Annotated in this window: 194 protein-coding genes, 1 tRNA gene and 2 pseudogenes (1 of these 197 cut by a window edge); 135 read left to right on the top strand and 62 right to left on the bottom strand. The window is 52.6% G+C overall.

The window, feature by feature from the left end; all coding sequences use genetic code 11:
• The 11 genes and pseudogenes from ACM615_RS03210 to ACM615_RS03160 all read left to right on the top strand — a co-directional run.
• Window positions 1-46, top strand: the end of a protein-coding gene (locus ACM615_RS03210) for a fimbrial protein (protein ID WP_112287182.1). Its footprint begins 491 nt before the window's first position; 46 of the gene's 537 nt are visible here — the last part of the coding sequence; the start codon falls outside the window, past its left edge; its stop codon occupies window positions 44-46.
• A gap of 54 nt (window positions 47-100) precedes the next feature.
• Entirely contained in the window at window positions 101-658 is a 558-nt protein-coding gene (locus ACM615_RS03205) for a fimbrial protein (RefSeq protein WP_431011430.1), read from the top strand.
• A complete protein-coding gene (locus tag ACM615_RS03200; RefSeq protein WP_431011429.1) occupies window positions 658-3,174 on the top strand; it encodes an outer membrane usher protein in 2,517 nt (838 codons plus the stop codon). The genes ACM615_RS03205 and ACM615_RS03200 overlap by 1 nt, the downstream gene beginning before the upstream one ends.
• 88 nt (window positions 3,175-3,262) lie before the next feature.
• Window positions 3,263-4,015, top strand: a complete 753-nt coding sequence (locus ACM615_RS03195; protein ID WP_112287179.1) for a fimbria/pilus periplasmic chaperone — start codon at window positions 3,263-3,265, stop codon at window positions 4,013-4,015.
• Window positions 4,016-4,020: 5 nt separating this feature from the next.
• The gene (locus ACM615_RS03190) at window positions 4,021-4,641 is read left to right on the top strand and encodes a fimbrial protein (protein WP_431011428.1); all 621 of its coding nucleotides are present in this window, start codon (window positions 4,021-4,023) and stop codon (window positions 4,639-4,641) included.
• On the top strand, window positions 4,634-5,158 hold the full coding sequence (locus tag ACM615_RS03185) for a fimbrial protein (RefSeq protein WP_112287178.1): 525 nt from the start codon (window positions 4,634-4,636) through the stop codon (window positions 5,156-5,158). The genes ACM615_RS03190 and ACM615_RS03185 overlap by 8 nt, the downstream gene beginning before the upstream one ends.
• A 10-nt stretch (window positions 5,159-5,168) precedes the next feature.
• Window positions 5,169-5,693 (top strand): fimbrial protein, encoded by a 525-nt coding sequence (locus ACM615_RS03180; RefSeq protein ID WP_431011427.1) that lies wholly within the window; start codon window positions 5,169-5,171, stop codon window positions 5,691-5,693.
• 9 nt (window positions 5,694-5,702) lie between these two features.
• On the top strand, window positions 5,703-6,263 hold the full coding sequence (locus ACM615_RS03175) for a fimbrial protein (protein WP_112287176.1): 561 nt from the start codon (window positions 5,703-5,705) through the stop codon (window positions 6,261-6,263).
• Window positions 6,264-6,280: 17 nt separating this feature from the next.
• Complete coding sequence (locus tag ACM615_RS03170; protein WP_431011426.1) at window positions 6,281-7,198, top strand: fimbrial protein; 918 nt, start codon at window positions 6,281-6,283, stop codon at window positions 7,196-7,198.
• Between the two features lie 549 nt (window positions 7,199-7,747).
• Window positions 7,748-8,509 carry a winged helix-turn-helix domain-containing protein gene (locus tag ACM615_RS03165; protein WP_431011425.1) on the top strand — a complete coding sequence of 254 codons (762 nt, stop codon included), beginning with the start codon at window positions 7,748-7,750 and terminating at the stop codon, window positions 8,507-8,509.
• Between the two features lie 225 nt (window positions 8,510-8,734).
• A pseudogene (locus ACM615_RS03160) lies at window positions 8,735-9,881 on the top strand (IS3 family transposase).
• Between the two features lie 44 nt (window positions 9,882-9,925).
• On the opposite strand, the gene ACM615_RS03155 reads toward ACM615_RS03160, so the two are convergent.
• From ACM615_RS03155 to ACM615_RS03120, 8 genes are read right to left on the bottom strand one after another with little or no spacing between them, the layout of a single operon-like run.
• Window positions 9,926-10,429 carry a lytic transglycosylase domain-containing protein gene (locus ACM615_RS03155; RefSeq protein ID WP_112287173.1) on the bottom strand — a complete coding sequence of 168 codons (504 nt, stop codon included), beginning with the start codon at window positions 10,427-10,429 and terminating at the stop codon, window positions 9,926-9,928.
• 44 nt (window positions 10,430-10,473) lie between these two features.
• Entirely contained in the window at window positions 10,474-10,830 is a 357-nt protein-coding gene (locus ACM615_RS03150; protein WP_431011424.1) for a hypothetical protein, read from the bottom strand.
• Window positions 10,823-11,503 carry a type III secretion protein gene (locus tag ACM615_RS03145; RefSeq protein WP_112287171.1) on the bottom strand — a complete coding sequence of 227 codons (681 nt, stop codon included), beginning with the start codon at window positions 11,501-11,503 and terminating at the stop codon, window positions 10,823-10,825. Before ACM615_RS03145 ends, ACM615_RS03150 begins: the two co-directional genes overlap by 8 nt.
• Window positions 11,484-12,014 carry a type III secretion protein gene (locus ACM615_RS03140; RefSeq protein ID WP_232829802.1) on the bottom strand — a complete coding sequence of 177 codons (531 nt, stop codon included), beginning with the start codon at window positions 12,012-12,014 and terminating at the stop codon, window positions 11,484-11,486. The genes ACM615_RS03145 and ACM615_RS03140 overlap by 20 nt, the downstream gene beginning before the upstream one ends.
• Before the next feature lie 20 nt (window positions 12,015-12,034).
• Window positions 12,035-12,805, bottom strand: a complete 771-nt coding sequence (sctJ, locus tag ACM615_RS03135) for a type III secretion system inner membrane ring lipoprotein SctJ (RefSeq protein WP_112287169.1) — start codon at window positions 12,803-12,805, stop codon at window positions 12,035-12,037.
• Entirely contained in the window at window positions 12,805-13,128 is a 324-nt protein-coding gene (sctI, locus tag ACM615_RS03130; RefSeq protein ID WP_145496708.1) for a type III secretion system inner rod subunit SctI, read from the bottom strand. The genes sctJ and sctI overlap by 1 nt, the downstream gene beginning before the upstream one ends.
• 50 nt (window positions 13,129-13,178) lie before the next feature.
• Window positions 13,179-13,442 carry a type III secretion system needle filament subunit SctF gene (sctF, locus tag ACM615_RS03125; protein WP_431011423.1) on the bottom strand — a complete coding sequence of 88 codons (264 nt, stop codon included), beginning with the start codon at window positions 13,440-13,442 and terminating at the stop codon, window positions 13,179-13,181.
• Entirely contained in the window at window positions 13,435-14,709 is a 1,275-nt protein-coding gene (locus tag ACM615_RS03120) for a PrgH/EprH family type III secretion apparatus protein (RefSeq protein ID WP_431011422.1), read from the bottom strand. Before ACM615_RS03120 ends, sctF begins: the two co-directional genes overlap by 8 nt.
• 429 nt (window positions 14,710-15,138) lie before the next feature.
• Between ACM615_RS03120 and ACM615_RS03115 the strand changes: the two genes are divergently transcribed.
• The 23 genes from ACM615_RS03115 (at window position 15,139) to ACM615_RS03005 (ending at window position 38,148) form a co-directional block, all read left to right on the top strand.
• Window positions 15,139-16,008 carry a helix-turn-helix domain-containing protein gene (locus ACM615_RS03115; RefSeq protein ID WP_431011421.1) on the top strand — a complete coding sequence of 290 codons (870 nt, stop codon included), beginning with the start codon at window positions 15,139-15,141 and terminating at the stop codon, window positions 16,006-16,008.
• Window positions 16,001-17,782, top strand: coding sequence for a type III secretion system outer membrane ring subunit SctC (gene sctC / locus ACM615_RS03110; protein ID WP_112287165.1), 1,782 nt, complete (start codon window positions 16,001-16,003; stop codon window positions 17,780-17,782). Before ACM615_RS03115 ends, sctC begins: the two co-directional genes overlap by 8 nt.
• A gap of 14 nt (window positions 17,783-17,796) precedes the next feature.
• Window positions 17,797-18,918, top strand: a complete 1,122-nt coding sequence (sctW, locus tag ACM615_RS03105; protein ID WP_431011420.1) for a type III secretion system gatekeeper subunit SctW — start codon at window positions 17,797-17,799, stop codon at window positions 18,916-18,918.
• A gap of 47 nt (window positions 18,919-18,965) precedes the next feature.
• Window positions 18,966-21,017, top strand: a complete 2,052-nt coding sequence (locus tag ACM615_RS03100) for an EscV/YscV/HrcV family type III secretion system export apparatus protein (RefSeq protein WP_431011520.1) — start codon at window positions 18,966-18,968, stop codon at window positions 21,015-21,017.
• 12 nt (window positions 21,018-21,029) lie between these two features.
• On the top strand, window positions 21,030-21,437 hold the full coding sequence (locus ACM615_RS03095) for a hypothetical protein (protein ID WP_112287162.1): 408 nt from the start codon (window positions 21,030-21,032) through the stop codon (window positions 21,435-21,437).
• 17 nt (window positions 21,438-21,454) lie between these two features.
• Complete coding sequence (gene sctN / locus ACM615_RS03090; RefSeq protein ID WP_431011419.1) at window positions 21,455-22,750, top strand: type III secretion system ATPase SctN; 1,296 nt, start codon at window positions 21,455-21,457, stop codon at window positions 22,748-22,750.
• On the top strand, window positions 22,734-23,195 hold the full coding sequence (locus ACM615_RS03085; protein ID WP_112287160.1) for a type III secretion system protein: 462 nt from the start codon (window positions 22,734-22,736) through the stop codon (window positions 23,193-23,195). Before sctN ends, ACM615_RS03085 begins: the two co-directional genes overlap by 17 nt.
• Entirely contained in the window at window positions 23,176-24,210 is a 1,035-nt protein-coding gene (locus ACM615_RS03080; RefSeq protein ID WP_157960958.1) for a type III secretion system needle length determinant, SpaN/EivJ family, read from the top strand. The genes ACM615_RS03085 and ACM615_RS03080 overlap by 20 nt, the downstream gene beginning before the upstream one ends.
• Window positions 24,207-25,130, top strand: coding sequence for a FliM/FliN family flagellar motor switch protein (locus tag ACM615_RS03075; RefSeq protein WP_431011418.1), 924 nt, complete (start codon window positions 24,207-24,209; stop codon window positions 25,128-25,130). Before ACM615_RS03080 ends, ACM615_RS03075 begins: the two co-directional genes overlap by 4 nt.
• Entirely contained in the window at window positions 25,120-25,791 is a 672-nt protein-coding gene (locus tag ACM615_RS03070; RefSeq protein ID WP_112287157.1) for an EscR/YscR/HrcR family type III secretion system export apparatus protein, read from the top strand. The genes ACM615_RS03075 and ACM615_RS03070 overlap by 11 nt, the downstream gene beginning before the upstream one ends.
• Window positions 25,788-26,042 (top strand): type III secretion system export apparatus subunit SctS, encoded by a 255-nt coding sequence (gene sctS, locus ACM615_RS03065; RefSeq protein WP_112287156.1) that lies wholly within the window; start codon window positions 25,788-25,790, stop codon window positions 26,040-26,042. Before ACM615_RS03070 ends, sctS begins: the two co-directional genes overlap by 4 nt.
• 12 nt (window positions 26,043-26,054) lie before the next feature.
• Window positions 26,055-26,819 carry a type III secretion system export apparatus subunit SctT gene (gene sctT, locus ACM615_RS03060; protein ID WP_112287155.1) on the top strand — a complete coding sequence of 255 codons (765 nt, stop codon included), beginning with the start codon at window positions 26,055-26,057 and terminating at the stop codon, window positions 26,817-26,819.
• A gap of 12 nt (window positions 26,820-26,831) precedes the next feature.
• Complete coding sequence (locus ACM615_RS03055) at window positions 26,832-27,944, top strand: EscU/YscU/HrcU family type III secretion system export apparatus switch protein (RefSeq protein WP_120161702.1); 1,113 nt, start codon at window positions 26,832-26,834, stop codon at window positions 27,942-27,944.
• Window positions 27,945-28,076: 132 nt separating this feature from the next.
• Entirely contained in the window at window positions 28,077-28,628 is a 552-nt protein-coding gene (gene sicA, locus ACM615_RS03050) for a type III secretion system translocator chaperone SicA (RefSeq protein ID WP_112287153.1), read from the top strand.
• Window positions 28,629-28,630: 2 nt separating this feature from the next.
• Window positions 28,631-30,682 carry a type III secretion system translocon subunit SctE gene (gene sctE, locus ACM615_RS03045; protein WP_431011417.1) on the top strand — a complete coding sequence of 684 codons (2,052 nt, stop codon included), beginning with the start codon at window positions 28,631-28,633 and terminating at the stop codon, window positions 30,680-30,682.
• A 50-nt stretch (window positions 30,683-30,732) separates the two neighbouring features.
• Window positions 30,733-31,977: a type III secretion system protein gene (locus ACM615_RS03040; RefSeq protein WP_431011416.1), complete on the top strand. Its 1,245-nt coding sequence runs from the start codon at window positions 30,733-30,735 to the stop codon at window positions 31,975-31,977.
• Between the two features lie 63 nt (window positions 31,978-32,040).
• Window positions 32,041-33,147, top strand: a complete 1,107-nt coding sequence (locus ACM615_RS03035; protein WP_431011415.1) for an IpaD/SipD/SspD family type III secretion system needle tip protein — start codon at window positions 32,041-32,043, stop codon at window positions 33,145-33,147.
• 20 nt (window positions 33,148-33,167) lie between these two features.
• Window positions 33,168-33,635, top strand: a complete 468-nt coding sequence (locus ACM615_RS03030; RefSeq protein ID WP_431011414.1) for a hypothetical protein — start codon at window positions 33,168-33,170, stop codon at window positions 33,633-33,635.
• 21 nt (window positions 33,636-33,656) lie between these two features.
• Window positions 33,657-35,738, top strand: coding sequence for a hypothetical protein (locus tag ACM615_RS03025; protein WP_431011413.1), 2,082 nt, complete (start codon window positions 33,657-33,659; stop codon window positions 35,736-35,738).
• 10 nt (window positions 35,739-35,748) lie between these two features.
• Window positions 35,749-35,997, top strand: a complete 249-nt coding sequence (locus tag ACM615_RS03020; RefSeq protein ID WP_112287147.1) for an acyl carrier protein — start codon at window positions 35,749-35,751, stop codon at window positions 35,995-35,997.
• A gap of 65 nt (window positions 35,998-36,062) precedes the next feature.
• Window positions 36,063-36,947 carry a hypothetical protein gene (locus ACM615_RS03015; RefSeq protein WP_431011412.1) on the top strand — a complete coding sequence of 295 codons (885 nt, stop codon included), beginning with the start codon at window positions 36,063-36,065 and terminating at the stop codon, window positions 36,945-36,947.
• Window positions 36,948-37,027: 80 nt separating this feature from the next.
• On the top strand, window positions 37,028-37,522 hold the full coding sequence (locus tag ACM615_RS03010) for a LuxR C-terminal-related transcriptional regulator (protein ID WP_112287145.1): 495 nt from the start codon (window positions 37,028-37,030) through the stop codon (window positions 37,520-37,522).
• A 488-nt stretch (window positions 37,523-38,010) separates the two neighbouring features.
• On the top strand, window positions 38,011-38,148 hold the full coding sequence (locus ACM615_RS03005; RefSeq protein WP_431011411.1) for a recombinase family protein: 138 nt from the start codon (window positions 38,011-38,013) through the stop codon (window positions 38,146-38,148).
• A gap of 192 nt (window positions 38,149-38,340) precedes the next feature.
• Here ACM615_RS03005 and ACM615_RS03000 read toward each other — a convergent pair whose 3' ends face one another.
• From ACM615_RS03000 to ACM615_RS02985, 4 genes and pseudogenes are all read right to left on the bottom strand, one after another.
• Window positions 38,341-39,219, bottom strand: coding sequence for a hypothetical protein (locus ACM615_RS03000; protein ID WP_431011410.1), 879 nt, complete (start codon window positions 39,217-39,219; stop codon window positions 38,341-38,343).
• Between the two features lie 594 nt (window positions 39,220-39,813).
• Window positions 39,814-40,782 (bottom strand): annotated as a pseudogene (locus ACM615_RS02995) (tyrosine-type recombinase/integrase).
• 174 nt (window positions 40,783-40,956) lie between these two features.
• A tRNA-Arg gene (locus ACM615_RS02990) sits at window positions 40,957-41,031 on the bottom strand.
• 90 nt (window positions 41,032-41,121) lie between these two features.
• Window positions 41,122-42,039 (bottom strand): formate/nitrite transporter family protein, encoded by a 918-nt coding sequence (locus tag ACM615_RS02985; RefSeq protein ID WP_112287142.1) that lies wholly within the window; start codon window positions 42,037-42,039, stop codon window positions 41,122-41,124.
• A gap of 248 nt (window positions 42,040-42,287) precedes the next feature.
• On the opposite strand from ACM615_RS02985, the gene ccmA reads away from it, so the two are divergent.
• From ccmA to mlaA, 10 genes are all read left to right on the top strand, one after another.
• Window positions 42,288-42,914 (top strand): cytochrome c biogenesis heme-transporting ATPase CcmA, encoded by a 627-nt coding sequence (gene ccmA / locus ACM615_RS02980; RefSeq protein WP_112287141.1) that lies wholly within the window; start codon window positions 42,288-42,290, stop codon window positions 42,912-42,914.
• Between the two features lie 21 nt (window positions 42,915-42,935).
• The gene (ccmB, locus tag ACM615_RS02975; protein ID WP_431011409.1) at window positions 42,936-43,595 is read left to right on the top strand and encodes a heme exporter protein CcmB; all 660 of its coding nucleotides are present in this window, start codon (window positions 42,936-42,938) and stop codon (window positions 43,593-43,595) included.
• Between the two features lie 330 nt (window positions 43,596-43,925).
• Window positions 43,926-44,663: a heme ABC transporter permease gene (locus ACM615_RS02970; RefSeq protein ID WP_113877006.1), complete on the top strand. Its 738-nt coding sequence runs from the start codon at window positions 43,926-43,928 to the stop codon at window positions 44,661-44,663.
• Window positions 44,660-44,920, top strand: a complete 261-nt coding sequence (gene ccmD / locus ACM615_RS02965; protein WP_112287138.1) for a heme exporter protein CcmD — start codon at window positions 44,660-44,662, stop codon at window positions 44,918-44,920. The genes ACM615_RS02970 and ccmD overlap by 4 nt, the downstream gene beginning before the upstream one ends.
• Window positions 44,917-45,411, top strand: coding sequence for a cytochrome c maturation protein CcmE (gene ccmE, locus ACM615_RS02960; protein WP_112287137.1), 495 nt, complete (start codon window positions 44,917-44,919; stop codon window positions 45,409-45,411). The genes ccmD and ccmE overlap by 4 nt, the downstream gene beginning before the upstream one ends.
• Window positions 45,408-47,381 carry a heme lyase CcmF/NrfE family subunit gene (locus tag ACM615_RS02955; protein ID WP_112287136.1) on the top strand — a complete coding sequence of 658 codons (1,974 nt, stop codon included), beginning with the start codon at window positions 45,408-45,410 and terminating at the stop codon, window positions 47,379-47,381. The genes ccmE and ACM615_RS02955 overlap by 4 nt, the downstream gene beginning before the upstream one ends.
• Window positions 47,378-47,929, top strand: coding sequence for a DsbE family thiol:disulfide interchange protein (locus tag ACM615_RS02950; protein ID WP_112287135.1), 552 nt, complete (start codon window positions 47,378-47,380; stop codon window positions 47,927-47,929). The genes ACM615_RS02955 and ACM615_RS02950 overlap by 4 nt, the downstream gene beginning before the upstream one ends.
• The gene (locus ACM615_RS02945) at window positions 47,926-48,411 is read left to right on the top strand and encodes a cytochrome c-type biogenesis protein (protein WP_112287134.1); all 486 of its coding nucleotides are present in this window, start codon (window positions 47,926-47,928) and stop codon (window positions 48,409-48,411) included. The genes ACM615_RS02950 and ACM615_RS02945 overlap by 4 nt, the downstream gene beginning before the upstream one ends.
• Complete coding sequence (gene ccmI, locus ACM615_RS02940) at window positions 48,408-49,622, top strand: c-type cytochrome biogenesis protein CcmI (protein ID WP_431011408.1); 1,215 nt, start codon at window positions 48,408-48,410, stop codon at window positions 49,620-49,622. The genes ACM615_RS02945 and ccmI overlap by 4 nt, the downstream gene beginning before the upstream one ends.
• Window positions 49,623-49,656: 34 nt before the next feature.
• The gene (gene mlaA / locus ACM615_RS02935; protein WP_112287132.1) at window positions 49,657-50,424 is read left to right on the top strand and encodes a phospholipid-binding lipoprotein MlaA; all 768 of its coding nucleotides are present in this window, start codon (window positions 49,657-49,659) and stop codon (window positions 50,422-50,424) included.
• 84 nt (window positions 50,425-50,508) lie between these two features.
• Here mlaA and fadL read toward each other — a convergent pair whose 3' ends face one another.
• Window positions 50,509-51,786, bottom strand: coding sequence for a long-chain fatty acid transporter FadL (gene fadL, locus ACM615_RS02930; RefSeq protein ID WP_113877010.1), 1,278 nt, complete (start codon window positions 51,784-51,786; stop codon window positions 50,509-50,511).
• 417 nt (window positions 51,787-52,203) lie between these two features.
• Here fadL and ACM615_RS02925 point away from each other — a divergent pair, with 417 nt between their 5' ends.
• The 4 genes from ACM615_RS02925 (at window position 52,204) to sixA (ending at window position 57,280) form a co-directional block, all read left to right on the top strand.
• A complete protein-coding gene (locus tag ACM615_RS02925) occupies window positions 52,204-52,536 on the top strand; it encodes a YfcZ/YiiS family protein (protein ID WP_129639070.1) in 333 nt (110 codons plus the stop codon).
• Between the two features lie 327 nt (window positions 52,537-52,863).
• A complete protein-coding gene (gene fadI, locus ACM615_RS02920; protein ID WP_129639069.1) occupies window positions 52,864-54,177 on the top strand; it encodes an acetyl-CoA C-acyltransferase FadI in 1,314 nt (437 codons plus the stop codon).
• Window positions 54,174-56,375, top strand: coding sequence for a fatty acid oxidation complex subunit alpha FadJ (fadJ, locus tag ACM615_RS02915; RefSeq protein WP_129639068.1), 2,202 nt, complete (start codon window positions 54,174-54,176; stop codon window positions 56,373-56,375). Before fadI ends, fadJ begins: the two co-directional genes overlap by 4 nt.
• A 416-nt stretch (window positions 56,376-56,791) precedes the next feature.
• Window positions 56,792-57,280 (top strand): phosphohistidine phosphatase SixA, encoded by a 489-nt coding sequence (sixA, locus tag ACM615_RS02910; RefSeq protein ID WP_112287128.1) that lies wholly within the window; start codon window positions 56,792-56,794, stop codon window positions 57,278-57,280.
• Window positions 57,281-57,490: 210 nt separating this feature from the next.
• Here the strand turns inward: sixA and smrB are convergent, their stop codons facing one another.
• Window positions 57,491-58,030, bottom strand: a complete 540-nt coding sequence (gene smrB, locus ACM615_RS02905; protein ID WP_112287211.1) for an endonuclease SmrB — start codon at window positions 58,028-58,030, stop codon at window positions 57,491-57,493.
• Window positions 58,031-58,233: 203 nt separating this feature from the next.
• Here smrB and prmB point away from each other — a divergent pair, with 203 nt between their 5' ends.
• The 6 genes from prmB (at window position 58,234) to ACM615_RS02875 (ending at window position 63,012) form a co-directional block, all read left to right on the top strand.
• On the top strand, window positions 58,234-59,166 hold the full coding sequence (prmB, locus tag ACM615_RS02900; RefSeq protein ID WP_129639067.1) for a 50S ribosomal protein L3 N(5)-glutamine methyltransferase: 933 nt from the start codon (window positions 58,234-58,236) through the stop codon (window positions 59,164-59,166).
• A gap of 92 nt (window positions 59,167-59,258) precedes the next feature.
• A complete protein-coding gene (aroC, locus tag ACM615_RS02895; RefSeq protein WP_112287126.1) occupies window positions 59,259-60,344 on the top strand; it encodes a chorismate synthase in 1,086 nt (361 codons plus the stop codon).
• Window positions 60,345-60,429: 85 nt separating this feature from the next.
• Window positions 60,430-61,203: a penicillin-insensitive murein endopeptidase gene (gene mepA / locus ACM615_RS02890; protein WP_369920529.1), complete on the top strand. Its 774-nt coding sequence runs from the start codon at window positions 60,430-60,432 to the stop codon at window positions 61,201-61,203.
• Between the two features lie 45 nt (window positions 61,204-61,248).
• Window positions 61,249-62,049: a sulfite exporter TauE/SafE family protein gene (locus tag ACM615_RS02885; RefSeq protein WP_112287124.1), complete on the top strand. Its 801-nt coding sequence runs from the start codon at window positions 61,249-61,251 to the stop codon at window positions 62,047-62,049.
• A 102-nt stretch (window positions 62,050-62,151) separates the two neighbouring features.
• Complete coding sequence (locus ACM615_RS02880) at window positions 62,152-62,709, top strand: elongation factor P hydroxylase (RefSeq protein ID WP_113877016.1); 558 nt, start codon at window positions 62,152-62,154, stop codon at window positions 62,707-62,709.
• A gap of 24 nt (window positions 62,710-62,733) precedes the next feature.
• Complete coding sequence (locus ACM615_RS02875) at window positions 62,734-63,012, top strand: YfcL family protein (protein WP_112287122.1); 279 nt, start codon at window positions 62,734-62,736, stop codon at window positions 63,010-63,012.
• 73 nt (window positions 63,013-63,085) lie between these two features.
• Here ACM615_RS02875 and mnmC read toward each other — a convergent pair whose 3' ends face one another.
• The gene (gene mnmC / locus ACM615_RS02870) at window positions 63,086-65,116 is read right to left on the bottom strand and encodes a bifunctional tRNA (5-methylaminomethyl-2-thiouridine)(34)-methyltransferase MnmD/FAD-dependent 5-carboxymethylaminomethyl-2-thiouridine(34) oxidoreductase MnmC (protein WP_431011407.1); all 2,031 of its coding nucleotides are present in this window, start codon (window positions 65,114-65,116) and stop codon (window positions 63,086-63,088) included.
• A 169-nt stretch (window positions 65,117-65,285) separates the two neighbouring features.
• On the opposite strand from mnmC, the gene fabB reads away from it, so the two are divergent.
• The 4 genes from fabB to ACM615_RS02850 all read left to right on the top strand — a co-directional run bounded on the left by fabB (window position 65,286) and on the right by ACM615_RS02850 (window position 70,092).
• Window positions 65,286-66,506 carry a beta-ketoacyl-ACP synthase I gene (gene fabB / locus ACM615_RS02865; RefSeq protein WP_112287120.1) on the top strand — a complete coding sequence of 407 codons (1,221 nt, stop codon included), beginning with the start codon at window positions 65,286-65,288 and terminating at the stop codon, window positions 66,504-66,506.
• Between the two features lie 232 nt (window positions 66,507-66,738).
• Complete coding sequence (locus tag ACM615_RS02860; protein ID WP_431011406.1) at window positions 66,739-67,224, top strand: DUF2946 domain-containing protein; 486 nt, start codon at window positions 66,739-66,741, stop codon at window positions 67,222-67,224.
• Window positions 67,225-67,309: 85 nt separating this feature from the next.
• The gene (locus tag ACM615_RS02855) at window positions 67,310-68,788 is read left to right on the top strand and encodes a PepSY-associated TM helix domain-containing protein (RefSeq protein ID WP_431011405.1); all 1,479 of its coding nucleotides are present in this window, start codon (window positions 67,310-67,312) and stop codon (window positions 68,786-68,788) included.
• Window positions 68,789-68,964: 176 nt separating this feature from the next.
• Window positions 68,965-70,092: an SLC13 family permease gene (locus ACM615_RS02850; RefSeq protein WP_129639062.1), complete on the top strand. Its 1,128-nt coding sequence runs from the start codon at window positions 68,965-68,967 to the stop codon at window positions 70,090-70,092.
• Here ACM615_RS02850 and ACM615_RS02845 read toward each other — a convergent pair.
• Entirely contained in the window at window positions 70,085-71,563 is a 1,479-nt protein-coding gene (locus ACM615_RS02845) for a PLP-dependent aminotransferase family protein (protein WP_431011404.1), read from the bottom strand. The two genes, ACM615_RS02850 and ACM615_RS02845, sit on opposite strands and share 8 nt — an antisense overlap.
• 100 nt (window positions 71,564-71,663) lie before the next feature.
• Here ACM615_RS02845 and ACM615_RS02840 point away from each other — a divergent pair, with 100 nt between their 5' ends.
• The gene (locus tag ACM615_RS02840) at window positions 71,664-72,119 is read left to right on the top strand and encodes a rhodanese-like domain-containing protein (protein WP_129639060.1); all 456 of its coding nucleotides are present in this window, start codon (window positions 71,664-71,666) and stop codon (window positions 72,117-72,119) included.
• On the opposite strand, the gene flk is transcribed toward ACM615_RS02840, so the two are convergent.
• On the bottom strand, window positions 72,116-73,165 hold the full coding sequence (gene flk, locus ACM615_RS02835) for a flagella biosynthesis regulator Flk (RefSeq protein ID WP_431011403.1): 1,050 nt from the start codon (window positions 73,163-73,165) through the stop codon (window positions 72,116-72,118). The genes ACM615_RS02840 and flk overlap by 4 nt on opposite strands.
• Before the next feature lie 258 nt (window positions 73,166-73,423).
• The gene (locus tag ACM615_RS02830) at window positions 73,424-74,329 is read right to left on the bottom strand and encodes a DMT family transporter (RefSeq protein ID WP_129639059.1); all 906 of its coding nucleotides are present in this window, start codon (window positions 74,327-74,329) and stop codon (window positions 73,424-73,426) included.
• Window positions 74,330-74,457: 128 nt separating this feature from the next.
• Between ACM615_RS02830 and ACM615_RS02825 the strand changes: the two genes are divergently transcribed.
• From ACM615_RS02825 to hisP, 15 genes are all read left to right on the top strand, one after another.
• A complete protein-coding gene (locus tag ACM615_RS02825; protein WP_431011402.1) occupies window positions 74,458-75,249 on the top strand; it encodes an AraC family transcriptional regulator in 792 nt (263 codons plus the stop codon).
• A 100-nt stretch (window positions 75,250-75,349) separates the two neighbouring features.
• Window positions 75,350-76,477 carry a 4-phosphoerythronate dehydrogenase PdxB gene (pdxB, locus tag ACM615_RS02820; RefSeq protein WP_431011401.1) on the top strand — a complete coding sequence of 376 codons (1,128 nt, stop codon included), beginning with the start codon at window positions 75,350-75,352 and terminating at the stop codon, window positions 76,475-76,477.
• A gap of 130 nt (window positions 76,478-76,607) precedes the next feature.
• A complete protein-coding gene (locus ACM615_RS02815) occupies window positions 76,608-77,618 on the top strand; it encodes an aspartate-semialdehyde dehydrogenase (protein ID WP_112287110.1) in 1,011 nt (336 codons plus the stop codon).
• Between the two features lie 2 nt (window positions 77,619-77,620).
• Window positions 77,621-78,451 (top strand): tRNA pseudouridine(38-40) synthase TruA, encoded by an 831-nt coding sequence (gene truA / locus ACM615_RS02810; protein WP_431011400.1) that lies wholly within the window; start codon window positions 77,621-77,623, stop codon window positions 78,449-78,451.
• A gap of 74 nt (window positions 78,452-78,525) precedes the next feature.
• Window positions 78,526-79,194 carry a DedA family protein gene (locus ACM615_RS02805; protein WP_112287108.1) on the top strand — a complete coding sequence of 223 codons (669 nt, stop codon included), beginning with the start codon at window positions 78,526-78,528 and terminating at the stop codon, window positions 79,192-79,194.
• 263 nt (window positions 79,195-79,457) lie between these two features.
• Window positions 79,458-80,372, top strand: coding sequence for an acetyl-CoA carboxylase, carboxyltransferase subunit beta (gene accD / locus ACM615_RS02800; protein WP_112287107.1), 915 nt, complete (start codon window positions 79,458-79,460; stop codon window positions 80,370-80,372).
• A 187-nt stretch (window positions 80,373-80,559) separates the two neighbouring features.
• Window positions 80,560-81,846, top strand: a complete 1,287-nt coding sequence (gene folC, locus ACM615_RS02795) for a bifunctional tetrahydrofolate synthase/dihydrofolate synthase (protein WP_431011399.1) — start codon at window positions 80,560-80,562, stop codon at window positions 81,844-81,846.
• Entirely contained in the window at window positions 81,836-82,627 is a 792-nt protein-coding gene (gene dedD, locus ACM615_RS02790; RefSeq protein ID WP_159281957.1) for a cell division protein DedD, read from the top strand. The genes folC and dedD overlap by 11 nt, the downstream gene beginning before the upstream one ends.
• 349 nt (window positions 82,628-82,976) lie before the next feature.
• Window positions 82,977-83,468: a colicin V production protein gene (gene cvpA / locus ACM615_RS02785; RefSeq protein ID WP_112288114.1), complete on the top strand. Its 492-nt coding sequence runs from the start codon at window positions 82,977-82,979 to the stop codon at window positions 83,466-83,468.
• A gap of 30 nt (window positions 83,469-83,498) precedes the next feature.
• Window positions 83,499-85,016, top strand: a complete 1,518-nt coding sequence (gene purF / locus ACM615_RS02780) for an amidophosphoribosyltransferase (protein WP_112288115.1) — start codon at window positions 83,499-83,501, stop codon at window positions 85,014-85,016.
• Window positions 85,017-85,147: 131 nt separating this feature from the next.
• A complete protein-coding gene (locus ACM615_RS02775) occupies window positions 85,148-85,720 on the top strand; it encodes a UbiX family flavin prenyltransferase (RefSeq protein ID WP_431011398.1) in 573 nt (190 codons plus the stop codon).
• Window positions 85,721-86,042: 322 nt separating this feature from the next.
• Window positions 86,043-86,825, top strand: coding sequence for a lysine/arginine/ornithine ABC transporter substrate-binding protein ArgT (gene argT / locus ACM615_RS02770; RefSeq protein ID WP_431011397.1), 783 nt, complete (start codon window positions 86,043-86,045; stop codon window positions 86,823-86,825).
• A gap of 106 nt (window positions 86,826-86,931) precedes the next feature.
• Window positions 86,932-87,618, top strand: coding sequence for a histidine ABC transporter permease HisQ (locus ACM615_RS02765; protein ID WP_112288118.1), 687 nt, complete (start codon window positions 86,932-86,934; stop codon window positions 87,616-87,618).
• Window positions 87,615-88,331, top strand: coding sequence for an ABC transporter permease (locus tag ACM615_RS02760; RefSeq protein WP_112288119.1), 717 nt, complete (start codon window positions 87,615-87,617; stop codon window positions 88,329-88,331). The genes ACM615_RS02765 and ACM615_RS02760 overlap by 4 nt, the downstream gene beginning before the upstream one ends.
• A 34-nt stretch (window positions 88,332-88,365) precedes the next feature.
• Window positions 88,366-89,139, top strand: coding sequence for a histidine ABC transporter ATP-binding protein HisP (hisP, locus tag ACM615_RS02755; RefSeq protein ID WP_113877034.1), 774 nt, complete (start codon window positions 88,366-88,368; stop codon window positions 89,137-89,139).
• A gap of 61 nt (window positions 89,140-89,200) precedes the next feature.
• Here hisP and pepT read toward each other — a convergent pair whose 3' ends face one another.
• The gene (pepT, locus tag ACM615_RS02750; protein ID WP_431011396.1) at window positions 89,201-90,433 is read right to left on the bottom strand and encodes a peptidase T; all 1,233 of its coding nucleotides are present in this window, start codon (window positions 90,431-90,433) and stop codon (window positions 89,201-89,203) included.
• 158 nt (window positions 90,434-90,591) lie between these two features.
• On the opposite strand from pepT, the gene ACM615_RS02745 reads away from it, so the two are divergent.
• On the top strand, window positions 90,592-92,187 hold the full coding sequence (locus ACM615_RS02745; protein ID WP_129639054.1) for an ABC transporter substrate-binding protein: 1,596 nt from the start codon (window positions 90,592-90,594) through the stop codon (window positions 92,185-92,187).
• A 308-nt stretch (window positions 92,188-92,495) separates the two neighbouring features.
• Here ACM615_RS02745 and ACM615_RS02740 read toward each other — a convergent pair whose 3' ends face one another.
• From ACM615_RS02740 to yfcG, 3 genes are all read right to left on the bottom strand, one after another.
• On the bottom strand, window positions 92,496-92,849 hold the full coding sequence (locus ACM615_RS02740; protein WP_431011395.1) for a hypothetical protein: 354 nt from the start codon (window positions 92,847-92,849) through the stop codon (window positions 92,496-92,498).
• A 6-nt stretch (window positions 92,850-92,855) separates the two neighbouring features.
• Complete coding sequence (locus tag ACM615_RS02735; RefSeq protein WP_129639052.1) at window positions 92,856-93,752, bottom strand: TIGR01777 family oxidoreductase; 897 nt, start codon at window positions 93,750-93,752, stop codon at window positions 92,856-92,858.
• Between the two features lie 152 nt (window positions 93,753-93,904).
• Window positions 93,905-94,531: a GSH-dependent disulfide bond oxidoreductase gene (gene yfcG / locus ACM615_RS02730; RefSeq protein ID WP_112289898.1), complete on the bottom strand. Its 627-nt coding sequence runs from the start codon at window positions 94,529-94,531 to the stop codon at window positions 93,905-93,907.
• A 312-nt stretch (window positions 94,532-94,843) separates the two neighbouring features.
• Here yfcG and yfcD point away from each other — a divergent pair, with 312 nt between their 5' ends.
• Complete coding sequence (yfcD, locus tag ACM615_RS02725; RefSeq protein WP_112289900.1) at window positions 94,844-95,458, top strand: NUDIX hydrolase YfcD; 615 nt, start codon at window positions 94,844-94,846, stop codon at window positions 95,456-95,458.
• Between the two features lie 39 nt (window positions 95,459-95,497).
• Here yfcD and ACM615_RS02720 read toward each other — a convergent pair whose 3' ends face one another.
• Complete coding sequence (locus ACM615_RS02720) at window positions 95,498-96,514, bottom strand: LacI family DNA-binding transcriptional regulator (RefSeq protein ID WP_113877039.1); 1,017 nt, start codon at window positions 96,512-96,514, stop codon at window positions 95,498-95,500.
• Window positions 96,515-96,866: 352 nt separating this feature from the next.
• Here ACM615_RS02720 and ACM615_RS02715 point away from each other — a divergent pair, with 352 nt between their 5' ends.
• The 5 genes from ACM615_RS02715 to ACM615_RS02695 all read left to right on the top strand — a co-directional run bounded on the left by ACM615_RS02715 (window position 96,867) and on the right by ACM615_RS02695 (window position 101,042).
• The gene (locus ACM615_RS02715; protein ID WP_113877040.1) at window positions 96,867-97,310 is read left to right on the top strand and encodes a PTS sugar transporter subunit IIA; all 444 of its coding nucleotides are present in this window, start codon (window positions 96,867-96,869) and stop codon (window positions 97,308-97,310) included.
• 125 nt (window positions 97,311-97,435) lie between these two features.
• Window positions 97,436-97,717 carry a PTS sugar transporter subunit IIB gene (locus tag ACM615_RS02710; protein WP_013574575.1) on the top strand — a complete coding sequence of 94 codons (282 nt, stop codon included), beginning with the start codon at window positions 97,436-97,438 and terminating at the stop codon, window positions 97,715-97,717.
• 49 nt (window positions 97,718-97,766) lie between these two features.
• The gene (locus ACM615_RS02705; protein ID WP_112289907.1) at window positions 97,767-99,143 is read left to right on the top strand and encodes a PTS ascorbate transporter subunit IIC; all 1,377 of its coding nucleotides are present in this window, start codon (window positions 97,767-97,769) and stop codon (window positions 99,141-99,143) included.
• 119 nt (window positions 99,144-99,262) lie between these two features.
• Entirely contained in the window at window positions 99,263-100,096 is an 834-nt protein-coding gene (locus ACM615_RS02700; RefSeq protein WP_113877041.1) for a transketolase, read from the top strand.
• Window positions 100,089-101,042, top strand: coding sequence for a transketolase family protein (locus ACM615_RS02695; RefSeq protein WP_113877042.1), 954 nt, complete (start codon window positions 100,089-100,091; stop codon window positions 101,040-101,042). The genes ACM615_RS02700 and ACM615_RS02695 overlap by 8 nt, the downstream gene beginning before the upstream one ends.
• A gap of 85 nt (window positions 101,043-101,127) precedes the next feature.
• Here the strand turns inward: ACM615_RS02695 and pta are convergent, their stop codons facing one another.
• Together pta and ackA are read right to left on the bottom strand one after the other, a co-directional pair.
• A complete protein-coding gene (gene pta, locus ACM615_RS02690; protein WP_181955538.1) occupies window positions 101,128-103,272 on the bottom strand; it encodes a phosphate acetyltransferase in 2,145 nt (714 codons plus the stop codon).
• A gap of 180 nt (window positions 103,273-103,452) precedes the next feature.
• Window positions 103,453-104,655, bottom strand: a complete 1,203-nt coding sequence (gene ackA / locus ACM615_RS02685; protein ID WP_129639051.1) for an acetate kinase — start codon at window positions 104,653-104,655, stop codon at window positions 103,453-103,455.
• Between the two features lie 519 nt (window positions 104,656-105,174).
• Between ackA and yfbV the strand changes: the two genes are divergently transcribed.
• From yfbV to ACM615_RS02665, 4 genes are all read left to right on the top strand, one after another.
• A complete protein-coding gene (yfbV, locus tag ACM615_RS02680; RefSeq protein ID WP_112289915.1) occupies window positions 105,175-105,630 on the top strand; it encodes a terminus macrodomain insulation protein YfbV in 456 nt (151 codons plus the stop codon).
• Between the two features lie 195 nt (window positions 105,631-105,825).
• Entirely contained in the window at window positions 105,826-106,320 is a 495-nt protein-coding gene (locus tag ACM615_RS02675) for a YfbU family protein (protein WP_013574583.1), read from the top strand.
• A gap of 27 nt (window positions 106,321-106,347) precedes the next feature.
• The gene (locus tag ACM615_RS02670) at window positions 106,348-107,001 is read left to right on the top strand and encodes a sugar phosphatase (RefSeq protein ID WP_113877045.1); all 654 of its coding nucleotides are present in this window, start codon (window positions 106,348-106,350) and stop codon (window positions 106,999-107,001) included.
• A gap of 118 nt (window positions 107,002-107,119) precedes the next feature.
• Entirely contained in the window at window positions 107,120-108,952 is a 1,833-nt protein-coding gene (locus tag ACM615_RS02665; protein ID WP_112289919.1) for an SLC13 family permease, read from the top strand.
• Here ACM615_RS02665 and yfbR read toward each other — a convergent pair whose 3' ends face one another.
• Window positions 108,953-109,552: a 5'-deoxynucleotidase gene (yfbR, locus tag ACM615_RS02660; RefSeq protein WP_112289921.1), complete on the bottom strand. Its 600-nt coding sequence runs from the start codon at window positions 109,550-109,552 to the stop codon at window positions 108,953-108,955. It abuts the gene before it with no gap.
• A gap of 110 nt (window positions 109,553-109,662) precedes the next feature.
• Complete coding sequence (locus ACM615_RS02655; RefSeq protein WP_113877047.1) at window positions 109,663-110,877, bottom strand: pyridoxal phosphate-dependent aminotransferase; 1,215 nt, start codon at window positions 110,875-110,877, stop codon at window positions 109,663-109,665.
• Between the two features lie 985 nt (window positions 110,878-111,862).
• Here ACM615_RS02655 and lrhA point away from each other — a divergent pair.
• The 22 genes from lrhA to menE all read left to right on the top strand — a co-directional run bounded on the left by lrhA (window position 111,863) and on the right by menE (window position 137,069).
• On the top strand, window positions 111,863-112,807 hold the full coding sequence (gene lrhA, locus ACM615_RS02650; protein ID WP_113877048.1) for a transcriptional regulator LrhA: 945 nt from the start codon (window positions 111,863-111,865) through the stop codon (window positions 112,805-112,807).
• Between the two features lie 714 nt (window positions 112,808-113,521).
• Window positions 113,522-113,965: an NADH-quinone oxidoreductase subunit A gene (locus tag ACM615_RS02645; protein WP_101076106.1), complete on the top strand. Its 444-nt coding sequence runs from the start codon at window positions 113,522-113,524 to the stop codon at window positions 113,963-113,965.
• A gap of 22 nt (window positions 113,966-113,987) precedes the next feature.
• Entirely contained in the window at window positions 113,988-114,662 is a 675-nt protein-coding gene (locus tag ACM615_RS02640; protein ID WP_013574590.1) for a NuoB/complex I 20 kDa subunit family protein, read from the top strand.
• 89 nt (window positions 114,663-114,751) lie between these two features.
• Window positions 114,752-116,551 carry an NADH-quinone oxidoreductase subunit C/D gene (nuoC, locus tag ACM615_RS02635; RefSeq protein WP_013574591.1) on the top strand — a complete coding sequence of 600 codons (1,800 nt, stop codon included), beginning with the start codon at window positions 114,752-114,754 and terminating at the stop codon, window positions 116,549-116,551.
• Between the two features lie 2 nt (window positions 116,552-116,553).
• On the top strand, window positions 116,554-117,090 hold the full coding sequence (nuoE, locus tag ACM615_RS02630; RefSeq protein ID WP_226790007.1) for an NADH-quinone oxidoreductase subunit NuoE: 537 nt from the start codon (window positions 116,554-116,556) through the stop codon (window positions 117,088-117,090).
• Window positions 117,087-118,448, top strand: coding sequence for an NADH-quinone oxidoreductase subunit NuoF (nuoF, locus tag ACM615_RS02625; protein WP_112289929.1), 1,362 nt, complete (start codon window positions 117,087-117,089; stop codon window positions 118,446-118,448). Before nuoE ends, nuoF begins: the two co-directional genes overlap by 4 nt.
• 141 nt (window positions 118,449-118,589) lie before the next feature.
• A complete protein-coding gene (gene nuoG / locus ACM615_RS02620; RefSeq protein WP_112289958.1) occupies window positions 118,590-121,316 on the top strand; it encodes an NADH-quinone oxidoreductase subunit NuoG in 2,727 nt (908 codons plus the stop codon).
• Entirely contained in the window at window positions 121,313-122,290 is a 978-nt protein-coding gene (gene nuoH, locus ACM615_RS02615; RefSeq protein ID WP_112289931.1) for an NADH-quinone oxidoreductase subunit NuoH, read from the top strand. The genes nuoG and nuoH overlap by 4 nt, the downstream gene beginning before the upstream one ends.
• Window positions 122,291-122,304: 14 nt before the next feature.
• Complete coding sequence (gene nuoI, locus ACM615_RS02610; protein ID WP_112289933.1) at window positions 122,305-122,847, top strand: NADH-quinone oxidoreductase subunit NuoI; 543 nt, start codon at window positions 122,305-122,307, stop codon at window positions 122,845-122,847.
• Between the two features lie 12 nt (window positions 122,848-122,859).
• Window positions 122,860-123,420 carry an NADH-quinone oxidoreductase subunit J gene (gene nuoJ, locus ACM615_RS02605; protein WP_120162063.1) on the top strand — a complete coding sequence of 187 codons (561 nt, stop codon included), beginning with the start codon at window positions 122,860-122,862 and terminating at the stop codon, window positions 123,418-123,420.
• A complete protein-coding gene (gene nuoK, locus ACM615_RS02600) occupies window positions 123,417-123,719 on the top strand; it encodes an NADH-quinone oxidoreductase subunit NuoK (protein ID WP_004936014.1) in 303 nt (100 codons plus the stop codon). The genes nuoJ and nuoK overlap by 4 nt, the downstream gene beginning before the upstream one ends.
• Window positions 123,716-125,563: an NADH-quinone oxidoreductase subunit L gene (gene nuoL, locus ACM615_RS02595; RefSeq protein ID WP_113877050.1), complete on the top strand. Its 1,848-nt coding sequence runs from the start codon at window positions 123,716-123,718 to the stop codon at window positions 125,561-125,563. The genes nuoK and nuoL overlap by 4 nt, the downstream gene beginning before the upstream one ends.
• Window positions 125,564-125,660: 97 nt before the next feature.
• On the top strand, window positions 125,661-127,190 hold the full coding sequence (gene nuoM, locus ACM615_RS02590; protein WP_112289938.1) for an NADH-quinone oxidoreductase subunit M: 1,530 nt from the start codon (window positions 125,661-125,663) through the stop codon (window positions 127,188-127,190).
• A gap of 6 nt (window positions 127,191-127,196) precedes the next feature.
• Complete coding sequence (gene nuoN / locus ACM615_RS02585; protein WP_431011394.1) at window positions 127,197-128,657, top strand: NADH-quinone oxidoreductase subunit NuoN; 1,461 nt, start codon at window positions 127,197-127,199, stop codon at window positions 128,655-128,657.
• A gap of 205 nt (window positions 128,658-128,862) precedes the next feature.
• Window positions 128,863-129,378, top strand: coding sequence for a DUF1097 domain-containing protein (locus ACM615_RS02580; RefSeq protein ID WP_112289941.1), 516 nt, complete (start codon window positions 128,863-128,865; stop codon window positions 129,376-129,378).
• A 117-nt stretch (window positions 129,379-129,495) separates the two neighbouring features.
• A complete protein-coding gene (locus ACM615_RS02575; RefSeq protein ID WP_112289943.1) occupies window positions 129,496-129,804 on the top strand; it encodes a DUF883 family protein in 309 nt (102 codons plus the stop codon).
• Between the two features lie 233 nt (window positions 129,805-130,037).
• A complete protein-coding gene (gene menF / locus ACM615_RS02570) occupies window positions 130,038-131,375 on the top strand; it encodes an isochorismate synthase MenF (protein WP_112289944.1) in 1,338 nt (445 codons plus the stop codon).
• Between the two features lie 23 nt (window positions 131,376-131,398).
• The gene (menD, locus tag ACM615_RS02565) at window positions 131,399-133,072 is read left to right on the top strand and encodes a 2-succinyl-5-enolpyruvyl-6-hydroxy-3-cyclohexene-1-carboxylic-acid synthase (protein ID WP_431011393.1); all 1,674 of its coding nucleotides are present in this window, start codon (window positions 131,399-131,401) and stop codon (window positions 133,070-133,072) included.
• A complete protein-coding gene (menH, locus tag ACM615_RS02560; RefSeq protein ID WP_132965567.1) occupies window positions 133,069-133,866 on the top strand; it encodes a 2-succinyl-6-hydroxy-2,4-cyclohexadiene-1-carboxylate synthase in 798 nt (265 codons plus the stop codon). The genes menD and menH overlap by 4 nt, the downstream gene beginning before the upstream one ends.
• Complete coding sequence (menB, locus tag ACM615_RS02555) at window positions 133,853-134,710, top strand: 1,4-dihydroxy-2-naphthoyl-CoA synthase (protein WP_112289949.1); 858 nt, start codon at window positions 133,853-133,855, stop codon at window positions 134,708-134,710. The genes menH and menB overlap by 14 nt, the downstream gene beginning before the upstream one ends.
• Window positions 134,710-135,711, top strand: a complete 1,002-nt coding sequence (menC, locus tag ACM615_RS02550) for an o-succinylbenzoate synthase (RefSeq protein ID WP_431011392.1) — start codon at window positions 134,710-134,712, stop codon at window positions 135,709-135,711. The genes menB and menC overlap by 1 nt, the downstream gene beginning before the upstream one ends.
• Window positions 135,696-137,069, top strand: coding sequence for an o-succinylbenzoate--CoA ligase (gene menE, locus ACM615_RS02545; RefSeq protein ID WP_431011391.1), 1,374 nt, complete (start codon window positions 135,696-135,698; stop codon window positions 137,067-137,069). Before menC ends, menE begins: the two co-directional genes overlap by 16 nt.
• 84 nt (window positions 137,070-137,153) lie before the next feature.
• On the opposite strand, the gene ACM615_RS02540 is transcribed toward menE, so the two are convergent.
• Window positions 137,154-138,587: a catalase gene (locus tag ACM615_RS02540; RefSeq protein ID WP_113877056.1), complete on the bottom strand. Its 1,434-nt coding sequence runs from the start codon at window positions 138,585-138,587 to the stop codon at window positions 137,154-137,156.
• A 321-nt stretch (window positions 138,588-138,908) separates the two neighbouring features.
• On the opposite strand from ACM615_RS02540, the gene ACM615_RS02535 reads away from it, so the two are divergent.
• Window positions 138,909-139,454, top strand: a complete 546-nt coding sequence (locus ACM615_RS02535; protein ID WP_112289960.1) for a YfaZ family outer membrane protein — start codon at window positions 138,909-138,911, stop codon at window positions 139,452-139,454.
• A gap of 250 nt (window positions 139,455-139,704) precedes the next feature.
• Complete coding sequence (locus ACM615_RS02530; RefSeq protein ID WP_431011390.1) at window positions 139,705-140,910, top strand: nicotinamide mononucleotide deamidase-related protein YfaY; 1,206 nt, start codon at window positions 139,705-139,707, stop codon at window positions 140,908-140,910.
• Window positions 140,911-141,527: 617 nt separating this feature from the next.
• Here ACM615_RS02530 and yfaE read toward each other — a convergent pair.
• The 3 genes from yfaE to nrdA form a co-directional block, all read right to left on the bottom strand.
• Complete coding sequence (yfaE, locus tag ACM615_RS02525) at window positions 141,528-141,788, bottom strand: class I ribonucleotide reductase maintenance protein YfaE (RefSeq protein ID WP_113877058.1); 261 nt, start codon at window positions 141,786-141,788, stop codon at window positions 141,528-141,530.
• Window positions 141,789-142,919, bottom strand: coding sequence for a class Ia ribonucleoside-diphosphate reductase subunit beta (gene nrdB, locus ACM615_RS02520; protein WP_013574613.1), 1,131 nt, complete (start codon window positions 142,917-142,919; stop codon window positions 141,789-141,791).
• A 72-nt stretch (window positions 142,920-142,991) separates the two neighbouring features.
• Window positions 142,992-145,274 carry a class 1a ribonucleoside-diphosphate reductase subunit alpha gene (gene nrdA / locus ACM615_RS02515; RefSeq protein ID WP_112289500.1) on the bottom strand — a complete coding sequence of 761 codons (2,283 nt, stop codon included), beginning with the start codon at window positions 145,272-145,274 and terminating at the stop codon, window positions 142,992-142,994.
• 709 nt (window positions 145,275-145,983) lie between these two features.
• Here nrdA and ACM615_RS02510 point away from each other — a divergent pair.
• Window positions 145,984-149,772 carry an autotransporter outer membrane beta-barrel domain-containing protein gene (locus ACM615_RS02510; protein WP_431011389.1) on the top strand — a complete coding sequence of 1,263 codons (3,789 nt, stop codon included), beginning with the start codon at window positions 145,984-145,986 and terminating at the stop codon, window positions 149,770-149,772.
• A gap of 69 nt (window positions 149,773-149,841) precedes the next feature.
• Here ACM615_RS02510 and ubiG read toward each other — a convergent pair whose 3' ends face one another.
• Window positions 149,842-150,564, bottom strand: coding sequence for a bifunctional 2-polyprenyl-6-hydroxyphenol methylase/3-demethylubiquinol 3-O-methyltransferase UbiG (gene ubiG / locus ACM615_RS02505; RefSeq protein ID WP_112289498.1), 723 nt, complete (start codon window positions 150,562-150,564; stop codon window positions 149,842-149,844).
• Between the two features lie 259 nt (window positions 150,565-150,823).
• Between ubiG and gyrA the strand changes: the two genes are divergently transcribed.
• Together gyrA and rcsC are read left to right on the top strand one after the other, a co-directional pair.
• Window positions 150,824-153,475, top strand: a complete 2,652-nt coding sequence (gene gyrA / locus ACM615_RS02500; protein WP_112289497.1) for a DNA topoisomerase (ATP-hydrolyzing) subunit A — start codon at window positions 150,824-150,826, stop codon at window positions 153,473-153,475.
• A 142-nt stretch (window positions 153,476-153,617) separates the two neighbouring features.
• A complete protein-coding gene (gene rcsC, locus ACM615_RS02495; RefSeq protein WP_431011388.1) occupies window positions 153,618-156,476 on the top strand; it encodes a two-component system sensor histidine kinase RcsC in 2,859 nt (952 codons plus the stop codon).
• 64 nt (window positions 156,477-156,540) lie between these two features.
• Here the strand turns inward: rcsC and rcsB are convergent, their stop codons facing one another.
• Genes rcsB through ACM615_RS02480 form a run of 3 tightly spaced genes read right to left on the bottom strand, consistent with a single transcriptional unit; the run spans window position 156,541 to window position 161,096 of the window.
• A complete protein-coding gene (rcsB, locus tag ACM615_RS02490) occupies window positions 156,541-157,191 on the bottom strand; it encodes a response regulator transcription factor RcsB (RefSeq protein ID WP_013574620.1) in 651 nt (216 codons plus the stop codon).
• Window positions 157,192-157,195: 4 nt separating this feature from the next.
• The gene (gene rcsD / locus ACM615_RS02485; protein WP_129639040.1) at window positions 157,196-159,889 is read right to left on the bottom strand and encodes a phosphotransferase RcsD; all 2,694 of its coding nucleotides are present in this window, start codon (window positions 159,887-159,889) and stop codon (window positions 157,196-157,198) included.
• 37 nt (window positions 159,890-159,926) lie between these two features.
• On the bottom strand, window positions 159,927-161,096 hold the full coding sequence (locus ACM615_RS02480; protein ID WP_112289502.1) for an MFS transporter: 1,170 nt from the start codon (window positions 161,094-161,096) through the stop codon (window positions 159,927-159,929).
• Between the two features lie 689 nt (window positions 161,097-161,785).
• Here ACM615_RS02480 and ACM615_RS02475 point away from each other — a divergent pair.
• From ACM615_RS02475 to ACM615_RS02460, 4 genes are all read left to right on the top strand, one after another.
• Window positions 161,786-175,687: an Ig-like domain-containing protein gene (locus ACM615_RS02475; RefSeq protein WP_431011387.1), complete on the top strand. Its 13,902-nt coding sequence runs from the start codon at window positions 161,786-161,788 to the stop codon at window positions 175,685-175,687.
• A 79-nt stretch (window positions 175,688-175,766) separates the two neighbouring features.
• Complete coding sequence (locus ACM615_RS02470) at window positions 175,767-177,143, top strand: TolC family outer membrane protein (RefSeq protein ID WP_113877063.1); 1,377 nt, start codon at window positions 175,767-175,769, stop codon at window positions 177,141-177,143.
• A gap of 50 nt (window positions 177,144-177,193) precedes the next feature.
• Window positions 177,194-179,371 carry a type I secretion system permease/ATPase gene (locus ACM615_RS02465; protein WP_120162047.1) on the top strand — a complete coding sequence of 726 codons (2,178 nt, stop codon included), beginning with the start codon at window positions 177,194-177,196 and terminating at the stop codon, window positions 179,369-179,371.
• 17 nt (window positions 179,372-179,388) lie between these two features.
• Window positions 179,389-180,558: an HlyD family efflux transporter periplasmic adaptor subunit gene (locus ACM615_RS02460; RefSeq protein ID WP_112289491.1), complete on the top strand. Its 1,170-nt coding sequence runs from the start codon at window positions 179,389-179,391 to the stop codon at window positions 180,556-180,558.
• A gap of 630 nt (window positions 180,559-181,188) precedes the next feature.
• Here ACM615_RS02460 and ACM615_RS02455 read toward each other — a convergent pair.
• From ACM615_RS02455 to ACM615_RS02445, 3 genes are all read right to left on the bottom strand, one after another.
• Window positions 181,189-181,602, bottom strand: a complete 414-nt coding sequence (locus ACM615_RS02455; protein WP_113877451.1) for a helix-turn-helix domain-containing protein — start codon at window positions 181,600-181,602, stop codon at window positions 181,189-181,191.
• Window positions 181,599-181,910: a type II toxin-antitoxin system HigB family toxin gene (locus ACM615_RS02450; protein ID WP_112289964.1), complete on the bottom strand. Its 312-nt coding sequence runs from the start codon at window positions 181,908-181,910 to the stop codon at window positions 181,599-181,601. Before ACM615_RS02450 ends, ACM615_RS02455 begins: the two co-directional genes overlap by 4 nt.
• A 97-nt stretch (window positions 181,911-182,007) precedes the next feature.
• The gene (locus ACM615_RS02445) at window positions 182,008-184,038 is read right to left on the bottom strand and encodes a DUF4034 domain-containing protein (RefSeq protein ID WP_240783312.1); all 2,031 of its coding nucleotides are present in this window, start codon (window positions 184,036-184,038) and stop codon (window positions 182,008-182,010) included.
• Between the two features lie 776 nt (window positions 184,039-184,814).
• Here ACM615_RS02445 and ompC point away from each other — a divergent pair.
• On the top strand, window positions 184,815-185,942 hold the full coding sequence (ompC, locus tag ACM615_RS02440; RefSeq protein WP_112289966.1) for a porin OmpC: 1,128 nt from the start codon (window positions 184,815-184,817) through the stop codon (window positions 185,940-185,942).
• A 120-nt stretch (window positions 185,943-186,062) separates the two neighbouring features.
• Here the strand turns inward: ompC and ACM615_RS02435 are convergent, their stop codons facing one another.
• From ACM615_RS02435 to ACM615_RS02420, 4 genes are all read right to left on the bottom strand, one after another.
• Window positions 186,063-186,449, bottom strand: a complete 387-nt coding sequence (locus ACM615_RS02435) for a helix-turn-helix domain-containing protein (RefSeq protein WP_112289967.1) — start codon at window positions 186,447-186,449, stop codon at window positions 186,063-186,065.
• Window positions 186,450-186,596: 147 nt separating this feature from the next.
• Window positions 186,597-186,722 (bottom strand): hypothetical protein, encoded by a 126-nt coding sequence (locus ACM615_RS02430; protein WP_255563977.1) that lies wholly within the window; start codon window positions 186,720-186,722, stop codon window positions 186,597-186,599.
• Window positions 186,723-186,967: 245 nt separating this feature from the next.
• On the bottom strand, window positions 186,968-188,740 hold the full coding sequence (locus ACM615_RS02425) for a penicillin-binding transpeptidase domain-containing protein (protein WP_113877453.1): 1,773 nt from the start codon (window positions 188,738-188,740) through the stop codon (window positions 186,968-186,970).
• Window positions 188,741-188,962: 222 nt separating this feature from the next.
• Window positions 188,963-189,205, bottom strand: coding sequence for a DinI family protein (locus tag ACM615_RS02420; RefSeq protein ID WP_112289970.1), 243 nt, complete (start codon window positions 189,203-189,205; stop codon window positions 188,963-188,965).
• 193 nt (window positions 189,206-189,398) lie between these two features.
• Between ACM615_RS02420 and ACM615_RS02415 the strand changes: the two genes are divergently transcribed.
• The 4 genes from ACM615_RS02415 to ACM615_RS02400 all read left to right on the top strand — a co-directional run bounded on the left by ACM615_RS02415 (window position 189,399) and on the right by ACM615_RS02400 (window position 192,954).
• Window positions 189,399-189,764: a copper resistance protein gene (locus ACM615_RS02415; RefSeq protein WP_431011386.1), complete on the top strand. Its 366-nt coding sequence runs from the start codon at window positions 189,399-189,401 to the stop codon at window positions 189,762-189,764.
• A gap of 67 nt (window positions 189,765-189,831) precedes the next feature.
• Entirely contained in the window at window positions 189,832-191,877 is a 2,046-nt protein-coding gene (locus tag ACM615_RS02410) for a protein-disulfide reductase DsbD family protein (RefSeq protein WP_431011385.1), read from the top strand.
• Window positions 191,877-192,461: a DsbA family protein gene (locus ACM615_RS02405; protein WP_129639036.1), complete on the top strand. Its 585-nt coding sequence runs from the start codon at window positions 191,877-191,879 to the stop codon at window positions 192,459-192,461. The genes ACM615_RS02410 and ACM615_RS02405 overlap by 1 nt, the downstream gene beginning before the upstream one ends.
• Complete coding sequence (locus ACM615_RS02400) at window positions 192,448-192,954, top strand: protein disulfide oxidoreductase (protein WP_431011384.1); 507 nt, start codon at window positions 192,448-192,450, stop codon at window positions 192,952-192,954. The genes ACM615_RS02405 and ACM615_RS02400 overlap by 14 nt, the downstream gene beginning before the upstream one ends.
• Window positions 192,955-193,029: 75 nt before the next feature.
• Here ACM615_RS02400 and yejM read toward each other — a convergent pair whose 3' ends face one another.
• Window positions 193,030-194,811 (bottom strand): LPS biosynthesis-modulating metalloenzyme YejM, encoded by a 1,782-nt coding sequence (gene yejM / locus ACM615_RS02395; RefSeq protein WP_113877457.1) that lies wholly within the window; start codon window positions 194,809-194,811, stop codon window positions 193,030-193,032.
• Window positions 194,812-194,835: 24 nt separating this feature from the next.
• Window positions 194,836-195,063: a YejL family protein gene (locus ACM615_RS02390; RefSeq protein WP_104921319.1), complete on the bottom strand. Its 228-nt coding sequence runs from the start codon at window positions 195,061-195,063 to the stop codon at window positions 194,836-194,838.
• Between the two features lie 322 nt (window positions 195,064-195,385).
• Between ACM615_RS02390 and yejK the strand changes: the two genes are divergently transcribed.
• Window positions 195,386-196,390 carry a nucleoid-associated protein YejK gene (gene yejK / locus ACM615_RS02385; protein ID WP_119822553.1) on the top strand — a complete coding sequence of 335 codons (1,005 nt, stop codon included), beginning with the start codon at window positions 195,386-195,388 and terminating at the stop codon, window positions 196,388-196,390.
• A 233-nt stretch (window positions 196,391-196,623) separates the two neighbouring features.
• Here yejK and rplY read toward each other — a convergent pair whose 3' ends face one another.
• Together rplY and ACM615_RS02375 are read right to left on the bottom strand one after the other, a co-directional pair.
• On the bottom strand, window positions 196,624-196,914 hold the full coding sequence (gene rplY, locus ACM615_RS02380) for a 50S ribosomal protein L25 (RefSeq protein WP_113877459.1): 291 nt from the start codon (window positions 196,912-196,914) through the stop codon (window positions 196,624-196,626).
• Between the two features lie 150 nt (window positions 196,915-197,064).
• Window positions 197,065-198,828 carry a DEAD/DEAH box helicase gene (locus ACM615_RS02375; protein WP_431011383.1) on the bottom strand — a complete coding sequence of 588 codons (1,764 nt, stop codon included), beginning with the start codon at window positions 198,826-198,828 and terminating at the stop codon, window positions 197,065-197,067.
• 319 nt (window positions 198,829-199,147) lie between these two features.
• On the opposite strand from ACM615_RS02375, the gene rsuA reads away from it, so the two are divergent.
• Both rsuA and ACM615_RS02365 read left to right on the top strand, forming a co-directional pair.
• Entirely contained in the window at window positions 199,148-199,855 is a 708-nt protein-coding gene (rsuA, locus tag ACM615_RS02370) for a 16S rRNA pseudouridine(516) synthase RsuA (protein ID WP_431011382.1), read from the top strand.
• Between the two features lie 27 nt (window positions 199,856-199,882).
• On the top strand, window positions 199,883-201,088 hold the full coding sequence (locus ACM615_RS02365) for a Bcr/CflA family multidrug efflux MFS transporter (RefSeq protein WP_129639032.1): 1,206 nt from the start codon (window positions 199,883-199,885) through the stop codon (window positions 201,086-201,088).
• A 45-nt stretch (window positions 201,089-201,133) separates the two neighbouring features.
• Here ACM615_RS02365 and ACM615_RS02360 read toward each other — a convergent pair whose 3' ends face one another.
• Both ACM615_RS02360 and ACM615_RS02355 read right to left on the bottom strand, forming a co-directional pair.
• Window positions 201,134-202,486 carry an MFS transporter gene (locus tag ACM615_RS02360; protein WP_037036162.1) on the bottom strand — a complete coding sequence of 451 codons (1,353 nt, stop codon included), beginning with the start codon at window positions 202,484-202,486 and terminating at the stop codon, window positions 201,134-201,136.
• A 333-nt stretch (window positions 202,487-202,819) separates the two neighbouring features.
• Window positions 202,820-203,803 carry a LacI family DNA-binding transcriptional regulator gene (locus tag ACM615_RS02355; protein WP_431011381.1) on the bottom strand — a complete coding sequence of 328 codons (984 nt, stop codon included), beginning with the start codon at window positions 203,801-203,803 and terminating at the stop codon, window positions 202,820-202,822.
• A 205-nt stretch (window positions 203,804-204,008) separates the two neighbouring features.
• On the opposite strand from ACM615_RS02355, the gene idnO reads away from it, so the two are divergent.
• The 4 genes from idnO to ACM615_RS02335 all read left to right on the top strand — a co-directional run bounded on the left by idnO (window position 204,009) and on the right by ACM615_RS02335 (window position 206,664).
• Window positions 204,009-204,773: a gluconate 5-dehydrogenase gene (idnO, locus tag ACM615_RS02350; RefSeq protein ID WP_431011380.1), complete on the top strand. Its 765-nt coding sequence runs from the start codon at window positions 204,009-204,011 to the stop codon at window positions 204,771-204,773.
• A gap of 8 nt (window positions 204,774-204,781) precedes the next feature.
• On the top strand, window positions 204,782-205,525 hold the full coding sequence (locus tag ACM615_RS02345; protein WP_112287835.1) for an SDR family oxidoreductase: 744 nt from the start codon (window positions 204,782-204,784) through the stop codon (window positions 205,523-205,525).
• A 216-nt stretch (window positions 205,526-205,741) separates the two neighbouring features.
• Window positions 205,742-206,320: a leucine-rich repeat domain-containing protein gene (locus ACM615_RS02340; protein ID WP_431011379.1), complete on the top strand. Its 579-nt coding sequence runs from the start codon at window positions 205,742-205,744 to the stop codon at window positions 206,318-206,320.
• Window positions 206,317-206,664 carry an Ig-like domain-containing protein gene (locus ACM615_RS02335; protein WP_431011378.1) on the top strand — a complete coding sequence of 116 codons (348 nt, stop codon included), beginning with the start codon at window positions 206,317-206,319 and terminating at the stop codon, window positions 206,662-206,664. The genes ACM615_RS02340 and ACM615_RS02335 overlap by 4 nt, the downstream gene beginning before the upstream one ends.
• Before the next feature lie 55 nt (window positions 206,665-206,719).
• On the opposite strand, the gene ACM615_RS02330 is transcribed toward ACM615_RS02335, so the two are convergent.
• Genes ACM615_RS02330 through ACM615_RS02320 form a run of 3 tightly spaced genes read right to left on the bottom strand, consistent with a single transcriptional unit; the run spans window position 206,720 to window position 210,401 of the window.
• The gene (locus tag ACM615_RS02330; protein ID WP_431011377.1) at window positions 206,720-208,132 is read right to left on the bottom strand and encodes a c-type cytochrome; all 1,413 of its coding nucleotides are present in this window, start codon (window positions 208,130-208,132) and stop codon (window positions 206,720-206,722) included.
• Window positions 208,129-209,784, bottom strand: coding sequence for a GMC family oxidoreductase (locus ACM615_RS02325; protein ID WP_113877465.1), 1,656 nt, complete (start codon window positions 209,782-209,784; stop codon window positions 208,129-208,131). The genes ACM615_RS02330 and ACM615_RS02325 overlap by 4 nt, the downstream gene beginning before the upstream one ends.
• A complete protein-coding gene (locus ACM615_RS02320; protein ID WP_112287838.1) occupies window positions 209,784-210,401 on the bottom strand; it encodes a sorbitol dehydrogenase family protein in 618 nt (205 codons plus the stop codon). Before ACM615_RS02320 ends, ACM615_RS02325 begins: the two co-directional genes overlap by 1 nt.
• 679 nt (window positions 210,402-211,080) lie before the next feature.
• Between ACM615_RS02320 and ACM615_RS02315 the strand changes: the two genes are divergently transcribed.
• Window positions 211,081-211,425 carry a YejG family protein gene (locus ACM615_RS02315; protein ID WP_112287839.1) on the top strand — a complete coding sequence of 115 codons (345 nt, stop codon included), beginning with the start codon at window positions 211,081-211,083 and terminating at the stop codon, window positions 211,423-211,425.
• Between the two features lie 55 nt (window positions 211,426-211,480).
• Here the strand turns inward: ACM615_RS02315 and yejF are convergent, their stop codons facing one another.
• From yejF to ACM615_RS02275, 8 genes are all read right to left on the bottom strand, one after another.
• Window positions 211,481-213,088, bottom strand: coding sequence for a microcin C ABC transporter ATP-binding protein YejF (yejF, locus tag ACM615_RS02310; protein ID WP_431011376.1), 1,608 nt, complete (start codon window positions 213,086-213,088; stop codon window positions 211,481-211,483).
• A 1-nt stretch (window position 213,089) separates the two neighbouring features.
• Window positions 213,090-214,133 (bottom strand): ABC transporter permease, encoded by a 1,044-nt coding sequence (locus ACM615_RS02305; protein WP_112287841.1) that lies wholly within the window; start codon window positions 214,131-214,133, stop codon window positions 213,090-213,092.
• A complete protein-coding gene (locus ACM615_RS02300; protein ID WP_112287842.1) occupies window positions 214,133-215,227 on the bottom strand; it encodes a microcin C ABC transporter permease YejB in 1,095 nt (364 codons plus the stop codon). The genes ACM615_RS02305 and ACM615_RS02300 overlap by 1 nt, the downstream gene beginning before the upstream one ends.
• 10 nt (window positions 215,228-215,237) lie before the next feature.
• Entirely contained in the window at window positions 215,238-217,043 is a 1,806-nt protein-coding gene (locus tag ACM615_RS02295) for an extracellular solute-binding protein (RefSeq protein ID WP_431011375.1), read from the bottom strand.
• 196 nt (window positions 217,044-217,239) lie between these two features.
• Window positions 217,240-218,823, bottom strand: a complete 1,584-nt coding sequence (locus ACM615_RS02290; RefSeq protein WP_431011374.1) for a cyclic di-GMP phosphodiesterase — start codon at window positions 218,821-218,823, stop codon at window positions 217,240-217,242.
• A 166-nt stretch (window positions 218,824-218,989) separates the two neighbouring features.
• Window positions 218,990-219,565, bottom strand: a complete 576-nt coding sequence (gene mepS, locus ACM615_RS02285; protein ID WP_113877468.1) for a bifunctional murein DD-endopeptidase/murein LD-carboxypeptidase — start codon at window positions 219,563-219,565, stop codon at window positions 218,990-218,992.
• A gap of 427 nt (window positions 219,566-219,992) precedes the next feature.
• Window positions 219,993-220,706, bottom strand: a complete 714-nt coding sequence (locus tag ACM615_RS02280; protein ID WP_129639027.1) for a phosphatase PAP2 family protein — start codon at window positions 220,704-220,706, stop codon at window positions 219,993-219,995.
• Window positions 220,707-220,757: 51 nt separating this feature from the next.
• Window positions 220,758-221,741: a CobW family GTP-binding protein gene (locus tag ACM615_RS02275; RefSeq protein ID WP_431011373.1), complete on the bottom strand. Its 984-nt coding sequence runs from the start codon at window positions 221,739-221,741 to the stop codon at window positions 220,758-220,760.
• 211 nt (window positions 221,742-221,952) lie between these two features.
• Here ACM615_RS02275 and ACM615_RS02270 point away from each other — a divergent pair, with 211 nt between their 5' ends.
• Window positions 221,953-222,264 (top strand): hypothetical protein, encoded by a 312-nt coding sequence (locus ACM615_RS02270; RefSeq protein WP_129639025.1) that lies wholly within the window; start codon window positions 221,953-221,955, stop codon window positions 222,262-222,264.
• 249 nt (window positions 222,265-222,513) lie between these two features.
• A complete protein-coding gene (locus ACM615_RS02265) occupies window positions 222,514-223,245 on the top strand; it encodes an FCD domain-containing protein (protein WP_431011372.1) in 732 nt (243 codons plus the stop codon).
• Between the two features lie 104 nt (window positions 223,246-223,349).
• On the opposite strand, the gene ACM615_RS02260 is transcribed toward ACM615_RS02265, so the two are convergent.
• Together ACM615_RS02260 and yeiP are read right to left on the bottom strand one after the other, a co-directional pair.
• A complete protein-coding gene (locus tag ACM615_RS02260; protein WP_129639023.1) occupies window positions 223,350-224,819 on the bottom strand; it encodes a mannitol dehydrogenase family protein in 1,470 nt (489 codons plus the stop codon).
• A 294-nt stretch (window positions 224,820-225,113) separates the two neighbouring features.
• Window positions 225,114-225,686, bottom strand: a complete 573-nt coding sequence (gene yeiP / locus ACM615_RS02255; protein ID WP_112287850.1) for an elongation factor P-like protein YeiP — start codon at window positions 225,684-225,686, stop codon at window positions 225,114-225,116.
• Window positions 225,687-225,931: 245 nt separating this feature from the next.
• Here yeiP and ACM615_RS02250 point away from each other — a divergent pair, with 245 nt between their 5' ends.
• Window positions 225,932-226,186: a YkgJ family cysteine cluster protein gene (locus tag ACM615_RS02250; RefSeq protein ID WP_112287851.1), complete on the top strand. Its 255-nt coding sequence runs from the start codon at window positions 225,932-225,934 to the stop codon at window positions 226,184-226,186.
• On the opposite strand, the gene ACM615_RS02245 is transcribed toward ACM615_RS02250, so the two are convergent.
• Window positions 226,183-227,397 (bottom strand): sugar efflux transporter, encoded by a 1,215-nt coding sequence (locus tag ACM615_RS02245; RefSeq protein WP_431011371.1) that lies wholly within the window; start codon window positions 227,395-227,397, stop codon window positions 226,183-226,185. The genes ACM615_RS02250 and ACM615_RS02245 overlap by 4 nt on opposite strands.
• A gap of 492 nt (window positions 227,398-227,889) precedes the next feature.
• Here ACM615_RS02245 and fruB point away from each other — a divergent pair, with 492 nt between their 5' ends.
• The 3 genes from fruB to ACM615_RS02230 form a co-directional block, all read left to right on the top strand.
• On the top strand, window positions 227,890-229,020 hold the full coding sequence (gene fruB / locus ACM615_RS02240) for a fused PTS fructose transporter subunit IIA/HPr protein (RefSeq protein ID WP_112287853.1): 1,131 nt from the start codon (window positions 227,890-227,892) through the stop codon (window positions 229,018-229,020).
• Window positions 229,017-229,952, top strand: a complete 936-nt coding sequence (gene fruK / locus ACM615_RS02235) for a 1-phosphofructokinase (RefSeq protein ID WP_056778537.1) — start codon at window positions 229,017-229,019, stop codon at window positions 229,950-229,952. The genes fruB and fruK overlap by 4 nt, the downstream gene beginning before the upstream one ends.
• A 15-nt stretch (window positions 229,953-229,967) precedes the next feature.
• Window positions 229,968-230,686, top strand: a 719-nt coding sequence (locus ACM615_RS02230) for a fructose PTS transporter subunit IIB (protein WP_431011370.1), incomplete at its 3' end; no start/stop codon positions are given.

Raw genomic sequence — 230,686 nt, 5'->3', positions numbered from 1 at the left:
AGGTTCCTTCACCTCGGTTGCCAATTTTACTCTGGCCTATCAGTAAGCACACAGCGGGCCTTCTGCGTTTTTCTATACGGTTTTCGTTTGTGAGATACCTATGAATAGCAGTGTTTCGTTTGTAGTGCCCTCCCTGCTGGTGTGGCTTGTGCTATGCCTGGCCTCCTCAGGTGCGCTGGCGAATAATGCGGCGGATCAGGGGCATGGAAAGGTAAGCATGCAGGGTTCGATCATCGACACACCCTGCGCGATCGCCGTGGCCAGTCGGGAACAGGTGATTGATCTGATGACTATCCCACTGGAACAAGTCATCCGTGACGGTGCTGGCCCTTCTAAGCCATTCAGTATTCATCTGGAAAATTGCGCCTTTGAGCAGTTGATTCCTAACCAGCAGGACTGGTCGCATTTCATGGTGACCTTTGATGGTCCCGTTACCGACGGCGAGCTGTTTGCTCTCCACGGTGGCGCTCGAGGTATCGGGTTAGAGATTTCTGATGCCACAGGAAACCGTATGCAGCCCGGCATTGCTTCGCAAGCGGGCCTGCTGCAGCCCGGTGCCATGCGCCTTGATTACTCACTACGTTTGGTGGGCAACCATCAAAAACTACGGGCCGGGGCTTACTCCACTACCGTGCGTTTTAAACTGGATTACTTTTGATGAGGCAGGTTTTATATCACGCCGGCGCATGGCTGCGCCGTTGTCCTGTAGCGCTGATGGTGACGCTGGCTTTTCAGGGGGCAAAGGGATACGCGGCAGACGCAATAGAATTCAACACGGATGTCCTGGATATTAGTGACCGTTCACACATCGACCTTAGCCAGTTTTCTCAGGCAGGGTACATCATGCCGGGTGAGTATCAGATGGTTATCCGTCTGAACAAAGCCGAGCTGCCGGAGCAAACGTTAGCGTTTATTAAACCGGATAACGATCCTCACGGCAGCCAAGTGTGCCTTACGCCACAGGTCATTGCTCAACTGGGTTTAAAAGCTTCTGCTTTGCGCGATCTCAAGTGGTGGCACAGCGGGCAATGTCTGGATAACGCGAGCCTGCCGGGGGTAAGCGCGCGGGCAGTTCTAGGCGAAAGCGCGCTCTACCTGAATGTTCCCCAGGCATATCTGGAATATACCGCTGACAACTGGGATCCACCCGCTCGCTGGGATGACGGTATTGCCGGGGGAATTTTTGATTACAACCTTAACGGACAGTCGTCGCGTTTTACCGGCGCGAGCCGCAGGGATGTCCAGTCGCTCAGCGGCAACGGAACCACAGGGTTTAACCTGGGTGCCTGGCGTTTTCGCGCCGACTGGCAGGGGCAGTACAACCATACCCGTGGCTCCATGAACAACACGCAGCGTGACTGGCAGTGGAGCCGCTACTACGCCTGGCGGGCGATCCCCTCGTTAAAATCGAAGCTGATGCTCGGTGAGAACTACCTCAATTCCGGCATGTTCGACAGTTTCCGCTACACCGGAACCAGCATGGAGTCTGATGACAATATGCTGCCACCAAACCTGCGCGGTTACGCGCCGGAAGTCGTCGGCGTGGCAAAAACCAACGCTAAAGTGACCGTTAGCCAGCAGGGACGGGTTATCCATGAAACCACGGTCGCCGCAGGGCCGTTTCGGATTCAGGATTTGAACACCGCCGTTTCGGGCACTCTGGATGTGAAGGTTCAGGAGCAGGATGGCACTTCGCACAGTTTTCAGGTTGATACAGCAAGCATTCCCTATCTTACGCGCCCGGGCAGCGTGCGATACAAACTCGCCTTCGGTAAACCTTCAGATTACCGGCACGATAGCCAAGGGCCGGGGTTTGCCACCGGCGAATTCTCTTGGGGGGTGAATAACGGATGGTCATTGTATGGCGGGAGTTTGCTGGCCGACGACTATCACGCGCTGGCGGCAGGGATTGGCCGCGATTTGCTGGCGTTAGGGGCGCTTTCATTTGACGTCACTCAGTCCCATGCGGAACTGCCAAGGGACAACACAAAAACGGGCAGCTCGTGGCGTCTTAGCTATTCCAAACGTTTTGACGAATACGACAGCCAGGTCACCTTTGCGGGCTATCGCTTTTCTCAGCGCGACTTTATGAGCATGAGTGAATATCTGAACGTGCGCTATCACGGCATCGTCGGTAACAACAATAAAGAGTTGTACACCATCGCTTTCAACAAGCAGTTCCGTAGTCTGGGCCTGAGTGCCTATGCGAACTATAGCCACCAAACCTACTGGAACCGCCCGGATAACGATAGTTACAACCTCTCCCTGTCGCGCTATTTCGATGCCTGGCGTTTTAAAAACGTCAGCCTCAACCTGTCGGCCTATCGAACGCTTTATAACAACACTAGCGATGACGGCATGTATCTCAGCCTGTCATTGCCGTGGGGTAACAGCAGCACGTTGAATTTCGACAGCCAGGCAGGCAGCACGGGTAATAGCACTACGGTGGGGTATTTCGAACGCCTCGATAGCAATAACAGCTATCGGGTCAAGGCCGGAGCGGGCAGCAGAGGCAATGCGGTTGGCAGCGGTTACTTCACCCATCAGGGGAATAGCGCGGAAATGAGCGTCAACACCAGCTACGAAGGTAGCCGCTATCACTCCGTCGGCCTTTCTGCTCAGGGCGGCATAACGGGCACTACGGAAGGCGTTGCGTTACACCGCGTAAGCACAATGGGGGGAACGCGAATGATGGTCGATACCTCGGGCGTCAGCGGCGTTCCGGTGCGGGGATACGGTGGTGTTACCGAGACTAACCGGTTTGGAAAAGCCGTCGTGTCGGACATCAGCAGCTACTACCGAAGCAGCGTTAGCGTGGACGTCAACAAGCTGGCGGATGATGTTGAGGCTACGCGCTCGGTGGTGCAGGGTACCCTGACCGAAGGCGCGATCGGTCTGCGTCGCTTCGGCGTTATTGCCGGGGAAAAAGCGATGGTCACCATCCGTCTTGCGGACGGCACTACGCCCCCGTTTGGTGCAGTAGTTATGGGGCTCGGCGGTCATCAGGCTGGGATCGTTAACGATGGCGGCCAGGTTTGGCTAACCGGAATGAATGCCGGAGAATCGATGCGAGTGGTATGGGATGGGAAAACCCAGTGCGAGCTGAGTCTGCCGAAACCCTTGCCCACGGCCCCCGATAATCTAATGCTGCTGTGCCAAAGCGTACGGGCTTAAGCCCCCTGCTATCAGGCAAAAGAGTGAATGACAATTCGGTCGCCGCGCAAGACGGCACGGCGACATCCTGCAAAGCGAGTTTCAATTGATGAAAAACTATTCTTATTTGACGATGACCTCCACCACCCTGATTGCCGTGCTGATCAGCCAAAGCGCGACGGCAGCCATTGCTCTTGACCGTACGCGTGCCGTCTTTAACGGTGCAAATAAATCGATCAGTTTAAATATCACCAACCAGAATAAAATGTTGCCCTATCTTGCTCAGGCATGGGTAGAAGATGAGCAAGGTAACAAAATCACCCAACCTCTGACCGCGCTTCCGCCGCTACAGCGAGTAGAGCCGTTGGCAAAAGGCCAGGTGAAACTGCAGTTGATGGGGAATGCCAGCACGCTGCCTCAGGATAGAGAGTCGCTATTTTACTTTAATCTGCGTGAAATCCCGCCCAAAAGCACGAAAGCCAATACTTTGCAGATTGCTCTGCAGACGCGAATCAAGCTGTTCTATCGGCCGGAATCCATTGAAATCAATAGATCCGAAGGCGAAAGCGTGTGGCAGGAAAAAATTACGCTTAAGCGCGAAGGCGATAAATACCGCGTTATTAATCCTGGCCCCTATTACGTGACCCTGGCCGGGGCATACGAACACTCGGACAGCCCCCCGATTGCCGGCTTCGATCCGGTGATGATTGCCCCTCGTTCAGATGCTTTGTTGAACATCAAGGCATCGACGCTGGGACAGAAACCGATGCTGGCATGGATTAACGACTACGGCGGGCGACCGAAGCTTATCTTCAACTGCGCGGGCAACGTTTGCCGGGTCACCGGGAGTAAAGCCGGGTGAGGCTGATGGAGAAGAAAAACAAGTGGAATTACCACGTTCTGGCAGGGTGCAACCGCGCTGCCAGCGCCCTGGCTTTGGCGCTGGTGCTGCCGCCGACGGCTTGGGCTCTGCCCGACAACTGGAACGTTGAAGGCGTAAACGGGGCACTGCATATTTCGGGCGATTTTGTCGAGGGGGCATGTCGCCTCGACATGACTTCTCAAACTCAGGAAGTCAGTCTCGGCAACACATCAACCGAGGCGCTGCGAAACCCGGGCGATCGCGGTGAGCCGGTAGCCTTTACGCTGAGATTACGTGACTGCGTGCGCAGCGGGTCAGAGATGCTCAATACGTGGAGCGGGAACAGCAGCTGGGATTCGCTTCAGCCGGCTGTCAGCGTGACTTTTTTGGCCCCCGCGGATGCCGACAGCCCCGAGCTGGTGCAGGTGAACGGCCTCACCGGGCTGGGTTTGAGGATCGCCGACAGCGCCAGGCGTGGCGTGCGATTAGGCGAGCGTACGCTGCCGCAGTTTGTCACCCCGACCAATGATGCGCTGGTCTACTACGTGCAGCCCGAACGCACTCCGGCCCCGTTAACGGCGGGGACATGGCAGGCTACGGTCGGCTTCAGGCTGAATTATGACTAAGGATCCAAAGATGATATTTGCCCGATGGGGAGCAATGGCCCTGTTCGCAATGACGGGAATGCTGCTGGGGGGGGATGCGGCAGCGGCGGGCTCCAGTAATTTAGATGTTCGCATTACCGGCACGGTGGTGGCGACCGCATTGTGTACTTTTAGCGGATCTGACCCGATTAAGGTGGAATTCGGTGACGTCTATATCAATGAAATTATTGGTGAGACCTATAAACAGCCCGTTCCCTATCAGGTGACCTGCAAAGGCGATCCGGACGGTAAAACGCTGCAAATGCAGATTGCCGGTAGCGCTGCCAGCTTTGATGGGAAACAGCTAAAAACTGATGCCAGCGGGCTTGGCATCAAATTGCTTAAAGGAAGCGAAACGCTGCCGGTAAATCAATGGTTCAACTTCGATAATGCCAGCCAGCCTTCGCTGTACGCCGTGCTGGAAAAACAGAGCGGCGCACGTTTTCAGGACGGACAGGCATTCAACGCCAGCGCCACGTTAAAAGTGGCTTATAACTGAGGCAATCAGGATGAAGAACAAAGTTTACGGCGGCTGCGGAAGGAGCCTGGCGCTGGCGCTGCTGCTGTCCGGGGCAGGCGTTCAGCTCACGTCGGCGCATGCCGCAGCAACCGGCGACAGTAACGACATTTCCTTTCACGGCACGCTGAGGATCCATCCGTGCCACATCAATAACGATCGTGATGTAAACATCCACTTTGACAATGTTGGCATCCATAAAATTGACGGGGTGCGTTACCAGCAGGCTATCGCCTGGCAGCTGATTTGTGACGATGTTGACCCCGCGTGGCGTCTGACCCTTGCGGTAAACGGCAGCGCAACGTCCTTTGACCGCAGCGCGCTCGCGACCAATATCCGTGGGCTAGGGATCCAGATTAAACAGAACGGTCAGCCGATGGAGATTAACAGATCCCTCGACATCCTTTATCAGCATCCGCCCACGCTTGAGGCTGTGCCGGTAAAAGATCCCGGCATCGATGAGCTGGGCGAAGGGGCGTTTTCCGCTACAGCAACGCTGCTGGCCGAGTATTTATAAGGAACAGAAATGGGGAATAGAACGTTAGCCGGACGCAGCGTGGGCATGCTGTTGTTTATGATGGCTTTAGCCGGGCACGCGGCGGCAGGAAACGGTGGCCTGAAAGTCACCAGCGACAACCTGAAATTTGATGGGACGCTGGTTGCCGATCCCTGCGAGCTGGACCCGAACACGACGGATATTACGTTGGATTTCGGCACGGTAATCGATACCTATTTATACCTTAACACTCGTACCCACGCGCAGCCCTTCGCCCTCAGGTTGCTGGAGTGCGATCTGAGCCTGGGTAATCAGGTAGAGGTCACGTTTAAAGGGACGCAGAGCAAGGAATTACCGGGTTTTCTGGCGCTTAGCAACTCGGCCGCCAGCGGCATCGCGCTTGGCCTGGAGCAGAAGGACGGCACACCCTTGCCGTTGAATAAGACCGTGCCCGCTTTTACGCTCGCCGGCGGAACCAACGATCTTGTGCTGTACGGTTACGTTATTGGAGAACCTTCCGCGCTGGCTGCACATACCTTACGCCGTGGAGCATTTGAGGCGCTAGCGACATTCGAGCTTAATTATCCCTAGGAGAATCACATTCAGATATGAAATTACCCTTATTTATTATTCTGCTGGCGGTGCCTCAGGGCGCATGGGCCTACTCATGTAATTCCATTGGCTGGAACGGCGGAGATGCTGACGTTAACGTAAACGTCAGCCCGGACGTCAATACCGGTAGAAACAAGATTGTCGATCTCCGTTCGCAGATCAGCTGCAAAAACGACTCTGTAGACGGCGGTTGGGTCGATTCCATGTGGCTTGCCAGTAACGGAATGAGCCTCAACTCCGCCATCTTCAAGGATCTTAAGGGCGGCGTTATCATTTCTGGAAAGGTTTATCCTGAGCCTGTACCTGAAGTTGAGATCTTTAGTCTCAATGCACAGGAAACTAAAAGCTTACCCGTAGAGCTTTATTTCGAGCTAACCAGCATGGGTAAGTCGTTGCAGATCAGACGGGGAGACAGGCTTGCGCAAATTAAGTTTATCCAGAGAAATAACCACGGTGCGCAAAACTATTACATCTGGTATTTCATTGCGGCGAACGATGTAGATATAAACACGTCAACTTGCAAAATCCTCTCCGGAGAGACGTTGTTAGTTGAACTGGGAGAGCTTGAAAGAAGTGAGATTCAAAGCTCCGGGACTTCCGCACAGACGGTGGAAAAAAGCCTCAACATAACCTGTGATGTCACCCATGAAGTTGATTTTCAGGTAAAGATGAACACAACTCCAACCTCCTGGAATAATAATGCCATTACTACCAGTAACAATAATCTCGGGGTCGTCATGCGCTGGAACGGGAATATCGTTACCAATGGTAACACGCAGCAGCTCAGTGTAGTCAATGGCAGTATTTCGGTACCACTGAGTTTTACGCCAGTCAAACCTACCTCGGTCAGTTATGAAGATATAAAAACAGGTGCTTTTAATGCCTCGGCAACATTGATCATCACCCAGCAGTAGGATCGCTTGAGGCGTTTTTTGATAGAGCGCCTTACCAGCGAGTGTTATATTTCTGCCTGCAAAAAGAGGGTGTATTAAGTATTCCCTACTCATAACACGTATTCATATTTTTAGTTATCATCCCGGAAAAAGTAAATATTCATGTAGCGTGAGGACATTACTTTCAGTGGCGACAGGGACGTCCTTTTCCAATACTTCTTATAAGGATGAACTGACTAAAAATATGTTCCTGAAAATAAACTGAGTGATTTGTTTTGGCTATGGACCAATACACATCGATCGTTGAAAACAATTTCAAATATTGTGATTTGAATGGTACTGTAATATTGCGTTCACAGTAAATTTGCATCGAGATCAATTCTGTTGTCTACATCGTGATAAAGAAGACATTATTCCCCGCTAGTTTGTATAACTAAGGTTATAAATAAGTTGGATTTTTGTTATCTGAAAATTTCGCAGAAGATATTTAAGATCATGGATTGAGATATTCACTCATGCTTTTTTCTGAAGGTACCTTCACTCATAAAGCTAAACGCAAAGGGATTTAAAATGAAAAAATGCGTAGTAAATCCAGGAAAAATTTACTTTCTTAATTTCACATTTAATCCAAAATCCAGAACGCTGCAACAAGACGATACTGTTTTACAATTAAGGAAAAAGCAGTCAGATGTGCTTGCATTACTTTGCGAAAAATACCCTGAACCGGTTTCTCAGACTGAATTTCTTGCTGAAGTATGGGGGGGCGGTTATGTGACTTCGCAAAGTATTGCACAGGTGATCCGTTCTTTAAGAGTAAGCCTGGGGGATGATGCGAAGAGTATTATTGTCACTATCCCAAAGTTGGGGTATAAACTCACGGCCGGGCCCTGCTGGGAAGAGCCTGAAATAGAACCCAATAAACCTGGTTTTGAGTCTTCTTTTCCTAGAAATATCGAAGTAGATAACGTTTCCTTTTCAACCCAGTCGATGATTAACGTCATTCCAGTGAGTGCTAATTCGATGTCGATCATCCCTTATTCTGCTCCCAGAGCGGTGCCTGAAAGAAAGAAGTTTACACCGCAGACGTTATTTTTAAGTGCAGTAGCTGCTCTTTTTTTTAGTCTCATTTTTGTTGCCATGACGGCAAGAAGTAACCCGCTGGATTTTATTAAAAATCATAATAATATTGGCCAGATGCCATTAGACCTTGTCCCGCCGGAAGGCAATAATTTTTTGCATTGTTGCAACACGGTTGAAGGAGCAATCTGCCACCCTAAGGCGAATGTGTTAAGCGCTCAATGCGTCACGCTGCAAGATATAAAGTCAAAATAATTAATAACCTTAGATATAATTTTTGGATAATTTTTTAGTAAACAACAATTAAACAGCGTAATGAAATTTTTTATTATTTTTTAGTCGATTACCTGTTGAAGCTTCTCGACTTTGCGGCCTCGTCATTCTGATTCCAAAACGCAAGCAAGATGCTTGCGTTATTGATCTTACCCACCAATAGTGGACACGTGAATAAGTGAGTAAACTCTCAATCAGAGGTGACTCATAACAAAACCAGCATCAACCACCAAAAAGTCCCGTAAGCAACGCACGTCTGAATATCGCAGCGAAGCCCTAGAGCTTGCAGAACGTATCGGTGTTGCCGCTGCTGCCCGAGAACTCATCCTGTATGAATTACAGCTTTATGCCTGGCGCAGCAAGCTGAAGAATGCACATTCTTCTTCCGAACGTGAGCAGGAAATGTCTGTTGAAATAGCCCGTATGAAATGGCAGCTGGCGGAGCGGGCAGAAGAGCTGGCCATTCTCAAAAGGCCGCGACATACTTCGCGAACCGCCTGAAATGAAGTATGTCTTTATCGAAAAGTATCGGGCTGAGTTTAGTATCAAAATCATGTGTCGTGTGCTTCAAGTTGCACGCAGAGGCTGGTATGTCTGGCGTCTGCGCAGCCATCAGTCAGGCAAGCGACAGCAGTTCAGGGTCATCTGTGATGCTACTGTCCGTAAGGCATTCACTGAGGCGAAACAGCGTTATGGTGCGCCACGTCTAGCTGATGAACAATCGGAGTACAACATCAAACCATTTCCGCCAGCCTCCGTCGTCAGGGGCTGCGGGCGAAAGCTACCCGGAAGTTCAGCCCGGTCAGCTATCATGAACATGGTCTGCCTCTATCAGATAATCTGCTGAATCAGGACTTCAGCGCCAGGGCCCGAACCAAAGGTGGGCATGTGACATCACGTATCTACGTACGGAAGAGGACTGGTTGTACTTGGCGGTGGTCATCGACCTGCGGTCGCGTGCCGTAATTGGCTGGTCGACGTCACCGCGTATGACGGCACTGCTTACGTGTGATGCATTGCAAATGGCGCTCTGGCGGCGTAAACGCCCGGAAAATTTCATTGTTCACACGGATCGTGGTGGACAGTACTGTTCATCGGATTATCAGACCTTACAGAAACGCCATAATCTGCGCGGGAGCATGAGCGCAAAAGGCTGCTGTTATGACAATGCCTGCGTAGAAAGCTTATTTCACTCGCTGAAGGTGGAATGTATTCACGGAGAAAGCTTTGCCAGCCGGGAAATAATGCGGACGACGGTATTTAATTATATAAAGTGCGATTACAATCGCTGGCGTCGCCACAGTGCTTGCGGCGCACTCGGCAGGAACAATTTGAAAACCAGAACCTCGCTTAAGGCCATGTCCACATTACATGGGTAGGATCATATTTCTTACTCCTTTATCGACAGACAAAACGCTCGCGGATGCCTTCTTGTCTGGCCACTTCTATTTTATCAATGACCGCCGTTTGATGTGCAATTAGGGAAATGATTTTTTTGACATACCTGTCATGATGCACCGGCGTCTTAGAATGATAGTTACCGATTCCATCCCACGTGTAGCCATAGCGCTCAATACTTTGCTTGAGCACCCAGGCACCTGAAAAAACATTAGCGCAGCTATTCTCTCGCAACAAAGCTTCATCAATGCCCAGGGACTTTAAGGCCTTAAAATGCACAGTGTTAATTTGCATAATGCCAACATCAACGGTGCTATTTGTATTGCGATTCATAGCCTGCTGACGGTTTCTGGATTCTTGCCAAATAATAGCCTTAATCAGCAGGGGGTTAATCTGGAAGCACTGCGCGGCTTCGACAATGCAATCTACCTTTTGTGCTGTAGCAAAAGGGGAGAACAAAAGAGATAAGGTTAAAGCAACGGGCGTAAATGATTTTATTTTCATGATTTGTATGCCCGGCACTAAGCCGGGATTAATAGCGGGGAAGGTTATAACGACGGATCGCTGTCGGTCTCGGTAAAGCTTTTATACATCATATTATTAAAAAACATATTCACGCCGAGCAGCTGGAAGGTGCGCTTGTCCAGCACGTTGTTCGCATAATCTTTGTACTCATCGGTATTGCGCAAATAGGTATCGGAGTAGAGCAACGCTTCGTTCAATTGATGCATCGATACGTTCTTATCGGGGGAAAGTGCCCGCATTTGATCCATCACATCGCTCAGCTTATCGTCGGGCTTATTCTGCTGGAAATAGTGGAGTACTTTATCGTTAAATCTCTCATCCGACGATTCACCGTCTTTCACGTACGGCGAGGAAGAGGCAATACTGTTAATGCTACTCATTGTTTTCATCCTTATCTGAGTTGACGGTTTCTGAAGGCATCCGGTGGCTCATAGCGATGAGTTTCCCAGCCAGATTGCGAAGCATGTCGGGCGTCAGGTTGTTGATAGTTTCATTAAAACCGGCGGTCTTTTCATCCGCCTGCTGTAGCCACGTGCGGCAAAGCGTTTCACTAGGAAAGCGCACCGCATCCATGTCATTTTGCACGGTGATGTGATTATCATCGGTATACAGGTAGTTCGAGATGTCCGCGCCTTCCGGCAGCTTTACTGCTCGGGGAATAACGATGCGCAGCGCTTTCTGATGCCCACACTGTTCCTGAAGGTGATGGATAATGCGCTCAACGATCATCGGGTCGTGTAAGGACTGATTGAGGGCTGTGCCGATCTGTTGGCGAAAAACCTCCTGCCGCTTTTGCTGCTGGCGCTGATACTCGTCAAGCAGCGTCACCAGCTGCGAGAAAAATAGCTCAAAGCCGGTCTGGAACGCTTGCCTCTCAAGGTTTTCACGCAGCCTGACCGTCTGTAACTCATACTCGGCATGAATTTCACTGCAGCGATTTAGGGTTCGTTCCAGCGCCATGGCTATCCGCTGATGGCGGGTTCGCTCAGAAGATTTAATCACCGTCAGGCGATGCAGGTCTTCGGGTAACTCATCAATAGTAATGGTGCGCATAGGTGAAGGCCATTCGTAGCAAATTAATGTGGTTTAGCGTTTTGGGGGCCGCGAATTGCGCAAGCGCCATGCCGGAAGGAAAGTGCAGCATCAGACGCTGTCGCAGCGCGGCAGGTAACCCTGGGAACTGCCCCAGAAGGAACGTTGCGCCGCAGGAAGCGGTATCAAACGGGATATCGCCTTCATCAAGCGTTACCTCCAGAAGCAGCGGCAAAGAGATAAAGGCCAGCAGACGTGGGTCAGACATCAGCACAGCGCCCATTTCAGGCAGTCTGTTCCGCTGCAGATAGCCACCAACCAAATGTGCAGCAAGGGGGATCAGATGCCAGTGCGAAAGCAATAGCGAACACATGGCTTCGTCGGGCTGCCAGCGTGCGGGTAGGTCAGAGAGTTTGCCGTGCCTCAGCAGCCAGAAATTAAGTAGCCTGTCCTCTCGGATTTCACTCGCCCGGAATATCTCCGGCAGGTGGCTGCGATGTGTATAGCTTGCCGGGGCGTATAAAATGGACATTATGCGCGGATCTCCGACTCTCATGGTTTTGCGGCCTCGTCTTCAATCAGTTCGGCAGCGTTATCCTGGGTTGAAGGCGGGCGGCGGCTAAGCTTATAGAGCATGAAGCCCGCCGTGCCGGCTGCGCACAAAGCCATAGCAGAAAAGAGGATAATCCACAGGGCAGGGATGCTGGCGGGTACTCTGGTCGGCGCAACGTACTGGATAACCGGGGCGGGGAACAGAACCACCGAAATATTCTCGTAGCGCACGTCATCGAAACTATTTTTGATTAACGTTTTGATCTGCGAGATAAACAAATTATCGTCAATCTCGCCTTTATAGGAAATAAGCACGCCGACGTGGCCGGTGGCTTTTTTTCCGCTCGTATCGTTATTAAAGGGGGGATAGCTGACATGAACGCGCGCATTAACGACCGGAGCTATCATGCGCAGCGATTGCTCAAGCCGCTGCTCCTGTAATGAGAGTACGCGAGCCTGCTCGGCGTTGGGTGAAGAAACCAGAGAGCTTTCCGGAAAAGCCTGCCCTATCTGAACGTCAGCGGCCCACGGCAGCTGGTACTGATTAATGATAGACAGCGCGGCGGTACCTTCAGACTCCCCGACCGAGACGGTATAGCCAGCCTTAAGATTGCCGTCCTTTTTCGCTGAAATATTATGCTGCTGCAGAATAGCCAGAACCTGGTTGGCCTGCTCCTGGGTAAGGTTGAAGAGTAGGTTCTCGTCATTACAGGCGCTAAGCATAAAAGTTAACAGCACGGCAGCGAGGACACGTGAATATTTTTTTATCATTATTGCGATTTTTCCAGGGTTTCTATGGTGCTCACCGCCTTGCGTGCAAGAGTACTCACCAGGGAAACGTAGTTACTGTATTCACCGATATAGTTTTGTAGCATCTGTAGCTTCTCCGGATTGCTGGTGTAATGCGGAGATTGGCTAAGGGTATTAATCACATTTTTAAACTGCGCGTCGGTTTCGCTGACTTTAGTAAACGTGCTGGATACTAAATTATTAAAATTTCGATCGTGAACGCTTACGGATAGGTTATCTTCAGGGTTGATGGTATTTGGCGTGAGCCGGGTTAATGCCGACAGGGCTTCATTAAATTGACTCATAATTACTCCACAGTAGAAAAGGGTACGAGAGCAACGCGTACCCGGGCTAATTAACGGAAGTTTTGAATAATGGCCGCGCCAATATCCTTATAGGCTTTTACGGTACTTGTCTGGGCGTTACGAAAGAGCGTGTATTGCTGTAGCTTCGACTGATAATTGGCCAATACGGCTGGGTCAGACGGGTCGGCTTTCAATTCAGCTTCAGCTGTCTTTAATTCCTCCATCATAGATTTAGCACCAGCTTCGAAGCCGGCAGATACTTCATCCAGATAATAGCCATTGTTATCCACAGTAGGTGCGTTTGTGTCAGCCATTTAAGTCTCCTTGTTTTAGGGGAAAGTACCAATGACGAGGGTTCAAAAACAGATAGCCATTAGAAGAGTCAACATATGACTTATCTTGTAACCAGTTTTCGTCGAGATTAATTGAAAAATTAATCACGCGGTTTCCCCATTGGTGATTGAACTGTTTAATGAAATTCTGCAAAGAACGTAGAGCGCTGTCGCTCAGGGCATCACGAACCACCAAAGCATAACCGCTAGTGGAATTGATTTGGCGGTAGTAAATGTGCAAACGATCCAGACCCTGGCGAGCTTCCTGTAATAACTGAGCTTTAGTTTTTACCAGGACTTTGATGTCGAGAGCAAAAGGGATTTTTTGTAAAACAATAGCCTTGAAGTTTTTTTCTTCCTGTAGGGTTAATCCTCTGTAAAGTGCAATTGCCGGGTGCTGAGGTTTGGAATAGTCAATTTGTAAAACGGGGTAACCCGCATTAGCCAGCTGCGTAATGACTTCATTTCTTTGCTGCGTTAACCAAACAGGAATCACGCTGTCCTTGCCCTGCAATTTGAAGAGTGCTTCCCGCGTCCATTCCATTGCCTGAAAGTTCTGGATAAGAACGTAGATAAGATTATTATCACGGCCACGAACAATATCCACAGGCATCGGTGCGCCCGCCAGCGCTTCATTTAATGTTAAAACCTGCCGATCGCTTTCCAGTTTTTTATACCAGATTACGCCTGCGGTAATCACAAGAAGTAAGAGAATAATTGAACCGATAACGAGAGCATGATTTTTTTTTGCATTAAACTCTTCCAGCTTCTCCTGTTCGCTGAATTCAGCATCGAGGGCCGGGGGAAGGTTGAAGTTTTTAATATTTTCAGGCCAGTCATCTTCACTAGGTTTGATGGCAAAGCGGATGTGCTCATGCACGAAAACTTCATTTTCCTTCAGCAGCGCCGGGTAGCTTCTATCCACCCCCTGTACTTCAAGACGATATCCTTCTTCCGATTCTTCATCTCGGAAAAGAGCCGACAAACGCAAGATAATGTTGGGTGACGGCATATCACAGGGTAGATAAAGCGTATTCTGCGTGTAGGCTGCGGCATGCTCTCCGGGCAACATCGTTCCCGTGGCGTTATCCTGGGGTGCAAGTCCCGGGTTGATGATGAGAAAGTAATCGTCTGCTGGAAGGTGGAGTTCACAGCCAAACATGGGTCCAAACAGCACCTTCAGGGTGAATTTTTTCAGTGCCTCTGGTACAGGCATATCATCGTTTAATTCGTTCATGTCGCTGTTCATAGAAAGGGCCATTAATAATGTAAATAAGCAATCTAACGAGCAGCGCCCGTGCGATTTTATTTTAATCTGCACTACAACTTCCTAATGCTAAGCCGTGCCATTTAATAGAAACGTTTTCAAAAGGAATGAAGTGCCTCGCGAATGGAAAAATATTTTTACATTCACGATGAATTTATTTGACGGCATACGGATATTGCATCTTTAAGACGGCACACTGTAGCGCTACCGATTATTAAACTCAACATTGTCTGTTGATTTTTTGTTGAAGCTTTTTTTATGATTTTTATTCTTTTTTTATCTCTTTCAACTTGCATTGACGAACTAGGATTTTCTGATAAATTCACTGGCACTTCGAGGCGCTGTATTAGATAGTTCTTAATCAAGTGCTTAAATATTATTTCTAAATAAAAGCTGAGGTAAGAGAAAACTATGCTAGATAGCAATGCTCAATGCCATCAGAAAAACATAATGCGGCAACGCGTAAATGATAGCGCAAATGCGGAAATGCCGCTTTACGTGAGTGACGAATGTATCGATTTAAATAACGGCGTGTTGTTTGCGCGACCGCTAAATAGTGAATCCGTTATGAGCGTATCTGCCTCAGGTGAACTGAGGGAGAACTATGACGATCGTCTGAATAATATTCTTCAACCCATTGTGCTATCGACCCTGAATAACATGGAGATCGCATTTCGGGGTGACTGGATGGTTGAAATACTGTCGATGTCACAGGCCAGCACGCTGTTTTCATTCCTGGATTATCAGGCTAAATCTCGCAGCGTTAACGCCGAGCCGCGCATAGGGGAGACAAATACTTCGTTACTGATGCACACCGAGCGGAATCTGGCAATTTTAGTGGACGATGAATGCAAATCGCTGATGGGGATGTTGATTTTTTCATTATTAAAGCCTCAGGATCGCCGCCTGGAAAATCTCTTTTCGTTTGTCAGGAATGTCGAAAGCTATTGGATTGCCCATTTTCTGTTATCTCAGGTAATGAATGAAGATAAAGAGAGTGACAGTCATAAGATTGGTAATGCCAGTAAGATCTACGGCGTATCTGAATCCTATTTCAGGAAGCTTTGCCACCATGCTTTTACCCGGGGGCCAAAAAAACAGTTACGCCTTTGGCGAGCGGCGCACAGTGCCCTGCAGTTGATTGAAAAAGATAACTCAATTGCGGCTATCGCAGGAAATAACGGCTATGCGTCGTCGTCTCATTTTTCTAGTGAAATAAAATCACTGTTTGGCATTACACCGAGGGAGTTTAAAAAATTGGAAGGCTTGCTTCATGAATAAGATGGTTGCGAAACTGCCGGTCCGCTATCTGCCGTATTTATTGCTGGGAGTATTGAGCTGTAATTCGGCGGTCGGCGCATTATTGGATACCCAGGATTACTCGGGTGGCCCAGTCGATGTCCGTAACGGTTCGCGGGATGACGAAAATACCTACGTCGCCAGTAATAACAGCGTTCAACAGCTATTTTTTGTGATCGGTGGCGCGCTGAATAAACCCTTTGTTGTCAGTACGGAGGCGGCCAAAAAACGGGTCTCAGGAAATTTCGATCTTAGCAAGCCGAAGGAGCTGTTAAATACCTTGGCTTCACGTACCGGGCTTATCTGGTATGACGATGGCAGCTCTGTGTACGTTTACGATGCCAGCGAAATCAAAAGCAGCATTGTGCGCTTGTCCTATGCGCCGTTTGACCGGCTGGTTGCCTTCATCAAGTCCTCAGGGCTGTACGACGCTCGTTTCCCGCTGCGTTCAGACGGGCGCTCTGGCTCTTTTTATGTCTCAGGGCCGCCGGTCTATGTCGAACTTATCGCGGCGGCTGCAAAGTATATTGATGCAACCTATGCCCGTCCCGGAACGGGTGAAAACACGATCCGCGTGATCAAGCTTAAAAATACTTTTGTGAACGATCGCACCTTTACCCAGCGCGACAGCCCTGTCATCGTGCCGGGCGTTGCGACGGTGCTGAACCAGCTGCTGAATAACTCAGGCGATAGCCGTGGCGGACGTTCAGCGCCAGCCGGGGCGAACATCACCGTAGATAATGATACGCGAGGCGCGCTTGAGGCCGCTTCGGCCACACAAAAGGGAAATTTTCCGCCGTTGCCTTCATTTAATTCGGGGTCATCGGCGAAACGGGAGTATGAGTCAGATTCCCTCGGCCAATCGTCCATCAATATTGTCGGCTATTCGGATACCAACAGCTTGCTCATTCAGGGTTCCGAAAGGCAGGTAAGTTTTGTTGAGGATTTAGTCAGCGCAATTGATGTACCTAAACAGCAGATACAGCTGTCGCTGTGGATCATTGATATTTCGAAGGATGATATTAACGAGCTGGGAATTCGCTGGCAGGGTGCGGCAAAAATAGGCAATACCGGCGTTGCTTTTAATACCAGTTCACTGACTCCGGAAAACAGCATTCATTTTCTGGCGGACGTATCCGCACTTGCGCAAAAAGGCAATGCACAGGTGGTTTCACGTCCAGAGATCCTGACTCAGGAAAATGTTCCGGCGCTATTTGATAATAACAGCAGCTTTTACGCCAAGCTGGTAGGTGAGCGTAACTCCTCACTCGAAAAGATTACCTACGGCACCATGATTAGCGTATTGCCGCGTCTGGCGCAGCGCCAGCAGGAGATTGAGATGATCCTGAATATTCAGGATGGCGGCCTGCCTCTCAACTCTGAGGGTAAAACCGAAAATGTCGACAGCCTGCCAATGGTGAATAACACCCAGATAAGTACGGAAGCGCGCGTGCCCGTGGGCTATAGCCTGTTGGTCGGTGGCTACAGCCGCGATCAGGATGAACATCACAGCGTGGGCATCCCGCTCCTGCGCGACATTCCTGTGTTGGGTAAGCTGTTTGATTACAGCTATACCAGTCACAAGAAAATGGTTCGCTTATTCCTTATACAGCCAGGTTTACTGGCAAGCGGCGAAACCTGGCAGGGTCGGGGACCGGAGGAAAATAACCCCGTGCTGGGCCGAACTTGGGTGGGGAACGAGGTAACGTTGAAATCGACGGTCTCCATGTTACGTGAAACGATGAAAAACAATTAAGGACCAGGTGAGTTATGGACATTCGTTCTGTTGCTGGCGTTGATTTTAATCGCATTGAACCGCAAATCCCGGAAAACCGTAGCGCAGCAGGCCAGCCCGTATTTGATGCGGGCGAAGAAGCGCTGCCTATTAATTTGCAGGAAGAGATGAGTAATGCCGCAGAGGAAATGGCCGATCTCCTCAGCGCATTTGGTCGCTTTAGCAAAGCCGGGCGTAAAAACGACAGCGCAGATAACGATTTTGTCTCCTCTATGCTTGAGGATCTGGCAGATGAAAAGCTGGACACATTAATTAAGCATGTGACCAAGCTTCGTGACCTCAATAACCTATTGAACTTCGCCCGCCAGCTTTTCCCGGATGACAGCGATTTAATGCTCGCGCTGCGTGAAATGCTGTTGAGCCGCCAGCTGTCTGAACTTCAGAAGAAGAAAATCAAAGAAGCGATCGCCGATTTAGAAAAATTTGGCGACACCAAAAAAATGCAGTCAGGAATGAATGTAGGTCGCCTGGCAAAACGGTTCAGCGACGGTAGCGGTGACAGGCCCCTGTCGGCAAAGGACCTGCGCAATAGCTATCTTAATTTTCTTGAATTAGAGATGCCTGCAGGCTTTATCTACAAAGACTGGATTGATGTTTACGGTTATCAGAACAGAACGCGTTTATTGGCTTTCACACTGTCGGCTCTGATTGCTGATATGAAGGCCAATGAACCCGGAATTCATTCTTCTGAATTTGGCCCACTCAGCGCAAAATTGTCAGATGCACGCTTGCTCCACACGCTGGACCAGCTGCTAAATAAAAGTTTTGCTAAATTCCCGTTTTGGGAACAGATGAGAAACAATCAGCTGATGCTGGGCGAGGCCGATATTGTAGGGCTTTATATAGCGGGTTTAGTGGATACTGACGAATTTAAATTGGCGTTAAAAGAGTTCAGTAAAAACTTTATGTCATTGCTGCTGCTCAAGCAGCGGTCGATGGTCATTCAAGAACTGCGCAATGTTTATAATATGACGCCTGAGTTCCTCTTCGTCGATACGCTTTATCGGGAAGTTATTGTCAATCATCTGGCTGCTTTGCTGCATAAAATGCTCGAAAAAGAGAAAAATACCGGCATCTGGAATGAATATTACAAATAGTCGCAGGCAAACTAGTTTGTCTGCCATGGATTGATGTGCAACTACTCATGCTTAGAAGATTTATTCTCGAAATTCGTAACAGGCCAGAGCTTATTATCTTAACGATAATGATTATGGTCGTGGTGATGTTGATTATCCCATTGCCGACATACCTGGTTGATTTCCTTATTGGACTTAACCTGACGATGGCACTGCTGATTTTTTTGGGTTCTTTTTATATTACAAGGATTTTGGATTTTTCGACTTTTCCATCAATTCTGCTAATTAGTACGATATTCCGTTTGGCAATCTCTATCAGTACCAGTCGACTGGTGCTGGCGGATGCCGACGCTGGGGAAATTATTGCCAGCTTCGGGGAGTTCGTCATTGCGGATAACCTGGTGGTGGGCTTTGTTATCTTCTTCATCGTTACTATCGTGCAGTTTATCGTCATCACCAAAGGGTCGGAGCGCATCGCGGAAGTGGCTGCACGATTCTCTTTAGATGCCATGCCGGGCAAACAGATGAGCATTGATGCTGACCTCAAGGCAGGGGTTATCGATGAAAAAGAAGTCAAGCGTCGCCGCAGCGATCTTGAAGCTGAAAGCCAGTTATACGGCGCGCTTGATGGTGCGATGAAGTTTATTAAGGGCGACGCCATTGCGGGGATCATTATTATCTTCGTGAACTTACTGGGCGGGATAGCGGTGGGCACATTACAGCACGGCATGGATTTATCTCATGCGATGTCTGTATTTACTCTATTGACCATCGGCGATGCTCTGGTTGCACAAATTCCGGCGCTGTTAATCTCCATAAGCGGTGGGCTGATCGTCACCCGCGTAAATAACAGTGAGAACACGAACCTCGGCGCAAAAATCTTGCAGGATATGTTTCATAATAAATTCATCCTACTTGTTACGGCCGTATTGGCTATTGCTCTGGGGATATTGCCGGGCTTCCCGTTGCCGGTCTTCGTTCTGCTGGCAGCTTTACTATTAGGCATTTTCATCAAGGATAAGCTTGATGCTAAAAAAGGTAAAAAGCCGACAGTTAATTCTGTAGAAGAAGATGAAGAACCGGTACTGAAAAGCAAACCGGTGATGATCGACGGGGAGTACATCCCAGAAACGATTCCGCTCATCATTACCGCCTGGAAGGGCTACGAGAACTATTTCCAGGAGCATAATTTGTGCTCGTTGCTCAAACGTAACTTCTTTATTGAGTACGGCGTTCGTCTGCCGGAAGTTGTGATGAACTACGACCAGCAAATGGTGCGCGGCAAGCTAACGGTTTCAATCAATGAAATTCAGGTTGCCACGTATGACATTTTACCGGGCATGTGCAAAGTGCTGATGCGTGGCGATGAGCTGCAAGTTATTGACTCTACCGTGCAGGCGGTAGAAACGGCTCAGGGTTTCGCTTATTGGATCCCTGAAGAACGGAGTGAAACCGCCTTACAGCTTGGTTTTTATTCAAGAACGGCGATCGATGAATTCTATGCCTGCGTCTCAACTTTGCTGGTGCACAATATTTCCGAGTTCTTCGGCATTCAGGAGGCCAAAACGCTGCTTGACGATTTGGAGAAAAAATATCCTGAGCTACTCAAAGAGTGTTATCGAAATAATACCGTGCAGCGTATTACCGAAGTTTTCCAGCGGCTATTACAGGAGCGTATTTCTATTCGCAATATGCGTCTGATTCTTGAGGCCTTAGTTCAATGGGCGCCCAAGGAAAAGGACCCTATTATGCTGGTGGAGCACGTTCGCAGCGTGTTATCACGTTATATCTCTAACCGCTTTGCGGCCAACGGGCAAATTCGCACCCTGGTTATGTCGCACGATATGGAAAGCCTGGTTCGTGGTGGAATTCGCCAAACTTCTGGCGGGACATTTATCAATCTACCGCCACCGGAAACTGAAAGTATTATCAGAAGCCTCGAGCAGTGCATTAGCAGCAATGGCGCTAACGCTCGCGATATTATTTTGATGGTGTCACTGGATATTCGTCGCTTTGTGAAAAAAATCATTGAAGGAAGCTACCCGGAAATGGAAGTGCTTTCTTATGGCGATGTTGCATCCGGCGTGGATGTTGATGTCATTGGTTCGTTAGAAAATTAATTGAGGTAATAAATGAAATACGACGTTGTTGCACTGCTTTCCACCATGCTTAAAGATGCCGGGATGGCTGATATTCTGGATAGCGATCTGAGCAACCACTCAACCATCTCTCTGAATATGAAAGATGATATTCCAACTATTCACGTCAGAAGTGAAGATGATGAAGTATGGGTGTGGGCGAAAATTGTTGAGCAGGCTCCAGCCTCTTTAAGCTATTGCAGCGCGAGCCTTTTGCCCCTGATGCTTAATCACAACGAAGAGTATTTTTACACCGGCCAGCCGTGTTTATACCCCGTTGACGGCAATATTGAACTGCGTGCTCAGGTGAAAGAAAAATACCTGCAGGCGCCGGATGATTTTTTATCGATGCTGGATAACTACCTGAGTATTTTGCAGGAATACCGCGCCGTACTGGTTTAATTACTGAGGTTCACACAATGGTAGCCAAATGCCTGGTTCATCTAGCACACCCGTTACGTATTCAGGGAAATGTGATTGAAGCGCATTTGCCGGGGACGCGCATCGGTGAGATATGCGAGATTCAGAAATCATTACTTGAACCCGAAGTGCTGGGGACGGCCCAGGTGATTGGATTCAATAAGGAGCATACGTTACTGAGCTTGCTTAACGATAATCAGGGCTTTTCACGCAGCAATGTCCTGCTGCCGACCGGCAAGCCTTTTCGTATCGATGTTCATAAAAATATCGCCGGGGCAATCATTGACGCAACCGGTACTGTTCGCGGGCGCCTGGACAACGCCGTGCAGCAGAGTTTGACCGGTGCGCATAGCCTGGAGGCCTGCGGGGCGCCTAAAGATTTTACCCAGCGTAAGCCTATCGCTGAATCTCTGGCGACCGGTGTCAGGGCAATTGATGGCCTGCTGACCTGTGGCCAGGGGCAGCGTATGGGGATTTTTGCGGCGGCGGGTTGCGGCAAAACCTCTTTGATGAGCATGATCGTTGAACATTCCGAAGCGGATATCTACGTCATCGGGCTTATTGGCGAGCGTGGACGTGAAGTCACCGAGTTTGTTGAAGAGCTAAAGCGTTCGTCGCGCTGTTCACAGATCGTGCTGGTTTACGCAACGTCAGACCGTTCCTGTGTTGAGCGCTGCAACGCGGCGCAGATTGCCACGACGATAGCCGAGTTCTTTAGCGAGCAGGGTAAAAACGTACTTCTGTTTATAGACTCAATAACCCGCTATGCGCGAGCGCTGCGTGATGTGGCGCTAAGTATGGGAGAGTTGCCCGCCCGAAGAGGCTACCCGGCATCCGTATTTGAGGCCTTGCCGAAATTACTGGAGCGGCCAGGACGGTTTTTAACCGGTTCCATCACCGCCTTTTATACGGTGCTGATTGAAAATGAGGAAGAGTCGGATGTCATTGGCGATGAAGTCCGCTCGATTCTTGACGGGCATATTTATCTCAGCAAAAAGCTGGCCGCGAAAGGACACTATCCGGCGATTGATATTATGCAGAGCATTAGCCGCGTATTTTTACAGGTAACAGACTCGGAACACCGTCAGTTAGCAAAACGCTTTCGTGAATATCTGGTACGTCAAAAAGAGATGCAGCTCTATCTGGATCTCGGCGAATATCGACGCGGCGAGAATCCGGAAAACGATGCCGCTTTTGATCACAAAAACCAGATGGAAGCTTTTCTCCAACAAAGCATGGACGAAAAAACCGACATGCAGGCCTGTCTGGAAAGTTTATATGGAAGCGTGGCGTAAAGGGCGCGAGTTTGTCTCCCTGCTGGAGCGCAAACAACAGATTCTGCAGGGCGATATCGTAAAAACGGAAAACCGATTAGCAAAAATAAGGCAGACAATTGCTGAGCATCAGCAGGAGTGCGCGGATATCAACCAGCAGATAAAAATGTTAACCCCTTCCGGCTTACACAGCCGTGCGGATATTTATAAGGGAATAAGGAAGCAGGGGGCTTTATTAACTCACCAGCAGTTGGTTCTTCATAAAATAAATCAGCTGGAAAATGAAAAATATAATCTGGAGCACAATCTTGAGCAGCATCGCGCCGCAATGAGCCTGCTGGATAAAAAGCACTACAAACTTTCTTATTATTTGCAGCCGCTGCGCCGCGATTATATACGCCGCTGCGACAATGATGCAGAAAACGAAATTCAGGAGATTGCGGGTTATGGTAGAAAAAGTTTCTGAAGTCAGTATGAGCGTTACGATGAAGGGCGATTCAACGCCGGATGACAACGCGCTGCTAAAACATATTGCGAAAAAGAAAAAGCAGGATGAGGGCGGCGAGAATATTTCGCTGGCCGCCATGCTACCGCCGGGTGCGCTGGTTAGATTAACGACCTCCTTAGCGAAGGGGGGAGGCCTGCAGAAAACCGAAAAGCAGGCTGCAAAAGAAGTCGCTGCCGCCTCTTTGGGCCTTGCCGCCGAAGCACGCCAGACGAAGAAGGGCGATGGCCTGCGTCGGCAGGTGGCGTTGGTCGTTGCTGGCCAGATGGCTACGCAGAACGCAGGCAAAAACTCCGTCGTCGTCCAAAAAGGCGAGGTCACCAGCCCGTTAAGCACCAGGGCTGTGGCGAGCGCATCCAGAACCGAGGGGCAATCCACCACGTCTGTCGCCATAAACGTTGCAACAAATACGCTCGTAGACGCGGCTACAAAACTTCATCAATCCACCACGGCTCAGCACCCTCAGGCTGCCGCCGTAGTAAACCCTGGCATCGTCACTACATCGGCCCCGGAGGCTGAGGCGGGCCGCCAGGAAAAGCCGTTTCGAATAAAGGAAGATTCTGGCGAAGCAAGACCGCTTTGGCAGGGGGCGAAGCAGCCGGAGAACGTGGTGCCAAAGCAGGGCGAAACAGCGGCACAAAGCAGAAATAGCCCCGCAACGCTCCAGCAGCTGAAGACTCAGGCCGGTTTGGAAAGCGGGGTGAAAGGCGAAAACAAAGGCCAGACGCTCGAAGTGAACTATCAGTTTCAACGCTGGTCCGGCGACCATTCGGTCAGAATTTCGGTGCCAACCGAAGCACGCCGGGAAGGGAATGTCACTTTGCTTCCTTCCGATGCTCGTGCAGCGGATGTGCTGCTTCGCAATATGGGCCATTTGACAGGTCTCAGCCCCGATCTTCTGCGCCCACAGCAGGAGCGAGATGAACAGCAACAGCAGCGGCGGCAGCAGCAACAGCAGGATGAGGATCAGGAATGAGTTTGAGAGATCATTTACGCAAGCTTGACGGCCGCCAACTGACGCTTGAGCTGCTGCGTAACCATCACCCTGGTAGTGAGATCGCTGAGTTTAGCGGGCAGGAGCGCTATTTGCAGGTGCAGCTTGAGGATAAGCAGGGTAGCCGGTCGCAGGCCTGGCTTAGCGTTGACGCCTGGCTCGGATACATGGATGTCCACCTGCCCGATATCCCCTGGTTGGAGGTTCCCCTCAACTATCTGGCGCGCTGGTTAAACCATCTCGAACTGAGCTTTTTGGTCGAGGAGCAGGTGTGGGATGCGATACATATTGCGCTACCCGCAGGCGCCCTGCCGGAAAAGGCGCTTGCGATCCCCGCAGAGCCTTGCCAGCTGCTGTGCCTTGACTGGCCACAGAGCGGGGAGCGCGCATTGCATGTACCGGCCATCTCCGCCAATCAGGTGCCTTTCCAGCTGAACTACGTGCTGGGATACAGCCAGCTCTCCCTTGCCCAGTTAGCAGACGTGGCTGCCGGGGATTTGCTGCTGATAAAACAGAACTTGCCCCATCTGACGGTAGGCGATCGCCAACTTTTTAAACTGAGTTATTACCCTAATCAGGAGGTTATTGTGGAAGAGCAGTTAGAAGAGCATTACCAGGAATACTATGAAGATGAGGTTTTGCACGACTGGACCAGTCTGCCCGTCAATATTAAATTTGTGCTGGATGGCCGGACGGTGACACTGGCGGAATTAGATGCAATAACGCCGGGCACGTCATTGGCGCTGACCCCAGAAGCAGAACAAAATATTAAAATCTACCTCAACAAAAAACTATTTGCCCGCGGTGAGTTGGTGGCTCTGGAGAACGGATCTCTGGCGGTTGAGGTTAATCACGTGAACCCCACCCTGCCAGGTAACATGGTACAGCCTGATGTTGAGTAATGATATTTCTTTAATTGCGATATTGTCGTTTTTCACCTTATTGCCTTTTATTATTGCCGGGGGAACCTGCTTTATTAAGTTCTCCATTGTGCTGGTGATGGTGCGCAATGCCCTCGGGATCCAACAGGTACCTTCGACCTTAACCTTAAATGGCGTAGCGCTTATTTTAAGCGCTTTTGTCATGATGCCCGTGTGTCAGAAAATTTCCGGCTATATTGAAGAAAACCATATCGACTTCAATGACAGCAGCTCCGTAACTCAACTTATGGATCAGGGGTTGGGAAGTTACCGGGCTTATCTGGTGAATTATTCCGATCATGACTTAATCCGCTTTTTTAATAAAGTACAGCAGCAAAGAACCGGTGAGCCGGAGCCTGAGGTGGAAGACCATGAATTAACGGGCCTGCCGCTCATGACCCTGATGCCAGCCTATGCGCTAAGCGAAATACAGAGCGCATTTAAAATTGCGTTTTATCTTTACGTCCCGTTTGTAGTCATCGATATGGTGGTTTCAAGTATCCTACTGGCGTTGGGGATGATGATGATGAGCCCGGTGACCATTTCGATTCCTATTAAGCTCATTCTGTTCGTGTCAATGAACGGTTGGAGTTTGTTAACCAAAGGACTGATCGCCCAGTACGCCGATCTGATGACATCATGAGTAATGTATTATTTATTGGTAACTCCGCGCTGCTCGTTGTGCTGAAGCTAACGGCGGTACCTATCGCCTTTGCTACCATCGTTGGCATTATCGTTGGCCTGTTTCAGACCATCATGCAAATTCAGGAACAAACGCTGCCTTTTGGGCTGAAAATGCTGGCGGTATTTGCCAGCATTTTTATGCTGATGGAGTGGTTTTCAGCCGAAATGACGAATTTCGCCACTCAGGCTTTTTATATGGCTTTTCGTTAAAACGGAAAATATATGCTGTTTGTGGCGTTCTATCTTAATTTTCAGCACAGCGTGCTGACTTTTGTCATCGTTTACGCGCGGCTGGCTATCGTCTTTTATATGCTGCCGGTACTGGGCGAACGGGTTCTATCAAATCTGATTATTAAAAACACGATTATCTCGCTGACGATCATCGGTCTTTGGCCCTGCTTTGAAACGGTATTAAGTCCAGAGCAGGGGTGGCTTATTATTATAATTAAAGAATGTATTATCGGGTTAATTTTAGCGTTTACGCTGTGTATGCCTTTCTGGGTAGTCATCGGCCTCGGTGAAATTCTTGATAACCAACGCGGCGCGACAATCAGTGACAGTATCGACCCGGTTAACGGGGTGCAAAGCTCGATATTATCGGGTTTTTTAAACTTTGCCTTCGGTGCTATTTTTTTTGCCAGCGGAGGCATGCGGCTACTTATGGAAGTGATGGTGCAAAGCTATCAAATGTTTCCACGAGGGAGTTCCTTAGAAGGTGTTCACTGGGAACAGGCCGGACATCTGCTGGTGGTATTAGTGCAAAACAGCATTCTCCTTGCTGCGCCGGTGATGTTAGTGATGATGATCGCCGAAATGTTGCTCGGCGTGTTCGCACGTTATTGCCCGCAGCTCAACCCTTTTTCACTGTCTCTAACCATCAAGAGCTTTATCGCCTTCGCAGTTTTCCTTTTCTACGGCTTTCATTCGCTATCTGAGAAACCGCTACACATGTTCTCGCTTTCAGGTTTTCAGCAATTTCTTACCTGAGGAAATATTTCTATGGCAGAAAAAACAGAACAGCCTACCAGTAAAAAGCGCAAGGACTCGTCTAAAAAGGGCCAGACGTTTAAAAGTAAGGATCTTATTACCACGGTGATACTGCTAACCGGGATCTTTTACCTGGCCTATGGCATGAGTTTCAGTGACTTCACCCATTTTTACTCCATGACCCTGCTGTACAGCACCCAGATTGGGATAAATGATTTCCTCATGGGCTTAATGCGTATTTTCTTTCTGCTTAGCCTGCCATTTATTGCGCTTTGTGCGCTGGTGGGTATGGCCGCAACCTTGCTGCAGACTGGGTTTTCTATTGCAACTGAAGCCATCAAGCTAAATTTCAAAGCGCTAAACCCGGTGGAAGGGGTAAAAAAGATCTTCAGCATGCGCACGGTAAAAGAGCTGGTGAAATCAGTTTGCTATCTCATTGTATTTGCGGCGACCTGCTACTGCCTGATTCACAACGACCTTCGCCAGGCATTAACGCTTTATCGGACCGATATAGCCGGGCTTATTGCTTGTTGGGTTTCGCTGACGCTGAAGGCCGTGCTGGTGTTTATTGGCTGGTCGGTTTTTGTGCTGATTGCAGATTTTATCGTTGAATATTTTCTCCATTTCAAAGATCTCAAAATGGATAAACATGAGGTCAAACAGGAGCGTAAAGAGAGCGACGGCAATCCACAGATTAAAAGTGCCAGACGGCGAGCGCACCAGGAGATACTTTCCGGGGAGGAAATGGCCGCGGTCAGAAATTCTGAGGTGGTGATGGCGAACCCAACGCATATCGCGATGGCGATCTATTTTAACCCGGAAGTGGCATCGCTGCCCTTTATTGCTCTGCGTTGCACCAACATGAAAGCCAAAGCGGCGATTGCCTATGCGGAAAAAATCGGCGTGCCGGTAGTACGCAATATTCCGCTTACCCGCAGGCTGTATCGCACCTATAGCCAGTACAGCTTCATTTCGCTAAATGATGATGTGCTGATTGACGTTATGGACATTCTTATCTGGCTGCGTCAGGTCGAAGCCGCGGGCATGACCCAAATGGCGGCGGCCGACGAGGAGGCCGAATCTACATTGCCGGAAAGTCAGCAACCGCCAACGGGCCATTCGTAGCGGACACCTGTGCGGTTTTTTTGTATTAACTACCGGGGCGCAACAGTATGATGATTATATCTTCTTCACTGTTCGCCTTTGGGTTAATTGGCTGTTTTTAGATGTTAACAACTAATAAGGAAAGAGGCTGCAATGGCTAATAAAAATATGTTGGAATTACTCAACGATGAAGAAGAATTTAAAAGTGATGAGCAACTCGATGCTTATGCTGAAAGCCTGCTGGATGCCATTCAAAACGGGGCGACGCTTAAGGATGTCTATGCCGTACCTAATGACACCATGCAGGACGTTTATAAGCTGGCGTACGATTTTTATCATCATGGAAAGTTGGACGATGCCGAGTCTCTGTTCCGTTTTTTGTGCATTTATGATTTCTATAACCCTGAATATGCAATGGGTCTTGCGGCGGTCTATCAGCTTAAAAAGAACTATGCCAAAGCTATCGAATTTTATGCACTTGCTTATTCCTTATCTAAAGATGACTTCAGGCCAATGTTTTATGCCGGTCAATGTAACCTGATGCTGCGACAGAGTGTGCAGGCTCGTAAATGCTTCGATATTGTTATTAGCAGGTGTAAAGACGCGTTATTAAGTGAAAAGGCGAAAGCCTATATTTCCGCGCTTAATAAAATAAATAATGACAAGACCGATACTCCTGAAGAGGAGAAACTTAATGAGGAATAATAATGGAGATAATCAGGCAGGTGGCGCGACCAGTCATTCTGGAGCAAGCGACCCAAGAGCCGGTAGACCAACATCAGGCGGGGATGGAAGCGGGCGATGTTGAGTTAAAAAAACAAACCGCACAGGCAAAACGCCTCGGCAATGCGGAGTTAAAAGATCATCCGCAGCTGAATTCTGTCAAGGGTGCGCTGCAAACCCTGCAGCCCGATCAGCTGCTCAAGCTGTTGAAATCGACTATCAATACCGTCAACGGGAATACCCCAAGGACGAACTTAGATAACCAGGACATTCCTCAGCTTAAGTCTCCGGCGAGCCGCGAGCCCGCCACGGCAAAAAGCGGCAGCGAAGCGAAGCTTTCTGCTTCGGCCTGGGCGACGGCATTGCTCGGGAAAGTCATGCAGCTCACGAATGAAACGTCGATGAGTAACCTGCTCGCCCAGCTGCAGGGCATCAACGCCATGATGGATGGCGCCGCGAGTGCCTATTCCGAGATGGCAGCCCAGTTAGAGCTGCAGGGGACGCAATGGGCCAGCGATGCTGACGCGCTTAAAGCTGCGCAACAGCAGGCGGATGCGCTTTCACAGGATGTCGGAAAGGCCCAATCTGCGCTTGATGACGCGCAAAGAAAATTAGCAGCCCTTGAGGCCGAGGCCGCAAAACAAGACCCGGTTTCTGAAGAACTACAGGACAAGGTTGATGCTGCTAAAACGGCGGTGAACGCTGCGCAGGCTAACCTCACCCAGGCCACAACCGCCTATAACAACTTTGCTAATAAGACGTTGAATCCTGCAATCGCTGCGGAGAAAAGCTCCCGATCGGCATTAGATGCGACGCAGGCTAAGTCGCAGAAGATGGTTGAGTCGTTCAACCCGCAGCAGCAAAGCACCATTGAACAGCGGCGTAAGGAGGCTGACGCAGAGTCTAAAACCCTGACATTCCTCATGGCCCTGATGGCGCAGCTGATTAACAAAAGTTCCAGTGACGATCTTCAGGCGTCGGCGGAGCTGAAGCAGAAATTGGCGGAAGCAGCGGCTAAGGACGCGGAGAAAAAGGCCAAGGAATACGAAGAGGAAGTGCGTAAAGCTGAAGAAATGCAGAAGACGATGGGCTGCATTGGCAAGGTTTTGGGCTGGATTGTTACGGCCGTCAGCTTTGCCGCTGCGGCATTCACCGGTGGCGCTTCTTTGGCACTGGCGGCCGTTGGGCTAGCGCTGGCGATTGGTGACGAGATAAGCCAGGCCGTGACCGGCCGTTCGTTTATGGCCGACGCGATGCAGCCGCTGATGGATGCGATCGTGAAACCGCTGATGGAGATGATGGGCAAAATATTCTCAGCCATTCTTCAATCCTTCGGCGTCGATAAAGACACGGCAGATATGGTGGGACAAATCCTGGGCGCGATCGCGGCGGCGGCGGTACTTGTCGCCGGTGTAATGGTGGCGGGTAGCGTGATGAGCAAAGTTTTTGGCACGGTGATGAAAAAGATTGGTGTCGACGTGGCAGAAGAAGCCAGCAAGACCATGGCCAAAAATGTTGCTGTTGAAGTGGAAAAAGAGGTCGTTAAAGACGTCACCAAAAACGTGGTGCGCACCGCGGTGAAGGAAGTTGCGGAAGAGGTAGCGCAAGAAGTGGCTGAAAAAGCCACAAAATCTACCATGCAAAAATTGATGGACAGTGCCATCGGCCAGGTTATTAAGCGGCTAAGCAAAGGTTTTGGCCGTTCATTGGGTGCAGACGAGTTGCAAATGGCCAAGGTTTCTAATTACAGCCAGAAGGCTGTGGTGGGTCTGAGCATGGTCAATACCTCAAGCCAGGCGGCTGTCGGGATTGTTGCGGCCAGTATGCTGCTGGAAGCGTCGAAGATCAGAGCTGAAATGATGAAGGACGCAGCGCTTCAGGATTTGCTTAACGAAATGATGAATCGCGCCATCGATAGCTTTACCCATCGAATGGAATCGGTCAGTGAGATTGTGCGCAATATCTCAACGGTTGCGGAAAACCAGGCGCAGGCCGGTAAATATATTACTAAACAGATGAGTGCAGTTGCCGGATAAACGGCGGGACTATTTTTTACCCGCAATAATATAAAGGAGTTTTATCAATTATGTCCGATCCAATTATTGGTGCTGGTGCGTCCGAGCGTTATTTACGCGTGCAGGACGTTCAGACCGAAACAAAAACTGTTGTTATTCAGGAAGAGAAAAGAAATGTCCAGGACATGTCCGATCTCGCAAAAAAAGAGGGCATGCTGTCGTTGATGATGGAAAAGCAGAGTCTGCGTACCGATATGACTCAGGCATCATCTGCGGCACAGAAACGCAAAGGGGGAGATATTGAAACTGATACCCCGGCTAAAACTGTGAAATTATCCGTCGCAGGGGAAGGGGATGCAAATAAAGCAGAGCGCCTGGCAGCCTCAGTGCCTGGCGTATTAACTTCACAGATCAATATTACGCAGCCAAATAATAAATCGGCAGATATCGGGAAAAGTGACAGTCAGTCATCCGTGAGCAACGCTTCGTCTTCCGCTGGTCAAGCTCGTTCGCAGCCCGCTGTGGAAGGCGGCACTGATATCACCGCCACAGATGCCACGGGCCCACGGTTCATCAACGTTGTGGGTTCCATGAAGCAGCTCGAGGTGAGCAATACCATCACCACCGTAATGTTAAATGCTGAACGAGATGCCAACAAAGCGGCGGCGGCGGCAACAAACCGCAGCGTAGATGCGGCGGCTCGCGCAGGTAATAAAACCATTGAGGCTGCTCGACAGAATCTCAACGGGGCGATCACCTCCGGCGCGCTGGGTATTGCAGGACAGGGAGCAACGACCGCGACCCAGATGAAGGCGCTAAATAAAGAAGGCACTTCCATCACCAAGAATCTGAAACCGGCCCGCAACCTTGAGCTTGGCGTTCGCGAGCATCAGACCGCGATTAAGAGTGGCAAGGACACCATGGTTCATCAGAACAAAAAGCTGTCCGGCGATGTTGAGGCCACCATGACACATCCGCAGGCTGCTGATATGCACGCCAGCGCGCTTAAGCGCGATACCCACAATTCGGTACAGCTCGCGACGCAGAAGAGCCGTGTTACCGCCGAGTACGCCAACCAGGGTATTCGTTCCGGGCAGGGGGCTGTTGAAGGGGCATTTGGCGTATCAGCCGCTGAGAAGCAGAAAGAGGCAGAGCTGGCCCGCGCCGACCGCGATGTTAACAGCGAACTGGCCAATACCCAAAGTCAAACGGCCAAGAAGGCCGCTGAGACCAATGCGGCCATCAGAAGTATGACCGACACCATACTCAACGCTAATAACAGCGCAGTATCTTCCATCGCGGAACGTACACGCTAAATCTGAAGAATAAGCAACGTATGCAGGGATACCCTGCATACGTTGCTCAAAAGGAATATCGCCATGCTTAACGTAAATAATGCTGTACCCAACCCCGTTAGTTATTATTCCTCTGATACCAACGCTACCCAGGCTGCGCCGATGGCTGAAACCCACGCAGGTTCAACTTCGGAACTGACTACGAAACTAATAAAAGAGCTTATTGCTCAGTTGGATACCCCTAATAAGGCGGATAAGTTTGATGAAATTAGGGCACTACTTGGTCAGTATGGTTTGGATACCAGCGGCGAAGATTTTAACAACAGCAAACTGCTTGCCGCATTAGAGTGTCTCAAAACGGCCAATGACGGCGCGCAACCGTCGGATGACGTTGCTGAGATGGTCGCCAATCAGGAACAGCGTGTAAAGAGTAGCGCTCAGGCGTTATCGGATATCCAACGCGAGATCGTAACAAATCGTACTAAGGCGAACTATTCGTTAAGCCAGTTTTCGGCTGAGAAACAAAGAGCGGCGCAGGAACCTGCATCGGAGCCAAAGAGCGGTGATGACGAAATTTCCACCCACACCAGCTATGCCGAGCTGTGGGCCAGAATGGCCCTCGCCATTAAAGAAATCAAAGGCGATTACGTAGATTTCTATGCCGATTTGATGCAGAAGTATACGGAAATGTACGAAGCTTATAATACGCACGTGCAGGGAGCGGCATCCAAAGCCGTTTCCACAGGTGATGACGGTAATAATGTTAAGTTCGATACATCCGTCATGAAAAAAGGGTATGACGACTTCAGGAATGAAGTTAACGGTATCGACCTGGGCAGTGTAAAAAACTGGGATAAAATGACGCCGGAAGAGCGTAAAAGTATGGAAACCACGCTTGCGCCTGCCTTTAAAGTAAACGGTAGCGGTAAAATCGAATTCAACCTCGATCAGTACAGCGATGCACCTAATTATCCATCAGGTATTAGCGGTGGCAAAGTTTCTACGGCCAGCTACCAGGCGTGGCTTGCCTCCTTTAATGCAGGCGGCAGCGCCCTGCAAAGTAATATGCAGGCTTTTGCCCAACGTTATAGCCAGGCAAACAGCACCTTCGATAATTTAAATAAAGTATTGAGTGGTGCGATCGCGTCCCTTGCGGAAAGTGCAAAAGACGTTCTTAAAGCCTTAGGTTAAAAATTTGCTGGGTGGGTTATATGAACAGCATCTACAGGTTCGCATCGCAAGAAAGTTTAAGACAAGATATTTATCTGACTCAGGGAGTAAATGAAACCTATGGTGCATTCGCCTGCCGCGTTTCGGGTTTGCAGGTGAAATTTGCGGAACCAGACACTTTTTTAAGACGTATGAACAGTGGGTCGTCTAACAGCTCGCAGGGGAGTTTTAAAGAACATTTTGGCTATGCTTCTGCATCAGAAGAGCATCATTCATTGCCAGGTGAAGGGGTTTGCGCCGCACAACGTTATTATTTTCATATGCGAGCAGATACCCTAAATCAAGCTACTTCGCACAATAATGACCGTGCCGATCAAGCTTTAATCGCGCAGCCTGAAATATCCAGTCGCTATCGAGAAACGAGTGATAAGCCAAAAAAAACGGTCTTTCAGCGGCTGTTAAATTTCCTAACCCGGTGCTTTATGCCCTGCATCAAAGTCAAAACATAGGACAGTTGAGGAGTTATTATTATGCCTGGATCTATTAATGGTGCAGTCAGACAGGATATTCAATCTATCTATGCCAGAGGCATGGATAGCTCTGCATGCGCGACCGAGAGACCCGCTTTTATCAATCTGATTACAGAAGGTAGAAACGATCCGATAGCCCTATTTAGACAACAGCCGCATCAGACCGTTAATGCAAAACAGCTTGTTTGTCATGAGGCGCAAAAAAATCTCCCAGCCGATTTTCTTCAAAAAGAATTAAGCCCTGAAGGAAATAAGATCAGGACGCTTATCGGTGTTATCTATAAGGATGTGCAAGATAGCGGTAATCCAGAAGATCTAGCCAAGCTTGATAAAGTTTGTAAGAAACTTGCCGAAGCTAACGGCAATGAAAATAAAGAGCAGAAGGTAGCAAAAGAACTCTCAGGCCTGGTTTCAAAATACAGCGCGGGCGCTTTTGAGAAGGTGATCAACAAGTATATTGAACACTGTATGGAAGCCTGGGAAGATCATCACCAGGCGAAGTCAGTGGATACTCACGACAAGGCCATCTTCAAGCAATGTCTGGATGTTTGCAAATCTACCCTGAAGCACGACGTAGAAGGTCTGACACAGCCCAATCAGCCATGGGAAACGATGGCCCAGAAGCTGAACTTTTTCGTCAATGACTGTGCCGCTATTTCGAAAACGCTGACATTTTATGATGCGGAACCGGTGACCCCTGCACCACAAGGCCCGGAGATGCTGAATCCTAACCCCGACGGTGGTGCAGATAACCAAAGAGTATTTATTCCAACCGGGCCAGGGCAGGGCGGCATTACTCTGAATATCACCAGCCAAGGGGGGAGTGTTGGCGATATTACCCATTCAGTTGGTGCGGCGAATACTTCGCCTGCGGACTCTAACTCTACGATTGTTAAGCACATTCTGGATTCAGGGCTTACCAATATTGAAAAGGTGGGTCTCATCAAAGACCTGTTTAATGCTGGCATTGGAGGCGGTAGCAACTTCCTTGGAAATCTGGCTGGCGTAAAGGGCTACAAGCAAGAGCTGGCTGTCGACACTCCGCAGCAAAACGTTGCCAGGCGGGAAATTGAAACCCAGACACCAAAGCCTGAATTAAAGAGCATCGCTACTCAAACTGAGGGGGCGACTGAAACGGAAACTGTTCACGATTCGAGCCTTGACCCTGAGCCCAAAGTTCAGCAACAGCCAACCATTGTGGTTGAACAAAACATGCTGAAGACGGCGTTCGATGGCGAGGCGTCCAAAACGCAGAATGCGCAAAATTTGGAAGCGGACAACGTCGATGGCGTCGTACTGCGCGAGAAAAAGGAGCCGTCCGGCCGCACCTCTTTATCAAACGGTGATTTTATTTACACCACCTCGCGCAACATTGATCCTTTGAATCGCAGATCTTCAACGCCGACGCATTTTATCCCTCCTGGGCCAGAGACTAAACCTGAGCGGGCAAGCGGAAAAGTCGTGACGCTGGCGGATAAGTTTGAAGCTTTGAAGCAAAGGGCTCCTTCAGCCTTCGCTCACCTGGAAAAAAACGGTGCCTTGGCTTCTGAAGGGGAAAAGGCAAAACCAACCGTGGAGCATAATGTTGAGAAGAACTTAACGGATAGCCTGATAAGGCCTGAACCTGAACCCCCACTAAATCCTCAGGTGCAGAGTGACGGTTCGGCAGCGAACAGGGCACCCGCAAATGTCAAAACTGCCAATCCAGGCATGGATTCGACTGATAACGGAATGCTTCGCAAGGATGGTGAAGAGGTTAGCCGTAAATCTGCAGCTGATGGTTTCCAGCCAACGCGAATTAATGCTGCGGCCGTAAATATGCCCGGGAATAGGTCTGGCAACGACCAGGTTTACACAACGGTACGCACTGTGAATTCCTGGAACAGGGAGTCGAAGCCGGTGAGTTTCGTTCCTAAGGGTTCCCAATCTGACTCAGCTGAACTGGATGCGGTGCTGTCGAGGTTAAAGCCACGAGATCAATCTAAATTCGGGGCTCTGGAAAATAAGAGTGTTGAGCAGGACAAAGAAAAACTTCCTTTTCAGGAAAAGTTAGCTGAGTTCATACGCCGACGCGAGCAATAGGTTATTCACTATGAATGAATCAGTGATTGATAAAACGGTAGCTTCGCTGGTGGCTAATCTCATTTATCAGGTAAACGGCGTTCTACCAAAAAATATTAACCTGAAGGATAGTTTAATTACTGACCTGGCAATGGACTCCGTTGAGCTTATAGACCTCCTTATGCGGCTCGAAGAAATAGGCGTAACGATACCAGAGTCCGATATCAGTAGCAGCCTGACCGTTGCGGATATTATCCAGCGCGTGCAGGAAAGTGCATAACGCAGTTCGTTCAATGTCGCCTGAACATAGGGAGGGCGACAGTAAATTAATAAGGAAACTATGTAATGATTACAATGCCGATTCCGCCTGCTGAACTGTACCAGGCGATGGCAAGCGCCAGCGCCAAAGCCGCCACGGCCGCAGGGAATGCCATGAATAGCGTCCAGCAGGGATTTCTTTCTTGCGTGACAAAAGTATACAACTCACTGGTAACGATGAAAGACGCGGTCGTTGCAGGTTTCCATCGCCTTAGTGAGAGGATGAGTCCCTCGGCTGCTGAAGCTCCTGCGTCAACGCCGCCTGTGACTACGCTTAATCCTATCTCGGGAGCCGACACGAGGATATTCTGTCAGGAGTTAATACGGAAAATGGAAGCTGACCCTAGCTCTATAAATGGTATGTTCCGACAGAGTCCAACGATCAAATTTAGCGAATTTAATCAACGCTTGACCGACCAGACTGCATTTCTGGATGCGATCAAAACTAATGAAATTAATAATGTTGAAGCAAGTTTTTTGATAAAAAAATGGATGGGGGAAACGCTGGCGGAAAATAAATTTTCCCCAGAAGAGCGCAGAGCGCTGGTGGCCAATAAAGACAATAAAGCAGAAGTAAATAAAATTTTTGAAAATAAATTCAATTCATCTGATGCTAACGCACGTGAGAATAAAGATAAATTTATTTCGCTACTTTCTGCCATGCGTTCATATAAAGAAATATCTCTAGCAAACATCAATATGGAGAGCCGTCAACACGACCCTAGCGTTGTTGGGATTATGGGTATCGCACAAACATTTGATTTGGATGTAAATCTAATGCTTGCCACAACCCCAGCAGAGATAGCGATGCGTAACAAAGAAAAAGATGAGGCATTGACAGCATTTACGGCCCTGTTGGACCATTGCCCTCCGGGCGTGCCGCCAAAACCGGTCTTTATGCGCTCCTGCTAACCTCCCCGCTTTGTCAGCATACTCAAGGCCTGCTTAGCAGGCCTTTAACTAAATATTTCAGCTAGAAATCGGATGGTGTTGTGCAGATTTATTCCTACGATAATTATTTTATTCTTGGCGTACGTTCATTAATCGAAAAGCTTAATATTAGTGATACCTCCGGAATGATAGTTTTTGATGCGGGCAGCGAGTACGTCTATATTTTCCATGGTGATAAATTACGCCATGCAGATATCAATGATTCATTCAGCGCACTGGTATATTGCAGCCATGCCTTTTTAGGTAAAAATGCCACTCTCAAAGCATATGCTAGTCGCCTTCAAACGAGTCTTGAAAAGGACTTAGATGACGAGACAATGGCCATTTTGACCTGCAGAGAAGAGATGGTAATTAAGGAATTATACAAAGTCCCTAACCGTAAGCATCTTGCCCAGATGTTTAGCATCAGCGAAAAGACCGTTAGCTCGCATACGATAAGAGGGTTACATAAGCTAGGAGTGAAAAATACCAACACGCTACACTGTATTCTTCAAGCCTGGGAGACTGTATTACCGGCAATTCTTCCGGACACGTAATTGTAAAATCCGCCGCATTTATAAAAGAATCCACGCCGGTTCGTGGATTCTTGCATGATGTTAAGGTTTAGTTTGACGTTTAACCGTGATTTGAGTTAACCATTCTTAATTTTATTTAATATATCATTTTGTGCTCATGGTTGTACTCATTACGAGTTGGCTTGTATTCTCAGAGGAAATTCATGGTGTAGCTGTCGGTGTATAATATATTTCTTAGCCTCCTCATTGTTACGGTAAGACATCAATAGCACAAAAAAATAGTTTTCCTGGCTACTTAATCTGCCAGTGCTCAACATCCGGCGGACATTTTCCTTAGCGCTTAAGTTGAGCAAGCGGCCTCCCGTATGTTGGGGTCTTACCGGTATTAATCAGCCGAGGAATGTGCCAGTGCATCTTATTATTCAGAAGTTTTCCCATAAAGCGGTATACGGCTTTACTGCTGGTTAAAAAGTCTTCAGGAATCCATCGACATCACTTCCAGTTCCGGCATGCAAATATTTCATCTGTTTGGTGCACTGGCGGAATTTGAACGTAACTTGACGTCGGAAAGAACTCCCGCCGGGCTTCAGGCTGCCCGGGCAAGAGAGCGTAAAGGTTGGCGGCCAAAGGTGCTGAATAAGGGTTAACAGGCGTTGGCCGTTCGGTTGTATGATGAAAAAAATACTGTCTCACAGATATGTGAAGTCATGGGGGGGGGCAAAATCCACCCTCTATAGATATATTGACGCTGCAAGGAATAATTTTTTTTCATGATTATGCCATCATTTTATTTTGAAGGCGCTTATGGGTGAAAATATGAGGATTTTCTTGAGTATAATTTAAAGTCCTGCTTTTGATAGTATTTTAAGATTTATCTTTCTTGTGGGGCTATCTTTCCCAAGAATATCATCCAATTTTACAATGCATGAATGATATTCATTCTTAATTTCATTTGGAATGTATCTAAACCCACCTTTAAGATAGTCAGAGATTATGTTTTTTTTCACTTCATGATCAATAGATTCTAATGTATCATGCTTAAATACAAGTCCGAAATCTATGGGTTCCACGCTGCCTTCTGGAGTTTTCAAAAAGTTAGATGGTTTTGCATCACCCATAAAAAAACCATTTTTAAATAGGTCGTTAACTCCTATTAGTGTGTCTTTGAAATTTGGAGTCTTGCCGTTGATGAATGGCATTTTAATACATTTTTCTACTATAGTGGGTGGTTTTTTAAAACTCTGTATTTTTATATGATATTCATTGCACATATTTGCTTCATGCAAAATTTCATTTAGTGTTAAATTTTTCGTTTTCTTTAGAATAGATTCACCATCTTTATATACAGTTCCTCTTGATCCCTTACCCAATAATTGTTTCTCCTCATCAGGGTTGTAATTTGTTTTTAACAGTTTTTTAGCATTAACTTCCCACGAGTGAATTCGAGAGTTGATAAATGAATCATCTTTGAAGGATTTAATGGTTTTTATTTCTTTGATTAATTTTGAAACCTTTCCATAATTCACATTAGTACTACAAGGGGTGCCTCTGATTATAAATTCAGCCTCTCCATTTTTGAATTCATACTGAGTATTTGCTATGCTCACTAATTTTTCCAACGACTTACTAGATAGCGATGTATTATTTGTTTTTTTATTAATGGCGCTTTGTAAATTATCAGAGTGAATATTTATTTTTACTTTAAAAAAACTAATCATATTAAAATTACCTCAATATAGGTTTAGTGAATGGGAAGAGTGTTAGCTTCCTTCTATGATAATGGTTTTTTCGTAGATTTCTTTCAAAAAAGAGGAATTTGAAGTGCGGGCACAGCTGTGATCCCAATCACTCCCAGTTGATACTGTAATTTTTGCAGTGACTGCGAAACCCGCTGTCGCGGACCAGCAAAAGGGTGCAAAGATTCGGCAAATATTTTGCGTGAACAGAATAGATTTCGGCAGTACCAGTGGTGAACTAAACCTCTGTAATTAAAGACCAGATAAGACCGGAAATCTTCCTCGCAGTGAAACAAATAAGCAGGATGTTGACTGCAAAATTAATTTTTCCATTGTTACCCCAAACCTATCCAGCACCACAACCGAAGCCAGCTATTAGGTTGATTGCGGAATATTTCATCAGCAAGCTGTTCTTTGGTTTTTAAATCCATCGCTTGGACGGCGCTTACTGCTTTGGGAAGGATTCGACTGGATATTGGGCTCATTTGTTTGAGTCAGTCTATTTTTCAATTATTTTCGGCAGTTTGCAAAAATTAAGGGATGTGGCAAAGCTCAGCCCGTTATGGGCTGAGCTTTTTATGCTGTTGTAGTTACACTTTCCAGGTTTTCGATGTAGTCAGCGTACCACTGCATCATTTCCCGCCTCCCATTAATATATTGTGCATGGTTGTACGTTCCGTGAATTGAGTTCTTATCTACGTGAGCTAGTTGCATTTCGAACCACGCCGAGTTGAATCCCTGCTCATACAAAATAGTACTCATGGTGTGGCCCAGTCGCTCTCTTATCGTAGCCAACTCTCTTTAGAACCATATTAATGCTAGCTGCACTCATCGCTTTGTTAACATCGTTTCGTCCAGCAAAAATAAGCTGGTAGGTTCCAGTTAGTTCTTCCAATTGACGAAGGGCGCTCAAGGATTGAGTCGATAATGGGACAATGTGAGGACGTTTCATTTTCATTCTGGTTTTGGGCATTTCCCAGATACGATTATCGAAGTCTATTTCACTCCATTCAGCCAGACGTAATTCTACTGTTCTCAAACCTGTCAGCATGAGCAACCGGGTTGCGAGAAGGGTGATAAGACTTCCAGATTAACTTGATAGCTTGTGCAAAAACTTAGGCAGCTCAGCGGCGGTAAGAAAGGGGTAGTGCTGTTTATCATAGCCTTGCAAAGCGCTACCAAGATCAGCTGCTGGGTTGTGTTCGGCACGACCTGTCACAATCTCGTATCGAAAAACCTCACTACAACGCTGGCGTACTTTGCTGGCGAGCTCAGGCGCTCCTCGCTTTTCCATTCGTTGCCGGGATCCTTATCATTCGCCAATACCTTTCTTGCCTCATCTCGTTTAGTGCGAGCTTCTGCAAGTGATATGTCGTGATAGATCCCAAATGACAACTTTTTCTCTTTTCCCGCGAATCGATATGTCATCCGCCAGTACTTTGAACCGTTAGGGTTGACCTGGAGATATAACCCACCGCCATCAGCGAGTTTAAAGACTTTTTCCCTGGGTTTGACTGTATCTACCTGACTTGCATTAAGGGGCATTAGGGGCCTCATTTTTCGTTGAACAGAATAAGTCCCCTATAAGGCCCCCATAGACGTATTGATTTACGTTGAAATGGGTAGATGCCAGTTGACATAGAATTGTCGACATTGGAGGTTTCGTGCTGATTACAAGGGGGTTTTATTGATTTCGATAGACTTCAGATGAGGTATGTATGGTGTCCCCTACAGGAATCGAACCTGTAACTAGCCCTTAGGAGGGGCTTGTTATATCCGTTTAACTAAGGAGACACGGGCGCCTGTGGAAAGCGCCCGCGTAGTATACTCGTTTTTCTCGCAATAATAAGGCGTCAGGGGTCTGTTTGGTCGTTTAGTCGCCAGTCAGGGTTTTGACGCTTCTTTCTTCGCCGCTTCCATTTCCTCTTTCTTCGCTTTGGCTTTCTTCTGATTACTCATGTCGTTACGGATTTGCGCGTGGCTGATCAGTGCGAAGATAAAGGTGCCGCCAAAGATGTTTCCGGCAAGCGTCGGCAGCGCGAATGGCCAGATAAATTCGTACCAGGGAATGGCGCCCGAGAACACCAGATACAGCACTTCTACCGATCCGACCACGATGTGCGTCAGGTCGCCAATTGCCACCATGTAGGTCATCAGCATAATCACCCATAATTTGGCAGTGCCTGCGGACGGGATCATCCAGACCATGGTGGCAATCAGCCAGCCGGACACCATGCCGCCGACGAACATGCCCTCGGGGTCTTTTTCCATAATCTCCAGACTGATGGTGCGAAAAGCCTCGTCCGTGGCGGAATCGAAGAACGGCACCAGATGAAACACCAGTGCGGCCAGTCCGCCGCCGATGACGTTACCGGCCAGCACGATGCCCCACAACCGCAACAGCAGCAGAATGTTTTTGCCCGTCGTTTTTTGCATGACGGGCAATACGGCGGTGACCGTGTTCTCGGTAAATAACTGCTGGCGCGCCATGATGACAATTATGAACCCGACGGTATAACCGATATTTTCGATAAAGAAACGTTCGGGGCTGTCGGGCAGGCGGGCGTGAAGAATGCCTTTAGCCATCAGCGAGGCGCTGATGGAAAGCCCGGCGGCAATCGCCGACCACAGCAATGCCTGTCCGTCGCGCTCAAGTTCTTTCTCACCCTCCATGCGGATGACTTCATGCACAGCAGCCGCTTTCGACGGTAAATTCTCTTCTCCGGTTTCGATCTCTTTGCCCTGAGAATGTTCGTCGCTGTCGACATCTTTGTGGTCAGGGTGTTGTTTCTCGGCGGTCATGGTAATTCCCCAAAAGTACGTCAAAGTGGTTTTCAATGTGTTCCGAGATAAGCATAGGCGAGGCTGCGAGATTATGAAGAGATATACAGAAAAGTTACAAACCATTAACCCATGAACCTTATGGGACATTTTGCGGATTGTTTGCTGGATTTCAGGGTTTTCAACCCTGTAAACTGTGGCCCCCTAAGCTGCGTCGCGCCTGACGCCTGTGATATGATGCGCGCTTGTGAAAAATAAGAGACATCACCATGTTTGAAGCCCTTAACCTGAGCTGTGTACGCGATGAGCGAACCTTGTTTAGCGGCTTAAGTTTCACGATCGAACCGGGTGAAATGGTGCAAATCGAAGGCCGCAACGGCGCCGGTAAAACCAGTTTACTGCGAATTCTTGCCGGATTGTCTTCTCCGGAGGCCGGTGAGGTCCGCTGGCAGGGCGTGAATACCCGCCGCCAGCGCGATGTTTTCCATCAGCAACTGTTGTATCTCGGTCATCAGCCTGGCGTTAAGTCAGTGCTTACTGCGTATGAAAACCTTGCCTTCTATCAGTCCGTGAACGGAACTGCCAGCGCTGATGCTATTTATCAGGCGTTAGAAAATGTCGGCCTGCTGGGTTATGAAGATGTCACGGTGGCGCAGATGTCCGCCGGGCAGCAACGGCGTGTGGCGCTGGCGCGTTTGTGGCTGAGTGACGCACCGCTGTGGATCCTCGATGAACCGCTGACCGCCATTGATAAACAGGGCGTGTCCACGCTGATTGAACTGTTTGAACAACACGCGCAGCGGGGCGGAATGGTATTGCTGACCACGCATCAGGATTTACAGGGCGTTAACCGCGATGTGCGAAAAATTCGTCTGACCAGCGCTGAGCTGGCGTGACGCGAAAGGAAAATAAACAGAATGTTTACTAAGGTTCTGCGCCGCGAGCTGAAAATTGCCTTTCGCAAAAGTGCCGAAATCATTAACCCGCTGTGGTTCTTCCTGATTGTCATTACGCTGTTCCCGCTGGGGATTGGTCCTGAGCCGAAACTGCTGGCGCGGATTGCACCCGGTATCGTCTGGGTCGCGGCGCTGCTTTCTTCTTTGCTGGCGCTGGAAAGGTTGTTCCGTGATGACTATCTCGATGGCACGCTTGAGCAGCTGTTGTTATTGCCATCGCCGCTGGCGCTCACGGTTCTGGGGAAAGTATGTGCTCACTGGGTGGTAACCGGTTTGCCATTGCTGATCCTTTCCCCGCTGATTGCCTTGCTGCTTTCTCTGGATTTTGAAACCTGGAAAGCCGTCGCGCTGACGATTTTACTGGGGACGCCGACGCTGAGTTTTATCGGTGCGATTGGCGTGGCGCTGACCGTCGGACTGCGCAAGGGCGGCGTTCTGCTGAGTTTGCTGGTGCTGCCGTTGTATATTCCGGTGCTGATTTTTGCCACCGGCGCGATTGATGCGGCGTCGATGTCGATGCCCATCAGCGGTTATCTGGCGATCCTTGGCGCGATGCTGGCGGGCAGTGCCACTCTGACTCCTTTTGCCACAGCCGTCGCCTTGCGAGTCAGCGTTCATTAACCCGTCATACTTCGAGCCGCAGAGGCGTTGGCTGCTCTTCGCCACCCGAATCACTTACTCGTGTAAGCTCATCGGGATGGCGTCGTTTGCCGCCTTCCTGCAACTCGAAGTATTTAGGGTTAACTTTTACGCTGGCCTTAACACAGAATTTTTTTACGTGTCGTTACAATAGAGAAGAAAAATCGCAACCTTTGACTAACATCACACTTCTCTATAGTGAACAATAGAGACGCCGATAATAACTGCGGATGATTTTTAACTGACCGCATAAGAGCCCGGTGAGGCTCCACGGCATCACACAGTGACATTTTATAGTGAGCAACGATAACAATGTGGAAATGGTTACATCAACTCGCAAGGCCTGAACGGCTTTACCACGTCTGTGGCCGGTTCATTCCCTGGCTCGGAATTTTGGGTATTGCCTGCCTGCTGATTGGCTGGGTGTGGGGCTTTGGTTATGCACCGCCAGATTACCAGCAAGGGAACAGTTACCGGATTATGTATATCCATGTTCCGGCGGCGATCTGGTCGATGGGCATTTACAGTTCGATGGCGATTGCGGCCTTTATCGGGCTGGTGTGGCAGATGAAAATGTCCGACATGGTGGTATCCGCGATGGCACCCGTTGGCGCTGTTTTCACGTTTATCGCACTGGTCACCGGCTCCGCATGGGGCAAACCGATGTGGGGCACCTGGTGGGTGTGGGATGCACGCCTGACGTCCGAACTGGTGTTACTGTTCCTCTATCTTGGCGTGATTGCGTTGTATAACGCCTTCGACGACCGCCGTCTGGCTGGCCGTGCCGCCGGTATTCTGGTTCTGGTCGGCGTGGTGAACATTCCCATCATCCATTACTCCGTACAGTGGTGGAACACGCTGCATCAGGGCTCGACCAACATGCAGCAGACCATCGACCCGAGTATGCGTTATCCGCTGCGCTGGGCGATTTTCGGTTATCTCTTCTTCTTTATTACCCTGACGCTGATGCGTTTACGTAACCTGATTTTGGTTCAGGAGCGTCTGCGTCCGTGGGTGGCCGGTCTTGTGAATAAGGAGCGCCGCGGATGAGCCCTGCATTCTCCAGCTGGCATGATTTCTTTGCGATGGGCGGCTATGCATTTTATGTGTGGCTGTCGGTCGCGGCGACGCTGATTTCCCTGATTGCGCTGGTGGCGCATACCTTTATTCAGCGCCGTCAGATCCTCGATGAAGTTCGCCGCCGTCAGGCACGCGAAAAACGTATTAGTCAGTCTCAGTCTAAAAAACAGCAAGGCGCGCAGACGTCACCGCTGGAACCGGACACTTCCCCGGAGAAGTTATTGTGAATCCACGTCGTAAAAAGCGTTTGTCGCTGGCGCTGGTGGTGCTGATTGGCCTTGGTCTGAGCATTTCACTGGTGATGTACGCGCTGCGCTCGAATATTGATTTGTTCTATACACCCAGTGAAATTCTGCAAGGTAAAGGCGAAAACCACGAGATGCCGACGGTCGGCCAGCGCCTGCGTATCGGCGGCATGGTGATGCCCGGTTCGGTGAAGCGTGATCCGAAAAGCCTGCAGGTGAGTTTTAAAATTTATGATGCGCGCGGCGCGATTGCCGTGACTTATAACGGCATCCTTCCGGATCTGTTCCGCGAAGGGCAGGGCGTGGTGGCGCAGGGCGTGATGGAGCCGGGAAATGTAGTGAATGCCATTCAGGTTCTGGCAAAACACGACGAAAAATATGTGCCGCCGGAAGTTGCCGACGCCATGAAAGAAAACCACAAAGGGCCAGCTTCGGCTTATGTGGGTAACGATAAAGGAAATGACCGCTCATGATGCCGGAACTGGGAACATTTGCACTCTGTCTGGCGTTAGGTCTGGCGGTGTTACTGAGTATTTACCCGCAATGGGGCGCGGCGCGGCAGGATAACCGGATGATGGCGATGGCGCGTCCGTTGTCTTACGGGATGTTTGCCTGCATCGTGCTGGCGTTTGCCATTCTGGTCCATGCGTTTGTGGTGAATGATTTCACCGTCGCGTATGTCGCCAATAACTCCAATACCCGTCTGCCGGTGTATTACCGCGTGGCGGCGACCTGGGGCGCACACGAAGGTTCACTGCTGCTGTGGGTGTTATTGCTCAGTTGCTGGACGCTCGCCGTGGCATTGTTCAGCCGCCGTATGCCGCAGGATGCAGTGTCGCGCGTGCTGGCAGTGATGGGCATGATCACCGGCGGATTCCTGCTGTTTATTTTGCTGACGTCGAATCCGTTTATCCGCTCGCTGCCGAATTTCCCGGTAGATGGCAGTGATCTGAATCCGGTGTTGCAGGATATCGGGCTGATTTTCCATCCGCCATTGCTGTACATGGGGTACGTCGGTTTCTCAGTGGCGTTCGCGTTTGCCATTGCCTCGCTGATGGCCGGACGTCTGGACACCGCGTGGGCGCGCTGGTCGCGTCCGTGGACACAAGCTGCGTGGGTATTTCTGACCATCGGTATCGTGCTCGGTTCTGCCTGGGCGTATTACGAATTAGGCTGGGGCGGCTGGTGGTTCTGGGATCCGGTTGAGAACGCCTCCTTTATGCCATGGCTCGCCGGGACAGCGCTGATCCACTCGCTGGCCGTGACCGAAAAACGCGGGACGTTCAAAGCCTGGACGGTGCTGCTGGCGATCACCGCCTTCTCACTGTGTCTGCTCGGGACGTTCCTGGTGCGTTCCGGCGTGCTGGTTTCGGTTCACTCGTTTGCCTCAGATCCGGCGCGCGGCATGTTTATTCTCGCGTATCTGGTGATTGTGATCGGCGGCTCGCTGCTGCTGTATGCCTTCAAAGGCAATTCGGTGCGTGCGCCAAGCCGGCACGAATTGCACTCTCGCGAAAGCTATCTGCTGGGTAATAACGTGCTGCTGGTGGCGGCGATGCTGGTGGTATTGCTCGGAACATTGTTGCCGCTTATCCACAAACAGCTCGGACTGGGCAGTATTTCTATCGGCGAACCTTTCTTTAATACGATGTTTACCTGGCTGATGGCTCCGCTGGCATTGCTGCTGGGGATCGGCCCGCTGGTGCGCTGGCGTCGTGATGAGCCCAGCAAACTGTGGCGTCGTCTGGGTGTTGCGCTGGTCGTCACGCTTGTCTTGTCGATTCTTCTGCCGTGGTTGTTGCAGGACAAAATTGTTGGCATGACCGTGGTCGGTCTGCTGATGTCGGTGTGGGTGATTGTGCTCACGCTGATGGAACTGCACGAGCGCGCGACGCACCGTCATTCGTTCTGGCGCGGCCTGACCAAACTTTCCCGCAGCCACTGGGGCATGGTGCTCGGCCATCTCGGCGTAGCGGTGACCGTTATCGGCATCGCCTTTAGCCAGAATTACAGTGTTGAACGTGATGTGCGCATGAAGTCCGGCGATACCGTGGATATTCATGATTATCACTTTATCTTCCGCGACGTTCGCGACATCACCGGCCCGAACTATACCGGCGGTGAGGCGAATATCGATGTGACGCAGAACGGCAAGAAAGTCACCACGCTGCATGCTGAAAAACGCTTCTACAGTGTGGCGCGCAGCATGATGACTGAAGCGGCGATCGACGGCAATCTGGCGCGTGACCTGTATGCAGCGCTGGGTGAGGAGATGGACGACGGCTCGTGGGCAGTGCGTTTGTACTACAAACCGTTTGTCCGCTGGATCTGGCTGGGCGGCCTGTTTATGGCGGCCGGCGGCGTACTGTGTATTCTCGATCCGCGTTATCGCATGAGTAAAAAACTCAAGAAACAAGGTCTGGCGGAGGCTGAAGAAGCATGAACCGTAAACTCCTCTTTATTCCGCTGATCTTGTTCCTGGCGCTGGCTGCGGCTTTTCTGGTGCAACTGACGCGCAATGCCAACGGCGACGATCCGACGCTGCTGGAATCTGCGCTGATCGGCAAACCGGTGCCGGTGTTCAAACTGGAATCACTGGCGCAGGCCGGTAAAACCTACGATCAGTCGGTATTGCGCGACGGCAAACCCATGTTGCTCAACGTCTGGGCGACCTGGTGCCCGACCTGCCGCGCCGAGCATGATTATCTGAATACGCTGGCGGCGAAAGGTGTACGCGTGGTTGGCCTGAACTACAAAGACGACCGGCAGAAAGCGGTCAGCTGGCTCAATACACTGGGCAATCCTTACATGCTGAGTCTGTACGACGGCGACGGTATGTTAGGACTCGACCTCGGTGTGTATGGTGCGCCGGAAACCTTCCTGATCGACGGAAAGGGTATTATTCGTTATCGCCATGCCGGTGATTTGAATGAGAAAGTCTGGCAGAACGAAGTATTGCCGCTGTACAAAAAATACGGAGGCAATGCATGAAGCTGATTTCCTCCTTACCTGCGTTGCTGCTGGGCATGATGCTGAGTATCACCGCCTTTGCGGCCATTGATACTTATCAGTTTTCCTCTCCGGCTCAGGAGCAGGAATACCGTGATATCACAGCGCAGCTGCGCTGTCCGAAATGTCAGAACACCAATATTGCAGCGTCGGATTCTATTATCGCGGCGGATATGCGCACCAAAGTTTTCCAGCTGCTTCAGCAGGGGCAGAACAAAAAGCAAATCGTGGATTACATGGTCGCACGTTACGGCAACTTTGTGACCTACGAACCGCCGGTGACGCCATCCACCTTTATATTGTGGCTCGGGCCGGTGCTGGTGGTCATTATCGGCGCAGCCATGATTTTTATGCGTTCCCGCCGGGGCGAAGTGCGTTTGCAAAATACGACCGAAGAAATGTCAGAACAAGAGAGACAGCGCCTGGCGCAGTTACTTAAAGACAGCGACAGGAAAGGATCATGAGTATTTTTTGGCTGTGCATTGTAGTGATGCTGGTTGTTGCACTGGCGCTGTTAATTGTGCCGGTTATTCGCGGCGACCGCGCGGAACACACGTCCCGCGATGCGCTGAATAAAGCGTTTTATCATCACCGTCTGACTGAGCTGGAAGAAGACGAAGCGCAGGGCGTGGTAGACGAGCGTCCGGCGCATATTCAGGAATTGCAGGAAAACTTACTGACCGATATTCCGGCGGGTCAGGCGCCTGCGGCCATTCAGCCGATTGGCCGCTGGACGCTGGTGCCCGGCGCTATCCTGCTGGTGATCATCACGCTGGGTTTATATCTCTATGCCGGAGGTCTGGGCCAGGTGAGTGCGTGGAATCAGGTCATGCAGCACATGCCGGATTTGCGCCATCGTATTGCCGATGATCATGGTGCGCCGCTGACCGCTGCGGATGTGCAGGATTTAGGGCTCGGATTGCGTACCGATTTACAGGCAAATCCGGATAATGTGCAGGACTGGGTGATGCTTGGTCGCGTGGGGATGGCGCTCAATAATGCCGCCACCGCGACACAGGCTTATGCTCATGCGTATCAGCTTGCGCCGAACGACATGTCAGTGAAACTGGGTTATGCCGAAGTGCTGACCCGTTCTTCTGATCCGCAAGATAACCTTACCGGCGGCAATCTTTTACGCAGTATGCTGGAAAAATCTCAGGGTGATCTGCGTGTGTTAAGTCTGCTGGCCTATAATGAATATGAGCAGGGGCATTATCCGCAAGCCATTGGCGCGTGGGAAGTTATGCAGAAAATCCTGCCAGCCGGTGATAAACGCCTTGAGATGGTTAACGCCAGTATTGCGCAGGCAAAACAAAAAGCCGGTCTTGATCAGGTTAAACTGGCGGTAAACGTGACGCTTTCTGCGGATGCGCAGCAGAAACTTCCGCAGTATGGCACGGTCTTTATTTCCGTGACAGATGGCAGCAGTCCGGTGCCGGTTGCGGTGAAAAAGCTGCCGCTGAGCCGCTTCCCGCTGGCGATTACTGTCGATGACAGTAACGCAATGATGCCGGAACGCTTGCTTTCTTCGCTGCATCAATTAAAAGTACGCGTTCGTATTTCACAGAATGGTCTGGCAACGCCAGCCTCAGGTGACTGGTACGGCGACAGTCCGCTGACTGATTTTTCCGGCAACGGTCAGGTCAGCATTGAGATTAATCAGCAGGTTCCTTAATCAGGAACCGACGATCAAAAACAGGGAGATATCCATGAACTTACGCCTGACTGGGCTGGCGTTTGCGACAGTTTTACTGGTCGGTTGTGCCGGTACATCCGGATCTTCGGACAGCGAACAGCAGGGACGTTCTGATCCGCTCGAAGGTTTCAACCGGGTGATGTTCGACTTCAACTATAACTATATGGATCCTTACCTTGTGCGGCCTGTTGCCGTCGCATGGCGTGATTACGTGCCACAACCGGCGCGTAACGGGACCAGTAACTTCCTCAGCAACCTCGATGAACCCGCCAGCATGGTCAACTCCTTGCTGAAAGGCGATCCGTACCGTGCTGCAATCCACTTCAACCGTTTCTTCCTGAACACGCTTCTGGGGATGGGCGGTCTGATTGACGTGGCCGGTATGGCGAACCCGAAACTGGCACGCGAAGAAGCCCAGGGCTTCGGTAGTACGCTCGGTCATTATGGTGTCGGTTACGGTCCGTACGTGGTTCTGCCTGGTTACGGCAGCGCGACTGTGCGTGACGAAGGTGGCGATCTGGTGGATGATTTGTATCCGATGCTCAGCTATCTGACATTCTGGATGTCAGCCGGTAAATGGGTACTGGAAGGCGTCGAAACCCGTGCAGAACTTCTCGATTCAGATGGTCTGATCCGTAACTCTTCTGATCCGTATCTGTTTATCCGTGAAGCTTACTTCCAGCGTCACGACTTCCTGGCAAGAGGCGGTCAGCTGACGCCACAGGAAAACCCGAATGCGGCATTGATTCAGGGTGACCTGAAAGATATCGACTCGGAATAACGGTTCCGGAGATACAAAAAAAGCGCCTTTGGGCGCTTTTTTCATATCTGACGTAACATTCAGTTCATCAGAAGCTTTGGTTCATCAGAAGCTATAGTTAAAGTTAGCGCCGTACAGCATAGCGGTGCCTTTAGCCTGGAATTCATAGTTCGGCACGCCATCAGCCACTTTCTCGCTGATATTCACCGTCTGGCCATGCATGTAAGACACACCCACATCGACGGATGCATCTTTATTGAAGGCATACGTGGTACCCGCAGAAACCCAGAAGCGGTCCTGATCCGGGATAGAAATGGTGCGGTTATCAGCCGGAACCGGACTGTCATCGAAGGCGATACCGGTACGGAACGTCCAGTTATCATCGTAGTAATACGTGGTACCTAACGCGATGCGATAAGCATCATGGTAGCCTTCTTCTTTCTGGAACAGGGTCTGGCCGTTAGAACCGGTAGCTTTCAGCTCCTGGAACTGGCTCCAGCTGGTGTAAGCCAGGCTGTAGTGAATCGCCCATTTCGGTGCCACTTTGTTATAACCGGACACTTCCCACATTTCTGGCAGGTTCAGGGTCAGGGAACCCGGAACGGTGTGACCGCCTGTGCCGCCTAACGCCTGAGGAATGCCGTTGCGGTACTCGCCGTCAAAGTCGATTTTAACTTCTGAGCGATAAGTAAAGCCGTAACGGTTATTGTCATCGACTTCATAAAGAATACCGGCGTTCCAGCCGTAGCCCCACTCGTCGCCTTTCAGCTTGGCGGCTTCAGTATCTGCTGGCAGTAAGCCGCCGGTTTTAATCGGCACCAGTTCACCGGCAGTACGACGGATTTTTGCTTTCGCGTAGACGGCATCAAAGCCCAAACCGAAGCTGAAATTCTGGTTCAAACGGTAAGCAACACTTAAGTTAGTGTTTATGGTGGTGAGATCTGTTTCACCGCCAATCGGGCCTGCCGGATAGTTATCGCTAAATTCTGTCGCCAGACCGTAGTTAGACGTCGCAGATGCGCCAACCGCCCATTGATCATCCAGCGGCATAATAAAGTGGATATTCGGCACCCACTGATTTGGCGCAATATTATCATCACTGGTGCTGGCACCGGTGACCGGGGATTTCCCCGTCACGCTGACGTCCGGGTCGACATAAATCGCGCCCATAGAAAACGCCGGACGATTAAACATGGTCATGGTTGCCGGGTTACGGCTACCGGATGCGGCGGTGTCAGCAATAGCACCTTCGCCTGAGAATGAACGACCTAAACCCGCAGCAGTATATTCATTTAACTGAAAACCTGCCGCGTATACGTTGGAGGAAACAATTGCCACTGCAGCTGCCAGAGCTGATCTTTTAAACAGGTTTTTCTGGTTCATGACCAAAACCTCAATATTATGTTTTTTATCAAACAATGTTACATCAAGTAACAATGAGCGCGGGATTGTAGGGTTCGTTATCAGTCTGACAAATCAGACCAGTGAGCGAAGTATAGGTCTGACCTGTGGTGTAGTTGCAATAATGTTTCATTGATATTTAAGAAATGATGCAAGAAATTGGATCCACTTAACAAAAAACCAACAATAAAAGTTCAATTAAGAAACGTTAAAGTAAGAACGATGACGTAGTTTTAATCGATTACTTACATATACGTGATCTGGATCACTTCAAAGGCACATAATAAGTAAGTGCTAGTGTGTTGCCAGAACGGTGGCGTAAAATACAGGCTGGAAATAAAACTTTATTCGCAAACAGGCCAGACGGTGGACGTTGCCGTTGATGCCGGGGAGAAAATTATGTCTGACGTAACCATGTCCTCTAAATCCACCCAACCTCTGCACTCCATCAACAAATGCGGCGCAGAAGAAACCGCAGCCTGCTGCTGTGTTGATGTGGGCACCATCATGGATAACACCGATTGCACCGCATCTTACAGCCACGTTTTTGAAAATGAAGCACAGGCTAAAGAAACGCTGGAAGCCCTGACCGAACGCGCACGCGGCGTCGAATCCGAGCCTTGCGAAATCAAGAGCCGTATCGAAAAAGTGGAAGGCGGCGTTGAGCTGAATATCGATTTCACTTTCAGCTGCCAGGCAGAAACCATGATCTTCCAGTTAGCCTTGCGCTGATCCCCGTCATACTTTGAGCCGCAGATGCGTTGGCTGCACTCAGTAACCCGAATCACTGACTTATGTCAGCTCATCGGGATTACTTCGATTGCCGCCTTTCTGAGACTCAAATTATTTAGGGGAAGTTTTAAATTGTAATACCGCTTATATAAGCGGTATTTTTTTGTCCGCTATTTCTGCCCGCTGCCTTTCTTCTCATTCTTATTTCAGAAAAATTTGCTGTTGCTCGCACTTCATTGCCTTTCACTTTGCCAAATGTAAATACATAGTTAAAACTGAGTTATCAGGTCTGACCTCTTAAGACCCTATTTTTTCTCAGGAGCTTGTATGAATAAAGTCATTCCACTGGTGACACGTGAAGGCGATCGCATTGCGATTGTCGATGGTTTGCGTACGCCGTTTGCCAAACAGGCCACCGCCTATCACGGCATTCCCGCCGTAGACCTCGGCAAAATAGTGGTCAGTGAGTTACTGGCGAAAAGTGGGATCGACCCGAAGATCATCGATCAGCTGGTATTCGGGCAAGTCGTGCAGATGCCGGAAGCACCAAATATTGCGCGCGAAATCGTCCTCGGCACCGGCATGAATGTGTCGACTGACGCCTACAGCGTTTCGCGTGCCTGCGCCACCAGTTTTCAGGCGGTCGCCAACGTCGCGGAAAGCATTATGAGCGGCACGATCAGCGTCGGGATTGCAGGCGGAGCCGATTCGTCTTCGGTTCTGCCGATTGGCGTCAGCAAACGTCTCGCCCGCGCCCTGGTGGACGTCAACAAAGCGCGCACGCTGTCGCAGCGTCTGTCCATTTTCAGCAAACTTAAACTGCGCGACCTGATGCCAGTTCCGCCTGCTGTGGCAGAATATTCCACCGGTCTGCGCATGGGCGATACTGCGGAACAGATGGCGAAAAGTCATAATATTTCCCGCGAACAGCAGGATGAACTCGCGCACCGTTCTCACACGCTGGCGGCACAGGCGTGGGAGCAGGGCTATCTGAATTCTCAGGTGATGGCCGCGCAGGTTCCGCCTTACCGTGAAGTGCTGCAAAAAGACAACAATATCCGCCTGAATTCTGAAATCGGGCAATACGCCAAATTGCGTCCGGCGTTTGATCGCAAACACGGCACCGTGACCGCCGCGACCAGTACGCCGCTGACCGACGGCGCGGCCGCGGTACTGATGATGAGCGAATCGCGGGCGCGTGAACTCGGTTTGCAGCCTCTCGGTTATCTGACAAGTTTTGCGTTTGCCGCCATCGACGTGTGGGAAGACATGCTGCTTGGTCCGGCTTATGCCACGCCGCTGGCGCTGGATCGTGCCGGTCTGACGCTCGGTGATCTTGACCTGATTGATATGCACGAAGCATTTGCCGCGCAGACCCTGGCGAATATCAAAATGTTAGCCAGTGATGAATTTGCCCGTGAGAAACTTGGCCGCAGTCAGGCAGTTGGCGAAATAGACTGGGATAAATTTAACGTTCTGGGCGGATCACTGGCTTACGGCCATCCTTTTGCCGCGACTGGCGCACGAATGATCACCCAGACTTTGCATGAATTACGCCGTCGTGGCGGAAAATACGGGCTGACGACGGCCTGTGCCGCCGGTGGCTTAGGCGCAGCAATGATTCTGGAGGCAGCGCAATGAGGGATAATATGGAAAACCCAAACATTCCGGAAATCACTCCGGCAGAACCGGTTTCTGCTTTTTCACTGATGTTCACCGCGGAGCACATCGGGATTATCACCATCGACGTTCCCGGCGAAAAGGTGAATACCTTAAAGGCTGAATTCGCTCAACAAATTTGTACCATTCTGCAAAAAGCCCAGCAATATCCCAGTCTGAAGGGGCTGGTGCTGGTTTCCGGTAAATCCGACTCATTTATTGCCGGTGCGGATATCACCATGATATCGGGTTGTAAGAGCGCCGATGAGGCCAGCAATCTGGCGCGAAAAGGGCAGACGGTGATGTCGCAGATCGCTTCGTTTCCGGTGCCCGTTGTTGCGGCCATCCACGGTGCCTGTCTGGGCGGCGGACTTGAACTGGCGCTGGCGTGTCATTCACGCGTCTGTTCCCTCGATGATAAAACGCAACTCGGCCTCCCGGAAGTGCAGCTTGGCCTGCTGCCGGGCTCCGGCGGCACACAGCGTCTTCCGCGTTTAATCGGTGCGCCGAAAGCACTGGATATGATGCTTACCGGTCGCAGCATTCGCGCGAAACAGGCGCTGAGAATGGGACTGGTGGATGACGCGGTACCTTATTCAATTTTGCTGCAAACGGCACTTGAGCGCGTGGCGAAAGGGCGTCAGTCACGTCCGCCATTGCCGTGGCAGGCGCGGCTGGCCGGTGGCCCGTTGGGCAAAAGTGTGCTGTTCCATTTTGTGCGCAAACAGACCCGTGCCAAAACGCACGGTAATTACCCGGCGACCGAAAAAATTATTGATGTGGTGAAAACCGGTCTCGATCAGGGCAGCGGCAACGGCTATCAGGCTGAAGCGAAATCCTTTGGCGAACTGGTCATGACGCCGGAATCGGCGGCATTGCGCGGCCTGTTTTTCGCATCCACTGCGCTGAAAAAAGAGAAGGGTGGCGATGCCGAACCCTTGCCGGTACGCCATGTGGGCATTCTGGGCGGCGGCCTGATGGGCGGTGGTATCGCCAACGTCACTGCCACCAAAGCCGGACTGCCGGTACGCATCAAAGATATTAATCAGGAAGGCATCCGTCATGCGCTGAAATACAGCTGGGATTTGCTGGAGAAAAAGGTGCGCAGCCGCAGGCTGACCCGTAATGAACAGCAACGCCAGATGATGCTGATTTCCGGCACCACCGATTACAGCGGTTTTGCGCAGATTGATATCGTGGTGGAAGCGGTGTTTGAGGATTTGTCTCTCAAACAGTCGATGGTGGCGGAAATCGAGAATAACGCCGCTCCGCGCACAATATTTGCTTCAAACACATCTTCACTGCCTATCCATAAGATTGCAGAGCAGGCCAGCCGGCCTGAACAGGTGATCGGCCTGCACTATTTTAGTCCGGTGGATAAGATGCCGCTGGTGGAAGTGATACCCCATGCAGGAACCAGTGCGCAGACGATTTCGACCACAGTTTCCCTGGCGAAGAAACAGGGGAAAACAGCGATTGTGGTCGGCGACAGCGCCGGATTCTACGTAAACCGCATTCTGGCGCCGTACATCAATGAAGCTGCCCGCTGTTTGCTGGCGGGCGAACCCGTCGATCACATCGATAAAGCGCTGGTGAATTTTGGTTTTCCGGTCGGCCCGATACAGTTGCTGGATGAAGTCGGTATTGATGTCGGCACTAAAATAGGTCCGATTCTGGTGGATGCATTTGGTGAGCGTTTTGCTGCGCCATCGGGTTTTGATGCTGTGCTGAAAGACGATCGCAAAGGGCGTAAGAACGGCAAAGGTTTCTATCTCTACGGGCAAAAAGGCCGGACGGCGAAGAAGAAACAGGTCGATCCTGCGATTTACCGGCTGCTGAATGTCACGCCGAAAGCGCAGCAGTCGGAAGAAGAGATTGCGCAGCGCTGTGTGATGCTGATGCTTAACGAAGCGGTACGTTGTCTGGATGAACAGGTGATCCGCAGTGCGCGGGATGGTGACCTGGGGGCAGTGTTCGGCATTGGCTTCCCGCCATTCCGTGGTGGTCCGTTCCGTTACATAGACACGCTCGGTGCAGCGAACGTGGTGAAAACGCTGGATCAGCTGGCGCAACGCTATGGCGAGCATTTCCGGCCATGCGAAGGGCTGGTGCGCAGGGCTGAGCAGGGCGAGCCCTGTTTTTTGACAGACGGCCCCGGTGAAAAGGTCAGTAAAGTGTGACAGCTGTCACTGCTTATTACTGAGTTTCGCGGGAATCTGGAATAGATCCTGCTTGTGGCCAGCCGAAGGCCTGCGGGATCTTTTTTATGGTGAGACTGACTTTGTACAGAAACAATCCCAAACGATTGATCTACAACCCAAGTGGTTAAATAATCGCCTGAGCAGTTTACAAGCAGTAAGTGTTGGTGTAAAAAACAGCGTTTTCTTTACGTGAACTTTCAGGCAAAATGCCCGACCGCTGATACTTACCATGCAAAGCATGTGGGCACAGCCGGTTAAGTGGATGTACTGCCTTACAGCTATCTTGTAATGAGAAAGGTCATTTGAAATATGATGAAAAACAGCTGGGCAATGGGTAATACAGCACGCACGGCGTTTCTGTATAGCGCTATTTTTGTTAACAAAAGCGGTGCAATATGCAAGTTGTAATTATGCGTCACGGTGATGCAGTGCTCGAAGCTGCAAGCGACTCAGTTCGCCCGTTAAGCGAATGCGGATGTGACGAATCAGTACATATGGCGGCCTGGCTGAATGGTCGTGGCGTCAAAATTGATCGTGTTCTGGTCAGTCCGTATCTGCGTGCGCAGCAGACGCTTGAAAAAGTTCGCCAGTGTCTGTCTCTGCCTGAAAACGTAGAAATTGATATTCTCAAGGAACTGACGCCGGGCGGTGATCCTGCTCTGGTCGCCAGTGAACTGCAACATCTGGCGCTAACCGGCGTCAGTGCCGTGCTGGTGGTGTCTCACCTGCCGTTGGTCGGTTATCTGGTTGCAGAACTCTGTCCTGGCGTTTGCCCGCCGATGTTCGCCACGTCAGCCATGGCCAGCATCGAGTTAAACGGTGAAACCGGGCAGGGCAGCTTTGACTGGCAGTTCAGCCCATGCCAGGTAATGGCTAAGGTATAATCCCCGTCATACTTCGCATTGCAGATGCGTTGGCTGCGCTCACTTACCCCGGTCACATAGTTATCTATGCTCCCGGGGATGCGTTCACTTGCCGCCTTGCTGCAATCCGAATTATTTAGGGGATCTGTTCTGAGACAGACAGTTCAGCGACAGACAAAAGAAAGGCACAGCTTTGGCTGTGCCTTTCTCGTTTCTGAACGTCGGGATGGGTCAGCTGATTTTGTCGTCCAGTTCCACCAGCACCAGCAGGGCGGCGGTGCCACCAAGTTCTTTCGGCGCCTGGTGGAAGGCTTCGACGTCAGGATGTTGCGCCAGCCATAAAGGCGTTTGTTGTTTGAGAATATGTTTGCCGTGACCGTGCATCACGCAGGCGCAATGGACGTGCTCACGGCGGCAGGCAGCGATCAGCGCACCTAATTCCTGCTTGGCTTCTTTCTGCGTTAAGCCGTGTAAATCAAGAAACAACTCTGGCGAATAATCCCCGCGGCGTAATTTTTTCAACTCAAAATGACTGACGTCTGGCCGGATATGGCGAACCGGACCTTCTTCCTGCAACATCGGCTGGAATTCATCAGAAAAATAATAACTCGCGTCCACCTGCTCCTGAATCAGCTTTTTAGGTGACAGTTCAGCCCCCTTTTTTCGCGGCGGGCGGTGCGTAATTGTATCGTTTTTCAGGCGCTTGACGCCCGGTACAGCCTCGCGGAATAACGCCGTTTCTTCCGGGCTGAGCAGGTGCTTTTTCTTCATCATTTCATCGTCATTTTCGCTCAATCCACACAGTGTACCTTCCGTCGCCCTGCGGTTTAAAGAAAACTCAGGGTTAAATTCTTCGAGACATCGCGCAAGTGCGTTGACTAGCTGCTGATTTGTGGCGGGCTTCGTGGCAAACTATGCGGCAAATAATGGGTTAAACGTCTGTTAAAAACCCGTGCACTGCCTGGAGAATAAAATTGGACAAAATTTTCGTCGACGAAGCTGTCAGTGAACTGCATACCATTAAGGATATGCTGCGCTGGACCGTCAGCCGCCTGAACGCGGCCAATGTCTATTACGGTCACGGCACCGATAACCCGTGGGACGAAGCAGTGCAGCTGGTGTTGCCAAGCGTGTTTTTGCCGCTCGACATTCCTGAAGATATGCACACCGCGCGTCTGACTTCCAGCGAGCGGCACCGTATTGTTGAGCGCGTGATCCGCCGTGTTAACGAACGCGTACCGGTCGCTTATCTGACTAACAAAGCCTGGTTCTGCGACATGGAGTTTTATGTCGATGAACGCGTGCTGGTGCCGCGTTCGCCGATTGGTGAACTTATCAACAACCGTTTCGCCGGGATCCTGCAGGATAAACCGCAGCATATTCTCGATATGTGTACCGGCAGCGGCTGTATCGCTATCGCCTGCGCTTACGCGTTCCCGGAAACCGAAGTGGATGCGGTAGATATTTCTGCCGACGCGCTGGCAGTGGCCGAGCGCAATATCGACACGCACGGCATCGAGAACTGGGTGACCCCAATCCGCTCTGACCTGTTCCGCGAATTACCTGCGTTGCAGTACGACCTGATTGTGACCAATCCGCCGTATGTGGATGAAGAAGATATGTCTGACCTGCCGCAGGAATATCGCCACGAGCCCGTACTGGGTCTGGCTTCCGGCAGCGATGGCCTGAAACTGACCCGCCGCATTCTGGCTTGTGCGCCGGATTACCTGACCGATAACGGCGTGCTGGTGTGCGAAGTGGGTAACAGCATGGTGCATCTGATGGACCAGTATCCTGATATTCCGTTCACCTGGCTGGAATTTGAAAATGGCGGCGACGGCGTATTCATGCTGACCAGGCAGCAGCTGATAGATTGTGCTGAACATTTCAAAGCGTACCGCGACTGATCAAAAAAATTGCGCTTGATCGACTAAAAAATAATGGCCGGTTCATCACCGGTCATTCAGAAAACAATCAACATAATGGTTAAGGAGCCGTGATGGCAGGGAACAGTATTGGGCAGTTTTTCCGCGTCACTACTTTTGGCGAATCCCACGGTGTGGCACTGGGCTGTATTATTGACGGCGTGCCGCCGGGTATTGCGCTGACCGAAGCAGACCTGCAACACGATCTCGACCGTCGTCGTCCGGGCACCTCGCGTTACACCACGCAGCGCCGCGAAGCCGATGAAGTTAAAATTCTTTCCGGCGTTTTTGAAGGCGTGACCACCGGCACCAGCATCGGTCTGATTATCCAGAATACCGATCAGCGTTCTCAGGATTACAGCGCGATCAAAGACGTGTTCCGTCCGGGACATGCGGATTACACCTACGAACAAAAATACGGCGTGCGCGATTACCGTGGCGGCGGCCGTTCTTCTGCCCGTGAAACGGCGATGCGCGTTGCTGCTGGCGCGGTTGCCAAGAAATATCTTCTGGAAAAATTTGGCGTTAAAGTGCGCGGTTATATGTCCCAGATGGGCGATATCACCTGTGAACTGAAAGACTGGGACCTGGTCGAAACCAACCCATTCTTCTGTCCGGATGAAAGCAAGCTCGAAGCGCTGGATGAACTGATGCGCGCGTTGAAAAAAGAAGGCGATTCCATCGGCGCTAAAATCACCGTCGTAGCAGATCACGTGCCGGTCGGTCTTGGCGAGCCGGTGTTTGACCGTCTGGATGCCGATCTGGCGCACGCGCTGATGAGCATCAATGCGGTTAAAGGCGTGGAAATCGGTGACGGCTTTGCGGTGGTGAATAAACGCGGCAGTGAAAACCGTGATGAAATCACACCGAACGGTTTCGAAAGCAACCACGCGGGCGGCATTCTTGGCGGGATCAGCAGCGGTCAGCCGGTTGTTGCTCATCTGGCGCTGAAACCGACCTCCAGCATCACCGTTCCGGGACGCACGATTAACCGCGAAGGCGAGCAGGTCGAGATGATCACCAAAGGTCGTCATGATCCTTGCGTGGGTATCCGCGCCGTGCCAATTGCCGAAGCGATGATGGCGATCGTGCTGATGGATCACTTATTGCGTCAGCGCGCCCAGAATGGCGACGTTCATTCTTCCGTGCCACGCTGGTAATCCATTGATGAAAACCTTACGCACATTTGCAGCGATAAAAGCCGTCAGCGCCGGTCTTCTGGCGCTGGCGCTTTGCGCACCTGCGATGGCAGCAACGCCGTGGCAGAAAATCACCCATCCTGTTGCAGGCACGCCTGAAGCGATCGGCAGCTATGCCAATGGTTGTCAGGTTGGCGCTCAGCCATTGCCGCTGAACTCGCCGGCTTATCAGGTCATGCGCACCGATCAGCGCCGTTATTTCGGGCAGCCGGATTTACTGGCCTTTATTACCCGTCTCGGCACTCAGGCGCAGCAAAAAGGCCTGGGCACAATGCTGGTCGGTGATATGGCGATGCCAGCCGGTGGTCGTTTCAGCAGCGGTCACGCCAGCCATCAGTCAGGGCTGGATGTGGATATCTGGCTGCAACTGCCGCGCCAGCGCTGGAGCGAGCAGATGCTGCTCAAACCGCAGCCTATCGATCTGGTCAGTGCTAACGGTAAATCCATTGTGAAGAGCCAGTGGCAGCCACGGATTGAAACGCTGATCAAAATGGCCGCGCAGGATAAAGACGTCGTGCGGATCTTCGTCAATCCGGCCATTAAACAGCAATTATGTCTGGATGCCGGAACGGATCGTGAGTGGCTGCATAAAGTGCGTCCGTGGTTTGGTCATCGCGCACACATGCATGTTCGCCTGCGTTGTCCGGTCGGTAATCTCGAGTGTGAGAATCAGGCACCGCCACCTCCGGGTGATGGTTGTGGCGCTGAGCTGCAAAGCTGGTTCCTGCCGCCTAAACCGGGCAGCGGAACCTCTGTGAAAAAAGAGCCGCCTCCGTTGCCGCCATCATGTCAGGCGCTGCTGGATAAACACGTTCTTTAACAGGTTTCACTTACTCTTCGCCACGCATAGCGAGCTGACAGAAAAATGGACTGGTTGATTGTTGCCCCGTGGGTTTTAGTCGTTTTATTTTTCGTTGCACTGTTTGCCGGTTTCATAGATTCCATCGCGGGCGGCGGCGGGCTGATCAGCCTGCCAGCGCTGCTCGCGGCGGGGGTTCCGCCAGCTCAGGCGATTGCGACCAATAAGCTATCGTCTATAGGGGGATCCTTTTCTGCCAGTCTGTACTTTGTGCGGCGTGGCGTGGTGGATCTTAACGATCAGAAGCTGAATATTGCCTGTACCTTTGCCGGTTCGGTGATTGGCGCGATCCTTATCCAGCACCTTCGCGCAGACATGTTGCGTCAGGTGTTACCGCTGCTGATCATCTGCATCGGTTTATATTTTTTACTGACGCCACGGCTGGGCGAAAGTGACCGGGCAAGACGCCTAAATGCACTGCCTTATGCGCTGGTGGGCGGCGGTTGTGTTGGTTTCTATGATGGATTTTTTGGTCCCGGTGCCGGTTCTTTCTACGCGCTGGCCTTCGTGACGTTATGCGGGTTTAACCTGGCAAAAGCCACGGCACATGCGAAAGTCCTGAATTTCACTTCAAACCTGGGCGGCCTGATCTTCTTTATACTGGGCGGCAAAGTGATTTGGGTGCTGGGATTTGTGATGGCCGCCGGACAGTTTATCGGCGCAAGACTGGGCGCACGTATGGTGCTTAGTAAGGGGCAGAAGATGATCCGCCCGATGGTGGTCGCTGTTTCCGTCGTCATGAGCTGCAAGCTGATTTACGACAATCATGGTGCCGAAATTCATCAGTGGTTAAGCCTGCATTTATAATGTCCGGAGCAGCAGAATGCTTGCCCGAAGTCATGAAAACACGCGTTTAAACAGGGGTATATTGTCGCCCCTGATCTTACTTTAACGAGTTTCACTGCAATTATGTCTGATTCGACTGCAACACATAACTATCATCAATTGATCGACATTTTTGATTCCTGCTTTTTTGAGGAATTCAACGTTCGCTTAGTGAAAGGCGACGACGAACCGATCTATCTGCCTGCTGATGAACAAGAACCGTTTAACCGCATTGTGTTCGCACACGGTTATTACGCCAGCGGCATGCATGAAATTTCTCACTGGTGCGTGGCCGGTGCTGAGCGCCATAAACTGGTGGATTTCGGCTACTGGTATTGCCCGGACGGTCGTGACGCACAAACGCAAAGTGAATTTGAGAAAGTGGAAATCAAACCACAATCTTACGAATGGCTGTTCTGCGCGGCGGCGGGTTTTAATTTCAACGTCAGTTGTGACAACCTGAGCGGCGATTGCGAGCCGGACCGCGTGGGTTTTCAGAATAAAGTCCGTGAAGAAGTGTTGCGTATGCTGGAGCAGGGCATCCCTGAAAGACCGGCGCGCTTTATTAAAGCGCTACAATCGTTTTACAATACGGCCCCTTTGACGCCTGCAGATTTCCCTGCATTGCAGCCGATCGAATAAGAACTGAACACGAGAGGAAGAGTAATGATCGCAGAATTTGAAACGCGGATTTTAACGCTGATCGACGATATGGTCGAAAGCGCCAGCGACGATGAGTTATTTGCCAGTGGCTATCTGCGAGGCCACCTGACCGTCGCCGTGGCAGAAGCGGAAGAGAACGGTGAACACACCGCCGAAGCGTTGAAAATCCGTGTTCAGGATGGTCTGGACAAAGCCATCAGAGCCGGTGAACTTTCACCGCGCGATCAGCTTCTGGTGCAGGGGATGTGGGAAAATTTATATCAGGCATCTCTCCCTCAGTAATCTCTTTTCAGTAAAAAAAAGCGCAGCGACGGATTAACCGGCTGCGCTTTTTTATTGCCTGAGAAGGGGCGGGTTAATGCGATTCGACCGGGCGGCCTTTCAGCAGTTTTCTGACCCACATGCGGTTCGGGTTCAATGCTGCCAGCGTTTCGCTGTCCATAGGTATCGGTTCACCGGCAATCTGCGCGGCCAGTATTTCTGCACCCAGCGGTGCGGAACTTAGCCCGCGTGAGCCCAGCGCACCAAACAGGAACAAGTTTTCATAGACCGGTGCTTCTGCAACAGGGCGATGGCGCTTAACATCCAGATCCAGCTTTTTATAACTTTCCAGTAACGCATCGTAATCCGATACGGAGCCGATCATCGGCAGGTGATCCCGCGTCGCACAACGCACTCCGTTACGCGCTTCACCTTCACTGACATCCACGTCATGCGGCCATTGCTGTTCCGGCAGACAACTGATCAGACGCTGGCGGTTTTCCTGCTGATCGTCGTCGCGGTAATCCGTGCATTTGTCTGCGCGGTGATAGCTTGCACCGATGCAATGATGCTGATTTTGCGGGCTGACCGGCGTCATATAGCCGTCGTAACACAGCACCTGCTTCAGTTTGCTCAGCGCCGGTGTGGTTGGAATATGCGAAACCTGACCGCTGACCGCGTAAACCGGCAGTTTTTCCGTCTGGCTGAAATCTGTAATGTCCGCGCCGTTTGCCAGTACGACAGCCTGATGACGGGTTGTATGGCCGCCGGCGAAGGTCAGCGTCCACTGCGAATCCGCGTCAGATTCTAATGCGGTCACTCGATGACCGTAATTCACGGTTAAGCCTTGTGTTTCGGCAAGTGAAATCAGTGAGGCGGTCAGTTCGGCCGGGCATAGCCAGGCACCGAGCGGATAGGTGATGCCGCCGCTGCCGCACGGTAATCCGCACAACGCTTCTACGTCTTCTTCACTCAGTCCTTTTGCCAGTTCTTCCGGCCAGCCGCCTTTGAGGATCCCGTCGATTTTGCCCTGACTTTTTTCGTCATAACCGAGTTGCGTTACGCCGCTCCAGCCGTGATCGAAAGGCACATCCCGTTTTTCAAGCTGCGCATACTGACGGCGGGCGAAGGTGAAGGCGTGAGCAAAGAAGTTTTCCAGCGTATCACCACGGCCATTGAGCAGCGGATAGACCGCGCCCTGACGGTTGCCGGAAGCGCCGAGTGCTGGTTTTTCATCGGCGCAATACAGCGTGACGGCAAATCCACGGCGAAGTAACGCCAGCGACAACACGGCACTGGCCACACCGCCGCCTGACACTGCAAACTCTGTGGCATTTTTTGCTGCGGGACGCACATACCATGGCGCGGGATGCGGTACATCAATTTTTGCCGGCAGCACACCGGCTAACATATGCCGCTTTTCGCCGAATCCCGGCACCTTGCTGATGTCAAAACCTGCGTCCTGCAATCCGCGGCGCACGAAACCGGCCACGGTAAATGTCGCGAAGGTGCCTTGCGGACGGGTCATTATCGCCATCGAACGGAATAAGTCTTCGGTCCACATGTCGGGGTTTTTGGAAGGCGCGAAGCCGTCAAGAAACCAGGCATCGACCTGCTGATTCATACTGGTGTCACATGCGGGCAGCAGGGTAGTCACATCGCCGAACCACAGGTCGAGCGTGATACGTCCGCCCGCCAGCAGCAGGCGGTGGCAGCCCGAAAAGGCCATCGGCCATTGTTCGCAAAGCTGTGCGGAATACGCAGCGAGTTCGGGCCACTGCGTGTGTGCTGTCGCGAGATCACGGGCAGACAGCGGGAATTTTTCGTAACTGATGAAATGCAGACGTTGCAGCGTGGCGTCAGGGTTTTCGGCGTGAAACGCATCGAAGGCCTGCCACAGCGACAGAAAGTTCAAACCGGTGCCAAAACCGGTCTCCGCGATGATACACAGCGGGCGAGGGTGCGCGGCAAAACGCGCCGGAAAATGGTTGCCGTTGAGAAAAACATGACGGGTTTCCAGCAGGCCGTTCTGGTTGGAAAAATAGACGTCATCAAAATGTCGGGAAACAGGTGTACCCTGTTCGTTCCAGCTTAATTCGGCGGGCGTGATCGGGTTATGGCTCACGTGAAACTCTCTCAGTTCAAGGCGATGCCGGAGTTTAACGCTGCGTTTGACCCTGCGCAAATTTACCACGATTTACACAAGGAATTGCTGATCGGACTTGTTCGGCGTACAACTGTACGCTAGAGTGCGTGACGAAATCCCAAATGGTGAATAGTACAAGAGGTATTAAATGAAACGTGCAGTGATTACTGGCCTGGGTATCATCTCGAGCATCGGTAACAACAAGCAGGAAGTTCTTGCATCTCTGCAGGAAGGTCGCTCTGGGATCACCTTCTCGCAAGAGCTGAAAGATGCCGGGATGCGTAGTCACGTCTGGGGTGATGTCAAATTAGACACCGCAGGCCTTATCGATCGTAAGATTGTGCGTTTCATGAGTGATGCCTCGATCTACGCTTACCTGTCCATGCAACAGGCGATTGAAGACTCCGGTCTGACCCCTGAAATGGTCTCCAACGAACGTACCGGCCTGATTGCAGGTTCCGGCGGCGGTTCACCACGCAACCAGGTTGCGGGCTCCGACGGTATGCGTGCCAAAGGCCTGCGCGGCGTTGGCCCATATATGGTGACCAAAGCGATGGCCTCCGGCGTTTCTGCCTGCCTCGCGACGCCGTTCAAAATTCGCGGTGTGAACTATTCCATCAGCTCTGCCTGCGCCACCTCTGCACACTGCATCGGTAACGCGGTAGAAATGATCCAGCTGGGCAAACAGGACGTTGTGTTTGCAGGCGGCGGTGAAGAACTGTGCTGGGAAATGGCGTGTGAATTCGACGCGATGGGCGCACTGTCCACCAGCTACAACGAAACACCAGACAAAGCTTCCCGTACCTACGACAAAGCGCGTGACGGTTTCGTTATCGCAGGCGGCGGCGGTATGGTTGTTGTCGAAGAGCTGGAACATGCTCTGGCACGTGGCGCACACATCTACGCAGAAATCGTTGGCTACGGCGCAACGTCTGACGGCGCAGACATGGTGGCTCCATCTGGCGAAGGCGCAGTACGTTGCATGAAAATGGCAATGAACGGCGTGGATACTCCAATCGATTACGTTAACGTGCACGGGACATCTACTCCGGTCGGCGACGTGAAAGAACTGGGTGCTATCCGTGAAGTGTTCGGCGATAAAACCCCGGCACTGTCTTCTACCAAAGCCATGACCGGTCACTCTCTGGGTGCCGCTGGCGTTCAGGAAGCCATTTACACCTTGCTGATGGCTGAACACGGCTTCATCGCGCCAAGCATCAACATCGATAACCTCGATGAGCAGGCAGAAGGCATGGACATCATCACTAAACCGACTCAGCGCGAGCTGACGACAGTGATGTCTAACAGCTTCGGCTTCGGCGGCACCAACGCCACGCTGGTCATGCGTAAGCTGAAAAACGACAAATAATTCCCGTCGTTGATGTCTGAATAAAAGCCTGCTTCCGAGCGGGCTTTTTTACATCCATCATCCTTCGAACCGCCTCTGCGTTGTTTTCGTTCATTCACCTCAGTCACTTACTTTTGTAAGCTCCTGAGGATTTATTCTCTCGCCGCCTTGATGCAACTCGAATGATTTTGGATATGTTTCTCAACAATTCAGGTACAATTTAGCCGCTTCTTATTTTCACCTTGTTGACATAATGCTCTCACTCAGACACCTCCATCATCGACATCTGCATGTTCCGGCCTGGCTCGGAATTGTGGCGATCCTGATGTTGTTTATTGCGCCGGTGATTTCCAAATCACTGGTGGCTGAGGGTGCGCAGCATATGATGATGCCCGGCATGATGATGTCCGATATGGACATGGATATGCCGGACGCAGAGATGGCTGACATGGAATTGTCAGACCATCACGTCTCATCTATGGAACATTGTCAGAAGCAAACCTGTAAATCAGCGCCGCAGGATGCGGTGAAAGCGATGCTTTCCGGTGACATGAGCGATGCCGCGTGCGGTTATTGCGTGCTGCTGGTGCATTTACCGATGCTCGATTTACAGGCTATGCCGATGCAGTGGTCGCTGGATTTCTCCAGTCGTGCCCCACCGCGCGCTGTCATACAACGTCTGATCCCTTCATTGTTCTTCACGGATTCCCAACCCCGCGCACCGCCTGTTTTTCTGTAACTGCCTCTGAATAATTTCTTTCAAGTTAACCGCGATTCTTGTCGCTGTTGACGGCGTGCTATTTGAAATTCAGGAAATCAGATTTATGAATCAACCAGCAAACCTGCCTTCCGGCGCGGGTAAAAAAATGCCTGCGCAAGCGGCCTTTATGGCGTTGCTGCGCCGTGTGCATTTTTACATTGGCCTGTTCGTGGGCCCGTTCATTTTTGTCGCGGCACTGACCGGCACGTTATATGTGCTGACCCCTCAGTTCGAAAATTATCTCTATTCTGATGCGCTCTTTACGTCCTCACAGGGCGAACCACAGCCCCTTTCGCGACAGATTGATGCGGCACTAAACGTAACCGGTCAGGATAAAAAGATTTATGCGGTCAGACCGGCACCGTCCGAGGGGGAAACGACGCGGGTGATGTTTTCTGATCCGCAACTCGGGGCATCCAAAAGCCGTGCGATTTTTATCGATCCCATCACGCTGGCGGTGAAGGGCGACATGACGGTGTACGGCACCAGCGGCATTTTGCCTTTCCGTACCTGGCTGGATGATTTACATCGTGGCCTGTTACTGGGCGATGCAGGGCGCATTTACAGTGAGCTCGCCGCTTCATGGCTGTGGGTTGCCGCGCTTGGCGGAGTCGTCCTGTGGTTGAGCAGCCGCCGCAAATCCCGTATGCCGCGCAAGCTGAGTGAGAAAATCGAGAAACAGCAGAACAGCCGCCGCTGGCACAGCTCGCTCGGTCTGATATTACTGGCGGGCTTGCTGTTCTTCTCCGCTACCGGTCTGACGTGGTCACAATGGGCTGGAGACAATATTGGCGTACTGCGCGCTTATATGGGCTGGATGACGCCTGCCGTGAAAACCAGTCTGGATCCGCTGGCAGAGGCTGTACCGGCCGATGAACATGCGGAGCATCATGCGCAGATGGCAGACATGCCTGATATGCCGGGAATGGACATGTCAGAACACGCAATGCCTGCTGTGCCGCAGGCTGTCACAGTTTCTTCTCCGGCTTTTGATGCCGTTGTTCAGGCGGCGCGTGATTCGGGGATTGAGGCGCATAAAATCGAAATTCGCCCGGCTTATTCAGCCGGTAAAGCCTGGACGGTGACGGAAGTCGACCGCAGCTGGCCAACGCAGGTTGATGCGGTTTCAGTCGATCCCCGTTCGATGCAGATTGTCGATCACACCCGTTTTGCTGATTTTCCTCTGCTCGCCAAACTGACCCGCTGGGGTGTGGATGCGCATATGGGGATTCTCTTCGGTATCTGGAATCAGGCCATTCTGGTGATTTTTGGTCTCGGGCTTTGCGTGATGATTGCCTGGGGATATCGCCTGTGGTGGCTGCGCAAAACGGTCAGCAATGACGGCGGTAATCCGGCTGTTACGCTGCTGCAAACTTGGAGATCCGTGCCATTCAGCCTGCAATGCCCGATTTTTTTCATCACTCTCGGGCTGGCGATTTCACTGCCGGTGATGGGGGCGAGTCTGGTGATTTTTCTGCTGATAGATGTTTTTCGCTGGCAGAGAAACAGGCGTGCAGTGAAAGTCCAGTCTGCGGTCGGTTAAACCTGCGCGGACGTGACGTGAAATAAACAATTTGCGGGACGTGCCGCAACATCATGACGGGGCTCTGTATGAGCCTCGTTTTTTTTTGCGCGATGTCGCGGAGAAATCATTTTTGCAGTGGCAGAGGTTTGATTCTTCGGGTAACGTCAGCGCATCTTGTTCAGCGAAGAATAACCATGTTGATAGCGGCGTTTGGCACTGTATTGAAACCTTTTTTACGGGACAGATTTTTGCATCTTCTGATTGTGCTGGGTATCGCACTGACCCTGTTTCAGCCTGCAAAAATCCTCCAGTTCCCGCAGTTTGTTGACTGGGACACCATCGTCACTTTGCTGGGATTACTGATGCTGACCAAAGGCGTTGAGGTCAGCGGTTATTTTGATTTTGTTGGCCGCAAGATGATCAACGCCATCGATAATGAACGCAGGCTGGCGCTGTTTCTGGTGATGGCGGCGGCGGTGCTTTCCACGTTTATGACCAACGATGTGGCGTTGTTTATCGTTATTCCGCTGACGATCACACTGAAAAAAATGACGTCGTTGCCGGTGACGCGGTTGATCATATTTGAAGCGCTGGCGGTGAATGCCGGTTCGCTGCTCACGCCGATAGGAAATCCGCAAAACATTCTGTTATGGAATAAGTCCGGTTTATCGTTTTTGCATTTCATCGGGCAGATGGCACCGCTGGCGTTGATCACGCTGGTCGCGCTGCTGGCGGTCACCTGGTTCTGTTTTCCTTCACACCGCCTGAAAAAGCTGGAAAGCAATCAGGGCTACCCGTTCCAGAAACGATTACTGGTTTGCTGCGTGGCGTTGTACGTAGTGTTTATCGCCTGTGTGGATCTGGGGCTGGCGCTGTATGGCTTGCTGGCGGTGGTTTTATGTTTCCTGCTGCTGGCACGCGGGGTTCTGCTGCGCATTGACTGGCCGCTGATTTTGGTTTTCATCGTGATGTTTATCGATGTACGCCTGATCGTAGGCCTACCGGTTCTACAGCCGGCATTTACGCAGATCCACGGCCTGCCGGATTACGCGCATTATCTGCTCAGCATCGGACTTTCTCAGGTGATCAGCAATGTACCGGCGACGATTTTGATGATCAACTATCTGCCTTCCGGCGCATTGCTGGCCTACGCCGTGAATGCGGGTGGTTTCGGGCTGGCGATCGGGTCGCTGGCAAATCTCATTGCGCTGCGCATGGCGAATGACAAAAAGATCTGGCTCAGATTTCACTATTATTCCTTCCCGTTCCTGCTATTCAGCGGTGTTGCGGGTTGGTTTTTGCTGGCGCTGTTCGCTAAATAACGGCCACTTTCAGCGAGGCCAGGCGGTTTACGGCGGCGGTGATTTCAGCAGGCGTTAATGCTGAAAACCCCAGCAGCCAGCCGTCCTGGTGCTGGCCGGTATTGCCGAAAAATAACGGTGAAAGACGCGGTGTTTCAATGCCAGCCCGCGCGGCAAGTTCGCTGAAATACTGTTCCTGTCCGGCAGGAAGACGGGCAGCGAGTTGTAATCCGCCCGCCGCTATTTGCGGACGGAGCCATTCAATTTTCTGTCTGATTTGTTCAAGCAGATGATCACGGCGGCTGTGGTAAAGCTGGCGGGTGAAACGCAGGTGCGAGGCGAAATGTCCGGCGTGCATAAATTCCGCAGTAACGGCCTGCATCAGCTGCGAAGAATGACCGTCATTCACCGTACGCAGTGTCACCATCGGTCCAACGAGGGCGGGTGGTAATACGACGTAGGCCAGCCGCAAAGACGGGAATAATACTTTTGAGAAAGTGCCGAGATAAATGACCTGCTGATGTTTATCCAGCCCCTGCATAGCAGGCAGTGGTCGCCCGTCGTAATGCAATTCGCTGTCGTAATCGTCTTCTATAATCCAGCTGGCGTGACGTTTTGCATAATTGAGCAGGTGCAGACGGCGTGGCAAACTCAGACTTACGCCCGTCGGATAATGATGCGACGGCGTCAGATAGATCAGGCGCGGTACGGGTAAATCTGGTTCCGGCGCCATTCCCTGACCATCAACAGGAATAGCGCGAATGTCGGCTCCTGCGCTGGCAAAGGCATTTCGTGCGCCTAAGTATCCGGGTTGTTCCAGCCAGACAGTATCACCAGAGTCGACAAGCAACATGGCCAACAGCTGGAGCGCCTGCTGCGAACTGGTGGTAATCAGGATTTGCTCCGGGCTGCACAAAACGCCCCGCGATTGCTGCAGATAGCTGGCGACCGCCTCACGCAGAGGCCGATACCCTTGCGGATCCCCATACCCCAGCAACCGTTCGCCCTGCGCCCGTAGCTGTCTGGCGGTGATTTGCTTCCAGATCTTCAGCGGAAAAGCACGCAGATCGGGGGAACCAGCGGCGAAGGGAACCGGTGACAGCGGATCACGGCATCCGCCGGTAGCCACCATGTTGTGCCCCCGTGCTGACAGCCTTGAAAGCCCCGAAATGGCGGTTTTGTTTTTGCGCGACACGCGAGTTTCCGGCAGCGATGCGCTGACGAATGTGCCCCTGCCGGTCTGACGTTGTAAATATCCCTCGGCTTCAACTTGTGCATAAGCGGCTTCCACGGTGACGCGTGACAGTTTGAGGTCGGCCGCCAGCATCCGGGAAGAGGGCAGTCTTTCTCCGCTCGCGAGAGCACCGGTAATCATTGCCTGCCGCAACGCTGCACACAGCCTGTCGCGTAAACCCGCGGGGGTTCCTGACGCTGTGGCTGCCGTGTTTTCGAAAAGCGTAATCAGTGCGGATGGCTGAGGGGCCGCGGGCATAATCGGTCTTATTGTTGATCATAAATTGGCATTAATCATAAGACCAAAAACAGCGATGATGGAACTGTTTTTAGTCCTATCACTTTATAAGGAAGCGTTTATGCAACAAGAGTCTTATGTTTTGGATTTTGCACCCCCGTCGCCGGAAATCAGCGCGGCGTATCTGTTGTCGAAACTGAGCTTTTATACCGATGCCGCTGATGTCGCTGCGGATTTGCAAAATGGAGTCAGCGGGATTGTGGTTATTGATACCCGTTCTGCTGAACATTATGCGCGCGGTCATGTACCGGGTGCGGTCAGCTTTCCGCATAAACTGATGACGGCAGAAAGCACCCGCGAACTCAGTAAAGAGCAGGTGTATGTGACGTATTGCGACGGGATCGGATGCAACGGTTCAACACAAGGCGCGTACAAACTGGCGACGCTGGGATTCAGGGTGAAGGAAATGATTGGCGGGCTGGATTTTTGGATCCGCGATCAGCACCCGCTGGCAACAGGTGAAGAACGCGGAAACTATTCAAAGGCACAGGCTCCTGATGATTGCGGCTGCGTTTAAAACACGATCCACAGCAGGATCGCGACGACCACAAACGCAATAAACAGCAGCGGTTTGCCGCCAATCGCCTGCATGGAAGGCGGCAACATAGCAATCAGCGGATTCATGATCGGCTGCGGATCGGTGCGCGAAACGGTCGTGAATACATCGTCGGTCTCGTCCGCACGCGGTGAGCGGTCAACACGCTGGCTGAACAGCACACCGATCAGGTCGCTGATCTGCGCCTGATTGAGCGGTGTAGACAACGCCGCACTGAAGCGGTTATCGGCATATTCGGTCAGCTGATGGATTTCATGCGTACTGGCCGGTTGCTTGAGCACGCTGAGCAGCGTGGTCAGCGTCGGAGCCGTGGTCTGCTGGCTGAGTGAGGCTTTCACCTGCAAGAATTGGCTCAGCACCTGGAAATGTTTTGCCGGGATAGGTTCACCGACTTTAACGCCCACCAGTGTAAACAGCGTCTGCCAGACTTTGACCGGTGCTTCGCCGGTCGCTGCACTTAGACGGGTTACCAGCTGCTGCAGGCTGTTGTGCTCGGCAGGCAGTAAAGGACGGTCTGTGACCGGCGTCTGCTGCGGTTGCGGGATATTCATCTGACGGGTCTGGATCAGGTCCAGCACCTGTTGCAGCTGCGGATGCGTCAGCTGGCTCAGCACGGTGTGCCCGAAATTCTGGCGGATAAAATCACTGACTGCCTGACGGTTATTGCCCTGCGGCAATAGTTCGGTCAGTTGCACCATCAGCTGGCGCGAGGCGTGGCTGTCCTGTGCCTGAGTCAGCTTTCCCTGTAACAGGCTTTCAGCCTGCGGGAACTGCTGTGAGGTGATTTCTGCGCCATGCGGCAGCGAAAGCTCGTGGCGCAGGCTGGCCCAGATTTCAGCGGATTTGACCGGCATCAGTGCCATGAGCTTTACGATCAGCTTTTCCAGCGTCGTGCGCTGTACCGGCGTTAATGGCAGCTCAGCGCCTGTTTTTGCAGGAACGGTTTGACCCTGTGGTTGTGTTCTGTTGTCGCCAACCGGCATACCCGGGCCGCTCAAAGGTTGCATATCACCGTCCTTCGCTGGAAATTAAAAACGTCACTTAAACTTAAGGTTAATAAACTCAGGTTAAAAGTAACAAGTACGGCGCAGAGCGCGGAAGCGCCTCATCATACCTGCAAAGTGTTTTCACCGACACCGTGAAAAGCTGACTGGCGGAGATTCCTGAAGATATTTTTGCTTAAAACGGTGGGCGAAAATGTATTGCGGGGCGCGAAAGCGAAAAGCAGCAAGAAACGCCATCCTTTTTCCGGATGGCGCAATAGTTTAACCGAGGTCTTTTTGTGTCGCAGGCGGCTTGCGGGAGTACAGAGGTTTACGTAAACGCTGCGCGAGGATCACACCGGCAAGCGTGATACCGCCGCCGATCAGATGATAGCTATGCAGCTGTTCGTGCAGGAACAGCACGGCGATCACCGCCGTGAAAATTGGCGACAGGTTCATGAAAATAGACGCTTTATTGGCACCAAGGCGGATAACGCCCTGGATCCACAGGAAGGGCGCAATAATCGACGCCGGGATCCCCGCGAACAGCACCAGCGGAATATTATGCGCGTTCAGGCTGACATCACTGGCGAGCAGGAAGTTGGGCAACAGCAGCAACACGCCGAAAATGATCTGCACGTACAACGATTGCCAGTTCGGCAGCGGTATCGCCCAGCGCTTGGTTAATACGCCGTACAACGCATAAGACGCAGACGCAGCGAACATCATCAGTTCTCCCTTGCCGATGCCGTGCTGCAACAGCTGCGACGGATCACCCGCGCTCACCAGCCACAATAAGCCGCCGAGTGAAATGATACTGCCCAGTGCCACGCCGACGGTTGGGACGATGCGCAGCACCACCAGACCAATCAGCACGGTCAGTAAAGGGATCAGCGAATTGAGGATCCCCATAAACAGCGCGCTGACGCTGTGGGCGGCGTAATACGCCAGACTCTGGTACAGCACCATACCCAGCAGACCGAGGATCAGCAGTTTCCACCAATATTGTTTTACCGCCTGCAGATTACGCAGCAAGCCGGGCAGCACAAAAGGGGTCAGCGTTAATAAAGCCAGCAGCCAGCGGTAGAACGAAATGGCCGCCGGATCGATCGCGGAAGCCGAGGCTTTACTCACCACCGCATTCAGCGACCAGATGAGTACAGCAAAAAGAGGAAACAGCGCATTCATTGATTATTATCCCTGAGTAAATCGTCACGCTAGTGTACGGTTGTCTTATTTCTTAGATATAACGATAATCAGACAACACATCGCGCAATTCAGACAACCCTCGCGCGTGTCACAGACAAAAGGTTTTTATGCTTTCTCCCCGTACAGCGCCTCCCCGTTATTATCCGCCACTGCCCGAGAAAATGCCGGTCACGCTGCTTTTTCGCGGCGAGATTGTGGAAGGGAATTCCGAATATGTGCGTCATTCACATCCGTGGAGCCAGATTATCTGCGTGAAATCCGGCGTTCTCGCCATGCAGGTCAACGGCCAGCGCTATCTGGCTCCGCGTGAATTCGCCATCTGGGTACCTGCCGGGGTTGAGCATTCAAGCTATAACCGCAAGACCACGCGTTTTTGTGCCATCGATATTGCGCCGGAACTCGATACGGATTTGCCCGCTGAGCCTTGTTTGCTGACACCGACGGCCATTTTTAATGCCATTGCCGATGATTGTTTCTCGCGAAATATGACCGAGCCGCAAACTGAAGCGGACCTGCGCATGTGCCGCGTTTTGCTGGATCAAATCAGTCTGGCACCGCGACAGAATACCTATTTACCGACGTCCGAAAATAAGCTGCTGGCACCGGTTCTGAATGCGCTGGAGAAAAACCCGGCGGATAATACGTCGCTGGCGCAGTGGGCAAAGCAGGTCTATACCACCGAACGCACTCTCTCGCGGCGCTGTCAGCAGGAACTGGGGATGAGCTTTGCACAGTGGCGTCAGCGGTTGCGTTTTCTGCATTCGATCTCCCTGCTCGAGCAGGGTAAAACGGTGCACGACGTCTCGCTCGATCTGGGTTACAGCTCGTCTTCGGCGTTTATCGCCATGTTCCAGCAGATTTCCGGCACGACGCCGCAGCGTTTTCGTAACGACAGGTAAAGCTGTGCCCTGAAAGTTGGGATCTGCCCCCGTATCGTGGCAAAATCAATGCCCTCTTTATTTTCTATTCTTTCTTTAGGCCATGCTGCCGGAGACAAACGTGAAAATCCTGGTTGATGAAAATATGCCGTATGCCGTCGAGCTTTTTAGCCGACTGGGGAACGTGCAGGCCGTTCCTGGCCGTCCCATCCCGCAAGACGCCCTGAATGATGCCGATGCGCTGATGGTGCGTTCTGTGACGAAAGTGAACGAGAGTTTGCTGGCGGGAAAACCGGTGAAATTTGTGGGGACCGCCACCGCGGGCACCGATCACGTTGATGATGCATGGCTGGCCAGCGCCGGGATTGGTTTCTCTGCGGCACCGGGCTGTAATGCCATTGCCGTTGTGGAATATGTTTTCTCATCCTTGCTGATCCTTGCCCAGCGCGACGGTTTCCAGCTGCGCGACAAAACGGTCGGAATTATCGGCGTCGGTAACGTGGGAACACGCCTGAATGCCCGCCTCGAAGCGCTGGGTGTGCGCACGTTATTGTGCGATCCGCCGCGTGCTGACCGTGGCGATGCCGGTGAGTTCTGGCCGCTGGAAAAACTGGTGGCAGAAGCGGATATCCTGACTTTCCATACGCCGCTGAATATGTCCGGCCCTTATGCGACGCATCATCTGGTGGATGCGGATTTGCTGGCGCGTCTGCCCGCTGATCGCATTCTGATCAACGCCTGTCGCGGTGAAGTAGTGGATAACGCGGCACTGCTCGATGCGCTGAGCGGCAATAAAAAACTGACCGCCGTGCTGGATGTCTGGGAACCGGAACCAGACTTATCGCTGGCGCTGCTGGATAAAGTCGCCATCGGTACCGCTCATATTGCCGGTTACAGCCTGGAAGGCAAAGCGCGCGGCACCACGCAGGTGTTTGAGGCATTCAGCCAGTTTATCGGTCAGCCACAAACCGTGCCGCTGGAATCCTTACTTCCGGCGCCGGAATTTGCCGAAGTGACGCTGAGTGGCGCGCTGAGCGAAGCCAAACTGCTGCGTCTTATTCACTTAGTGTATGATGTGCGCCGCGATGACCGGCCTTTGCGCCGTGTCGCCGGGAAACCGGGTGAATTCGACAAGCTGCGTAAGTTCTATGAAGAACGTCGTGAGTGGTCATCTTTACGGGTGATTTGCGACGATGCAGCCACCGCTGATGTGCTGAAAAAACTGGGTTTCAACAGCCAGTTAGGTTGAGTTGAGCGACGACTCAACACAGCCTTACGCTTTTTCGCCTGCAGTGATGCGATAAATATTTTGAATAGCCGGGCGGTGAATATTCATCGCCCCTTTGTATTTTGTACTTTTATTTCTGGAGAATACCAACATGTCTGATGGCTGGAATATTGCGCTGCTTGGCGCAACGGGCGCAGTCGGTGATGCGTTACTGGAATTATTGGCTGATCGTCAGTTCCCGGTTGGTGAGCTCTTCCCGCTGGCAAGTGAGCGCAGCGCCGGTCAGACCGTGCGTTTTAACGGCAAAAGCCTGCGCGTGCAGCAGGCATCTGAATTCGACTGGTCGCAGGTTCAGCTGGCATTTTTTGTTGCCGGTTCTGAAGCCTCTGCGCTTTACGCCGAAGAAGCGGCAAATCAGGGCTGTCTGGTGATCGACAGCAGCGGTCTGTTCTCCCTTGAACACGACATTCCTCTGGTGGTGCCGGGCGTTAACCCGGATGCGCTTTCACACTATCGCAACCGCAACATCGTGGCCGTGGCTGACAGCCTGACCAGCCAGTTGCTGACTGCCATTAAACCGTTGACCGAACAGGCCGGTTTGTCCCGTCTGCACGTTACTTCTCTGCTTTCCGTTTCAGCGCTGGGTAAAGCCGCGGTTGACGATCTGGCCGGTCAGAGCGCGCGTCTGCTGAACGGTATTCCGGCAGAAGAAGGCATTTTCAGCAAGCAGCTGGCTTTCAACCTTTTACCGCTGGTGAGCGATGAAGAGGGCAGTGTGCGTCAGGAACGTCGTCTGGTTGATCAGGTGCGTAAAGTGTTGCAGGACGAGGGGCTGCCGATTTCCGTCAGCTGTGTGCAGTCGCCGGTATTCTACGGTCACGCGCAGGTGGTGCATCTCGAAGGTCTGCGTCCGCTGTCGGCGGAAGAAGCGCGTGCTGAACTTGAGCGTATTGATGACATTAATCTCAGCGATGAAGATGATTTCCCGACTCAGGTCAGCGACGCCTCCGGCAACGCCAATCTGAGCATTGGTTGTATTCGTAATGATTACGGCATTCCTGAGTTGCTGCAATTCTGGTCTGTGGCTGACAACGTTCGTTTCGGCGGCGCGCTGATGGCGGTGGAAACTGCAGAGAAGCTGATTAACGAATACTGGTACTGATTATGTCCGATGAAGTTATCGCTGACGTCGGTGCGGCTCCGGTCGCCGGACGTGTGGCGTTAGGCGTTGAATATAACGGCAGTGCGTATTTTGGCTGGCAGCGTCAGCAGGGCGCGGCCAGTGTGCAGGAATGTCTGGAGAAAGCGCTGAGTCGCGTGGCCAATACGCCGATTGTGGTGTTCTGCGCCGGGCGAACTGACGCCGGTGTCAGTGCCACCGGACAGGTGGTGCATTTTGATACACCGGTTCTGCGTAAAGATGCCGCCTGGACGATGGGTGTAAATACCCATCTGCCAAAGGACATTGCGGTTCGCTGGTGCGCAAACGTGAGCGAGGATTTCCACGCCCGTTTCAGTGCGACCGCCCGCCGGTATCGTTACGTTATTTACAATAACCGCTACCGTTCAGCGATTTTGCACACCGGGGTGACCCATGTGCATATGCCGCTGGACGTGGAAAAAATGCAGCTGGCCGGGCAGGCGTTACTGGGCGAAAACGATTTCACGTCTTTCCGCGCATCTCAATGCCAGTCGCGTACGCCGTGGCGTTACGTCATGCATGTCAACGTCAGCCGTCACGGGAATTATGTGGTGGTGGACATCAAAGCGAATGCCTTTGTGCATCATATGGTGCGCAATATTGTCGGCAGTCTGGTTGAGATTGGTGCGGGCAATCATCCGGTGGGCTGGATGTCAGAATTGCTGGCGGCGAAAGATCGTAACCTCGCCGCGGCGACGGGCAAGCCTGAAGGTTTGTATCTGGTGTCTGTTGATTATCCTGAGAAATTTGCATTACCTCAGGTGAATATGGGGCCACTGTTCCTGGAAGATTAAGGGACACTTTTAACATTTATCGCATTAACGTTTATCAATACAGCGTTTTTGACCAGGAAGAGGTGGAGGATCTAATGGGCTTTATTCACTTTGTCATTGATTTCATTTTGCATATTGATGTGCATTTAGCGGAACTGGTTGCGCAGTATGGCATCTGGGTATACGGCATTTTATTCCTGATTTTATTCTGCGAAACGGGTCTGGTGGTCACGCCGTTCCTGCCGGGTGATTCGCTGCTGTTTGTGGCGGGTGCGCTGGCGGCATTACCCAGCAATGATCTCAATGTTCACGTGATGGTCGCACTGATGGCGATTGCGGCGATCGTGGGTGATGCGGTGAATTACACTATCGGTCGGGTATTTGGTGAACGTCTGTTCAGTAATCCGGACTCAAAGATTTTCCGTCGCAGTTATTTGGACAAGACGCACAAGTTTTACGAGAAACATGGCGGCAAAACGATTATTCTTGCGCGCTTCGTGCCGATCGTCCGCACGTTTGCGCCGTTCGTGGCCGGTATGGGACATATGTCCTACCGTCATTTTGCTGCGTATAACGTGATTGGTGCGCTGGTTTGGGTGCTGTTATTTACCTATGCTGGCTACCTTTTCGGCGATCTGCCGATTGTTCAGGAAAATCTGAAATTACTGATCGTCGCTATCATCGTAGTGTCAATCCTGCCAGGTGTGGTTGAAATCTGGCGGCACAAACGCGCAGCGGCGAAAGAAAAGCGTCAGCAGGATTAATCTCTGACGTTTTTTTGTGCGAGCGCTTTAAAATTTAAGGCATTAAACCAGAGGGTAAGACCAGTTTTTTATCCACAGTGTCTGGCCGTTATGGTTTAATGAGCGACAATTTATGGTCTGTTCCTGCGAACAACCCTTCTGTGGCGCGGTATGTGAGATTTTTTATCACCCCGCACACAGGCGATTTTGGGTAGGTTTCAGGGGACTTGTTACAGCATGAACAGCGGACTGGCTTCGGCCGGGTTCAAACAGAAAGGTTATCGATGAGCTGGATTGAACGAATTCTTAGTAAGAGCACTGACTCGCAAACCCGTAAGGCAAGCATTCCTGAGGGCGTCTGGACTAAATGCGACAGCTGCGGGCAGGTTCTTTACCGCGCCGAGCTTGAGCGCAACCTCATGGTGTGCCCTAAGTGCGACCACCATATGCGTCTTACCGCGCGTATGCGTCTGTCCACTTTCATGGACGAGGGCAGTGAGGTTGAATTAGGCAGCGAGCTTGAGCCTAAAGATGTTCTGAAGTTTAAAGATTCCAAAAAATATAAAGATCGTCTGGTGGCTGCTCAGAAAGAAACCAACGAGAAAGATGCACTGATCGTCATGAAAGGCACCCTGTACGGTATGCCAATTGTGGTGGCATCTTTTGAATTTGCTTTCATGGGCGGTTCAATGGCTTCTGTTGTGGGTGCGCGTTTCGTACGTGCCGTCGAACAGGCGCTGGAAGATAACTGTCCTCTGGTGTGTTTCTCTGCCAGTGGCGGCGCACGTATGCAGGAAGCGCTGATGTCGCTGATGCAGATGGCGAAAACCAGTGCCGCATTGGCGAAATTACAGGAACGCGGCCTGCCGTACATTTCTGTACTGACTGACCCGACCATGGGCGGTGTTTCTGCCAGTCTGGCTATGTTGGGTGACATCAACGTCGCTGAGCCGAAAGCATTGATCGGTTTCGCCGGTCCACGTGTTATCGAGCAAACCGTACGTGAAAAACTGCCGCCGGGCTTCCAGCGCAGTGAGTTCCTGATCGAGAAAGGTGCGATTGATATGATCGTACGTCGTCCGGATATGCGCGCCAAACTGGGCAGCGTTCTGGCGAAACTGACCGGGCAACCGGAGCCGAACGTGGTTGACGTCCATGTTCCTGTCAACGGTTCTGCCGCTGACAACCAGGACGCCTGATCGAACAGGGTAAAAGCCGGTCAGTAAGTCGGGCGGCCATCTGATGTTGTGCCGCCCGCTGTTTCTCTGCAAAACAGGCAGCCCGTGCTTTTACTCTGTCGGTGAATTCTGACAAAGAGGGCATTGCCTGCTTTCACAGTCTGGTGATGTAGTGTCGAAGTGAACCTGATAAGGTTGAACGGGACTCATGCAAAATCAACTTATTCCCCAAGCCACGTCGCCTTTGGCCACGTGGCTTTATTATCTCGAACATCTCCATTCTCAGGCCATAGAGCTTGGCCTTGACCGGGTCAGAGCGGTTGCCGAAAAACTCGATTTACTGACTCCTGCGCCGCGTGTTTTCACCGTAGCCGGAACCAACGGTAAAGGCACGACCTGCGCGACACTTGAATCAGTCCTGATGGCTGCCGGATACCGTGTGGGTGTTTACAGTTCCCCGCATCTGGTGCGTTATACCGAGCGTGTGCGTATTCAGGGCGAAGAGTTGCCGGAATCTGCGCACTGCGAATCTTTTGCAGTACTCGAAGCCGGGCGGGGCGATATTTCGCTGACCTATTTCGAATACGGCACATTGTCGGCATTGCAGCTGTTTAAACAGGCTAAGCTGGATGTGGTTATCCTGGAAGTCGGTCTGGGCGGGCGTCTGGATGCGACCAATATTGTTGATGCCAGCGTGTCTGTCGTCACCAGTATTGCCCTCGATCACACTGACTGGCTGGGTTCTGACCGCGAAAGCATTGGCCGCGAAAAGGCCGGAATTTTCCGTGCGGGTAAACCTGCGGTAGTCGGTGAGCCGGATATGCCTCAGTCCATTGCTGACGTCGCACAGGAAAAACAGTCTGATTTATACCGCCGCGATGTGAACTGGCATTTTTCTGCTGATGCAGGATACTGGCGCTGGGCGGCGCTCGACGCCGGTAAAGAAGTGAATATTCTGGATGCATTGCCGTTGCCTAATGTGCCGCTGGCGAATGCGGCCACCGCGCTGGCCGCACTGCATTATTCCGGTCTGAATGTTCCTGAAGCGGCGCTCCGCAGCGGCTTACAGCGCGCCGCATTGCCGGGGCGTTTCCAGACGGTGAGTGAGTCGCCGCGACTCATACTGGATGTCGCCCACAACCCGCATGCCGCAGCTTATCTGGCCGGACGCCTGGCTGAACAGCCACGTAATGGCGGCAAAGTGCGCGCCGTCGTCGGAATGTTGAAAGACAAAGATATTGCCGGTACGCTGGCTTGTCTGTCGCCTCAGGTCGATGAATGGTATTGCGCACCGCTGGAAGGCCCGCGTGGTGCCAGCGTTGCCGAACTGACGGTACATTTACCGCAGGCACGCCCATTTGATGATGTGGAGTCTGCCTGGAGACAGGCTATGCAGGAGGCGGCTCCTCAGGATATTGTGATTGTCTGCGGCTCGTTTCATACCGTAGCTCACGTAATGGATGCTATAGACACGGGGAAAACCAGTGGCAAGTAAGTTTCAAAATCGTCTGGTCGGGACCATTATTCTGGTGGCGCTGGGCGTCATCATTCTGCCCGGTTTGCTCGACGGCAAGAAAAAGCATTACGAAGACGAATTTGCGTCGATTCCCCTGGTGCCAAAACCGGGTGATGTTGAGGAACAGGATTCGGTGCCTCCGGTCACGCAATCGCTGCCTGCTCAGCCACCGGAAGGGGCAGATCAGTCCATGACGGGCGGGCAGAATACTGACAGTTCAGCCAACAACACTAACGCCGCAAATCATGGCAATGTGGCACCGGGCAATACCACGGTGGAGTCCCAGTCGCCGGTCACCACGATGCCTGAGCAGAAAAAACCGGTGCAGACGGCTCCGGTCAAACCCGTTCAGCAGAAGCCGAAAACGATTGAGCCTAAGCCGATGGTGGAAGCAAAACCGACGGTGAAACCTAAACCTGTTGAACAGCCGAAGCCGGTTGAACAGCCTAAAGCGGTTGCCGAGCAGCCAAAACCTGTTGAGCAACCTAAACCTGCGGCGGAAGAGAAAGCACCGGCAGGGCAGTCGTATGTTGTGCAGTTGGGTGCGCTGAAGAACGCCGCGAAAGCCAATGAGATTGTGGCCAATCTGCGGTTGTCCGGTTTCCGCGCCTATACCGTGCCAGCAACGCCGGTTCAGGGGCAGATCACGCGCCTGTACGTCGGGCCGGATGCATCGAAGCAGAAACTTGAAGCGTCATTGCCTCAGTTACAACAGCTGAGCGGATTGGGTGGGCAGGTTCGGGCATACAGCGCTCACTGACCCTGCGCACTTGACGCCGCAGCTGTGTTCGCTGCAATCGAGGACCCGAATCACTGACTAATGTCAGCTCATCGGGATCCTCTCATTTGCTGCCTTGCTGCAACTCCAATTGCTTGGCTCTGATAATGATAAATACCACGGAGGGCACAAGCGATTTGTGCCCTTTTTCTATAAGATCCTCTGGCTGGGTTTTTATAGGTTTATGCTGCGATTGAGGTTTTTTTAATCGCTATTATTAATTTGTCTGACCGGCAGATTTCCCCTACGCAAACGTTTTCTTTTTCTGTTAGAATTCGCCGCGAACTGGATGCCGGGGTAGACGTGACTGGATTAGACACTGGAATAGTTAATGGTCTGGATTGATTACGTCATTATTGCGGTTATCGGATTTTCTGCTTTAGTCAGTTTGATCCGTGGTTTTGTTCGCGAGGCTTTATCGCTGGTAACCTGGGCTTGCGCCTTCTTTGTTGCCAGCCATTATTACCCTTATCTCGCCATCTACTTCACGCGTTTCGAAGATGAGTTAGTTCGAAACGGGATCGCAATTGCCATCTTGTTCATCGCGACGTTGATCGTAGGTGCAATTGTCAACTATGTGATCAGTTCACTGGTGGAAAAAACCGGGTTGTCCGGCACTGACAGGGTGTTAGGTGTGTGCTTCGGCGCACTGCGCGGGGTGTTAATCGTCTCTGCGATGCTGTTCTTCCTGGATACCTTCACCAGTTTTTCACAAAGTGAAGACTGGAAACAATCCCAGTTGATCCCACAATTCAGTTATATCATCAGGTGGTTCTTTGACTACCTGCAGAGCACGTCGAGTTTCTTGCCAAAACATATTTAGTTCTGGCAGCGCTGAAGAGGAAAAGACAACATGTGCGGTATTGTCGGTATCGCCGGTTTCATGCCGGTAAACCAGTCGATTTATGACGCGTTAACGGTGTTACAACACCGTGGGCAGGATGCCGCAGGCATCGTCACCATTGATGCCAATAATAACTTCCGTTTACGGAAAGCGAATGGCCTGGTGAAGGATGTTTTCGAAGCCCGCCATATGCAACGCTTACAGGGCAACATGGGTATTGGCCATGTGCGCTACCCAACGGCTGGCAGTTCCAGCGCTTCAGAAGCTCAACCTTTTTACGTCAACTCTCCGTTCGGCATCACTCTTGCGCATAACGGTAACCTGACCAATGCTCACGAATTGCGAAGCAACCTTTTTGAAGGCCAGCGCCGCCATGTGAACACCACTTCCGATTCTGAAATTCTGCTCAATATCCTGGCGAGTGAACTGGATCGTTTCCAGCATTACCCGCTGGAAGCCGATAACATTTTCGCTGCGGTTGCCGCGGTGAATTTGAAAATCCGTGGCGCTTACGCCTGTGTGGCGATGATCATCGGTCACGGCATGCTGGCGTTCCGTGACCCGCACGGTATCCGTCCGCTGGTTATCGGTAAGCGCACGCTGGAAGGTGGCCGTAATGAGTACATGGTGGCATCTGAAAGTGTGGCACTCGATACATTAGGTTTTGAGTTCCTGCGTGACGTTGCGCCGGGCGAAGCGGTGTACATCACCGAAAAAGGCCAGCTCTACACCCGCATGTGTGCTGAAAATCCTCAGTACAATCCGTGCCTGTTCGAGTACGTGTATTTCGCGCGTCCTGACTCCTTCATCGACAAGATTTCCGTCTACAGCGCCCGTGTTCGTATGGGTGAAAAGCTGGGCGCGAAAATTGCCCGTGAATGGGAAGATTTGGATATCGACGTGGTCATTCCTATCCCGGAAACCTCCTGCGATATCGCGCTGGAAATTGCCCGTATCCTGAATAAACCGTACCGTCAGGGGTTTGTGAAAAACCGCTACGTGGGCCGTACCTTTATCATGCCGGGTCAGCAGGAACGTCGTAAATCGGTACGCCGTAAACTGAATGCCAACCGTGCTGAATTCCGCGATAAAAACGTGCTGCTGGTGGATGACTCAATCGTGCGCGGCACCACCTCTCAGCAGATTGTTGAGATGGCGCGTGAAGCCGGGGCGCGACGTGTTTATCTGGCGTCAGCGGCGCCGGAAATTCGTTTCCCGAACGTCTACGGTATCGATATGCCAAGTGCCAATGAACTGATTGCGCATGGCCGTGAAGTCAGCGAAATCAATCAGATGATTGGTGCTGATGCGTTAATCTTCCAGGATCTAAGCGACCTGATCGCCGCAGTGAAAGAAGACAATACCGACATCGAGAAATTTGAATGTTCAGTGTTCGACGGTGTTTACGTCACTAAAGACGTTGACCAGAATTATCTGGAATACCTCGAAGCCCTGCGTAACGACGATGCTCAGGCATTACGTGGTCAGCAGGAAGCTGAAAACCTTGAGATGCACAACGAAGGCTGATTAGCCGGTTGCTGACATCTGCATAAACGCGTCCCTCCGGTGAACAACCGGGCGGGCGCGTTTTTTTATGTCTGGATTTATGTCAGTATTGGCAGCATCAGGTCTGGTTACATTTTTCTAAGGCAGTGTTCATGAAACGACTTATTGTCGGTATTTCCGGCGCCAGCGGCGCAATTTATGGTGTCAGGCTTTTGCAGGTATTGCAGAGCGTGCCTGATATCGAAACTCATCTGGTGATGAGCAATGCCGCCCGCCAGACGCTGACCCTGGAAACGGATCTGACGCTGCGCGACGTTCAGGCGCTGGCAGATGTGGTGCATGATTCACGCGATATCGCTGCCAGCATTTCTTCAGGCTCATTCAAAACAGCAGGTATGGTGATTTTACCCTGCTCAATCAAAACGCTTTCCGGTATCGTGAACAGTTACTCCGACGGCCTGCTGACCCGTGCAGCGGATGTAGTGCTTAAAGAACGCCGCCGTCTGGTGTTATGCGTGCGTGAAACACCGCTGCATCTCGGGCATTTGCGACTCATGACCCAGGCCGCTGAGCTCGGCGCTATTATTATGCCGCCGGTTCCGGCGTTTTATCACCGTCCGACATCTGTCGAAGATATTATCGATCAGACTGTAAACCGGGTGATTGATCAGTTTGATATTGAGCTCCCTGAAGACTTATTTGTTCGATGGCAGGGCAGTCGTTAATCTTTCTTCTCCCAATCCGCACTCATTTCGCGCAGTTCAGTTACATTGCACCAACAATGATCACAATTTGATTCATTAAGGTGCAGTGTTCGCCGCCCCTTCAGCTATTCTTCCTTCAGACCTTTGAAAACTTTCATTATCCCGATGCTTTTTTGACCGGTTTTCGTTCTCTCACAGCGGAAAGTGGCTGTGCTGAGAAACGGCACGAAAAGTGCATGAGAAAATCTGGCAAAAAGCCATTTGCATCGTTCAGCAAACTATAAAAAGACGTTCATTCACGCACACACAACCACAACAGATGAATAATCACTGAGGCTAATGTATGAAAAAGTTGTTCAAGGTTCTTCCGCTGGTTCTGGTCTTAGCCAGTGCAGGTAGTGCATTTGCTGCCGCGCCTAAAGCAATTAATATCGGTACTGATCCGACTTACGCCCCATTTGAATCAAAAGACTCCAGCGGCAAGCTGGTTGGCTTTGATATCGACCTGGCTAACGAGATGTGCAAACGTGCAGCCATCAAATGTACTTATGTTGAAAGTGATTTCGATGCACTGATCCCTTCCCTGAAAGCCAAGAAAATTGATGCGATTATTTCCTCGTTATCCATCACCGAAAAACGTCAGCAGGAAATTGATTTCACTGAAAAACTTTATGCCGCTAACGCCCGCCTTATCGCGCCTAAAGGCTCCAAAATTCTGCCCACTCTGGATGCCCTGAAAGGCAAAAACGTTGGCGTATTGCAAGGTTCCACTCAGGAAGCCTATGCCAACGCACAATGGCAGCCAAAAGGCATCAACGTGGTGGCTTACCAGAACCAGGATCTGATTTATGCAGATCTGGCCTCCGGTCGCCTGGACGCAGCATTCCAGGATGAAGTGGCAGGCAGCGAAGGCTTCCTGAAACAGGCTGCGGGCAAAGACTATGCGTTTGCAGGCCCTTCAGTGAAAGACGATAAATTCTTTGGCGTGGGCACCGGTATGGGTCTGCGCAAGAATGAAACCGACCTGAAAGACGCACTGAACAAGGCGTTTGACAGCATGCGTAAAGACGGGACTTACGACAAACTGGCGAAAAAATACTTCGATTTTGACGTTTACGGCAGCTGATTTGCGCTGTGAGATGTGCCAAAGGGAGCGGTTTGCCGCTCCCTGCGGTTCTGACGCGGGTTGCCGTTTTGCCTGCGCAGGGATCCATTAAAGACAGGAAAAAACCATGCTGTATGGGTATTCCCAGGTAATTATCCAGGGCACGTTGGTGACACTGGAGCTGGCGATTTCGTCAGTTATTTTAGCGCTGGTGATAGGGCTTATCGGGGCTGGTGGGAAACTGTCGAAGAGCCGGATTATTTCTGGTTTTTTTGGTTGCTATACCACGCTTATCCGCGGCGTACCTGATCTGGTATTGATGTTATTAATTTTTTACGGCTTGCAGATTGCTCTCAACAGCCTGACCGAATCCATCGGCATGTCGCAGATTGATATCGACCCGATGAGCGCCGGTATCATCACGCTGGGCTTTATTTACGGCGCTTATTTCACAGAGACGTTCCGTGGCGCGTTTATGGCGGTTCCACGCGGGCAAATCGAAGCGGCGACCGCATTTGGTTTCAGCGGCTCACAAATTTTCCGTCGAATTCTGTTCCCGGCCATGATGCGTTTTGCGCTGCCGGGTATTGCCAACAACTGGCAGGTTATCCTCAAAGCCACTGCGCTGGTGTCATTGCTTGGTCTGAATGACGTGGTCAAAGCCACGCAGCTGGCCGGTAAAGGCACGTATCAGCCGTTCTACTTTGCGATTGTAGCGGGTGTGGTTTATCTGATTTTCACCACGCTGTCGAACGGCGTGCTGGTATGGCTTGATCGCCGTTATTCGCTGGGTGTGAAGAGGGCTGATCTATGATCGAGATTTTACAACAGTACGGTATGTCCCTGCTCTACAGCGACGGTTACCGATTCACCGGTCTGGCCATCACCCTGTGGTTACTGATCAGCTCCGTCGTCATCGGCGGGTTACTGGCAGTGCCGATGGCCGTGGGGCGCGTGTCTTCCAACAAATTCATCCGCTACCCGATCTGGTTGTATACCTACGTTTTCCGCGGAACACCGCTGTATGTCCAGTTGCTGGTGTTTTATTCCGGGATGTACAGCCTGGAAATCGTGCGTGGCACAGACTTCCTGAATGCCTTCTTCCGCAGCGGACTGAACTGTACGATCCTGGCGCTGACGCTCAATACCTGCGCGTACACCACCGAGATTTTTGCCGGTGCGATCCGTTCTGTTCCGCACGGTGAAATTGAAGCGGCCAATGCCTACGGATTCTCACGCTTTAAACTGTATACCTGCATTATTTTGCCGTCGGCATTACGCACAGCGCTGCCTGCATACAGTAATGAAGTCATTTTGATGCTGCATTCCACCGCGCTGGCGTTTACCGCCACGGTACCGGACGTGCTGAAAATCGCCCGCGACATCAACTCGGCGACGTATCAGCCGTTTTATGCTTTCGGGATCGCAGCAGTGATTTATCTTTGTGTTTCTTTTGTCCTGATTGGTCTGTTCCGCAAGGCGGAAAAACGCTGGCTGGCGCATGTTAAGCCTCAGTCTGCCCATTAAAAAAGCCAACCAATAATTATTGCGGATAAAAACTATGCCAGAAAACAAATTAGCGGTTCTCGATCTCCACAAGCGCTATGGCGACCATGAAGTGCTGAAAGGCGTTTCTTTGTCTGCCAATGCGGGTGATGTGATCAGTATTATCGGCTCATCAGGATCCGGAAAAAGTACCTTCCTGCGCTGCATTAACTTTCTTGAGAAACCAAGTGAAGGTTCGATCAGCGTCAATAATCAGGATATCCGCATGGTGCGCGACACCGACGGTCAGCTGAAAGTGTTTGATAAAAAACAGCTGCAACTGCTGCGTACCAAACTGACGATGGTGTTCCAGCATTTCAACCTGTGGAGCCACATGACGGTGCTGGAAAACGTTATGGAAGCGCCGGTGCAGGTGCTGGGGTTAAGCAAAGCGGAAGCGCGTGAACGTGCGGTGAAGTATCTCGATAAAGTGGGCATTGACGCCCGCGCACAGGGTAAATATCCGGTGAATTTGTCAGGCGGTCAGCAACAGCGCGTGTCTATTGCCCGCGCACTGGCGATGGAGCCTGAAGTGCTGCTGTTTGACGAACCGACCTCTGCGCTCGATCCTGAACTGGTCGGCGAAGTGCTGCGTATTATGCAAAAACTGGCAGAAGAGGGGAAAACCATGGTGGTGGTGACGCATGAAATGGAGTTTGCCCGTCATGTCTCCAGCCACGTTATTTTCCTGCATCAGGGCGTGATTGAAGAGCAGGGCGATCCGTCGGAAGTCTTTGGCCGCCCGAAAAGTGCCCGCCTGCAACAGTTCCTTTCAGGTGCGTTGAAGTAACATCCTTACGCGCCTTCCCCTCGCACGAGGGGAAGGCTGGGATGATTTTACCTAAAGTAACTCAACCCTTCGCCGCCAGCAGGCAAAGCTGAACGGTGAGTTCATAGGATTTCACAAACGAATTCACCGGCAGGAACTCGAATTTCGAGTGGAAATTATGCGCGCCGGTAAAGTAATTCGGCGTCAGTAAACCTTTGGCTGACAGCGCTGCACCGTCGGTGCCGCCGCGCATCGGGATCACTTTTGGCTCAACGCCGATCTCTTTCAAACCTGCAAAGATCAGATCAATTGCCCGGCGATCTTCACCGATGGCGCTGCTGATATTGCTGTAGGTGTCACTGATCTCAACCGAGACTTTCGCCGTCGGATACTGCGCGGCGATCTCTTTCGCGACATCATGAATTTTTTGCTTACGTGCTGCAAAACTGGCGCTGTCGAAATCACGAATGGAGGCTTTCAGTTCCGCGCCTTGCTGCGACGCGCTCATGCCATTGAACCAGACATAACCTTCACGGCCTTCGGTATTTTCAGGCGTTTCTGCACGGTCAAAATGACGCATGAAATCCTGTGCCATCAGCAGCGGATTCACCAGCACGCCTTTGGCTGACATCGGATGCGCGGTCACGCCGGTAAAGGTGATTTCAGCAGCCGCTGCGTTAAAGTTTTCGTAAACTACTTCGCCGAGTTCGCAGCAGTCGATGGTGTAAGCGAAATCCACATCGAAGCGCGCAAGATCCAGCGCCTTGGCGCCGCGCAGTCCGATTTCTTCGTCCGGCACAAACGCCACCACGATATCGCCGTATTCCTGCTCAGCGGTCAGGTTTTCCAGCAATGTCATCACGACAGTCACCGCCGCTTTATTATCCGCGCCCAGCACGCTGGTGCCGTCGCTGAAAATAATGTCTTCGCCTTTGTACGGCAGGATCTCAGGGCGCTCGGCAGGGCGCAGCCAGATATCTTTTTCACTATTGAGGCACACATCTTCGCCGGTAAAACGCAAGGTTTGCGGGTGAATGTCCGGGCGCAGGCCGACATCCACGGTATCAATATGCGTGATGAAACCGATGCGCGGACCACCCTTTTTAGTCCCGGATTTTACGGCGGTGACGGTCGCGTATTCGTCGATCTGAATGTTTTCCAGACCGAGCTGGTGCAGCTCATCGGCCAGTAAGCGCGCCATATCGTGCTGGCCTGGTGTACTTGGCAGAGTGGTCGCGCTGGCATCACTTTGTGATGTCACGGAGAGATAGCGGTAGAAACGTTCGGTAAGCTGTTTTGCAATTGTTGTCGACATCTTGACCTCTGAATGTGCGCAAATATTGTTCCCTGTTATAAGATTTTCATATATAACAAAGTATTACTACGTGTTATCCAGATGTTAATCTGTTTTTGCTTTATGTTCCACGATGAAGAAGATTTAAACACTCTCCGGACAGGGAAAAAGGGAAAATAATGAAACACAACATATTAAAAATAAGCACAGGTTTACTGGCGCTGGCCATCACAGGTGGCGTTTCTGCAAAAACGCTGGTGTATTGTTCTGAAGGTTCGCCTGAGCAATTCAACCCGCAACTTTACACCTCGGGTACCTCTGTGGATGCCAGCGCGGCACCGATTTATAACCGTCTGGTGGATTTTAAAATCGGTACCACGGAGCTGATCCCTAGCCTGGCGGAAAGCTGGGATGTCAGTGCGGACGGTAAAACCTATACCTTCCATTTGCGCAAGGGCGTGAAATTCCAGAGCAACAAACTGTTCAAGCCGACGCGCGATTTCAATGCTGACGACGTGATCTTCTCGTTCATGCGCCAGAAAGATGAAAATAATCCTTACCATAAAATTTCCGGCGGCACGTACCTGAACTTCGACAGCCTGAAAATGGGTGACCTTATCGGCAGTATCGATAAGGTGGATGACTACACTGTCCGCTTCAATCTGACTCGTCCGGAAGCGCCATTCGTGGCGGATCTGGCGTGGTATTTTGCATCGATCCTCTCGGCGGAATATGCCGATCAGATGCTTAAAGCCGGTACGCCGGAAAAGGTCGATCAGGATCCTGTCGGCACCGGCCCGTTCGAGCTGATGCAATACCAGAAAGACACGCGTCTGCTGTACAAGGCGTTCCCTGAATACTGGCAGGGCAAATCTAAAATTGACCGTCTGGTGTATACCATCACCCCTGATGCCTCAATGCGTCTTGCTAAACTCGAGAAAAACGAGTGTCAGGTGATGCCATTCCCGAATCCGGCCGATCTCGAGCGTATGCGTGCAAATAAAGACATCAATCTGATGAGCAAGGCTGGCCTTAACACCGGTTTCCTCTCGTTCAACACGCAGAAAGCGCCACTGGATAATGTGAAAGTACGTCAGGCACTGACCATGGCGATTAACAAACCGCAAATCATCGAAGCGGTATTCCATGGCACCGGAACCGTCGCCAAAACGCTGCTGCCGACCGGTGTCTGGAGTTACAACGACAAGCTGGTGGATTACGATTATTCGCCTGAGAAAGCCAAAGCCTTGCTGGCCGAAGCGGGAATGCCGAACGGTTTTGATATTGATTTGTGGGCGATGCCGGTTCAGCGTCCGTATAACCCGAACGCCCGTCGTATGGCGGAGATGATTCAGGCGGACTGGGCGAAAATCGGTGTGAAAGCGCACATCGTCAGTTACGAATGGGGCGAATATCAGACCCGCATCCGTAACGGCGAGCACATGGCGGCACTGATGGGCTGGACGACGGCGAACGGTGACCCGGATAACTTCTTCGGTCCGCTGTTTACCTGTAACGCCGCGAAGGGCGGTTCGAACTCAGCCAAATGGTGTTACGCACCGTTTGATAAGCTGATTACCGAAGCGAAAGAAACCACCGATCATGCCAAACGCGTCGCGCTTTACGAACAAGCCCAGCAGATGATGCACGATCAGGCCCCTGCGGTGATGATCGCCCACTCGACCATTTTCGAACCGGTCCGCAAAGAAGTGACCGGCTATGAAGTGGATCCGTTTGGGAAACATGTTTTTTATCAGGTGGATGTGAAGGAGTAGAACCTGAGGGGGGGGAATTGAATTGTGGACGTTTCGGTTTCTCAATAATTGTGCTCACATAATTTTCTGCGCCGAAACCGCCCAAAGGAGGAAAGTGCTTTTCCTCCTTTGGATTCCTCCTCGCCTTTTCAACAAGTGCTTCGCTCGCTGGCTATGTTTCAGCAACCACAGTGACAGGCTGGAAATCTTGCCGCTTTGCGGTTCCTTCTCTCGGTCTTCGAGCCCTGGGTCTCGAAGCCGCTCCGTTCAGCAAGATTTCTGATTCGCCCGTGAGATCTTAAATTCAACGGCTGACCGTTTTTTATCTTTTAGATAAGTTGATTGGCGTGCTCAAAAATGGCACCGAATGAATGGTTCGAGACCAGAGGCTCGAATCCTGAAATGAGGGCATCGCGGAGCGATGACATTTTGCGCCATACACCAATGTGCCGGAACATGTCCTTCATTCCAGCGACAGCGCGCAGTGAAAAAGCGAGGGGAGTGCAGAGGGGAAAAGCTTTTCCCTTCTGCTCGGTTTCGGCGAAATAGCCTATGTGAGCGCAGTTATTGAGAAACCGAAACATCCCCCCCCGATCAGTTTTTAAAAAGCGCCAGTACCGCGCCATTGTACCTATGAGAAGCCGAAACATCCCCATCTGGTCGAGCAGGGTGAAGGGCTGCAAGACCCTTCACGCCAGCAAATCCTCCAGTGCTTCCTTCAATTCCTGATGCTTAAACTCAAACCCTGCGGCTTCCAGTCTGCGTGGCACGGCACGCTGGCCTCCCAGCACCAGCACCGCTGATTCCCCCATCAGCAAACGAACCACAGGCGCGGGTGCGCGCATAAATGCCGGTCGGTGGAGGACTTCCCCGAGCAGGGCGCTGAACTGTTCGTTACGTGCCGGATAAGGCGATACCATATTGAATGGCCCTGAGAGCGTTTCGTGGGCGAGGAGGAAAAGGATCCCGTCAATCATGTCATTGATGTGGATCCACGGCATATATTGCTGACCATCGCCGATCGGACCACCGAGACCGGCGCGGAAGGGCAGCACTATTTTTGCCAGCGCACCGCCTTTTTCGGCCAGTACGATCCCGGTTCGCAGCAGACAAACTCGCGTGGACGGGCTTTGAGCGGACATCGCCAGGGCTTCCCAGCGGGCGCACAGTTGCCAGGTAAATTGCTTGTTCGGCGGCTCATCTTCCGGCACCAGCGCCTGCCCCTGATCGCCGTAATACCCGACCGCTGAACCGGAAATGAAGACTGAAGGCGGCGTCTGACTGGCATTAATCAGCGTCGCCAGTTTTTCAGTGAGCTGCCAGCGGCTTTCACACAACCGGGCTTTGTGTTCTTTCGTCCAGCGTTTGTCCGCGATCGGCTCACCGGCAAGGTTGATGACGGCGTCGAAACCGTCGAGGGTGGTTTTGCCTTCCAGCGTTTCCCATACCTGAACCTGCGAGCCTAACAGCTTCGCCGCCCGTTCAGGGGCGCGGCTCAGTGCGGTAATCTGATGAGATTGTTCAAGAAGCCGCCCGGTGAGTTTTCGACCGATGAGCCCGGTTGCGCCGGTTATCAGGACTTTCATATCGTGATCCTTAACTGTCTGAATTCGCGGATGAACTGCCTATAATCATAGATGAATCACCGCCATTAACTCGCGATATGGAGCACAATTAAGTGTTTTTATTTTGCAGAAGGGAAAACACCTCCGGCAAAGTACGGAGGCATCGGGACGGATTATGCCTGCGCTAACGCATAGGCTTTTTGCGTCGCCGGGCGGCTTTTCACCCGCTCAAACCAGTTGCGCACGGCAGGAAACTCCGCCAGATCAATTCGCTGACGTTCATGCGCCACCACCCACGGGTAAGTGGCAATATCAGCAATGCTGTAATTCTCGCCCGCGATATAGGCATTTTTCTCCAGCTGACGGTTCAGCACCCCATATAACCGCCGGGTTTCCTGCAGGAAACGTTCGATGGCATAAGGCACAGGTTGCGGAGCGTAGTGGGTGAAATGATGATTCTGACCCAGCATCGGGCCAAATCCGGCAACCTGCCAGGTCAGCCATTGCAGCGTGATGGTTCTTTCGCGCAGTTCCTGGCTGAGGAATTTGCCGGTTTTTTCTGCCAGATACTGCAAAATTGCGCCAGACTCAAAGACACTGAGTGGCGCGCCGCCATCCACGGGTTCATTATCAACAATGGCCGGGATTTTATTGTTGGGAGAAATGGCAAGGAATTCAGGCCTGAATTGCTCGCCGGCGCTCATATCAATTCGATAAAGCCGGTATGGCAGGCCACACTCTTCAAGTAAAAGAGAAATTTTATGGCCATTGGGTGTGGGTGCGTAATAGAGATCGATCATATTGCCTCCTGCGTGTTAATCAGACTCCGCGACTTGCGGGGCGGGATGCGCCAATGGGGGATTGATAATCACAAACTTTATATCCTGAGTAATAGGTTATCATAATGCATATGAACGGCTGTCTATGTCAGAGTTGTCTGATGGCGAACTTTGTGGGCTGACATAACTTTTACGGTGTATCTGCGCACCCATAGCTATTGAAGCAACCCAGCAGACCCAATAGAATCTCCGGACATTATCGACGTGTTGCAAAATCACAGCGCACAGACTTATTGCGCACAGACCAGCGCTTAAAAGAGAAGGTTCCAGCGGATGTCAGAACAAGAGCAAAACATCAGTACGGATGAGTGGGTTGATATCGTCAACGAAGATAACGAAGTCATTGCCCAGGCCAGCCGACAACAAATGCGCGCTCAGGTCCTGCGTCACCGTGCCAGCTATATCGTGGTTCATGACGGCATGGGAAATATTTTGATTCAGCGCCGGACTGAAACCAAAGATTTCTACCCGGGCTGGCTGGATGCAACGGCAGGTGGCGTGGTGCAAAGCGGTGAAAATATTCTGGATTCAGCGCGTCGTGAAGCCGAAGAAGAGTTAGGCATTGCCGGTGTGCCTTTTGCCGAGCACGGTCAGTTCTATTTCGAGGAAGAGAATAAATGCCGCGTCTGGGGCGCACTGTTCAGTTGCGTATCCCATGGCCCGTTCGCGTTGCAGGAAGAAGAAATCGACGCAGTGCGCTGGATGACTCCGGAAGAAATCACTGCCCGCTGTGATGAATTTACGCCTGATTCTCTGAAAGCACTCTCATTGTGGATGACGCGCAATAACGAGAAAGAACACGGTAAGCCTCTGACGCGTGAAGAAGCAACACCGGCGGTGGAAAGTGTGAAAGCTAATGAAGATTCGTCGACCGAAGACGATATCTGATCAGCATCTCGCGGGCGATATACTATCGCCCGCGGTTTTTTAGCAACTGTCCCGCTTGCACAATGACGATGCGATCGTCACCTCTTCCCATTCCTCATCATTAATCCTCGCCAGTAACGCCTGTGCCGCACGTACCCCGATTTCTTTATGCGGAATAGCGATGGTGGTCAGCGGTGGCTGACAGACTTTGCTGACGTCCGAATTACCAAAACCGACCACAGCCAGGTCGTCCGGCACTTTGATTCTTCTGCGCTGACATTCATACAGCGCACCGCAGGCGAGATCGTCTGACACACATACCAGCGCGTCGAGTTCAGGCCAGGCCAGCAGAAACTCAGGCAGTTGCTGGGCTCCGGTAGAAAAACAGGCTGGTTCCGCGGCATTAATCACCCGGTGCGGCGACATGTGCGCTTTCAGCATCGCTTTTCGCCAGCCCTGTAAATGCTGCTGGAAAATCCACTGTTCCTGATTAGCGCACAGCATGCCGATGTTCTGGTAACCCTTTGCCACCACGGTCTGCGTCAGCTGAAACATCGCCTCGACGTAATCAATACCAATATTCATATCGATAGGTGAATCGGTTAGCGCACCGATTTCCAGAACCGGAATGGTCAGATTATCAAGCCATTGCCTGACATTCGCGGAGTGCTCGACGGAAAGCAAAATAGCCGCCGCCAGATTGTAGGACAGCAGCGTTTCCAGCAGTTTTTCTTCACGCTCCATCCGGTGCTGGGACTCGGCCAGCATGATCTGGTATCCCGCCGGTTGCAGCACTTTCTGCAATCCGGCAAACATCTCCGCGCAGCCAGATTCAGACAGGCTGGGCACAATCATCGCAATGGTATTGGACGAGGCAGAAGCCAGTGAACTCGCGGCCTGATTAGGCAGATAACCCAGCTGACTGACGGCTTCTTCGATTTTTTCCCGCAGCTTGTCGGAAACCTGCTCCGGCGTTCGCAGCGCGCGGGAAACGGTCATGCTGCCTACGCCTGCCAGCTGCGCGACATCCGCCAGTGTGACTCTTCCGGTACTGCGTCTTTTCTTGTTAATGGACATTCACGATCCTGACCTTAACTGCGCATCTTGCGCACAATGTATACCTGCTGGCATAACGAAAAAGCGGGCCGCAGCAGGACCGGCATAACGGGAACTACGGCAGAATTCGGTAAATTATCGGCAATTTCCTGACAAAGTATACCGTTATTTGTACCAGCCGCTGGCCGGTGATACCGCAGCGCGATTATTTTTGATAGCGCTATCACAGATCTCAATGATAGAAGTTTGGTAGCGCTATCTTTGTGAGTTGTGTCACAGATGTTAACGCTACCGCTGAAGTAGAGTCTGGATCGTTGGTGCGGTCTGGGGGAAATTTGACCGGCCATCTTCAAAAATATAACGGAGTATCACTATGCTGAATGATTGGCTGACATCTGAACGAATTCAGATCAGAACGGATATCACGGACTGGCGGCAGGCAGTGGAAGTGAGCGCTGTGCCACTGCTGAAAGAAGGGACAATTACCCCGGATTACCTGACCGCAATTTTTGCGCAGCGGGAAAAGCTGGGGCCGTATTTTGTTCTGGCACCGGGCATCGCCATGCCACATGCCAGACCGGAAGAGGGAGCTAATGGACTGGGGTTATCGCTGCTGACGTTACCGCAGGGGGTGAAATTTAATTCAGAGGATAACGATCCGGTGTATACGGTCGTCATGTTGTCCGCACCTGATAAGCACAGTCATATTGAGCTAATTTCTGAGCTGGCTGAATTATTTTCCAGTGATGAAGATATGCAGAAAATCCATCAGGCTAAAAGCATCAGTGAAATACAGGATGTGATTTCCCGCTATTAATTTGAGTTAATACCGTCACAGGGAAGATCATTCCAATCAGGAAATATAAACAGTCAGAGGCCTGAATACGGGCAACTGATACGCTATGTTACGCTTTCAAAACAGATAAAGAACAGGTGAATAAAATGAAAATTATGGCGATTTGCGGTTCCGGTTTAGGCAGCAGCTTTATGGTTGAAATGAACATTAAAAAAGTGCTGAAGAAACTGAATATTCAGGCGGATGTTCAGCACTCTGATTTGTCTTCTGCCATTCCCGGTGAAGCTGACCTGTTCGTGATGGCGAAAGACATCGCTGCCAGCGCCAGCATCCCGGAAAATCAGTTAGTGGTGATCACTAACATTATTGATATCAATGAACTTGAAACCAAACTGATTGCGCATTTTGAAAAACACCCAGTGTCCTGACGTCACTGAATAACCCTACAAATAAAACAAATAGACAAACGAGGTGGATATGTTTATCCAGGAAACGCTCAAGTTTGTGGTTGATATATTAAAAGTGCCTTCCGTACTGGTGGGGCTCATCGCATTAATCGGCCTGGTCGCGCAAAAGAAAAACTTTTCTGATGTGGTCAAAGGCACGGTAAAAACAATACTGGGCTTTTTAGTATTGGGCGGTGGTGCCACGGTATTAGTCGGCTCTCTTAATCCATTAGGCGGTATGTTTGAACACGCCTTTAATATCCAGGGTATTATTCCAAATAACGAAGCCATTGTTTCCATCGCGCTGGAGAAATTCGGTGCGCCGACCGCTTTAATCATGGCGTTCGGTATGGTGGCAAACCTGATTGTGGCGCGTTTCACACGACTGAAATATGTCTTCCTGACCGGACATCACACGTTCTATATGGCCTGTATGATCAGCGTCATTCTGACCGTTGCCGGTTTTGAAGGGGTTGCTCTGGTCTTCACCGGTTCCCTGACGCTCGGCCTTATCATGGCGTTCTTCCCGGCGCTGGCGCAGCGTTATATGCGCAAAATCACCGGCAGCGATGACGTGGCGTTCGGCCATTTCGGCACCATCGGTTACGTCTTATCAGGCTGGATCGGCAGTAAAGTTGGCAAAGGTTCACGTTCTACGGAAGAAATGAATCTGCCGAAAAACCTGAGCTTTCTGCGCGACAGTTCCATTTCAATCTCCCTCACCATGATCATTATCTATCTGATCATGGCGGTGTTCGCTGGTCAGGTCTTTGTTGAAGCGACCTACAGCGCGGGCCAGAACTATCTGGTGTACGCCATCATCATGGCTATTACCTTTGCGGCGGGTGTGTTCATCATTTTGCAGGGTGTGCGTCTGATCCTCGCAGAAATTGTCCCGGCATTTGTCGGCTTCTCTGAAAAACTGGTGCCGAATGCCCGTCCGGCGCTGGACTGTCCGGTGGTTTATCCGTACGCACCGAATGCTGTGCTGATTGGCTTCCTGTTCAGTTTCCTCGGCGGTCTGGTCGGCCTGTTCCTGTTAGGGCAAATGCATCTGGTGCTGATCCTGCCGGGCGTGGTGCCGCACTTCTTCACCGGTGCAACAGCGGGTGTGTTCGGTAATGCCACCGGCGGACGTCGTGGCGCGATGGTCGGGGCGTTTGCTAACGGCGTTCTGATTACCTTCCTGCCGGTTCTGTTGTTGCCGGTACTGGGTGCGCTGGGCTTTGCCAACGCAACGTTCTCTGACGCGGACTTCGGCGTTATCGGCATACTGCTGGGCAATCTGGCGCGCTTCATGTCGAAGGAAGGCATCATGGCGCTGATCGTCGGTATCTTCGCGGTACTGGTTGCCTGGAACTATCTAGGTAAAAAACCGGTAGCTGAGAAAGAAGTCACAGAGAAGTAAATCCTGCATCACACCGTTTTTTAACGAATACGTTTTGTAAGACCATCCGGGAAACACTGTCCTGCCTGTTAGAAATAACAGGCCAGGATAAGTGCTCACTAAAATAAGGATCAATGAAGATGAAAGATGTCCAGGAGGTTCGTGACCTGGCCCGCCATATCCGCATCGAGACGCTGAAAATGTTGACCGGTCTGGGATTCGGGCACTATGGCGGCAGCATGTCAGTGGTGGAAACGCTGGCGGTTCTGTATGGCGATGTCATGCGCATCGACCCGAAAAAACCAGACTGGCAGGATCGCGATTATTTCGTGTTATCCAAAGGCCATGCGGGACCGGCGCTGTATGCGACGCTGGCGCTGAAAGGCTATTTCCCGGTCAGTGAATTGCAAACGCTTAACCAGAATGGCACCCGGTTACCGAGCCATCCGGACAGGCTGCGCACCACCGGCGTCGATGCTACCACCGGTTCGCTGGGGCAGGGCGTTTCCATCGCTGCAGGCATGGCGCTTTCGCATAAACTGGCCGGTCGCAGCAACCGTGTATTCTGCATTCTTGGCGATGGCGAACTCAATGAAGGCCAGTGCTGGGAAGCCTTCCAGTTTATTGCGCACCACAATTTGCACAACCTGACGCTGTTCATCGATTACAACAAACAGCAACTCGACGGCACGCTGGATGAAGTCATCAAACCTTTTGATCTGGCCGGAAAATTCAGTGCGTTTGGTTTCGATGTTCAGACTATTAAAGGCGATGACATTGTAGCGATAAGCGAGGCGGTGACGCCGGTTCGTCACGCTGAGCAACGTCCGCTGGTGGTGATACTCGACAGTATCAAAGGCCAGGGCGTGAAGTATCTCGAACAACTGGCGAACTCGCACCATCTGCGGTTAACCCCGGATGTGAAACTGGAAATCGAAAACGCTATCGCTGAGCTGGAGGCCACCCATGTTTGAAGTCTCTCTGGAATTACAAAAAGATGCGGTGGAAATGCGTAAAGTCTACGCCAATACCGTGCGTGAAAAGATTGTGGAAAATACGCCGATTATCGCGCTTGAAGCCGACCTGATGAGCTCGATGGCGATGGACGGCGTGCATAAAGATCATCCTGATCATGTGATTAACTGCGGCATTATGGAAGCCAACGTGATCGGCGTTGCAGCAGGTTTGTCGCTGACCGGTCGCGTGCCGTTTGTGCATACTTTTACCGCATTCGCCAGCCGCCGCTGTTTCGATCAGCTGTTTATGTCGCTGGATTATCAGAAGAATAACGTCAAAATTATCGCGTCAGATGCGGGCGTCAGCGCCTGTCATAACGGTGGCACGCATATGTCGTTTGAGGATATGGGCATCGTGCGCGGGCTGGCGAATTCCGTAGTCATGGAAGTGACTGATGCGGTGATGTTCCGCAATATCCTGTTGCAGCTGATGGATCTGAAAGGTTTCTACTGGGTACGCACTATCCGCAAACAGGCCACGCAGGTTTATCAGGAAGGGTCGACGTTTACCATCGGCAAAGCTAATTTGCTGCGGGACGGTACTGACGTTACGCTGATCGCCAACGGGATTATGGTCGCAGAAGCGCTGAAAGCGGCAGAAATGCTGGAGCGTGAAGGCGTCAGTGCGGCAGTCATCGACATGTTCACCCTCAAGCCGATTGATAGAGACATTATCATCAAATACGCCGCGAAAACGGGCAAAATTGTGACCTGTGAAAACCACAGTATTCACAACGGGCTGGGATCGGCGGTAGCGGAAGTGCTGGTGGAAAACCAGCCGGTGCCGATGCGCCGTGTGGGCGTGAAAGAGCGTTACGGTCAGGTAGGGACGCAGGAGTTTTTACAGCAGGAATATGGCCTGACGGCTGAACATATTCTTGAAGCCGCGAAAACGTTGCTCTGAGATTTACCGAAAAAAAGACAAAAAAAACGCCGGACATTAAGCCCGGCGTTTTGCGTTCAGAAGCTTTGCGCTCAGAGGTTCTGGCTTATTTAGCCGGAACCGCAGCTTCTGCCTGAGCAGACTGAATCGCGGTCAGTGCCACGGTGTAGACGATATCGTCTACCAGTGCGCCACGGGACAGGTCGTTAACCGGTTTACGCATACCTTGCAGCATCGGCCCGATAGAGACCAGATCCGCAGAGCGCTGTACCGCTTTATACGTGGTGTTACCGGTGTTCAGGTCAGGGAAGATGAACACGGTCGCTTTACCCGCAACCGGCGAGTTTGGCGCTTTGGATTTTGCAACGTCAGCCATGATTGCGGCGTCGTATTGCAGCGGACCATCGATGATAAGATCAGGACGTTTTTCCTGGGCCAGACGGGTCGCTTCACGCACTTTCTCGACATCGCTACCTGCGCCGGAGTTACCGGTTGAGTAGGAGATCATCGCAACGCGTGGTTCGATACCAAATGCCGCTGCGGAATCCGCAGACTGGATAGCGATTTCAGACAGTTGCTCAGCGGTTGGATCCGGGTTGATCGCACAGTCGCCGTATACCAGAACCTGGTCAGGCAGCAGCATGAAGAACACAGAAGAAACCAGTGAGCTGCCCGGCGCGGTTTTGATCAACTGCAACGGTGGGCGGATGGTGTTTGCGGTGGTGTGAACCGCACCGGAAACCAGACCATCAACGTTACCTTGTTCCAGCATCAGCGTGCCCAGAACCACGTTGTCTTCCAGTTGCTCGCGCGCAACCACTTCGGTCATGCCTTTGCTTTTACGCAATTCAACCAGACGTGCCACGTATTCTTCGCGCACAACAACCGGATCAACGATTTCGATGCCTTTACCCAGCGTCACACCCTGAGCCGCTGCAACGCGTTTGATCTCGTCAGGATTACCCAACAGAACGCATTCCGCGATACCACGTTCAGCACACAGCGCTGCCGCTTTCACGGTGCGTGGCTCGTCGCCTTCTGGCAGAACGATGCGTTTACCGGCTTTACGGGCCAGTTCGGTCAGCTGATAACGGAAGGCTGGCGGAGAAAGACGACGTGAACGCTCGGAGTGGGCGCTCAGGGAATTGATCCAGTCAGCATTGATGTGAGACGCCACGTACTGCTGCAGTTTCTCTACGCGCTGATGGTCATCTGCAGGAACTTCCAGGTTGAAGCTTTGCAGGCTCAGGGACGTCTGCCAGGTGTTGGTATCTACCATGAAGACTGGCAGGCCGGTCTGGAAGGCGCGTTCGCACAGGCTGTTGATGCGCTCATCAATTTCGTAGCCGCCGGTCAGCAGGATCGCACCGATTTCTACGCCATTCATGGCGGCCAGACAGGCTGAAACCAGCACGTCCGGACGGTCAGCAGAAGTGACCAGCAGGGAACCCGGACGGAAATGCTCCAGCATATGAGGAATGCTGCGTGCGCAGAAGGTCACGGATTTCACGCGGCGGGTTTTGACGTCGCCTTCGTTGATGATGCGGGCGTTCAGGTGCTTGGCCATGTCAATTGCGCGAGTGGCAATCAGCTCGAAGCTCCATGGAATGCAACCCAGAACCGGCAGCGGGCTGTTGGCGAACAGCTGAGTCGGGTCGATATTTGCCACGCTGGCTTTGGTTGAATCATCAAAGATTTCAGACAGATCAGGACGGGTACGACCCTGATCATCAACCGGTGCATTCAGTTTGTTAATGATAACGCCGGTGATGTTTTTATTTTTGCTGCCGCCGAAGCTGGAACGGGCCAGTTCGATACGTTCTTTGAGTTGCGCAGGAGAATCATTGCCCAGCGCCAGAACGAAGACGATTTCTGCGTTCAGGGTTTTAGCGATTTCATAGTTCAGCGCGTTGGCGAACTGGTGTTTACGGGTTGGCACTAAACCTTCCACCAGCACCACTTCTGCGTCTTTGGTATTTTCATGGTAACGCGCGATGATCTCTTCCATCAGCACGTCCTGCTGGTTGGAGCTCAGCAGCGTTTCAACGTGGCTCATTTTCAGCGGTTCAGCTGCAGTCACGGTAGAGTTAGCACGAATGATGGTGGTGGTCTGGTCAGGAGCATCGCCGCCAGCACGCGGTTGAGCGATTGGCTTGAAGATGCTCAGGCTGACGCCTTTTTGTTCCATGGCACGGATCACGCCCAGGCTGACGCTGGTCAGACCAACGCTGGTGCCTGTAGGGATCAACATAATTGTACGGGACACGGCTAAACCTCTTTAACGGTTGCCAGGCAGGGACATTCGCAGGTTTGTGCAAAGGGGATAATGATCAGCATAAGCGCGATGATTATCCTGCGCGGTGCGTCCAAACGGGCGGCGTTTGCCTTTGAGTGAAAAATTGCCCGCATGACGCGGGCAGTCTTGAATCGATTATGCAGTCAGACGCGCGGCGTCTTGTGCAATCACCAGCTCTTCGTTGGTCGGGATGACCAGAGCGGTGCGGGTGCCTTCTTTATTGATCGCGCCGGATTTGCCGAAACGGGCAGCCAGGTTGCGTTCGTGGTCAACTTCAAAGCCCAGCAGGCCCAGTTTAGCCAGAGACAGTTCGCGAACCATTGCGGCGTTTTCACCAATGCCGCCAGTGAATACCACGGCGTCGAGACGGCCTTCCATCAGTGAAGTATACGCACCGATGTATTTCGCCAGACGATGGCAGAACACGTCCATTGCACGTTTTGCATCCGCTTTGGTGGTGTAGTTGTCTTCCACATAACGGCAGTCGCTGGTGACTTCGGTCAGACCCAGCAGGCCAGATTCTTTGGTCAGCATTTTGTTGATTTGATCAACACTCATGCCCAGAGAATCATGCAGATGGAAGATGATAGCCGGGTCGATGTCACCGCTACGCGTACCCATCACCAGACCTTCCAGCGGGGTCAGACCCATGGAGGTGTCTACACATTTACCGTTACGGATGGCGCTGACAGAACCGCCGTTACCCAGGTGGCAAGTGATCAGATTCACTTCTTCCACTGGCTTGTTCAGCATTTTTGCGGCTTCCTGAGTCACATAGAAGTGACTGGTGCCGTGTGCGCCGTAACGACGGACATGGTGATCTTTATACAGGCTGTACGGCAGGGCGTAGAGATAAGACTCTTCCGGCATGGTCTGATGGAAAGCGGTGTCGAAAACGGCAACGTTTTTATCAGCCAGTTTAGGGAAAGATTTCAGCGCTTCATCGATACCGATCAGGTGAGCCGGGTTATGCAGCGGTGCAAACGGGATAGATTCTTTGATACCTTCGATGACAGCGTCGGTGATCAGCATGGACTTGGTCAGCTTTTCGCCGCCATGAACGATGCGGTGGCCGATTGCAACCAGCTCTGCGGACAGCTCAGGTTTTTTGCTCAGAATGTTGTTAACGATAAACTTCAGCGCTTCACTGTGTGCGGCACCCGCACCTAAAGCGGCTTCTTCTTTGCCACCGTCCATTTTCCATTTAATGCGTGCTTCTGGCAGATGGAAACATTCGGCTAAACCTGAAATGTGTTCTTCGCCGTTTGCAGCATCAATGATGGCAAACTTAAGGGAAGAACTACCACAGTTAAGAACCAGTACAAGCTTACTCGACATGGAAGTACCTATTTATTGTTGGTGCTGTTTAAGAAAAACAATACACGTGGTTAATAAATCGTCAATCTGACATCAAGCGTAGCGCATAATGGCGGTGACAATTATGATTAACATCATGCCGGAGAGCCAAAACCGGCATGATGATGAAAAAGCTGGAGAATCGCCGGGCTCTGGTTGTTCAAGCCCTCTGATAACAGGGGAATAATCTGTGCATGGGCACAAAGTATCTCTGTTATGCGCCTTCAGGATGTTACTAATCAGTAAAAACACTAACAAAAAATACAATAACTAATTACAAAACCACCCAGAGCAAGGCACTATGCTTAATATAGGGAGCAAACATTGCAAATTACCGTTTGTATCCCAACTTTATTATGATGTCGTTGCCTGAGAGGGTTGCGAGGCTGCGATAGAATACCGACAGTGTCAGTAAAAACAAAATATATTTTATCGTGGTAAACTCCAGTTTGTGTTTTACAACTATTTTTTAAATTTTATACGTGAAGTTGAGGTGCAGATATGACGAGTAAGCCAACAGGCTCCGTAAGCTGGTTTCAGATCTTCCAGCGCGGACAGCACTATATGAAGACATGGCCGTCAGATAAGCGCCTGGCTCCTATGTTTCCGGAGAACCGCATCTCTACGGCCACCCGTTTTGCCGTGCGTATTATGCCGCCGGTGGCTGTATTTACCCTGACGTGGCAAATTGCCCTCGGTGGCCAGCTCGGGCTGGCGGTAGCTACAGCGATTTTTGCCTGCAGTTTGCCAATGCAGGGCTTGTGGTGGCTCGGTCGCCGTTCCGTGACGCCTCTGCCTCCTGGTTTACTCGGCTGGTTCCATGATGTGCGCAATAAGCTTGCAGAAGCCGGGCAAGCGCTGGCACCGATTGAAGGCACCCCGACCTATCAGTCTTTAGCTGACGTGCTTAAACGCGCGTTCAAGCAACTCGATAAAACATTTTTAGACGATCTGTAAGCCTGATTTCTCCACTGACCCTGTCAGCCATCATCTATAGTCTTTCATAAGTTGCATGACACCGGAGGAAAGTCCCCTCCGGTGATTATTTCAGATGAGATCCCGACTCAAATCAAAGAATGGTGTGCTTGCGATTTCGCAGAACTTTGCGCTATGCCATGCTTTGCTCATTATGCAGACATGAGGATTTTCACGATGGAAATGACTAACGCTCAACGCCTGATTTTATCGAATCAATACAAAATGATGACCATGCTGGATCCCGATAATGCGGAACGGTATCGCCGGTTACAGACGGTAATTGAACGCGGTTTTGGTTTGCAAATGCGCGAGCTGGACAGAGATTTCGGTGAGCTGCCGGAAGAAACCTGTCGCACAGTGATTAATATTATGGAAATGCACCATGCCATGCAGGTGTCATGGACCAATCTTAAAGATACACAGGATTTGGATCGTCGCCGTATTGATTTCCTTGGTTTCGATGCCGCCACTGAATCCCGTTATTTAAGCTATGTTCGTTTTATGGTGAATACCGAAGGGCGTTACACTGACTTCGATGCAGGCACGCATGGCTTTAACTCGCAGACCAAAATGTGGGATAAATACCAGCGTATGCTGGCGGTATGGCAATCGTGCCCGCGTCAGTACCATCTGAGTGCGGTAGAGATCGCGCAAATCATTAATGCTTAATGCGAAATAACCAAAGGGGAATTGCCTGTGGAGTGCAAAGGTTTCTTGTTCGACCTTGATGGGACGTTAGTGGATTCATTACCGGCAGTTGAGCGTTCATGGATTAACTGGGCGCTCAGTTGGGGAGTCAATCCTCAGGATGTTCTGGCGTTCATTCACGGCAAACAGGCGATTACTTCCTTACGTCATTTCATGGAAGGCGAAAGTGAAGAAACGATTCAGAAAGAGTTTCTAAAACTGGAACAAATTGAGGCGACCGACACTGAAGGCGTCACTGCGCTTCCCGGCGCGCATTTACTGTTAAGCGAGCTCAACCGCCAGAACATTCCCTGGGCGATTGTGACCTCCGGTTCAATGCCTGTCGCCAGCGCCCGTCATAAAGCGGCGAACTTGCCAGAGCCCGAAGTGTTTATTACTGCGGAGCAGGTGAAACACGGCAAACCTCAACCGGATGCCTATCTGCTTGGCGCAGAACGTTTAGGTCTGGCACCGGAAGATTGTGTTGTTGTCGAAGATGCCGCTGCGGGCGTGATGGCCGGTCTGGCTGCGGGCTGCAAAGTCATTGCGGTTAATGCGCCTGATGACACTCCGGGCATTGAAAACGTTGATTTTGACCTGTCGACGCTGGAAATTCTGCTGGTCAGCAGTTCCGGCGAAGGCGTAAAAGTCAGCCTGCGTTAAGTACAGAAAAAACACAGTTTCCTTCTTTAAATTGATATAAACCTCGCTTATGCGGGGTTTTTTTATGCCATTCTGATACCCGTCCTGCCTCTCAATCTCAACGCAAACGGAGTGTGTTTTGACCGGTGAATTATTTTGGGTAGTCACGTTACTTGTTATTGCTATGGTGCTGTTCGCACGCAATACGCTGCGAATGGATATTGTGGCGTTGCTGGTGATCATTGCCTTCGTGCTAAGCGGCACGCTGACCATCAATGAAGCGCTAGCGGGATTCAGTGATCCCAACGTGATTCTGATTGCTGCCCTGTTTGTCGTCGGGCATGGTCTGGTGAGAACCGGCGTGGCCTATCAGGTTGGCGACTGGCTGATGAAAGTCGCCGGTAACAGTGAAACACGGATGCTGGTTTTGCTGATGCTCACGGTGGCCGGTCTCGGTGCTTTTATGAGTTCCACCGGTGTGGTCGCGATCTTCATTCCTGTTGTCATCAGCGTTTCTGCCCGCATGAAAACCTCTCCCGCACGGCTGATGATGCCACTGAGTTTCGCCGGGCTTATCAGCGGCATGATGACGCTGGTTGCGACACCGCCGAATATGGTGGTTAACAGTGAATTGCTGCGTGAAGGATTCGATGGTTTTGGTTTCTTCGGGGTCACACCGGTCGGACTGGTGGTGCTGATCATGGGCGTTGGCTATATGCTGATCGCACGTCGCTGGCTCTCATCCGATAACGCTTTGCAGGATAAACAGCGCTGGAAACGCCGGACTTTTCGCGATTTGATCCGCGACTATCGTCTGACCGGCCGGGCGCGAAGGGTAACAGTCCGCCCCGGTTCTCCGCTGGTCGGACGCACGCTGGATGATTTACACCTGCGTTCGCGTTATGGCGCAAATGTGGTGGGCATTGAACGCTGGCGTAAGTTTCGCCGTGTGATGGTCAGCGCGACAGGGAATACCGAACTGTTTGCCCGCGATGTGTTGCTGCTTGATATGTCCGATTCCGGCATATCATTCAGGCAGTTTTGTACCGATGAAATGCTTGAGCCGATGGTGTTACGCGGCGAATATTTCTCTGAACAATCGAGAGATGTCGGTATGGCCGAAGTGTCGTTAATCCCTGATTCCGAGTTGTTAGGCAAAACACTGCGTGACGTGGCTTTCCGTTCGACCTATGGCCTGAACGTTGTTGGCATCCGCCGTCAGGGGGAAGCGCTCGAAGGCAGACTGGTGGATGAGGAATTACAGCTGGGCGATATGTTGCTGGTGATTGGTGACTGGAAACTTATCCGCCAGCTTCAGCAACAGATGCATGATTTCATCGTGCTGAATCTTCCTGCTGAAGTGGACGAAGTCGCACCTGCGCTGAGCCAGGCACCTCATGCGCTGTTTTGCCTGGCGCTGATGGTCGCGCTGATGCTCACCGACGACGTGCCCAATGCGATTGCCGCCATTATCGCCTGCATTCTGATGGGCAAATTCCGCTGCATTACGATGGAAGGTGCTTATAAAGCCATTCACTGGCCTAGCCTGCTGTTAATCATCGGGATGATGCCTTTTGCGCTGGCGCTGCAAAAAACCGGCGGTGTGGCGTTGATAGTGAAGGGGTTGATGGAAGTCAGCGGCGGTTACGGCCCTTATATGATGCTGCTGAGTTTGTTCATTCTCTGCGCGGGGATCGGGCTGTTTATTTCCAATACGGCGACTGCCGTGCTGATGGCGCCGATCGCGATTGCGGCGGCGCATCAGATGGGCGTGTCGCCTTACCCGTTCACCATGATCATCGCGATTGCCGCGTCTGCTGCCTTTATGACACCGGTGTCGTCACCAGTGAACACGCTGGTGATGGTGCCGGGTAACTATAAATTCGGCGACTTTATCCGCATCGGCGTGCCTTTTACGTTGCTGGTGATGGTCGTCAGCGTGTTTCTGGTGCCAGTGCTTTTCCCGTTCTGATCACATCGGGGAATCGAGGCTGATCTCATCCAGTGACAGACTGAAGCTCGGAATAAAGACTTCCATAAAGTAGTCCATTTCCGGGCTTTTTCTGTCTGCCAGCGTTTTTTCCAGGCGTGCCTTTGCCAGGGTGAATTCATTGTTTCCCGCAGACAGCTCTTCAAGACATTTCAGATAAGCACACAGTGCGTCAGCCTGTTTGACCGTCAGCTTTTCATCTTCAGTGTAATAATGCTCGTCAATCAGCGGGCGGAAATCTTCCTGCAATTCCTTCGGCAACATTTCAATCAGCTTTTGCTGAGCAATTTTCTCAATCTTTTTGTATTCATGCGCAATTTGCGGATTGTAATACTTGATAGGCGTTGGCATATCGCCGGTCAGCACTTCACTGGCGTCATGATACATCGCGAGCAGGGCAACGCGTTCAGCGCTCAGATTGCCGTTAAATTTACGGTTCTTAATGACAGCTAAAGCGTGAGCCACGAAGGCAACCTGCAGGCTGTGCTCAGAGACATTCTCTGTGCGGACATTGCGCATCAGCGGCCAGCGGCTGATCAGTTTGAGGCGGGAAAGATGGGCGAAAAAATGACTCTGATTCATAGCACTCTCAATAACAACGGTGAATGAGCGTCCATTGTGAGCAGTGCGGGGCAGTGATGTAAATAGGCGAAAGAGAAAAGGGCGCAGCCGTTGATGCTGCGCCCTGAACATTACTGGCGGTAGGTCTCGAGGAAACGGCCCAGTTTGTTAACGGCCATTTCCAGTTCGTCCACGCGCGGCAGCGTGACGATGCGGACATGATCCGGATACGGCCAGTTAAAGGCGGTACCCTGAACCAGCAAGACTTTTTGCTGAAGCAGCAAGTCGAGCACCATTTTCTGGTCGTCATGGATGTTGAAACGTTTGGCGTCAATACGCGGGAACATATACAGCGCGCCTTTCGGCTTCACGCAGGAAACCCCCGGGATTTCATTGATCAGCTCCCATGCGCGGTCACGCTGTTCAACCAGACGTCCGCCCGGCTGAATAAACTCGCTGATGCTCTGGTATCCGCCCAATGCGGTTTGAATAGCGTGTTGCATCGGCACGTTGGCACACAGACGCATCGAGGCCAGCATTTCGAGACCTTCGATATAACCTTTCGCATGCTTCTTCGGCCCGTTCAGAACCATCCAGCCCTGGCGGAATCCGGCCACGCGGTAGGTTTTTGAAAGACCGTTAAAGGTAACGGTCAGCAGATCCGGTGCCAGAGAAGCGATTGAAATATGCTCAGCTTCGTCATACAGAATTTTGTCGTAAATTTCGTCTGCGAAGATAATCAGGTTGTGCTCGCGGGCGATGTCAACAATCTGCATCAGCAATTCTTTGCTGTAGACCGCACCCGTCGGGTTGTTCGGGTTGATGATCACTATACCGCGGGTGCGCGGGGTGATTTTGTCACGAATATCGGCGATATCAGGGAACCAGTCCGCGCCCTCGTCACACAGATAATGCACCGCGTTACCACCGGAAAGTGAAACCGCTGCAGTCCACAACGGATAGTCCGGCGCAGGCACCAGCATTTCGTCGCCGGTGTTCAGTAATGCCTGCATTGACTGAACGATGAGCTCAGAAACACCGTTGCCGATATAGATATCTTCAACCGTGATGTCGCGCATATCGCGCGCCTGATAGTGCTGCATGATCGCTTTACGGGCAGAAAACAGACCTTTGGAATCACAGTAGCCTTGCGCCGTCGGCAGATTGCGGATGACATCGACCAGAATTTCGTCCGGTGCGTCAAATCCGAATGGCGCCGGGTTGCCGATGTTCAGTTTGAGGACTTTGTTACCTTCTTCTTCAAGGCGTTTTGCTTCTTTAAGCACCGGGCCGCGAATGTCATAACAGACGTTGTCCAGTTTGTGGGATTTTTCAATCGGGGACATGTAAATGAGAGCCTTTTGCAGTAAAGCCTGTTCTTCCCTGGCGACGAGCGGCCGCAGAGCAGTGCGAATGGCACAATTTACTCCCCGACAGAGGGCAAGAGAAGGGCTTTGCACCGTTTTGGTGAAAAACAGCAGTAAAGTCAACTGAGGCGGGCTTTTAACAAAGTGTTTGAATCATCATGTGGTTTTTAATTCTTGTTTCTGTGTGTTTTTCGTTTTTATATTTTGCAAATGTACACTTTACGAACAATAAATTCACTGTTTTCGCTGGCTGCACCGCTTAATGCGTTAATCCCGCCAGAGCAAATTTTGAACTGAACATCATGAAAACTTACCAAAGCTCGATAAATTCTGAAAAAAAATTGGGCAGTCCTGTTTTATTGATAAAAATTCTTAACAAGCGTCAGTGTTATTTCGCTAATGTATAATAATGAATGCTGGATAGATGATCATGTTCTTAATGATAACTGAAACCTATTTCATTAATGTATGAAAATGCTTTTGAGCCCTATATTTTAATTTTCCAGCGCAAACAAATTTTGAAGAAACTAGAAAAATCTTAATCTTGCTTTAACTATACCTGGCTGAGAAATTCTGTTATTCGCGTGACTCAATGAATTTGTTGAATTATATTTTCACTGGCTGATTTTATTAATTAATTTGGCTTATGTTTTCAATGCGTGAGATCGTGCGGATTTTCGGCTATTGCAGACAGAAAGCGCACGCAGGCGGGTTATGGAAGGGTTCAGCAGGACAGACTATATTAATTAAGATGCTCTAATCATTTAGCCTTTATGTGGATTTAGAGTGGGCGAAGTTAATGCCCGTATCCTCACAATGGCCAAAACTTTCATGCACAAATATTTCTCAATTTAGCTTATCAAATGAGTGAGTATCCGACATATCTGGTATTCTGCTTTTTGCGGGTACTTTGACGCACCATCAGGGTAGCTTGTTATTAGATTCTATAAAGTGAAGAAAAACTATGACAATTGCAAATCGTCCAATCCTCAATCTCGATCTCGACCTGTTGAGGACATTTGTAGCTGTTGCTGATTTAAATACGTTCGCTGCGGCTGCTGCTGCTGTGTGTCGTACTCAGTCGGCGGTAAGCCAACAAATGCAACGTCTAGAACAACTCGTTGGAAAAGAACTGTTTGCCAGACATGGACGCAATAAATTATTAACTGAACATGGTATTCAGTTATTGGGGTATGCACGCAAAATCCTTCGTTTCAATGATGAAGCCTGCACCTCTTTGATGTACAGCAATGTTCAGGGCGGGATAACGATTGGTGCGTCAGATGATACAGCTGACACCATTTTGCCTTTCCTGCTCAGCCGGGTGACGTCGATCTATCCTAAGTTGTCGATTGATGTCCGCGTGAAACGCAGTCCTTTCATGCTATCGATGCTTGAAAGTGAGGAAGTGGACTTGGCCATCACTACGATGACCAATACCGACCACCCGCACATCGTTCTGCGCACTTCGCCAACGCTCTGGTACTGTTCAGCGGATTTTGCTTATCCTTCCGGGGACAGCGTGCCACTGGTGGTGCTTGATGAGCCCAGCCCTTATCGTTTAATGGCGACTGAACATCTTAATCAGGCAGGGATCCCGTGGCGTATTGCGTATGTGGCTTCTACATTGTCTGCCATTCGTGCGGCAGTGCGTGCCGGTCTGGGCGTGACTGCGCGACCTATCGAAATGATGAGTCCGGAGTTACGTGTTTTGGGTGAACAGGACGGTTTACCACGACTGCCTGACACGCAGTATGTGCTGTACAAAAATGCCCGTTGTGAAAATGAACTGGCCATGGCGATTTTCAATGCCGTGGAGCAGGGGAATGATCCTTATTCGCTTAGCGCTTATGGTCCGCGTCCGGTAGTGGATGATGATCAGGAGTTCCTGGCAGATCCCCAAAATTAATATTTTCGCCCAGCTTTACCTTCCGCCTCCGCTTAACGGGGCGGGGGTAAAGGCTTCTACCTCTTTTGAGGTGCAAGAGTTATACTTTTAGTGCTTCTGTTTATTATTTCGCGTAAAACCCGCCTTTTATAACCTTATCGCTTCCCGCTCCCTGTAAAGACCCTTGTTCGCAACACTCCCCAACCACAATTGAGCGACTAAATGGCGAAAAAACCAGCATTTTTCAACGTTAAAAAATAGCATCAAATTTTTCCGTAGATCGCTTGTCGTTTTTTGAAAATCAACAAAACTTGTTAAAAGTGTGCCTTTTTATCTCTCAAAATTGACAGAACTCTGACACAGATCAAAAAAATAACCCTATTAAGAGAGTGGAAGCGCTGCCTATTCCTGCGACAATAGGAAAGTACGAAAGATGTCATAACTCCCATCACAGGCTCATGCTTTACCAGAGTATTTTACTGACACGATTTAGCTTAAGTACCGGCGCATGATATGTTAATTAAATGCTATGCATGTAAACTAATGTGGAGATACTTTTGTCAAAGTTGACAAAAGGTTATAGAAAAGGGTAAAAAGCCCACAACAAATCACTGGCTTAATGCCTTGTTGAGCCGTGAACTGTGTGGTTTTTAATCCTTCCCTTGAATCGATGTGGTGCGCAAGCTGCCGACCTTACAGAGCAGATGCCAAAGTGCCACTTTTGATGAGTAAGCAATGAGTATGTCAACAGCCACTGAAGTCATCGCTCAACACTGGGCGTTCGCCGTTTTTCTTGTCGTCGCAATGGGTCTTTGTTGCCTGATGTTACTGGGCGCCGCGTTTCTTGGCGGGAGAGCCAGAGCGCGTTACAAAAACACGCCTTTTGAATCAGGTATCGCCTCTGTCGGCACTGCCCGACTGCGTCTGTCCGCCAAGTTCTATCTGGTCGCCATGTTCTTCGTTATTTTCGACGTTGAAGCCCTGTATCTGTATGCATGGTCAACATCTATTCGCGAAAGCGGCTGGACCGGATTCGTTGAAGCCACCATTTTCATTTTGGTACTGCTGGCTGGTTTGTTCTATCTGGTGCGTATTGGCGCACTCGACTGGACACCAACACGTTCGAAAGGACCTGTTAAACCAAGCCCGGCGATTAATACCAACAGTCACCCTCAGTAAGCAGTCATAGCGAGGCATTAAGATGGACTATACGCTCACCCGCATAGACCCGGACGGTGAGAACGACCGTTACCCCCTGCAATCTCAGGAGGTCGTCGGCGATCCTCTTCAGGAACAGGTTAAACGCAGCGTCTTCATGGGAAATCTCCAGGAATCACTGCATGGCATGGTGAACTGGGGTCGTAAGAATTCCCTTTGGCCGTATAACTTCGGTCTTTCATGCTGTTACGTGGAAATGGTGACGTCATTCACTGCGGTGCATGACGTTGCGCGTTTTGGCGCAGAAGTTCTGCGTGCTTCACCACGTCAGGCTGACTTCATGGTGGTAGCCGGAACCTGCTTCACCAAAATGGCGCCGGTTATTCAGCGTTTGTACGATCAGATGCTGGAACCAAAATGGGTCATTTCGATGGGTGCCTGTGCGAATTCCGGCGGTATGTACGATATTTATTCTGTCGTTCAGGGCGTGGATAAATTCCTGCCTGTCGATGTGTACATCCCGGGATGCCCGCCGCGTCCGGAAGCCTATATGCAGGCTCTGCTACTGCTGCAGGAATCCATCGGCAAAGAACGTCGCCCATTGTCATGGGTTGTTGGCGATCAGGGTGTTTACCGCGCGAATATGCAGTCTGAAAAAGAGCGTAAACGTGCTGAGCGTATTGCAGTGACAAATCTGCGTTCGCCGGACGAGATTTAACACTGCGGTCTGAGAGTCAACCCTGAGGGGAGGTGTTTATGAATATCCCCCTTACGGCATAAATGACCATTTAGTGTGGTGAAAAAAATATGACAGATTTGACGACGCAAGATTCCGCCCTGCCAGCATGGCATACCCGTGATCATCTCGATGATCCGGTTATCGGCGAATTGCGTAACCGTTTTGGGCCAGAGGCCTTTACTGTTCAGGCGACCCGCACCGGAATTCCCGTGGTGTGGTTCAAACGTGAACAGTTACTGGAAGCGATTACCTTTTTACGAAAACAGCCAAAACCTTATGTCATGCTTTTCGATTTGCATGGCTTTGATGAGCGTTTACGTACTCACCGCGACGGTTTACCGGCCGCGGATTTTTCCGTTTTCTATCACCTGATCTCGGTCGAGCGTAACCGCGACATCATGATCAAAGTGGCATTGGCAGAAAACGATCTCCATGTTCCGACCATCACCAAAGTGTTCCCGAACGCTAACTGGTATGAGCGCGAAACGTGGGAAATGTTCGGTATTACCTTCGATGGCCATCCGCACCTGACGCGCATCATGATGCCGCAGACCTGGGAAGGGCACCCGCTGCGTAAAGACTATCCGGCACGCGCCACCGAGTTCGATCCTTACGAGCTGACCAAGCAGAAAGAAGAACTCGAGATGGAGTCGTTGACCTTCAAGCCTGAAGACTGGGGCATGAAGCGTGGTACCGAAAATGAGGACTTCATGTTCCTCAACCTCGGTCCTAACCACCCGTCCGCGCACGGTGCTTTCCGTATCATCCTGCAGCTTGATGGTGAAGAGATTGTCGACTGTGTTCCGGACGTCGGTTATCACCACCGCGGTGCTGAGAAAATGGGCGAACGCCAGTCCTGGCACAGCTACATTCCTTACACCGACCGTATCGAATACCTCGGCGGTTGTGTTAACGAAATGCCTTACGTGCTGGCCGTTGAAAAACTCGCCGGTATCGTGACGCCGGATCGCGTTAACACCATCCGTGTCATGCTGTCTGAACTGTTCCGTATCAACAGCCATCTGCTGTATATCTCTACGTTTATTCAGGACGTGGGCGCGATGACTCCGGTGTTCTTCGCCTTTACCGATCGTCAGAAAATCTACGATCTGGTGGAAGCGATCACCGGTTTCCGTATGCACCCGGCCTGGTTCCGTATTGGTGGCGTAGCGCATGACCTGCCGAAGGGCTGGGATCGTCTGCTGCGCGAGTTCCTTGACTGGATGCCAGCGCGTCTGGATTCCTATGTCAAAGCGGCGCTGAAAAACACCATTCTGATTGGCCGTTCCAAAGGCGTAGCTGCGTATAACGCAGACGACGCTCTGGCCTGGGGCACCACCGGTGCTGGCCTGCGCGCAACGGGTATCCCGTTCGATGTGCGTAAATGGCGTCCATACTCTGGCTACGAAAACTTTGACTTTGAAGTCCCGACAGGTGATGGCGTCAGTGACTGCTATTCCCGCGTGATGCTCAAAGTGGAAGAACTGCGTCAGAGCCTGCGCATTCTGGAACAGTGCTACAAAAACATGCCGGAAGGCCCGTTCAAGGCGGATCACCCGCTGACCACGCCGCCACCGAAAGAGCGCACGCTGCAACACATCGAAACCCTGATCACGCACTTCCTGCAAGTGTCGTGGGGGCCGGTCATGCCTGCGCAAGAATCTTTCCAGATGGTTGAAGCAACCAAAGGGATCAACAGCTACTACCTGACCAGTGACGGCAGCACCATGAGCTACCGCACCCGTGTCCGTACGCCAAGCTTCCCGCATTTGCAGCAGATCCCGTCCGTAATCCGTGGCAGCCTGGTATCCGACCTGATCGTGTATCTGGGCAGTATCGATTTTGTAATGTCAGATGTGGACCGCTAACGATGACAGATATCAATAAAGACTCAGAAGTTCAGTACATCAACGTCAGCGAGCCCGTCGCGCCGCCGGTGTTTGTGCTGAGCGACGCTGAACGTGAAGCGATTGAGCACGAAAAACATCACTACGAGGATGCCCGCGCGGCTTCCATCGAAGCGCTGAAGATCGTGCAAAAAGCGCGTGGCTGGGTGCCTGATGGCGCTATCTACGCGATCTCCGATGTTCTGGGCATTCCTGCCAGCGACGTTGAAGGTGTGGCGACATTCTACAGCCAGATCTTCCGTCAGCCGGTGGGTCGCCATGTGATCCGTTACTGTGACAGCGTGGTGTGCCACATCACCGGTTATCAGGGGATCCAGGCTGCTCTGGAACAACAGTTGCACATCAAGCCGGGCGAAACGACCGAAGACGGACGTTTTACCCTGCTGCCGACCTGCTGCCTCGGTAACTGTGACAAAGGCCCGTCAATGATGATTGATGAGGACACGCACAGCCATCTGACGCCAGAAGCGATCGGTTCGCTACTGGAGCGCTACGCATGACCTACATTCCAAGACACATCGAACGCACGCCAGAAATGCACCCGCTGACCTGGCGTATGCGTGATGATAAACAGCCTGTCTGGATTGACGAATACCGCAGCAAAAACGGTTACGTCGGTGCAGAAAAAGCCCTTAAAGGCATGGCTCAGGAAGAAATCGTCAATCTGGTAAAAGACGCTGGCCTGAAAGGGCGCGGCGGCGCAGGTTTCTCCACCGGTCTGAAGTGGAGCCTGATGCCGAAAGACGAAAGCATGAACATCCGCTATCTGCTGTGTAACGCCGATGAGATGGAACCGGGCACGTATAAAGACCGTATGCTGATGGAGCAAATGCCGCACCTGCTGGTGGAAGGCATGTTGATCTCGGCATTCGCGCTGAAGTCTTACCGTGGTTACATCTTCCTGCGTGGCGAATACATCGAAGCTGCTGTGAATCTGCGTCGCGCGATTGCGGAAGCCACAGAAGCGGGCCTGCTGGGTAAAAATATTCTCGGCACCGGTTTTGATTTTGAACTGATTGTTCACACCGGCGCTGGGCGTTACATCTGCGGTGAAGAAACCGCACTGATTAACTCACTGGAAGGCCGCCGTGCTAACCCGCGTTCCAAGCCACCGTTCCCGGCGTCCGCCGGTGCATGGGGTAAACCGACCTGCGTGAACAACGTCGAAACCTTGTGCAACGTGCCAGCCATCCTGGAGCACGGTGTGGACTGGTACAAAGGTATGTCTGCGGGCAAAAGTGAAGATGCCGGCACCAAACTGATGGGCTTCTCTGGTCGGGTAAAAAACCCTGGCGTCTGGGAACTGCCGTTTGGGACTACCGCACGTGAAATTCTTGAAGACTATGCCGGTGGCATGCGTGATGGCCTGAAATTTAAAGCCTGGCAGCCGGGCGGGGCGGGGACCGACTTCCTGACCGCCGATCATCTGGATTTGCCGATGGACTTTGCCAGCATTGGTAAAGCCGGTAGCCGTCTGGGGACCGCACTGGCGATGGCCGTTGACCATGAAATCGGTATGGTTCCGCTGGTGCGTAACCTGGAAGAGTTCTTCGCTCGTGAATCTTGTGGCTGGTGTACACCGTGCCGCGATGGCCTGCCGTGGAGTGTGAAAATTCTTCGTGCGCTGGAACGTGGTGAAGGCCAGCCGGGGGATATCGAAACTCTCCTGCAGCTTTGCCGCCAGCTTGGCCCGGGCAAAACCTTCTGCGCACACGCGCCAGGTGCCGTGGAGCCATTGCAGAGTGCGATTAAATATTTCCGGGAAGAGTTTGAGGCGGGTATCGCCAAACAGCATTACAACAACGCACATGCGATTGCGGGCATTCAGCCGAACAATCTGCTGAAAGAGCGCTGGTAGTGAAGGCAACAGGCAGCGGACGTGAGCCCGCTGTGCGCGAATTTCCGGAACAAGGGACGCGCTGTCGAATGATATACGCCAACCCGGCAAGAATTTTTGATTAACGCCCGTTTAGACGGGCCACGTGGAAGCATGCTGACTATGGCTACGATTCATGTAGACGGCAAAGAATACGACGTAGACGGAGCGGACAACCTGTTACAGGCTTGCCTCTCTCTCGGCCTCGATATTCCTTATTTTTGCTGGCATCCGGCGCTGGGAAGCGTCGGCGCTTGCCGCCAATGTGCGGTTAAGCAATACCAAAACGCGGAAGACACGCGCGGTCGTCTGGTGATGTCATGTATGACACCAGCGTCTGATGGCACCTTCATTTCCATCGACGACTCTGAAGCGAAAGAATTCCGTGAAAGCGTCGTGGAATGGCTGATGACAAACCATCCGCACGACTGTCCGGTGTGTGAGGAAGGCGGTAACTGTCACCTGCAGGATATGACAGTCATGACCGGCCACAGTATGCGCCGTTACCGTTTCACCAAGCGTACCCATAACAACCAGGATCTCGGGCCGTTCATCTCTCATGAAATGAACCGCTGTATCGCCTGTTATCGCTGTGTTCGTTACTACAAGGATTACGCGGACGGCACCGATCTGGGTGTTTATGGCGCGCACGACAACGTCTATTTCGGTCGTCCGGAAGATGGCCCGCTGGAAAGCGAGTTCTCCGGTAACCTGGTAGAAGTGTGTCCGACCGGCGTATTCACCGATAAAACGCACTCCGAACGCTATAACCGTAAATGGGACATGCAGTTTGCGCCAAGCATCTGTCAGCAATGTTCTGTTGGCTGTAACACCAGCCCGGGTGAGCGTTACGGCGAACTGCGTCGTATCGAAAACCGTTATAACGGTACCGTAAACCATTACTTCCTGTGCGACCGTGGTCGTTTCGGTTATGGCTACGTGAACCTGAAAGATCGTCCGAAGAAACCATTGCAACTGCGTGGTAACGACTGGATCGAACTTAACGCCGAACAGGCGATGCAGGGCGCGGCAGACATTATCCGTCAGGCGAAGAAAACCATCGGTATCGGTTCTCCGCGCGCGAGTCTGGAAAGCAACTTTGCGTTGCGCGAACTGGTTGGCGCCGAAAACTTCTATACCGGTATCAACGCGGCAGAGCAGGGGCGTCTGCAACTGATGCTGAGCGTTCTGCGCAACAGCGGTGTTCACACACCGGCGCTGCGTGAAATCGAAGAATACGATGCCGTTCTGGTGCTGGGCGAAGATCTGACTCAGACCGGTGCGCGTATCGCGTTATCTGTTCGTCAGGCCGTTAAAGGCAAAGCCCGCGCGATGGCTGCGGCTCAGCGCGTAGCCGACTGGCAAATCGCGGCAGTCCAGAACATCGGTCAGCACGCCAAACATCCGCTGTTCATTACTAACGTGGACAACACCAAACTCGACGATATCGCAGCTTACAATTACCGTGCACCGGTTGATGAGCAGGCGCGTTTCGGCTTTGCTATCGCCCATGCGTTGGATAATTCTGCGCCAGCGGTCAGCGACCTTGCTGATGGCCTGAACAAGAAAATCGACGTGATCGTGCAGGCACTGACCGGTGCGCGCAAGCCGCTGATCATCACCGGTACGAGCGCCGGTTCTGATGCCATCATCGAAGCCGCTGCAAATATCGCGAAAGCGCTGAAAGTGGCTGGCAGTGATGTCGGCATTACGTTCGTGGCTTCTGCGGCAAACAGCATCGGTCTTTCGATGATTGGTGGCGGCTCGCTGGACGAAGCACTGGAATTGCTGACCCGTGGCGAAGCCGACAGCGCGATCGTCATGGAAAATGACCTTTATCGTCAGGCGCCTGAAGCGAAAGTTGATGCGGCATTAGCGAATGTGCAGAACCTGCTGGTCGTTGACCATCAGCGGACGCGCATTATGGATAAAGCCAGCCTGATCCTGCCTGCGGCAAGTTTCGCAGAAAGCGACGGCACGCTGGTGAACCAGGAAGGCCGCGCACAGCGCTTCTTCCAGGTTTACGATCCGGCTTACTACGACACAACGGTTGCCATGCTGGAAAGCTGGCGCTGGATGCACTCGCTGCATTCCACCATCAACAGCCGCCATGTTGACTGGACGCAGCTGGATCACGTCATTGAAGCCTGCGTTGAAGCACTGCCACAGCTGAAAGGCATGGTAGAAGCTGCGCCAAACGCCAGCTTCCGTATCCGTGGTCAGAAACTGGCGCGTTCTCCGGCACGTTCCAGTGGTCGTACCGCCATGCGCGCGAACATCAGCGTTCATGAACCGCGTCAGCCGCAAGATAAAGACACCATGTTTGCCTTCTCAATGGAAGGGAACAACAGCCCGACAGCCAACCGCAATCAGGTGCCATTCGCCTGGGCGCCGGGCTGGAACTCACCACAAGCCTGGAACAAATTCCAGAGTGAAGTCGGCGGCAGTCTGCGCCATGGTGATCCGGGTGTGCGTTTGATTGAAGCAGGTGAGGGGACACTCGATTACTTCACCACTATTCCGGCTGCCTTTACTGCGCAGAGCGATAACTGGCGTGTTGCGCCTTATTATCACCTGTTCGGCAGCGAAGAAATGACACAGCGCTCTAAGGTGATCCAGCAACGTATGCCACAGGCGTATGTGATGGTTAACCCGGCAGATGCTGCGCAATTAGGGGTGAATGCAGGTTCTCAGGTGGAATTCACCTGTGCCGGTCAGACCCTCAGATTGCCGGTTCGTCTGAGTGAAACATTGAGTCAGGGCCAGGTTGGCCTGCCGCTGGGCTTGCCGGGTATTCCTCCGATACTGGTTGGCGCAACGGTTGAAAATCTGCGGGAGGCAGCACAATGAGCTGGTTTACACCTGTAGTCATTGATTCATTGATCGCTATTCTGAAAGCTGTCGTGATCCTGCTGGTTGTTGTGACCTGCGGGGCCTTTATGAGCTTCGGTGAGCGTCGCTTGCTGGGGCTGTTCCAGAACCGTTACGGACCAAACCGTGTCGGCTGGGGCGGTTCCCTGCAGCTGGTCGCTGACATGATCAAGATGTTCTTCAAGGAAGACTGGGTACCTAAATTCACCGACAAAGCCATCTTTACGCTGGCGCCGATGATTGCATTTACGTCCCTGCTGATCTCCTTTGCGATTGTTCCGGTCAGCCCGACCTGGTTCGCCGCAGACCTGAACATCGGTATTTTGTTCTTCCTGATGATGGCCGGTCTGACCGTCTATGCCGTGTTGTTCGCTGGCTGGTCCAGTAACAACAAATACTCGCTGCTGGGTGCGATGCGTGCATCCGCTCAGACGCTGAGCTACGAAGTGTTCCTTGGCTTATCGCTGATGGGCGTTGTAGCGCAGGCGGGTTCCTTCAATCTGCAAGACATCGTCATTTCTCAGTCGCACATGTGGAACATCATCCCGCAGTTCTTTGGTTTCGTGACCTTTGCGATTGCCGGTGTGGCTGTTTGTCACCGTCACCCGTTTGACCAGCCGGAAGCCGAGCAGGAACTGGCCGATGGTTACCACATTGAATATTCCGGTATGAAATTCGGTCTGTTCTTCGTGGGAGAATACATCGGTATCGTGACTGTCTCTGCGCTGATCGTCACCTTGTTCTTCGGTGGCTGGCAGGGGCCGTTCCTGTATCCGGTGATCTGGTTTGCGCTGAAAACGGCGTTCTTCATGGTGATGTTCATTTTGATCCGTGCTGCTTTACCGCGTCCCCGCTACGACCAGGTGATGTCATTTGGCTGGAAAGTTTGCCTGCCACTGACCTTGCTTAATCTGCTGGCGACCGCTGCGGTCATCTTGTACAACGCGCAATAAGGGGTGATGAAACCATGACATTGAAAGACATAGTGGTCGGGTTCGGTACCCAGGTTCGCAGCTTGTGGATGATAGGCATGCACGCCTTCGCCAAGCGCGAAACCCAGATGTACCCTGAAGTTCCGGTCAATCCACCTCCGCGTTACCGTGGCCGTATCGTGCTGACGCGCGATCCGGACGGTGAAGAGCGCTGCGTTGCCTGTAACCTGTGTGCGGTAGCCTGTCCGGTAGGCTGTATTTCTCTGCAAAAAGCAGAAATGAAAGACGGTCGCTGGTATCCGGAATTCTTCCGCATCAACTTCTCACGCTGCATTTTCTGCGGTCTGTGCGAAGAAGCTTGCCCGACAACAGCCATTCAGCTGACGCCGGACTTCGAGCTGGGCGAATTCAAACGCCAGGATCTGGTGTACGAAAAAGAAGATCTGTTGATCTCTGGGCCGGGTAAATATCCGGAATACAATTTCTACCGGATGGCCGGTATGGCGATTGACGGCAAGTCGAAAGGCGAAGCTGAAAATGAAGCCAAACCGATCAACGTCAAAGGTCTGTTGCCTTAAGGAGCCGCAAGCATGGAATTTGCATTTTATATTGCAGCCCTGGTGGCCGTGTTGGCGACATTGCGTGTTATCACGCATACCAACCCGGTTCATGCACTGCTGTATCTGATCGTCTCTTTACTGGCGATTGCTGCGGTCTTCTTCTCGCTCGGTGCGTATTTCGCCGGTGCCCTGGAGATCATCGTTTACGCCGGCGCCATTATGGTGCTGTTCGTCTTCGTCGTGATGATGCTCAACCTCGGCAATGTCGAAGAACAGGAACGTGCATGGCTTAAACCTGCTACCTGGATCGGACCTTCGGTTCTGTCAGTCATCCTGCTGGTGGTGATGATTATGTCAATCCTCGGCGTGCATGATCACGGTATCAAAGGCGACATGATTGATGCGAAAGCAGTGGGCATCGCGCTGTTCGGGCCTTACGTTCTGGCTGTTGAACTGGCGTCAATGCTGTTGCTGGCCGGTCTGGTCGTGGCATTCCATATTGGTCGTGAACACAAACCGGGTGAAGTCTTCGGTGACGCACCGGTCACGACCGAAATGGCAACAAAAAGAAAACCGGAGGAGAGAGCATGATCCCTCTACAACATGGTCTGATTCTGGCCGCGATCCTCTTTGTTTTGGGGCTTACCGGGCTGCTGGTTCGTCGTAATTTGCTGTTTATGCTGATCAGTCTTGAAGTGATGATTAACGCGGCAGCGCTGGCGTTTATCGTGGCGGGAAGCTACTGGGGTCAGGCAGACGGGCAGGTGATGTACATTCTGGCCATCAGCCTGGCTGCGGCGGAGGCCAGTATTGGTCTGGCGTTGCTGCTGCAACTGTATCGCCGTCGCCACACTCTCAATATTGATACTGTCAGTGAGATGCGCGGATGAACTTACTCTATTTAACAATTTTGTTCCCGCTGATTGGCTTCCTGTTACTGGCCTTTTCACGCGGTCGCTGGTCTGAAAATACCTCTGCTACCATTGGCGTAGGTTCCATTGGTCTGGCAGCAGTGACCACCATTTATGTGGGCATCAATTTCCTCAGCCAGAAAGCGGCGGGCGTGGAAGTCTTTAATCAGCATCTGTGGAACTGGATGCAGGTTGGTGACTTCAATATTCCTGTCACACTGACGCTCGACGGTTTGTCGATGACCATGCTGTCCGTGGTGACCGGCGTCGGTTTCTTCATCCACATGTTCGCTTCCTGGTACATGCGCGGTGAAGAAGGCTACTCACGCTTCTTCGCGTACACCAACCTGTTTATCGCCAGCATGGTGATTCTGGTACTGGCAGACAACCTGTTGCTGATGTACCTCGGTTGGGAAGGTGTGGGTCTGTGCAGTTACCTGTTGATCGGTTTCTACTATACCCATCCGGCAAACGGCGCGGCAGCGATGAAAGCATTTATCGTGACCCGTGTGGGTGACGTGTTCCTGGCTTTCGCACTGTTCATCCTGTACCGCGAACTGGGCACGCTGAACTTCCGTGAACTGATGATCCTGGCACCGCAGAAACTGGCAGTAGGCGACACGGCAATTACCTGGGCGACCCTGATGTTACTGGGCGGCGCAGTGGGTAAATCCGCACAGCTTCCGCTTCAGACCTGGCTGGCAGACGCCATGGCCGGTCCGACGCCGGTTTCCGCGCTGATCCACGCCGCGACCATGGTCACCGCCGGTGTTTACCTGATTGCACGTACTCATGGCCTGTTCCTGATGGCGCCTGAAATCCTGCATCTGGTGGGCATTATCGGTGCGGTCACGCTGGTTCTGGCCGGTTTCGCTGCGCTGGTGCAAACCGATATCAAACGTGTTCTCGCGTACTCGACCATGAGCCAGATTGGTTACATGTTCCTGGCGCTGGGCGTTCAGGCGTGGGATGCCGCTATCTTCCACCTGATGACGCACGCATTCTTTAAAGCACTGTTGTTCCTTTCTTCCGGTTCGGTCATTTTGGCCTGTCACCACGAACAGAACATTTTCAAAATGGGCGGATTACGTAAATCCATTCCTCTTGTCTATATCTGCTTCCTGGTCGGTGGCGCGGCGCTGTCCGCCTTGCCAATCATCACTGCGGGCTTCTTCAGTAAAGATGAAATCCTCGCGGGTGCGCTGGCTAACGGCCACCTGAATCTGATGGTTGCGGGTCTGGTCGGTGCGTTTATGACCTCGCTGTACACCTTCCGCATGATCTTCATCGTCTTCCACGGCGAAGAGAAAATCAAAGCGCATGCGGGTAAAGGCATCACTCACCACCTGCCGCTGCTGGTGTTACTGGTTCTGTCCACCTTTATTGGCGCGATGATTGTTCCGCCACTGAAAGGCGTACTGCCGGATACCACTGAGCTGGCGCATGGCAGTGTGTTGACGCTGGAAATCACATCAGGCGTGATTGCAATTGCGGGCATTCTGCTGGCTGCGGCCCTGTATCTGGGGAAACGCTCGCTGGTCAACAGCATTGCGAAAAGCGCACCGGGCCGTTTCTTCACGACCTGGTGGTTCCATGCCTGGGGCTTCGACTGGCTGTACGACATGATTTTCGTGAAACCTTATCTGCTGGTTGCGAAACTCCTGCAACGTGATCCACTGAACTCAATGATGAATCTGCCTGCGCTGTTTGCCCGTCTGGGTAACCGTGGTCTGACTCTCAGCGAAAACGGTCAGGTTCGTTGGTACGTCGCGTCAATGGGGCTCGGTGCAGTCGTCGTTCTGGCGCTGCTGCTGGTGATTTAAGCCTGCATTACGGGTGTAGTTATCAATGCCGGTCTGTTGGTGTTACGGACCGGCAAGTGAAATAGCCTTCGGGCATAAAAGAAGGGAACGACACGCCATGCTATTACCTTGGCTAATATTTATCCCCTTTATCGGCGGGCTGCTGTGCTGGCAGACTGAGCGCTTTGGGAGCAAAGTACCGCGCTGGATCGCGTTAATTGCGATGGGGCTGACGCTGGCTCTTTCCGTGCAATTGTGGTTGCAGGGAGGATATTCATTAACGACGCCTGCGGGTATTCCACAGTGGCAATCCGAGTTTTCGGTGCCGTGGATCCCTCGTTTTGGCATCAGCTTCCATCTGGCTCTGGACGGTTTGTCCCTGCTGATGGTGGTTCTGACCGGTCTGTTGGGTGTTCTGGCGATCCTCTGTTCGTGGCGTGAAATCCAGAAGTATCAGGGTTTCTTCCACCTGAATTTACTGTGGATCCTCGGCGGCGTGATCGGCGTGTTCCTCGCCATCGACATGTTCCTGTTCTTCTTCTTCTGGGAAATGATGCTGGTGCCGATGTACTTCCTGATTGCCTTGTGGGGACACAAAGCGTCAGACGGTAAAACGCGTATCAGCGCAGCAACCAAATTCTTCATCTATACGCAGTCCAGCGGTCTGGTGATGTTGATTGCCATCCTTGGTCTGGTGTTTGTGCATTACAACGCCACCGGAGTGTGGACATTCAACTACGCTGACCTGCTGAAAACGCCAATGTCGCACGGTGTTGAATATCTGCTGATGCTGGGCTTCTTCATCGCCTTCGCGGTGAAAATGCCGGTTGTGCCACTGCACGGCTGGTTGCCGGATGCACACAGTCAGGCACCAACCGCCGGTTCCGTCGACTTAGCCGGTATCTTGCTGAAAACCGCGGCCTACGGGATGTTGCGTTTCTGTCTGCCACTGTTCCCGGAAGCGTCTCACCAGTTCGCACCGATTGCCATGTGGCTGGGTGTGATTGGTATCTTCTACGGTGCGTGGATGGCGTTCTGCCAGACTGATATTAAACGTCTGATTGCTTACACCTCCGTTTCGCACATGGGCTTCGTGCTGATTGCTATCTACACCGGCAGCCAGCTGGCGTACCAGGGCGCAGTTATCCAGATGATTGCACACGGTTTGTCCGCAGCCGGTATGTTCATCATCTGTGGTCAGCTGTACGAACGTCTGCATACCCGTGATATGCGCCAGATGGGCGGATTGTGGGGACGAATCAAATACCTGCCAGCGTTGTCGCTGTTCTTCGCCGTCGCCACTTTAGGGATGCCGGGTACAGGTAACTTCGTCGGTGAATTCCAGATCCTGTTCGGCAGCTACCCGGTTGTACCGGTGATCACTGTCATCTCAACCTTTGGTCTGGTGTTCGCTTCGGTTTACTCACTGGTGATGATGCAGCGCGCTTACTACGGCAAAGCAAAATCTGACGAACCGCTGCCGGGCATGACCTCACGCGAACTGTCGATCATCTTGTTACTTGTTGTATTGCTGGTGGCGCTGGGCTTATACCCGCAGCCAATTCTGGATACTTCAAGTGCCGCGATGAGCAACATTCAGCACTGGTTCGGGTCTTCAGTTTCCACTATTTCAACGACAAGGCCGTAACTCGCCATGACATTTACACTTCAAAATCTGATCGCACTATTACCGCTGATGATCGTCGGATTGACGGTGGTGGTGGTGATGCTGTCCATTGCGTGGCGACGCGACCATTTTCTTAATGCCACACTGACAGTCATCGGGCTGAACGTTGCCTTACTTTCTCTTTACTACGTTGGGCAGGTCGGCCCGCAGGACGTCACACCGCTGCTGCGCGTTGACGGCTACTCGATGTTCTACATCGGGCTGGTGCTGCTGGCGAGTCTGGCCACCAGTACGTTTGCTTATCCCTGGCTGGCCGGTTATCCGGACAACCGCGAAGAGTTCTATCTGTTAGTTCTCATTGCGGCCATGGGCGGCATTCTGCTGGCATGCTCTAACCATCTGGCGTCAATGTTCCTCGGGATCGAACTGATTTCCCTGCCATTGTTCGGCCTGATTGGTTACGCCTACCGCCAGAAACGCTCGCTGGAAGCGGCGATCAAATACATGCTGCTGTCGGCTGCTGCGTCTTCCTTCCTGCTGTTTGGTATGGCGCTGCTGTACGCACAGTCCGGTGATTTGTCCTTTGCGTCACTGGGCAAAAACCTGGGCGACGGCGTGATGCTGCACCAGCCGTTGCTGATGGCCGGTCTGGGCATGATGATTGTCGGTCTGGGCTTCAAGCTGTCGCTGGTTCCGTTCCACCTGTGGACGCCAGACGTGTATCAGGGCGCACCTGCACCGGTTTCGACTTTCCTGGCAACCGCCAGCAAAATCGCAATCTTCGCGGTAGTGATGCGTTTGTTCCTGTACGCGCCGGTGGCTGACAGCGAATCGATTCGTATCGTGCTGGCGATTATCGCCTTCTGCTCGATTCTGGTCGGTAACCTGATGGCGATCAGCCAGAGCAATATCAAACGTCTGCTCGGTTACTCTTCCATCGCTCACCTGGGTTATCTGCTGGTGGCGCTGATTGCCGTACAAACGCATCAGCTGTCGATGGAAACCGTTGGCGTGTATCTGGCCGGTTACCTGTTCAGCAGCCTCGGTGCTTTCGGTGTGGTCAGCCTGATGTCCAGCCCGTACAAAGGCCCGGACGCAGAATCGCTGTTCTCCTACCGTGGTCTGTTCTGGCATAAGCCAATCCTGTCTGCGGTAATGACCGTGATGATGCTGTCACTGGCCGGTATTCCGATGACGCTGGGCTTTATCGGTAAGTTCTACGTGATTGCGACCGGTGTGACCGCGCATCTGTGGTGGCTGACCGGTGCTGTGGTTGTTGGTTCTGCGATTGGTCTTTACTACTACCTGCGCGTAACGGTGAGCTTGTATCTGAGCGCGCCTGAAACGCTGGTTCGTGATACGCCAAACAACTGGGCGTTCACGGCGGGTGGGGTAGTCGTACTGATTTCCGCGATTCTGGTGCTGCTGCTGGGTATCTTCCCGCAACCGCTGATTTCGCTGGTACAGATGGCGCAACCGCTGCTCTGATAAAGTCTGCAAACGCAGTCTGAAAATCTGACGAAGCCGCTCACATGAGCGGCTTTTTTAATCGTATTGGTTGATAAATGTGATTAATATCACATTTATATGTACGTTCAGCTAAATATTACATTCATTTTGTGATCTTCCCCATTCCATTATTCCTGCCAATGCGTACACTGCGCGCTTGTTCAAATTCGTATGGAATTACACCATGAATGTTTTAGTGATGATTGCCATTACCACCGGCATCCTCTCCGGTATCTGGGGCTGGGTGGCTATCAGCCTTGGCCTCATAAGCTGGGCGGGATTCCTCGGATGCACGGCGTATTTCGCCTGTCCGCAGGGCGGGCTGCGCGGATTGCTGATCAGCACGCTGACCTGTCTCAGCGGCGTGTTCTGGGCGGTAGTGATCATCGCGGGCAGCGCCATGCGTCCCGAATGGAGCATTCTGGGTTATATGCTGACCGGCATCGTCGCCTTCCTGATGTGCATTCAGGCGCGTCAGCAGTGGCTGGCGTTTGTTCCGGGCACCTTTATCGGTGCCTGTGCGACTTTCGCCGCACAGGGCGACTGGCGGCAGGTGGTGGTGTCATTGCTGGTCGGTCTGGTATTCGGTTACGCGATGAAAAACAGCGGATTATGGCTGGCGAAACAGCGCGAAAAGCAGCTGAATGGCGCTAAAAATGCCGCCATTTTACCGGACGTCAAAGGGTCAGAAGGTTCTTAAAACCCCGTTTTTACGACAGTTTTCTGATGATCTGTCGGGCAATTCAGGCGGAACTGCGCTAGGGTTAATGGCAGCATAAGTTTTTAGAAGACCCGAACACATCATAAGGAGATAACCATGGCTGACCAATTTGAGACACAGCAGAATTCGTTAGATGACGATTTGCGTATGCTGACTGAAACTCTGGAAGAAGTGCTGAAATCTTCCGGCGATAAAGCGGATGAGAAATACGTGCAAATTAAAGCACGTGCTGAAAACGCACTGAAAGACATTAAATCCCGTATTGACCCTTCCGCCCGTTCTTACTGCAAGAAAGCCCGTCACGTAGCGGAACAGACTGACAGCTATGTGCGTGAAAATCCGTGGCATGGTGTGGGCGTCGGTGCCGCCGTCGGCCTGGTTGTAGGCCTGTTGTTGCGTCGCTAATGTCATTACTTCAGGGGCAGCGTCCTGCTGCTCCTGCTCTTAACGCATTTGATAACTCCTTTGTCTGCTCCTATACTCCCTCTTAGCTAACAGCACTCACTTCAGCTTGATCTGTCGCATATTTTCATTTTTCGTATCGCCGCATAATTCATCCGTAATTGATCCAACCCGTTTTTTGATCCAGAAGGGTATTTCTGCCCGTCACTAAACATCCGGTATGGCCCGAGGTAGCGGTGAAACAAATATCAGCAATCATTGAGCAGCTTGATACAACACTGGCAGGCGAATGGCCTGATACAGCGGGGATCCGGCAGTTCAGTTATTCTCTGCAAAAACAGCCAGACACCGGCCTGCTGGAATGGTTGTCTGCGCAACCCTGCTACCCTAAATTCTACTGGCAACAGCGTGATGGCAATGAAGAAGCCGCCGTTTGTGGCGATGCTTACGCTTTTGGCGATACGGCACAGGCGCAGGCTTTTATCCGCGAACATCAGGATGTACCTGATCTGCACATCTGGGGGCTGAACGCCTTCAATGGCGCTGACAGCTCCGCCTTTGCTGCCAATGCACTCTTTCTCCCGCGCGTCGAACTTTGCCGTCAGGGCAGCCGCTACTGGTTGCGTTGTACGCTTTTCAGTGCGCATTCTTTACGTGTGGAAGCTCGCCGCACGCGTTTGTTCCTGCGATCTCTGGTTGCCAGTCAGGCTTTACCGCCGATCGCCTCCCGCGTCTTACAGCACCAGCATTTACCGGCGCAGCCGCAGTGGAATCAGCTGATTACCCGCGCACTGAACTGCATTGAAGCGCAGCAATTCGACAAAGTCGTGCTGGCGCGAAAAACCACGCTGACTCTCAGCCAGCCGCTGAACGCCTGCGCATTTCTGGCTGCCAGTCGTGCGGTGAACCACCACTGCTATCACTTTATGCTGGCATTCACGCCACAACAGGCTTTCCTGGGTTCCAGCCCTGAACGCCTGTTCCTGCGCAACCACGATGAGTTATATACCGAAGCGCTGGCGGGCACTGTCGCCAACGATCCTGATGATTTTAAAGCACAGGAACTGGGCGACTGGCTGCTGAACGACGGCAAAAATCAGCGAGAAAACCTGCTGGTGGTGGATGACATTTGCCAGCGTTTGCAGGGCGGGGCGCAAACCCTCGACATCATGCCTGCCGAGATTTTACGTCTGCGCAAAGTACAGCATCTGCGCCGCAGTATTCATGGCGAACTGACGGAATCCGATGACGCCGGTTGTCTGCAACGTTTACAACCGACGGCGGCCGTCGCCGGATTGCCGCGTCAGGCAGCCCGCGAATTTATCGCTGAATTTGAGCCTTTTGACCGCGAATGGTATGCCGGTTCCGCCGGGTACATCAGCGCTGAACAGACGGAGTTTACCGTCGCGCTGCGTTCTGCGGCGGTGAAAGGACATCATCTGGAACTCTACGCTGGCGCGGGAATTGTCGCGGGTTCTGACGCTGCACAGGAGTGGCAGGAAATCGAAAACAAAGCCGCAGGATTGCGTACTTTGCTGGAAGAGCACTACACGCCTGCCGTTCAGGCCGGATAATCCTTTGCCGGAGTAAGTTGACCATGTCTGTTGCCGTTTTTAACCGCCGCTGGGCGACGCTGCTCCTCGAAACACTGACCCGCCATCAGGTGCAACACGTTTGCATTGCGCCCGGTTCCCGCTCCACGCCGCTGACCCTTGCCGCCGCAGCGCATCCACACCTTATCTGCCATACCCATTTTGATGAACGCGGCCTCGGCCATCTGGCGCTTGGGCTGGCAAAAGCCAGCGGGCAGCGTGTGGCGATCATTGTCACCTCCGGCACAGCGGTAGCCAATCTTTATCCGGCGCTGATCGAAGCCGGGCTGACCGGCGAAAAGCTGGTATTGCTCACTGCCGACCGTCCGCCGGAGCTTATCGATTGTGGTGCGAATCAGGCTATCCGCCAGACCGGCATGTTTGCCAGCCATCCTGTACACACCCTGGATTTGCCGCGTCCGACGCCGGAAATCAGTGCCCGCTGGCTGGTCTCCGCGCTGGATAATGCACTGGCGCAGCAGACACACGGCGCGGTGCATATTAACTGTCCCTTCCCCGAACCGCTGTATGGTGAAGACAGCGGTGAATATCTGGACTGGCTGCAACAGCTGGGCGACTGGTGGCAGGGGCATCAGCCGTGGCTGAATTACTCGCCGGTTGAGCATACGACCGCACAGCCAGACTGGTTTTCCTGGCGGCAAAAGCGCGGCGTGATTATTGCCGGTCGCATTTCAGCGCAGGAAAGCGAGTCCGTCGCGCGCTGGGCTGAAGTGCTTGGCTGGCCGCTGATCAGCGACGTTCAGGCTTCAACGGGTAACCCGCTTCCCTGTGCCGATCTTTGGCTGGCTTCACCGCAGGCGCAGGCTGTACTGGCACGCGCTCAGCTGGTGATTCAGTTTGGCGGCGGTTTAACCGGTAAACGTTTACTGCAATGGCAGGCGGCGTGCGAACCCGAGGAATACTGGCTGATTGATACGTTGCCGGGGCGTCAGGATCCGGCGCAGCACCGTGGCCGCAGGATACAGGCGACCGTCGCTGACTGGTTGCTGACGCATCCGGCTCAGCCACAGCCTGACTGGGCGGAAGAGCTTGGATCCTGTTCGCAACGTGCCAGTCAGGCGGTGAAAACTCATCTCGATGGCACTTTTGGAGAGGCCGCCGCCGCATGGCAGCTTCCGGCATTATTGCCCGCTCACGGCCAGTTATTCCTCGGCAACAGCCTGATTGTCCGGCTGGTCGATGCCTTTGCAAAACTGCCCGCCGGTTATCCTGTTTATGCCAATCGCGGTGCAAGCGGTATTGATGGTTTGCTTTCCACCGCTGCGGGCGTGCAGCGCGCAACCTGCAAACCGACGCTGGTGCTGCTCGGCGATATCTCTGCGCTGTATGATTTGAACGCACTGGCGCTGATGCGTCAGTGCTCAGCGCCAACCGTCATCATTATCGTTAACAACAACGGCGGACAGATTTTCTCGCTGCTACCGACGCCGGAAGCTGAGCGCCAGCGATTTTACTGCATGCCGCAGAACGTCAGTTTCAGTCACGCGGCGGCGATGTTTGGTCTGGATTATGCCTGCCCGACATCAGTGCCTGCGCTGTATCAGGCTGTCAGCGAATGCTGGCAGCACGGCGGCGTGAAGCTGATCGAACTGAAAGTCAGTGAGACGGACGGAGCAGAAAGCCTGCGCACGCTGATCCGCCAGATGAGCGCATCATGACGCTGGCCTGTACTTCGCTAAATGCCGGAGCCACAGGCCGTCCGTGGCTGGTATTTCTCCATGGCCTGCTGGGCAGTGCGCAAGACTGGCAGCCGTTACAGGCGTCGCTAGAAGGCTGGCCTTGTCTTTTTATCGATTTGCCGGGACACGGGCGTTCAGCGCAATTAACCGCCGCCGGTTTTGCGGATGTCAGCCAGTTACTGACCGATACTTTGCATCAGCAGGGGATATCGTCGTACTGGCTTATTGGCTACTCGCTCGGCGGACGCATCAGTTTGTATCACGCCTGTCAGGGGGATCGCAGCGGATTGCAGGGCGTGCTGGTCGAAGGTGCGCATCCCGGGCTGACCTGTCAGGCCGAACGCGCGCAGCGTCGTCATCACGATCAGCAATGGGCGACGCGTTTTTTGCAACTGCCGTGGAAACAGGCGCTCGCCAGCTGGTATCGCCAGCCGGTGTTTTCCGGCCTGACCGATGAACAGCGACAGCAGCTGATTTTGCTGCGGGAAAACAACAATCCCCACACTGTGGCTGCGATGCTCACGGCGACATCGCTTTCTGTCCAACCCGATTTGCGCGGACAACTGCATCAGCTTTCGCTGCCCCTGATCTGGTTATGCGGCAGTCATGACACCAAATTTATTCATCTCGCGCAGAATTCCGGTTTCGAACTGCGCACTATCGCCAATGCCGGGCATAACGCCCACCGTGAAAATCCGGCGGAATTTGTCCGTCAGGCGCTGGCATATATTACTTCACCTGTCTTAAAGGACGTTGCACATGATTTATCCTGATGAAAAAGAACTTTACGCGCCGGTCGAATGGCGTGACTGCACCGGTGAGTTTGAAGATATTCGTTATCACAAATCCACCGATGGCATCGCTAAAATCACCATCAACCGCCCTCAGGTGCGTAATGCCTTCCGCCCGCTGACGGTGAAAGAAATGATCCGCGCCCTCGATGACGCCCGTAACGACGAAGGTATCGGTGTGATCGTGCTGACCGGTGAAGGCGAAAAAGCCTTCTGTGCCGGCGGTGACCAGAAAGTCCGTGGCGACTACGGCGGCTATCAGGATGCCAGCGGCGTGCATCATCTGAATGTGCTGGATTTTCAGCGCCAGATCCGCACCTGTCCGAAACCGGTTGTGGCGATGGTGGCGGGTTATTCCATCGGCGGTGGCCACGTGCTGCATATGATGTGCGACCTGACGATTGCGGCAGATAATGCCATCTTCGGCCAGACCGGCCCGAAAGTCGGATCCTTCGACGGCGGCTGGGGCGCATCCTATATGGCGCGCATCGTCGGCCAGAAAAAAGCCCGTGAAATCTGGTTCCTGTGCCGTCAGTACGACGCTAAAGCCGCGCTGGAGATGGGACTGGTCAACACCGTGGTTCCGCTGGCGGATCTGGAAAAAGAAACCGTGCGCTGGTGTCGTGAAATGCTGGAAAACAGCCCGATGGCGCTGCGTTGCCTGAAAGCGGCTCTGAACGCGGATTGCGACGGTCAGGCCGGTTTGCAGGAACTGGCGGGTAACGCCACCATGCTGTTCTACATGACTGACGAAGGTCAGGAAGGCCGCAACGCGTTTAACGAAAAACGCCAGCCGGACTTCAGCAAATTTAAGCGAAATCCATAATGCGCCGCGCCACGGTGTACCGGTATTGCCTGCCGATGGAAGCGGGCGTGGTGCTGCGCAACCAGCGTCTCAAAACGCGCGACGGGCTGCTGGTTTCATTGTGGCAGGACGATAAAACTGGCTGGGGCGAGATTGCGCCGCTGCCCGGATTTAGTCAGGAAGATTTGCCTCAAGCGCAGGAAGCCGTTCAGCATGGCCTGAGTCAGTGGACGCAGGGCGCGTCGCTGACGGCGGTTGCCTCAGCATTCAGCGCGTTGCCTTCAGTGGCTTTCGGGCTGAGCTGTGCCGATGCTGAACTGCGCGATGAATTGCCGCAGGTGCTGAGTACGCGCTGTGCGCCTTTGTGCCACGGCGATCCGAATGAGCTTTATGCACGTCTCGGCGCATTACCCGCAGATGCGCATGGCCGCAAAGTCGCCAAAGTAAAAGTCGGACTGTACGAATCTGTCGGTGACGGCCTGAATGTCAGTATGCTGCTGGAAGCCTTACCGGATTTGCATCTGCGTCTCGATGCTAACCGCAGCTGGACGCCGGTGAAAGCCGCAGGATTTGCTCGCCATGTTGCGCCGGAACTGCGGTCCCGCATCACGTTTATCGAAGAACCCTGCCTGACCCGCGAACAGTCCCGCGACTTTGCCCGTCTGACCGGTATCGCAATCGCCTGGGATGAAAGCGTGCGCGAAGCCGGTTTTACCGTGCAGGCTGAGCCCGGTGTGGCGGCTATCATCATTAAACCTACGCTCACCGGTAGTCTGATGCGTTGTCGTCAGCTGATAGCGCAGGCGCACGCCGCCGGGCTGGAAGCGGTGATCAGCTCATCCATTGAATCCAGTCTGGGACTGACACAACTGGCACGTATTGCGCAGTGGCTGACACCAGATGCGGTTCCCGGTCTGGATACGCTGGATCTGATGCAGGCGCAGCTGGTTCGCAGCTGGCCGGATTCCGCGCTTCCGCTGACCGATGTTTCTGCGCTGGAGATTGTATGGCAGAGCAAATAATGAAGGACTGGCCGTGGCGGCAGAGGTCTGCGCAAACTCCTTTTGCGGTGGCGCTCAAAGCCGGAGACGTCAGCTGGTGCTGGCGCGATTTGCAGCACCGCGTTGACTCGCTGGCCGCCGGATTCATTGCGCAGGGCGTGACGGAAGGCACCGGCGTGGTGTTGCGCAGTAAAAATAATCTTGATGCGTTGCTGAGTTATCTGGCGCTGTTACAGACCGGCGCGCGTTTATTGCCGCTTAATCCTCAACTGCCTCAGGCGTTATGCGATGAACTGCTTTCTCAGCTCAATATTGATTTTATGCTCGACCTGGCTGAAACGGCGCTGGGTTTAAATATCCCCGCGCTTTCGCTGCAAAATGCCTGGTCCGTCAGCACTGTCGCATGGCAACCGGATCGCGTGGCAACCCTGACGCTGACCTCCGGCTCCACGGGTTTACCTAAAGCCGCCGCGCATACCGCCTCCGCTCATCTCGCCAGTGCAGCCGGGGTGCTGAGGCTTATCAATTTTACACAGCACGACAGCTGGCTGCTCTCGTTGCCTCAATTCCACGTTTCCGGACAGGGCATCATCTGGCGCTGGTTGCTGGCTGGCGCGACGCTGGTGCTGTCCGACGGACAACCGTTTGAAGCGGCGCTGCAAGAATGCAGCCATGCCTCACTGGTGCCGACTCAACTGTGGCGCCTGCTCAAAGGCACGCCGTTGTCTGAAAAACTCAAAGACGTCCTGCTGGGGGGCGCGCAGATCCCGCCGGAATTAACCCTGCAAGCAGAACGCGCCGGTATCCGCTGCTGGTGCGGATATGGCATGACCGAAACGGCGTCGACGGTGACGGCGAAACGGGCAGATGGATTTGCGGGCGTCGGGCTGCCGCTCAGCGGTAAAGACGTCAAAATCGTCGATCAGGAAGTCCTGATCCGCAGCGACAGTATGGCCTGCGGTTACTGGATAAATGGCGCACTGACGCCGGTTGTCAGTTCAGATGGCTGGTTACATACGCGTGACCGGGGAGAATGGCGGGATGGTGAACTGCTGATCGCCGGGCGGCTGGATAATCTCTTTTTCAGCGGCGGGGAAGGGATACAGCCTGAAGATATCGAGAAAGTGCTGGTAAGCCATCCGCAGGTTTCTCAGGCGTTTGTGATACCGGTGGAAGATGAGCAATTTGGACAGCGGCCGGTCGCCGTGCTCGAAGCACAAGCCGGGCTGCTGTATGAGGAACTCAATCTCTGGCTGAGCAATAAACTCCCGCGCTTTCAGTTGCCGGTGGCCTATCATTCGCTGCCTGAAACTCTGGCACAGGGCGGGATTAAAATCTCGCGGGCCAGCGTCCGCCAGTGGATAGACATGCTTTCGTAAAATATGCTTTTGCAGAAAACATTCTTTTGCAAAAAACAGAAAGGGCCGCGCATTGCGGCCCTTGTCATTTATGCGGCGCTAAAATCAGTCTTTCAGAGCTTTCTCAACACCTGCACCATAAGCAGGGTCGACTTTATAGAACAGTGCGACCTGACGTGCCTGCGTGTCCGGCGACGCATGTTTCAGTTCACCGGCAATACGCGCAAACATGCGCTGATGTTCGGCTTCAGACAGCAGATTGAACAGCAGACGCGGCTGGGTGAAGTAATCGTCATCTTCACGGTGATTCCAGTGATCGGCCGCGCCTTCAATGCTCAGTGGCGGTTCGCTGAAATCAGGTTGTTCCTGGAACAGACCGGCGTTGTTTGGCTCGTAGGTCACCCCGTTGCCGCTGTTACCGTCCACACGCATTGCGCCGTCACGGTGATAATTATGGAACGGGCATTTTGGCGCGTTCACCGGGATCTGATGATGGTTCACGCCCAGACGGTAGCGGTGCGCGTCGCCGTAGGAGAACAGACGTCCCTGTAACATGCGATCTGGTGAGAAACCAATACCAGGGACCACATTCGCGGGGCTCATGGCGACCTGTTCCACTTCGGCAAAGTAGTTTTCCGGATTGCGGTTCAGTTCGAATTCACCGACTTCGATCAGCGGATAGTCGCTGTGCAGCCAGACTTTAGTCAGGTCAAACGGGTTGTACGGCAGTTTTGAGGCATCCGCTTCCGGCATGATTTGCACGAACAGCTTCCAGCGTGGGAAATCGCCACGTTCAATCGCTTCGTACAGGTCACGCTGGGAGCTTTCGCGGTCGGTACCCACCAGTTTTTCTGCTTCATCGTCCATCAGGTTTTCAATACCCTGCTGGCAGCGGAAGTGGAATTTCACCCAGAAACGTTCATTTTCTGCATTAATAAAGCTGAATGTATGGCTGCCAAAACCATGAATATGACGGTAAGAGGTGGGCAGACCGCGGTCACTGACGTCGATGGTCAGCTGATGCAGGGCTTCCGGAAGATGCGAGAAGAAGTCCCATTTATACGCCGGATTACGCAAGTTAGTGCGCGGGTCACGTTTAACGACGTGGTTCAGGTCAGGGAATTTCAGCGGGTCACGCAGATAAAACACCGGCGTATTATTGCCGACTAAATCCCAGTTACCTTCTTCGGTGTAAAACTTCATTGAGAAACCGCGGATATCACGCTCTGCATCTGCCGCACCGCGTTCACCAGCCACCGTCGAGAAACGGATAAACATGTCAGTTTGCTTGCCAATTTCGGAGAAGATTTTCGCGCGGGTGTAAGCGGTAATATCGTGGGTGACGGTAAATGTACCGTGAGCGCCGGAACCTTTCGCGTGCATACGGCGCTCAGGGATCACTTCGCGGTCGAAGTGCGCTAATTTCTCAAGAAACCAGACATCCTGCAGAAGTAACGGGCCACGGCGACCCGCCGTTATTACGTTATTATTATCGACGACGGGCGCGCCAGCGGCAGTAGTTAAACCTTTCTTGGTCATAACAAATTCCTTCCAGTGAAAACGGGGTGTGTAGGTAAAAGAAGCGTTGTAGATCGTTAACATTCCGTGTTTGCGGGTTGCTCTCCTAAGCCAAATTAACTCTACCCATTACAAATAAACCATATGTTGATCAGGGGCAAATAGGTGGGAGTTATCATTTCGATGGGAAAACTTCGTTTCATCAATGAGAACGATGTTTCTTACAATTTTCTATGCTCCGCTGAATGTTTAAAAGTCCCAAAAAGTTGTTACAACAGAGTGAATTGCTTTAGACTTCGGGCGGAAGATTTAATGTCGTTTAGCTATTATTTGGGAAAAATAATGAAAAAGATCCTTGTCGCTGGCGCCGCTGCCAGCCTGATGTTTGCCGCGGCTTCTGCGAACGCCATCAGTGTTAACGGTGAAGTCGGCGAACATTACACGCACCTGGGCGTGGGCTTTGGTACCACTTCTCCGGGACTGGCTCTGAGCGGTGATTACACTCACAACGATGACGACGGTGATGTGGCTGGCGTTGGTTTAGGTTACAACATTCCTTTAGGGCCTTTCATGGCAACCGTTGGCGGTAAAGGTCTGTATACCAATCCGAAAGACGGCGACGAAGGTTACGCGGCTGCGGTCGGCGGTGGTCTGCAATTGCCAATCGCAAAAATGTTCACCCTGTACGGTGACTATTACTATTCCCCGGATTCACTCTCCAGCGGCATCGCAAACTATGAAGAAGCGAACGCAGGCATCCGTCTGACCGCCATTCCACTGGTGACCGTGAGCGTGGGTTACCGCTACATGGCGATGGACGGCAAAGACGGCAACCGCGATAACGTGGTGGCAGATGGCGCGTATTTAGGTGGCGCGATCAACTTCTAAATACCCGTCATCTTTCAAGTTGCAGATGCGTTAGCTGTACTTGCTCACCCCGGTCACTGACCTGTGTCAGCTCCCGGGGATTCGCGCGCTTGCCGCCTTCCTGCACCATGAAATCTTTTGGGTATTACTCTGTTTAAAGCCTGCTTAGCAGGCTTTTTTATTGTCTGTAATATCACTTTGTGCCCCAAAGATTGTTTTTCTGTCTCAGCCTTTCTACAGTGGAATGACAAAAAAACAGAAGGAGAACGGGATGCTTAGGGTTGAGATGCTGAGTACGGGTGATGAAGTGCTGCACGGCCAGATTGTGGATACCAATTCGGCGTGGCTGGCGAATTATCTGTTCGAACAGGGTTTACCGATGACCAGCCGTGAAACCGTGGGCGACAGCCTGGACGCGCTGGTGGCTGTTCTCGAAGAACGCAGCCATATCGCCGATGTGCTGATCGTGAACGGCGGCTTAGGGCCAACGACGGATGATTTAAGCGCGCTGGCTGCGGCGAAAGCCTGCGGCGTTGAGCTGGTTGAAGATGCCGGCTGGATTAAAACCATGCAGGCGTTCTTTAACGAACGTGGCCGCCCGATGGCCGAATCTAATCGCAAACAGGCGCAGATCCCGGCCAATGCTGAGTTGCTGGATAACCCGGTCGGCACTGCCTGCGGCTTCAGCGTCAAGCTCAACCGTTGTCAGATTTTCTTCACCCCGGGCGTGCCTTCTGAATTCAAAGTGATGGTGGAGCAGCAAATCGTTCCGCGTCTGCATAAACAATTTCCGGCGCTGGAAGCCCCGCTGTGTCTGCGTCTCACGACGTTTGGTCGTGGTGAAAGTGATCTTGCGACGGAGCTGGATAAACTCGAACTGCCGGAAGGCGTGGTGATGGGGTACCGTTCATCATCACCGATTATCGAGCTGAAAGTCACTGGTCCGCGCTCGCAGGAAGCAGCCATGCAAAAAGCGTTTGAGCGCGTGCGTGAAGTGGCGGGGGAGAGCACCATTTTCGAAGGACTCGGCAGCCTGCCGGATCGTCTGGCGGAGCGTCTGCTGGCGCAGGATTTACGTCTGGCGGTCAGCGAAAGTTTCACCGGTGGCCTGCTGAACTGGCGTCTGCAAAGCGCCGGCGTTCCGCTGGTCAACGGCGAGTTATTGCCACAGGGCGACGAAGCCTCACCAGAGAAATCCCTCGAATGCCTGCTGGCGCGCGCGCAGAGTCTGGCAGAAACCACCGGCGCACAACTGGCTCTTGCCGTCGGTGCGCTGTCAGGGGATCAACTCAGTCTGGCGCTTCATACGCCATCCGGCACCAGCGGATTAACCATTCGTTATACCGCCACGCGTCACGGTCTGGCTTTACGGCAGGAGACGATGGCAATGGTGGCGATGGATCTTCTCAGGCGTTACCTGAACGGGTGGAAACCGGTGGCGGATTACCCGTGGTTGGATCGGGTCGCTAAGGTTTAGCTTTTACAAAAGCCAGGTCAAGACCTTGGGTTGCCAGCCAAACTGGCCTTAAGATCAAGGTCGTGGGCGTCGGCCCACACCGACTTAGGGGACGGCTTATCGCCGCCGCCCCCCAAGACCCCCGGGCTCTTTCACTGCGCGCTATCGCGGGCACGACGGACATGTTTCTGACGCAATTGTAGGTGGCGCAAAATGTCATCGCTTCGCGATTCCCGAATTTCAGGTTTCGAGCCATAGGTCTCGAACCGTTCATTCGGTGCCATTTTTGAGCACGCCAATCAACTTATTTAAAAGATGAAAAATAGTCTGTCTTTGAATTTAAGATCGTGCGGGCGATTCAGAAATCTTGCTGAACGGAGCGGCTTCGAGACCTATGGCTCGAAGACCGAGAGAAGGTACCGCGCAGCGGCAAGATTTCCAGCCTGTCCCAGTGATACCTGAAACATAGTGTCTGGCGGAGCGCGCAGTGAAAAAGCGGGGGGGTCCAGAGGGCGCGCGCTTACGCGTCCTCTGGTCGGTGTGGGCCGAAGCCCACGACCTTAGGTCAGTTTGGGCGGCGAGCCCAATATCTTGATGTTGAAGGCTAAAAGCTAAAGGCAGGCATGGGCAGCAGCCCATCAAAATGCAATCTCAATATCCCCAACCGGCATGCAACAACACGGCAAAATCTCGCCGTCAGAGATGAACGCTAAAGGTTTCTCACTGTACTCAACGGCACCGTTGATCAGCTTCATCCGGCAAGATCCGCAATAACCTTCGCGACACTGGTATTCGACTTCAACCTGATGATGTTCAAACACTTCCAGCAAATTCCGGTGCTCTGACTTACATGCCAGTTGCTGGCCATTTGCTGAAAGTGTGATGGTTCTGTCCGTCATTTACAGCTCGAAATCACTCAGGTCGTCTGCGTGAACTTCAGAATCGATCTGACCCACGAGATAGGAGCTGACTTCCACTTCCTGCGGCGCAACCTGCACGTTATCAGACACCAGCCAGGCGTTGATCCACGGGATTGGGTTGGAACGGGTTTTGAACGGCGCGTCCAGACCCACAGCCTGCATACGGATGTTGGTGATGTATTCCACGTACTGACACAGAATGTCTTTGTTCAGGCCAATCATCGAACCGTCTTTGAACAGGTATTCCGCCCAGTCTTTTTCCTGCTGTGCCGCGAGCACGAACAGGTCGTGACATTCCTGCTGACATTCCAGCGCGATTTCTGCCATTTCCGGGTCGTCCTGACCTGAACGCAGCAGGTTCAGTGCGTGCTGAGTACCGGTCAGATGCAGGGCTTCGTCACGGGCAATCATCTTGATGATTTTTGCGTTGCCTTCCATCAGTTCACGTTCAGCGAACGCAAATGAACAGGCGAAGCTGACGTAAAAACGGACGGCTTCCAGCGCGTTCACGCTCATCAGACAGATGTAGAGTTTTTTCTTCAGCTCACGCAGGTTTACCACGACCGTTTTGCCGTTGACCTGATGCGTGCCTTCGCCCAGCAGATGGTAGTAGCTGGTCATCTCGATCAGTGTGTCGTAATAACCCGAGATGTCTTTCGCACGCTTGAGGATCTCTTCGTTGGTGACGATATCGTCAAACACAATCGCCGGATCGTTCACGATGTTACGGATAATGTGTGTGTAAGAGCGTGAGTGAATGGTTTCTGAAAACGCCCAGGTTTCGACCCAGGTTTCCAGTTCAGGAATAGAAATCAGGGGTAACAGTGCCACGTTCGGGCTGCGACCCTGAATGGAATCGAGCAGCGTCTGGTATTTCAGATTGCTCAGGAAGATGTGTTTTTCGTGATCCGGCAACGCCTGAAAATCGATACGGTCGCGGGAAACATCAATCTCTTCCGGACGCCAGAAGAAGGACAGCTGCTTTTCGATCAGTTTTTCAAAGATTTCATGCTTCTGCTGGTCGAAACGGGCAACGTTAACCGACTGGCCAAAGAACATTGGCTCAAGAAGCTGATCGTTTTTATTCTGGGAAAAAGTACTGTAAGCCATAACTTCCTCGACATTCTCGGCAAAAACCCCCTGACGGGGGTTTTGAATAATATATTTAGTTAAAACAGATGATTAGATTTTGCAGGCGCCGCTTTCGCAGTCGTCAGCCACGTCGGCTTTCATATCTTCCTGCACATCATCAGCACCGTCGCGGGTGTTCTGATAATACAGCGTTTTGACGCCAAATTTGTAGGCTGTCAGCAAGTCTTTCAACAACTGTTTCATCGGCACTTTACTGTTCGGGAAGCGCGACGGGTCATAGTTGGTGTTGGACGAAATCGCCTGATCGATGAATTTCTGCATCACGCCAACCAGTTGCAGATAGCCGTCGTTGTTCGGCATATCCCACAGCAGTTCGTACTGATCTTTCAGACGCTCATACTCCGGCACGACCTGACGCAGGATCCCGTCTTTCGACGCTTTAATACTGATATGGCCGCGCGGTGGCTCGATACCGTTGGTAGCGTTGGAGATCTGCGAAGAGGTCTCGGACGGCATCAGCGCAGACAGCGTGGAGTTACGCAGGCCGTGCGTTTTGATGCTTTCACGCAGCGTATCCCAGTCCAGATGCAACGGCTCGTTGCAAATCGCATCCAGATCTTTCTTGTAGGTATCCACCGGCATGATGCCCTGTGAATAAGTGGTTTCATTGAACCACTGGCACGCGCCTTGCTCTTTCGCCAGTTCGTTCGACGCTTTCAGCAGGTAATACTGAATGGCTTCAAACGTTTTGTGCGTAAGGTTGTTTGCGCTGCCGTCGGAATAACGCACGCCGTTTTTCGCCAGATAGTAAGCGTAGTTAATCACGCCGATACCCAGAGTACGACGACCCATCGCGCCACGTTTTGCGGCTTTAATCGGGTAATCCTGATAATCGAGCAGGGCGTCGAGGGCACGAACCGCCAGAACCGCCAGTTCTTCCAGATCGTCCAGGCTTTCAATAGCGCCGAGGTTGAAGGCAGACAGCGTACACAGCGCGATTTCGCCGTTTTCGTCGTTAACATCATCCAGCGGTTTGGTTGGCAGCGCGATTTCCAGACACAGGTTGGACTGGCGAACAGGCGCGATAGCCGGATCAAACGGGCTATGCGTGTTGCAGTGGTCAACGTGCTGAATGTAGATACGTCCGGTAGAAGCACGTTCCTGCATCATCAGCGAGAACAGTTCAACCGCTTTCACTTTCTGCTTACGGATGCTGGCGTCCTGCTCGTATTTTTCATACAGACGCTCGAACTCGTCCTGATCGGCAAAGAATGCATCGTACAGGCCAGGCACGTCAGACGGGCTGAACAGGGTGATGTCGCCGCCTTTCACCAGACGCTGATACATCAGTTTGTTGATCTGCACGCCATAGTCCATATGACGGACGCGGTTGCCTTCAACACCACGGTTGTTTTTCAGAACCAGCAGGCTTTCGACTTCCAGATGCCACATCGGGTAGAACAGCGTTGCTGCGCCGCCACGAACGCCACCCTGAGAACAGGATTTCACCGCGGTCTGGAAATGTTTATAGAACGGGATACAACCGGTGTGGAACGCTTCACCGCCACGGATCGGGCTACCCAGCGCACGGATGCGACCGGCGTTGATGCCGATACCGGCACGTTGGGAAACGTATTTCACGATGGCGCTGGAGGTGGCGTTAATGGAATCCAGGCTGTCGCCACATTCGATCAGAACACAAGAACTGAACTGACGGGTTGGGGTGCGCACGCCGGACATAATTGGCGTAGGCAGAGAAATTTTGAAGGTAGAAATCGCGTCGTAGAAACGTTTGATGTAATCCAGACGGGTTTCGCGCGGGTAGCCGGAGAACAGGCAGGCCGCGACCAGAATGTACAGGAACTGTGCGCTTTCGTAGATATCGCCGGTCACGCGGTTCTGTGCCAGATATTTCCCTTCCAGCTGCTTAACCGCCGCGTAGGAGAAATTCATGTCACGCCAGTGGTCAATAAAACTGTCCATCTGCTCGAACTCTTCAGTCGTGTAGTCTTCCAGCAGATGTCTGTCGTATTTACCCATTTCAACCATGCGGGTCACCTGGTCGATCAGTTTTGGTGGTTCGAACTGGCCGTAGGCTTTTTTACGCAGGTGGAAGATAGCCAGACGTGCAGCCAGATATTGATAATCCGGTGCATCTTTAGAGATCAGGTCAGCCGCTGCTTTGATAATGGTTTCGTGAATGTCAGCGGTTTTGATTCCGTCATAGAACTGGATGTGTGAACGAAGTTCTACCTGAGAAACTGATACGTTTTGAAGACCTTCCGCTGCCCAGTCAATGACACGGTGGATTTTATCAAGATTGATGCGTTCTGTGCGGCCATCACGTTTAGTTACAAGCAGACTTTGGTTCATTCGGGGCGATACCTCAAAGGTTTATAAAGGGTCTGACCTGGCCGCGTAAAACACGCGCAGCAGCACAAGAGGTCCCTAGTGTGCTGGTCAGGATATAAACACAATATATTGTGGGTTTGTTATTTTCTGATGACAAGATAGTGACTGAATGGCCCTTTTGCAAGTGAACAAAACGGGCAGATTTGTGGATAAGTTGGGGAGAAATTTTTGAGCCCTGCCTGAAGAGTCCGCCATTGCTGGCGCGACAATCCTGTCAATATCTGAGATACGATTTTCTTATATTTTTAAGAAAGGTGATCGACTGCCGGTTTATTAAACGTTAGAAAAAAACGCTATATTGATCTGGATAACTATTCTAAAAAATCATGTTGTGGCGTCCCCGCGAACCAACGCGTTAAAAACTAACGTTTTAACCCTTTCATGCCCCATTCCTTAACGCAAATCCTGCCCATCAGGCCGAAAAAATGACTTGCAACTGCTGACGATTTGGCGTTACCGCATTGCCGGCAAGGCGCGCCGGGACAACATCAGAACCCTTCATTTATCCACTTTTCTGAAAAATGCACTTTTGAGGAAAATGAGCCGTATTATAAATACATATCATGAATAAATGATGTTGTTTACATATTCTAAATTTATCATTAAGTGGCCTCCCTGCCGCGTGAGTATTAACTTTCCCGCTCTTCATCAGGCGCGGGAATGAATTTGAATGATGTTCAATAAAGTAACGGTGTGTTTATTTTTAGCCTTTAATTTACTGCCATTGGCAGACGTTGTTTTTGCTGAAACGCTGCCGGCTTGTTCGGGTATGCAAATCACCGAAAGCTGTCATGCAAATGCTACCACTCTGGGAAATGAAACACTCAACACCTACACCGTTGCTGACGGGGCTGAAATGCAGTTCTCCGGGCTGACGGTCTCAGACGCATCCGGCGGCGCTGTCCATCTGGACAGTAATACGTCACTGGCGATCATTCCTGAAAACTCTACCGGTTATAGCCTGTTCTCCCAAAATAAAAGCAATGGCAGCGGCGGGGCGATTTATGCCAATGAAAACTCTTCCGTTTATTTAGAAAATACGGATTTTACGGATAATGTTGCCAATGATTATGGCGGCGCCATTTATATGAATGGTTCGAATGACCGTGGTGTGGGTGATCTCACCATTATCAATGGCGTATTTTCAGGCAATATTGCCAGTGAAGGAAAGGGCGGTGCCATCTATTCCCTGAATAATAAACTTCGCCTGACGAATGTTTTATTTGAGGATAATCAGGCGAAAACCAGTGGAAACGGCAACAACGGTAATGGCAGCGGCGGCGCGATCGACGCCACTGATAATACGACGGACTCTAACGGCAACCTGGTAATCACCAACAGCGAATTTACCGGCAATCAGGCAGAGGGTCAGGGCGGCGCGATTTATACTGACAGTGCGTCCACGCCATTCCTCGTCGATATCAATATTGATGAAAATTATGAAGATAACGACGGCGTGGCGTACTACCACGATAATGTTGCGTACAGCTACGGTAATGATGCGGACGCGGCTGGCGGTGGTTTCATGTACCTCGGCCAAAGCGAGGCCGATTTTGATATTGCCAAAGATAAAACGCTGATCATCGGCAACACGGCTAATGAAGGTGCTTATGACTCTATTGCGGGTGAAGGGGCTATTTTCAAACGCGGCGAGGGTGAACTGGTACTGAATGCTGATAACAGTGGCTTTACCGGCATCTTCCAGGTCTTAGAAGGTACGGTCACGCTCGGGCGTGACAACACCTTAATTAACGTGGGCGATACCCATTGCCAGACTGAACCGGATTCCTGTCAGGGCATAATATTAGGCAGTGACACTGCCGCGAATGATACCGCGATCCTCAATGTCGGCAGTACCCAGCAAACCTTCAAAAATACCTTTACCGGCTACGAAAACAGCACGCTGAATATTGATGCTGGCGGTAATGTCATTGTTAACAGCGGCTACATGGCGGGGACAACCACTGGGGCTGGCGACCTGACCGTGGCTGAAAATGGCAGTTTCACCCTGAGCGGCGCGCAGTCCATGGGGCTGGAGGGCGATATTGTGGTGGAGCAAAATGCGGTTCTCAGCCTGCAGGGAGATGCGGATGATTTAGCCCTGTTGCAGGCGGATCCGCAGTCCATTGTGTTAGACGGCGGTGTACTGGATTTATCAGATATGTCGACGTTTAACGGTACAACGAATCAGATAAACGACGGCCTGACGATCACCGGTTCCGGCGGCACGGTGATTGGCAATGCCGATCTGGTTACGCTCGGGGCGGGCACCGGTTATCACATTGGTGACGGTACCTCAGCCGGTGACGGCGTTTATGCGGTGATTAATGCCGGAAACGGACGTGTCACGCTGGCGGATAACAATGCTTATCTGGGCACAACACAAATCGCCTCCGGCACTTTGCAGGTCACCGCTAATTCTCAGCTTGGCGATGAAACGTATAACCGGCAGGTGATTTTCACCGATCCGTCACAGGCCAGTACGCTGGAAGTTGCTGCTCCTGGCGATGCCAGCGGACAGGTCGATACCACATCAGCACAGACCGGTAAGGCGCGGGACATTGAAATGCGGGCCTCAGGGACGATGCAGGTGGACGACGGCGTGACCACGCAATGGGGCGGCTTAACGGCTGACAGCACCGGCGGGCAGGCGGACGTTAACAGCACGTTCACCAAAACCGGTAACGGTACGCTGATACTCAGTGATTCAGGCAGCAGTCATTCCGCTGTGCGTGTCGAACAGGGCAGCTTGCAGGGCGGCGCTGAAAATATTATCGCTGACGCCTCTTCATTGTATGTCGGTGAAAATGCCGCGTTCGTCACCGGCATGGATCAGCAGGTGCGAAGCATCGATACAGATTCCGCTGGTACGGTGTTGATTTCCGATGACACTCAGCTGGTACTGACCCATCAGGACACGGCTTCGGCGCTGGATGCCAGCCTGTTTACCGGCACGGGCGGCACGCTGGTGAATGCCACGTCCGGCATGAGTCTGCAAGGCACGCTGAACACCAATATGTCCCTTGATGCCTTAACCTATCTGGCCGGTGTCACGGTGAATGGCAATCTGGATAACAGCGCAGGAACCGCCAGCATGCAAAACGGCACAGCGGGCGATACGCTGACGGTGAACGGTGATTACACCGGCGGCGGCACCGTGGTGCTGGAAACCGAGCTGAACGGCGATACATCGGCTACCGATCAACTGATCCTCAATGGCAATACCTCAGGAGATACTGCCCTGGCGATTGTGCCGGTCGGCGGTATCGGACAGGCCACGCAGAATGGCATCAAAGTTGTCGATTTTGTTGCCGATCCGCAAAGCTATAACAACGCAGCCGATTTCCATCTGGCGGGCAATCAGCAATATATCAATATGGGCGCCTACGATTATTCGCTGGTGCAGGATAATCAGGACTGGTATCTGCGTTCGCAGGTGGTGACGCCTGATCCGCAACCTGAGCCCGATCCTGATGTCCAGCCACAACCAACACCGCCGCCACAACCTGTGCCAGCCTCTGGCGGGGAAGATTTTTCACCGGTGCTGAACCCTAAAATGGGCGGCTATATGAGCAACCTGCGCATTGCCAATAATGCGTTCAGCATGACAGCACAAGATCACGCCGGTGCGGCAGATGACAACATCAAATTGCGTGTGGTGACTGCGCATGAAAGTTCCACATTCAGCAATCAGATTGACAGCAGCAATGACTCTACCGTCGCGCAGATCAGCACCAATTTCCTGCGCGATAATGTGGGTGACGGCGAAATTCTGGCCGGTATCGTCGGCGGTTACAGTAACAGCCACGGCGACAGCACCAGCACGCTGACCGGGCGAAAATCAGATAATGATATTCAGGGATACGCCGCAGGGCTGACCGCTTCCTGGTATCAGGATGCGCAAGCGCATCAGGGAGCCTATCTCGACAGCTGGCTGCAATATGCCTGGTTTGATAACAGCGTCAGCGAAGACGGCACGGGTGACGATAATTATCACTCTTCCGGTCTTCTGGCCTCGCTGGAAGGCGGTTACCGCTTCACCCTGATGCAGGGAAATCAGTGGAACTGGACCTTGCAACCGCAGGCGCAGGTGATTTATCAGGGGGTGAAGCAGAAAGACTTTACCGCCTCGAATCAGTCGAAAGTGACACAAGAGGGCGATAATAACGTTCAGACGCGCTTAGGATTGCGCAGCGAATGGGATATTCAGACGGCACCGGCGCTGCATCTCAAACCTTTTATCGAAGCGAATTATCGCCATAACAGTGCGGAAACGGCGCTGAATGTCGATGGCGTGAATTTTACCGACAACACCGCAAAAGACAGTGCGGAACTGAGTGCCGGGGTCAGTGGCAATCTGGGCGCAAATACCACGGTCTGGGGCAAAATCGGACAGCAAAAAGGGTCGGATGATTTTTCGCAAACCGAAGGCTCAGTCGGGTTGACTGTCCGCTGGTAAAACGGCTGGAAAGAAAGCATAAAAAAAGGGTGACAGACGGATCTGTCACCCTTTTTTGCTGGCCTTATTTTACAGGGCCTGCGTGTGGATCATGTAGTTCACATCTACATTTGGCCCGAGCTTGAAATGGTCGGTCAGCGGGTTGTAGTGCAGACCCATAATGTGACGCTCAAACAGCGATGTGCGGTCGATCATACCCAGCAATTCAGAAGGCTTGATGAATTTCTTGATGTCGTGCGTGCCCTTAGGCACCATTTTCAGCACATACTCAGCGCCGAAAATCGCCATCAGCCAGGCTTTATTGTTACGGTTGATGGTAGAGAAGAACACATGACCGCCGGGTTTCACCAGACGCGCGCAGGCGGCAACGACAGAAGCCGGATCCGGCACGTGCTCGAGCATTTCCATGCAGGTCACCACATCATATTGCTGCGGATGTGCGTCGGCATGAGATTCTACCGTTTCCTGTACGTAATCCACTTTCACGCCACTTTCCAGCGCATGTAAACGTGCCACCTGTAATGGCTCACCGCCCATGTCCAGACCGGTAACATTCGCACCTGCTACCGCCATGCTTTCACTCAAAATTCCGCCACCACAACCTACATCCAGCACGTTCTTGCCGAACAGGCCATCAGCGCGTTCGAGAATGTAGTTCAGGCGCAGCGGATTGATACGGTGCAGCGGTTTGAATTCGCCTTCCAGATCCCACCAGCGCGAGGCGACGGCTTCAAATTTGGCGATTTCTTCGTGGTCGATGTTTTGCGGTTTTGCAGACGGTGTGGTTGTCATGAGCGTGAGTAACTCCTTATCACTTGATTAGCGAATTATACATATTCCATCTGCTTTGGCTCAGTTTTGTCGTTTTGGTTAATGTTTATACGAAATGAAGCCCTGCGTGCAAAGGTTTGAAACGCGTTGGATAATAGTACGCAAAAGGGGGCGGTTGTTTTCCACGTTTGGCTGGTTTGTGGTATAGTTTTACACCTTTGCGCTATATATGCCTACGTGGGCAGCGGCCATGAATAATCAGTAGAGGGATAGCAGCTCCATGAGCGACCTTGCCAGAGAAATCACACCGATTAACATCGAAGAAGAGCTTAAAAACTCTTATTTGGATTATGCGATGTCCGTTATTGTCGGACGTGCGTTACCAGATGTGCGCGATGGTTTGAAACCGGTGCACCGCCGCGTACTTTTCGCAATGAATGTCCTCGGTAACGACTGGAATAAAGCCTACAAAAAATCGGCCCGTGTGGTCGGTGACGTTATCGGTAAATATCACCCACACGGTGATACCGCGGTTTATGACACCATCGTTCGTATGGCTCAGCCTTTCTCACTTCGCTATATGCTGGTGGACGGGCAGGGTAACTTCGGGTCAGTGGATGGCGACTCCGCAGCTGCCATGCGTTATACCGAAATCCGCATGTCAAAAATTGCTCACGAATTGCTGGCAGACTTAGAAAAAGAAACTGTCGACTTCGTGCCAAACTATGACGGCACCGAACAAATTCCTTCTGTTATGCCTACGCGCATTCCAAACCTGCTGGTTAACGGCTCGTCCGGTATCGCGGTAGGTATGGCGACGAACATTCCGCCGCATAACCTCACTGAGGTTATCAACGGCTGTCTGGCGTACATTGAAGATGAAAACATCAGCATTGAAGGGCTGATGGAACACATCCCGGGACCAGACTTCCCGACAGCGGCCATCATCAACGGTCGCCGTGGTATCGAAGAAGCTTACCGTACCGGCCGTGGCAAGATTTATATCCGTGCCCGTGCTGAAGTGGAAGCTGATGCGAAAACCGGTCGAGAAACTATCATTGTTCACGAGATCCCGTATCAGGTGAACAAAGCCCGTCTGATCGAAAAGATCGCCGAGCTGGTGAAAGAAAAACGCGTTGAAGGTATCAGTGCGCTGCGCGATGAGTCTGACAAAGACGGCATGCGTATCGTCATTGAAATCAAACGTGATGCAGTCGGTGAAGTGGTGCTGAATAACCTGTATTCACTGACGCAACTGCAGACGTCTTTCGGTATCAACATGGTGGCACTGCACCAGGGTCAGCCGAAAATTCTCGGTCTGAAAGAAATCCTGTCTGCGTTCGTTCGTCACCGCCGCGAAGTCGTCACGCGTCGTACCATCTTCGAACTGCGTAAAGCCCGCGACCGTGCTCATATCCTTGAAGCACTGGCCATCGCGCTGGCAAACATCGACCCGATCATTGAATTAATCCGTGCTGCACCGACGCCGGCAGAAGCGAAAGCTGGCCTGGTTGCGCGCTCATGGGATCTGGGCAACGTGTCTGCCATGCTGGCAAGCGCCGGTGATGACGCAGCGCGTCCGGAATGGCTGGAGCCGCAGTTTGGTATTCACGACGGAAAATATTTCCTGACTGAACAACAGGCGCAGGCAATTCTGGATCTGCGCTTGCAGAAACTGACCGGCCTCGAGCACGAAAAACTGCTGGATGAATACAAAGAGCTGCTGGTGCAGATCGCCGAGCTGCTGTTCATCCTGTCCAGCCCTGACCGTCTGATGGAAGTCATTCGTGAAGAACTGGAAGCGATCCGCGATCAGTACAACGATCCGCGTCGTACCGAAATCACTGCCAATACGTCGGACATCAACATCGAAGACCTGATCAATCAGGAAGACGTTGTGGTGACCTTGTCGCATCAGGGCTACGTGAAATATCAGCCTCTGACCGATTACGAAGCGCAGCGTCGCGGCGGTAAAGGCAAGTCAGCAGCACGTATTAAAGAAGAAGACTTCATTGACCGTCTGCTGGTGGCTAATACCCATGACACCATTCTGATGTTCTCAAGTCGCGGACGTCTGTACTGGATGAAAGTCTATCAGTTGCCGGAAGCCAGCCGCGGTGCCCGTGGTCGTCCTATCGTCAACCTGTTACCGCTTGAGCCAAACGAACGTATTACCGCCATTCTGCCAGTACGAGAGTACGAAGAAGGCCGTCATGTGTTCATGGCAACGGCGAGCGGTACCGTGAAGAAAACTGCACTGACCGATTTCAGCCGTCCACGCAGCGCCGGCATCATCGCCATCAACCTCAACGAGGGTGATGAGCTGATTGGTGTTGACCTGACTGACGGTAAAGACGAAGTCATGCTGTTCTCTGCGGCCGGTAAAGTGGTGCGCTTCTCTGAAGCAGCGGTCCGCTCAATGGGTCGTACGGCGACCGGTGTTCGCGGTATCCGTCTGGGCGAAGGCGACAGCGTTGTGTCGCTGATTATTCCACGCGGTGACGGTTGTATTCTGACTGTGACAGAAAACGGCTTCGGTAAACGTACTGAATCCACCGAATACCCAACCAAATCCCGTGCAACGCAGGGCGTTATCTCGATCAAAGTGAGCGAGCGTAACGGACCGGTTGTTGGCGCGATCCAGGTTGATGAAGCGGATCAGATCATGATGATCACCGATGCCGGCACACTGGTGCGTACCCGTGTTTCCGAAGTGAGTACTGTAGGTCGTAACACCCAGGGGGTGACGCTTATCCGTACCGCAGACGATGAGCACGTAGTCGGCCTGCAACGTGTTGCAGAACCGGTAGAAGACGAAGAGCTGGATGGTGTAGCCACCGAAGCGGGCGAACTGGAAGCGGCACAAGCAGCCGATTTGCCAGACGACGCGGAAAGTGAAGACGATCAGCCAGCTGACGACGAAGAAGAATAAGTTTTCTTCTTCAGATGACAAAAGGGCATAACATTGTTATGCCCTTTTTTATAACATCGTATTTTTTAGAAACTGCGACAATAGTGTATTCTGAATTCAAAACCTAACCCGCTCACAGAGCCGTAACATCAATGGTTAATCCTTGAAATATCTTGCTTCGTTTCGAACAACGCTAAAAATATCCCGCTATCTGTTCCGGGTGCTGGCGCTCATGTTGTGGACACTAGGTGTGTTGCTCACCACCTTCTATGTGCTCAATATTTTCCACAACAAAGAATCTGAAATCCGTGATGAAGACAACTTCAATTACGATCTCGCGCAGAGCTACATCAAGAACTCTAATGACGTCATGCACAGTATTAAGTTCATGGCGGAAAAGCGGCTTAGCGATTCAATGAACGGGCTGGATATCATCAATGGCATGATCAGCACCAAAAATGTTCAGCCGACGTATCTTTCCCTTTTCCCAGAGTCCGATTGTTCGCAGATTAATGACAGCTACCGCAACTCCCTGAGTACGCTCGGTAACATGATCCATTACTGGAAAGATAATTTTTCCGATGCGTACGATCTGAACCGGGTGTTCTTCATTGGCGGGGCGAATCTGTGCCTGGTTGATTTTGGTATCAGCAGTGAACCGTTCGAACGTGCCAGTCAGGATCAGCTCAAGTCATTGCATGAAAAAATTCTGCAATACCGCAACGGTAAGAGCCAGGACAAAGAAAACAGCCTGTACTGGGTGTCGCAGGGCAGCAACAAAGATTCCGGTTATCTGTATGTTCTGACGCCGATTTATGTCGGCAATAAGCTGGAAGCATTGATGGGCATTCAGCAAAATCTTCGTATGGAAGATTTGGTTAATCCGAATGCGCAACACACCTCCGTCACGCTGCTGGATGCGGACGATCAGCCGCTGCTCAACATTTCTGAGGATAACCGCGCCACCGCACCCATCGCCAATATCCCTGAAGAAAGTTCATTCTTTGGTTATGTGAATGGTTACAAGGATCTGGTCTATAAAAAGCCGCTGACGCCTTCCTCGCTGAGCGTGGTGTATTCGATGCCGTTTAATACCGTCATCGAGCGTTTTAAAATCCTGATATTCAACGCCGTGTTACTCAACATTTTCTCAGGCCTGCTGCTGTTTATTCTGGCCTGGGTTTTTGAGCGCAAAATGTTCTTACCTGCCGAGGAAAACGCCTTCCGTCTTGAAGAGCATGAGCAGTTCAACCATAAAATCGTGGCCTCGGCACCGGTCGGTATTTCGATTCTGCGTATCAGCGATGGCGTCAATATTCTGAGTAATGAACTGGCGCATAACTACATCAATATGCTGACGCAGGAAGACCGGCAACGCATTACGCGCATCATCTGCGATCAGCAAACGAATTTCGTCGATGTCATCACCAAGAACAATAACAACATCCAGCTCAGCTTCGTGCATTCGCGTTACCGTAATGAAGACGTGGCGATCTGCGTGCTGATCGACGTCAGTTCGCGCGTCAGGATGGAAGAATCGCTGCAGGAAATGGCCAATGCCGCCGAGCAGGCCAGCCAGTCGAAATCGATGTTCCTTGCGACGGTCAGCCATGAATTGCGAACGCCGTTGTACGGCATCATCGGTAACCTGGATTTACTGCAAACGCAGGGGCTGCCGCAGGGCGTTGACCGGCTGGTGACGGCGATGAATAACTCTTCGGCGCTGCTGCTGAAAATTATCAGCGACATTCTCGATTTCTCGAAAATTGAATCCGAGCAGCTAAAAATTGAGCCACAGGAATTCTCCTGCCGTGAAGTGATCACCCATATTGGCGGTAACTATCTGCCGCTGGTGGTGAAAAAGCGTCTGGGGCTGTACTGCTTTATCGAACACAACGTGCCGCTGTCATTTAACGGTGACCCGGTACGTTTGCAGCAGGTTATTTCAAATATTCTCAATAACGCGATTAAATTTACCGATACCGGCTGCATCGTTCTGAATGTCAGAACCTGCGGGAATTACCTCGAATTCCAGGTACGTGATACCGGCGTGGGGATCCCTGAACGTGAGATCACCCGTCTGTTTGACCCGTTCTTCCAGGTCGGTACCGGTGTACAGCGCCACTTCCAGGGGACCGGTCTTGGTCTGGCGATTTGTGAAAAACTGATCAACCTGATGGACGGTGATATCGACGTTGAATCCGAGCCGGGGCTGGGCAGTTCGTTTACGGTGCGAATTCCGCTCTATAACGCCACGTTCCCGTCGGGCGAGCCGCTGGATGACTGGCAGGATAAAACGGTCTGGCTGGATGTGCGTAATGCGTATCTGGAAAGCTACCTGATGCAGCTGATGCGCTACAACGGTGCGAATGTTCAGCGCTGCGAACCGGGGCTGCAAAGTCAGCGTGAAGACGTGTTAATCACCGATACGCCGTTCATCCATAATGGAGAGCTTGCGGCGCAAATCGAGTTTTCTATCGATCATATCGGTCCGCCGGTCGAAACGCGTCCGGGTTACTGGGTTCACAGCACGTCAACGCCGCTGGAAATCACCGCGCTGCTGAATCGTATTTACCGCCTTGAGGCTGAAACGGAAGAGGGCACACCGGCTCTTCCAGAAGCCACGGCGCAGGATTACAGCGATGTGACCTTGCTGGTGGTCGATGACCATCCGATTAACCGTCGTCTGCTTGCTGACCAGCTGGGAACCATGGGGTACATCGTGGTGACGGCGAATGACGGGATGGATGCGCTGGACGCCATGCGTGCGCATGAAATTGATATTGTGCTGAGCGACGTTAACATGCCGCGACTCGATGGTTATGGCCTGACGCAGAAACTGCGCGAACTCGGTCACACGCTGCCGGTGATTGGCGTTACCGCCAATGCGCTGGCCGAACAGCGTCAGCGCTGTCTGGAAGCCGGTATGGATAACTGTTTATCCAAGCCTGTCACACTGGAAACCCTGCGCGATACGCTGCGTTATTACAGCGCGCTGGTTCGCAGAAAGCGCGACAGTTAAAACACCAAAACAAAAGGCACCGCGAAGGTGCCTTTTTCATTTCTTAATCATTTAGACTGAAACGTTAGTCTTTATCCACCGGCTGTGAGCTGACGGAAGACAGGTAGTTCAGCAGGGCGATATCATTTTCAACGCCCAGTTTCAGCATCGCAGATTTCTTCTGGCTGCTGATGGTTTTAATGCTGCGGTTCAGCTTTTTGGCAATCTCGGTCACCAGGAAGCCTTCTGCGAACAGGCGCAGAACTTCGCTTTCCTTCGGAGACAGGCGTTTGTCGCCGTAACCGTTGGCGCTGATTTTTTCCAGCAATTTCGCCACGCTGTCGGGCGTGAACTTCTTGCCTTTCTGCAATGCAGCCAGTGCTTTAGGCAGGTCAGTTGGCGCGCCTTGCTTAAGCACAATCCCTTCGATATCCAGATCCAGAACAGAGCTCAGGATCGCCGGGTTATTATTCATGGTCAGAACAATAATGGATAACTGCGGGTAATGGCGTTTGATGTATTTGATCAACGTGATGCCATCGCCGAATTTATCGCCCGGCATGGACAGGTCGGTGATCAGCACGTGAGCATCAAGTTTGCTTAAGCTGTTAACCAGTGCGGTGGAGTCCTCGAACTCGCCTACAACATTCACCCATTCAATTTGTTCAAGGGACTTACGAATACCAAACAGGACGATAGGATGGTCATCAGCAATAATTACGTTCATATTATTCATGTGATTAGCTACCTTGCTGGAGCAGTCTGGAGACAAAAGAATCAATGTGATTGATGGTTTCAGTAATCTGTAAAGCATCGCCATCTGCGATGTATTGCTCTAACGATTCACACATTTGCTTGCCTGGGGTCAGGTTCAGCATAGCGAACACCCCCTTGAGACGATGTGCTGTTTGTGAAAGTGACGTGAAATCACGACGTTGGTTCTCATTATACAGTTTCTCAAGATCTTCCGGTACTGTCTCGACGAAAAGCTGATAGTAATCGCTTGATTTTAACTGCTTTTCATAATAGTCGAGAGAGTCTTCACCGGGTTCTTCGGATGAAACACTGTCATCGGAAACAGAAAATTGCTGTTCGATTAACAGTAGGGTTGCGTCAATCAGCGCACTGCTGATGTTGTAATTGACGCGAATATAATGCTTTTCAAGCTGCTGGAAACCTGACTCATCATCAGTCAGCAAAAGCGTAAATTTGTCGCTGTTCTGCGGGTTATCTGTCAGTAAAACGTCGTATTCCCGCGCAACCTGCCGGTCATCTGCCACGATGCATACGGCACCATAGGCATTCATGGTCCGGGTGATAATACCGCGAACTTCTTCAGACGTGATGTCGAGCAAGACCGTCACATCATTCAGTAATTTTTCATGTTCAGCTTCAAGTTCCTGCGCTTCCTGACGCTGTTTAACACGTACAGTATAGCGTGTACCAATATCAAGCTTGCTGCGGATTTCTAACTGGCCGCCAAGCTTTTTACACAGCTGATTACACAGGAAGAATGTCAGGCCGGAGCCGTGATTGAAACGGTCAACCAGTGTCTGGCTCAGGAAAGGATAATTCAGATTGCTTAATTCTTCCTTGGAAATTCCGCTACCGGTGTCGTTAATGTGGAAAATCAACTGATCCGGACGATCTTCGTCCTGTTCGCTGGTCAGTGTCACTTTACCCAGAGACGTGGTGACGATGGCATAATCGAGCAGCAGCGAAAGGATTTTCTTCACCGCCTGCACGTCGCCGATAAAGGTGGCTTCCGGGGCAATCTGGAAGTGATTGAGTAAGCCAAGACCTTTCTGGTTCAGGCGGGGCAGGGCTTCAAGCAACAGTTCATCAATCATGGCGGATAACACGTACTTTTCGCCAGCCGGTTGCCAGTCTTGCGTTTCCAGCCGCGTCAGCAAGGTGATGTTATCCACCAGCGTCAGCGCATTGCGTGATTCATTGAGCAGCTTGCCTTCCAGCGTCTGGCGCGCTTCCGGGCTTTGCTCTTCCACCAGCGCCACCGCCAGTCCGTTCAGCTCCTGCAGTGGCTGATTCAGCTCAATGCCTAAATTGTGCAGCATCAGCTTGCGGGCCTGCAGGTTTTTCTCAAACTCGCGTTTTGCCTGTTGCAGCGTGCGGTTCACCATCACTTCTTTATCCTGATCATGCAGCATAAACAGGTAAGTTTCCGGTGAGATCTGACTGCGGATCATGCGGATTTCATAGACTTCGTTATTGACCGTGGCCTGAATGGTGCCGTGATGCTGTTCGGCCATATTGGCGATTTTATTCAGGCTCAGATGCGGCAACAGCTGGTCGGCAATTTTATTGCTCAGCACCACGCTGTGATTGCTGAAGTTATACACCAGCAAACCGAGCGGCAGTCCGGAGATAATTTCCTGGTTCAGCGCCTGCTGCATCTGCAACTGGGCAGCCATATTTTCGCTCGGGCGGATGTACTGATGGCGGATAAAGTAAATGCTGGCCATCGCCAGACCCATCAGGAACAGATTAATCAGGATCAGCCAGAAGTTATTGCGTGAAAGGTCAACGATCAGACTGAACAAGGGAACGTGATAGGTCAGCGACAGCGGCGAATTACTCAGCGGAACGTCAAACACCAGTGTCCAGCCTTGCATCACGATGCTGCTGGCCTCGGCGCTATCGTCTTCCGGATCGCCTTCATTTACCGCCGTGGTGTTACCGTTTAACTGGAAATTGTCCCGCGCCATGTTGTACGGAACCAGGTCAGTTATCGGCAAATCAAAGGCGATAACAGTCGCCAGATGTCCGGGATTATTAAACGTGGTGCGCAGGGAGAATGAATAGTCGCTGCCCTGACGCGATTTTCTCAACGGAGAATAGCTTTCACGTTCATCCAGCGTATTGGCCTGTTGCAGCATTTCAGCGCGACGCGCCTGCAATGTGCTGGTGAATGCGTTTTCCTTCAGGCGCGAATCTTGTTGCTGCAAGGGAACGGTCGTCACCACCAGCATACTGTTGTCCTGACCGTTCAGGTAATACAGCGAGTAGGGCAGCGTGTTCGAGCCCCACTGATCATCCAGAAACGACGAGATTTTCAGGGTTAAATCCAGCGTAGAGCTGTCATGGGTACCTAAAATAAGCGCATCAGTTTTTTTATGAGGTTTGGAGACTAGATACATGTCCTGACGCAGACGGACTTCCTGAGCACTGACCGCATCCGGTGTCATAGGCTGACCCGAATAGTTGTCATAAATCTGGTAGGTCATGTAACGGAATTTATCGATGCGTTTTTGCAGCAGTTCGGCGGTGTTTTGCACCGTTCGCATCTTATCGTTCAGATAGGCATTGGTGTAATTGTAACCATACAGGCCCAGTCCCATCACCAGAAGGACAATGAACAACCAAAAGAAGCGCGTGATATTGGTCGATGTCAGCGATAAATATTTACCAGCCATGATGATGAGTTTTTTCCTTCATTCTTGTTATTACTCTTTACCGGACAACGGCTCTGGCGCAGGCGGTGACGCAAAGCATCATCGCCGCAACGCAACCTAATGCAAAAGACAAACTACTGACTTGTGCGATAAAACCTATCAGCGCAGGGCCCGCCAAAATACCGGCATAACCCAGAGTTGTCACGGAGGCGATAGCCATGCTGGCAGGCATTGATGTCTGATTACCTGCGGCGCTGAACATAATCGGTACCAGATTCGAGGCACCAAATCCGATCATGACAAAGCCCAGACCGGCGATCCACAGATTATCCACCAGCGTCAGCAAAATCAGCCCGAGACTGGCACAAAGACTGCCGTACATCAGTACTTTATAACGCCCGAACGCGGCGATAATTTTGTCACCGGTCAGACGTCCAGCGGTCATGGCGACCGAGAAAACAGCGTAGCCAAGTCCGGCCTGATGTGCTGCAACGCCGCGTTCCGTGGTGAGGAACAGTGCGCCCCAGTCCAGCATCGATCCTTCGGTCAAAAACATCACAAAACATAAAAAGCCCAGCAAAATGACCCAGCCGCGGGGCAGGACAAAAATAGGGCCATCGCCGTCATGACGGGTTTCGCGCCACAAGTGCGGGCTGGTCACCACCGTCAGAACGGCCAGTAAAATCACGACCAGCATTACCGACTCAAAAGGCGTCAGCCCGAAAAATAATAAACCGGTGACGGCCAGCGCACCAAAAATGCTGCCCATGCTAAAAAAGCCATGAAACCCGGACATCATCGCGCGGCCACTGGCTTTCTCAACGACTATCGCGTGGACGTTCATGGCCACATCAATCATGCCTATCGCCGCCCCGAACACCAGCAACACCACGGCCATACCGGCGGTGCTGTCCATCAGCGTCAGCAGGGGCAATGCCAGCAGCAGTAACACGCTGGCAATCAAAATCACGGTTTTACATCCCAGTTTTCCGGTCAGAAAACCGGTGAGCGGCATCGAAAAGGTCGAACCTGCGCCAATGCATAGCAACAGTAATCCTAATGTGCCGTCACTGATTGCCAGCCGCAATTTAACAAAGGGCACCAGCGGTGCCCAGGCGGCCATGGCAAAACCGGACAATAAGAAAATCAGCCGGGTGGCATGTTGTTGCGCTCTGCCCGGAACCGGCGCAGCAGTCAGGGGATATTCAGGTGACGACGCTGTCGTCATCGGTTCTGGAGACATCTTTGGAAATTCCTTTTAGGTATACCTTTCAGATACGCCTTTTCGATACAAAAACACTGACTCAGTTTCCACCTGTCTGACTGACCGGACACTTTATCAGAAAGCATAAGTTACTGTGATTGCACAAAGTCTTAATTATTTCTCAGGGCAATACATTAGCGATAAAAAATCTAAAACACGATCACACAATTGGTAAGTCATTTTGATGGGTGTTTCAGCGGGCTAATGCTTGATTTCATTAATAATGATCTGGCTTACTCTTTGCGTAAAAGTTAATAATATGTTGTTTTTTATCGATTTGTTTTAATTCTCAGTAAGCTAGATGACATTTCAATCCTCGTCAAACGTAAGTTTTGTGATTCTTTAATGAAATTTTCTTGTCCTGATGATTTTGTTTTTTTATAGCACTTATCCCAAATCATGCATATAACTTATGGAGTTTCGGGCAAAAAACTACCGAAACAATGAATCATTAAAGTCATAAAAAATATCTTAATGTATTCACGACGCTTTTATTTGTTCGATTTGTAGTCTATGTCATTCCCTGACACCAGTTGGAAGTATACCCATTTTTTATTAATGGTCTTCACATCACGACACGCCGCTTTTTCCTTAAAAAGGAGAGAGCGGTATTTAGCGTGTGTGGGCAACAACTGGTGTAACAGGGGTACAACATGGCTCAGAACGGTAGCGTTGTTATTGATATTCTTTCTCGTACAAATGGCGCAGTAGTTTCTCAGGTCTCAAACGCCAGCCAGGACGTAACCCTCAATCAAATCAGTATCGTACGCGTCCACGCGACGCGCGACGCCGTCACCAGCTATGAGCGTGTCGGCAACGATCTGGTCATCCACATGAAAGATGGCCGCACAGTCCGCTACCACAGCTTCTTTGATACCGACGGCAAAGGGCACCACAGCGAACTGATTTTTGACGACGGCGTACACCCGATCGAACATGCCGCGTTTGTCGATACCGGCGCGACGGCAGCCGCCGTACCGGTTGTTCCCGCGTATGAAACCATTCCTGACGTCGGTGCCCTGGTCCTCGACTCCTCTAATTTTGATCCCGCTGTTTTAGGTGCCGTGCTGGGCGTGCTTGCGCTCGGTGCCGGTATTGCCATTGCGGCAGGGAGTGGCGGTGGCGGCGGCGGTGGCAGCAGCAGTAACAACGGCGGCAGCGACGGCGGTGGGAACACCGGTGGCGGCAATACCGGCGGAGGCAATACGGGTGGCGGCAATACCGGCGGAGGCAATACGGGTGGGGAAAATACCGGTGGCGGTAATACCGGTGGTGGTAATACCGGCGGTGGGAACACGGGGGGCGGCACTGTCGGCGGAGCAGCACCAACCCTGACGCTGGCAGCCTTTGCCAATGAAAATATCGTCAACCAGTCTGCTGTACAAAGCACTCAGACTTTCAGCGGTAGCTCAACCAACGCCGCCGCAGGCAGCACCATTGTGCTGACCATCAACGGCAAAACCTTCACCACGACGGTGGATGGCAGCGGTAACTGGAACGTTCCGCTGTCTGCCAGCGAACTGCAAACACTGGCCGACGGGACTTATGTTATTTCCGTTACCCTGACCAATACGTCGGGCGAAACCGTCACTAAAAGCGTGACCGTGGTGGTGGATACCACGCCGCCAACGCTGACCGTTGATCCCATCGACGGCGACAATGTGATTGATGCCAATGAGCATCAGCAACCTCTGACGCTCACCGGTACGGCATCCGTTTCTGAAGCGGGCCGGTCGGTGGATGTGGTACTTAACGGCGTGCATTACAGCGCGACCGTCGGTGCGGACGGCGTCTGGTCTGTGACCATCCCGGCCAGTGTCGTTTCTGCGCTGGCAGAGGGTAATTACCAGCTGACGGCTTCCCTGACCGATGCGGCCGGTAACTCGACGTCCACGCCGGAAAGTTTTGTCATCAGTGACAGCGCGGGCGTTCTGACCGTTAATCCGATTTCCGGTGACGGGCAGCTCAATGCCAGCGAAGCACAAAGCGCGCTGGTGATCACCGGCACGACGTCCAATGTGCCCGTGGGCACACCAATTACCGTCACCGTGGGCAGCACGGTGTATAACACCACCACCACGGCGGGTGGCGGATGGAGCCTGACCCTTTCCCCGGCTGATTTGCAGGCCCTGACTGACGGTTCGACAACCGTGACGGTCAGCATGGTGGATTCTCAGGGCAATACCATCAGCCAGACGACGGATCTGATTGTCGCTATTCACGGTGTTCCGCCGACCCTTGATCCGGTATTCGGTGGCGACAATACGCTGGATGCCAGCGAATCCACCACCAGCCAGACGCTGACCGGCCACACCGGTCTGACCGGCGACGGCCAGACGGTGACCGTCACCATTGGCGGCCAGCAAATAACCGGCACCGTAGCGTCGGACGGCACGTTTACCGTCCAGGTTCCGCCATCCGTGCTCGGCACTTTGCCGCAGGGCAGCAATAATATCGTGGTCACCGTGACGGATCCGGCGGGCAACCACAACACCATTACCACGCCGGTGACTGTGGATACCATCGCGCCAACCCTGACGGTCAATCCGCTGGAAGGCGACGGGTATATCAGCGTGGCGGAAGCCGCATCACAAATGACCCTCACGGGTACGGCGTCGGTATCCGAAGCCGGTCGTCCGGTTGTCGTGACCATTAACGGCGTTGATTATACGGGCGCGATTGTTCAGCCGGATGGCAGCTGGAGCGTGAACATTCCGGCCGGTTCCCTGAGCAATCTCAGTCAGGATGTGACGGTCACTGCGACGCTGACGGATGCCGCGGGTAACGCCACCACCAATACCAGTACTATTCACGTCGCTTCCGACCCGGCTCTTCCGCCGCTGATCACGGTGAATACTTTCGCGTCAGATAATATTGTCGATGGTGCTGAACGCCAGACCGCACAAACGTTGAGCGGTACCACGACGCGCGTTGAAGTTGGGCAAATTGTCACCATCACCCTGAACGGCCATACCTATACGGCGACCGTGGGGACCGGCGGAAACTGGAGCGTGATTGTTCCTGCGGCGGATATGATTGTGCTGGCTAACGGCCCGCAAACCATTACGGCTACTGTGTCTGATAAAGCCGGGAACGAAGCCGCGCCGGGCACTGACACCTTTAACGTGGATGCCTCGCAGGAAGGTATCGCGATTGATCCGGTGACCGGCGACAACGTCATCAACGTGACTGAAACCAATGACGGTATTTTGATCACCGGCACCACGCTGGGCGTCGCGCCGTTTGCGCTGGTGACGGTGACTTTCGGTTCGCTGATCCGCCTGGCGCTGGTTCAGCCAGACGGCAAATGGTCTCTGGCGCTGTCATCAGCAGATCTGCAATCTCTGGGTGCCGATCCGGCGGGTCTGCCGCTTTCTGCCAGCGTGGAAGCGCTGGATGGCACCACGCTGAATAACAGCATCTCTGTCGGGCTGGATAATCAGGCACCCGTGCCAACCCTTAACACGCCATTTGGCGACGGCTATCTGAATATTGCCGAAGCGGCAACGGCTGAAACCCTGAGCGGTACCACTGGCAAAGCCGGTGATGGTCAGACAGTCACTGTAACGATTGGCGGCCATACCTATAACGCCACGGTGGATGGTGCTGGTGCATGGTCGGTGAGCCTGCCTTCTGCTGATTTGCAGGCACTACCCGCAGGCAATAATGCGATTGTGGTGAATGTGACTGACAGCGCGGGCAACACCGCGACGCTTAACGGTACTGCCACTGTCGATTTAACCGCGCCAACCCTGACCATCAATCCGATTTCCGGCGATGGTTATATCAATAACGCCGAAGCGGCGGCTGATATTGCCGTGACCGGTACTGCGTCGATTACCGAGGCCGGCAACACCGTCACGGTGACGATAAACGGCCAGCCTTACACCGGCATTGTGGCGGCAAACGGGCAGTGGACGGTGACTGTTCCGGCTGGCGCCCTGGCGGGCGTGGCGGACGGGCAATATCCTGTCACCGTGCAGCTTGCGGATGCGGCGGGTAACAGCACCACGATTACTTCAAATGTTCAGCTGGCAGCCGATCCTGCGTCAGCGCCGACCATCACCCTGAACGCCTTTGCTGGTGACAATATTCTCGATGGCGCAGAGCAGCAAACGGCTCAGACCCTCAGCGGGACGACGACGCATGTCGAAGCCGGGCAGGTCGTCAATATTACCCTTAACAGCGTGGTTTACAACGCGACCGTGCAGGCCGATGGCAGCTGGAGCGTCAGCATTCCGTCTTCCGCATTGGGCGCACTGACCAACGGCACACTGCAAATTGACGTCGCCGTACTGGATAAGGCCGGAAATCAGGCCACCGGCAGCGAATCCTTTACCGTAGATAACACGCTAAGCGGCCTGTCTGTGGATCCGGTCACCGGCGATAACCAGCTGAATGCCCAGGAAGCGGCAGCGGGCGTCACCATCAGCGGCACCTCGGCTAACGTGCCGGTCAACGGTGTGGTGACGATTATCCTTAATGGCAAAACCTATACCGCAACAGTCGGCGTGGGCGGCGGCTGGAGCACACAGGTTTCTGCGGCAGATCTGGCTACGCTGAGTGACGGTGAACATACCATCACCGTCAGCGCGACTGATGCCGTCGGGCAAACGGTCACCGGCAGCGATGTGCTGAATGTCATCATTAACAATCTGCCCAATGTCACACTCGATACGCCGTTTGGCGACAGCATTCTTAATGCCGCCGAAGCCGGTGTCAGCCAGACTCTGACCGGGAATACCGGTGTTTCCGGCAGTGGTCAGACGGCGGTTGTGACCTTTGGCGGGCAGGATTACACCGCTGTTGTCGCCGCCGACGGTTCGTTCTCGGTTTCCGTGCCGTCATCGGTACTGACGACCCTCGGACAAGGCCCGACTGCCGTCCAGGTGGCGGTGACGGATGCGGCTGGCAACACCAGCAACATTTCTGTGCCGGTATCAGTGGATACCGTCGCGCCAGTAGTCACCATCACTACTCCGGTTGCGGGCGACGGTACCATCAATGCGGCCGAAGCCGGGGCGATCATTCCGGTCAGCGGTACGGCGGGCGCGGGTGAGGCGGGCGATACCGTCACCATCGCGCTTGGCGGGCACACTTATACCGGCACGGTCGCGGCAGGTGGCGGCTGGACGGTCAACATTCCGGCCGATGCACTGACAAACGTGGCGAACGGAACGTACACCCTGACAGCGACAGTCACCGATGCCGCAGGCAACGCAGGCACGGCGACCGCACCGGTCACTGTAAAAGCGGATCCGGCCTTACTGCCAACGCTGACTGTCTCCGCATTTGCAGGTGACAACACGCTCGATGGCGCAGAGCAGCAGACCGCGCAGGTGATAAGCGGCACCACCACGAATGTGGAAGCGGGACAAACCGTCCTCATCACACTCGGCACACTTCAGTACACCGCGACCGTGCAGGCCAGCGGCGCATGGAGTGTTTCTGTTCCGGCTGTCGATTTGCAAACACTCGGCGACGGTCCGGCGACGATCAACGCCACCGTGACGGATGTGGCTGGTAACCCGGCGCAGGGCAGCGATGCGATTACCGTCAACTCAACGCTTGGTGGTATTTCTATCGATACCATCGCCGGTGACAACAATATCAACGTGGCGGAAGCAGCGGCGGGTGTAAACATCAGTGGTTCGACATCCAATGTTCCACAGGGCACGACCGTGACAGTCAGTCTGGGTGGGAAAACCTACACCACTACGACCGACGCGCAAGGTAACTGGACTGTGCCGATCCCGGCGAATGATCTCAGTAGTCTGGCCGATGGCACCAGCCATGTGATTGCCACCACGATTTCAACCGACCTTGGCGCGGTGACCACGCAGCAGGATATTGGTATTTATACCCAACCGCCGGTACCGACCCTGAATCCGCCGTTTGGCGATGGTCAGTTAGGCACCGACGAAGCGGCTGCAACACAGACTCTGACCGGTTCTACCGGGCTGACCGGCGACGGTCAGACAGTGACCGTGGTGATTGGCGGCAATACCCTGACAGGTACCGTAGCGACTGACGGTACCTGGACAGTCACCGTACCGGCTGGCACATTAACCGGTTCGGCAGAAGGCCCGACGCCGGTTGTGGTTAACGTCACCGACGCCGCGGGTAACCCCGGCACCATCACCGGTTCTGTGAATGTCGATTTCACATCACCAACGCTGACGCTCAACCCGGTCGCGACAGACAACGTGATCAATGCGCAGGAAGTGGCTGGCGTCATCGAGCTGTCGGGTACTGCCGATGTGGCGGATGCCGGTCAGATAGTCACGCTGCAATTTAACGGTCAGACCTATCAGGCAACCGTTCAGGGCGATGGCTCCTGGTCAACCAACGTTCCGGCGGGCGCGCTGGCCGGTCTGGCAGACGGCAGCTATACACTGACTGCGACGCTGTCTGACCTGGCGGGTAATACCACGACCGTTCCGGAAACGTTCACCGTAGTCGCCGCGAATCCGCCAGTACCGACCATCGAAACGCCATTTGGCGATACTTTCCTCAATCAGCGCGAAGCAGACACCGATCAGACGCTTACCGGCACCACCGGCGTCACAGGTGCAGGTCAGTCCGTCGTTGTAAATATCGGCGGCGTGGATCATACGGCGACTGTCGATGCGGCCGGTATCTGGACGGTTAATATCAGTGCGGCCGATTTGCAGTTAATTACCGAAGGCCCGCAAAACATTGTGGTCACGGCGACCGACAGCGCCGGAAACACGGGCACGGCCAGCAGCGCCATCACCGTGGATTACACGCTGCCAACGCTGAGCTTTGATCCGGTGGCGACCGACGACATCATTAATGCTGCTGAAACCTTGCAGCCGGTGGTGATCAGCGGCACATCCGATATCCCGGATGCAGGACAAACCGTTTCTGTGGTGCTGAGCTTCAACAACGTGACGTATACCGCAGTCGTCCAGCCGGACGGCACCTGGAGCTTCACGCTGCCAAGTTCTGTGGTGCAGGCGCTGGCTGATACCACTTACACGCTGTCAGCGACCATCACCGATGCGGCCGGTAACACCACCACTGGCACTCATACCTTCACCGTGGATGCAGCGGCGGCTGACTTGCCAACGCTGACCATCACGGCGGTGTCGGAAGATGATTACATTAATGCGGCAGAGAAAGGCGCCGATATCCCGATCACCGGGACATCCACCAATCTCGAAGTCGGACAGACGGTGGTGGTGAGCTTTAACGGCAAAAACTACAACGCCCTCGTCGGTGCGAATGGCGACTGGACGGCAACCGTGCCGCTGGCGGATCTGGCTACCTTGTCCGACGGGCCAATTACCGTAACAGCGACCTCAGCTGATCTGGCCGGTAACCCGGCGTCAGCGTCGCATAACGCCACCGTGATTGCCCAGCCGGGCGACCTGCCAACGCTGAGCATCAACGCCATTTCTGGCGATGATTACATCAATATCATTGAGCACAATCAGGGGATGACCGTCAGCGGCACCTCCACCCACGTTCCTGTGGGCGGTACGGTGACGGTGGTTATTACCGGCGAAGCCTACACGGCGACCTATACCGCTACCGTGCAGGCCGACGGCAGCTGGAGCTTCCCGATGACGGCGGCGCAGGTTCAGGCAATGCCGGCGGGCAACAATACCTTCACCGCGACTGCGGATGATGTGGCGCAAAACGTCGCCACTGCAACGCATGACGTGGCTGTTGATACAACTGCGCCGATACTGACTGTGACCGTGGATACCGGCGGTGATGACATCATCAATCTGGCAGAAGCGGCGCTGGGTATTCCGGTCAGTGGCACCACGGATCCAAACCTGACCGTGACCGTCACGCTCAACGGAAAAGATTACACCACCATCGCCGACGGTACTGGCGTCTGGAGCCTGACCATTCCGGGCGTGGATGTGCAGGCCATCACCACCGATGGCACTAAGACCATCGGCGTCAGCGTGACCGATTCAGCCGGGAACAACCTCACTACTTCGGCTGATTTCACGCTCTCCTCGCACGCATTACCAACGCTGACCATTGGCGTGATTGCCGGCGACGGTATTTTGAACATCACTGAAGCGGCCAATGGTTTTAACCTGAGCGGAAGCAGTTCAGGTCTGGCGCCGGGAACTGTCGTGCAGGTTACGGTGCCGGGGCTGGCGGATCCGATTTCCGGTACGGTGAACCCTGACGGACTCGGCTGGACTGCCATCGTTGCGCCAAATCTGCTCAGCGGGCTGACTACCGGTATCGTACAGGTGACCGTGACGGCAGAAGATGTGGCCGGTAACCCGGCGTCTTCCAGCGCAAGTCTGGATATCGAACTGTCTGCGCTGCCTTTACCGACCATCAATACCCCGTTCGTGGATGGCGTGCTTAACGCCACCGAAGCGGCGGGTAATCAGCTGATTACCGGTACCACCGGCATTACCGGCGCGGGTCAGACCGTTCTGGTGACTGTTGATGGCACGCCGGTGCTGGCCACCGTCGCCAATGACGGCACCTGGACGGCGACCGTGCCTTCCGGCGTGCTTCAGGGGCTGGCGGATGACACGCATACCATCAGCGTGACGGCAACCGACAGCGCAGGGAATACCAGTGCGGCCGGTACCCTTGATTTCACGTCGGTGACGCAGGTTCTGCCGCAGGCTGGCATTAACGTGCCATTCGGTGACGGCATCCTGAATCTGGATGAAGCGACCGCGGGCGGCAGCATTACCGGTACCACCGGTATCACCTCGCCGGGTCAAACCGTCACTGTGGTCATTAACGGTAACGCAGTGCCGGTGGTGGTGGATTCTGCTGCCGGAACCTGGACGGTTACCCTGACGCCAGCACAGTTGCTGGGCTTGCAGGATGGCACATGGCCGGTCGTCGTGACCGTGACCGACAGTGCGGGCAACACCTCGCCGCTGACGGCATCGGTTGATGTGCGGATCAATAACATTCCTCAACCGACGATTGATCTGCCATTCGGTGACGGTACGCTGAACATTGCCGAATCTGCGGCTGTTGGCGGCCAGACGCTCACCGGTTCCACCGGCGTAACGGGCACAGGACAAACCGTCAGCGTGGCGATCGCGGGCATGACCGGCAGTCCGTTTGCGGCAGCCGTCGATCCGGATACCGGAAACTGGACCCTGAACCTGACGCCAGTGCAGCTGGCATCGCTGGGGACATTGACGGCGTCCCACGACATTACCGTCACGGCGACCGATTCTGTTGGTAACCATAACGATACGACCATCAGCTTCACTTCACATCTGTCCGGGCCGGTACCTGTTATCAATGAACCTTTCCTTGACGGTAGTCTGAATATTGCCGAAGCCGCGGGTGTGAATGTCATCACCGGGAATACCGGTATTACCGGCGACAACCAGAACGTGAAACTGACCATCGACGTAGGCGGCACCACCTATACCGCAACCGTCGATCCGACGACAGGCGACTGGGCGGTCAGCCTGCCTGCGGGCGTGCTGAACTCTCTGGGCAGTGGCACGCACGATATCAACGTGACGGTGACGGATGCTGCAGGCAACACCACGCCAGCGACATTGCCATTCACCAGCTATCTCACCGTGCCGGATGTCACCATCAATACGCCGTTTGGCGATGGTTATCTGAGTGCTGCCGAAGCTGCAGCGGCTGCCACAACGCCAATAGTTCTCAGCGGGACGACGGGACTGACTGGCACCGGACAAAGTGTGGTGGTGCTTGTCGGGGGGATCCCTATTCCGGGCGCGACGGTGGATGCGAACGGTAACTGGACGGTTTCTCTGAACTCGGGTGAAATCGCCGATTTGCCGCAGGGCGCACAGCAAATCTCTGTCACGGTGACGGACGGTGGCGGTAATACCGGTTCGGCTTCAACCGATATCGGCATTGCCGTCACCCAGCTTCCGGCCGTGGCGGTAACGTCATTCGCCGGTGCTGGTTTTGACCTGACCTATGCCGAAAGCCAGAATCCGCAAACCATCACCGGTTCGACAGTGAATGTGCAGGCCGGACAGCAGGTGACGGTTTCAGTTGGGGGCATAAGTCATCAGGCTACCGTGCAGGGCGATGGCACCTGGAGTGCCACCTTTACCCCTGCTGAACTGGCAACGCTCGACAGTACGGATACGATCACGGCAACTGTTAATGATCTGGCGGGTAACACGGCAAATCTGCTGGCGCCTCAGGCTATTACTGTAGATCTGACACTACCGGTAACCCCAACGCTGAGCATCGATCCGGTGACCGGCGACAACATTCTTAATGTGGCGGACGGCAGCCCGACCACTATTACGGTGTCCGGTAAGGTGCTCAATGTCCCGGATACCACTTTGGTCACCGTTACCGTCGGGGGAGATCCGCATATTGCCACGGTGACCGGCGGTGTCTGGTCAATTGCAGTACCCGCCAGTGACTTTACCAATGGCGGCACCACGGTTATAACCGCGACCACCTTAACTCCACCGACCAGTGCGACCAGCAACGTGCTGGTGGATCTCACTGCGCCAGTGCTGACCATCAACACTTTTGCTGTCGATGACACGCTCAACAATACCGAATCGAAAACGGCTCAAACCATTTCGGGGTCGGTGGCAGACAACAACAATAACGACGTCGGTGGTGTGGTGACCGTCACGCTTAACGGTAAAAACTACACGGCAATTGTGCAGACGGGCGGCACCTGGTCAGTCAGTGTACCGGCAGCCGATTTGCAGGCATTACCACAAGGCGTCGGTAACAACACTATTACTGCAACGCTGACAGATGCCGCAGGGAATACAGGGAGTGCGACACCGCATCCGATCACCGTCGATACCACCGCGCCGTTGCTGGCGCTGGATGTGGTCGCCGGTAATAACGTCATTAACCTGGCGGAATCGCTGCTCAACGTACTGGTCGGCGGGACGTCCAGCGGCGCTGACGGTCAGACCGTCAACGTCACGCTGGGCGGTGCATCCATCGGTACGGCGCTGATCCAGCCGGGCGGGGCATGGTCGCTCAACCTGACGCCAGCGCAGTTGCTGCTGCTTAACGACGGCACACTGACACTGGCGGCGACGGTAACGGATCAGGCGGGTAACACCACCAGCGTCAGTACCGGTCTGGATATCTTCTTCAACAAATTGCTGGACCTGAACGTGGCCAGCGGACTGGGGCTGACCGACGGTTTCCTCAATCTCGCAGAATCTCAGGTAGCACAAACCATCAGCGGCACGGCGATTGGTGCGGGTGTCGGGTCAGTTATCTCGACGGTGATTGACGGCACGCCGCTGTCGGCAGTTGTGGGCGCTAACGGGTTGTGGTCGATGACCATACCGGCAGCCGTGCTCGGCGCACTGACCGATGGCGCGCAGGTTATCGATCTGACCCTGACCGATGCGGCGGGTAACACCAAGGTTGAAGCACTTAATCTTGATGTGCTGAAAACCTTGCCGGTGCTGGGCAATCTGGATCCTATCTTTGGAGGCAACGGCCTGCTGAATGCGGCGGAATCTCTGCTGGCGCAAACTATCGGCGGCGTCGCGACGGCTGTTGACGGTACTCTTGTGACCGTGACCCTCGGCGGAAAAACCTACAACACTACCGTGACGGCGGGCACCTGGAACATCCAGATCCAGCCGGGCGATCTGGGCGCGCTGCTTGATGGCAATCTGAATCTGGGTATCACCCTGACAGATCCGGCAGGTAACACCTCTTCCACCACTATTCCGGTGGGGATTGCCATCCACAATCTGCCGCAGGTGGTGCTCAACACTGTGTTTGGCGACGGCGTGCTGAATATCGCCGATCTGCTGGTTAATCAGACAATCAGCGGTACTGTTTCCAATGTGGCGGCGGGTACAGCCATTGCGGTGCAGGTTGGGACACAAACCATTAATGGCGTAGTGGATGCGACGGGGCATTTCCTGGTCACCGTCCCGCCGTCCGTCCTCGGCTTACTGAGTGGCACGACCGCAGCAGTCAGCGTGACGGTAGCAGATGCTGCCGGTAACGTCGGCAGTGCGGCGGCGAACGCGGTGCTGGATCTGGTCCAACCGGTGATTAATCTCACCTCGGTACTGGGCGACGGCTTGCTGAATGCGGCTGACGCGCTGACCACGCAGGTGATTGGCGGTACCGTTGGCGGCGTCGCGGCGGGGACGCAGGTGCAGGTCTCGCTGGGCGGGAAAACCTTCCTCGGCGCGACCGACGGTACTGGCGCATTCAGTATCACCCTGCAACCGGGTGACCTGAAAGCGCTGGGCGACGGCACCTTCCCGGTCGTGGTTTCTGTTACCGATGCTGGCGGTAATACCAGCACCAGCAGCAGCACGCTGACTTCCATCATCAACGCAGTACCGAAAATTGTGCTGGATCCTGTTTTCGGGGCAGACGGCATCCTGAACGCGGCGGAAGCACTGCTGACGCAAACCATCAGCGGTACGGTCACCAACGGGCATGTCGGCGAAACGGTCAACATTAACGTCGGCGGCGGCCTGATCAACCTGACGGCAACCGTCGGCAGTGACGGCAAATTCTCTGCGTCACTGACGCCGCTGCAACTGGCCGGATTGCTTGACGGCAATCTGACCATCGTCACCAGCGTGACCGATGAAGTGGGTAACACGGCGTCGAATACCGTGGGGCTGAATGTCGGTATCCACAATCTGCCGTCGATTGTCCTGAATCCGGTCTTTGGCGATGGCGTACTGAACGTGGTTGACCTGCTGACCGGCCAGACCATCAGCGGTATCGCGACTAATGTCGCGCAGGGCACACAAGTGCAGATTTCCCTGAATGGCAAAAACTACCTTGCCAATGTGGGTGTCGGCGGCGTGTTCAGCGTGACCGTGCCGGTGACCGATCTGGGCGCCATTCTCAACGGCACACAGTCGGTGGTCGCCAGCCTGGTGGATGGCTCCGGTAACACGGCGTCCGTCACCAACCTGCTGAACGTCGTGTCGCAGTCGCTGCCAACCATTACGCTGAATCCGCTGTTTGGTGATGGCCTGCTGAACGCGGCAGATGCGCTGCTCACGCAGACCATCAGCGGTACCACCACTAACGCGCAGGGATCGACCGTAACCCTGAACGTCGGCGGCAATACCCTGACGGCGCTGGTAAAAGCGGATGGCACCTTCAGCGTCGCTGTTCCGCAGCTGACGCTGGCAAGCCTGCTCGACGGCACGCTGAATGTCGGTGCGTCAATCACTAACGCCGCCGGCCATTCAACCAGCGGCAGCGCAACGGCAACGGTCGGTATTCACACCCTGCCAACGCTGTCACTCGGCTCACTGTTTGGCGGCGACGGTTACCTGAATGCTGCCGAAGCGGGCGCTAACACCAACATTACCGGGACTTCAAACCTGCTCAACGGCACGGTATCGGTCAGTATTGGTGGCGTGACACACACCGGCACCATCACTAACGGTGCATGGAGTGTGCCGTTCACCTCAGCAGAACTGAAAGGGCTGGCGGATGGTTCAACGCAGGTTTCCGTCTCGGTTGCGGATCTTGTGGGTAATACCGCGATTGTGTCTAACCCGCTGAGCGTACTGACGCATGCACTTCCGCAGGTGGCACTGAACCCGGTTCTCGGACTGACGCTCGGTGTGGTAGGCGGCATTCTGGGTGGTCAGGGTCTGACCCTGAGCGGGACCAGCCGCAACATCGCGCAAGGTGGTCTGGTCAGCGTCACGCTGCTGGGCAATACGCTGGCGGGAACCGTGCAGGCGGACGGTTCGTGGACAGTGAAACTTTCCAGTGCACTGCTGAGCAGTTACGGCGTGATTGGCTTACTGAACGCACTGCTCGGCGCGGTGGTTGAACTGAAAGCGGTCGATGCGGCCGGTAACGGATTCGATGCGCACGTCGGGCTGACGGTAGGTTCAACATTGCCGGCGGACGCCAACGTTGCGCAGGTTCAGTCGCTGTCAGTGGACGATACCCATACGCTGGCGGCGGTTCACACCACCGATACCAGTACAACTACGGATACCTCAGTGACGCACGCCGCCAGCACGCTGACGGATCCGCTGGTGACAACTGATACCAGTGCTTCAACCACCACCACGCACGACACCACCACGGCGGACACTACCGCGCACGCGGACACGGCGTTCTCCATTGGCGGTATCACCATCGACCTGACGGCAACTGACGGGGTGGCCATCGGCGGCGCGGGTGACGACACCATCTCGGTTCATACCCTCGATTTCTCGCAAATCGACGGCGGCACCGGTGTCGATACCTTACTGCTGGCGGGCACCAATCAGCATCTGGATCTGACCGTACTCGGGCTGAAAGTCGAGCATATCGACATCTTCGACCTGGGCAATTCCGGCACCAACAGCATTTCCCTGAACCTGCATGAGGCGCTGAACGTGAAGGATAACCCGACCGATGAAGTGATCATCAAAGGGGGCGAGGGCAGTCTGGTCAATCTGCAAATGGGCACCGACGGCGCATGGAACGAAACCGGGCAACGCACGGTGGATGGCCTGACCTTCGACGTTTATCACAACGCGTCAATGGATACCTCGAACACCCTGGGAGACGTTCTGGTGCAACACGGTCTGCACGTACAACAGAGTTAATGCAGTGCGCCTCCCCCTGCAAAGGGGGAGGAATCAGTAAAAAACAAAAAAAAATCGGCGTAATTAAGTGGTGTCGGTAATGAAAAAAAAGAGAGTAATACGGCAAATCGCCGTTGTGTTGGGCACCTTGTGTCTGACGGGATTAACAGGGAATACGGGTGTGATGGCGGCGGAAAAACAGCCGGAATTTAACTGGCAGGCGGCACCGACGGAGGAAATGCGCGCCAGCCTGACGTTACGGGATGCCATTTTGCGGGCGTTCGCGCGTAACCCGCAAATCGCGGAAGCGGCGGCGCAAATCCGCGTTGGCGGCGGGAATCTGGATGCGGCGAAAAGTGCGTGGTATCCGCAGGTTTCATTACAAGGGTCAGCGGGACAATCCCGGCAAACCTATTCATCAGGCGATCAGAGCAGCAACGGATCGGCGGGTATTCAGCTCAGTCAGTTGCTGTGGGATTTTGGCAAAACCAACGGCAGTATCGGTGAGCAGGAATACCTGTCTGATTCCTATCGCTTTTCTCTTTACAGCACCATGACCGACGTGGCGCTGAGCACCATGCAGGCGTACCTCTCGGTGAAACGCTTTCAGGCGTTAAGCGTGGCGGCGCAGGACAATATTGAATCGCTCACCCGCGTGAAAGATACCGCGAAACTGCGCTCTGACGCCGGGCTGAGTTCTCAGTCTGACGTGTTGCAGGCGGAAACCCGCATTGCCGGGATGCGTGCCACCGTTGAACAATATCGCGCTCAGGAACGCTCCGCACAGGCGCAGCTGACCGTGCTGACCGGTGTTGTCTCAAATAACTTGCCGGATCTGCCGGAAAGCCTTCTCAATCAGAAAGTCACTCTCGATAAAATCCCCTACGAAAACAGCACACTGGTGCGTGCCGCGCAGGCCAAGCAACAGGCTGCGATTGAGCAGGTTAATCAGGCGGAAGCGCAACACTGGCCGACGGTCAAAGTTCAGGCCGGTCGCACCCGTTATGACAATAACGGCAACACCGGTTCTTACTGGGATGACCAGCTCCAGCTGGCGGTAGATGCCCCGGTGTATCAGGGCGGCGCGGTCAGTGCCAAAGTCCGGGCGGCAGAAGGGCAACGGCAGGCCGCGCAGGCGGATGTCGAAAAAGCCAAGCTGGATATCAACCAAAAAGCGTCCACCGCTTACGCCGACATGATTGGCGGGCAGCAGCGGCAGGTCGCGGGCGAAGAGCAGTATGCCAGCGCCACGCACACCCGCAGCGTCTATCAGGACGAATACAAACTCAGCAAACGCAGCCTGAACGATTTGCTCAGCGTTGAGCAGGACGTATTTCAGGCCGACACGTCGCGCATTGGCGCGCTCTACGACGGGTGGGATGCCACCGTGCGTTATGCCGCCGCCGTGGACAATCTGGTCGATATGTTAGGCATCGACCGGCAGAAACAAACAGGTGACACCATCCCGGCGCTGTAAGGCGAAACAGGCCGTGGGAAAACCCAGAAGCATTCGATACCGAGGTTGAAATGAGCAACGAAACAACAACACCTTTGTCGATCGATGTCTGGATAAGCGCCATGGGGCGCGTGGCCGAAACATTCGGTAAGCCAGCAGATCCGCTCTATCTTCGCCAGCAAATGCGCTGGTTTGAACATCAGCCGCTGCGCCGTCAGCTCGACCGTCTGAGCGGGCTGATGGGGTTACAGGTGGGCATGGTCAGCTGGAATCAGGTGCGCTGGCGGCAGGAAGTGTTACCCGCCGTGATAACCCTGGAGCAGGGCGGCATTGCGGTGCTTGAGCAGTTACACGATGACGGCAAAGTGGATTACTGGCTGAGCGACGGCGGTGACCTGCTGCGCTCGGCGGAGCTGGTTACGCTGCTGGAACAAAGCGCCGGGCCGGTATTTCTGGTGGGTGTGGCGGCGCGCGGGCGTGATGAGCGTATCGATCAGTTTGTTCAGCCGCATAAAAAACACTGGTTCTGGGAAAACTTTCGCGGCAGCGGGCGGAAAATCGCAGAAATCTCGCTGGCCTCCATTCTCGGCAACGTGCTGGCGCTGGCCGGTATTTTATTCTCAATGCAGGTTTATGACCGCGTTATTCCGGCACAATCTTTCCCTACCTTATGGGTACTGTTCTTCGGCGTGGTGCTGGCGGCAGGCATGGAATACGTCATCCGCCTGATGCGCACGCTGGTGTCCGATCTGATGGGGAAGAAAATCGACCTCAAAGTTTCTTCGCTGTTTTTCGTGCGGGCGATGAACATCAAAAATGACGACCGGCCAAAATCCACCGGTTCGTTTATCTCTCAGTTACGCGAGATCGACCAGGTGCGCGAACTGCTGACGTCAACGACCGTCAGCGCCGCCGCCGATATGCCGTTCGTGCTGCTGTTCCTCGGCATCATGTTCTTCATCGGCGGTCCGCTGGTGATCATCCCGCTGCTGGCGATCCCGCTGATCGTTATTCCCGGCATTCTGATCCAGTGGCCGATGGCGAAACTGGCGAAAGAAGGGATGCGTGAAAGTGCGCTGCGCAACGCAGTGCTGGTGGAAACTATCGAAGGCATCGAAGACATCAAAGCCTTGCAGGCCGAAGCCTATTTCCAGCGCCAGTGGGAACAGACGCACGAAGTCAGCGCAGCGGTCGGCATGAAACAGCGTCTGTGGGGCGCACGCCTGACCGGCTGGGCATCTACCGTCCAGCAACTGACCTATGGCGGGATGCTGGTGTTCGGGGTGTATCTGGTGCTGAACGGCGATATCACCACCGGTACGCTGGTCGCCGCCAGCATGTTGTCGTCACGCACCATTGCGCCGCTGATGCAGCTGACGATGGTGTTTTCCCGCTGGCAGCACGCCAAAAGCGCCATGCACGGGCTGGATGAGTTGCTGAAAAAACCGATCGACCGGCCTGCGGATGCAGAACTGTCGCATTGTCCCTCGCTCAGCGGTCATTTCAACGTGCGTAATCTGCAATACACCTACGACAAAGAAAATGCGCCGAATGTGCTCGGCATCGGCCAGCTGGAAATCAAACCCGGTGAACGTGTGGCGATCCTCGGCAAAGTGGGCGCGGGGAAATCCACGCTGCTGAAATTGCTCTCCGGTCAGGCCAGTCCGTCGCAGGGTAAAATCCTGATCGACGGCGTGGACATGACCAAAATCGAACCGGCAGATGTCCGCCGTCAGCTGGGGTATTTGTCGCAGGATTCACGGCTTTTCTTCGGCACGCTGCGCCAGAACCTGATGCTTGGTTATCCCCATGCCTCCGATCAGGAAATGCTGCAGGCGCTGCGCATCAGCGGCGCGCTGAGTATGGTGCAGGCCGATGCTTCGAGTCTGGATAAAATCATCAACGAGGGCGGGCGCGGATTGTCTGGCGGGCAGCGTCAGATGGTGATGCTGAGCCGCATGATCCTGCGTAATCCGCAGGTGGTGCTGATGGATGAACCGACGGCGTCGATGGATGAACAGCTTGAAGAATATGTGATCCGCCAGCTTCATGCCTGGCTGGTCGGACGCACCCTGATTGTTGTCACGCACCGCCCGGCGCTGCTCAAGCTGGTTGACCGGATTGTGGTGATGGACAACGGACGGGTGGTAGCTGACGGACCGCGGGATCAGATCCTCGCGAAAGCGGCCAGCAATACGCCCGCTCCGGCTGCGGCCGTGGTGGCGGACAACAAACAAGGCGCAGCCTGAGCTGCTGAGGACATCGCATGGCACATCTTACTTTGCATGATGAACTGGAAGCAGAAGGCCGCAAAGTGTCGTGGATCATCTGGGTATCGCTGGCTTGCCTGCTGATTTTCTTCGTCTGGGCGCGGTTTGCCCTGCTCGATGAAGTTACTGTCGGCACCGGCAAGGTCACGCCATCGAGTAAAGCGCAGCAAATCGACTCGCTCGACGGCGGCGTTATTTTAAAACTGATGGTGCAGGAAGGCTCAGTAGTCAATCGCGGCCAGTTGCTGGCGCAGCTCGACCCGACGCGCTCGCAGTCGAACTTCGGTGAAGCCGCTTCCCGCGTGCGGACCCTGCGCGCCTCATCTGAACGTCTGAGTGCTGAACTGACCGGTGCGCCGCTGAAATTCAGCCCGGAGACCATGAAATCGCCGGAACTGGTGGCGCGTGAACGCCAGCTGTATTTATCGCGTAAACAGAACCGCGACGAAACCGTCAGTAACCTGCAGCAGTCGCTCAAACTGGTGAATGATGAAATCAACATGACCCAGCCTCTCGTGGCGAAAGGCGCGGCGGGGCAGGTGGAAGTGATCCGCCTTAAACGTCAGGCCAGCGAACTGCGCGGAAAAATCGACGATGCAACGAACCAGTACGCAGTGCGCGCCCGTGAAGAGCAGGTGAAGAATAACGCCGATCTGGACGCCGAATTGCAGGTCATGGCAGGGAAAGAGGATCAGGTGACGCGTTCCGAACTCTATTCGCCGGTACATGGCATCGTGAAAGACATTCAGGTTTCCACCGTCGGTGGCGTATTGCAGCCAGGCGGTAAGCTGATGGAAATCGTGCCGATAGAAGATCAACTGCTGATAGAAACCCGCATCAACCCGCGCGACATCGCCTATATCCGTCCAGGCTTACCGGCGACGGTAAAAATCTCGGCGTACGATTCGTCCATTTACGGTGACCTCGAGGGCAAAGTCGAGGGCGTGTCGCCGGACACCTTGCAGGATGAAGTGAAACGCGATCAGTATTATTACCGTGTCTACGTGCGCACCGACAAAGCCTTCCTGACCAACAAAGCCGGCCGCCAGTTCCCGATTGTGCCGGGAATGGTGGCGAACGTAGACATCAAAACCGGCCAGAAAAGCGTGCTGGATTATTTGATTAAGCCGCTGAATAAGGTGAAGGAATCGTTGAGGGAGAGGTAAGCAGGAGGCCGCTGCTTGTGCGGCTTCAACTTCAACTTCAAGGTCGTGGGCGTCGGCCCACACCGACTTGGGGGACGGCTTATCGCCGCCGCCCCCCAAGACCCCCCGGGCTCTTTCACTGCGCGCTTCGCGGGCACGACGGACATGTTCTGACGCAATTGTGGGTGGCGCAAAATGTCATCGCTGCGCGATTCCCGAATTTCAGGTGTCGAGCCATAGGTCTCGAACCATTCATTCGGTGCCATTTTTGATCACGCCAATCAACTTATCTAAAAGATGAAAAATAGTCTGTCTTTGAATTTAATATCGTGCGGGCGATTCAGAAATCTTGCTGAACGGAGCGGCTTCGAGACCTGTGGCTCGAAGACCGAGAGAAGGAACCGCGCAGCGGCAAGATTTCCAGCCTGTCGCAGTGATACCTGAAACATGGTCAGCAAGCGATAGCGCGCAGTTAAAAAAAACGCAGGATTCCAAAGGGTTTCGTTTAAAACCCTTTGGGCCCGTGTGGGCGGCGAGCCCACGGTGTTGACCTTAAAACTAATTGGGTGGCAACCCAAGGTGTTGACCTTAAAACTAATTGGGTGGCAACGCCAGGATATCACCCGCTATTGCAGCGGCTCCTGCAAACCTTCAGTCAATAAATAAACTCGTCGGTACATTAAACCGCACCGCCAGCGCGCGGATATGTTCGACAGTCAGCGAACGCTTACCGCTCAGGATCTGACTGACCAGCGATTTTCCGCCGATTTCCTCTCTTAGATCACTCTGCTTTAATCCGTAATCCTTCATCAGCTGGCGAAGTGCTTCCACGCCGCGCGGGAGATTTTCCAACGCCTGATTAAAGGGGACGAAATCGGTATGCTGGCGCTCATAGCTTTCAATCTTTGCACTCAGAAACTCGATTAGCGGGTTTTCGTCATCATGCTCAATCAGATAATCAATCAGCTCAAGCGCACTTTTATAATCGGCTGTGCTGGTACTTCCTCCCAGCAGAGGAACCGCTTTAACCAGCGCTTTACTGGCTTCGATAGCTTCAGCAATCATTGTGTGTAAGTCCTGTAATGTTTGTTCAACTGGTCGTAAAGCGCATGAGTGACGATATGTTTTACATACACCCGCTTGTTGACGAAATTGATATAAGCAATGAGGCGAAGATTATTGCCGCCGACGTTCATAACCCACCATTTGGGCCGGTAGCGGAAATTGTCGAGGCTGGAAAAGACGGATTTCAGGGAATCTGGCGTCGGAAAGTCGCCTTCTTTGAGCCCGCGATAGGTTGCCAGCAAGGCGGTTTTATCATTGGGATACTGCCGCATCGCCCGGTCGAATGCTTCTTTGGCTATAACATGCATAGCACTCCTGAGTTCACATCCTGTGAACAATATAAAGGTTAATGTTGTGGTTTACAAGCTGTAAACCACAATAACCTTTTGCAGGAGGGGACGGGGTTTACTTGTTGTCAGATTGCGGCACATCTTCCAGAGAAGTTTCTGGGTCAGCATGATGAACGATGTGGTAAATGGCTACCGGATCTTCCACCTCCGCTTTCCGCTTGTCCTGCCACAAATTCATCCGCGCCCGCAGCGAGCCGCTGAGGTCTTCATGCACCTGCTTCGCGGCTTCGGATTCAGGATTGAGTTCGAGTACGAATTCCATGAATTTATCAGCGGTATAACGGTTTTTCTTCACGCCGGTACCGGTCAGCCACGCCATGCCCAGTGTATAAGCGGCTTCGGCGCGATCGGGATGTTGCGCGTTATGCAGGATTTCCGGCAGCCAGACTTCGGCAGCCTGACGCTTTTCGGCGTCCGAACCGTTATCCAGCGCGCAACTCGCACGGAAGTAGGCGGCGGATAAATGGCCGGCGTCCATCGCCCGCTGATACCAGTGCATGGCCTGTTCATAATCGGGTTCGCCACCGAGCCCTTCACGCAGCGCATTGGCGCAGGTGAACATAGCGGGCACCATCCCTGAACGGGCGGCACTCAGCACGCAGTCCATCGCATTACTGTCGTTGTGATACTGCTCAGGAACATCCTGATGCCAGCCGTTGCGGTAGAAAAAGTACAACTCGTAACAGTGGATCGCGCTGCCGTGGCGGGCCATTTCGGTCATCAGAAAATGTGCGGCGTCCAGATCGTCATTGATCGCCATGTCGTGCGCCAGTGTCACCAGATCGTTTACCGGTTGTTCGTCGCCCGCTTGCTGAATAAGCGACCACGCATGTTCCATCAGCCCCTGACATAATTCAGGACGCGCCGGTAATCCGTACAGGCCTGATTGCAAGGCCGTTGCGGCAAACGCCACCAGTACCGGATCATTTGCCTGACTCAGACCCCGGGTCAGCAGCTGGGTCAGTACCGGTAAACCTTCCTGATGGCCATTGGCCAGCACGGCACGGGAGATAAACATCCGCGCGGCGTGACCGGGCATCGCCTGTGGTGAAACAGCAAATAAATCGTTATAGACAGCCAGACCCGCCTGATCGTCGTCCTGCCAGTAGGCGATGCAGATCCCGGCCAGATCCAGCAGACGGACTCGCGTTTCCGGCGCCAGCGGTTGAGCCAGTAATGCAGCTAAGCGTGACTGGAGTTCCTGCGCCTGAGGCGATTCTCTGTCGGCGATATCACCGGAAAGCGCATCGCAAAGCGCGTTGGCGCGGAACTGATTACGTTCTTCTTCACTAAATTCTGCGCACAGCGGACTGTCGATGATTTGCATCTGTTGCGCGTCACTGCCGCCCCAGAAAGCGGAATGGAATAAAAGGTAGGATTCCATGGTGCCAACGTCGGCGTGGCGGACTGACATCGCCATGCGCAGCCAGTAATCCAGCGCTTCTTCATCATTTTTACGGGTTTGTTGCAACGCCGCGGGAAGTATCTGCGGCCAGTGTGTTGCGGGCTCGAATCCCAGTGCGTGGATGTGTGCGACACCCGCCTGCCAGATTTCACTGCCCTGAATCGAAAACTTTTCATGCAAAGGTTTGGGGATTTCACCGGCAAACAACGCTTTCAGCCAGTACGGCTCGCCGAAACCGCCGCTCAGATTCATCATGTGGCGCAGGGCATGTGTCGGGCGCGGATGCAGTTCAATAGCACGTAAAAATGACAGTACCGCGTAATCACAGCATAACTGTGCCCCCAGCCACTGGTGATCAGCGACGTCTTCACCTTCCTGGGGCTGGCGGATAATCCAGGCATTTTCATGCCAGACCATACCCAGCAAAGTGTGGGCGTGATAGCTCTGCGGGCATTGCTGCGCCCAGTCACTGAGGATCTCCAGCGGGTTGAGCGGGGGGGATTCCGTGCCGGTAAACAGTGTAGCCGGATGCATCAGCAGCCCGTAATCGCTGTGACCTTCGCCCTGATTCTGCCAGCCACGCATCTGTGACAACAGCCACTCGTCGAGTTTAAGAAAACGGCGGGTCGCCAGAAGCATTCTGGCTTTGGAAATGTTGTCGTGCTGGTCCTGATGTGGCATGAGGTTCCCTGAGCTATTGAGTAAAAACGGTGTTTTGCGCGGCACCCGAAGTCTACCTTTCTTCCCCTGCGCGATCAGCGGGATTGGTCTGACTTTGGTTATAGTAACGGATCCGAACCGCCACTGACCAACAAAGCCTCTGCATAATAAAGATTAATAATTACCCTGAAATCCCTTATTAATTGAGGAGATTAGATATCAACTATTAAGAAAATCAAAATCTCAAAGATGGAGAAAGTGTGAGGTAATTATGGAGAAATACATTTCAGCAGGAAAATATAATGATTGATGAATGTCACAGGCGGTAATCATCTCTTTGCAAAACAAAAAAAAACCGACCACTAAGGGCCGGCTGTTGTTTCCACAAAACGGGGAATGAGGGTAATAAATAACAAATAATGATGATAGCGAGGATGATTATATATTATCGGTGAATAGATGCTTTATCAGTTAGTGCGGTAATCATTTTGTATAATTAACTGATTTTAAAGGATTATTGGTTAATTTAGCTTTGCGTGCTTTATTTTAACATCTAAACATAGGTTTAATTTTACCCGATATTAATAAAATGTTACACCTTTAAATACTTCCGAAATATATTAACTAATTTCGTATCATTTTCTTTCTGGATTAAAAGTATTTATATCAAGAGAATGGATTTGCCATGTCGGGCCAACTTTTATACAGATACCAACAAGCGTTAAGCAGATTTAAATCAGTAAAAACGTGTACTTTACATTCAGTGGCACGGTCCGACACCTATCGAGGACAGAAAAATGAAACTCCGCGTTCTTTCACTCATGATCCCTGCATTAGTGGTCGCAGGATCTGCAAGTGCGGCAGAAGTTTATAATAAAGATGGTAATAAACTCGACCTGTACGGTTTAGTTGATGGTTTGCACTACTTCTCTAACGACAAGGGTTCTGACGGCGATCAGAGCTATATCCGTCTTGGTTTCAAAGGCGAAACTCAGATCACTGACCAGCTGACCGGTTACGGCCAGTGGGAATATCAGGTTCAGGCTAACCAGGCTGAAAGCTCTGATGACGGCGACCGCGCCTTTACCCGTTACGGTTTCGCCGGTCTGAAATTCGGCGACATGGGTTCCTTTGACTACGGTCGTAACAACGGCGTTATGTATGACGTGGCCGCCTGGACCGACTTGCAGCCAGAGTTCGATGGTTCAACCTACGGCGCTGACCAGTTCCTTTATCAGCGTACCAACGGTGTTGCAACGTATCGTAACGAGAACTTCTTCGGGCTGGTGGATGGCCTGCACTTTGCTCTGCAATATCAGGGCAAAAATGACAGCGGCGGCGGTGAGCCAGGTACACGTGATGTGCTGACTCAGAACGGCGACGGTTACGGTATGTCCCTGAGCTACGACATTGGCGCGGGCGTCAGCGTGGCAGGTGCATTCTTCAACTCTGACCGTACTGATGAGCAAAATAGTGCACCGGGCATCATGGGCGACGGTAAAAAAGCGGAAGGCTACACCGGCGGTCTGAAATATGACGCTAACAACGTTTACCTTGCTGCCATGTTTACTCAGGCTTATAACGCTTCCCGCTTCGGTTCAACCGATTCAGAAGCTTACGGTTATGCTAACCAGTCACAGGCATTTGAAGCTTACGCAAGCTATCAGTTCGATTTCGGTCTCCGTCCGTTCGTGGCCTATAACCAAACTCGCGGTAAAGATTTAGGTTCCGACCGTCTGGGCAACAACTACCAGGATCAGGATCTGGTGAAATTTGTCGACCTGGGTGCGACTTACTACTTCAATAAAAATATGTCGGCCTATGTTGACTACAAAATCAACCTGATCGACAGCAGCACCTTCACCGATAACGCCGGTATCAACACCGATGACGTTACCGCTGTAGGTCTGGTGTATCAGTTCTAAGCGTGCCTTTCTCAGACACAGAATAGCGTTTAGATTTGAGTCAAAAGAACAAGCAGTAAAAAGAACGCGGTCGCTGATGGCCGCGTTTTTTTATGGCAAAAAGCAAGAGATCTGACAGCCTCAGGCTGATTTCTGGTGGATCAGATGCAGCGGGGGAGAAACATCAAGTTCGATTTCAGGATTCTGGCGGAATTCATGCGGCGTGATATTGAAACGCTTGCGGAACATGTAGGTAAAGTGTGACTGCGAGCCGAAGCCGAAATCCATCGCGATGTCGAAAATCGGGGTATCACTGCTGCTCAGCTGATAAACAGCACTCGCCAGACGACGTTCCCTGATGTACTTCCCCAGAGAAATGCCTGTCGATTCTTTGAACAACTTTTGCATGTGCCAGAGCGAATAGCCTGAATACTCAGCCAGTTCTTCAAGGTGGATGACACGACCAAGATGGCCTTCAATCCATTTGCTGAGTGCGCAGACGATAGCGATATGAATATCTTGAGCCATAACCAGTCTGTTTTAAGGTTGAATATCGCTATTATACACGACTTCGCCGTGATGGCGTGGCAGGTGTTGCTCTGAGGTGTATTACAACAGAAGTGACATAAATGGCCCGCTGAAAAGGAGTGCTCAGGCACTCTGACGGGCCATCATTTAGCGTAACAGGATCCAGTGAATCAGGCGGGCGATACCGTCGTCAACCAGAACGATCCCGACGAGGATAAGAACAATGATGATGTAAAAGTTCTTACCGGTTGGCAACGTGGTTTCTCCCTTCATCCCCGTTCAGGGCATAAAATTCAGTTACCACGGGCCGCTGCCCTGCATATTCAATGCAATTACAGCCAGACACACCACAACAAATATCAGAAAAACGATAAGAAGCCGTTTCATTCTTTTTACAGAGCTTGCGCTCTTCCTCCAGCGTGGATCATTAGCCAACGATTAATTCTTGCGAACGTTAACTGCTTCTTCCGCTGAGATCCAGCCTGTCAGGAATTTAAAACGATTTTTATAGGTTTCGTTTAACCATCGGTTGCCGGGCGTCGCACCAGATCGGTTTTCTGACCGCCATTTATGACCGTGGTTGGCGGTGTTTCCGGTACCAGTGCATCCGGAGCAATGTTCATATGGTTAAGAATTTCGCCCATGATTTGCCCGAAGATTGGCCCTGCAACCGAACCACCGAAGTGTTTACCGGCTTGCGGATTGTTAACCATCACCACCAGCGCCACGCGCGGGTTGCTGGCGGGTGCTACACCGGCGGTATAGTTGATGTAACCGCCATCGTATTTACCACTGGACCCCATTTTTTCCGCTGTACCGGTTTTAATCGCCAGACGATATCCCGGCACCGCCGCACTGAGGCCGGAACCTCCCGGCAGGGCGTCACTTTCCATCATATGAATGACCGTTCTGACCACGTCAGCCGACATTACGCGGGTGCCTAACACCGGCGGTGTTACCTTGGTAATCGACAGCGGGCGGTAAATGCCTTCCGCGCCAATCGTGGCGTATTCACGGGCGATTTGCAGTGGCGTGACGCGCAGGCCATAACCGAATGAGAAAGTTGCACGTTCGATATCCGCCCAGCGGTCACGGTGCGCAGGGAAATAACCGCTGCTCTCGCCACCGATACCTAAATCAGTGGCTTTACCCAAACCGAATGACTGGTAAAGCTGAACCAGCACGTTCGCAGGCATCGCCAGCGCGATGTGCGATACCGCAATGTCACTGGATTTTTGCAAAATACCGGTGATGGTCAGTGCCGGCCAGTGACCAACATCGCGGATCAGGTGCCCGTTAACGGTGTAGGGATGGGTATCGAGAACGGAATCAGGGCGGATCATATGGCGGTTAAGACCGGCCATTACCACCAGCGGTTTTACCGTCGAACCCGGTTCGAAGCTGTCGCTGATCGCCACATTTCGCATGTTTTTTGGCTGCACGCCGGCGTAATTGTTCGGGTTGTAGGAAGGGTAGGACGCCATCCCTAAAATTTCACCGGTGTTCACATCCACCAGAACGGCTGCGCCGGACTCTGCCTGGTTGAGCGTCACGCCATCGCGCAGCCGCGAGTACAATACGTACTGCATAAAACTGTCGATACTGAGATTAATGGTCGGCGGCTGTTGTGGCGCGACTTCTTTGAGAATACCGATGACATTGCCGTGGCGATCCTGACGGTATTCGCGCATGCCAGGTTTACCCTGAAGCAGGGCGTTAAAGCCTTTTTCCACGCCTGTCAGGCCTTCGTTATCTGTCCCGACGACGCCGACCAGGTTAGCTGCGGCTTCACTCATCGGATAATAACGGCTGTCATCAAGCTGAGTGCTGATGCCACCCAGATGCAGCTGGCTGATATCGGCAGCAATGCCTTCTTCTATTTTGCGACCAAGATAGACAAAGCGGCGCTGCGGATCGCTGGTGATGGTTTGTTGTAACTGGGAAAGCGGCATATTCAGCGCAGAGGCCAGATATTGCCATTTCGGGCTGTTCAGGTCGCTGTGTAATTCAAGCACCCGGAACGGGTCAGCGATAATGTCTTTGGAGGCGACGCTCAGTGCCAGCGGATGTCCGTTGCGGTCAACAATGGTACCGCGTCCGGCAGGAATGACGCTGGAGCGCAGTGAGCGGGAATCGGCTTCTTTTTCCAGCATCGGCTGATTAAGAAGCTGCAGATAGCCTACGCGGCCAAGCAGGAGCGCCAGACAAAAGACGATACCGAGACAAATCAGCGCAAAGCGCTTGGTGTAAAAATGCGGTTGGGCGCTGGATTTTTTTGAGCTCGGTGGCATGGCAGTTTCGCAAAGTCATTGACGCGTTTGAAGCGAAAAGCGATGGCGCAGGAGAACCCATTCACCGCATCAAATGATGCCGGCCGGTGTCCGATAAAAATACAGCTCATCGCTCTGAAAGATAATGAATTTCGTATACATGCACATCTTATATTAAGCCATAGCGATGGATTGTTTATTTCAATTGCTCTTTGTAAGCAAGTGCAACGGAGAAACCGTTTTTTACTCGACGGACAGCCATTCGTCCGCTTCTTCAAACATTTCTTCCAGCATTTGGTTTAATTGCGAACGTTCCTGCTTGCTGGCCCCTTGCGTATTCAGCCCGTTGGCCTGCATCGGTTTTACCTTAACTTCCGCATCCGGAAACATCCGGTGTACGCGTTTTACCAGTTCCGCTTCAATTTTTTCACTGGCGTTAGGGATGCCGGAGACATTCCGTTTGTCAAAAATCAGTTCAACCCGCATGGTTTTCCTCATTATATATAATTTTATTAACTGGCTAAATATACAGTATTCGCGCAGACCGCTCTAGTGATTTTTCGCCTGAACTTTGGAACGCAGTTCAGATTTGTAAGCGTAAATTCATGTAATTCATGATTCATACATCTTGTGAATGTTTGGGCGGCCGTTAGAATGGCGGCCAGTCTGTGAGGGAAATGTGGATAAACAACGGCGTTCAGCACTGATATTTTTTTGCCTGGCCTGTCTGGTCATACTGACGTGTATGACACAGCGTATCGCCGGGCTGAATGCGTTGTCCTCGATCCTGCATCAGGAAACGACGACGGCTCAGGCGCTATCCACGATTTCCGAAATCGACAAAATCCCTGCTCCCTGTGAGCTCAGCAGCAAATCGCTGCTTTCTGTTCCTCCTCTTCTATTAGAATTTGCGTTTCTGGCGCTGAGTCTGCTGCTGGCATTCTTGTCGCGCGGCAATATGGCGGCGATCCGCCTGCTTGTGCCGGAAGCCGTCCCTGTGCCGCGCCTGCGGGTGCATTTGCGGCTCTGTGTATTTCGGGAATAAAAACTCCGGGAATAAAAACACCCCTGTTATTCATCAGGATGTGACATTTTATTTTTGGAGAAAATCTATGCGAAGTTTATTCAGGGCGGCCGCTGGCTGCCTGCTGATGCTCTGGCTGCATACCGGATATGCTGCTGATACCGGCTGGCTGCAAAGCCCGCAAAATACCCATGCAAAAGTGCGCATACAGGCGCAGTCCGCCGATTCTTCTGAGCAGGAAACCCGTCTGCTGCTTTCTGTCAGCCTCGAAAAGGGCTGGAAAACCTACTGGCGTTCGCCGGGCGAGGGCGGTATTGCGCCGTCGGTAGAGTGGCAAAAGCCGGTCACTGCGCAACAGGTTAAATGGTTCTGGCCGACGCCCGCACGGTTTGATGTGGCGGGCATGACAACTCAGGGCTATCACGATGACGTCACGCTGCCCGTCACCCTCAGCGGCAGCGCGCCTGCCACAATCGCCGGAACGCTGACGCTGCCGGTGTGCAGCAACGTGTGCATTCTCACCGACTATCCTTTTAGTCTGGATCTCAGTTCGACCGGAGGCAACGCAGATTTTGCGCGCCAGTTCGCCGCCGCGATGGGCAAGGTGCCGATTGCGGAAGGTCTGGCGGACAGCGTGACAGCGGGCTATCGCGCGGGGTTACTGCATATTACCGCTCACCGCGAGCAAGGCTGGCAAAATCCGCAGGTCTTTACCGATACGCTGGAAGGCAGTTCACTGGGCAAACCGGTGGTGAGAGTGGACGGGCAACGGGCGCTTTTCACGCTGCCGGTGACGGACGAGTGGGGCGATAAAGCACAGGATATCAGCGGAAAAACGCTGAGTATTGTATTGGCGGACAACGGTCTGGCGCAGCAGATTAGCCTGGACGTGAGCGCGCTTCCCGCCGACGCGCCGGGCAGTCTCGCTCTCTGGCAGGTGGCGCTGATGGCGCTGGCCGGGGGCTTCATCCTCAATCTTATGCCTTGTGTTCTGCCGGTTCTGGGCATGAAACTGGGCAGTATTTTGCAGGTGGAACAGCGCAACCGTAAAAGCATTCGCGTGCAGTTTCTGGCGTCGTCAGGCGGCATCATCACCTCGTTTCTGGCGCTGGCATTGCTGATGACGCTGCTCCGTTACACCAATCAGACGCTGGGCTGGGGCATTCAGTTTCAGAATCCGTGGTTTATTGGTCTGATGGTGCTGGTCACGGCGGTGTTTACCGCCAATCTGCTGGGATTATTTGAAATCAATCTGCCGTCAAAGATGACGACACGTCTGGCGACGCATCAGCGTTCGGGTCTCAGCGGACACTTCGCTGAAGGCGCGTTTGCCACGCTGCTGGCGACGCCCTGTTCGGCACCGTTTCTCGGCACCGCGGTGGCGTTTGCACTGGCCGCACCGCTGCCGGTGCTGTGGGGACTGTTCCTGATGCTGGGCATCGGCATGAGTCTGCCGTGGCTGATGATTGCCTTATGGCCGGGGCTGGCGATGTGCCTGCCGCGTCCCGGTCGCTGGATGTTACGGCTGCGGCTTTTCCTCGGCGCGCTGATGCTGTCGGCCTGTCTCTGGTTGCTGAGCCTGATGCAAAACCATTTATCTGCGCTGTTTGTCGCCGTGCTGGCGGGTGTATTGCTGGTGACACTGTTTGCCTTATCCCTGCGACGCTATGGCCTGCGCAATTGTGCGTTAACTGCTGTTGCGGGCGCACTTCTGGCAGGCGCCGCGATGGTGATTGTCACGCAGTTTTCAGGCGCTGGTGGCAAACCGCTGCGCGATGATATTGCCTGGCAACCGCTGTCCGAAGAGGCGATTCAGAGTGCGCTGGCGGCTAAAAAAGTGGTCTTTGTGGATGTTACCGCCGACTGGTGTGTGACCTGTAAAGCCAACAAATACAACGTACTGATGAGTGAAGATGTGCAGAAAGCCCTGACGGAAAACGACGTCGTGGCACTGCGCGGTGACTGGACGTTGCCGTCAAAACCGATCACTGAATTCCTGCAAAAACGCGGCAGCGTCGCCGTGCCGTTTAATCAAATTTATGGTCCGCATAATCCTGCCGGTGAAATTTTATCGCCGTTGCTTACCCGTGATGCCGTATTACAGGGGCTGGAAGATGCCCGTGGAGCCCGATAATGAAAACATTAATGCTGATTATGATGATGGTTATTTCACCGGCTGTTCTGGCGATGACGCCGGAAGATACCCTGTTTAATAATCCGGCCTCACCGTGGTTTGGCGCGAAAAACCCCCGGCTGACGATCGTGTCTTTTACTGACTACAACTGTCCTTATTGTAAGCAGTTTGACCCGATGCTGGAAAAGGTCGCGGAAGAAAATCCTGACGTAAAAGTGGTGATTAAACTGCTGCCTTTCCGCGGTGCGAGTTCCATTATTGCCGGTCGTGCGGCGATGACCGTGTGGGAACAACATCCGGAAAAGTTTCTGCTCGTGCATCAGCGGCTGATGTCTAAAAAAGGGCAGCATGATGAGGCCAGCGCACTGGAGGCCGTGAAATATGCCGGGCTGGAACCTATACGCGTGACGCCAGCCAGTTACCTTGAACTGAAAACCAATGTGGAAATTGCCGAAGTGTTGGGGATTCAGGGCACGCCGGCAACGATTATTGGCGATCAGCTGATCGCAGGCGCTATCTCTTATGAGGATTTGCAGAAAGTCGTGAAGGAACAACTGGCGAAGGCAACACATGACCAGACTTAAACGCTGGGCACGCGAAGGTGCGATTCTTGTTGTGCTGATTATGGTGGTGATGCTGGGAATGGATTTTCTGCGTGCGCCGCTGGCTCCCGCCAGTTTCGGCAGCCAGCCGTTGCAGACGCTCAGCAATCAGTCCCTGACGCTCGACGAGCAAAGCCAGCAGCGTCCGCTGCTGGTCTACTTCTGGGCAACGTGGTGCGGCGTCTGCAAAATGACCACACCTTCCGTTGCCCGGCTGTCAGAAGAAGGAGAGAACGTCCTGACCGTGGCGTTGCGTTCGGGCGACAACGCGGCGCTGACGCGTTATCTGCAAGGAAAGGGCATTCAGATGCCGGTGGTTAACGATTCACGCGGCGATTTGTCGGCGCAATGGGATATCGGCGTCACGCCGACGTTTGTCATTATTGATAAAGGGCAGGTTATCGCCACGACAACGGGCTGGACCTCTTACCGGGGGATGAAAGCGCGGATGTGGTGGGCGAAAATCCGCGCCTGATTGGCTGCTTTCAGAAAACAAAAGGCCTTCACCACGGTGAAGGCCTTTCTTCATATTACGTTTATGGCTGGGAAATCAGTTCGCGAGGAACCGTTTCTCATCGGTCAGCACCTGAAGCAGTAAACCCAGCTCCGGTTTCTGATCTTTAATCCGTTTGCCGTCGGTATCAAAGGCGCGGTAATCGCCGTTGCTTTCCAGTTCCAGCGTCTGATCTGGTGTCGTGATGATAAGCGTTCCGTCATCGCTGGTGGTTACCCAGTTATGGCGACGCTTGGCAGCAAACAAATCTTCACCCTGCGAATAATCCGCCGGTGACGTCGTGACGTGCAACAGACGCTGCATCAGCGTCGTCATCACATCCGCATGGTCAGTCAGCTTATTGATACTTTGCGCAGGCGTGCCCGGCCAGTGAATGATCAGCGGAACCTGCAACTGGCGGCGGTTCATGGCATTGCCTGAACCCCAGGTGCCGTTCTCGTTGAATTCAATACCGTGAGACGCCGTGATCACCACAACGGTTTTATCCAGCTCACCGCGGTCTTTCAGCGATTGCAGGATGGACTTGATCTGGTCATCAACACTCAGAGCACCGGCCTGATAGCGGTGAATGAAGGTGTTACCTGTCGGCACACTTTCACTCTCCTGACGTAACGCCGCGCTGATGCCGTTCAGATTGACGTAAGAGAACCACGGGCCATTACCCCGCACGTTCAGCCACTGTTGCCACTGACTCACGGTTTGCCCATCGGACTGTTTAACCGGCGGTGGCAAGGTGAAATCGGTCAGCAAGGCCTGACGGTACAACGGGCTGTTAAAGCCGTCCGAGGCAAACAGACCAAATTCATAACCCTGTTGCTCCAGTGACGTCACCAGTGCAGAAGGTTTGCGAGCCGCCAGAATGCCCTGCATATAGCTTGGGGAAATCCCGTAGAACAGGCCGAACTGGCCGGTATCATTACGGTTGCCGGAGCTGAAATGCTGGTCAAAACGGATGTTATGATTGGCGAAATCACTCAGCGCTGGCATATCTTTATCCAGCGTGGCGGTATGAACACCATCCACCACAATCATCAGCAAATTATATTTCGAACCGGTTTTCGCAAAGCTGATGGAGTTCAGCGGATATTCCACTGCCAGCGCTTCAGGATTCCCTTGTTCGATCAGCCGTTTCTGGTATTCCTCGGCATTCAGCAGGCCGTGTTTCTCAAGGAATTTACGTGCCGTCATCGGGTACGAGAGCGGAAGATTCGCGCGCTGCATGGTGATCGGACGATAGAAATTGGCATCCGCCCAGATATACATCAGGTGCGACGCAAAGAAACTGGCAATGAATAGCACCACAATCGGCTTGGCGAAATTACGGCGGTTCAGGCTGCGCAGTTTCTGCCATGCCCAGGTGCCAAACAGCATTTCGAGCAGGAAAATGACCGGCACAGCAATAAACATCAGCTGCCAGTCTCGCGCCATTTCGCCTTGTCCGGGGTTAACCACCAGTTCCCACACCACCGGATTGATATGCAGATGGAAACGGGTAAAGACCTCGGTATCAACCAGCAGCAGTGTCAGTCCGGCGGTCGCCAGAATGGCAGACAAGAACCGCAGCAGCCGTTGCGACATCACCACAAAGGTCAGCGGGAAGATAATCAGCAAATAAGCAGAGAATCCGATAAAGCTGAAATGCCCAAGCCAGCTAACCAGCGCGTAAATACGCCCTTGCAAAGAAGAAGGCCAGTCTGAAACAAACAGGTAGCGGCTGCCGAGCCCGAGAATGAGCAGGATATTAAACAGGGCGAACCAGTGCCCCCAGCTGATCATCTGGGATACTTTTTCGCGATAGCGCTGACGATTTGTCACCATGAGAGGTATTGGGCAGTTTGTGAATTAATGGGCTTTATCTTCTCTTATCGACGCTTGCAACGCTTTAGCAAAAGACTGGGACAAGGCTTTGCGTTGTGCAGGAGCGACGCTGGTATTAATAAGGTTAGTCACCATATTGCCCAGAACCATCAAAGAAAGGTCTGTCGGGGCGCGGTGCTTTTCGAGAACAGTCGCCAGCTCGGAAAGGATCTGTTCAACGTGTTCGTCACTGTAACGGGATGATTGTGCCATAGAGTATTGTGCTTCTTGATCTGACAAAGTCCAATATCTTAGCCGATCACAGACCTACTTTCCGCATTTTTATAACCCCTTCATACTTCGGGTTACAGATGCGTTGGCTGTGCGCAGTCACCTGAATCACTTACCGGAGTGAGCTCATCGGGATTTCTTCGTTTGCCGCCTTCCTGAAACACGAATTATTTTGGGGTTTTTATCTCATTAAATCCCCATTTCTAAGGTATGAGCGGTTGCGGCTTTAGAGCTTCGGTGTTTGAATACGCCCCGCAGGCAAACCCTTCTTACACGGCTGCAATTCACACAGGAGAAAGTCCCCATGAGTCTGGATATTGAGCAGATTGCTCTGCACCAGTTGAACAAACGTGACGAGCAAACGCTGGATGTTGTGCTGCGCGATACGCTTCTGACGCCGAATGCGGCCGTTGATGAAATGATGGCCGAGCTGCACCGCGTCTACAGCGCCAAAAGTAAAGCCTACGGTCTGTTCAATGAAGACAGCGAACTGGCTGTGGCGTTGCGCAGTTGCCGCAAAGGGGACGACGATTTTCTGTCATTCAGCCGCGCTGCGACCGGCCGTCTGCGTGATGAGCTGGCGAAGTATCCGTTTGCCGAAGGCGGCGTGGTGCTGTTTTGTCATTACCGCTTCCTGGCGGTGGAATATTTACTGGTGGCGGTGCTTAACAGCCGCAGCAGTATGCGCGTCAACGAGCAACTGGATGTCAGCAGCATTCATTACCTCGATATCAATCATGCCGATATCGTGGCGCGCATTGATCTGACCGAATGGGAAACCAATCCGGAATCTACCCGTTACCTGACTTTCCTCAAAGGCCGGGTAGGGCGAAAAGTTTCTGATTTCTTTATGGATTTCCTGGGCGCGTCTGAAGGTCTGGATACCAAAGCACAGAACCGCGGCCTGTTGCAGGCGGTTGATGACTTCTGTACCGAAGCGCAGCTCGATAAGAACGAGCGTCAGAATTACCGTCAGCAGGTTTATACCTACTGTAACGAGCAGTTGCAGGCGGGCGAAGAAATCGCTCTGGATGATTTGTCCGAAGAGCTGCCGCCGTGGAATGATAAGAAATTCAAAGAATTTACCCAGGAACAGGGCTATCAGCTGGAAGAAACCTTCCCGGCGGATCGCAGCACCTTGCGTCAGCTGACCAAATTCGCCGGCAGCGGCGGTGGGCTGAGCATCAACTTCGATGCCATGCTGATGGGCGAACGCATTTTCTGGGATCCGGCGACCGATACCCTGACCATTAAAGGCACACCGCCGAATTTGCGGGATCAGTTACAGCGTAAAGCGGGCAATAAATAATACCCGTCATACTTCAGGCTGCAGATGCGTTGGCTGCGTTCGCTCACCCCGGTCACTTAGCTATCTAAGCTCCCGGGGATTCACGAACTTGCCGCCTTTCTGCAACCTGAATTATTTAGGGTATCGGCAGATTTCAGGCAATAAAAAACACCGCCTGGGCGGTGTTTTTTATTTGTTCTCGCACGGCGTCCCGATGCGCACTAACTTTTTACTCAGAGAGTAAAGTCGCGTTATTAAACGCGAACGAAGTCAATGTGAGCCAGTTTTGGCTTGAACGGGTGACGCTGTACAGCCTGAACTTTAACTTTGGTTTCTTTACCGTCGATAACCAGAGTAATAACTTCAGAGTAGAACTCCGCTTTAACTTCCATGTTCTTAACAGAATCATGGTCCAGTTTGATAGAAACCGGAGCAGCTGAGCCACCGTAAACGATAGCTGGGAATTTGTTAGCTGTACGCAGGCGGCGGCTCGCACCTTTGCCCTGCTCGTCCTGTGGACGTACTTCTACATTGATAGTGATCATTGTATGTTTCTCGATTAGAACTACTTCTAAAATGTGCCCCGCCACCTGCGACCGAGTGACGAGTTGAGTACTGCGGCTTTCACTCAAGGCGAAAGCGGGCGGTATGATACCGGAGCAGGGCAGCGGCAGCAATACAAATCGCTGGTTTACTCACCCGCGCAGCTCATTTGCGCGCCGGTACCGGCCTTCATAATCGAACATTTTTTCGCGTACCTGCCAGAACTGGCCTTTCATGCGTGCCACCACAAAATCCGGATGACGCAGTAAAACCTGCTGCGCGACGATATCCGCAGCGGTATTCCATTCCAGTGGCACGCCCGGCGCACGCTGGTGCGGACGCAGGAAATTATGTAAAAACGCCATGCGCTGGGCGGGCGTCGTCAGGCGAAAACGCTCGGAAACGTCCGCGCCGTCCTCATCGTAATAGGTGATCTTCAGCCATTCGCCTTTGTCATCGCGACCGTTTTCCAGGTTCATGCCGCCGCAGCGCAGCACCAGCGCATCTTTCAGGCGCAGCGCGGCTTTCAGCATATCGTCCGGATCAACCAGAATTTCCTGACACTGATGACAGCGTCGCGCGGCGATATCGTTTTCCGCGCCGCAGTGCGGGCAGCTTTTAAAGCGGAAACGGAAATCGCACTGTTCGCGATTGCCCTCGTCATCCTCCAGCACGCCCTGACAACGGCGGCCAAAATGCTCAATGATGGTGCCGTCTTCCGTGGTTTTCCCCCAGAAGATATTGGCAAAACCGCAGGCGGGACAGAACACCTGCACCGGTTTGTTATCGCCCGCAGGCTTATGGCTGCCGACTTCCGGCGTAAACAGATCGTGCGGATTACCGGCGTAATCGAGGATAAGGCAGTCGGTTTTGCCCGGCGCCAGCCGCAGCCCGCGGCCGACGATCTGCTGATACAGGCTGACGGATTCGGTCGGGCGCAGGATGGCGATCAGATCCACATGCGGCGCATCGAAGCCGGTAGTCAGCACAGACACATTCACCAGATAGCGTAACTGCTGCGCTTTAAACGCATTGATCAGCCGGTCGCGCTCGACGGCGTGCGTTTGTGCGCTGATCAGCGCCGCTTCGCCGTCGGGCAGCAGCCCGAAGATTTCACCCGCGTGTTCCACCGTCGAGGCGAAAATCATCACGCCTTTGCGATCCTGCGCAAATTCAACAATCTGGCTGATGATGTGCGGCGTGATACGCTTTTGCTGACGCAGTTCGTCATTCAGATCTGCTTCGCTGAACAGCCCGCTGCTGTTGGCCTGTAACCGGCTGAAATCGTAGCTCACCACCGGCATATCGAGCCGCTCAGGTGGCACCAGAAAACCGTTTTTAATCATGTAACGCAGCGGCAGTTCATAAATGCAGTCGCGAAACAGACTGTTCGCATCGCCACGCACAATGCCCTGATGGTGATACTGATAAATCCAGCCCTTGCCTAAACGGTAAGGTGTGGCGGTCAGGCCGAGCAGGCGCAGACGCGGATTTTGTGCCTTAAGATGGCCGATGATCTGCTGATACTGACTGTTGTCATCGTCGGAAATCCGGTGGCATTCATCGACAATCAGCAGGGAAAACTCACCGCTGAATTCTGCCAGATTAGGCGCGACGGACTGCACGCTGCCAAACACCACTTTGCCGCTGCTTTGCTTGAGATTCAGGCCAGCGGCGAAAATATCCGCCTCCAGACCGTAAGAAAGGTATTTACTGTGGTTTTGCGCCACCAGCTCTTTGACGTGGGCGAGCACCAGAACGCGGCCGCGCGCTACTCTCGCCAGCTCGGCAATCACCAGACTTTTCCCCGCGCCGGTCGGCAATACGATCACTGCCGGTTCGTCATGCTGGCGGAAATGACGCAGGGTGGCATCCACGGCATCCTGCTGATAGGGGCGAAGCGTAAAAGCGGTCACGGCAACAATCACCTGTAGTTTTACTGTTAATAAAGACAGTAGTGGAGTATGCCAAGAAATCAGGGCTATAGCGATGAGCAAAAAAATCACCTGACGTGAATGTTTAGCCTGCTTATTTTCCTTCTTCCTGACCGGTTGCGCGGCTATACTGTTCGCCTCAATGTGGCAGCCTGTCTGCCTCCTCTAAGTAATAATAACTCGTTGCAATTATTACGAATCGAACAACCCTGAACCCTGTCAGTTGCCTATAGCGACGGCGGGGTCTTGTGTTTTATCAGTAACGCGATCACTCAGATCGCCATGAAGGCAAGTCTACTCAATGCGTCTGGACAAGTTTCTATCTCAGCAATTAGGTGTAAGCCGCGCGCTGGTTTTGCGTGAGCTTCGCAACAAACGTGTCACCGTTGACGGCGAAATCGTTAAAACGGGTGCGATGAAAATCAGCCCTGAGCAGCGTGTCGAATTTGACGGCAACGTACTGGATCAAATCACCGGCCCGCGTTATTTCATGCTCAACAAACCGCAGGGCTACGTGTGTTCTACCGATGACCCTGATCATCCGACGGTGTTGTATTTCCTCGAAGAACCGGTGGCCTACAAGCTGCATGCGGCAGGGCGTCTGGATATCGACACCACCGGTCTGGTACTGATGACCGACGACGGCCAGTGGTCACACCGCATCACCTCACCGCGTCATCACTGCGAAAAAACCTATCTGGTTAATCTCGAAAATCCGCTGGCTGACGATACCGCTGCGCAGTTTGAAGCGGGTGTTCAGCTGCATAACGAAGATTCCCTGACCAAACCGGCACAACTCGAGAAAATCGAAGATTGCCTGGTGCGCCTGACCATCAGCGAAGGCCGTTATCATCAGGTGAAACGTATGTTTGCCGCCGTGGGTAACCGCGTGGTGGGTCTGCATCGTGAACGTATCGGTGAAATCGTGATGGATGAAGATTTAGAACCGGGTCAGTACCGGCCTTTAACCGCGCAGGAAATTGCCAGCGTTGGCGTTCCCTCGCGCTAGTTTTTCCTAAAACTGGAGCAGCTGAAAGTGCAAGAAAAACCGGTATCCCACATCGGACTGATTTTCATCCTGGGATTGATATCGATGCTCATGCCACTGGCCATCGATATGTATCTGCCAAGTATGCCCGTCATCGCGCAGGAATATGGTGTTCCGGCGGGCAGTGTGCAAATGACGCTCAGCGCCTATGTGCTGGGTTTTGCGATAGGGCAGTTGTTTTACGGACCGATGGCGGACAGCCTCGGGCGTAAGCCGGTTATCTTCTGGGGCGTGCTGGTTTTTGCCGTCGCTGCCGGTGCCTGTGCGCTGGCGCAATCGGTCGAACAGCTAGTCTGGATGCGCTTCCTGCATGGTCTTGCCGCCGCCGCCGCCAGTGTCGTTATCAATGCCCTGATGCGCGATATGTTCACCAAAGACGAATTCTCGCGAATGATGTCTTTTGTGGTGCTGGTCATGACCGTCGCACCGCTGCTTGCACCGATGCTCGGGGGGCTGCTGATGGCGGTTTTCAGTTGGCACGCGATTTTCTGGGCGATGGCAATTGCCGCGCTGATCGCCGCCACGCTGGTGGGGGTCTATATCAAAGAGACGCTGCCCAGGGAACGACGGCAGAAATTTCATCTGCGTACCAGCGTCGGTAACTTTGCCTCACTGTTCCGTCATAAACGCGTGCTGAGCTATATGCTGGCGAGTGGTTTCTCGTTCGCCGGGATGTTCTCCTTCCTCAGCGCCGGTCCGTTTGTCTATATCGAACTGAATGGCGTTTCGCCGCAGCACTTCGGTTTTTACTTCGCGCTGAACATTGTGGCGCTGGTGATCCTGACTCTCATTAACAGCCGTAATGTGCGTCGTGCGGGGGCGGTGAAGATGTTTCGCTTCGGGCTGTTTGTGCAGCTGACGATGGGCATGTGGCTGGTGATCGTCTGTACCTTCGGTTTGCCGTTCTGGGCGATGGTGATTGGTGTGGCGGGATATGTCGGTGTGATTGCGATGGTCACGTCAAACGCCATGGCGGTGATTATGGATGACTTCCCGCATATGGCCGGTACTGCGGCTTCACTGGCGGGGACGATCCGCTTCGGCACCGGTGCAGCGATTGGTTCGGTCCTGTCACTGTTTACTGCAAAAAGCGCCTGGCCGATGGTCGGTTCAATGGCGTTCTGTATTCTGGCTGCGACGCTGCTGTATCTCTACGCCAGCCGTCCGGCGAAAGTCACTGCGGAAACGGCATAACTCAGACTGCTCTTTCCCCTCGTAAGAGGGGAAAGAGCAGAAGCATTAAATCACTTCTGCTTTCACTCCCTGAACGCGTCGCGCTGCTTTGGCACGGGCATATTCGTCGGCCATGGCTTTGGCTTTTGCGCCCGGCACCAGCGCCATATCGCACTCTTTCGGCAGTAACGTCGTGACTGCGGCGGCAATCAGCAATGAGGCTACCAGCGCATAAATCGCGGTGCTCTGACCGTACAGGCTGACCAGCACGCCGACCAGATATGGCCCGCAGAAACCACCCAGATTCCCCAGACCGTTAATCACACCGCGTGCGCTGCCCGCAACTTCCGGCGTGGTGACTTTGCCCGGAATAGTCCAGAAGGCGCTGGTCGCGGCTTGCAGGAAGAAACCGGCACCGACCAGGAACCCGTAGGCCGCCATAATGTTATGACCGAACGCCACGGACGCCGCCAGGCAGGCTGCGAAACCACACAGCGGCAGGGCGATGAACATACGGCGTTTACCGGTTTTATCCGACAGCACCGACATCGCCAAAATCCCCAGCATGGTGCCGACGTAAGGGATAATCGCCAGCATGCCGACTGAACTCATGTCACCGCCGGTCAGGTTTTTCAAAATGGTCGGCAGCCATAATGTATAGCCGTAAATCCCGGTCTGGTAGAAGAAGTTTATGATGATCAGTTTGACGATAGACTTGTTACGGAACACCTCTTTCAGCGGCGCGTTATTCACCGGTGCCAGCGCTTTCAGGGCTTCACGTTCGCGGTTCAGCTCCGTCACCAGGTAGTCGCGTTCACGCTCTGACAGCCATTTCGCCTCTTCCGGACGGTCGCTGATGGTGAACCACCAGAAAATCATCACCACGAAAGACAATGCCCCTTCGATGATGAACAACCAGCGCCAGTCGAGCGTATCCAGAATCAGACCCGAAAGCGGCGCGGTGATCATCCCGCCGAGCGGCGCGAACATCAGCACGTAAGCATTGGCGCGACCGCGCTCCTTATCCGGGAACCAGTTGCTAACCATGGTCAGCACCACCGGCAACATCCCGCCTTCTGCCACACCCAGCGCAAAGCGCAGGAACAGCAACTGATACTGATTGGTGATAAAGCCGGTCAGGATGGAGATCACCGCCCAGGCAATCAGCGAGCAGGCGATAAATTTCCGTCCGCTGCCGTGAACCGCCAGACTGCCACCCGGAACCTGCAGGAATAGATAACCGATAAAGAATATACCGGCGGCCAGACCGGCCATTGATGCGGTAATACCTAATTCAGCATCCATTCCGCCAGGCATGGCGAAACTAATATTAACCCTGTCCATGAAGGAAATAATGCAGGCGATAAGTATTGGTGTAATAACACGTAACCAGCGGGCCTTAGGAATCTTATTATCCATTCTGTGATCCTCGGTGATGCTCGTCATACTTCAGGTTGCAGATGCGTTGGCTGCGCCCGCCAACCCCGGTCACTTACTTGTGTAAGCTCCCGGGGATTAACAGCCTTGCCGCCTTCCCGCAACCCGAATTATTTGGAGCATGTTCAATGCGACGTTTAATTTACTAATTACTATTTCGTCTTTCGGCGATGACTTAATAAAAGCATTTTGAGGAAAGTATTTCGTGACAGGCGTCACGTTGAATTATGTTAAGAAAAGGTGTTACCACATACGTGATCCTGCACCGGAGTTAGCGTGCAGGATTGAGGGGTGAAATGGAGGCTGAAAGAAGAATTAAATCGTGCCGCCGAGGGAAATCCGGTAGTGCAGATCCACGCGTTCGATTGTCGGCAAATTTCTGATTTTTTTGAGCAAAATCTCCGCTACTACTTTACCCATCTCAAAGCGCGGCGTGATCACGCTCGCCAGTAATGGTGTGGTCGCCAGCCCGATATCTAATCCATGGAAACCGGAAATCGCCATGTCCTGCGGAACGCGGATGCCTAATTTGATACATTCCTGTAACACGCCGACCGCAATATCGTCATTGGTACATAAAATCGCGTTAGTTTGCGGATATAACTGACGCGCCATGGCTAACATTCCGGCGCCGATAGACACCGATGAAACTTTATTGGGCGTGATATGTACCGGCGTCAGACCGCGTTCAGTCATGGCGCGGCTGTAACCCTGATAACGTTTCTGGTCACGGGCATCCGACATCGAACCGAAATACACCACATGCTCTTTGCCGCTGGCGAGGAGGGTATTCGCCATATCGTAACCGGCCTGCTGATTATCAAAACCGACCGCAATGCGCCCGTGCGTGTCATCGAGATCCATCACCTGTGCGACAGGAATTTCAGAAGCATTCAGGTACTTATCGGCTTTCAGCGTATGCACGGAATCGGTCAGGATCAGCCCTGCCAGCTGATAACCCAGCAGATTGACGATATGTTCTTCTTCGCGTTCTTTGCTGTAATCGTAATTGACCACCAGCGTCTGAAAGCCCTGTGCGGAAGTGACCGACTCAATGCCAGCCAGCAAATCGGAGAAAATCTGGTTGTTGAACGAGGGCACTAAGATGCCGATACGCGGCGCTTTGGCCGGTCCGCGGGCTTCTTCCAGCGGATATCCCACTTCTTCCATCACCTTCGTAATGCGTTCGCGGGTTTCAGGAGACACCTTTTCCGGCGTGCGCAGAAAACGGCTGACCGTCATCTTTGTGACGTCCGCCAGTTGGGCGATGTCCTGTAGTGTCACGCGCTGATTTCTCATGCGGAATTTTCCTGATTGGGCCTGCAAAGATATCTTGTTATTGAAACAGAAAGCGCCGGAAATTGTTATCAAAATGATGAGGATCACACCGGGAGTAACAGGGTTTTTTAACATTCCGGCAGGTGATCTGCATCACAGTTTGGCGCGGGGTAAACCGGTGTAGTGAAGCTAACTTTTTAAATCAGCATTCAATAAGGCCAACGTCATGACAAATCTCTTTTCACTGGATAATAAAAAGATTCTGATTACCGGCTCGACGCGCGGTCTGGGTTTCCTGCTGGCGAAAGGGCTGGCGCAGCATGGCGCAGAAATTATCGTTAACGGCACGCAACCGGAGTCAACGGAAAAAGCGGCTGAAGCCTTGCGTGCAGAAGGCTTTATCGCCCATGCCGTCTCTTTTGATGTCACCAGCAGTCGGGCGGTGAATCAGGCGATTGATCATATCGAAAGCACCATCGGGCCGATTGATGTGCTGGTAAATAACGCCGGTATTCAGCGTCGCCATAAATTCACTGAGTTTCCGGAAAAAGACTGGGACGACGTGATTGCCGTGAATCAGAAATCTGTGTTCCTGGTTTCTCAGGCGGTGGCGCGATACATGATCCAGCGCGAGCGCGGCAAAATCATCAATATCGGTTCGATGCAAAGTGAGCTGGGTCGCGACACCATCACGCCATACGCCGCTTCAAAGGGTGCGGTAAAAATGCTGACCCGCGGCATGTGTGTCGAGCTGGCGCGCTACAATATTCAGGTCAACGGCATCGCGCCGGGCTATTTCAAAACGGATATGACACAGGCCCTGGTGAATAACAAAGAGTTCTCAGAATGGTTGTGCAAACGCACTCCGGCTGCACGCTGGGGCAATCCGGAAGAGCTGGTCGGCGGCGCGGTTTATCTGTCGTCTAAGGCCTCAGATTTTGTAAATGGTCATCTTTTATTCATCGATGGCGGCATGTTAGCTGCGGTCTAGGAGGCCCAATGAACAAAATCGCATTAATCACTGGCGGGGGCAGCGGTATTGGCCTGAGCGCCGCCAAAGCGCTGGAAGCGACTGGATTTACCGTGATCCTGGCCGGACGAAACAAAGAAAAGCTGGAGCAGGCTGTCGCGCTGTTTGCGCCGGGACAGGCGGTGGCGCGTCAGTTGGATGTGACCAGCCCGCAATCGGTCGCCGCGCTGTTCCAGGATATTCAGGAAACCTTCGGGCGTCTGGATTTACTGTTCAATAACGCCGGTAATAACGTAAAGGATGTTCCAATCGAAGAACTGCCGGTGGAAGACTGGCTGTCGGTGATCAATACCAATCTGACCGGCGCATTTTTATGTACGCAGGCGGCGGTGAAACTGATGAAACAGCAATCGCCGCAGGGCGGACGCATCATCAATAACGGCTCGATTTCAGCACAGTCGCCGCGCCCGAATTCCGCACCCTACACCGCCAGCAAACACGCCATTACCGGGCTGACCAAGTCCACGGCGCTGGACGGGCGAGCGTTTAATATTGCCTGCGGGCAAATTGATATCGGTAATGCGGCCACAGATATGGGCAATAAGGCGCTGGCGGGCAGAATGCAAGCCGACGGACATATTGCCGAAGAACCGGTGATCCCGGTGGAACGCGTCGGCGAGGCGGTGGCGTTTATGGCCGGTTTACCGCTGGATACCAACGTGCTGACCATGACCGTCATGGCGAGCGCCATGCCGCTGGTGGGACGCGGTTAAATGCACTGAGCTGGAAATAATGGTGGTATATCTATTTCCAGCCAGTTATACATTCATATAAAGCATTAACTTTTTTTAATGGGGTATTTAATTTTTCCAAAAAGGAAGATTATAAAACACATGATCTACTAATTTAATTAGCTAATTTCAAAACTTAATATTAATGATATGGTGAGTTTGAAATTAACCTAGCAAGCTAATATGGAGATGTAGATTATGGATTTCAAAAAGAATAATTTCCCCGCTTTACTCCTTATGTTGACGAGCACACTGTTTACCTCTGTAAGTTTTGCAACTCAGATCGTCAATGTTCCCGATAATAAATTTCATAAATGTCTGAATGGCCATCTTAAGGAGTCTGACTATCCTCTTGCACCAATCACAGATACGCAACTAGCCAGTCTGACCGGTTTAATATCTTGTGCGGAAACCGGGACTGCAGATATTACCGGTGCGGAATATTTAATAAATATCGATGATCTGAATCTTGAATATAATAAACTGACTGCTGTTGATCCCCTGGCCGGACTTACACAACTGACAAAACTTTCTGTGGGTGGTAACCACATTGCCAGCGGCGCATCGCTTAAGGGGTTGATCAATCTTAAAGATTTGGATATGAACAATAACGATATGTACGATGCTGATTTTATTTCAGAAATGCGTAATTTAGTGAGTCTGAATCTGAGTGCAAATATGATAAAAACATATCCTGGGATAGAGAATCTTACCTCACTGGAAAATCTTTATTGCAAAGCTCCAATATTTTGGATATTTCAGAGTTCTCAACGTTGACCCAGTTGAAACAACTGAGTATTGATACAAATCATATCGCAGACATGTCACCTCTGGCAGGAATGAATGCGCTGACATCATTGCTCATCAAAGGACAAGATATCCAGCTTAATCCTGTACCTAACACGGGTTCCCTTACGATTAATAATCCTGTGATAAGTATTAATGGGACACCCGTCCCCCCGACTTATATCAGTAATGGCGGCGTTTATCAGGAGGGAAAAATTGTCTGGACTACTATTCCGGCCGGGATTGACAGTGTCAGTTTTGATTTCGGTCAGGAAATTGAGTTGGATGGTCTGGAAGTGCCCTTCGACGGGACTGTAACTCAATATTTAGAATAAATCTGTTAAGTAAAAAACGGCCCGTTACGGGCCGTTTTGCATTTCAGTATCCGGATTACGCCGCTTTGGTTTTGCGTTTCCGGCCAAGCCAGAAAATCAGCACCAGCAGAATTATGACGCCCGCGACCATTGCCGGAGCCATAAACGGCTGCAGTTTTGCCAGCAAGGTGACCGGACCGCCTGCACGTAACACCGCGACATCCTGTGCGCTGACCTGAATAGCCGCGTTGCCGTAGTTCTTCAGCACATAGTTAGAGATATCGGCAATCTGCTGATCGTCGAGCTGACCGACATACGAACCCACGCCGAATTTTGGCATCAGCACGTGATGGTCGCCGACCTGACGATCCACGCCATACAGAATGGCGGAAATCAGGTTAGATGCGTTGCCCATGCCGGTCGCGGTGTTGTTGAACAGCGACGGATACGCCTGATTCTCGCTGCCGGAGCCATCCGGCTGATGGCAGCTGGCGCAATAGCCGCTGAACAATGCCGCCCCGTTATCGATGGTTTTGTTCGCGTTATACGGATGCGCACCGCGCAGACCTTCTTCAACATTCACCGGCTTACCGAAAGTATCCGCCGCCTGCGTATCACGCGGGTCACGTACCGGCGTGCTGTTTTTCAGGTAGAACGCAATCGCGTTCAGGTCAGTGTCAGACATGTATTGCAGGCTGTTTTGCACCGCTTCTGCCATGCCGCCTGCCGCCTGGTTTTTGCCAGCGGTACGACCGGTTTTCAGGTATTCCACCAGCTGAGCCTGCGACCAGTTACCGATACCGCTGACCGGGTCAGAACTGATATTCGGCGCATACCACGGGCCGACCATGCCGCCCGCCAGGGGTTTATCCGTCACCGAACCCATCATCAGGTTACGTGGCGTGTGGCAGGTATCACAGTGACCGGCACCGTTCACCAGATAGGCGCCACGGTTCCATTGCTCGCTTTTCGACGGATCCGGCTTAAACGGCGTGCTGTCGAGGTACATCATGTTCCAGACCGCCATGGCAATACGCATGTTGAACGGGAACGGCAGGGCAGTTTCAACATTCGGCTGCTCGACCGGCTTCACCCCTTGCTGGAAATAGACATACAGCGCGTGCATGTCTGCATCGCTCATATGGCTGTAAGAGGTGTAAGGCATGGCCGGATACAGGTTTGCACCGTCAGGGCGAACGCCTTCACGTACCGCACGGGTAAACTGTTCTTCGGTGTAATTACCGATACCAAACTGCTTCGACGGCGTGATGTTGGTGGTGTAAATCGTGCCCATCGGCGAGTGGATTTCATAGCCACCGGCAAACGGCTTGCCGCCTTCCGGCGCCGTATGACAGGCCTGACAGTCAGCGGCTGTCGCGACGTCCTGACCCTGATGGATAAGTGCAGCCTGAGTGTCATCGGCCATCGCGCTGGCGGCAAAGCCCCCGAACGCGGCGCTCAGCAGACAGGCGGTGAGAAGTTTTTTCATGCTGCACCTGCCAGTTTTTTCGCCATGTCGTCTGCCGCTTTCAGACCGAGTGCGGCCATAGTCAGCGTGCTGTTGACCACGCTGGACGACGGAATCGCACCGCCGCCCGGCAACCACAGGTTAGCGTGGTCGTGCGCACGGCATTCGCCGTTCACCACGGAATCTTTCGGATCACTGCCCATGATGGTGCCGCCCATGATGTGGTTATTGGCGTTCAGGCTGGTGGTGATGTTGAATTCTTCGGCCATAAACAGAGAACCAATGTGTTCCAGCTGCTTATGCGCGGCTTCTGCACCTTTACGCACGTAATCGCCGACATCGTAATGAATGTCCGGGCACGGCAGACCGTGCGGATCTTTACGGGTGGTGCTGAGTGTCAGGCGGTTATTCGGATCCGGCAACGGTTCCAGGCTGATAGATAAGTCCACGCCAAAGATCGAGCGGCGGCGGATTTCCTCATCCAGCTCTTTACCGACCAGCCCCATCTGCAACGCTTTGGACGTCGCCGGGATCACGCGACTGATGTTGTTGAGGATCATTTTGTTGGCAGAATAATCTTTGCGGAAATCGCCGTCGCGCGGGCCGACCAGACAACTGCTCTGCGCCGGACCACGACCAATCCACAGCGGCTCTTTGGCGATGAACGTACAGTGGAAACCGGAGTGGTCCATCATGTTACGGCCAACGTGATCAGACGAGTTGGCGATGCCGTTCGGATTCTTTTCGTTAGCCGCCATCAGCAGCAGACGCGGAGTTTCGATACCGTTACAGGCCAGTGCGAAAACTTTACCGGTGGCTTTGTGCGATTTTTTATCGCTGTCCAGCCAGTGAACGGCGGTCACATTGTTGTTTTCATCGGTGTCGATTTTGTAGACCACCGCTTCGGCCAGCACCACGGCGCCTTTGTTTTCTGCGCGCTCCACGTGAGCAATACCGTTATACATCGCGCCAATCGGGCAGATCGGCTGGCAGTTGTTGTTACCGCAACAGGTCGGGCGACCGTTCCACGGACGCGTGCTGCGCCCTTGTGGGATTGGCACCGAACGGTAACCGTGCGGGTTCACAATTTCAGCGAAACGCGTATCGCCGTAACCGTATGGCACCTGTTCCATCGGATAGGGTTTGCTGCGCTCGGAAGGGGATTGCAGCTCAGGATCATTCGGGCCCGCGACGCCGATTTCTTCTTCCGCGCGGCAGTAATAAGGTTCGAGTTCATCGTATGAAATCGGCCAGTCGCGGCCCACGCCGTATAACGTTTTCATTTTGAAATCGTTAGGAACGTGACGCCAGCAGGACGCTGCCCAGTGCCAGGTAGTGCCGCCGACGGTGCGCAGATAACCCTGTTTGAAACTGCTGGCGCTCGGCCCGGTCAGGTGGACGTAATTATTTTCCGGGAAGTACAGCGGAGCAGGGGCTTTTTCTGACTGCGGATACAAACCCTGGAAGTCAGAACCCGCGCGGTTTTCGAAAGGCATATTGCGCCAGTTTTCCACAGCCTGAGCGCGCTCAATGCGTAAGCCTGCTTCCAGCACCAGCACGGAATGTCCCTGGCTGACCAGCTGATCGGCGATCATGCCGCCCACGATGCCGGAACCGACAACAATCACATCAGCAGACGCATCGCCGTCTGCAGTAAATTCTGGTTTTTTCATCAGGCTTTGCTCACAACATTTGTTTCAGAAGGATTGGTAAAACGATCGGCGTTCATGGATTCCGGCATCGCGGCAGCAGGGGGCGCAGCGGTGAAGTACAGCGGACCATTACCGCAGTAAGTCGGCACAATCAGACCGTCACTCACCGGGCGATACATCAGCGCATCTTTGTATGAAATCAAAATGGAATCGGTTCCATGTCCGACAGTGCCGGTATACCACGCAGTGACGATACTGGTGACCAGTTCACCCAGACCGTTTTGCTTTGCTACTTCCTGCAAATCTTTCGCCGCCTGGCCCGGTTTCACCAGCGCATGTAACTTGCTGACCTGTGCGGGGAAATCAGGCTGTGAACGATAAAAGGCGTTAAAAATCTGTGCGGAAGAACCTTCGCTGATATTTTTATGCTCAGTGATGGCCTGTGATACCAGATAGAACTGACCGAAGATAACCGGCTCTTGCGTGGCGGTTTCTTTCTCCGCCTGGCTCAGGAACGGGAAGCCGAGCAGGGTGGTCGCCACCATCGCGGAGGTGAGCCCTTTCAGCAGTTCACGACGACTGAAACCGGTTCCATTTTCGGGTGAGTTGCTTCCAATGATTGAAGGATCGTTTTCCATCTCTTTCTCGCTGGGAATGGGTTGTTTTGCCAAACGGCAGTGAATTCGCTTGTCTGATTCTTATTATAATTTGCGTAATGTGAGATTTATCAGCGGGTTAGTTCCAGCCAATATCTGTCCCGATAGGGTATACCACTTATAACGGTGCGGATGATAAGCCAAAGATGAGGGATTTGTGCAAACAAATTGTGCGGATTTATTAACATTAGATCCAGATTTTAACGTATGATGCGCCGCGGAAAATTTTGTAACCAACTGGTTCATTTCAGGCTGAAATTAACAACTGTCTTTGACAGTTACTTAACGTAATTAGTCTGTAATTGTTTAATATATAAGAAATAATATGAGCTTGTGGCATTTTTCGGGATTGTCATTTGTATATTAAATGTAAACGAATAAGCAATTAAAAGTAACGCCAAATGATTAAAATGGTTGTAGATCAAGCCGGAAAAGGTTACAAATAGGCCAAAATGAGATCTGCCTCTCAGATTATCCGGAGACAGACATAAAAATAAGCTCAGTCTGCAGTTTTGTATCTGGCGACGTTAATTTAATGTTAATTATTTGAGCGCAAGTTGGGCAAAGCGGAGACTGTCGGCTATAACTTAAGCTGTACGGTTGTAGCGATTTTGTAAAAACATCTCGTATAAGATGTGTGAATCACTGTCTGGGGAACCACGTGAATAATATCCAACTTTCGGTAGTACATCGTTTACCGCAAAGTTATCGCTGGTTGTCGGGTTTTGCCGGTATCAAAGTTGAACCGATTCCGCTGCCTGGTAACGATGAAGATAACAATCTTATTGGCCTGAAACTGCTCAGCCATGAGGGTGAACTCGCCTGGCAGGTTATGCACCAGCTGACGAATGCGTTAGAAGATATTCAGGTTAAAGCCGCAATCGTAGAAATTGACGGTGAACCCTGCCTGTTTGTTCATCGTGAAGATGAAAGCGCCACGCTTTGCTGCCTGAAGAATATCGGCGCCGCGATCGCAGAATCCGTCACCGCACTTTATCCTTTCTGAACCGCCTGAAACGACATGCTTTCAGGCGATTTCCTTCTGCACCTGTTCGCCGGTGCTATTCGATTATGTCGAATGCGTCCGACGCTGCCAGTAACTCGCGGGTATAAGTCTGTTGCGGCGCGGTAAAAATCTGCTCGCAATCTCCCTGTTCGACCACTTCCCCGTTTCGCAATACCATCAGCTGGTGGCATAAAGACCGCACCACGTGCAAATCATGGCTGATAAACAGATACGTCAGGCCGTGGCGCTGTTGCAGCTCACTGAGGATCGTCAGAATCTGCGCCTGCACCGATTTATCCAGCGATGACGTCGGCTCATCCAGGATCAGCATTTCCGGCTGTAAAATCAGCGCGCGGGCAATCGCAATACGCTGGCGCTGACCGCCGGAAAACTCCGTTGGATAGCGATGGCGCGACTCCGGATCTAATCCTACTTCCTGCATGGCGCGGATCACTTCCTGTTCCCGCTCCTGTTCGCTGATTTTCCGGTGAACCAGCAAACCTTCAGCAATAATCTGCCCGACCGTGAATCGCGGATTCAGTGCCGAGAACGGATCCTGAAATACCACCTGTATCCGGCTGCGGAACGGCAGCATTTTTTTGCGCGAAAAGGTGTGCAGCGGCTGGCCGTCGAACCAGATTTCGCCCTGTGACCTCATCAGACGCAGCAAGGCCAGCCCGGTGGTGCTTTTACCTGAACCGGATTCACCGACCACGCCGAGACTTTCGCCGCGACGCAACTGAAAACTCACCTGATTCACCGCATGTTTGATACCCACGGTCCGGCGCAACAGTCCACGTTTTATCGGGAAACCCACATCCAGATTTTTGACGTCGAGCAGCACGGAAGCATCGCCTTTCAGCGGTTGCGGGTGACCCTGAGGTTCAGCTTGTAATAACTGGCGCGTATACGGGTGCTGTGGCTGGCTGAACAGCGTGGCGCGGGGTTGCTGTTCCACCACGCGACCGTTCTGCATCACCGCGACGGTGTCCGCCAGACGGCGCACTATGCGCAGGTTATGGGTGATAAACAGCATCGCCATGCCCATTTCCTGCTTGAGTTCATCCAGCAGCGATAAAATCTGTGCCTGAACGGAAACATCCAGCGCGGTGGTCGGTTCATCGGCAATCAGCAGTTTCGGGCGGGTCAGCACCGCCATGGCAATCATCACGCGCTGGCGTTCACCGCCGGAAAGCTGATGCGGAAAATCTCTCAGGCGCGAGGCGGCCTGACGGATACCCACGCGATCCAGACAACGCAGAATTTCGCTGCGTGCCGCCTCACCGCGCAGATTACGGTGCAGCATCAGCACTTCTGCGAGCTGTTTTTCCAGCGTATGCAGCGGATTGAGCGACACCATCGGTTCCTGAAAGATCATCGAAATTTCATTGCCGCGGATCCGGCGCAGGGTCGTGCTGTCAGCATGAAGCAGCGATTGCCCGGCAAACACGATATCGCCCTGCGGATAACTCACCGAAGAGGGCAGCAGGCGTAATACCGACAGCGCGGTAACGCTTTTGCCGGATCCGGATTCACCGACCAGTGCTAAGGTTTCACCGGCATGAATAGTGAGCGACACATCGGTGGCCACTTCCCGCTGCTGGCTACCCTGACGGAAGGCGACGCTGAGATTTTTGATTTGTAAGAGAGGAGAGTCTGCCATTTCAGAGCGCCTCATGATGATGTGCGGACGGATTAAAGGCGTCGCGAACGGCTTCACCAATGAAAATCAGTAATGACAGTAAGGCAGCCAGCACCACGAATGCGCTGATGCCAAGCCACGGCGCCTGCAAATTGTTTTTACCTTCCATCAGCAAGGTACCAAGTGACGGCGAACCCAGCGGCAGTCCGAAGCCGAGGAAGTCCAGCGACGTCAGGGTAGTAATGGAACCACACAGGATAAACGGCAGATACGTCAGCGTCGCCACCATGGCATTGGGCAGCATATGGCGGCGCATAATGGCGCTGTCACTGACGCCCATGGCCTGCGCGGCGCGGATATAATCGAAGTTACGGGTACGCAGGAACTCGGCGCGCACCACGCTCACCAGCGTCATCCAGCCAGAAAGCACCGTGATCAGCAGCAGCCACCAGAAATTAGGCTGTACGACGCTTGCCAGAATGATAATCAGGAACAACGTCGGAATACTGGACCACACTTCGATAAAACGCTGCCCGAGCAGGTCAATCAGCCCGCCGTAATAGCCCTGTGTGGCACCGGCCATAATGCCAATCACTGAAGTCAGTACGGTCAGCATAATGCCGAAGAACAGTGAAATCCGCAGCCCGTAGAGAATTTGCGCCAGCACATCGTGACCGTTGCTGTCGGTGCCCAGCCAGTTTTGAGAAGAAGGCGGTGAAGGGAAGGGCTGCGCGGTAGAAAAGTTAATGGAGTTATAACTGCTGCGGATCGGTGCCCAGATCGCCCAGCCGTGGTCTTCAATCTGGCGCACGACAAACGGATCCTGATAATCGGTTGGCGTTTCCAGCTCACCACCAAATGTCGTTTCGCTGTAATTCACCAGAAACGGTACATAGAGATGTCCCTGATAACGTGCCAGCAGCGGTTTGTCGTTGGCGAGGACGTTGGATAACAGCACCAGGATCAGCATCACCATGAAAATCCAAAGTGACCAGTAACCACGGCGGTTCTGGCAAAAACGCGCCCAGCGCGCCTGACTGACGGAGTTCAGTTTAAAAAGGCTCATTACTGGCGGCCCTCAAAATCGATACGCGGGTCAACCAGCGTGTAAGTGATGTCGCTGACGATATTAAGCAGTAATCCAATCAGCGTGAAAACATACAGCGTGCCGAAAATCACCGGGAAATCGCGCTGTACGATGGCGTCGTAGCCCAGCAATCCCAGCCCCTGTAAGGAGAACATCACTTCAATCAGCAACGAGCCGGTGAAAAACATGCTGATAAAGGTGGCTGGGAACCCGGCGATCACCAGCAGCATCGCGTTGCGAAACACATGCCGGTACAAAATCTGTTTCTCGTTCAGCCCTTTAGCCCGCGCGGTCACCACATATTGCTTGCCTACTTCATCCATAAACGAGTTTTTAGTCAGCATGGTCAAGGTGGCAAATCCGCCAATCACCGTTGCCAGCACCGGCAATGTGATATGCCAGAGATAATCGGTCACTTTGCCGTACCACGGCAGGGTATCGAAATTTGGCGACGTCAGGCCGCGCAGCGGGAACCAGTCGAGGTAACTGCCGCCGGTAAACAGCACAATCAATAAGATAGCGAATAAAAAGGAAGGAACGGCATAGCCGACGATAATCACCGAACTGCTCCAGGTATCGAACCGAGAGCCGTTGCGTACGGCTTTGCGAATGCCAAGCGGAACAGACACCAGATAGATAATCAGCGTGCTCCACAGGCCGATAGTGACGGAAACCGGCAGCGCGCTTTTCACCAGACCCATTACGGAAGAACCGCGGAACAGGCTGTCGCCAAAATCGAAGCGAACGTAGTTTGATAACATCTCAAAATACCGTTCATGCAGGGGCTTATCGAAACCGAAACGGTGGGTTATCTCGGCGATCACTTCCGGGTCAAGGCCGCGTGCGCCACGATACTGACCTTCGCCAAACTGCGCCAGACCCGGTGACGCTTTACCATTGCCACTGCCGGAACTGGCGCCAGGTAAGCCACTGGATTGCCCCATTTCAATGGCGGCAATGGCCTGATCGACCGGTCCGCCGGGCGCAATTTGCACAATGAAAAAGTTAATCGTGATGATCGCCCACAGCGTCGGGATCACCAGAAGGAGTCGTCTTAACAGATAGGCGGCCACACTCTGCTCCTCAGCGGCGTTGCGCAGGTAAACGGGCTGCGCGGTTCACGTCGTACCACCACGTGTCGAGTTCCATTCCGTTGGACGGGGCGACAGCTGGCATCGAGAATTTATCCCAGTACGCATAGCGTTCATGATTGGTGTACCACATCGGGATCATCACCTTATTCCAGGTCAGAACGCGATCCAGCGCATGTCCGAGTGCTAACAGCGCATCGGGTTTGCCCTGATTCGCTGCAATGTCATCGGTCAGTTTATCGATGGCCGGATCGCTGATACCCGATTTGTTATACGTGGAATCCAGATATTGGGTATTCCAGTAAATCCGCAAATCGCTGCTCGGATAAGACGTCGCAGGATAAACCGTCGGGATCATATCGTAATCTCGCTGGCGCATACGGCGCACGAACTGCGAGTTATCCACTTCGCGGATCGACATTTTGATGCCGAGACGTTGCAGATTATGCTGGAACGGCAACACGTACTGCGAGTTTCCGCCGCCCGGCAGCAGCAGTTCAAACGTAAACGGCTTGCCGGTTTTAGAATTCACCAGCACCTGATCTTTGACTTCCCAGCCCGCTTCTTTCAGCAGTGCTGTGGCTTTCAGCAGATTGGCGCGGTCATTGCCGCTGCCATCGGAACGGGGCGGCTGATACAGCGAGGTAAAGACTTCCGCAGGCACCTGACCTTTCAGCGGCCCGAGCCAGGCCAGTTCGGCAGAGTTCGGATAATCTTTTGCCGCATATTCGGTATTCTGGAAATAGCTGTTCACCCGCTGGTAGGCACCGAAATAGAGCGCCTTATTCATCCAGTCAAAATCGAACGCCAGAGTAATGGCCTCGCGCACTTTGCGGTCGGCAAATTGCGGGCGGTGAAGATTGAAAGCCAGCCAGCGTGTATCCTGCGCGGCCTGATTTTCTTCATCGGCTTTCACGATGAAATTTTTGCTGAAATTGCCGCCCTGATACTGTGTTGCCCAGTTTTTTGGCGAGGATTCCATACGGAAATCAAAGGCACCGGATTTAAAGGCTTCCAGCGCGACATTATCATCCAGATAATAGTCGTAGCGGATGGTATCGAAATTATAACGCCCGCGGTTTACCGGTAAATTGGCGGCCCAGTAGTCAGGAACGCGCGAATAAGTGATGTACTGACCGAGCTTATAATCGCTGATGCGGTAAGGCCCGCTGCCCGGTGGTGGCGTGCTCAGCGGTTCGTTGAATTTATGTTTTTCCCAAAACACCTGAGGCAAAACAGGCAAACCCAGCAGGCCGAGCATCATGTCTTTATCCGGTTTCGGCAAGACCATCCGCACCGTCAGACGTGATATAGCTTTAACTTCCACACCTTTATAAACCACACGAAATTGCGGTACGCCTTCGGTCATGAACTTTTTGAAGCTGAATGCCACGTCGCTGGCGGTAATTGGCGTGTTGTCGTTAAAACGTGCGCGCGGATTGATGTCCACTTCGACCCAGCGGTACTGGCTGTCATAACGGGCTGAGTCGGCAATCAGCGGGTAATAACTGCCGATTTCGTCGCTGGAAGTGGTAAACAGGCTGTCGTAAAGCGAGCCGCTGCGTGCCGCCGGATTGCCCCGTGAGGCAAAGCGGTTAAAGTTGTCATAGGTGCCGATAGCGGCCAGCGTAATCTGTCCGCCCTTCGGCGCGGCGGGATTGACGTAGTCAAAACTGGTGAAGTTAGAGACGTATTTAGGTTCGCCCAAAATGGCAAACGCATAGCTGTCCTGTATGACTTCGGCTTGTGCGCTGAGGCTCAGCAGGCACAGCACACCGGCAAACACGCGAGAAAACATCCTGAATCAGCACTCCTGTGAGGGTGAGAGCATCATGCGGCCATGCCGCAGATTATTGTTCGGGCTTAATCAATTGATCGCTAAGACCTTGTAACGCATCAGCCTTAGATTTCATCCCTGATTCCGGCCTTTTTATCACAACCAGATGCAGACGCCTAAAAGAAAAATGGCACAAAAGATGCGGGGCTGATGCAGGTCAAATCTGCCAGGTGGCATCTTTTTCGTTGAAATCCCGGATAAAGACCAGAAGCTCGGGTACGCCTAACGACTTGCTATACAGATATCCCTGCAAATAGGTCACGCCGTGATTGCGCAGATATTCTGCCTGCATTTCAGTTTCGACGCCTTCTGCAACAGTTTTGATCTTCAGTTCTTCCGTGAGCCTGAGGACGGTATCCAGCACCGGCGCAATCAGGGTCTTCTGATCGATAGACATTACAAAACCGCGGTCAATTTTCAGATAATCCAGCGTAAACTTCTCAAGATAAATCAGGGCGCTGTGGCCGGTGCCGAAGTCATCGATGGCGATTTCAATCTTATGACGGCGCAGCCAGTTAAATTCCCGTAACGCACCTTCGGTATCAATCATGCCGCGTTCAGTGATTTCAAACACCACCTGAAAAGCATTCTCCGGTAAAGCCTCGATAAAATTCATCACATCGTCATGAAAACTGATTTTATTCATATGATGAGGAGAAATGTTAATACTGAGTTTTGCGTGTTCAGGAAAAGCATGTTGCAAGGTATGGGCGTCAGCCGCGACCAGTGCCATCATGTGTTGGGTCAGTTCGACGATTAGTCCCTGATTTTCGGCGTAGCCGATAAAAACATCCGGTGGGATACGGCCTTCAATCGGATGCTGCCAGCGCAGCAGGGCCTCCACGCCGGACACTTTCAGGCTTTTTGAATCGATAACCGGCTGGTATTCAACAAAGAACTCTTTATTTTTCAGACCACGCAGGATCACGCGCTCAACATCATGGCGGTTTAGCAGGCTGTGATAAATCAGGGCGCACACCATCAGGCTCAGCAGCAATCCACCGGACATTGTAAACAGCACGCCATCACCGGTCAGGGTAGGGGAGTAGAGACGCACGGTAAACGGATAGCCTTCAATTTTGGCCTCCGTAAAATGGCTGTCCGGTAATTTACTCACTGGAACCAGCTGATCCTGGGCTGAGATCAGTGCTGAATCCCCGACCAGCAAGGCGAATCCACGATAACCGGTACCCGGTTGAGCAAACAGCATATACGGCGAGAGTGTCAGTTCGAGCGTGGCAATCACGCCATCATTATACGCCCCGGGATTGCGCTGCCAGACGATGATCACCGCGCGATTAGGCACGGCAGGCGTCCCCATTTGCAGGTCGATACTCATCGTTTTATCGAAACTGATGTCATGCAGTGAACTGTTGGCGGGAATACTCTGGTTGCCGGAGGCAGAAGAACAATAAACCATTCCATCGCGCACCAGCTGAAAATCACGCACACCTACGCTGAATGCGGCATATCGATTTAATTCACCCGCAATGGAGTTGCAGGGCTCATCCGTGAGTAATGCAATTTTACCCATCGTGTCGGAGAGTTGATGTAAATAATCAGCCGCATAACGGGCGGTTCGCTGAGCGATTTGTTCTTGCTCGCGAAGGGTATTGGTTTTAATGACGGTCAGGGTGACGGCAGTAAAAAAAATAAAAAACAGAGTTGAAAAAAGGAGGCTTTGTTTTAAATATCGGCGCTTGGGTAATACGGTGTGTGTTAACGCCGTTTTTAAACCCATATGTTTTGCCCTTTTTCTCGCCGAGGAAATAAAAGTATAACGTAGTCAAAAAAACAGCAGACACTAAATACACTTTATTACAGGCATAAAAAAACGCCATCCGGAGATGACGTTTTTTTATTCGCTTGGCATAGGACAACAAGAACTAAATCATAAGGTAACGGGATTAACCGTTAGCTAAAACTCGTCTTGCTTCACGATAACGGGCATTCCAGTAGGATTCTTTCAGATTTGAAATCATCACACCGTTGCTGGTAGATGCATGAACAAACTGATCATTACCTAAATAAATACCGACGTGACGGCCTGTAGAACCTGCACGGAACAGAACCAGATCACCCGGACGCAATTTCGTGCGCTGAACTTTCTTGCCCTTTTCTTCCTGTTCATAAGTCGAACGAGGGAGATCCATACCAAATTGTTCGCGGAATGTTACCTGAACGAACGCTGAGCAATCGATACCACGCTTGCTGTCGCCGCCTAACCGATAACGAACGCCTTTCCAGTCAGCGTACTGATCCATAATTTTGGATTTAACGTTGACGCTACGAACCATTGCTTCGAATTCATCCTGAGAGGCTTGCAGTAGAAGACCGTCTTTGTCATTTACTGCACGCATATCAGTTTGTGCGCTTTCTGTGTTCGAAGAATGCATACCACTACACGCAGAGAGAAGAATTGCTGCGCCAATTGCGGGAATCATCCGCGTGATATATCTCATAAACGGTTGAGACTTGACCATTATTGTTGTTATCCCTTGCTGTCCTTAACGATGAAATCGTTATTAAAATTGCCAAACGAAGCGAGACTACCTGCCACAATTAGTGGGGACAAATACCAGACGGGTAAAATGTGCGTTAGAGCACGTTTTTTCCTTCAATACGGGTGTTTTTGTCACATTTCTATGCGGGCGATTTGGAGAGTACCGTAATGAATAAGGGATTGCGAGAGGTTTTGTGGGATTTTTTATAAGAAATTGTGATGTAAGCTGATGTTAGTAAAGATGTTAAAAAGGATGGATGATTTATATACTAATTTGGGTTAAAACCGCGCCACAAGCGGCTTCCACGTGCAAATTTCAGCAAAGTATATCCGGGAATTGGATGAAAAAAAGGTCAGGCAGATCATCAACATCTGCCTGACCATAATTTATTTGTATGAATGTAAAATTATGCCGTTTTTTTAGGAATTTTTTTACCCGGCAGTTTGCCCTCGAGCCAGTTAATCAATATATCGCTGGCCGGTGTCATCAGCCACCAGCTTGCACCCACCAGGACGACGGACATTGAACCCACGGCAATGTCCGTAAACCAGTGTGCGCCAATCATCACACGCGGCAGCGAGAAGATGATGGTGATCATCAGGGCAATAAAGAAGGCTGATTTACTCAGATAGCGCAGCATAAAGCAGGAAAAAATAATCAGCATCATGCCGTGGTCGCCGGGGAAGCTGTCAGAGGACGCATCTTTTGTCGGGATACCGGTCAGCTGGCTGACCCGGTTTACACCCGGAAAGCTCAGCGAAGGGCTCTTGTGACTGACCGGCAGTAAATGACCGAGCTGGTTAAGCACCACGGCGGTCAGCAGCATCACGAAACCAATAATGATGTAACGGCGGCGCCCGGCAGTGTCCTGCTTCATAAAATAGCTCAGATAGAGCAAACCCATGGCCAGCAATGAGATCAGATCAAAGGCGCGGTTATTGGTCACTGCGACCAGATGCAGGAACCACGCGTCAGTCGCCAGATGCTGGTTGAAAAAGAAGAAGATCGACTTATCAATCGGGAACCAGAAACCGTGGTTTGCAGGTAAATAGAAAGATAGAAAAAGAGCAACACCTAATACATTGAGTACCAGGATTGCAGGAATATTTCGGCGCCACATATATGAAGACCTATTCTTAGCAGGGTAACGATTAACGTAATGGACGTTAACTTAATCCTTACAACTTAAACGAATCCTCAACAAAGACGATTGCAGAACATTCCACTGTGTTTCATTTTGCGTAATGAGCTCAATTCTGCTGTCTAAAGGCGCCATCGACCTTGTTTCGATTTCCAAATCATTGCCCTGGCGGTTAATCATCAGCGCGCCTTCTTTAATACGAATGATGCCTTTCACGCGATCAACCGGCGCGGCTCGTGCCCAGTCGAGTATGCCCGCGGTGTCAAAAACCGTTTCGCCATCAAATATCCAGCCGCAACTGGTAAAACCGCCGGCTTCATTGAGCGCACGTCTCCAGCGCTGCTTTTCAGGCAGACTCAGTGCCGCCAGTCCGCGCTTTGATATATGAGCATGATGATGCTGGCCGTCAGGCAATTCGGTGTGATTAAGGCGCGGTAAATCCAGCAGGGCAGGGGCAATCTCACCCTGAGAAGCCACCACCAGGCGGCGTTCACGGCCATTTTCGCTAAACCATTTTTCCAGCGCCTGCCGGTCACTTTCCTGAGTCACATCCGCTTTGTTGGCAACAATCACATCCGCCGCGGCAAGCTGGTCGCGGAAGTTTTCATTTTCAATGACGCGCTGTTCACTCAGCTGGCGCGGATCGAGCAAACACAATGTGGCATTCAGCGTCAGCCAGTTGCTGTAGACGTCAGAGGTTAATAAAGAAAGGATTTGCTTCGGATGACCGAGGCCAGTGGGTTCGATCAGCAGCCGGTCAGGTTTTGTCTGCTGCAATAACATGTTTAGCCCGACCTGCATCGGTAAGCCATTAACGCAGCACATGCATCCGCCGGGGATTTCCTTCAATACTGCGCCACTTTCCGCCAGCAGCGCGCCATCGATTCCAATCTCTCCGAACTCATTGACCAGCACGGCCCATTTTTCACCTTCAGGCTTCAGCGTCAGCAGGTGGCGTAGCGTGGTGGTTTTACCGCTTCCCAGAAAGCCGGTGATCAGGTTGGTTTTGGTCATGGGTCACATCCTTTTAAAAATTCACCCATCAATTTGCAGCGACCGGTTAAGAAAATCCAGTTTTGTGCCGATGAATAACATGGATTGCTTAATTCAGCCCGAAAGGGCAACAAATTATTTTGCCGTTCGCCATGTAAATTCCATTAGATGTATTAATGTTAAATGGCGGTTGCGTAAATTTTAAATTCTATAATTACAACGAGGTGTCACCATGAACAGAATGACCAGTTTACTGTTTTTGGGAATCATGGCCTCAGGGACGATTCAGTTTGCCAATGCGGCTGCTACAGGCGGCGTCATACATTTCACGGGGGCAATTGTTGAAGGGGGATGTAACTTCAAGGCCGCGAGTAACAGGGTGATCAGCGACTGTGATCGCGGCGGAAAACAGGTGTCGCAAGTTCACACGTTGAATGTGCAAACACCTTCTTCTTTCGCGCTGCCCCTGTCTCTCGGGCAAGTCACCACCAGGCATATCAACAATGATCCTCATCTTGCAGTGGTCACGGTGAGCTATAACTAAATACCCATAAATAATTAACATATTTAATGCATTTCGTGCCGGACAATGATCGTGATAACGCAATCTATCTTGATTTGGTCGGACAACTTCGCAAACTGGCTGGCCCTGTTTTGATCGGGCCGTCAGTTTTCATCTCCCGTCCTTTCCCTTTGTGCCGACATGTTATAATTTTCTCTCTTATTTCAGGCATCAGTGCATGTCATCAGTTGTCAGACCAATTGAGTGCGTGTTACAGACAGGGGCGAAAATATGCGACTTTATCAGGAAATTGGCGGTCATTTGCGCCGTGATATCCATGCCGGAAAATATGCGTCCGGCGATCGTCTTCCTCCTGAACGTGATATTGCAGAATCCTATTCCGTCAGCCGCAGCGTGGTGCGTGAAGCGCTGATCATGCTTGAGCTCGAGAAAATCGTGGAAGTGCGCAAAGGCTCGGGTGTGTATGTGCTGAATCAGCCTGAAAACACCCAGCCGGAACTGGCTGACAGCGGCTACGGCCCGTTCGAGTTGCTGCAGGCGCGTCAGTTGCTGGAAAGCGAAGTCGCCGCATTTGCCGCCATGCAGGCGACGAAAACGGATATTTTGCAGATGCGCGATGCGATTGAAGCCCAGCGTGATTGCATTGCCCGTGGTGTGACAGACGAAGCGGAGGACCAGCGGTTTCACGCTTTACTGGCACAGGCATCGCAGAACAGTGTGCTGGTAAAACTGGTCGATGACCTCTGGCAGATCCGCCAGCGCAGTTCGATGTGGGAAGGGATCCATCAGCATGTGGTCGATAAAAGTTACCATCAGATCTGGTTACAGGATCATCAGACCATTCTGCAGGCGGTTTTACGCCGGGATCCTAAAGCCGCAAAGCAGGCGATGTGGCAGCATCTGGAGAACGTAAAAGATATGCTGTTGCAGGTTTCTGACGCTGACGATCCGTCCTTTGATGGTTTCCTGTTTTCGTCCGTTCCTTCAGAGCTGAATGAATGAGAGGCGGCGCACCAATAAAAACGGCTGCCTGAGCAGCCGTTCAATATTTACCGATATTCTTTTACAGATAGTCATGTCGCGTTAAGTCGTCTCACTGTACTGACTTAACCCACGTATTTAGCCACGGTTTTCTTCGCGCCGATCCTTTGCAGATCCGCATATGCGGCCTGAATAGCCTGTACCACTTTCTCTTCCTGTGGCAACTGCTCACCGAAAACGCCGTTCAGCGCCAGCAGCGCTTTCACGCGTTCTTCGCCATCCGCGGTAGAGGCGACGATTTCTGCCAGCGTTTCCGCCATCGGATCTTTAATCTCAATGGGCTGACCGGCATCATCGGTGCCACCGACATAACGCATCCAGCCCGCCACGCCCAGCGCCAGCAATTCATAAGAACCGCCGTTTTTCACATGCCAGCGGATCGAATCGAGCATACGTTGCGGCAGTTTCATCGTGCCGTCCATCGCGATTTGCCAGGTGCGATGTTTCAGCGCCGGATTGCTGTAACGTGCAATCAGGCTGTCTGCATAGGCGGTAAGATCCACACCTTCAACGCTCAGCGTCGGCGCCTGTTCATGCAGCATCAGGTGATGCGCAGCGGCTTTATAGTTATCGTCATCCATACAATCATTGATGTGCTGATAACCGGCCAGATAACCCAGATAAGCGAGGAAAGAGTGACTGCCATTCAGCATACGCAGTTTCATCTGCTCAAACGGCAGAACGTCGGACACCATCTGCGCACCGGCTTTTTCCCAGTCCGGACGACCCGCGACGAAGTGGTCTTCTACCACCCACTGGATGAAGGGTTCACAGGCGATACCACAAGGGTCTGTTACACCACCCAGCGCTTCGGTGATTTCATCCAGTGTGGTTTCTGTGGCTGCCGGAACGATGCGGTCAACCATGGTGCTCGGGAAAGAGACGTTTTCGCTGATCCATTTTGCCAGTTCTGCGGAGCGTGCTTTCGCCATACCCAGCACAGCGTTTTTCACCACCAGACCATTTTCAGGAATGTTATCGCAGCATAAAACGGTGAAGCCCGGCAGACCGCGTTCATGACGCAGACGCAGCGCTTCAACTAACACACCCGGCGCGGTACATGGCGCCTGACCACCGGCCAGATCCTGCTGAATTTTCGGGTTTTGCAGATCCAGTTCGCCCGTTCCCGGCTCGATGCAGTAACCTTTTTCGGTGATGGTCAGGGAAACAATCGCCACCTGAGGTTCGGTCAGTTTTTCCAGCACGGCATCAAGCCCGTCGATACCGCCGTGGACAGATTCATGAGCAGAACCAATGATAATCGCCTGATTGCCTTCCGCCCCTTTCTCCAGCACGGTAAACAGGTGATCTTGCTGACGCAGACTTTTTATCAACGCTTCATTACCGAAGAGGCTGATTTCGCAAATGCCCCAGTCTCCGCCCTGAAGGTTTAAGACGCGGTTTGTAAGCAGCGCCTGGTGGGCACGGTGGAATGCGCCAAAGCCGAGATGAACGATGCGGCTTTTCAGTGCATCGCGATCATAAGCTGGCAATGACACTGCTGCGGGCAGAGACGCTGTGGCAATAGTTTTCATGCAATACTCCAGGCAAGTCAGAAATAAATAATTGGTCAGGCCAAATTGGGGCAGTTTACCCGTCAGTTTAATTTTGTGCTGGATAAAGCGACGATTTAAGCCGAAATCAGGGCTTAGAGTGTAAAGTCATATGATAGAAAGGGGAATTGGTAAGTCCGGACGACCACTGATTTTGTGATGCAGATCGAGAGTCTGCCGCATTAACGGCAAAATCAGGGCAATAAAAAAGGAACGCCGGAGCGTTCCTTCAATACTTACCTGGCCACATACCTGGCGGGACAAGCAGGGCGCTGATTAATCCGCGCGGCCCATATAACGGCGTTCTGCGATATGAATGCGAATTTTATCGCCGGAACTCAGATATTCCGGCACCTGAATGCTCAGGCCAGTTGCCATCACTGCCGGTTTGGTACGGGAGCTGGCAGATGCGCCTTTGATGCCCGGTGCCGTTTCGACGATTTCCAGATCTACCGTCTGTGGCATTTCCAGCGCCAGCAGCTGGCTGTCGAGCGTCAGAACCTGCATACCCTGTAAACCTTCTTCAGGAATAAACAACAGTTCGTCTTCGATCTGCGCCTTATTGAAGGTGTATGGCGTGAAATCTTCATCATCCATAAACACGTATTCGTCGCCATCGACATAAGAGAAGTTCACTTTACGACGGGTCAGGCTGACGGTATCCAGAATATCGTCGCCTTTGAAGCGTTCTTCTACTTTGCCGCCAGTACGTACATCAGCGAAACGCATTTTGTACAAGGTGCTGGCACCACGGGCGCTTGGGCTCTGAACATCAATATCTTTAACCAGCAGCAATTTGCCGTCGTAGTTCACAACGAAGCCGCGTTTAATTTCGTTAGCACGTGCCATATAAATAACCTGTCAGCAGAGAGATAAATAATTTGCGACACGTTACCCGCGCCGCTGATTTCAGGCAAGCAGATAGCGCAAAAAGAGTCGCGAAAAACCCGCTTTTTGACGCATTTTTTGCGTGTGTTCTGCCTGCGTAAAAAATGTTCGGTATAGCCTGTTAAAGGATAGTAAATATTTCGCTGGTGGCGCATATCACCGCCTGCTATTGTCGCGCCTCAAAATGAGGCCTGAGGAGGCTGTTGATGGACTGTCGTACCGATTGCGGAGCCTGTTGCATAGCGCCTTCAATTTCCAGCCCGATACCCGGAATGCCTGACGGCAAACCGGCGAATACCCGTTGTGTGCAACTGGCTGATAATTTCATGTGCAAGATTTTCACCTCGCCGCTGCGCCCGAAAGTGTGCGCCAGTTTACAGGCCAGCCGCGAAATGTGTTTTACCCATCGCGACCAGGCGCTGACTTATCTGATTAAGCTCGAAGCGGATACCGCGCCTTAAACGAGGGCTTCCGGCGTTTCTTCTGCCGGTTTATCGACGTTTTTCACATTCCAGATACACAACACCGAACCCACCACCATCGCCAGTGCGGCATAAAACACAGCATGGTATGTCCAGAACTGCGCAATCACCCCCGCCAGAGAACCGGCAAGGATCCAGCCCGCACGGGTGGAGTTGGTGAACAGCGTGGTCGCCGCACCGGCCTGTCCCGGCATCAGATCCTGAAAATACAGCATGCCGATCCCGGCCAGAATGCCGATGAAAATCGCGTTCAGCAGCTGTAAAGCAATCAGCATGGCGGCACCGGTGGTAAACAACAGACAGCTGTAGAAAATCACCCCTGCGACTACCGCAAACCGCATCAGGAAGCGTTTCCCAAGCTGTTTAGCCAGATATCCGGCAATCAGCATGGTCGGGATTTCCAGACACGCCGCACTGCCCATCAGCACGCCCGCCAGTTTTTCCGGCAGACCTAATTCACGCACCACATACAGCGGCATATTGATGAGATAAATACTGTTAGCTGCCCACATCAGTGAACACGCGATGAAAAGCATCAGCGTGTCCCGACGGTTGCGACGGGGCGCTTCCAGCGTCGCCGTGGTTTTGATGTGTGCTTTAGGCATGGAGGGCAGGAACATATATACCATCACTCCGCAAAGCAGGAACGCCAGCGCGGCAGCGCAGTACATGAAGGTAAAACCAAAGCCCATCGACAGGGCGAAGGCCAGCGGCGGGCCGACAACCCAGGCCAGCGAAACCTGGGCGCGTAAAATAGAGCTGAACATGACGGCTTCACGGCCAGTCTTTTCAGAATGCTCACGCGCCAGAGCAAACATCTGCGGGTTGGCGGTGGAACCGAAGCTCGACAGCAATACGCCGATCAACAGCAGGATGAAGTAATTGCGGTTGAAGGCGAACAGTACACAGGCCAGCGCCCCCAGAATGCAGCAATACAGGATCAGCGTTTTGCGGTCGCCACGTTTATCCGACCACGTCGCGAGCAACTGACTGACGAAAATGCCGATCACCGCGCTGCCGGTGAAGAAAATCCCGACCATGAACGGACTGACGTGAACCTGAGATGTCAGGAACAGGCTCAGCGTTGGCGTTTGCAAAGCGCCGGCAATGCCGGTCAGAAAAGCGATGATCAGAAAAGCGGTCGACGTCATGTCGGGTAAACGGCGGGCTGACGTTGTAGAAATTCGCATGAGTTATGTGAACCAGGGTTATGTGGACCAGGGTTATATGGACCAGAAGTCGGGAAGGGGACGAAATTTGCGCGAATGTTACGTCAGTTTAAAAAAAACAAAAACAGGTTTTGATCATCAAAAATGTAAACCGGAGTGAATTTGCCATACTGAATAATAAAACCGCACTTTGTGTCAAAAACAACCAGGCGAGGTTTCTGATATCCACCCAAATAGTCACCACAAATGAGGTTCAGCTTACGTCAGCTTTTCGCGTCAGCCTGACTTCAGCATTTACGTTAAATCATCTGTTTCGGAAAGGGTTTAGAAAGGAAACTGTGCGTAGCATCAAAAAATTGTCACGCAAAATCAGGGAAAGCTTGATTTAAAAACAGCCCCGATTAAGACTTCCTGAAACGTTTCAGCGTTGTCAGCTATTCTCATGAAATCTGATGGCGCTCCTTTTTTCTCAATAAAGCTGAAACGATTCAATTTCAGCAGGAGAGGAGAATTATGTTCCAACTGTCACAGCAAGATATTCATCTCGGTGCGGCTGCCAGCGACAAGCAGGAAGCAATTCGCCAGGTTGCAGCAGCACTGACACAGGCCGGTCGCGTCAGCGAAGGCTATGTAGACGGCATGTTAGCGCGTGAGCTGCAAACCTCTACTTATCTGGGTAACGGCATCGCTATTCCTCACGGCACTACTGATACCCGTGATCTGGTGCTCGATACCGGCGTGCAAGTTTTCCAATTCCCGCAGGGTATTACGTGGGGCGAAGGCCAGACCGCGTATGTGGTTATCGGTATCGCTGCGCGTTCTGACGAACACCTCGGTTTGCTGCGTCAGCTGACGCACGTCTTAAGTGACGACAGCGTGGCCGATCGTCTGGCAAAAACAGATTCAGCTGAAGAATTACGCAGCCTGCTGATGGGCGAAAAGAATGCCGCTGAATTCCTGTTTGATACTCAGCTGATCGCGGTCGATGTGGCTGCTGAAAACCTGATCACCTTACAGGCGCTGAACGCGGGTCGTCTGAAAGAGATCGGCGCAGTGGATACTGCTTTTGTCAGCGACGTTATCAGCCGTAAGCCGCTGAACCTCGGGCAGGGCATCTGGCTGAGTGACAGCACCGAAGGCAACCTGAAAAGTGCAGCAACGGTAAGCCGTGCGAAGCAGGCCTTTGATCTCGATGGCGAAAAAGTCTCATTGTTGCTGACGATTTCCGTCGCAGATGATCAGCCGCTCAATATTCTGAATTACCTCAGTGATTTGCTGATAGCGAATAAAGCTGAACGCTTGCTGACGGCAGATCCTGTGGGTGTGCTGGCATTGCTGACCAGCGAAGTCGAAGAACAAGCCAACGTGCTGACGGCGGAATACGTTATCCGTAACGAACACGGTCTGCATGCCCGTCCGGGTACTGCACTGGTGAACGTGATCAAACAGTTCAGCAGCGAAATCACAGTGACGAATCTTGATGGCAGCGGTAAACCTGCCAACGGCCGCAGCCTGATGAAAGTCGTGGCGCTGGGCGTGAAAAAAGGTCATCACCTGCGCTTCACCGCTAAAGGTGAAGACGCGGAACTGGCGCTGAAAACCATCGGTGAAGCTATTTCAGAAGGTCTTGGGGAGGGCGCATGAGCCGCAGAGTTGCCACAATTACCTTAAACCCGGCGTACGATTTAGTCGGCTATGTGCCGGAAATCGAACGCGGTGAAGTCAATCTGGTGCAAACCACCGGTCTGCACGCCGCAGGTAAAGGCATCAACGTAGCGAAAGTGCTGAAAGATCTCGGCATCGACGTCACCGTGGGTGGTTTCCTCGGTAAAGAAAATCAGGACGGGTTCCAGCTGTTATTCAGCGATCTGGGCATTGCTAACCGCTTCCAGGTGGTGAATGGCCGTACCCGCATCAACGTGAAACTGACCGAAAAAGACGGCGAAGTCAGCGACTTCAACTTCTCCGGTTTCAACGTCACTCCTGCCGACTGGGAACGTTTCGTGACGGATTCTCTGTCGTGGCTGGGCCAGTTTGACATGGTTGCCGTCAGTGGCAGCCTGCCAGCGGGCGTTGATCCTGATGCGTTCACCGACTGGATGAAACGCCTGCGTGCGCAATGTCCGTGCATCATCTTTGACAGCAGCCGTGAAGCACTGGTCGCCGGTCTGAAAGCGGCACCGTGGCTGGTCAAACCAAACCGTCGCGAACTGGAAATCTGGGCTGGCCGTAAATTGCCGGAACTGAGCGATGTGGTAGAAGCTGCGCATGCCTTGCGTGATCAGGGAATTGCCCACGTGGTGATTTCACTGGGCGCAGAAGGGGCATTGTGGGTTAACGCATCTGGTGCGTGGATTGCTAAACCGCCAGCTTGTGAAGTAGTCAGCACCGTGGGTGCCGGTGATTCCATGGTCGGTGGCCTGATCTACGGCTTACTGATGCGCGAATCCAGTGAACATACGCTGCGACTGGCAACGGCTGTTGCCGCGCTGGCTGTCAGCCAGAGTAATGTCGGTGTCACCGATCGTCCGCAACTTGCGGCGATGATGGCCCGTGTTGACCTGAAACCCTTTTAATCCGCAGGAGGCAGAATGAAAACGCTGCTGATGATAGACAGTTCGCTCGGACAGGCTCGCAGCCATCTGGCGAAAAATTTGCTTGCTGCCGCTGCTGTGAAGGCAGGGCATCAGGTGGTTGAACAGGCCGCTGACGCTGAAGTCGTCATTGTTGCCGGTGAAACTGTGCCAAACGACGCCGCACTGGCGGGCAAAAATATTTATACCGGTAATGTGGCGGATGCTGTACGTGATCCGCAGGCATTCCTGCAACGTGCGCTGACCGAAGCCAAACCTTATGTTGCTCCGGTGGCTACTGCTGTCGCGGCTCCGGCTGCCAGCGGTCCAAAACGCATTGTTGCTGTGACTGCGTGTCCGACCGGCGTAGCACATACCTTTATGGCTGCTGAAGCCATTGAAAGTGAAGCGAAAAAACGTGGCTGGTGGGTGAAAGTCGAAACCCGCGGTTCCGTGGGTGCGGGCAATGCCATCACGCCTGAAGAAGTTGCAGCGGCCGACCTGGTGATTGTCGCGGCTGATATCGAAGTGGATCTGGCTAAATTTGCCGGTAAGCCGATGTACCGCACTTCTACCGGTCTGGCACTGAAAAAGACCAAACAGGAACTGGATAAAGCGCTGGTTGAAGCTGAAGTTTTTGAGCCGAAATCTCAGGGCGCGGCAACAGGTGCGAAGAAGAAAGAAGCGGGCGGCACCGGGCCGTATCGTCACCTGCTGACCGGTGTATCTTACATGCT

The sequence above is a fragment of the Rahnella sp. PAMC25617 genome (genome assembly GCF_050606005.1).
GTDB lineage: Bacteria > Pseudomonadota > Gammaproteobacteria > Enterobacterales > Enterobacteriaceae > Rahnella > Rahnella variigena.
Note: the sequence above shows the minus strand (reverse complement) of the source record. Positions and strands in the feature narration are given on the sequence as shown.

Coding starts and splice junctions, on each gene's coding strand:
- ACM615_RS03205 (WP_431011430.1), top strand. CDS start 101: ATGAATAGCAGTGTTTCGTTTGTAGTGCCCTCCCTGCTGGTGTGGCTT.
- ACM615_RS03200 (WP_431011429.1), top strand. CDS start 658: ATGAGGCAGGTTTTATATCACGCCGGCGCATGGCTGCGCCGTTGTCCT.
- ACM615_RS03195 (WP_112287179.1), top strand. CDS start 3,263: ATGAAAAACTATTCTTATTTGACGATGACCTCCACCACCCTGATTGCC.
- ACM615_RS03190 (WP_431011428.1), top strand. CDS start 4,021: ATGGAGAAGAAAAACAAGTGGAATTACCACGTTCTGGCAGGGTGCAAC.
- ACM615_RS03185 (WP_112287178.1), top strand. CDS start 4,634: ATGACTAAGGATCCAAAGATGATATTTGCCCGATGGGGAGCAATGGCC.
- ACM615_RS03180 (WP_431011427.1), top strand. CDS start 5,169: ATGAAGAACAAAGTTTACGGCGGCTGCGGAAGGAGCCTGGCGCTGGCG.
- ACM615_RS03175 (WP_112287176.1), top strand. CDS start 5,703: ATGGGGAATAGAACGTTAGCCGGACGCAGCGTGGGCATGCTGTTGTTT.
- ACM615_RS03170 (WP_431011426.1), top strand. CDS start 6,281: ATGAAATTACCCTTATTTATTATTCTGCTGGCGGTGCCTCAGGGCGCA.
- ACM615_RS03165 (WP_431011425.1), top strand. CDS start 7,748: ATGAAAAAATGCGTAGTAAATCCAGGAAAAATTTACTTTCTTAATTTC.
- ACM615_RS03155 (WP_112287173.1), bottom strand. CDS start 10,429: ATGAAAATAAAATCATTTACGCCCGTTGCTTTAACCTTATCTCTTTTG.
- ACM615_RS03150 (WP_431011424.1), bottom strand. CDS start 10,830: ATGAGTAGCATTAACAGTATTGCCTCTTCCTCGCCGTACGTGAAAGAC.
- ACM615_RS03145 (WP_112287171.1), bottom strand. CDS start 11,503: ATGCGCACCATTACTATTGATGAGTTACCCGAAGACCTGCATCGCCTG.
- ACM615_RS03140 (WP_232829802.1), bottom strand. CDS start 12,014: ATGTCCATTTTATACGCCCCGGCAAGCTATACACATCGCAGCCACCTG.
- sctJ (WP_112287169.1), bottom strand. CDS start 12,805: ATGATAAAAAAATATTCACGTGTCCTCGCTGCCGTGCTGTTAACTTTT.
- sctI (WP_145496708.1), bottom strand. CDS start 13,128: ATGAGTCAATTTAATGAAGCCCTGTCGGCATTAACCCGGCTCACGCCA.
- sctF (WP_431011423.1), bottom strand. CDS start 13,442: ATGGCTGACACAAACGCACCTACTGTGGATAACAATGGCTATTATCTG.
- ACM615_RS03120 (WP_431011422.1), bottom strand. CDS start 14,709: ATGAACAGCGACATGAACGAATTAAACGATGATATGCCTGTACCAGAG.
- ACM615_RS03115 (WP_431011421.1), top strand. CDS start 15,139: ATGCTAGATAGCAATGCTCAATGCCATCAGAAAAACATAATGCGGCAA.
- sctC (WP_112287165.1), top strand. CDS start 16,001: ATGAATAAGATGGTTGCGAAACTGCCGGTCCGCTATCTGCCGTATTTA.
- sctW (WP_431011420.1), top strand. CDS start 17,797: ATGGACATTCGTTCTGTTGCTGGCGTTGATTTTAATCGCATTGAACCG.
- ACM615_RS03100 (WP_431011520.1), top strand. CDS start 18,966: ATGCTTAGAAGATTTATTCTCGAAATTCGTAACAGGCCAGAGCTTATT.
- ACM615_RS03095 (WP_112287162.1), top strand. CDS start 21,030: ATGAAATACGACGTTGTTGCACTGCTTTCCACCATGCTTAAAGATGCC.
- sctN (WP_431011419.1), top strand. CDS start 21,455: ATGGTAGCCAAATGCCTGGTTCATCTAGCACACCCGTTACGTATTCAG.
- ACM615_RS03085 (WP_112287160.1), top strand. CDS start 22,734: ATGGAAGCGTGGCGTAAAGGGCGCGAGTTTGTCTCCCTGCTGGAGCGC.
- ACM615_RS03080 (WP_157960958.1), top strand. CDS start 23,176: ATGGTAGAAAAAGTTTCTGAAGTCAGTATGAGCGTTACGATGAAGGGC.
- ACM615_RS03075 (WP_431011418.1), top strand. CDS start 24,207: ATGAGTTTGAGAGATCATTTACGCAAGCTTGACGGCCGCCAACTGACG.
- ACM615_RS03070 (WP_112287157.1), top strand. CDS start 25,120: ATGTTGAGTAATGATATTTCTTTAATTGCGATATTGTCGTTTTTCACC.
- sctS (WP_112287156.1), top strand. CDS start 25,788: ATGAGTAATGTATTATTTATTGGTAACTCCGCGCTGCTCGTTGTGCTG.
- sctT (WP_112287155.1), top strand. CDS start 26,055: ATGCTGTTTGTGGCGTTCTATCTTAATTTTCAGCACAGCGTGCTGACT.
- ACM615_RS03055 (WP_120161702.1), top strand. CDS start 26,832: ATGGCAGAAAAAACAGAACAGCCTACCAGTAAAAAGCGCAAGGACTCG.
- sicA (WP_112287153.1), top strand. CDS start 28,077: ATGGCTAATAAAAATATGTTGGAATTACTCAACGATGAAGAAGAATTT.
- sctE (WP_431011417.1), top strand. CDS start 28,631: ATGGAGATAATCAGGCAGGTGGCGCGACCAGTCATTCTGGAGCAAGCG.
- ACM615_RS03040 (WP_431011416.1), top strand. CDS start 30,733: ATGTCCGATCCAATTATTGGTGCTGGTGCGTCCGAGCGTTATTTACGC.
- ACM615_RS03035 (WP_431011415.1), top strand. CDS start 32,041: ATGCTTAACGTAAATAATGCTGTACCCAACCCCGTTAGTTATTATTCC.
- ACM615_RS03030 (WP_431011414.1), top strand. CDS start 33,168: ATGAACAGCATCTACAGGTTCGCATCGCAAGAAAGTTTAAGACAAGAT.
- ACM615_RS03025 (WP_431011413.1), top strand. CDS start 33,657: ATGCCTGGATCTATTAATGGTGCAGTCAGACAGGATATTCAATCTATC.
- ACM615_RS03020 (WP_112287147.1), top strand. CDS start 35,749: ATGAATGAATCAGTGATTGATAAAACGGTAGCTTCGCTGGTGGCTAAT.
- ACM615_RS03015 (WP_431011412.1), top strand. CDS start 36,063: ATGATTACAATGCCGATTCCGCCTGCTGAACTGTACCAGGCGATGGCA.
- ACM615_RS03005 (WP_431011411.1), top strand. CDS start 38,011: ATGCAAATATTTCATCTGTTTGGTGCACTGGCGGAATTTGAACGTAAC.
- ACM615_RS03000 (WP_431011410.1), bottom strand. CDS start 39,219: ATGATTAGTTTTTTTAAAGTAAAAATAAATATTCACTCTGATAATTTA.
- ACM615_RS02985 (WP_112287142.1), bottom strand. CDS start 42,039: ATGACCGCCGAGAAACAACACCCTGACCACAAAGATGTCGACAGCGAC.
- ccmA (WP_112287141.1), top strand. CDS start 42,288: ATGTTTGAAGCCCTTAACCTGAGCTGTGTACGCGATGAGCGAACCTTG.
- ccmB (WP_431011409.1), top strand. CDS start 42,936: ATGTTTACTAAGGTTCTGCGCCGCGAGCTGAAAATTGCCTTTCGCAAA.
- ACM615_RS02970 (WP_113877006.1), top strand. CDS start 43,926: ATGTGGAAATGGTTACATCAACTCGCAAGGCCTGAACGGCTTTACCAC.
- ccmD (WP_112287138.1), top strand. CDS start 44,660: ATGAGCCCTGCATTCTCCAGCTGGCATGATTTCTTTGCGATGGGCGGC.
- ACM615_RS02955 (WP_112287136.1), top strand. CDS start 45,408: ATGATGCCGGAACTGGGAACATTTGCACTCTGTCTGGCGTTAGGTCTG.
- ACM615_RS02950 (WP_112287135.1), top strand. CDS start 47,378: ATGAACCGTAAACTCCTCTTTATTCCGCTGATCTTGTTCCTGGCGCTG.
- ACM615_RS02945 (WP_112287134.1), top strand. CDS start 47,926: ATGAAGCTGATTTCCTCCTTACCTGCGTTGCTGCTGGGCATGATGCTG.
- ccmI (WP_431011408.1), top strand. CDS start 48,408: ATGAGTATTTTTTGGCTGTGCATTGTAGTGATGCTGGTTGTTGCACTG.
- mlaA (WP_112287132.1), top strand. CDS start 49,657: ATGAACTTACGCCTGACTGGGCTGGCGTTTGCGACAGTTTTACTGGTC.
- fadL (WP_113877010.1), bottom strand. CDS start 51,786: ATGAACCAGAAAAACCTGTTTAAAAGATCAGCTCTGGCAGCTGCAGTG.
- ACM615_RS02925 (WP_129639070.1), top strand. CDS start 52,204: ATGTCTGACGTAACCATGTCCTCTAAATCCACCCAACCTCTGCACTCC.
- fadI (WP_129639069.1), top strand. CDS start 52,864: ATGAATAAAGTCATTCCACTGGTGACACGTGAAGGCGATCGCATTGCG.
- fadJ (WP_129639068.1), top strand. CDS start 54,174: ATGAGGGATAATATGGAAAACCCAAACATTCCGGAAATCACTCCGGCA.
- sixA (WP_112287128.1), top strand. CDS start 56,792: ATGCAAGTTGTAATTATGCGTCACGGTGATGCAGTGCTCGAAGCTGCA.
- smrB (WP_112287211.1), bottom strand. CDS start 58,030: ATGAAGAAAAAGCACCTGCTCAGCCCGGAAGAAACGGCGTTATTCCGC.
- aroC (WP_112287126.1), top strand. CDS start 59,259: ATGGCAGGGAACAGTATTGGGCAGTTTTTCCGCGTCACTACTTTTGGC.
- mepA (WP_369920529.1), top strand. CDS start 60,430: ATGGCAGCAACGCCGTGGCAGAAAATCACCCATCCTGTTGCAGGCACG.
- ACM615_RS02885 (WP_112287124.1), top strand. CDS start 61,249: ATGGACTGGTTGATTGTTGCCCCGTGGGTTTTAGTCGTTTTATTTTTC.
- ACM615_RS02880 (WP_113877016.1), top strand. CDS start 62,152: ATGTCTGATTCGACTGCAACACATAACTATCATCAATTGATCGACATT.
- ACM615_RS02875 (WP_112287122.1), top strand. CDS start 62,734: ATGATCGCAGAATTTGAAACGCGGATTTTAACGCTGATCGACGATATG.
- fabB (WP_112287120.1), top strand. CDS start 65,286: ATGAAACGTGCAGTGATTACTGGCCTGGGTATCATCTCGAGCATCGGT.
- ACM615_RS02860 (WP_431011406.1), top strand. CDS start 66,739: ATGCTCTCACTCAGACACCTCCATCATCGACATCTGCATGTTCCGGCC.
- ACM615_RS02855 (WP_431011405.1), top strand. CDS start 67,310: ATGAATCAACCAGCAAACCTGCCTTCCGGCGCGGGTAAAAAAATGCCT.
- ACM615_RS02850 (WP_129639062.1), top strand. CDS start 68,965: ATGTTGATAGCGGCGTTTGGCACTGTATTGAAACCTTTTTTACGGGAC.
- ACM615_RS02845 (WP_431011404.1), bottom strand. CDS start 71,563: ATGCCCGCGGCCCCTCAGCCATCCGCACTGATTACGCTTTTCGAAAAC.
- ACM615_RS02840 (WP_129639060.1), top strand. CDS start 71,664: ATGCAACAAGAGTCTTATGTTTTGGATTTTGCACCCCCGTCGCCGGAA.
- flk (WP_431011403.1), bottom strand. CDS start 73,165: ATGCAACCTTTGAGCGGCCCGGGTATGCCGGTTGGCGACAACAGAACA.
- ACM615_RS02830 (WP_129639059.1), bottom strand. CDS start 74,329: ATGAATGCGCTGTTTCCTCTTTTTGCTGTACTCATCTGGTCGCTGAAT.
- ACM615_RS02825 (WP_431011402.1), top strand. CDS start 74,458: ATGCTTTCTCCCCGTACAGCGCCTCCCCGTTATTATCCGCCACTGCCC.
- ACM615_RS02815 (WP_112287110.1), top strand. CDS start 76,608: ATGTCTGATGGCTGGAATATTGCGCTGCTTGGCGCAACGGGCGCAGTC.
- truA (WP_431011400.1), top strand. CDS start 77,621: ATGTCCGATGAAGTTATCGCTGACGTCGGTGCGGCTCCGGTCGCCGGA.
- ACM615_RS02805 (WP_112287108.1), top strand. CDS start 78,526: ATGGGCTTTATTCACTTTGTCATTGATTTCATTTTGCATATTGATGTG.
- accD (WP_112287107.1), top strand. CDS start 79,458: ATGAGCTGGATTGAACGAATTCTTAGTAAGAGCACTGACTCGCAAACC.
- folC (WP_431011399.1), top strand. CDS start 80,560: ATGCAAAATCAACTTATTCCCCAAGCCACGTCGCCTTTGGCCACGTGG.
- cvpA (WP_112288114.1), top strand. CDS start 82,977: ATGGTCTGGATTGATTACGTCATTATTGCGGTTATCGGATTTTCTGCT.
- purF (WP_112288115.1), top strand. CDS start 83,499: ATGTGCGGTATTGTCGGTATCGCCGGTTTCATGCCGGTAAACCAGTCG.
- ACM615_RS02775 (WP_431011398.1), top strand. CDS start 85,148: ATGAAACGACTTATTGTCGGTATTTCCGGCGCCAGCGGCGCAATTTAT.
- argT (WP_431011397.1), top strand. CDS start 86,043: ATGAAAAAGTTGTTCAAGGTTCTTCCGCTGGTTCTGGTCTTAGCCAGT.
- ACM615_RS02765 (WP_112288118.1), top strand. CDS start 86,932: ATGCTGTATGGGTATTCCCAGGTAATTATCCAGGGCACGTTGGTGACA.
- ACM615_RS02760 (WP_112288119.1), top strand. CDS start 87,615: ATGATCGAGATTTTACAACAGTACGGTATGTCCCTGCTCTACAGCGAC.
- hisP (WP_113877034.1), top strand. CDS start 88,366: ATGCCAGAAAACAAATTAGCGGTTCTCGATCTCCACAAGCGCTATGGC.
- pepT (WP_431011396.1), bottom strand. CDS start 90,433: ATGTCGACAACAATTGCAAAACAGCTTACCGAACGTTTCTACCGCTAT.
- ACM615_RS02745 (WP_129639054.1), top strand. CDS start 90,592: ATGAAACACAACATATTAAAAATAAGCACAGGTTTACTGGCGCTGGCC.
- ACM615_RS02735 (WP_129639052.1), bottom strand. CDS start 93,752: ATGAAAGTCCTGATAACCGGCGCAACCGGGCTCATCGGTCGAAAACTC.
- yfcG (WP_112289898.1), bottom strand. CDS start 94,531: ATGATCGATCTCTATTACGCACCCACACCCAATGGCCATAAAATTTCT.
- yfcD (WP_112289900.1), top strand. CDS start 94,844: ATGTCAGAACAAGAGCAAAACATCAGTACGGATGAGTGGGTTGATATC.
- ACM615_RS02720 (WP_113877039.1), bottom strand. CDS start 96,514: ATGTCCATTAACAAGAAAAGACGCAGTACCGGAAGAGTCACACTGGCG.
- ACM615_RS02715 (WP_113877040.1), top strand. CDS start 96,867: ATGCTGAATGATTGGCTGACATCTGAACGAATTCAGATCAGAACGGAT.
- ACM615_RS02710 (WP_013574575.1), top strand. CDS start 97,436: ATGAAAATTATGGCGATTTGCGGTTCCGGTTTAGGCAGCAGCTTTATG.
- ACM615_RS02705 (WP_112289907.1), top strand. CDS start 97,767: ATGTTTATCCAGGAAACGCTCAAGTTTGTGGTTGATATATTAAAAGTG.
- ACM615_RS02700 (WP_113877041.1), top strand. CDS start 99,263: ATGAAAGATGTCCAGGAGGTTCGTGACCTGGCCCGCCATATCCGCATC.
- ACM615_RS02695 (WP_113877042.1), top strand. CDS start 100,089: ATGTTTGAAGTCTCTCTGGAATTACAAAAAGATGCGGTGGAAATGCGT.
- pta (WP_181955538.1), bottom strand. CDS start 103,272: ATGTTGATCCCTACAGGCACCAGCGTTGGTCTGACCAGCGTCAGCCTG.
- ackA (WP_129639051.1), bottom strand. CDS start 104,655: ATGTCGAGTAAGCTTGTACTGGTTCTTAACTGTGGTAGTTCTTCCCTT.
- yfbV (WP_112289915.1), top strand. CDS start 105,175: ATGACGAGTAAGCCAACAGGCTCCGTAAGCTGGTTTCAGATCTTCCAG.
- ACM615_RS02675 (WP_013574583.1), top strand. CDS start 105,826: ATGGAAATGACTAACGCTCAACGCCTGATTTTATCGAATCAATACAAA.
- yfbR (WP_112289921.1), bottom strand. CDS start 109,552: ATGAATCAGAGTCATTTTTTCGCCCATCTTTCCCGCCTCAAACTGATC.
- ACM615_RS02655 (WP_113877047.1), bottom strand. CDS start 110,877: ATGTCCCCGATTGAAAAATCCCACAAACTGGACAACGTCTGTTATGAC.
- lrhA (WP_113877048.1), top strand. CDS start 111,863: ATGACAATTGCAAATCGTCCAATCCTCAATCTCGATCTCGACCTGTTG.
- ACM615_RS02645 (WP_101076106.1), top strand. CDS start 113,522: ATGAGTATGTCAACAGCCACTGAAGTCATCGCTCAACACTGGGCGTTC.
- ACM615_RS02640 (WP_013574590.1), top strand. CDS start 113,988: ATGGACTATACGCTCACCCGCATAGACCCGGACGGTGAGAACGACCGT.
- nuoC (WP_013574591.1), top strand. CDS start 114,752: ATGACAGATTTGACGACGCAAGATTCCGCCCTGCCAGCATGGCATACC.
- nuoE (WP_226790007.1), top strand. CDS start 116,554: ATGACAGATATCAATAAAGACTCAGAAGTTCAGTACATCAACGTCAGC.
- nuoF (WP_112289929.1), top strand. CDS start 117,087: ATGACCTACATTCCAAGACACATCGAACGCACGCCAGAAATGCACCCG.
- nuoG (WP_112289958.1), top strand. CDS start 118,590: ATGGCTACGATTCATGTAGACGGCAAAGAATACGACGTAGACGGAGCG.
- nuoH (WP_112289931.1), top strand. CDS start 121,313: ATGAGCTGGTTTACACCTGTAGTCATTGATTCATTGATCGCTATTCTG.
- nuoI (WP_112289933.1), top strand. CDS start 122,305: ATGACATTGAAAGACATAGTGGTCGGGTTCGGTACCCAGGTTCGCAGC.
- nuoJ (WP_120162063.1), top strand. CDS start 122,860: ATGGAATTTGCATTTTATATTGCAGCCCTGGTGGCCGTGTTGGCGACA.
- nuoK (WP_004936014.1), top strand. CDS start 123,417: ATGATCCCTCTACAACATGGTCTGATTCTGGCCGCGATCCTCTTTGTT.
- nuoL (WP_113877050.1), top strand. CDS start 123,716: ATGAACTTACTCTATTTAACAATTTTGTTCCCGCTGATTGGCTTCCTG.
- nuoM (WP_112289938.1), top strand. CDS start 125,661: ATGCTATTACCTTGGCTAATATTTATCCCCTTTATCGGCGGGCTGCTG.
- nuoN (WP_431011394.1), top strand. CDS start 127,197: ATGACATTTACACTTCAAAATCTGATCGCACTATTACCGCTGATGATC.
- ACM615_RS02580 (WP_112289941.1), top strand. CDS start 128,863: ATGAATGTTTTAGTGATGATTGCCATTACCACCGGCATCCTCTCCGGT.
- ACM615_RS02575 (WP_112289943.1), top strand. CDS start 129,496: ATGGCTGACCAATTTGAGACACAGCAGAATTCGTTAGATGACGATTTG.
- menD (WP_431011393.1), top strand. CDS start 131,399: ATGTCTGTTGCCGTTTTTAACCGCCGCTGGGCGACGCTGCTCCTCGAA.
- menH (WP_132965567.1), top strand. CDS start 133,069: ATGACGCTGGCCTGTACTTCGCTAAATGCCGGAGCCACAGGCCGTCCG.
- menB (WP_112289949.1), top strand. CDS start 133,853: ATGATTTATCCTGATGAAAAAGAACTTTACGCGCCGGTCGAATGGCGT.
- menC (WP_431011392.1), top strand. CDS start 134,710: ATGCGCCGCGCCACGGTGTACCGGTATTGCCTGCCGATGGAAGCGGGC.
- menE (WP_431011391.1), top strand. CDS start 135,696: ATGGCAGAGCAAATAATGAAGGACTGGCCGTGGCGGCAGAGGTCTGCG.
- ACM615_RS02540 (WP_113877056.1), bottom strand. CDS start 138,587: ATGACCAAGAAAGGTTTAACTACTGCCGCTGGCGCGCCCGTCGTCGAT.
- ACM615_RS02535 (WP_112289960.1), top strand. CDS start 138,909: ATGAAAAAGATCCTTGTCGCTGGCGCCGCTGCCAGCCTGATGTTTGCC.
- ACM615_RS02530 (WP_431011390.1), top strand. CDS start 139,705: ATGCTTAGGGTTGAGATGCTGAGTACGGGTGATGAAGTGCTGCACGGC.
- yfaE (WP_113877058.1), bottom strand. CDS start 141,788: ATGACGGACAGAACCATCACACTTTCAGCAAATGGCCAGCAACTGGCA.
- nrdB (WP_013574613.1), bottom strand. CDS start 142,919: ATGGCTTACAGTACTTTTTCCCAGAATAAAAACGATCAGCTTCTTGAG.
- nrdA (WP_112289500.1), bottom strand. CDS start 145,274: ATGAACCAAAGTCTGCTTGTAACTAAACGTGATGGCCGCACAGAACGC.
- ACM615_RS02510 (WP_431011389.1), top strand. CDS start 145,984: ATGATGTTCAATAAAGTAACGGTGTGTTTATTTTTAGCCTTTAATTTA.
- ubiG (WP_112289498.1), bottom strand. CDS start 150,564: ATGACAACCACACCGTCTGCAAAACCGCAAAACATCGACCACGAAGAA.
- gyrA (WP_112289497.1), top strand. CDS start 150,824: ATGAGCGACCTTGCCAGAGAAATCACACCGATTAACATCGAAGAAGAG.
- rcsB (WP_013574620.1), bottom strand. CDS start 157,191: ATGAATAATATGAACGTAATTATTGCTGATGACCATCCTATCGTCCTG.
- rcsD (WP_129639040.1), bottom strand. CDS start 159,889: ATGGCTGGTAAATATTTATCGCTGACATCGACCAATATCACGCGCTTC.
- ACM615_RS02480 (WP_112289502.1), bottom strand. CDS start 161,096: ATGACGACAGCGTCGTCACCTGAATATCCCCTGACTGCTGCGCCGGTT.
- ACM615_RS02475 (WP_431011387.1), top strand. CDS start 161,786: ATGGCTCAGAACGGTAGCGTTGTTATTGATATTCTTTCTCGTACAAAT.
- ACM615_RS02470 (WP_113877063.1), top strand. CDS start 175,767: ATGAAAAAAAAGAGAGTAATACGGCAAATCGCCGTTGTGTTGGGCACC.
- ACM615_RS02465 (WP_120162047.1), top strand. CDS start 177,194: ATGAGCAACGAAACAACAACACCTTTGTCGATCGATGTCTGGATAAGC.
- ACM615_RS02460 (WP_112289491.1), top strand. CDS start 179,389: ATGGCACATCTTACTTTGCATGATGAACTGGAAGCAGAAGGCCGCAAA.
- ACM615_RS02455 (WP_113877451.1), bottom strand. CDS start 181,602: ATGATTGCTGAAGCTATCGAAGCCAGTAAAGCGCTGGTTAAAGCGGTT.
- ACM615_RS02450 (WP_112289964.1), bottom strand. CDS start 181,910: ATGCATGTTATAGCCAAAGAAGCATTCGACCGGGCGATGCGGCAGTAT.
- ACM615_RS02445 (WP_240783312.1), bottom strand. CDS start 184,038: ATGCCACATCAGGACCAGCACGACAACATTTCCAAAGCCAGAATGCTT.
- ompC (WP_112289966.1), top strand. CDS start 184,815: ATGAAACTCCGCGTTCTTTCACTCATGATCCCTGCATTAGTGGTCGCA.
- ACM615_RS02435 (WP_112289967.1), bottom strand. CDS start 186,449: ATGGCTCAAGATATTCATATCGCTATCGTCTGCGCACTCAGCAAATGG.
- ACM615_RS02430 (WP_255563977.1), bottom strand. CDS start 186,722: ATGAAGGGAGAAACCACGTTGCCAACCGGTAAGAACTTTTACATCATC.
- ACM615_RS02425 (WP_113877453.1), bottom strand. CDS start 188,740: ATGCCACCGAGCTCAAAAAAATCCAGCGCCCAACCGCATTTTTACACC.
- ACM615_RS02420 (WP_112289970.1), bottom strand. CDS start 189,205: ATGCGGGTTGAACTGATTTTTGACAAACGGAATGTCTCCGGCATCCCT.
- ACM615_RS02410 (WP_431011385.1), top strand. CDS start 189,832: ATGCGAAGTTTATTCAGGGCGGCCGCTGGCTGCCTGCTGATGCTCTGG.
- ACM615_RS02405 (WP_129639036.1), top strand. CDS start 191,877: ATGAAAACATTAATGCTGATTATGATGATGGTTATTTCACCGGCTGTT.
- ACM615_RS02400 (WP_431011384.1), top strand. CDS start 192,448: ATGACCAGACTTAAACGCTGGGCACGCGAAGGTGCGATTCTTGTTGTG.
- yejM (WP_113877457.1), bottom strand. CDS start 194,811: ATGGTGACAAATCGTCAGCGCTATCGCGAAAAAGTATCCCAGATGATC.
- ACM615_RS02390 (WP_104921319.1), bottom strand. CDS start 195,063: ATGGCACAATCATCCCGTTACAGTGACGAACACGTTGAACAGATCCTT.
- yejK (WP_119822553.1), top strand. CDS start 195,386: ATGAGTCTGGATATTGAGCAGATTGCTCTGCACCAGTTGAACAAACGT.
- rplY (WP_113877459.1), bottom strand. CDS start 196,914: ATGATCACTATCAATGTAGAAGTACGTCCACAGGACGAGCAGGGCAAA.
- rsuA (WP_431011382.1), top strand. CDS start 199,148: ATGCGTCTGGACAAGTTTCTATCTCAGCAATTAGGTGTAAGCCGCGCG.
- ACM615_RS02360 (WP_037036162.1), bottom strand. CDS start 202,486: ATGGATAATAAGATTCCTAAGGCCCGCTGGTTACGTGTTATTACACCA.
- ACM615_RS02355 (WP_431011381.1), bottom strand. CDS start 203,803: ATGAGAAATCAGCGCGTGACACTACAGGACATCGCCCAACTGGCGGAC.
- idnO (WP_431011380.1), top strand. CDS start 204,009: ATGACAAATCTCTTTTCACTGGATAATAAAAAGATTCTGATTACCGGC.
- ACM615_RS02345 (WP_112287835.1), top strand. CDS start 204,782: ATGAACAAAATCGCATTAATCACTGGCGGGGGCAGCGGTATTGGCCTG.
- ACM615_RS02340 (WP_431011379.1), top strand. CDS start 205,742: ATGGATTTCAAAAAGAATAATTTCCCCGCTTTACTCCTTATGTTGACG.
- ACM615_RS02330 (WP_431011377.1), bottom strand. CDS start 208,132: ATGAAAAAACTTCTCACCGCCTGTCTGCTGAGCGCCGCGTTCGGGGGC.
- ACM615_RS02325 (WP_113877465.1), bottom strand. CDS start 209,784: ATGAAAAAACCAGAATTTACTGCAGACGGCGATGCGTCTGCTGATGTG.
- ACM615_RS02320 (WP_112287838.1), bottom strand. CDS start 210,401: ATGGAAAACGATCCTTCAATCATTGGAAGCAACTCACCCGAAAATGGA.
- yejF (WP_431011376.1), bottom strand. CDS start 213,088: ATGGCAGACTCTCCTCTCTTACAAATCAAAAATCTCAGCGTCGCCTTC.
- ACM615_RS02305 (WP_112287841.1), bottom strand. CDS start 214,133: ATGAGCCTTTTTAAACTGAACTCCGTCAGTCAGGCGCGCTGGGCGCGT.
- ACM615_RS02295 (WP_431011375.1), bottom strand. CDS start 217,043: ATGTTTTCTCGCGTGTTTGCCGGTGTGCTGTGCCTGCTGAGCCTCAGC.
- ACM615_RS02290 (WP_431011374.1), bottom strand. CDS start 218,823: ATGGGTTTAAAAACGGCGTTAACACACACCGTATTACCCAAGCGCCGA.
- mepS (WP_113877468.1), bottom strand. CDS start 219,565: ATGGTCAAGTCTCAACCGTTTATGAGATATATCACGCGGATGATTCCC.
- ACM615_RS02280 (WP_129639027.1), bottom strand. CDS start 220,706: ATGTGGCGCCGAAATATTCCTGCAATCCTGGTACTCAATGTATTAGGT.
- ACM615_RS02275 (WP_431011373.1), bottom strand. CDS start 221,741: ATGACCAAAACCAACCTGATCACCGGCTTTCTGGGAAGCGGTAAAACC.
- ACM615_RS02270 (WP_129639025.1), top strand. CDS start 221,953: ATGAACAGAATGACCAGTTTACTGTTTTTGGGAATCATGGCCTCAGGG.
- ACM615_RS02265 (WP_431011372.1), top strand. CDS start 222,514: ATGCGACTTTATCAGGAAATTGGCGGTCATTTGCGCCGTGATATCCAT.
- ACM615_RS02260 (WP_129639023.1), bottom strand. CDS start 224,819: ATGAAAACTATTGCCACAGCGTCTCTGCCCGCAGCAGTGTCATTGCCA.
- yeiP (WP_112287850.1), bottom strand. CDS start 225,686: ATGGCACGTGCTAACGAAATTAAACGCGGCTTCGTTGTGAACTACGAC.
- ACM615_RS02250 (WP_112287851.1), top strand. CDS start 225,932: ATGGACTGTCGTACCGATTGCGGAGCCTGTTGCATAGCGCCTTCAATT.
- ACM615_RS02245 (WP_431011371.1), bottom strand. CDS start 227,397: ATGCGAATTTCTACAACGTCAGCCCGCCGTTTACCCGACATGACGTCG.
- fruB (WP_112287853.1), top strand. CDS start 227,890: ATGTTCCAACTGTCACAGCAAGATATTCATCTCGGTGCGGCTGCCAGC.
- fruK (WP_056778537.1), top strand. CDS start 229,017: ATGAGCCGCAGAGTTGCCACAATTACCTTAAACCCGGCGTACGATTTA.